The organism is Aquimarina sp. KJ22-3 (assembly GCF_055808215.1).
This window is the reverse complement of sequence record NZ_CM147859.1, coordinates 288,357-519,042: the sequence shown is the minus strand read 5'-3', so window position 1 is coordinate 519,042 and position 230,686 is coordinate 288,357. Positions and strand designations below refer to the sequence as shown.

The following is a 230,686-nucleotide window of genomic DNA, read 5'->3' as shown; positions in this document are numbered from 1 at the left end:
TATCTATGTGCAACCTGCTGTGGCTATGATTTTGGTTGCATTAGTGTCGTATTTGGTCGTAGATAGCCAGTACCAAGGAGATATTACCATCTCAAAATTACTTTGTTGTATCCTTATTTTTATGGGAGTCTACTTGATTAGCAGTGGCCCTTTACCTTGGAAAAGAAAGTCTAAAAATTAATGGCAGCCACAACCACCATCACCACAAGCACCTTTATTCTTTTTCTTAGCTGAAGACCAGGATGGTTTCCAAAAGAATTTTTTGATCAAAAATCCTACTGCAACCGCAAATACCAGAAGAACTAATATGTTTTGGATAATAATATTCATATAAAATAGGTCGTATAAAGATACGAAACCTTAAGTGATTTATTTTAAAATTTGATACGCAATCAATGCTACAACATAAGCCAATCCACTCATAAAAAACAGCTGAATAGTAGGCCATCTCCAACCGTTGGTTTCCCTTTTTACGATCGCCAACGTACTCATACATTGCATCGCAAAAGCATAAAACAATAACAGAGATATTCCACTAGCAAAATTAAACACTGGTCTTCCTGTTTTTTCATGTACTTCGGCAGCCATTCGATTTTTGATGGTTTCTTCTTCATCGCTCCCTACACTGTAGATCGTAGCCAATGTCCCTACAAACACTTCTCTGGCCGCAAAAGAACTGATGATCCCTATTCCTATTTTCCAGTCATATCCTAAAGGAGCAACGATGGGTTCTATTCCTTTTCCGGCATACCCAATAAACGAATGCTCTAATTTGTAAGACACGATTTCGTTTTCAAGTTCTTCACCAGAAAGATCACTATGCGTAGCAGTAACAATCTCTTCGGCTTTATTAAATTTCTCATTAGGGCCAAAGCTTGCCAATACCCACAAAATAATCGAGATCGCCAAGATGATTTTTCCTGCTCCAAATACAAATGCTTTGGTCTTTTCGATCACGTTAAAAATTACATTTTTAAACAGTGGTACTTTGTATCCTGGCATTTCGATCACGAAATACGATTTGCTTTTTATTTTGAGCACTTTATTCAGTATCCAGGCCGCTCCTACAGCAGCACCAAAACCTAAAAAATAAAGGAACATCAAGGTAAGACTTTGATATCCAAAAATCCATCCTACCTTTTCGTCTGGGATCACCAATGCGATAATGATTAAATACACCGGTAATCTGGCAGAACAAGTAGTAAACGGTACTACCAAGATCGTTATCAGTCGTTCTTTCCAACTTTCTATATTTCGGGTAGCCATTACTGCAGGAATTGCACATGCCGTTCCCGATACTAAAGGCACTACACTTTTTCCACTTAATCCAAATCTGCGCATTCCTCTATCCATCAAAAATACTACACGGCTCATATAGCCACTTTCTTCGAGAATAGAGATAAATAGAAATAAAAATGCAATCTGCGGGATAAAAATCACGATCCCTCCTAACCCTGGTATGATCCCATCCGTAATCAGATCCACAAACGGTCCGGCGGGTAATACCGATTTGGTAGCTTCACTAAGCCATGCAAATCCTTCATCGATCAAATCCATGGGATAGGACGACCAGTCATAAATGGCCTGAAAAATCAATAATAGAATTCCGAAGAAAATAAAATAACCCCAAAACTTATGAGTAAGTACTCTGTCTAATCGTTCTCTAAGTCCGGTGGCCGCTTTTTCGTCTACAGTAACTCCTTCTTTAAGTACATTATTGATAAACTGGTAGCGTTTGATCGTTTCCTTTTGCTGTAGTCGTTTGAGTTCACTTTCAGATTTAATCTGAAAATCCGGAGAGATATCCAATTCTTGTTTATCTACTTTTCTGAAATTGACATCCTGAGTAATCACCAACCAAAGTTTATACAGAGACTGGTTAGGGAACGCTTGTTGTAATCTTTCAAAATAATCTGGCGCAAAAGTAAGCGCATCTACACAAGGGGATTTAGGCAAAGATGCATAGGATTCGATCATTTTTTTTAACTCATCGATTCCTTGCTTTTTTCTGGCACTTACCAAAGCTATTTTGGTATTCAATTCTTTTTCTAACCGTGGAATATCCAAAGAAATTCCTCTTCGCTGCATACGATCAGCCATATTGATTACCAAAATGGTAGGAATCTCCAAATCTTTGATCTGTGTAAACAGCAATAAGTTTCTTTTAAGGTTTTCGACGTCAGTAACCACCACGGCCACATCTGGAAAATCTTTATCTTTTTTATTGAGTAATAACTCGATCACTACATTTTCGTCTAGTGAAGATGCATTTAAGCTATAAGTACCCGGTAAGTCCAAAATATGGGCTTTTACTCCTCTGGAAAGTTTGCAAATCCCTTCTTTTTTTCTACCGTTATCCCGGGATAATTCCCTACCTGTTGATTGAGTCCTGTAAGTAAATTAAAAACCGAAGTTTTTCCTGTATTTGGGTTTCCTATTAATGAAACTTTAATCTGCTTAGCCATAAAAAGAAACTACCTTTATAAAATTTGAACTTCGATTTCTGCTGCCACTTCTCTGCGAATTGCAAGATGGCTGCCATTGATGTTGAGATACATTGGACAACTAAAAGGAGCTGTTTGTAGTAACTGTACCTCGTTACCCGGAAGACATCCCATTTCTAATAATTTTAACGGTATCACATCGGTGGGAATCTCCTTAATCAAGGCTCGCTGACCTTTCTTAAGATGGGCAATAGTAGTCTTCAAAAGCTTATTTAGATTAATTTTAAACTAGGCAAAAGTACGGAAAAAAACCTAGTACAAATGCTAAATTCTTCAAAATAAAAGGGAGAAAGTGGCCTATTCTGAGGGGTTTTCTTGCTTTAATACTTTAATATCTTCGATCAAGCGATCAATTTCTTCTGGATTGGTACCATCATAAAACCCTCGTATGCGTTTCTTTTTATCTACCAATACAAAATTCTCGGTATGCACCATATCGTAGGGGCCACCATCACCATCTGACTTGGCCGCTAGATAGGATTTGCGAGCCAGGTCATAAATCTGTTTTTTGTCTCCTGTTACCAGATTCCATTTGCTATCGTCTACTCCCTTTTCTATAGCGTATTTTTTTAATCGGGCTACGCTGTCAATTTTGGGAGTGACACTGTGCGATAATAACAATACCTCATGATCATCTTTAAGCCGATCCTGAATCTCTTTCATATGCCCTGTCATAATCGGGCAAATGGTTTGGCAGGTGGTAAAGAAAAAATCAGCTACATAAATACGATCTTTGTAATCCTCTTGAGTAATGGTTTTTCCGTTTTGATTGGTCAATTTGAAATCGGCGATCTTATGATACTTGCGCACATATTGCACCGTACTATCAACCAGTTCGGTATTTACCATTTCCGGAGCGTATACCTGTAGTGTTCTTGTGGGTTTAAGAATGGTATAAATGATACTAATGATTATTGCAGATAGTATGAAGAGTACTACGGCAAAAAACTTATACTTTGAAAAAAACTGAAGCATACTCATTTTTCTGGCTGCAAAAATACGAGGATTATCCTGTATTTGTGTTTTCTTTTTCATTAAAAAAATACTAAATCTGGTGATATCGAGGGTAGATTTTTTTTATATACCTCTTAAAAGGTTACTTTTGCGTGATTAAATTTTGAATACGACCTAATGAGTCCATTTTTTGTAAAAGCCATTCAGTTACTACTGAGTTTATCGATCCTAATCGTTTTGCACGAGCTAGGGCATTTTATACCTGCCAAATTATTTAAAACCCGAGTAGAGAAATTTTTCCTCTTTTTTGATGTGAAATTTGCGCTCTTCAAGAAAAAAATTGGTGAGACCGTTTATGGTATCGGTTGGTTGCCTTTGGGTGGTTATGTAAAGATCGCCGGGATGATCGATGAGAGCATGGACAAAGAGCAAATGGCTGGACCACCTCAACCTTGGGAGTTTAGATCCAAACCGGCTTGGCAACGATTGATCATTATGCTAGGTGGAGTTACTGTAAATATCATCCTTGGATTTTTGATCTATATGGCCATCATTTTTACATGGGGTACCAATCATGTAGGATTTGATGACTTACCACAAGGATTTGCCGTAGCAGATTCGTTTAAAGAGTTAGGGTTCAAAGATGGGGATCGCGTGATGGAAGTAAATGGCGAAACGCTGGAAGATGTGATCCAAATCAACCATTATCTGTTTATGAGGGATGTAGAAAACATCACCGTAATGCACCAAAATGGACAAAAAGAAACATTGTCTATTCCTGAAGATATCGGAACGACGATGTTTGAATCTGGAGTACTACGCCCATTCTCCCCTATTGCTGAACCTGTATTGGATAGTGTAGTAGCAGATACTCCGGCAGATAAAGCAGGATTATTAAAAGGAGATCGCATCTTAAGCCTAAATGATCAAAACGTAGTCTATTGGAACGATTTTAATCGATTGAAAAGAGCGGATACTACTAATTCAGCATTAAAGATAACTTATCTAAGAAACGGAGCAGAACAAACCGTAATGGTGACTCCAAACGAAGAAGGCGTGGTTGGGGTATATCCTAAAGCAAATTTTGAAATCCAGAAAAGACAATATTCCTTTACCGAAAGTATCTCTGCAGGTTTTGATTTTGGATATTGGACATTACACGATTACATTGCCCAGTTTAAATATGTATTTACGAAAAAAGGAGCTAGCCAGGTAGGTGGTTTTGGAGCTATCGGAAATCTTTTCCCTGATGCCTGGAACTGGAAAGCCTTTTGGGGTACTACCGCTTTTATTTCTATTATTTTGGCTTTTATGAACATCTTACCGATTCCTGCATTGGATGGTGGACATGTGATGTTTTTACTGTATGAAATTATTGCAGGAAGAAAACCAAATGATAAATTTATGGAGTACGCCCAACTTGTTGGTTTTATTATTCTTATCGCCTTATTATTATTTGCAAACGGAAATGATATCTATAGAGCGATCACAGGAAAATAATAAAAATTAAAAAAATCTTTTTGAGAATCAAAAATTAGTATATATTTGCACTCGCAAAAGAGAAATACTAAGTATCTTTGCAAACATAAATTCCTCCTTAGCTCAGTTGGTTAGAGCATTTGACTGTTAATCAAAGGGTCCTTGGTTCGAGCCCAAGAGGGGGAGCAAAAATGAAAGAGCTGTACGAAAGTGCAGCTTTTTTTATTTTCCCAATCTTGGTGCGAGAAGTTAACCCTGAACTTGTTGAAGGGAGCCCAAGAGGGGGAGCAAAAATGAAAGAGCTGTACGAAAGTGCAGCTTTTTTTATTTTCCCAATCTTGGTGCGAGAAGTTAACCCTGAACTTGTTGAAGGGTGCTAAACTCATTCTATCTTTATAGATTCATAAAAACAATTACCTTTGATGTGTTTAATCCAAATTATTGTATCTTTACAACGTAGTTAACACCTTATTTATCAAATAATTAATAATTTGTTTAACTATTATTTTGAGGTAATACTCACCTCTTCACAAAAAGTCACATTGTACACTTGCTCTACAAAAGGCTTTAGGGACCCCTATAAAGCCTTTTACTGCCAATATCACCTTCCTAGTTCTTCCTTATTGTTTTTAATGCTCATATAGCTACATAATATTGAGACCCACCCGTGCATGATCTTTGTTCCAAAAGATTTTATAGATATAGACATTAGTAAACAGGATATTTATGATCATAAGCCCCAAATTATAATTTGGAACCATTTTATTAAAAAAGTAAGTTAGTTTTGATTCAATTTTTTCATATCAAAACAAACATTTTATGTTTATATCAGTAACAGAATACATTGTCGACGAACGAATATTTCAACTTGAATCCAACAATTGTGTATCTAGTGATGTATTTCTTCAATTAATGCGTCGCGACGTACGAATTCTCTTTTTTTGTTTCCTAAAAGAGTAACACAATTGATTTGTAAGGATACAGGTAAAAAAATAAAAAAAAGTTTGTGGAGTCCGGAAATAAAAGCAGCTGCTTTAGGGATGAAGAGCAACCATAACATCCCTATGTGGGGCTATTACAGCTTTGGAGTTATAGCCTTAGCTATTCTTATAGGGGTCCCAGTAGGTTTTATAAATGAATTGAAAGCGACTAAACAATACCAAGAATCCTTCATGGGACAAAGTGCAGAAAAGAAAAAACAAATCCTCCAAAAATTAAATACAGATGATTTGATAGCAACTACCAAGAATGTATATATCATAAAAACTATTGATGCAAAAAAAGTAACCTTAGTCAGTAGTAAAAACTCAGATAGGAACAACATATATGAAGAATTGACCAACGAAGCATATCCCAAAAATTCTTTCACTGGAGAAGAGCTAAGTGTACCCATCTCCAAATTTACCAATTGTATGCTATCAAATACCGAACTAATTGTTAATACATTGGATAATTAACTTGTAGTATCGTCAATAACTGATTCAATTAAGATTTAAATTCAAAATAAGAACACAGCTTCAACAAAAAAATAAATTCTTAATTTGCAACTACCTTAAAAATAGTTCTAATGTTAAAATTAGTTGCTAATCTTTACCTCATTCTTTTTCTTTTTAGCCCTGTATTTTCTCAAAAAGAAAAGCATAATATAACTCCCAAAACAGAGATTGAGCGTTTAACACGGTTGCAAAGTGATACTTATGATGCTGGAAATTATAAAAATTTCAAATTATATACAGATTCTATTTTAACCATTGCTCGAGCAAATCAGCTTAAAGAGCACGAAATTGATGCACTAACAAGATTAGGGGTTTACTATAAGAAAACTGATGCTTACGATGAGGCAATGACCTATTATTCAAAAGCCCTGGAAATCTCTGAAGATATTCCTGATAGTTATAAAAAACAAACCGTTATTCTTATAAATCTTGGACATGTATATAATCAGATAGGATATCACAAAAAAGCAAAAGAATCTTTTGATAAAGCTTTAAAATACATTGAAGACTTCAATGGACCAGACATTTATAGAATGGCCGCTTACACCGGCCTATCTGATGCTGTTTCTGGAAACAAAAACTTCACACTTTCTTTGAAATACTTGGAAAAAGCCAAAGCGATAGGAGAAGAATTAAAACGTGATGATATTATCCTAAACGCCCTAAATGGCATGATCGAAAACTATTTAAAACTAAATCAATATGAACAAGCATTAGCGTATAGTAAACAAGCTCAAACATTTCATTCAACAGTCCCATCTATAGAACTTAGAGCATTAAATAACTATCTATTAGGAGCTTCTCTAGTAGGGCTTGAAAAATACAATGAAGCCATTTCACCTTTACAAATGGCTAAAGGAGTTGCTATTACCAATCAGTTTTTAAAAGTCCAAATGTTAACACATAAGCAGCTAACTATAGTTTTCGAAAAACAGGGAAACTTAAAAAAAGCTAATATGGAACAGAAAGGCTACATCAATGCTAAGGAAAAATACTTACAAACTCTTTCTAAAGCAAAACGATTAGATGTAGAGCAGGAGTTGGCAGATACAGAAGTACTTCTAAAAGAGAAAACTCATTTAAATGGACATCAATTTGGATAGGAATTAGTATCGCTGTTACATTACTAGTGATATTGTTTGTTTACAGGAAAAATAAGAAACAAGCAGAGTTTGAAGCAAATCAATTAAAGGAGGATCGAGAATTATTACAAAATGAGAATGAAGCCCTTAAACAAAAGATTCTGAAGATAGCACAACAAAAATCTACTAGCGGCATCAACGGAAATGAGAAAAACAATGCTAAAAAAACCTCTCTATCTAAAGAAGAACAGGAGAAATATGTGAGTTTGATATTAGATTATATGGAAAAAGAACAACCTTATCTGGATCATGAAATGAATCAATCCCTTCTTGCCGAAAAACTCGGCATGACAATACATCTCTTTTCTGAAATATTAAACGTATGCTTTGAAAAGAACTTTAATAATTTTATGAACTTATATCGTGTGGATAAAGCTAAACAACTCATTAAAGACCCTGCATACTCCCAATATAAAATTCTAGCTATAGGTTATGAAGCTGGTTTTCCTAGTAAAACTTCATTCAATCGTGTCTTCAAAAATTTGGTAGGCCAAACCCCTTCAGAATATCGAAATAAACAGAGCGATGAAATTGCATTATAAATGAGAATTTCAACTTTTTTTGTCTTAACTATAATCGGTTTTACAAAGGTTTATTACTTCAGGACAAAGAAATGCTTTTCCTAAAGTAACATTTTTGATTTATTTTTACCGTAAGTAATCTTTTTGAGGTTAAATAACATGAAAAAGCTCCCATTTCTAATTATTTACGTACTTACCACAGTCTCTACTCTATTTGCCCAAAATCAAACGGAAACAGACTTTGATGTATATGGTCAAAAAGTCAATTCTCCAAAAGATAGTATTGCAAAATACAGACAATTATTAAGCAAGTCACATAGAGCTGGAGATTTAGAAGCATTTCAAAAGTATGGTCAAATCATATTTTTAATTGCAGAAGCTAATGAATTAAAGGAAGATCAAGTTTCTGCATTAACGTATCTGGCTATTTATCATCAGCAAGTAGATCAGTACGAAAAATCATTGGCTAAATATCTTGAAGCAGAAAAACTTAGTAATTCTCTCCCCGAAAATTCATTTTCAAGAATTCTAGTACAAGTTAACTTAGGAAACCTCTACAACAGTATAGAAAATTACGAAAAAGTTAAAAGTTCTATGCAAAAAGTAATAGAGCTTGCGAAGTATCAAGAAAATCCAGATAACTTCATTATTTCAGCATATAATTCCTTAGGAACAGCAAATCTTAATCAAGGTAATTATCACGAAGCCTTAAAATATATGTACAAGGCAAAAGATCTTGCTGAAAAAATGAACAGAAATGATAGAATTATAGGTGCTTTGATAAATATCTCAGAATGTCAACGCCACCTAGGGAAATATGAACAAGCTATAGAAAATAGTCAAAGAGCCTTGGATAGAATGGATCATAATGAATCCATCGAGCTTGAGGCCTCAGCCAATTGCGTGATGGGTATTTCTTATTATTTGTCTGACCAACCGGTCCAAGCTCTTAAAAAATTAAAAATTGCCCGCGATTTGGCGATTAAAGGAAGTTTTTTGAATATCCAAATGGAATCTCATGAATATCTAACAAAAACCTATGAAGCATTAGATAGCATCAAAAGTTCTCTTCGAGAGCAAAAGGCCTACACAGAAACTAGAGAGAGATATTTTAAAACATTATCAAAAGCTCAACAATTAAAGTTAGCAAAAGAATCTGAATTAAAATCTGACATTATTTCTGAGCAAAAGAAATCCATACTTTCCTTGATAAAAGAAAAACAAGTTTTCATTTTTTCGGGAATTGTTTTGATTATTCTTTTAATTATATCTTCAATAATCTATCAAAACAAAAGAAGAAAATTAACTGAAGAGTCATCACAATTAAAGGATATTAAAATACTATTAGAAAATGAAAATGGAGTACTAAGAGATAAACTTAACGCTCTTGCTGAACAGATACAAAAACAAGGAACTTTTGAAAAGGACAAACAAAAATCACAAACCAAAAAATCTTCAATTTCTGTAAAGGATCAGCAAAAGTATATGGAACTTATCTTAAACTATATGGATAAAGAAAAGCCATTTTTAGACCACGAGATCAAACAATCAGATATTGCAGATCAACTCAGCATGAGTGTACATCTTTTTTCCGAAATGCTAAATGTATGCTTTCAGAAGAATTTCAACAACTTTATCAATATCTACAGAGTAGATACCGCAAAAAAATTAATGCAAGACCCAAAATATAAAAACTATAAAGTCTTAGCCATAGGATATGAAGCCGGATTTCCAAGTAAGACTTCTTTTAATAGAGTTTTTAAAAAATTAGTTGGGCTTACTCCTTCGGAGTTTCATAAAAAAAACGCTTTCTCTATTGGAGAGTAATCCCCTATCTAGAAAATAAAAGTTCTTTGTTCACTATTGTTTATCCTTACCAATGGAGTAATAGATAAATTTCTAAAGAGGAAACTATAATTATCATACCGGATAAAAACTATTAGAATTAGAAAACGTGACATTCCCTTCCTGTAACAAAAACACAATCATTAGAAGAAAAGCTATTTTCTTCAACAATTACTGGCATACAGCTATTTAGAGGTATTAATCTTCCACATTACTCCTTGACTAGAAATCAAACATTTAAAGATTTGGTAATTAACATCTTAACACTTAAAAAATAAGAGGTGCCAAATTATAATTTGAACCGTTTTTACTGAAATTCATAACTAAATTGCCTGTTCTAGCGCTCCAAATAAAACCTAATTATTTTTCATTTGGTATATGTTAGTGACCACAGTTTTTGACGATTAGAAATCTTTAATCTTCAAAAACGCTTTCATACAAATCGAAAAAACTCATGAAAATAATACTGCTTAAAACCTTCATATTATTTCTTGTAACGATATTTTGCTACGGATCTCCCGGAGATACGCTATCGGTGAAAAAAGTCAGTCAGCTAATTCAATAAATCCGAAAGAGTCTGTCACTTCATTCTTTCAATTTCCCGAGTTAGATAACAAATTCCCTTTCAACCATCAGATGCATAGGTATGATGACCTAAGAAAAGAGATTTACGAAATGCCCGACACGGTTAATGATGCTAAATCAGAAGCTATTGAGGGCTTTAGAGAAATTGATAGCACAGGAAAATGGATATCGTCATTTGGGACAGAAGATATCCAAGTATTACCTGTAGGAATTAAACATAAAATCAATGAAATAGAATATCAAATTGGTTTTATGAAAGCCAGTTTTACCAAAGATTATACTGAGTTATTGGTATTTGCCAAAGTTATTTTACCACAAACTGATAAGGACGGATTACCGGTAGAGCTGTTTTTTGGAGCAAACAATGTAAAGCTTTCGCATAAAGGAGGTATATACGAAGGTGGTGATCTCGTTTTATTGGGAGATATGTTTATCCCATTTGGAGCTGGTAACTGGCTATTAATGCTTAAAGGAGGTTTTGATTATGAAACCAGTGCCACTGAAAACCGAACTTATATCAAAATTAGTTGTGAAGGAGTTGAAGAAATGCAAATTGAGGGTGAAGTTCAATTTTCCAGAAATATAGTATTACCTCTAGACAAAAATGGGGATCTGGATACTAGAGAAACTATTCCATATGAAGGGGCGTTGAAAGAAATCATACAGGTTCCAAACAGAGTAAAAGGAGAATTTACAGCGCTGGCTACAGCTTGGAATGATTTTATTATTGAGGTCGACCTTACTCCATTCGTAATAGCCGATCAAACTGATAGATTTACTTTTTCTGCAAACAAAGCCATTTTAGATCTAAGTGATTTACGAACTGAGAATGTGGTCTTCCCCCAACAATATATAGATAACGGTTGGTTGATTAATAAAAATGTCTGGAAAGGGATATATGTAGAATCACTAGAAGTTGGACTGCCCAAAGCATTTAAAAGTAGAACAGAAGCAGGTAAAAAACGGGTATCTTTTGAAGCAGCAAATCTCTTGCTTGACAGTCATGGTGTTTCGGGACTCTTTTCTGTGAATAATCTTATCCCTTTAGATTCTGGAATTACATCTGAAACTGATGGATGGGCTTACTCTGTGGATAAAATGAGTATTGAGTTGGTATCAAATCAATTAACCGGGGCTGGATTCGAAGGACAATTAATTCTCCCTATTTCTGACAAGGAAACTAAAGAAATTCAGCAGGACAGTGCCCAGAATACTAAAATAGGACTAAAATATAAAGGTCTTATCTCTGAAGAAGAATTCATGATGTCTGTAACAACAGGGAAAACAATTGACTTTGATCTATTTAGTGCTAAAGCAGAATTACTAGAAGACTCAAGGATTGAATTAGCCGTTGTAGACGAAGAATTCAAACCTAAGGCTGTTTTAAATGGAAGAATGGCCATCTCTGCTAGCCAGAAAAAATCTTTAGCCGATGAGGGTAAAGAAATTGAAGGAAGTAACGATGTTGTGAAATTCAAAGGGATTGAATTTAGAGGATTAACATTACAAACCGAGACACCTCTAATTTCGGTTGATTATTTTGGATATAAGGACAAAGTAGAGCTAGCTGGTTTTCCTGTTTCTATTAGTGATATTGAATTGAGTGCAAACGACAGTAATGCACAGTTGGACTTTGACCTCATGATCAATCTAATGGGAGAATCCGATAAAGGTTTCTCTTCTTCAACACGTTTAGGAATCGTTGGAAAGAATGATAATTCAGAAGGAGTACAAAATTGGAAATACGACGGTATAACATATTCTGCCATTAAATTGGATGTTAATTTAGGTGCAGTAGCATTTGATGGCGAGCTATACATCAGAGATCAAGACAGTATTTATGGTAATGGTTTTTCGGGTGATGTAGAAGCTACATTTGGTGATATTGGTCCAATTCGATCCACTGCTGTTTTCGGGAAAAAAGAATTTAGGTATTGGTATGTAGATGGAGCAATTCACGGTTTTAAAATACCAGTTGTGGCTCCCTTCGAAATTAATGGTTTTGCAGGAGGAGCATTCTATCGAATGACTAGAGGAGCCGGCACAGAAAAAGTATTTGCACCTTCTGGATTATCGTATATCCCCAATGATACATCTGGGCTTGGTGTCAAGGCTATGACTTTTGGATCTATAGCTGATCCGGGAACAGTGTCTATAGCTGCAGGTTTCGAAATTGAGTTTAATAAAAGGGGCGGTGTAAATAGACTAGGTTTTTACGGAGAAGCCCAACTGATGGATGATTTTGATTTCCCTAATCCCATGAGGAAACTTCAAGATAATTTAGCCAAAATTGTTGATTATGAGGTTATAAATCAAATAGAAGATCATAAAGTCACCAAAACTTTTTTTGACAAAGCTACCGAAGAATATCCTTCGAATACCAAAATAAGTGATGGAGCTATCAGTGGTTATATAGGGATTGAATTTGATTTCGCAAATGACGCCTTCCATGCTGTAACCGACTTGTACGTTAATATAGGAGATGTGTTACAAGGGAGAGGAACAGATGGAAGAGCCGGATGGGGTGAAATATATGTTGATAAAGAAGATTGGTATCTGTACCTGGGGACCCCTAAAGATCGCATAGGGCTCAAAATGGGTATTGGTCCTATCTCTGTCAAGGTAGGAGGATATTTTATGACAGGATCTAAAATCCCGGGAAGCCCTCCTCCACCTGCAGTTGTAGCAGAAATTCTTGGTGTCGAAGCCAGTTCGTTGGATTATATGCGAGATGAAAATGCTTTAGGAAAAGGACGCGGCTTTGCCTTTGGTTCAGATTTACATGTGGATACCGGAGATATTAGATTCCTAATGTTTTATGCTCGCTTACGAGCCGGAATAGGCTTTGATTTGATGATGAAAAACTATGGCGAAGCGCGTTGTTCAAATACTGGAAAAAAAGTAGGGATCAATGGATGGTATACCAATGGTCAGGCCTATGCATATTTGCAAGGAGAACTAGGTATTCGAGTAAAACTATTTTTCAAAAAGAAGAAAGTTCGGATTTTTAAAGGAGGAACTGCTGTATTGATGCAAGCAAAACTGCCAAACCCATTCTGGATGCGAGGATATATGTCTGGAGATTTTGATGTTCTAGGAGGATTAGTCAGTGGCCGTTTTAGGTTTAGAGTGACTATAGGTAAAAAATGTGATTTTGAGGATGAATCACCTATTGATGGTATCAAAATGATCACCGATGTTTCTCCAACTAAGGATGAACAAGAAGTAGATGTATTTACCTCTCCACAAGCTACATTTGCATTAAAAGTAAATCAACCAATTGTAATTCCTGAAGATGATGGAGATAAGACTTATAAAGTAATCCTAGAAAAGTTTACGGTTACAAATGAAGCCCAAGAGAAAATCGGGGGTACTCTAGATTGGGGGGCAGGTAGCGATCGCGTTACTTTTATTCCAGAAGATATATTTCCTCCAAATACAAAGCTAAAAGCTACAGTAGAAGTAAGTTTCCAAGAAAAAATCGGAGGTGTTTTCAAGCCAATAATGGAGAATGGTAAAAAAGCTTTAGAAACAGAAGAGCGCAACTTTACAACGGGAACAGCTCCTGATCATATCCCTCTACATAATATTCAATATTCATATCCAGTTGTAGATCAAAAACATTTTTACAAAAATGAATATGGAAAAGCATATATAAAATTAAAACAAGGTCAAGATTATCTTTTTGAAAATGAAAAATGGAAGAGTACCGTAAAGCTCACAAATCAACAAGGTAAAACTTTAAAAACAGATCCGTCTTATAATAATGCCACTAATGAGTTATATTATGATTTACCCAATATTGACACAGATGAATTTTATGAAATAGTAGTTGTAAGTTCCTCTAAATCCAACGCTACCAGCAATCAAAATCAAACGGCTACAGAACAACAAAATTTTGAAGATGGGAACACTATAGAAATCCAAAGAAATACAGCTCAGAATGTTTTAAAAGAAGGTGAAATTGAACGATTGGCATATAGTTTTCAGTCCAGTAGCTACAGAACTTTTGCAGATAAGATAAAAGATATTGATATCGAGGAGAATAATTGGGGTAAAATCTCATCAAATGTAATTTTTCTCTCTTCCAAAATTAATCCGCACGAAGGGTTTGATCTTGTAGAACTAAAAGGGACTAAATATACAGAAAACAAAGCATTGGTAACTGTTGAATCGGATCTGAAGGATGTTTATTTTAAAGAGGATATTGATCCTATTTTATATCAAAAATTTCCGTTAGGCGGTAAATATAGCATTAACAGAAATCCTGAAATTTTAGGTTTTCGACCTAAGAGAGCATTACCCCTCCTAAGCAATTACGTAACTAGTCTAGAAAACAACACTAATATTAATTGGTTAACTACGCGATTCCCTTATCGCTATAATCTTCCTGACGCTTACTATCAAGATTATATAAGTATTCGAGATAGGGTTATTAACGATTACGCCAATGGGTTATTAAATAGTAATGCTCCAGAGCTTGCAATAATGACAGAGGATTACAAATTAATGTCCTTTGGCAAATATACTGTAAAGCTACAGTATATACTCCCCGGAGGCAGGTTAGGTAGTTCTTCAAATTATAAATTTAAAAATCCTCTTTCACTAAGACCGTAGAAAAATTAATAAAAATGTATCATATTAAAGGGGCTTTATCATCAAATTCATTAAAAAGATTTATCTGTCTTTTTATTCTGTTCGTAGTATCTCTTTCTGCATTCACTCAAGATGCGGATCAAGATCCAACGATACAGGTAATAGCTCGTGTTCAAAATAACAAGATTTTATTGAGATGGGCTCCTACATCACCTTCTGCTTGGATGAAAGCCAATACCTATGGATATCAGATTGAACGATATACTGTTTCAAGAAACGGAATATTAGTTTCGCCTCCTGAAAAAAATACTTACATCTGCCCCGTTAATTCCTGAGCCTTTAGAAGAATGGCAAACCCTAGCTGAAAACAACGACTATGCGGCAATTTTGGCACAGGCCTTATTTGGAGAAAATTTTGAGGTGGAAGGTATGGAAGATGAAGGCGCGATGGCTCAAATCATTAACAAATCCAAAGAAGCAGAACAACGATTTTCGTTTGCACTTTTTGCTGCCGATATGAATTTTGAAGGAGCAAAAATGGCAGCATTAGGTTATGAAGATAGATCAATCTCTGATAATGAAGAATATCTGTATAGAATATCCGCTGTTATACCAGAAAACTTGTTAAAAATACATTCGGGTTCGGTAGTTGTGAAATCTTTGCAGCCAGAACCCTTACCTGCCCCTATAGATCTTATAGCAATACCAGATGATAAAACGATCCTATTAACTTGGGAATACGAAATGTTCAAATCTTTATTTACAACGTATTATGTAGAAAAATCTGAAAATGGAATTGATTTTACTCAATTAGAAGACATTCCGCTGGTTAATCTAAGCAGAACATCTGAAAGTGAGAGACAAAGAATGCAATATGTTGATACTCTTTCTGTAAACAATAAAAAATATTACTACAGAGTGAAAGGTATTTCTCCTTTTGGAGAGGAGAGTTTACCCTCAGAGGTAGTTTCTGCAGAGGGAATCAAAAAATTGACTGCTATACCTCATATTGTAAACTATACATTAGAAGACACAAACACTGTACTGATCGAATGGGAGTTTCCAAAAGCAGTAGAAGGCGATATATTAAGGTTTGAATTGAATTGGTCTATGAATAAAAAAGGTCCTTATACAATTGTGGATAAGGACCTTTTGCCTAATTCCAGAAAAACCAGATATCAAAAACTAGCACCATCTAATTATTTTACGATTACTGCAATAGGAAAAAACAACCAAAAAAAGAATCCCTCTCAGCTTTTGTTCAAACTATAGATGAAACTCCTCCAACCCCCCAATAGGTCTTGAAGGAACAATAGATTCCTTAGGTATTGTTACGTTGCAATGGCAACCAAATATGGAGAAAGATATTTTGGGATATCGGATTTTTAGAGGGAATTTGGCAAACGAAGAGGTTTCGCAAATTACCATTGCTCCTGTAGAAAGAGCTGTTTTTCGGGATACTGTACAAATCAAATCCTTAAATCACGAGGTTTTTTATCAAGTTGTCGCGGTAGATAGACGTTTTAATATGTCTGACTATTCCGAAAAAATAAAACTTGAGAAACCAGATGTGATTCCTCCTTCTTCTCCAACATTTGTTGATTATAAAATAAATACTAATGGAATCTATTTAGAATGGATTAGAAGTAGTAGTTCAGACGTAGAATCACATCAATTATACAGGCAAAATACTGAAGAATCGGGAAAGGGATGGGAACTACTATTGACTACAAAAACTGAGACTTCTTTTACCGACACTAAACTTAAATCACATACAAAATATAGATATGCCATTTTCGCAAAAGATAATGGAGGTCTGATATCAGAAGCTTCAACACCAGTTACTGTAGTATATAAAAACACAGTCCCTGACATGATAAAAGGGTTTTCTGCTATTGCAGATAGAGCCAATAATAAAATCAATTTGAACTGGAGAAACATATCAAAAGATATTGCTCAGATTTTGATTTACAAATCAAAAAAGAAGAAGATCCAGTTTTATGGAAACAGGTTCTAGGATCAATCAATAAAATAGAAGATAGATCGGTTTCTCCGAATAACATTTATGTATATCATCTAAAGGCAATTACTACTAACGGTAGTCATTCAACTATAAAAACCAAGGAAATAGAATTTTAACTATGAAAGCGAATATGAAAAATGTAATCACGGTACTATTTGTTTTATTCTCCTGTATTGTTTTTGCACAACAAACTAGCATCAGAATTAGCGATTACCAATATAACTCCCAATTTAATAATGGTAGATGTAGTGAATACTTAAGGGTTACTGCTTACTTCAGTACGGGAGAGGCGCCAATAACATTTGTAAACAATACAACTGGTGATACCACTGCAGAGGATCAAGAATATCAATTGTCAGGAACAGTGGACAGATTAGTTGTTTCCGCTTATGCCAGAGATAGAAGAGGAAACTCTGGTTTTGGTTGTTTTATTGGCGATGAGATCATTAATGAAACCTATGAAATACCTATTGAGAATAATAATTGTCAAATTAGTAACATTGCCCATACCAATACTTACGGACAAGAAATAACGCAATCTTTTTCCTTCAATTATCAAGTTATTCTTGTACCCACTATTTCGTTAGATGGTGCATTTAATATTGATGATGATACCATAGGATATGAAGAATTATTATCCTTAAACGCTACAGAAGGTTTTGATGAGAATTCTCATCAATGGCAATATAGCCTAAATGACACAAATAATTGGAGCAACATTCCTAGATCTCCTAACCGGAATTTAAATATTAGATTGGTTGATTTTTTGGATCAGTCAGTTATTGGCGAAGAGGTCTCTTTCCGTTTATCATCCTGCAATGGAAACGGGACATCTAATATCATTAGAAAAAGAAGTAGAGAATACGGTCAGTTAACAAAAATCAATATCGATAACTACGATTATTACGCACGTTTTGATGACGGTAGATGTGAGGATGAAATTAGCCTAACTGCCTATTTCAGCGATGGTACTAGACAAAGATTCATAAGGCATAGAAATCAACGTACTGGACCCAGGGCTGATAGAGAATTTATACTAGAAGGGGTAGTTGAACGAATAGATGTATACATGTATGGTAAAGATAGAGTAAACTTCGGGATTTTTGGAGGAAGACGATGTGGTAGAGGAAGTTTGGGAGGAAGGGTTCGAAGAACTTACACTATAAACCTTAATGTGGATCCTTGCGATAGTGGTTCATTTTATAGAAGACAAAGTGATAGTAATGATTACATTGGAGGAAATGAAGTACGTCAAATACTTTCGTTTGACTATAAAATTACTCCACTACCGAAAATTTCAAGGCCTACAGAAAACAACATTATAGGATACGAAGATGAACTCTCGCTAATTGCAGAAGAGGGTTTTAATAATAGTGTATACAACTGGCAATACAGTTTTTTAGAAGGGACCCCTCCATTTAATTGGATTGATTTACCTGGTGCATCAAATTCTACTCGCCAAATCGTTTTGGCCGATTTATTTGATGAATCCATTATTGGTAGAGAAATTTTCTTTAGAACCTCTGCCTGTGATAATGTAGGAACTCAAAACCTTATAGGATACGAAGTTAGAAAATCAGCACCTCGAATTACTGAAATATCGACAACTCCGGTAAGCTGCTATGATACTGAGGACGGATCTCTAACGGTCACTTTTGACCGACCTCTCCAGAGTGGAGACTTATTTGGTTTTGCGATATCTGATTTATCCACTCCAGATGGAGCAGTTGTTGCCAATTTAAACAATATTGATGCTTTTGGAGAGAACAATGAGATAATAATAGATAATCTACCCCCAAGTACTACAGATTTTTCATTAGAAATGATTGGTGTAAATAATAATGAACCCTATTACACTGGTGGTCCAGATCGAACTGCAGTTTTTGCAATCGGCAGACCAGCTCCCGTTGCTTTTACGGAAGCCCCAGCGGATAATGCGGTGAATGTATTTTGTTTTGGAGGACAAGATGGTTCGATTACTATAAATGCTACAGGTGGTATTGGAGGCTACGAATACCTAATCAAAACAGAAAACGAGACTTGGGAGGAGAACCAATGGTTGCCTTTTTCGTCAGAGACATCCCATATTCTAGAAAATCTCTTCCCGGATACTTATGATATCAAGATACGTGATGGTAATGGATGCGTAGCAAAGAGGCAAGCAGTGATAGACGGAGAAATTGAACTCGGAGAAGAAATCGTACAACAAGTAGTAATAACTCAACCAGATGCTCCCTTATTTATTAGCACCGAAGTTTTAAATAATCCACTGGCATATAATTTTACAGATGGAAGAATTATTGCAACCATTACCGGGGGTACTTCTTTCGATAATAATTCTTATGAATTTGAATGGCGAGATCAAAATAATAATATTATAACAACTACAACTACCGTCTACAATGAAGGTCAGGGGTATTTGGTAACGCTACATAGCGTTGGAGAGGGAGAATATACACTCACAGCAAGAGATGCTAATTATGCTAGCGCAACCAACAAAGATGGTTGTACTATGACCAGTGAATCCGTTATTCTTACTCAACCTCCGCCTATAGAAATAAGCATTCAAACGACTCCTATTTCTTGTAATGCTACAAATGCTTACAGTAATAACATAGATACTAACTTTGACGGTACCCCCGATCAATTCCAAGATGGAGTATTAACGGCAACCGTTACTGGAGGAGTTCCTTTTGACATTGATAACCCAGACTATAGCGAACCAGTACCTACTAATCCCAATGGAGATTTACTCCCATATTTCTACCATTGGAGAATACAATTAAACGATGGGAGTTGGCAAGAGATATCTACGAACAACAATTATATTGATTTTTTAGATACAGCAACATACTACTCGCTCAATGTAACCGACAAAAACGGAATAACCTTAGGAACATATTCTACTCTGATAGAAGCAGATGGTTCTTTAAACTATCAAATTGTTCAACCCAATGATGTGACTTCATATCTGCCTCAACCAGAACAATTAACTGTAGATTTTCTCAAAAATGATGTTACCTGTTCTAGAGGAAACGATGCAACCCTGGAGGCTTTGGTAACCGGTGGTGTCCCGCCTTACTCCTACGAATGGAGTAACGGAGCAACTACGCAGAACATAGACGATCTGATAGCAGGAACTTATATTGTTTTCATTGTTGACGCTAACGGATGCCAGGTTGAAGGCACAATTACTGTTGAACAGCCCAATACAATTACCATTGAGCCTGTAGCTGTAGAATCTCCAACTTGTGCTGAAGGCAATGACGGTCAAATCGACCTAAACATCACAGGAGGTCAAGCACCGTATACCTATTTATGGAATACGGGAAGCACATCCAACAGTTTACAAAATTTATCAGCGGGCATCTATAGGATTGAAATCACAGATGCTACTGGATGCAAAGCATTTTATGAAACTACTCTAGAAAATCCGGAACCACTGCTTATAGATATGGTTGAACGCAGATCCTTATGCAATGATCAATCCTTAGAACTAGATATTAGCATTGATGATCCCAATGCAACTTATTCCTGGACCAGTACGAATGGTTTTACAAGCTCTGAAAGTATAGTAAATCTAACACAAACAGGGACCTATACCGCTACTGTCACTAATGGATCTGGGTGTATGGGAGTAGGACAAGTGAACGTAGAAACTTTTGACAGGCCGATCGATTCTAATTTTTACATCACTACACAAGCCTACACCAACGAAGACGTAATTCTAATTAATGTTAGTAATCCTATTGGTGAAACTGTTGACTGGAACGTTCCAGAAGGAGTAGAAATTATCTCACAATCAAATGAAGAATTAGTTGTAAGATTTGAGCAAGAAGGTGCATATGATATTAACATGAGATCTTACCAGGGAGATTGTTTTTTGGACTTCGAAAAAACCATTTTGGTACAACCCGCCATAGACGCCCCACAGGTTACAAATACAAATCAAAGAGGATTTATCGAAGAGTTTATTTTATATCCGAACCCAAGTGCAGGAGATTTCAATGCAAAAATCAGTTTGAAAGAAACTTCTAATATCAAGATAAAAATCATTGACCTTGTGTCTGGAGCTACTATGAACGAACGTAGTGAAAGTAATAATCAAGAATTTCTACTTGACTATTCTCTATCCATGTCCACAGGGGTTTACTTAATGCTTCTTGAAACTCCTTATGGTTCTGAAACTCGAAAATTAATCGTTCAATAGGAGCATATGAGAACAATCGCGTATATAACAATTTTGGTTCTTTTTTGGGGATGTGTAAAAGAGGAAGCTATTCCCGTTATAGTCGATTTTGATTTAGAAGTATTTAATGATGACTTTTCTGTTCCTGTACAAATAGTTTTTTTCAACAGAACTAATGGAGCAGAAAACTATAAGTGGAGATTTACAGGAGGATCTCCTTCAAGATCAATAAATCGGAATCCAGGAGTAATAGTATATGAAACTCCGGGTGTTTATGATATAGAATTAATAGGGACAAACCAAGACGGTTCTCGGGATGCCAAAATTATTGAAATAAGAATAGATGATCCGGTCGAGGTAGATTTTGAAATTCAAGAAACGACCGATAACTTTTCTCCTGCTTCCTATACGTTTGTGAACAGGTCTTCAGGCGCTACCTCATATTTATGGCTGTTTGAAGGAGGAACTCCTTCAGAATCCACAGAAAGGGATCCGGGAGAAGTAGTTTTTACAGAACCTGGCGAACATTCAATTACCTTAACTATAACCAATGGTAGAGAAACTTATGAACTTCAGAAAACAATTACAGTAGCTCCATTGTTATTTGCGGACTTTACCTATCAACCCGCTTTCGAAGATGATGATTATCAAGTCCCTGTTCAAATTCAGTTAGAAAATAATTCAATAAGTGCTACTTCATTTCAATGGAGTTTCAGCAATGCAACTCCTCAAACCTCTAATGATGAGAATCCTGAAGTAGTTTTTGACCAACCTGGTATACAGACAATAACACTAACAGCTTCGAACAGCAAAAACACCGAAGTAATAACAAAAACCATAGAAGTATTCCCCAATACCAACTTACGAGTGTTTAACGATGTTAGGCTTGGCATCAATACCGCTCATACATCAAATACTGTAGGAAGTTTTTTCAGCATCTCGAATCGACTTGTTTATACAAGCGACGAAATTACTAATGAACTTGAAAGAAGTATTGACTTGGTCTTCTTTGGATTGAATGAAGGATTTACAAGAAATAGATTCGTGAGTCCGGATCAGTTATCAGAAACCACATTTGAACCCTTTCAAAACGGTAAGCGTACAAGAGTGATTAACTTGCAAGAACTCTGTAATTGTACGGCATCACTTTCAGTAGAACAATTTGATGAAATACAAGACGACACTCAACTTAGAAATCTTGTAATCACCGAAACACCTGGTGGATTACAAAGTTTTGATAATCAAGAAGTCCCACGCATAGTTCTTTTTCAAACACAAGAAGGTAGAAAAGGCGCGATAAAAATAAAGCAATTCGTTCTGGATGGGCAAAATTCCTACATCGTTGTTGACATAAAAGTACAAAAGCAAGGTGTTTAGAACTGTAATCTAGAAAATAAAGTACATGGAGATGAGATCATACACAAATCAACTGCTATTTTTTTTACTCTGTATCCCTATTTGGATACATGCACAGGTGTTTCCTGTCCAAGTAAGCCCCCAGCTTATTCCTCCTTACAGCTTAAATCTTTCAGAGTATGCTACCTCTGGAAGTGAAAAGCTAATTCTTAATTTGTTGTTTACCGATATTAGCGAATCCAACGTACAAGTAAGGATAAAATTCTTCTTAGAAAACAACGCTGGACTTTCTGTTCAAAACAATGATGTTTTGGTAGGTGCAAATCCTATTTTCTTGGATGGAGGTGTTCCTCTGCGATTAACAAACTTAGATCTGCAAGCTAATTTTTCCTTTCAGAATCTTTTGGGAATATCTCCTCAACAATATGCTAATCCTCTACCAGAAGGCTTGTATCAATTCTGCTTTGAAGTATTTGATGTTTTTTCAGGAAGACGAATTTCTCGTAAAACTTGTGTACCAGTTTATCTGGTGTTAAATGATCCTCCTTTTCTGAACATTCCCAATCGAGGAGAACAAGTATTATATAAAGAACCACAAAATATTATTTTTCAATGGACACCCAGAAACCTTAATGCCACAAATGTTTCTTATGAATTTGCATTAGCAGAGTTATGGGATACCCAAATGGACCCACAGGCTGCCTTTCTTGCCAGCAGACCATTGTATCAAACCACTACCTTTGCAACCACTTTATTATATGGACCCGCAGAGCCTCCTTTGTTGCCAGACAAAATGTATGGTTGGAGAGTTAGAGCTATTGTCGATGACGGAATTAGCGAGACTTCTGTTTTTAAAAATGACGGATTTAGTGAGATTCATCACTTTCTATATACAAGGACCTGTGCAGAGCCTGCGGCAATTTTGGCAGAAGCAAAAAACCCAACAACCGAAAAAATATACTGGCAAGGTATTGACCATAAGTTATATGATATTCAGTATCGAAAAAAGAATGGAAATACCAGTACCTGGTTTAATGCTGGCACTCAGAATCAATACACTACCATTTATAATCTAGAGCCTGGTACTACGTATGAGTTAAGAGTTGGAGGTCAGTGCTTGCAAGATGGTCCATTCACCTACTCCCAGGTTTATGAATTTACTACTACCCTACCCGGTTCTGAAAATGAAACGGTATACAATTGCGGTATCACTCCCGAAATAGAAATCACAAATCAAGAATCTATTCAACAATTGGTGATTAATGAAACTTTTACAGCGGGAGATTTTCCTGTCACCATAAAAGCTATCACAGAAGGGAATACAACCTACACTACAACTATCCCTAAAGAGCCTAATGAAGATGAAAACCCAACAGAAATTGAAAATGAAAACCAAGGGTTAGCACAAGAAAAAACATTTTCGGGGTGGGGATATATCGTAGTACCATACTTAAACGACACGAGAATTAAAGTAAGTTTCAATAACATAAAAATCAATACAGATTATCAACTGATCGATGGTAAAGTAGAAACTGACTATGATCAAAAATGGGGAGGTTTGGCCTCTGTAAATGAAATATTAGATGTTTTTGAGGGAGATAATGATTTACGTAATATCAATCTTGATTATGATATTACCATAGAACATATAAGTATTGCAGACGATGGTAGTATTGTGATTACTAACCCTACCAGTGGTGCAACTATAGAATATCCTGGAGGAGATGATGTGACCATTATGGATACTAATCCCGATGGCTCCAGAGATATTTTTCATGTAGATGCTGACGGAAATATTAGGGAAGGTGGGCAAATGGCCCCAGGTGGTCCAATAAACACTCAAAATACTGATGGTGTAAATAGTAGCGGCGAAGTTACTGAACTCACCGCTCAAGGCATTAAAGTAGAATTCTTGGAGTACAATGATTACTCCTTTGGATTTGATAAAATACCAACTGGTCAGGAATCTAAGCTAGGGAACTATTACAAGCAGATTAAAGATGCTCAAGGAAATGCCTACAATATTATCAATAAATCCGTGGGAAATGGAGATACCGATATCATACGCGCAAAAGTAACCATTACTGATCCTAATCTTAAGATTAGTGATTTGGTAATAAAAACCGTCCATGGAGAAAAGATAGATTATGAAATCTATCAAGATAATATCATCACACTTCAACTAAAGGGATACTACACTTTTGAGCATGAAAATATTTATGCTACGATACAGCCACAAAACAACAATGATCAACAGAAAATTGCAGGAGTATTCTCGCAGTGGCACTTAGCTAATAAAAATGTTAATGTCACTGTTATACCCGTTAACGGAGCTAACTTGCCTGCCTCAGATGTTTTGGGGTCGCAACTCAACAAAATATTTAAACAAGCTTCGGTTACGTTTAACCTTAATATTGCCGGAAACATAAATATTGATAAAACTGAGATTGGTGTTGGCGAAACTGGAAATCTTTCTAATTATACAAGCGATCAGAAAACACTTATCAATCAATTTAAAGCAAGTCGCCTCGTAGATCGCAAATCGTATTATGTTTTTGTTTTTGGTGATGACGTACGTCCTAGTCGATCTAGCGTTGCTGGATTTATGCCGCTAAAACGACAATTTGGTTTCGTATTTTCTAGCAACCTCTCCCAACAAGAAGAAGGAAAATCTTCATTGGCAGGAACGTTGGGGCATGAATTAGGGCATGGTGCATTTGCATTACAACACCCTTTTAAAAAATTAGGTACTACCCCGGGAGGTACCGATTGGTTAATGGATTACGGAAGTGGATTAAGACTTTCGCATTTTGATTGGTCACAAATCCATAATCCTGAATTTCGACTGTACTTATTTCAAGATGAAGAAGATGCTGCTTTGACGGTTTCAGTACTAGCTCCAAACGGATATCCTATCACCTATCAAGGAGAGGGTGGTATTGTTTTTACAGAAGAAATTCCAACCTATAGTAATGGAGCCGCTTTTGCCATTTTTGAAAATGATAGATTGTACACTTGGGATCCAGGCAGAGGAGATTATTTTTTCGAAGATATTAGAAACTCTAATATAGTTGAAGCATCAAATACTGGAATTATACAATTGTATTGGCATAAAGGTAGTTGCGAGGATAATGAAATTTATCAGGCTTCATTCACAAACATTAGGCAAAACTATTTAAACAATAACCAGATTCAACTAAACTTGAATGTTTCAAAAAACAGCTTACCCCAAGGAATATCCTTTGTAGGTAAAGCCGGTTGTTCAGCTGATGACTGCGGTAATATTGCGATACCCGAGGTGTTTTTGTTAAAAGATCTGGCCAAGGAGATTAGCATTTCTAAAAATATGGAGTTGGTCTCAAATCTTGATATGATAGAATATATTAATAATCTCAATCAATGCGCATTAAAAGAATTGACCTACGAAGAAGTATCTAAATTACTTACCATCGCTATGCTACAAATTGATTTTGGTACACCGCAGCAAACAGAAAGGGCTATTATGAAATTAATGCAATTAATCCCTTTGGATCAAGAGAGGGTTTTAATGCGTCAACTTCTAGAAATTAATAATGGTTTACCTATTGGTAATACGATTGCAAGAACTGTCAATGAGAGGTTCCCCGAAATTTCAGAAAATAAAGATGGTGTTTTTATCTATCGTTTATCAGAAATGATTTCTTCTTTGTCGAACGATGAAAAGTGGAAAATATTCAATCTAATTATAAAATTTAAATTCGATGCACTAGAAGGAATTGTTCTAGAATCTTTAAATAATGGTTTGACTTCTTTAAGTGAACAGACTGATTATCAAAAGGCACAAATCCCCGGCGTTTTAAGTTTGTTTGTGGAGATGCTAAAAGATACAAACATAACCTCAGCTATTAATGATTTTAAGTTGGTTTATGATATTGCAGAGTTAAAACTTCAACATCGAGAACAGTTTATTGCATTTACAATTTCGGATCATTTGATTCTTGATTTTAATCACAATCACCCTAGACAAACTCCTATTACCTCCAATACTCCAATGAAAAGAGTATTCCAAATAACACCCAGGCAATTCTCCTGGATAGTACCGATTTTTAATACCAGGCAAGCCCAGAACCGATTTGTACTTGAAGGTGGTCAGTATAGAATTGTCGATAATTATCTCGAAGAATATGTGCATTGGTATCAATACTTAAGAGATAATAATTGGGATAAGATCAATTTTGAAAGAAATCCCACAGATTTTTTAAAAGCTTTCTATGATGAATTTATTGAGTATCTGGAATTAAGTAACGAAAACAATGCTGCCTTTTGGAATAGAATAGGCACCGTGACTTGCGACAATATTGCAGAGGTAATCCGCCATATTAATGAAAAAGAAAATGCAGAAACACTTAGGAACTTGAATTTGGAAACCAGGGCTTCATTTTTAGAAAGTTTCTTTGATCCAGATTGCAGTTATACTTCAACAATTGCTACTGACAACCAATCTCATACTATACCAGCATCTGTAAGTAGTGTTACTAAAGTACTTAATAGTTATACCAAAAATGATAGATCTGTTTTGAGTACTATTGAAACCATAGGTTTGAAAAATATTGAAAGAAGGTTTTCCTTTGATCGTGACTTTAATATGTTCTGTCTTTGGTTAGGTACACAGATTATGGTTACAGGCCAAGGAAATATTGTACAACTACCTAGTGGAGCTTTTGACATTAAAGATATTCCCTCGATTGATCCTTCCCAAATGCTTCAATTGGAAGCCGATATTTTTCAATTTGAAAATTTTAGCGCTCAACTCGAACAAAATCAAGTAGTTGTTTCTGAGATGATCGATCACGGTGGTAGATCTAGAGTACCACAAATAAGAAAAGGTGTTTATAATTATGATGATCTGGTGTTAGTTTATGTAAGTGGTAGTTTTAACTTTTTAGGCCAACCCCTCAAAAAAGGAGAGGTTTTGTTGCTTCCAGCCATTCAGGCTTACGCCATGAGCGAAACCAATCAAACCACAGTTGGATGGAACACATTTATGTTGGCTCTTGATGTAGCATCTGTGGTTGTTCCTGTTGTTGGTGGTACCGTAAAAATATTTCGTTTATCCGGGCACTATGCGGCCAAAACTATACTGGCCAGTGATATTGCTGCTTCAAGTGCAAGTGCAGTAGTTACTGCCTTAAATGCAGATGCTATAGATCCGGATTTACGTTTCAAAATTCAAATGACTGCTCTGGTCACTTCATTACCCGCATTTTTTGTCAATGCTCCTAATCGTGCAGATCTAGATGCATTAAGGCGAGATTTGGATAATGAAATAAATGGTCTGGATATACCTCCTAGCATGAAGACTGATTTACAAAGTTCTTACGGAGGTGGCAGAGTAATTAATCAAACACCTGCACAGAAAATGCGCAATAGCTTACCTACTGATGAACTAAGAAGAATTTTTGATGAAGATTTTCAGAATATCAATCGATTAGATGATTTAGGAGATGAATTCTTTGAAGGCTGGTTAAAGTTTAGAACAAATAATCCAACCCAAGGCCGTTGCAATTAAAATAAACCAATTATGTGGAATAAAATAAAAATATACAGTGCTCTATTTCTAGTCCTGTTTAGTATCAATACAAATCTTGGTCAGGATAGTTGTTGGTTTTCTGATCTAGCAACGATCTTACAAGCTCCAGGAAATCCCGAATTCAAAAGGTTTATTGGCAGTCATGAAGATGGCTTTATGAAGTTTAGAGCCTTGCATGAAGTGGTAGGGTCAACAACCGCTCGTACTAACAATAATGTCCTCAGATTTTATGCTAATGTCGCCGACGAGGTAAGGGACAAAATGATAAACTTTACCCATCGTCAGGTCGTAGATTTTGCCAATGATTTTGGGTATACTTCAAATAGTACTGTAAGAAATCTAGATGCACAGTTCGTCGATAGTTGGAGAGTATTGGACGAAGCTGGAGTTGATGAGGCTGTAAGAGGAAATATTAATGAGATACAACTTGTTTCTAGGCACTATGATGAAATTATTAATTATCGCGGAGGTTATAATGCATGGAAAAGTGATAATCTTACAGATTCCTTCTTTAGAAATGTTGATGAATTTGCATCTACAATTAACGGAGGAGCTAGTCAAGACGTCTTAAATAGAGCCTTTGACCTGTATAAACAACGTAATTGGATTGAGTTAGAAAACCTATTTAATAGGTATGGTTTAAATGATAGTTGGCCTCCAGCTAGAGGTGGATTCAATATTGTTGATAATGTAAGGATAAGGAAGAATCAAAAGTTTGATCGCTATGGAGGGGGACGTGGTTTTGACAGTAACGGCAATCCAATCTTAACGGGTGAATTTACGAGTCCAATAATTAACAATAGCCCTTATAGTTTTCCTCAAAGAGCTTTACGAGATGAACAAAGTAAATATGATTATTATTATGAAATAGAGGTCCTTAGAGATTTACCTTTCGGTTCTCAAAATGCCGATGTAATTCCATGGTTTGGCCAACCTGGTCTAGGACGACAAGCAATGTGGAAAATACCAATTGATCCTAACACAGGATATCCAAAGACCTGGAACAGATTGGCGGAAGAAGGATATGTTAAAATAACCATCATAAGTTCTCCTAGCGGAAAATTTTCGGATAAAGTTGGTAATGTAATACAAGACTAGTTATGAAAAGAATAGAAGAAAAAATACACTCAATTAAACCGGTATCTTACGGAAAAGATAAATTTATAAATACAGAATTAGAGCCTAGTGCAAAAACATTTTACGTCTGCAGAAATTGCAAAACTGAAAATGAAATAGAAATTGAACCTTATAAAACTGGATTTCCTTTCTTTGAAGTTTACAGAAATAAATTGATTGACGAATCGATAATATTGGATTCTGGCATGGCATCTAAATCAATAAGGCAATCAGAATACCTAGGAGAATATTTAGTCCTTAATTTACCTACACTTTACTTCAAAACTTCTTGTAAAAATTGTAATAGTGATCATATGGTTGTTTTTGGTTGTGGAGAAAGTCAACCCGGTAAACAAATCTGTAAAATTTCGGGGGTATGGAATATACCAGAAACTACTAAATTACTTTAGTTCTTCGATTCCGCAAACCATTCTTTTATCATTTAGGAAAGTATAATTGTTACCTTTTGCAAAAGCTAGTATACATACTGTTGCTCTTATCCACTATTACCCATGCACAATCGCTGGACTATGAAACTATAACCAATAGTAAACCTTTTAAACTAAGTGGTCAAATCTCTGCCAGTGGTGTATACTATAATTCAAACCTTAATCAAAGTAGAGAACCTTATACTTACTTTTTGCAAGGAGTTTTGAATGTAAATATTTATAGTTTTTCAATACCTATCTCGTATAGCTTTTCCAACCAAGGAGAAAATCTGGGCTATCAATTACCCTTTGATTTTAATCGTTTGAGCCTTCATCCAAAATACAAGTGGATTACCGGCCATATTGGTAATGTAAACATGACTTTCTCTCCTTACACTCTTAATGGACATCAATTTACAGGAGGTGGTATTGATCTCGCCCCATCAAGCCCTCTTAAAATTAGTGCCATGTCTGGGCGTTTACTTAGAGCCACAGAAGATGATGAAGACACTCGAACTATTCCTGCTTTTAATCGAATGGGGTATGGTATCAAAGCACAGTATCAAAAGGAAAGATATACCCTAGGGGTTATTGGCTTTTATGCAAAAGACGATATCAACTCTTTAACCACAATTCCAGAAGAGAAAGGAGTACTACCTCAAGAAAATCTCGTGGTAAGTATAGAAGGTACCGCCAAATTAGGGAATAACTTTGATATTCAAGCCGAGTATGCCACCACAGCAATAACAAAAGACACAAGAGCAGAAAAAATCAATCCCTCTAGGGTGTCCCCTATTGCCCTTTTTTTAACAACCGGGCTTCAACAGAATATTATAGCGCTCTCAAAACCCGATTAGGGTACGTTGTAGGTAAAGTAAATTTGGGGTTAGGATACGAACGTATAGACCCAGGTTATGAAACCCTAGGAGCTTATTTTTTTAACAATGATTTTGAAAATATAACCTTGGATGTGACTAATACTTTTTTCAAAAACAAATTAACATTAGCATTAAACATTGGTTATCAAAGAGATGATTTAGATAATCTAAAAGCTAATAATACGAATCGGACGGTTGGGTCCTTGAATGCAAGTCTGGCGCTATCAAAAAGATTAAACATTACCGGAGCCTATTCAAATTTTAGCACCTTCACAAACATTAAACCCAACCAGTTTGATGAAATTAATGATAGTGATATTTTTGATGAACAAGTAGAGGATTTAGATTATCGACAATTATCCCAGACCGCAACGCTAACCGTAAACTATTTACTTTCAGACAAAAAAACAGCTCGGCAAAATCTAGTCACAAACTATTCTCTTAATGATGTTTTTAATGAACAAGGAGGAATCGTTCGATTAGGCGACGCTTCTACTTTTCATAATATGAACATTGCTCATACTATAAATTTTTCAGAAAGAAACCTATCTATAAATACTTCGATCAACGGTACATACAATACTATTGGGAGAGAAGAGTCTACGACATGGGGACCAACCCTGGGTATTGGAAAACGTTACCTAGAAAAAACATTAAACACAAGATTGTCTGCAAGTTACAATAGCACAAAAAGCAGAACTTCAAGTACAAATATTGTAAACCTGAGAGCTACGATCAGCTATATCCTAAAAGAAAAACATAATTTTAGCCTTAATGCTATACAGCTCTTTAGACAAAGTAATACGACAGATAACCTAAGTGAGCTTACCGCAACCTTTTCTTATAACTATGCATTTGGCCTAAAAAAACCTAAACTTAATTTCAAAAAGAAAACTAAAGCCCCAAAAGAAGAAAACGACACTATTAAAATTCAATATAGAAAATACAGATATGAGAATATCCCTAAGGCAATTACTCCAAAACTGATCATTTTACCAGAAAAAGAAGGTTTTGCCCATCTTGTTACCGATAAAAAAAGTAAGCTATCCAAACTTACAGATCAATTAATCGAAACGCAGGAAAAAGATAAAAAAGTATATAAAGAAATAGCGCTCACCTATCTTAAATCGTTGAATGAGTACTTTGATTTTATATCATTTTACGACGAAAAAATGTATGAAGCATATCTGAAGTTAATAAAAGAGGCCAGAGAAATAGATCGCCAAATTCGTGATGAATATACAGTGCTAACAGGTAAAATTAATAGTGCTGAAGAGGAAAACACAGAGGATCTTGAACGTCAAAAAATACTAGAAAAACGATATAAAGCTCATTCGAAGTTGTTAAAATCATTACTAAAATGGAATCTAAAACCGGAAGACATTGAAAATCCAAATGATGATATTCGTTCTTTTAAAAAACAACATGCTTCAAAGGTTTTTGAGATGTATCAAAATCAGGCATCTGAAAAAACAATTATTGACTACATAGAAATAAGGTTGGCCGATTTATTTCATAAAGTACTGGACGAATAAATAGGGCTTGGGAACCTATTTTTATAAAATCTTATCAAAGTTTTCATGTTGCATACCTACTTTACTCCTTATCTCATCAAATAATCATTAATCCATCACTAAAATCAATTTTGTAGGGATGTTTGTAGGGGTAATTTATTAGCTAAATGAGTTTCCTACTACTAATTTTACCCTCCCAAATCTATAACTGCATACTACATGAACCGCTCATACCGAATCGGCGCCTTTGATCGCCATCGTCATTACTTTTTATCAAAAAATAGCATTAAAAAACTAGGGTATTCAGGTTTATACCTGTATCAGTTATGCATACTTGAATAAAATAGCCACAAATACACCAAAAAATAGTATTAGCCGATGAGACCATTTTTACTTCTTTTCATTTTATTTTTCAGTACCTATTTAACTGCCCAACAAGCCTATTTGGTAAAAGACGTCAATACGGATTCAAGCTTTGGAGCAGATGTCGAAAATTTAATCGAATTTAACGGAAAACTCATTTTTAGTGCCGAAAATGATGAGTATGGTGATGAATTATGGGAAACAGATGGCACACCAGAGGGAACAAAACTATTAGTAGATATAGACGCGGGAAGATTTGGTTCTACTCCGCGATACTTAACCATTCTGAATAACAAATTATATTTTCGGGCGGATGATAATGCTACCGGTCAAGAATTGTGGGTGACCGATGGTACCGCTGAAGGTACTGAACGCATTACCGACATCAATCCAGGTCCAAACGATTCTGGAATTAATAACATCACTGTTTTTAATGGAAAACTATATTTTCAAGCCGATGATGGTGTACATGGAAGAGAATTATGGGTGAGTGATGGTAGTACAGCTGGAACTTACATGGTAAAAGATATCAATGCAGGGAGTGATGCTTACCCGAATAATTTTACAGAATATAATGGAAAACTATATTTTTCTGCGAGTCAGGGAACATTAGGAACAGAATTATGGGTAACAGACGGTACCGAAGCAGGAACTCAATTGGTAAAGGACATCGATCCAACTATGTATTACTCTGGAAATCCAAGGAATTTAACGGTCTATAATGGGAAACTGTATTTTTCCGCTTCTGGTGGTGGTTACAATGATGAACTATGGGAAAGTGATGGTACTGAGGTGGGAACACAACTAGCTGTGGAAATTAACCCTACAGGAAATTCAGATTTATCCGAAATAACTGTTTTTAATAATAAATTATACTTTCAAGCCAATAATGGACTTACTGGTCGAGAGCTTTTCGAATCGGATGGTACATCTGCGGGAACAAAATTAGTAAAGGATTTTAACCCGTCGGGAAATTCTTATTTTGATGAGTTTACCATTTATCAAGGTAACCTATATTTTTCAGCCTATACCAATGCAGAGGGAAGTGAGTTATGGGTCACCGACGGTACCGAAGCTGGTACACAACTGGTAAAAGATATTTACGTAGGATCCAATAGCTCTTCTATTCGACATATGACAGTATTCGACAATAAATTATTCTTTTCGGCTTCAGATCAAAATAGCAGTAATCAATTGTGGAGCAGTGACGGCACCGAAGTCAGAACACAGCAATTTTATAACATTGAACAAGGCACTACCTCATCCAATGCGAGACATTTTATAGACTATAATAACGAAGTATATTTTCAAGCCAGAGATAATATCTATGGTAATGAACTATGGAAAAGTGATGGCACTGAAGCGGGAACAGTACTCGTAAAAGATATTTGGTCCGGTAGCAGTGGAAATGTTTCAGAAATGCTAGGTGTAATAAATGGCAAACTGTATTTTGAAGCCAGTGATGGAGTTACAGGAAGTGAACTTTGGGAAACAGATGGTACCGAAGCTGGAACACATTTAGTCAAGGATATCAGCCCAGGGAACTCAAGTTCTTATCCAGATGACGGAGTGGTTTTGAATAATAAACTGTATTTTGAGGCGAATGATCCCATTAGCGGATATGAACTTTGGGTGACCGATGGTACCCAAGCTGGGACACAGTTAGTAAAAGATATTCAACCAGGAACAAGTAGCAGCTATCCCAAAGAGCTGATAGCATTTAATAATAAAATTTATTTTACTGCAAATGACGGGGTTCATGGAAATGAACTGTGGGAAAGTGATGGTACCGAAGCAGGAACCCAACTAGCCATCGATATTATACCGGGAAATTCTGGTTCTAATCCAAGAGAATTTGCGGTTCATAATAACAAACTATACTTTCAGGCTAATGATAATGTTCATGGTGGAGAATTATGGGTGACCGATGGTACCCAAGCTGGGACTCAAATGGTAAAGGATATTAACCCATCAACTTCTTGGTCCTCTCCGCAATGGTTGGTAAGTTATAATGGTAAATTATATTTTAAAGCTAATGATGGGATTCATGGGGCGGAGTTATGGGAAAGTGATGGTACCGAAGCCGGGACTCAATTAGTCATCGACATACAAGAAGGAGGTTTTGGTGGTGTTAGTGAACTTACTGTATTACAAGATCATCTATATTTCCGTGCAAATGATGGTATATGGGGATCAGAATTATGGGTTACCGATGGTACTATAGAAGGTACCCGTCTTGCAGCAGATATGCGTCCTGGTTCAGGAGGATCTTCACTAGATGATATGGTAGTGTCTAATGGAAAATTGTTCTTCAATGCAGATGACGGAAAATATGGAGAGGAAATTTGGGCCTACGAACCTTTTGATTGTAGTGTAATTACTTCAAACAAACTGTATGTAACCTCAACAGGATCAGCAAACAACTACGGAAATTCCTGGGCAGAAGCTACCTCATTACAACATGCTTTACAATTGGCTAATGAATGTTCAAGTATAGAAGAAATATGGGTGCAACAAGGAACCTACCAACCAGGGGTGAATAGATATGATCATTTTTCTATTCGAGATAACATCAAAATATACGGAGGGTTTGACGGGACAGAAACTATCCTTACCGAAAGAGATTGGGTAAACAATACTACCATTTTAAGCGGAGATATTGGTGTTCCTAATAGTATCCTAGGAAATTCAAACACCATATTGTATCTGCTCAATACCGACAATGCACTAATCGATGGATTTATTATTGAAAATGGATATGCAGAATACAACTCTAATTCTAATGTTTTCCAAGATTCAAAAGGTGGAGGGATCTTTCTAAAAAATACCAATAATAATAGTTTTGTCAATTGTATAATCAGAAACAATCGCGCTGAGGATGGTGGAGCTGTCTATCAATTTTCTGGAAACAACAATCAGTTTACAAATTGTTTGTTCTACGGAAATGAAGGTAAAATCACCAATGTTTTTTATGCAGAAGAGGGGATTATGAACTTCGTGGGCTGTACTGTGGTCAACAATAGTGTTCAGGACCCATTATATGGAATTTTTGGAAATCACGCCGGAAATATTTCTTTAGAAAACACTGTAGTAACAGGAAATCATGATCTAAACCATAACACCACAAGAACAAGTACAGGAACCTTGAATGCCACCTACAGCTATTTGAAAGGAGAAAACCCAACCGGAACCGGAAATATTGATGGAACCACAATTACAGATGTTCTCTTCAAAGATGCTGCAAATAACGATTTTACATTACAAGGAAATTCTGTACTGGTAGACGCTGGAAACAATTTAGCAAATACCCTATCAATCGATCTAGGAGGAAATGATCGTATCATTGATGGAGATGTAAATACCACAGCTACCATCGATATTGGAGCTTACGAATTCAGAAAATCAGAACAAGTCATCAATTTTAATGCTTTGCCAAATGTAACGTATGGGGATGCAGATTTTAATTTAGCCGCAACAAGCGATTCTGGATTAGATATTACGTATTCAAGTTCTGATACTTCGGTAGCTACGATCTCAGGAAATACAGTAACGATCATTGGAGTAGGAACAACTACTATTACTGCCAGTCAAGCTGGAAATGTAGCATACCTTCCTGCGTTGGAGGTTTTTCAACCTTTAACTGTAATCCCTAGACCGATCACCCTAACTACAGATGCTGGTCAGAGCAAAGTATTTGGCGAAACTGACCCTCTACTAACATATAGTATCACTGCCGGAAATATAGTTACTGGCGATGTTCTTAACGGAAGCTTAGAAAGAACAGCTGGAGAAAATGCAGGACGCTACCCTATCAACCAGGGAACATTAGAAAATAGTAATTACGACATTACTTTTGTATCTGCTGATTTTGAAATTACCAAAGTAGATCAAATCATTACCTTTAATCCGTTGACTGATGTAACCTATGGAGACCAGGATTTCGAAGTAAATGCTACCATCAATTCTGGATTAGCAATTGCCTATAGGAGTTCTAACACCTCGGTTGCAACCATTTCAGGAAATCTCATAACCATTGTTGGAGCAGGAAGTACAACGATCACGGCGAGCCAAGCTGGTGATAGAAACTATAATGCTGCTGCTTCGGTATTTCAGACGTTGACTGTGTTTTCAAGACCCATAACGGTAACCGCAGATGCAGGTCAGAGCAAAGTATCTGGCACAGCTGATCCGGTACTCACCTACAGCATAACCACAGGAAATCTAGTTGCAGATGATATCCTGAACGGAAGTTTGGAAAGAACTCCGGGTGAAGATGCAGGACGTTACGCCATCAACCAGGGAACATTAGATAATGCTAATTACGACATTACTTTTGTATCCAACGATTTTGAAATCACTAAAGCAATTGTGGTAGCTCCAAGCCTTGGATTGGTTACGCTATACCCTAACCCCGCTGTAGATCAAATTCAAATTGCTGAAATCCCACAAAACAATCGCCTATCGATTTATAATGTGAACGGAAGATTGGTAAAAAGAATAGTGAATTATTCTGAAGAAGATGTTATAGACATAGCTACATTGCCTTCTGGAATATATATGCTAGAAATCTCATTTTTCGATTTTGGGAATAATCCTATCATCAAGAAGTTTATCAAAAATTAGGAGTGTTATATCTTGCAAAAGTGCATCCTGAACATAAAAAATGGCTTAAGAATAGTATTCTTAAGCCATTTAATTGTTGTTTTAAGAGAATATATCTAGATATCAAATCGATCTAACATCATTACTTTGTTCCAGGCGGCTACAAAATCTTTTACAAATCGCTCCTTGGCATCATCACTTGCGTACACTTCAGATAAGGCTCTTAGTTCAGAATTGGAACCAAAAATCAAATCGGCCCTTGTTGCGGTCCATACTTTATCCTTTGTTCCTCTTTTAAACCCATTAAACAAATATTGTTTATCATCTACAGCTTCCCACTCAAACTCCATACTTAATAAATTCTTGAAATACTCATTGGTTAGCGTTCCTGCTTTGCTTGTTAAGATACCCGTTTCAGAGGCATCATAATTTGCGCCAATCGCACGCATCCCTCCTACCAAGACCGTCATTTCTGGAGCAGAAAGGGTAAGCAATTGTGCTTTGTCCACCAACAGCTGCTCTGTAGTAAGTGTATACTCCGTTTGTTGGTAGTTACTGAACCCATCGGCCATGGGTTTTAGCAGCTCCATTCCTTCGATACTCGTTTGCTCTTGCGAAGCATCCATTCTACCCGGTGTAAAAGGAACCTTTGTTTCATATCCTGCTTTTTTTGCTGCTTCTTCAACACCTACACATCCACCCAAAACAATTAGATCTGCTATAGAGATTTTCTTATCTCCATTGTTCGCATCAAAATCTGCTTTCACTTTTTCATAATAGGCTAGAACACGTTTTAATTGTTTAGGATTATTAGATTCCCAGTTTACCATTGGTTCTAATCTAATTCTGGCTCCGTTTGCACCTCCTCTACGATCCGAATCTCTGTAGGTAGCTGCAGAATTCCAAGCGGTACTCACCAATTCACTATTGCTTAAACCAGATGCTGCAATCTTGGCTTTCAACGATGCAATATCTTTTGCATTTACCAGTGTGTGATTTACTTTAGGAATGGGATCTTGCCAAACAAAACTTTCCTTCGGCACTTCAGGCCCTAGGTATGTTGTATTAGGTCCCATATCTCTGTGGGTAAGTTTAAACCAAGCTTTGGCAAAAGCCTTTTCAAACTCCTTTGGGTTTTTGTAAAATCTCTCGGATATTTTTCTGTAGGATGGGTCATGAAGTAAAGCAACATCTGTGACCAACATGGTAGGTTTGTGCTTTTTATTAGGGTCAAAAGCATCTGGATACATCTTTTTAGGATTTACGGCTTGAAACTGATGTCCTCCTGCTGGACTTTTAACCAGCTCCCATTCATTTTCAAATAATCCTTCAAAAAAACCGTGACTCCATTTGTCTGGTGTTTCTGTCCAAATTACCTCCAGGTTAGAAGTCGTAGCGTCTGGACCTTTTCCTGATTTGTAATTGCTTTTCCAACCCAATCCCATATCTGTAATTCCCGCAGCTTCGGGCGCTGGACCGATATGTTCTTCAGAAGCTTTACCATGGGTTTTACCTACTGTATGTCCCCCTGCAATAAGTGCAACGGTTTCTTCGTCATTCATTCCCATGCGACCAAAAGAAATCCGAATATCTTTTGCCGCGGCTGCTGGATCGGGGTTTCCATTAGGACCTTCAGGATTTACATAAATCAGTCCCATTTGTACTGCAGCTAGTGGTTTTTCTAACTCTCTATCTTCAGAAAATCGCTCATCATCTAACCACTTTTTTTCAGATCCCCAGTACACATCGGTTTGAGGCTCCCAGGTATCTACACGACCTGCTGCAAAACCATAGGTTTCGAAGCCCATAGACTCATAGGCCACGTTACCTGCCAAAATAAACAAGTCCGCCCAAGAAATTGATTGTCCATACTTCTGCTTAATCGGCCATAATAACCTTCTTGCTTTGTCAAGGTTGGCATTATCTGGCCAGCTATTTTGTGGTGCAAAACGCTGTTTTCCTTCTCTTGTTCCACCTCTACCGTCGCCAGATCTGTAGGTTCCTGCACTGTGCCAGGCCATTCGTATAAACAATCCTCCATAATGACCAAAATCTGCAGGCCACCATTCTTGAGAATCGGTCATTAAGGTTTTTAGATCTTCTTTGAGCGCAAAATAGTCTAAACTCTCAAACTCTTTTTTGTAATCGAAATCTTCTCCTAGCGGATTTGATAACACTGCATTTTTACGCAGTACAGTAAGATCAAGTGAATTAGGCCACCAATCTCTGTTAGACTTAGGTTTACCATTAGTTACCGTACCTGTAGATTTAGCGAGCTTATCAAAACCAAAAGGACAACCGCCCTTTTCGGATTCGCTAGTTACTTTTCCTTCATTACTACTAAATGAGGAGAATAGAACAATCGTTGCTGTGATCGCCAAGGCGCCTACAGCCATCAAAATTCTGGAAAGTGTTTTTTTCATTGTGTGATAAATTAATAGTTGGATTGTAAAATTCTTAAATATTTACCATTGATAAAAACTAATATATAAATGCAATTATTGATGATGTAAATAATCATTATCTTTACATATGAACATTCAACAATACCAATACGTATTAGCAGTTGTGAATTCCAAAAATTTTGAATTGGCAGCCGAAAAGTGCTTTGTGACACAATCTACATTGAGCACTATGATCAACAAGTTTGAAAATGAGATAGGGATTAAAATCTTCAACCGTAAAACCAAACCGGTTACGGTCACTAAAGAAGGAGAAAAAATAATTGAACGACTACAGATTATTGTCAACGAAATCGACTTGCTTACCAATGTCATTCAAGAAATCAAAGGTGAAATGATCGGTACTCTAAAAATAGGAATCATCCCTACCCTTGCCCCATACTTGCTTCCTCTTTTTATCACTGATTTTGTAGAGCGTTTTCCGAAGGTTACTATTAGTGTTCGAGAATTAAATACAAGTCAGATACAAGAACAACTATTAAAGAGAAATCTTGACATTGGAATTCTGGCCCTCCCTTTAAAACACAAGGAATTAACAGAATACCCATTATTTGAAGAACCCTTTTTAATCTATGACTGCACTGATGAACACACAAAATCCAAAGTTTCTCCTCCAGATTTAAAATTCTCAAAAATGTGTTTATTAGAAGAAGGGCATTGCCTAAGAACGCAAGTATATGATATCTGCGAATTATCTGCCAAGTACATGAAAACTCATGGTAATTTCAAATTTGAAAGCGGATCTATGGAAAGCCTTATACGCATCACAGAATCCAGAAAAGGGATTACTATTTTGCCCTTTTTGGCCAACAGCATGCTAAATCATACCGAAAAGTCCCGGATTACTGAGTTTAAAGATCCTGTTCCGGTACGATCTATTGGACTGGTAACTCACAATTTTTTTGTTAAAAAAGTACTTTGCGAAGAATTAACCAGACTTATACAGACTTCGGTTACTCCTTTAATTCCTAAAAAGGAGCAATTTAAAATTGTAAAACCTATTTAAAAAACTGTTTTTACGATCTTATTCAACCATATTAAAGATTTACCTGCCAAAACCTTAGATTATTGATAAAAATCTTCGCAATGTTTCGGGCATCGTCAATCCCTCTATGGTGCGTACCTTCCAGCGATAACTTTTCCATTTTTAAGGCACCACCCATGCCTATGGGTCTTTTTAGTTGTTTAATCTTGGCAAATTGATGTTTTAAGCTGATATGTTGCTCCAACCAACCTGTTTCAAGACCATACAACTCACTATCCTTTTGAAATTGTTTTTTGTCATAGAACCCCCAGCTGCATAGCAAATAGGGTTCACTAAGGTTGATCCAGTTCTTAAACCGTTCTATTACCTTATCATAAGTATCTGCGCTATCGATATCGCTCTGCTCAATAGTGGTGAGTTCTGTACAGAAATCTGACAATATAGGATGTAGCTTCGGTCTTACGAAGTCATTAAACTCATCTGTAATTTTACCTTCAGCATTTACTTTTACTGCCCCTATTTCTATGATTTCGTTTTGTTTTTCTGTATTTCGATCTTTCCAACAGGTGGCTTCCAGATCTAATATAATGTAGTTCATTGTTATTCAAATTCAATTTATCAAAAGCTAATTGGCCTCATATTTCACCATTATAGCTTTCCATCTTTGCGCCAAAAGATCTCCATTTTGGCTATCAAATTCCCCTCTCATCTTATTAGCTACGTAGATATCCATAATATTAAAACTTAGATTATCAATCTCTGGTACTTCTCTGAATTCAAGGATTCGGCCAAGCTTCATTTGAGATAGCTCTGCTATGGTTTCTGCTTTGCGTTGGGCTTTGTCTAATAGCTTTTTAAATAATCGTTTTTCAAGTTCATCTTCGTCGGGCAGTTCAAACTCCCCCAAGGACGCTCTTATGTAATCTAAATATTTTAGTTCTTGAGATAATTGATCAAGTTCATTGGCATTCTTCAGAATAACTGCATATCCCATTTTTGCAAAGCCAACATAGCTCATAATTTCGTAATTGTCCCTATTTAGGTTCCTAAATTGATACCCTTTGGTTTTCAAAAATTCGCCGAGCTCTTTATATTTTTCGATGAGTTTTACTCTTGCCTCTTTATCATTTCTGGTACCATCTTCTTCGTATCTTACAATCCTGGAGTCATCTACCACTATATGATATTCAAAACTTAAAGGTTGTATCCGTATCGAATCTCGAACCTCTATTTCAATAAACTTAGACTGTCCATGCATTAGGGCACTAAACAGTAAGGTGACAAATACTATTTTTTTCATGATATTGTATCGTTATTTCACCTGTTTATGTTGTACTAAGAGGTATCGTTACCTAAAAAACAACATAAATATTATTCAGATGCTTCAAAAGTAGTTATACCTAGTTTCATTATTTGAAACGCTTGCAATAGTTTTATTTTGTATCTAATAAATCATGTAAGGCTCTCGCTAATTCATTTTCAGAAGATGGTCTTGGCGCATCTGTATCTACAATTCGACCATTAGGATCTATAATAAGATATCTAGGTATGGTATTGATTTTTAGAGAAGAGATAAAATTAGATTCCCCTCCTTGGTTTTCGAATAACTGCACTCCTACATGATTTTCTATTTCTAAAATATCCAACCATTTCATTTTATCTTGAGGGCTGTCTATAGAAATACCTACAAAAACAATATTTTCTTCCTTGAATTCTTGATATATCTTCTCTAAAAAGGGAAGTTGAAACTTACACGGGCCACACCATGTTGCCCAAATATCCAAAAAGACATATTTTCCTTTAAAATCTGATAAAGACACTATCGACCCTTGCCTATCCTCGAAAGAGAAATTCAAGGCATGTGTCCCCATCATCTTTTTCTTAGCTTTTATCGTCTTTAATTGTTTAACGTATAATTGAACATACTTTTCATTCGAAAAAAAATCAGTGATCTTTTGTTTTTCTTTTTTCAGAATTGAGTCCTGCAGCAAATCATTATAATCCTGAATCAACTGATATTGTTTATCTGAAAAAGATCGTATAAAACTATCTATATCAGAAATGTTATTTTTAACATATTCCTTTTCTACACTAGCTTTTAACCTCTTTTTATCTGCATTAAACTGATTAAAAGCATAGCCTGCACCTTCAAAATTTATAGATGTTACCAATGCTTTTGCATCGAAGTTAATTTTTAAATCATATCCCTTTTTGATATCAATGGACAGATTCTCTCTATTATAAGAAAAATCATATTCATTGTCGGGAAGCTTCAAAGTATCCAAAAAAGTTCCATCCTCCAATACTTCAATAGTTTCTCTATAATTCAAACCTTTATGCTCCTGGTCGATGTCCGAACTGCTAATGGTGATATTTTTAGAAGGTATCGGGTCTTTAATCTTACCTGACAACACCACATGATCTTTAACCAACTTTTGTTGGCAAGAAATTATAGCAGCAGCAAAAAGCAAATAAAGCAACCGTTTCATAAAAAATCGGTTAGTGCCTGTTAAGATTTAATCATCCCTTCTATCTTATCTAAAGCAGGTTTTCCTGTACCACGATGTACTATTTCCAGTTTTGAATTCAGTAAGATAAAAGTGGGATATCCCTCTACAGCAAAGTTTTTGATGAGCCTTGGTTTTTCTTTCATATTCGCTTTGGCATACCCTTCAACAAAAACATGTTCCCATGCCATATTGTTTTTGGCAATGTACGCTACCAGAGGTTCTTTCTTTTGATCGAAAGCGATACTCAACAATGCCATCTTATTTTCATATTCCTGAGACATTCGTACCAGATCGGGAGTAAGTGCTGTACAAGGTCCACACCAGGTTCCCCAAAAGTCAATCAACACATATTCTTTACCGTCAAATACCTCACTTATCTTTTTTTGCTCTGCATCGATATTTTCGAATGTAAAATCTACCGTGGTCTCTCCTATGCGGTATCCCCATTTTGGAGCTTCGATATCCAGTTTTCGGATAAACAATTGATCCTTCTTTGGGGTAAGGCTATCCAATACATAATAGGAGTTTCCTAATTTGATACTATCTTTTATGGTATATCCCTGATTTTGAGGATCGATTATAATCGCATCTCTGGGGCCTTCATAAAATTGCACTTTTGAACCTTGGAACCACTTCATGACATTAACTACATAGTATTTGTCTTCTAACTGCAATTGTCCTTCCCAATCTTGCTGATAAAACAGTTTTATAGCGAAACTATCCTTTAATTGCCTTGGGGAATTTGCTTCAATTGCTCCTTGTTCAAAAACTCTTCATAAGGCAGTTTTTCTGGTAGCGGTTTTACTTTCATAGTTTTCTCGATGAGTTGTTCCCCGTCAAAATCCTGATACATCACGGTTACAAAAGGAATGCTATCTCGAAGCAAAGGATCTTTGGGAATACGATGTTTAAAATCGTTTTTAAAGTAAAAAACAGTATCGTCTTTAAAACTGTAGTTATTATTGGCATCGATAACCACAAACTGCTGCCCATCACGATATCCATTGACCACATATATTCCTCTTTTTATACTATCCATCGGATATTTGATGCTATCCAAGCTTCCATTGGCATATAATTCCTTTATTTTTCGCGCACCCAAAAATCGAGTTAACCGAACCTCTAACGTATCGGCCTCTGGAATATCTCTTAGAAAAGAAGGCGTTTCATCCAGCCAGGCCGCGGGTTTTGCGGTACCAGATTTTTGATTCAATACTTGTTCTGCTTGCTGTTCTTGCAGCAGTATCTGATAACTATCAGGATTAGTTGGCGTTGCAATAGCTGTTTCCTTATTCTGACAGGAAATCAACACGGCGAAAAGACAAAGTGGTAGTAGGTATTTCATGATGGTTTGATTTTATATGCCCAAAACAAAGTGAGCAAGACTAATGTATCTTTATATGTTCTAATCTATCGAAATGTTACCCATTCTAATCACAATCAACTCCTATTGTTGAAGCGTTTTCAACGCATCTTCATAATTATTCAATAAACTTCGTTCCTGATTATAGAGTTCCCCAAAGGCCAGTTGAAATCGTAATGCCAATTGTCTGGCATTTTCCCGATTGAAGGAATCGGCCTCAGAATAGAAACCAGCAATAATTTTCCAGGTGCTATTGGGACCACTTTCCTGAACCTGATACAGATTAGAAAGCGTATACAACACCTCATAATCAAAAGAATTGACCACCCCACTTAGTACAGCACTATCCCAGGCGCCGGATTGCATATTGGGGTTATAAATCCCTTTGGGCATTAACTGGGTTACTGCTTCTACTCCCGAATTGTATTGCAAACTCCCCCACAAGCTATCATTGGCCAAATATCTCCCGATCTCTTGAGAGGTTTTGAGATGATATTTATGTTTTACTTCGAGGTCTTTTTTGTTGGCTTCTATTTCGTTTACGATATTTTCGAGCACTTTATCCACCGTGTCTTGTTCTTTTACAGCCGTACGCCATTCGTTAAGTACCAATGCCAATAAAACGGCAAAAACAATAAAAAAGGTTTCCATAAGAAGCTGCCGATAATTGATCTTACTTTTTTTAGCCATGGATCACGTTTGTTTTTGTTCCAATACGTTACCAATATAGGGTTTTTGGATGGGATAGCTATTTTATTTCCCCATATCAAGCACTCACCTGACGATGGAAAAAGCCAAACTGAAAGCCCACCGCTTCTTCGTATACAAAGCTTTCAATATACGGATCGTATACCACTGGGGCATTTAGATCTTTCATGGTATTAATGATGCGATACAAAGTGGTTTTTGAAATCCCTAATCGTTTGGATAAACTAACTGGGCAACCTGTAGCTTCTAGACGGATCAATTGATCGATTCTCGCTATTAATTCTATTTGTTTGATAATGACATTCATGTTTTTCCCTTTACTGAGTTTGTATTCATTTTTATCGCAATCATAATGTCACTCACTTTCTCGAGATAAGGATAGGACCTTGCGTTTTGTTGCCATCAAAAGTAGGGGGAGAATCATATGTTTTGCAAGCAAGACAAGTCTGATTTTATAAAATCCGACTGTAAAAACAAAAATTATTTATCTGATTTTCAACTACATAAATTAAAATCATCATATTAGCCACGTTTTACTTATCACTGCACCAAACCACAATAACCCGGACTCGGATTTTATAAAAACCGTGTAGCATTTTAACGAATAGCCTCTAGATTTTTGAATTCTACCTCTTTATTTAGATACTTTTGATCTGAAATAAATGCTACCGTATGCACTTTAAAAAAAGTATTTCAATTCTGATCCTTTTGATGTTTATATCCGGTTTTGGATATGGGCAGTCTATTGATTCAATCTATAGATTAGATTTTAAAGAACTTCATGAAAAACAATATACCGAAAAAGATACTTTACTCAATAGATTATATGCAGATATCTACTTACAAAAGGCAAAAGACCTAGATAGCATTTCTGAAATGGCTAGAGGTTATTTTTGGATATCTTTTTTGGTTGCAAATAACTATGAAAAACGGATCATTTATATTGATAGTGGTCTATCAAAAGTAAAAAATACAGAGCATGTATTACAAACCGGAGCGATGTGTAATACCAAAGGAAGAGTAACTCAGCTAAGAGGAGATTATAATAGAGCATTGGAATATTATCTTGAAGGATTAGAAAATTCTGAAAAAATGAATTCCTTATACTATAAATCTGTTTTTAACTCTAGAATTGCCCACATAAAACGAAAATTAGGAAAATATGGCGAAGCAAAGTTACTTTATAAAAAATCCCTTCAATACGAGAATTTAAAGACAAACAAAGAACTAATAGATTCGTTACGATATTTAATGACTCTTGCTGATTTAACAACTACATATAGGTTGAGCAAGGAAATTGATTCAGCTCGATACTTTTATAATCAAGGGGAAAGAACATCTCAAATCACCGATATAAAAGGAGTTTATACTTTAAACAAAGGAATATTGAAATATTATAACAATGACTACAGTGGTTCAATATTGTCAATTAGAGAGGGTGTCAAAGAGTTTTTAAGTTGTAATTATCCTTCAAGCTATGGCTATCATAATTTAATGAGCGGATATTTTTTTCTAGGCAAATCATATATCTCTTTAAATCAAAAAGAGAAAGCGATTGGATATTTTAAGAAAATGGACTCTTTTGTTAATCTATCTAATGATTTAATTTCAGAAGTTAGACCCGCATATCCAGAATTAATAAAGTATTATAAATCGATAAAAGATAAAGATAATCAGCTTCATTATATCAATCGGTTATTGTATAATGATAGTATCTTTCATGGCAGATATAAATCCACTACAGATAAATTGAACAACGAATTCGATACTCCCATCCTCCTCGCAGAAAAAGAAAAACTCATTACCTCTCTAGAACAACAAAACTCCAAAATTTCTACGCAAAACATCATCATTCTGATCCTTTTGAGCTTAAGTTTGGTGGGTATTGCCTATTACTACTATCGACAACGACTGTATAAAGCACGATTTACCAAATTACTACAAGAAACTACTGCTCCAAATCAAAAAGAGGAAATCGTTACTGCCACAACAAATTCTTCGGGAATTACTAAAGAAACCTTTGATCATTTAATTGATCAATTACAACAATTTGAAGATCAAAAAGGGTATCTAAAATCCAACTTAAATGCCAAAGATCTGGCCAAAAGCTTCGGTTCTAACTCTAGTTATCTATCCAAAGTAATCAATACCTTTAAAGAAAAGAGTTTTAGTGCCTATATCAATGATTTACGTATTGAATATGTCATTGACAAACTAAAAACGGATGCCATTTTTAGAAAATATACCATAAAAGCCATTGCTCAAGACATCGGCTTTAATAATGCCGAGGCTTTTTCTAAAGCTTTCTATAAAAAAACAGGGATTTATCCTTCCTACTTTATTAAGGAATTAGAGAAACATTGCCTATAAATAACCTTTTCATTGATGAATATCGTTACCAAAATACTTTTTATTAGTTGTGTTACTATTTCCTGCTTTGGATATGGGCAGTCTATTGATTCCATTTATAATTTAGAATTTGAACAACTTTATGAAAAATTCGCGGAAAAAGATTCCTCTTTAAACCGAATGTACGCTAACACTTATTTACAAAAAGCCAAAGATCTTGATAGTGTCTCCGAAATGGCTAGAGGTTATCATTGGATATCCTATTTTTTTTATGATAACCATGAAAAACGCATTATGTATTTAGATAGTGGAATTGCAAAAGTGCGCAATACTAAACATGTATTACAAACAGGAGCTATACAAATGACCAAAGGTATATTCACTCAGCAAAAAGGCGAGTATAACAAAGCATTAGATTACTATCTCGATGGATTAAGAAGTGCCGAAAAAAACAACGTTCCTGTATATACCTCTCTTTTTCATTCAAGCATTGCAACTTTAAAGAGAAAATTTGGAAAATATGATGAAGCTAAATTGCTTTATAAAAAATCCTTAGCGTATGAAAAAACGCAAATAGGTAAAAAACAAAATGACTCAATACGATATCTTAGATTTCTTTCAGATTTAATAACCACCTATCGATTAAATAAACAAATTGATTCTGCTTACTACTATCAAACCAAAGGAGAAAAAATATCTAAATCAACTAATATTCTATGTGTTTATACTCTAAACAAAGGAATCTTGTATTATTATCATGAAGATTATGAAAATTCAATATCATTCATAAATAAAGGAATAAAAGAATTTCTGAACAATAAGTATAAAAAGACCTTTGGCTATCATAATTTAATGAGTGGATATTTTTTTCTAGGTAAATCATATATCGCTTTGAATCAGAAAGAAAAAGCAATTGGATATTTTAAGAAAATAGACTCTTTTGTTAATCTATCAAATGATTTAATTTCAGAAGCTAGACCCGCATATCCAGAATTGATAAAGTATTATAAATCGATAAAAGATAAAGATAATCAGCTTCATTATATCAATCGGTTATTGTATAATGATAGTATCTTTCACGGTAGGTATAGGTCCACTACGGATAAGTTGAACAACGAATTCGACACACCAATCCTCCTAGCAGAAAAAGAAGAGTTAATAGCATCCCTAGAACAAGAAAACTCCAAAATTTCTACTCAAAATATCATCATTCTGATCCTTTTAGGATTAAGTTTGGTAGGTATTGCCTATTATTACTATCGACAACGATTATATAAAACCCGATTTACCAAATTACTACAAGAAACTACTACACCAAATCAAAAAGAGAAAACCGTTACTGCAGCAAATTCATCCGGTATCACTAAGGAAACTTTTGATCATCTAATTGATCAACTACAACACTTCGAGGAAAATAAAGGATATCTAAAATCTAATCTAAACGCCAAAGATCTGGCCAAAAGCTTCGGATCCAACTCTAGTTATCTATCCAAAGTGATCAATACCTTTAAAGAAAAGAGTTTTAGTGCCTACATCAACGATTTACGTATCGAATATGTAATCGACAAACTAAAAACAGATACTATTTTTAGAAAATATACCATAAAAGCCATTGCGCAAGACATTGGCTTTAATAATGCCGAAGCTTTTTCTAAGGCTTTTTATAAAAAAACAGGGATTTACCCTTCCTATTTTATTAAGGAATTAGAGAAACAGTGTTTGTAAAAACATTCCTTATCAATAAAAACAACTCACTTCCATCATTACCACATATCCATCTCCTATTCAATAAGATCCGAAAAGCCTCCATCCTATTTTAACAATACAATAGCAAATAGTTATCATACTTTTAAAATTTACCATCCCTATGGGAACCCGTAAAGAACTATCACAGACATTCGTTATCTTTAAGGTAGGTGATTTTAAGTAAGGAAAATTGATCCTGGAATTACTACAAGTTAATCATACCCCCATATTATTGGACGTGTTTATCATTATGTAATCATAAACAAGGATAAATAATCAAAACTTAAAACCTATGGAATTATTCGGATGGGACACGGTCTTTGCGTGTTCAAACTCAAGAGTCAACGAACAGTTGAAAGCCAACATGAGCCAACTCATAGTCTCTTTTGACTATGAAGAGAGTGGGATCAAAATTACAGGAGAATTTGATGCCTGGAGCATTGTACAGGGCGGATCAGACACCCTGCTACATTTTGAAACCCCCATTAAATCGGGAAGCATTACCGCTATGGGGCAAACCTATGATCTGGCAGGGGTAACGCCTGTATTAGAACTGCAACTCGATTTTATCGAAAACACCTCCGTAAAAGGAGAAGACAATCTAAAGTTTAACTGTAAAGTGGTAGGAACCCATCCTGGGGATACTACTCCGGGAGCCGTAACTGTAGTCAATACAGATACGAGCAACAAACTAACGGGTATTGCAAAAGACATGTTGCACGATAACCTTCCAAAATGTCTTATCGCCAACAAAAGCAAACTGGCCTATATCTTTGCCAGTATCGGAAATCCAAGTGCAGAAAATTGGCTAACGCCCAAAAGGTTTGCCTATATCTATACACAACCGGTTTCAGGATCAGAGGGTTCTCTTGCGGTGCTAGGCGTGGTGACCGACAGAGATATTTCTGGATTGCAAAAAAATGTGGATTCTTCCCTACTTAACGGTCAGTACAACTATTATTTTGCCATGTCTTCTAATCTGTTTTTAGAACATGTGGTGATGCCAGGGTTACCCGCGGCCTACGGCCATGGTACCAATAGTGGTAGCTTTAAAATGTCTGGCAACTCGATCGTAAATACCGGAAACATCGGTTGCGATTCTCACAAATGGGGCTTGATCACTTATTACCCAAGCCTTAATAGCTTAAACATTAGTGTACAAAGCGATTCTTTAAAAACCAGTGCTGGTGGTAGATTCGATATTACCGGTCTGGCCAACGCCTATGTCACTTTTAATATTGGATCTGTAAATAAATGCGTCTTCCATCCAGATCACAAGACGATTAGCTTTGATGCCGATCCCAACCCTACAAAAGATTATAGCAAACACATCCCTTGGTACGACTGGGTAGGAGCCGCCATCGGAGGAGTAGTGATTTTAGGAATTGTTTCAGGAGTGATGTACGCCATCTGCGGTGCCGTTGCATCGTCTGTAAGTGATTCGATCAACTCCGGAGGGAATCTATCCATCGCAAAAATTGCTTCATTCAATGTGAATTGGAGTGGTTTAACCAATTTCGATGTTAAAAATGCCGGATTATCAGGAGCATTTTATATGAGAGGAGATTCAGCTTTATCTACGTCAGAAAACACCCCCCAGAACTAGCAGAAGCAGCTCAATAATTGATTTATTAACACTTTTAAAACCTAAAACTATGTCAGATCAAATTGATTTACTGGGATGGGACACCGTCTTTGGTATTAGTTACAAATCGGTGAACCAGGCGATTGTAAAAAGCAAGGGAACACCAAGCGATTTTAATTATGAAAATAGTGGTTCTAAAGTCACTATTTCTGGGGATTGGAGTGATTGGCAATTGTCTATTGGAGGCGATGGCCAAAACCTTCAAATGACTTGCCCGATTACATCGGGTTCTGTAGTGAGCGACGGAAAAACAGGAAACCTAGCAGGAGGGATTATAGAGATCCAGGTAAAGTTATCTGCTATACCAGATCCTAAATATGATCCTGGAAAACAGGTTCCGGGGACGGGTGGTACACCTCATCTATTCAAAGTAAATGCCGATGGGAGTATCGAAAATCCTTCGGTAAGTATTATCACTAGTACCTTCCCGAATATTTCGGATCAATTGCTAAAAACGGCGTTACCGCAGATATTCCAGGAGTACTTTATTGATAATATTGCCAGTTTTAATCACGTATTTGCGGCGGTAGATATTAACCTGAAGGCAGACAAAGGAGACTACCAGTGGCTGATGCCTACGTCTACCTCTTATGCCTGCGCTCCGGCTAGAGACCAAACTTTGGACAACAGTGTTTTTGGAGTATTGTGCACTACAGACGACAGTCCATCGGGACTACTTGAAAATGCGATAGATGCTCGAATTCTCGAAAATCTACCCACCGGAACCAACTCTGCTTTTTGTATTAGCGAAAACAAAATGCTGGAGCATATTTTGCTACCGGGTGCCGTATACAACATCCAGGGATCAAAAGCAGAAGATTTCCATATTATCAATGACAACAATTGGATCGCTACCAACAAGGATCTTACCTGGGGTAATTTTGAGCTGGACAACGGGCACAAAATCTCTCCGGTAATCAAGGCTGGTAACTTCCAGATGGGCATCGAGAATAATTTTGTGGTGATCAAAGTGATTGACGCTACTTGCGAATGGACCGGTTGGCATGGACCCGGAGACATTAATCTTCATTTAAACATGACTCAATATTTTGAGTTAGAATTAAAGAAAACATCTAAGGGATATGTGCTGATGCCAAAACCGTTATTTGATAAAAACGGAGACAAAATTGTGTCTAATGGTAGCGTAAATATCAACTGTAATGTTTCTGTTTCTGAAGGGGTTCAGATCTTTGAAATCTGTACAGGAATCGCAGCAGCCATCGTAGGAAGTATTTTGGGAGCTGTACTGGGTGCTGCAGTAGATGCCGCCGGAACAGTGACGGTAAAAACCACTACCGAAGCGGCTATAGAAATGTCTACTGTAGAGTGGGTGCCTTTGATTGTAAGAGACTCTCAAGGGGAGATTCAAGAGATGGAACAAGCATCGTTCCAGGCGGCTGCAGAATCTGTAGAAAACGCAGGAAGCAAAGGGTTTGTACAATCTTTTGCATCAGCGCTCAATGCCAACAAATGGAAAGTCTTTGCTGGGATTTTGGGATCTGCTATGGGAGCTCAAATTGGTTTGATCGCCAAGTACATGAAAATGGCTGCCGATGGGGACCTGGATAGCATCCCGACGTTCAACAACTTTGCAGCAAATTGTGTAGGTACTACTACATTTCCTGGCAATACCGGTTGGGATCTAAAAGCTGTGAATTTAAACGGCCCACTTTTAATCACCGGAGATTTACTAGATGCTGATGTTCAGGAAAAACCTGAGCAATCTCTAGAAGGCACCCTGGTGTAATACAGGGGTATGATGACTTAACTTTTGTTGAGTTTCCAAAGCGTTTTTTACCAAAAACGCACACATTAAAATTAATCACAATTAAAAAATATAAACAATGGCAAGTGCAATAGATACTTTCGGTTGGGATACTGTTTTTGGTATCCATTATGATCACCTTAATACGGCTTTTCAAAAAGACAATGCAAAACTACCCGATTTTAAAGACTGGTTAGATGCCACTTCACAAGTTAAAATCACTGGATCCTGGTCCTATTTTCAGGTTACCACTGGTGGTGCTGGACAAAATCTACAGATGATGTGCAAACTAGTGAGCGGTACCACATCTATGGGATCAGACTTAAAAGATTCCTGGTTAAAAATTCAGGTGAATTTGTCTACGATTCCTAATCCAGATTATCCTGCAAAGGATAAAACAGGAACGGGAGGTACAGTAAACACCATGAGTGTTAACTCAACAGGAACTACAACTAATCCCGCAGTTTCTATCATTAGTTCCAGTTTTCCAAATGTTCCTGCAGGGTTGCTCAAAGAAGCCTTACCAGGGATATTTCAAAACTATTTTTGTGCCAATATCGCCCAGTTTAATCAAATTTTTGCGGCTGTAGACTTAAATGTAATCGCAGACAAAGGAGATTACCAATGGCTAAAACCATCATACACTACCTATGCTTGTGCGGATTCGGTGAGTGGTAAATTGAATGATGGGGTATTTGCCGTTTTAAGTATGACAGACAAAGATCAACCCACACAACTAAGTCATGAAGTTGATAATCGTATTCTGCAATCATTACCTGATGGAGCAAACTCGGCTTTGGCCCTTAGCGCTACCAAGGTACTGGAACACATCTTTTTACCGGGTGCGGTGTATACGATCCAAGGATCTTCTACAGATGATTTCAAAATCGACAACGACAATATGTGGATTACCAACAAGAACGATGTGACCTGGGGTAATTTTACATTAGACAATGGTAAGGAAATTACACCTACGATTAAGGCGGGTAATTTCCAATTAGGGCTGGTCGATCAAACCGCGCAATTGCAAATCATAGATGCCACAGCAAAATGGCCGGACTGGAAAGGTCCAGGAGAGATCGATGTACATATGAACATCACCCAACATTTTGAGTTTGAATTAAAGCAAAACTCATCTGGAGGGTATGTTTTTATTCCTAAACCAGATACAGATGGCACTTCGGTAAAAGCGATCACTACCAATGTAACCGTATCCAAAGGTGTAGAGATTTTTGAAATCTGTTTGGGAATAGCCGTTTCGATTGTTGGTGCGGTAGTAGGAGGCGCTATTGGTGGATTATTTGATGCTGCAGGTTCTGTAGCTACCGAATCTGCAGAGCAAGGTGTGATCACCATCACCGAAGATGGAATTAATGACGCCGCAGAACAAGCTGGTAAAGATGCCATAGAAAACGCCGAAAAAGATGCAGCCGATAGCGCGGCAAATTCGGTAGAAAATGCAGCCAAACCAGGTTACGCCACTCGATTTAAAAATGCAATTTCGGCCAACAAATGGAAGATATTTGGAGGAGCCATGGGAGGTATTTTAACTTCTCCGGTAGGGATGATTTCTACCTTTATGGAGTTAGTTGCAAAAGGAGACTTAGAAAATATTCCTACGTTCAATGATTTTGCATCAAATTGTATAGGGTCTACCACTTTTCCAGGCTCTACAGGTTGGGATTTAAAATCTGCAGGTCTTAATGGACCACTGGTGATTACCGGAGATTTGAAAGCAGCCGATACAGACAAACAATCTGTTGTTGAAGAAACAGCTAGCGCGGTATAATGTATTGTTTTGGGGTACGAAGTCTGCAAACGACTTTGTATCCCAAAAAACAATTGTGTTTCATCTTTTAAAAAATTAAAACCATGAGTATAACTTCTACAGTTACAGATACCCCGCACACTACAGATACCTTAAATTGGGATACGGTTTTTGCCATCCCGATTCAGGATGTGAATAAAGCGATCATTAATAAAAAAAGCTCTCCCAAGAGTTTCGAATTTGAAAATACAGCCGACAAAATATACTGTCAAGGTGATTTTGGAGATTGGCAAATTGTAATGGGAGGAAGTGGTTCTTTGATAAGAATGAATCTGCCCATTACGAATCTTTCGGGATATTATTATAATGGAGATGATAAGGTTCAATTTTCTAGTTCGGGGCCGGTAAATGCAATCATCCAGGTAAAACTAAAATATTTACCTCATGACAGTAAGTCTAACGACCCAAATGACGGAACCTATCACAAATTAGTGGTGCGCAGTGAGTCTGGGAATCCCGAAGATCCGGTAGCTTCTTTTATAGCGCTAGAAATGGGGAAATCCGAAATTTCCCCAGGAATTGGTAAATATGCCGCAGAAAATGCGATTACCGGATGGTGTAATGGAAATATCGCTGAATTTGCCCATATTTTTGCCACCGTAAACTTGAATCGCATCATTGATAAGGGTGCATTTTCGTTTTGTAATCCTTCGGAAACCAGTTATGCGTATTTAGACAGAACCAATCAAGAAGACAGTTTATTGGGCGTTTTGTGTATGACCGGCGGGAGAACGACTACAACAAATATTCAGCAAATAAGCCCATATACCATTCCTGATGGTGATGAATCTGGTTTTCTGATTTCGAGACAACGCTTTTTGAAGGATCTTTTGCTACCTACATTTCCGTTGCAATGGCCACATGCCTCTGTAGATGATTTTGAGGTTACTTCGGATAATCACTATATCAAATTGAAAGAAGGAAAATCCATTCAATTGCCGGATGTTCATCATAGTGGCAGTTCGTATACACCCTATTTGAAGACCTTTAGTATTCAGATTCAAGATCAACATATGATCGTAACTTCGTATACAGAAACCGAGGTTTTCCCGGGAATAACTGCGTGGTGTCAATCTACAAAGACCTATAGTATCAATTTAGGAAACAGTAAGAACGGACAAACGTTGGTATACAAAGAAATTGGTTCTGGAGATGAGCAACACGGTACTTATAAAAGTCCCGGAGTAGAAATTGCAGAGTGGATGATTGGTATTATCGCGGCGGTTGCTCTTATCATTTTGGGAATATTGACCGATGGAGCTGCCTTTTTTATTGGTGCGTTAATTATTGGTGCCCTGGCAGGGTTGGCAGCAGCAACACCAGAAATTGTAGGATTGGTCAACACCGACGATTCCCCCTCAATAGATCTGTTGAAATTTAATGTTTCTAATCCCATACAATGGTCAAGCGGCTCTGAGTATACCTTAGAAAGTTGTGGGCTTAACGGCCCCTTACAGCTAGGAGGAAACCTAAATTTTGCCTAGAGACCAATATCTTTTGATCAACTAATCATTATAAAACTGCTTGAACTTTTGGTTTGAGCAGTTTTTTTTGAATAAGCATGTTGTACTTATAAAACACCTTTCATTAAGCCCCGCTATGTATCCCATGCCATAGCAGGGCGCTACGTCGAACTCTAATCCTGCCCCACTGGATCAGGGTTCTATCAACACACAACATATTGTTGTTTTATATACCAATAGACATCTTGATTTTTCTTTTTCACCAGAATAATCTTGCAAAGCTCCGAGATCCAGGTGCCCGGCACCGCGGAGTTTGCTGGATGGTTTTTAGCCATAGCTAAAAAATTCCTATGAAATGAGACATAACGATTAGGTTGATGTTCATCTACCTCATCATGGCGAATTCTATCTGACAATTGAAAAAAAGTAAAAATCAACAGATAAAAAAGTGTCCTTTTCTTTGGTTCTTTCTTCCTGTATCCGACGAGCATAGCGAGAGGAATACATTTCAAAAGAAATGAACAGAAGGTTTATTCATAATTGTAAGTATCCTATGATTACTCTTCTGATCAAAAAAGAACTCAATCATGCATAGTTCTTATTATTTATAAAAACTACGATGCCTATCGTTTTTACTTTGTACCCCTTTAGTTTCGGGAGGGTACAAGGCTTTGCTCATAGATTGGATATAACTTGCAGCCCACTTCCTCATGGTTGCGGCGATCAACTGCTTCCAACCCTTGGTTCCTGTTTTTTGGCTAGTAACGTGAGTTTCCATTGTTTTATCATTTATGGATTAGACATGGTTTGTATTCTGATAGGAATAGCAAGACTCGAACTCGCATCTCTGGGGTCGTAACCCAACGTTCTCTCCGATTGAACTATATTCCTTGGTGTTGCCCAAAAATCTTGGGCACAAAAAAAGACGCCGTGTTCGGGCGTCTTCTTCTAGATCTTAGGATGCTATGCAACTACTACATATACTTCCTATTTCTTGTTATACTACAGACACCCTTTATGTACACATTAGACCAGTAGATCACCTGCTTAGCTCCCAGGCGATTTAGTCTATGTAGTGTGCAAATTGGTGTCATGATTTTCTGTTTTTAAATGTATTTTCTTTTCTATCTATTATTATGTGAGCTGTTCGTTTTGATTTGTTCCAATCACAAGGCAAAGATGAAAACTATATTTGAAATATACAAGAAAAATTTGATTTAATTTACTGATTATCAATTGATTAAGTTTAATTTCAAGACATAGGAATTCCCGTCCGCTTTATGCAGATATTGGATCGTTATCGCATACTACTGTCTCTCTGATGCTTACCTTCCAAATGTGATTTTTATGTATGTATTAGCGTATGTACATTGGATGAAAAAAATTCATAAAAAAAAGCGTCCAATTTCTTGGACGCTTCTGGTTATATCTAGTTTTTGTGTTTATTTTATCTCATAAAACAATCAAAAATAGCTATACAACGCCCAATCCCGTAAAGACCCGTTCTGGATCCAACGGTAATTACACTGCTTATGCAGTGAGATCGTTGTGATATTTTTGATTTTTTGTACCATTCTGTTATACAAATATTTGCGATTTAATCCAGACTTCCAAATTTATTTTTGAAAGCTATCTATCCGATTCACTTTTTTGTTTGCTTTTTCTGCTTAGCAAACTGCTCTTAGTTCGTTGTACATTGGATCCTCTTCGATCATGCGCAACAACTTCTTTTTGGCGAGGAACTTCTTTTTTCGAGTGTATCCTACCGAATAACCCTTGATCTGCGAGATCTCTTTCATGGATTTCCCTTCGAATACCAATCCTAATAATTCTCTGTGATCGGCGCTTAGGTTCTGAAAGTGTTTTCGGTACAACAATTCCCGTTCCTGGCTTTCGATATCCTCATAACCGATCTCATCCACTTCTTCATCAAAGCGATAATGCGCATGATTGACTACTGATCGTTTTAATTTACGCAATCGGTTGCGCCAAAGATTCTTGCAGATACCATAGAAATACGTTCGTACCGGTAATCTGATCTCTAGCAGACCCGCTTTTAGTTTTTGGTACAACACGACCAACGCATCCTGAAAGATGTCTTCTACATCTTCTGCGTTTCCGTAGTTGCGAAGAATATACCCTTGTACGTATCGTATATTCTCTTTGTAAAAACAGTTTAAAATTCTTTCGTCCCCTTGAATGATGCCTGTGATGATGGTTTGGTCTTGATTCATCATTGTGTTAGTTTGTACTGTTTCTAATTATGGATCAGTAAATTACTGCTCCGTATATTCCCCATTGCTAAGTTGATACAAACTTAAATCGACAGCACAACATCTCCTTACAGATTTCTGTAAAACGGGTGATTTTTTTAGAAAAATTTACGATTTGGTAATATTGGATTGGGTGTGAGATGGAATATCACAGAGAAAACCTATTCAGCTTCGTTATCAATGATTTATATATTTCTTGATCCTATCTCTATTGGTTAAATCAACAAGTTTTGAAGTATTCCAATCCATTAAGATCAAATCCCATTTATCTCCGATCTTGAATAGTACGTTGATAATTTGGTCAGGATTCAACTCAAACAGATTTGTAATCCATATGTTGATTACAATATCATTCTCATATTGAAAATACACTGCCCCATAACCCTTTCCAAATCCAATTGTATTTTTACTTTTCTCACGGTATTGGGTACCGTAACCAGTAATAACTTCAGCATGTCTTTCGTTTTCAAGTTCTGCTAATACCTTTTCAAGTTCAAATTTGTTTATTTTTCGAGTACTTAAAGCTACTTTCCGTTCTTCCCGAACATAAATATCTGAATATCCGTGCTCTTCGGTAAAGTCATGAATATTATCTACTTCCTTCAAAAGATGGAATACATTTTCTTTCGGTAAGATTTCTATTTGGCAGAAATCATCTTCATGATAAAAAATTGTTCCTTTTGCTTTCACTTTTTGAATGAATTACAACAACCCCATATCTTTTACAATCGCGACTAAATGCGTAGTATTTTTGGCTTGAAAATTATCAAAAAGCTTACTTACTCTTTTGTCGATAGAGCTTTCACCATTAGGTGTGATGTTTTCGGCAATTAATTTCAATCTTATTTCTTTTTTGGTATATCCTTTGGCCAGTTCTTCTAGTAAGATCATATCCAGGTCGTCTAGCTCTACAAAACCATCGTTATCCGCCATCTCTGTAAGTTCGGGTGGTAGCACGGTTTGTCCCTCGAACACACCACTTACACAATGGATCAATTCTTTGATGGCATGTTGTCCCTTACACACATAACCATTGATTTTGTATTTCTCAAACAACATATTGATCTTGTCTGGGCGATCTTCCTGTGAGTACACAATCACCTTGATATTGGGTTGTATCAATCGTACATCTCTGATCAAATCAATACCCGAGGTTCGAACTTGTATTTTGTGATCTTCCCGAAAAGAAAGATCCGTAATAAGCAACTGAAACGGGGTATCATCCTGAAATGCTTTTCTAAACTTAAGATAAGCGTCATCACAATATTTGGCTTCCTCAATTTCGTGAATACCAATATTGTCATTCAATACTTTTATGATTCCTTGATTGGCAATTTCGTAATCCTCTGCCACCAATACTTTCGTAAACATTTTGTAAACGTTTTAATTAGGGATGCTGATGTTAGCTTTAAACCCTTTTTCTTTTTCAGATTCAAAGATAAGGGTTCCATCTATAGCACGAATACGCTTTTCTGTATTGTGTAGTCCATTTTTGGATTGTAGCTGTGTTTTGTCAATCCCCACCCCATTGTCGGAATACTTGATATGTAGTGTATTATTATCCTGGTTAAATACCAGAACCACCATACTGGCTTGGCTGTGTTTTTGCATATTGGTCATCAGTTCTTGCAATACCCGATATACCGTTATTTTTACTGGTGCCTCAAACCCCTGCCAATTGATTTTGTCTAATCCACGAACCAACAATTGTATCCCATTTTTGGTATAGTTTTTTAGCATATCGCTCAGTTCTTCTGGGAACGACTCATCGATATCGAACTCATTATTTTCTCTGGAAATATCTCTTGCCCTAGCATAGGTAGTATTTAACTTTTCGAGGATCTGCGAATCATGAGGATCGTTTTGATATTGCAACATCACCTGAAAAATATCATTCCCCAGCTCATCATGCAAGCGTTTGGAGATCCGAGTTTCGGTTTCATAACTGGCTTGAAACTGTACCATCTGGTTTTGTTGGGCAAGGTATTTGGTACGTTGTCTAAAAAAGTAGATGGCAAAAGTAATTCCCATGACCAACAATAACATCCCCAGGAGGTAAATTGTATTTTGATTTTCAACCGCGGCAATTTGCTGTTCTTTTTCTACAATTTCTTGTTCTTTTTCTTCGGTTTCAAACTGGATACGTGCGATTTTATCACGAAACAGGCGCTCTTCCTTCACTAAGCTGTCATTTAGTTTAATGTAAGCTTTAGAATATGCTAAACCTTTATCTCCTCCACTAACTTCAGACAACATTTGATAGGATTTTAAAAGTTCGTCATTATCATTCAACTCCTTTGCCAAGCTTTTTGCTTGATGCGCATATCTTTTTGCCATACTATCACTCCCAATAGACTGATAATACTCTGCCAAATGTAAATTACTACTGCTTAATCCTATTTTATCATTAATACTATCTCTTATTTTTAAAGCTTTATAAAAAAGCTCTGGTATATCTCCCAAATCATTAGAGAGAAAGTTTACATATGCCAAATTATCAATTAGTCTAGCATACTTTTTTTTATCATTTTTCAAAAATTCCTTATAAGAGAGTGCTTTAAAAAAAGACAATTTTGCTTTGTCATAGTTCTTTTGAGATTTGTAGGTTGTTCCAATATTATTTAAGGAAATCAGAATTTGTTCAATTTCCTCTTCCGATCCCCTCTCACTTTCAATTGCTTTTTCATGATATTCTATTGCATCGTCGTATCTCTCTAAATATTTAGCAATAGTACCTAAATTAGTATAACAAAAAGATATATACCTCTTATTGTCCGATTTTTGAAATAACTCAACAGCTTTTATTGTCAAAGATTCACTTTCCACATAATCCTTGGATTTTCTTTTGATTTTTGCTAAATCAATCAAAACCTTTCCATAATCATATGCATATGATTTTACATCTCTGTTTTTTTCAAACGCCTCATAAATTTTTTTGGACTCATAAAAATTTTCATACGCTACATCTGGTTGATTAGATCTATAAAAAATTCCTAGATTGGAATACGACTTTGCTATCGCACTTGAATCTTGTAATTTCAATGATAATTCCAAAGCTTCTTGATTCAAAGCCCTATATTTTTCATAATCTTTTAAGAAATAATAATCTACCGAAAGACCATGAATCTCAGCAATTTTAGTTGCTCCATTGGATAATTCATTGATTAACAAATCTGCTTTTTCAAGATGTTTTTGACGTTCTTTAACGGATAAGGATTTATCGTTTCCTAATTGAGTTTGAATTGCAATGGAATCAAGCTCCAGATTTTTGCTAACAACTTGTTTATCTTTGGTGTTACATGCAAAGAATAAGCTTATAAGCTGTGTATATAGAAAGAATCTACACCAAAATCGCATTAGCAAAATTTTTGCTTAAAATTAAGCAAAAATAAATAGAGCCTGATAATATATATCAAGCTCTAGTAAAATTAAAGTAACTCCTTATCCTTCAGGATCTACATCCTCATCCTCATCCTCAGAGATAGAAACGGTTTCGATGTTATCGATTCCAACCTCATCCTGGATTGGAGGAGCCTCACAAGAGACTAAGTTGATTCCTAGGAGTATTGCTAATAATATGTATTTCAAAGTTTTCATGTTGTTTGTTGTTTTTTTGTTTTCCGTGTTTGGGATACGCCATAGGTATCTACCCCCAGATTGGCATGTATTGCCTACCTGATACCCATGGGAAATGGTCATTTGGTTTTGGGAAAGAGACATCCTGTACAGTTGCGGCACCCTACTTTCCCCTTTTGGGTAACCGACAACTGCAGTTGGATTATTTATAATGGATCAGTGCATTACCAATTCCTAGTCGATCCTTAGTCCTAAGCACTATCTGTGGCAATCGATGTTTGTACTACCTTTCTTTTGTGCGAATCAACACACCAAAGAACACCTATTGCGATACGATACGCTTATCGTCTAGGAAACAAGTAACCGATACTAAGGGCAATCAAATCGGCAGGTTATCAAAACCAGCCTATGTGACTCCTTTTACTAAAAACCAGCTTTATGAAATTAAAGCCTTGCGGGAAGTATAATTATCTCTAATCAGTACCTCGCCAGAGTTCTTACATATAGTTGCAACTACTCTTTTCAGTTTTTTTATGCTTTTTGGTTGGTGCACGTTGGCTGGAAGAGGATCAACAACCGAAGTATCTAATCCTACGCCAAGAATGCCTCCAAAAGTATCGGCCAACAGGAAGGCTATTAGCTCCTGATCCTTGTTATAAAATTTACTATACTTCATTGTTTACATTTTAGTTGTTTTTAAATTATATGTTCTACAAATCTCTGCGAGTACTACGCATTCTTTTTGCGTAGTGAATATTACAGATACTATTTATTGTTTTAATGAGTACCAAATATCTAAATATTTTCTTAAATCCACAAATTTTTTAACAGTTATTTTATTGATTATCAAATAGTTACAATAATTTAAAGCAAAGATCTCCCTATTCGCTACTTAGCGAATTTTTTGGGGTTTAGGCAATCATTTACAGATCAGCGATTTGCTTTTTTACAATCACTTTAAAGGTGTTTTTACTTTGTATTCGTTTTTACAATTAAACTACGTTCAAATCATTCAATAGTTGCAATTCTAAATTGCTGTTTTACTCGATAATCGAGATTTAAATCCTCCGAGGTTTGCGTGGTAATCAAAATTATATTCTGATCACTACTTCATGGGTTTCTCCGAGGTCATTTACTTAGGTGTTTGTCGATTTATGTACTTATCTATTTGTATACCACAAAAAAAGCGCCCAATTTCTTGGACGCTTTTGATATATTGATTTTTCTGGTATTCCTTATGTAAAAGAATCACCATAATCTACATACGTCCCGCCGACGGATTTGATTAAAATCCATCTGCTATCACACTGCCCAAGCAGTACTTGTAATTTTTCGATATGTATATTATGTTGGTTCATTGATAGTATTAATATACGAAATCTTACAAGATTTTCCTAATTGTCCTTTTTCGCTTCTCCAGAGGGCTGATTCTCAGTTTTTTTCTTAGGCATTTTACCTTTGATTCTGTTCTTCTCCTCTTTCAAATCGTGAATAAATTGATTGTTATAGGCATTGGTTTTGGCCAACTTCAAACATTTTAAAGCTTTTTTATACTTTCTTTTATGTTCAAAAAGAATGGCTTTTTTAAGATATAACATCGCTTTATCCGTTCCTTTTACTGTTAGTGCGAAATCAATCAATTTTTCGGCTTCTTTGTAATCTTCATTCCATAGTAATACATTGATGTATTTTGGGTACACCTCCAACGTATACATATCTTCTGCCAGAGCTTGCTGAAAATACTCTTTGGCTACTTCATAATTTCTAAGGCTCTCGGCATGGATCTGCCCCAATAAGCACAACGCCATTGGATTCTTTTCGTTATACGATAGTGCATAGTTCAAAGACTCCACCACCTCGTCGAGATTATATGGGTATGCATCCAGCGCCTGAAGCAAATACTTATCTAATATAGTATTCATCGTTCTAGTTCTTTAATTCGTTACGCAACTCTTTTTTGAGTTGATTTCTTTTTGTTTTGAAGGTTTTTACCTTCTTCTGTTTTTTAAAATCTGATCCCTTGTACACCCGTATGGGATTTCCCCGTTGTACCGAGAGATGATTTTCCCACTGATCGGTGATCGATTGTTTTAATTGCTCCAAGCCAATCGCAATAAGCTTTTCTTGTAATCTTTGGATCGCTAGCTTTTTATTTTGATGTTGCGATCTGCTATCCATCACTACCACACTGGTTTTGGTGGGCAGATGGGTTGCCCGTACTGCCGAGTTTACCTTGTTGACGTGTTGCCCTCCAGGGCCGGTGCTTCGCATGGTTTCAAAAGTGATATCCTTTTGATGTATTTGTTGATTTGCGATTTGCTCCAATTCATACAATCCGATAAACCAATTTTTTCGTTTATGATATTTCCTAAACTTTGAGGTACCGATCCATTGTATAGTACCGATCCACGATTTTACAAAGCTATCCAGCTCTTTACCTTCTAGCTGTACCGTAGCCGATTGTACTGTGCCATTTTCTACTCCGGCGATTCTTTGGATGACGGTATATTCAAAACCTTGTTGTTGTACTTCTTCCAAAAAATATTTAAGTACCTGGGCCACTACCCAGCAACATTCTGCTGGACCTCTACCTGCAGTTATTTGTATTATCTTTTGATTCATAATTCTTTTTCTTTATTTCCTGTTCATTTTTTCCATTGATGAAAAAACGAACCAAAATTTCCAGAGTTATCCCTATTTCTTCCTAGAGATGGAGCGCTTACCGTACACTTCGACAGGCTCTGTGTACGGTAATGCTCTTTCCTCCTTCTATGTATCCATTCTTACAATTTTTGGTGTAAATGTCCCCAGCACTTCCACCAGTTCTTGTTGATTGGCCATCACCTTATGGATGTCCTTGTACGCCATGGGTGCTTCGTCTATCCCTCCGCCAATCAAGGTTACCTCGTGCGCTTTCAATTCCTTTTTTACTTCGCTACGCGTTAAGGTTTCCTTACATTTTCGCCTGGATAAGACTCGTCCCGCTCCGTGCGATGCAGATTGCAAACTTTCCTCATTCCCCAGTCCTCTTACAATAAAGCCTGGCGCCGTCATCGATCCCGGGATGATTCCCAACTCGCTTTTGGCGGCTGGGGTAGCTCCCTTTCTGTGTACAATACACTCCACACCGTTAACCTCTTGTTTCCAGGCAAAATTGTGATGATTTTCAATCTTGGCTACTGGTTTTGATCCCAATAACTTTCCAATTCTCTTATGAATATCATCGTGACATGCCTTTGCATAATCTCCTGCCAAGTTCATCGCCAGCCAATATTCCTGCCCATCGTGCGTATTCATATCCAACCAAGCCAGTTGTTGCACATGTTTGGGCAACGGACATTGCTTTGTGGCCAGATAGGTATAATGTTTGGCAATATTGGCCCCCAATCCACGAGATCCGCTATGTGATAACAATCCTATATAAGATCCTACTGGCAAATCCCAAGCGTTGTCGACATCGGTAATGGTTACCTCGCCAAATTCTACAAAATGGTTTCCTCCTCCAGAGGTTCCCAATTGCTTATAGGCTTTGTCTTTTAATCGCTTTACAAACGGAATGGTTGTAAACTCATCTCGTTCAAACACCTCATGATCATGTTTGATCTTATGGGTTTCGTACATCCCGAATTTGGTATGCTCTGCCAGTATGTTTTCGAGTTGGTGTTTCTTTCCTTTCAAAAAAGAAACTGGTATCGGATATATCGTTAAACACATTCTACATCCTATATCCACTCCTACTCCATAAGGGATCACAGCGTCTTGGGTGGCCAACACCCCACCAATTGGCAATCCATATCCTGTATGTGCATCGGGCATTAATGCTCCTGCAACGGCTACCGGTAATTTTAATGCATCATACAGTTGGTATTTTGCCTGATCATCGATTTCATTTTCGCCATATATGGCAAAAGGAGATCGTGTCGTTTTCAAAGCGTGTCTTTTTACCTCGACCGGGCTTAGCAAACTTTCGGCTACCTTACCCCAAACTCCATCCCCTTTATAATTTTCGGGATTGAGCAGCACTTTTTTGGCTTCTGTTAATATTTGTTCTTTTTTTATTCGTTTATGATATCTATTGATATGACCCAAAGTCACATTAATGCTATTGTTTTTCGGAAAACCCAGTTTAATCAGGTCTTTTCCGCTTAGTTTCTTTCCCATGATTTCAAAAATTTAGGCGTTCCCCTACTGCACTATCGTGACAGTGGGTCGGGCTTTTGGTTGTATCTTTTATGCAGATTCCTTCGAGAACCTCAGGATTCTACATAAAAGGATGTCGCCTCAAATGCTCTGCATTCACGATTTCTTAAAAGATAGAATGCCATGAGTAATCCCTAACGCTAGGTATTGTTTTGATAAAATCTCGGATGGTTTTGACACACTCACTTCGGCACACTTCGACAGGCTCAGTGTTCGTCTTTGTGTTTTCCTGAGTTTTTGGCTCTGGGTGATAATGTAGAAACAAAAAATCCGAAACTTTTGGCTTCGGACTTCTTGTACTATCATATAGCAACTATTGTATAGTGAAGTCCCGAAGCGGTAGCTGAAAAGAACCTGGTTCTCCTGCAGCTAAAGTTTTTGATATTTCAACAATCATTGTACTTCGGTTTTATAGATTATTATTTATTCTCTCGCTTACACTTCGACGAGCTCAGTGTCCGTCTCAGTATAATCATGTCATGAACGTTAATCGTTTTGACGGTGCAAATATGAAATGAGTTTTTGAATTACGCAAATAAAATTCAAATTATTTTATTGATTATCAATTAGTTATGATAAAAATTAGGCAATAGCATCCTTGTCCGTTTTTCAACAGATAGTAATCATACATGCAAGTCTCTGTAGGTCTTAGACTTATCCTTCAAGCGGGTTTATTTTAGATTTACAAAACATCATATCATTTTTTTTACAAAAAAAGCGCTCAATTTCTTGAGCGCTTTCTTTTTATATTCGTTTTACAGTTTTATACCTATACCTCAGGTTGCATAAACCGCTTTTTAGCGCTCTTTTTATGTATATAAACTTCAGTCATTCGTTATAAAGCGTGTTTTTTTGGTTTTCAAATCTTGTACAAATATGTAATTAATCCTCGATTCTGAAAATAAATTCGATGATTTTTAGCCATAAATCATGGTATTTAGAATCATTTCAAGCAAAATTAAAAGATTGTAATGCTATATGTACTGGTATGTTTCTGCCCTTGATCCAAGGTTTGTATCCCAGCTTTTTCCTCCAATTTTTGAGTGGTATCTACTACATCGGCATGACCCAGCCAGGGCTCGATACATACAAACGGTGCCTTGGGTTTTGCCCAGATCCCCAAATCTGGAAAATCTTCAAAATTCATCTTTAGGATGGCTCCTTTTGTTTGATGATGCAGTGTAGCTTCCTTGGCATGAATTCCTTTAAAGATGAGCGCATCATGAGCAAACAAGGTATCTGTCAATTGGATTTTCCCTTCTTCAAAAACGGTAATGGTATCCTGTTGTATCAATCCTTCGTTAGACAATAGGTGACTCTGCTGTTCTTTACCATCGGCTAAAGTGATGTAATACTCTTCATAGTTTTCGTCTTCTTTCAAAGGGCAATTAAATGCCGGATGCCCGCCCACACTAAAATACAACCGTTGAGTATCCTCATTTTTTACGACATGAGATACCTGAATCTCGTTTTCGATCAATTCGAAAGCAACTTCAAAATAAAACCGAAAGGGATACATGGTCAATGTCTCGGCATTACTCTCTAGCGAAAAAGATATTTTGGTGGGTGATTGTTGATCCACTTTTAGTCCTTGATTGTATCGAATAAAACCATGTTTGGGCAATTGATAAGCGGTATCGTTAAAAAAATAAGTTCCTTCCTTTAATCCCCCGATGATAGGAAAAAGTACTGGGGCCTGACTGCCCCAGATATTTGGATCTCCTTGCCACATATACTCCTGTTGTGTGCTTTTTTTAAAAACACTGGACAGTTCGGCTCCCACAGGATCTATTTGTACACGTAGCAAATCGTTTTCTATGGTATGCATGATTAGGTTTTAAGCATTATCCTCGCAAAGCTACATTATCTTCTTCTTTTTTTCCTTCTCCACGGAGCGTTTTTTTGCCAATCACCTGCCATGATACTACCATATGGCATTACCTCATCCTCTACTGTACCCAAACCAAATTCTTCCATCTGGTTTCTTACGGTTTCGGCATTCTTGTAGGCACTTGGGAGTTCGGTAATATCGATCTCTTTTGAAAAGAAACGTACATCCAACCCTTCAGTCTCTTCAGCAAAAATGGCGTCAAACGTTTTACCCTCCTTGCTTTTTCTATGCTGGGTTCTACTGGTGTTACGCCCAGCACCATGCGGTGCAAAACCAAGGTTGGTCGCAGTAGTAGCTCCGTTGACGATCAATACTGGTTCTGCCATATTCAACGGGATTAATCTTGGTCCGGTGATATCCGGCATAAACTTAGGGTCCAATGGTGTAGCTCCCTTGGCATGATAAAACCGATCCTTGTCTTTGAACACAAAATTATGCTCGTTCCAGTATCGGTCCCATCCATCTACATGCAAAGCTTGCAAAGTGGCATTATGAATCACTTCATGATTCGTCTTCGTCCATTTTCTGATGATCTGCAAAGCTTCCCAGTAGATTTGTCCTTCTTCGGTATCAAAAGGAATCCAGGCATTTTGCTTCAAGGTTTTTGGAGACATTTCTCTTCTATAACGTTCGGCAATTTTCATCCCGGTTTTATACAAGTTGGCTCCAACTCCTCTGGATCCATGGTGCGTGATCATCATAGTATTACCCGTCTTTTTGGAAGTCCCTACGAACAAAAAATGGTTACCATCACCCTGGGTTCCCAAGTGAGTTCTTGCGGCCTGGATCATCTTTTCGTTATTCAACATAAAGTTACCTTCAAAATCCTTCAGTAAAGCTTCTGGAAATCGATATTGTGTATCTCGATCTCTACCTCCAGGACCAAAATGTGTTTGTTGGTGCGCAGCATCCAATACTTTTTTAGGATCCATTTTACCAAAATCGGTAAGCATCACAGAGCAACAAATATCAGCACTATGCATCCCCGGATGAATGGCATTTTTGGCCACAGCCACTCCACCCACGGGGATGGTACCTTCTGGTCCCGTAGGACACGCATCTGGCATAATCGCACCATCTACCAAGGTTGGTGTTTTCATCAAGGTTTGCATCGATTTCACAACCGAATTTACATTGCTTTCTTCTAACTCATTTTCGGCTTTGATGTTCACCGAAAACGGAACCGTGTCTGCATGCAAATCTACCAAAGGAGGTGATTTGAACTGTTCTAGGTAGCTCATCATTTGTTCTCCTTGTAATTGATGCGTATTGATATGATCGATTGCCTCAGGAAACCACTTCCCTGATCTGAATCCTAAATCGATTAATGTTTTTCCGTTGATGTTTTTCTTGTTTTCCATCTTATTTCTGTTTGGCAATCTTACATTGCCCGTTATAATGTTACTACAAATGTTTGATATAACTACGCAATTAATTTGCGTAGTGGTTTGACTTTTTGATAATAGCGTTTGGAATCCCGATTAGCTATTTCTCGATACAAAGGGTCTCTCTCGATCATTGCCATAAGTTGTTCCTTGGTTTTGAATTTCTTTTTGCGTGCGTAGGCTTCGGTATATCCCATCAGGTTTGCGATTTCTTGCATGGATTTCCCTTCTAAAAAATGATCGAGCACTTTCTTTTGTGAGGGGTTTAATTTCAAAACATACTTTTGGTACAGACGCTGTCGTTCTTGTTGTTCGAAAGCTTCCATAATATCAGCAGTATCGGCCAGTTTTCGTTCGAGGGGATATGCTGTTGCAAATCTTCTTTTCTTACGTAGTTGGTTTCTCCACATATTCTTACATACTCCATAGAAGTAAGCGTGTATAGAGCTTTCTAATACAAAATGTTCCTGTTGTAACTTCTGAAACAAAAATACCAAGGCTTCCTGAAAGATATCATCAACATCTTCTTCCCTACCCGAATGTTGAAGAATCATTTTTCGTACACCTTGATAGTTATGCCGATAAAAAGCCTTAATCGTTTTGGTGTCTCCATTTACAATTCCCTTACTAATTTTTTGATTTTGTTTTTCCACTAAGCTGTTTGTTTTAAGAGTTTTTTGATTTTGATACCACAAATCTCCAGCTGATCTACGCAGTCTTTTTGCGTAGTAAAAAATATAGGTTAGTTTTACTGAAAACTATAGGCTATGGCACAAACTAAAAATGCATTAATCCGTTACAAAACCATTGATAAATGTCTGCAAAACAACAATCGACAATGGACATTGGATCTTTTGATCGAGGCCTGTTCTGATGCCTTATACGAATATGAAGGTAGGGATGTCAATGTGAGTAAACGCACAGTGCAACTCGACATCCAAATGATGCGAAGTGACAAATTAGGATATAATGCACCAATAGCCGTATATGATCGAAAGTACTATCACTATTCGGATCCAGAATACTCGATCACAGATATCCCATTGACCGAAAATGATATGAATGTCCTATCGGAAACCGTAGAGATGCTGAAGCAGTTTAAAGATTTCTCTTTATTCTCTGAACTGGGTGGGATCATTCAACGATTAGAGGATAAAGTATATACCGAAAAGACCCATCAATCTGCAATCATTCATCTGGATAAAAACGAAAAATTAAAAGGTCTGGAGCATTTGGATACGCTGTATCAAGCCATCCTTAAAAAAATAGTATTAAAAATCACCTACCAATCCTTTACCGCTCGACAGGCCAATGAGTTTGTATTTCACCCTTTTATCCTGAAAGAGTTTAACAACCGGTGGTTTTTGGTGGGCAAAACCTCTGCTACAAAGCCCATACTTACGCTAGCCTTAGATCGTATTATCGAAATTGATTACGATACAAGTTTGCCTTATCTCAAAGGAAATTTTGATGGAGATTTGTATTACAAAAACACTATCGGGGTAACTGTGCTTAACGATGAACAACTACAAGAAGTATTGCTCAAAGTAGATCGTAATAATGCACCCTACGTGATCACTAAACCTTTTCATCACTCTCAAGAACTGATTGAGAAACATGAAGATGGCAGTGTGACCATTAAACTATATGTGCATCTAAATTTTGAGTTAGATCGTTTGATTCTTGGCTTTGGAGAAAGTATTGAAGTACTGGAACCCAAAACACTGCGTAAGAGAATCCGAAAAAAGTTGGAAAAAGCGGCTCACCAATATCAGAAATCTGCGAACTCTAAATAATCAGCAGGGATGTCCCTGGTAAGCCATACGTCTTTTTCAGTCTTATAAAATTTCCAACCGTTGTCTAATAATTGAGCTGTACTTATTGTAATAATAATGGGTACCCCATGTCTGCTACCTACCTCGGTAGCAAGATCTACATCATCGGTAAGATGCACATACTGCCGCTTCATCGATTTCAAACCTTCCTTTTTTATACTATCTATATATTGTGCTCCTGTACCATGATATAATGTAGAAGGTACAAAAGTGGCATCTTCATGTAGAATAGAAATCGAATGCCCATGTGAGGATTTGATGGTATTTTGGGTAAGATCTATTTTCCATTTTACCGGATCAAAATTGGCATTCATTTCGATCAGATCTTCTTTTTCCAGATGAATACCTCTTTTTGCCAATGCCGATAATAAATCCTCGATCTTTACCCAACCATATTCGTCTAAAACAATCCCTCCATCATCGGGATTGTGCCGAAGCCAGTAATTGATTAGATTTTCAATACTATCTTTTGATGTGTCCATTATGCGATTTGCTGCTTTGCTCTAATTTGACTTTTCAAGGATTAAAGTTACTTTATTAAAATTTGCCGCACTGTTGATCACTTTTCTATAGGATTCGAACATCGAAAGATCAATAATATTTTGATTGTAAAACTCTGTTATCTCGATTTCTAATTGGTTATCCTTTACTGCATAACTGGATTTAAAAAAGAATAACTCTTTGTCATCTTTTGAGTAAGCCTCTTCTATATTGATATTGTCCAAATTCTTGAATTGGTATCCTTCTGGTATTTCTACGATTATTTTTCTTTTGTAACTACGTTCAAATTCGTTTTCGGCAGGTAGTTTACGCTCTGTTTCCTGATACATCTCTTGTTGAGGTCCCAATAATTCTCCTACTTTAAACAGGTATTTATTTCCTGCCTTTTCAACAAAGACATCTGATTCCAAATCTGCAATAATGTGTAAAGGTTTTACTCCAAAATCTTCGGGTCGGTCGTTATACACTTCTTTATTCAAAATCTCTAAATTTTCATTAATAGACTTAATGATTCCATCAACTAACTCATCTTTCTCCTCTTCTTTGGCCATGCTCATAAAGGGTTGAACATACACCGCATAATACCCGTCCATTTTACGATCCATTTTTAACTGAGTCGTAGTAATATCTTCATCATCAAACTTTACATTCATTACCAAATCATAATTGGTCTTATCATAATTTACCGGCTTGATATATTTCACCACTCCAACCCCAGAGGTGTATTCTCCCAAAGTGACTGGTTTGATGAATAATCCATAATTATCCGTCAAATTACCTGGAGGAAACCCAAGGCGAGATTCCTGTCTGGATGGAGCCATATATAATTTAGATTTTGGGAAGTATATCAAATACTTCTGTAACAGGTGATATCCTTGAAAATTCTTATCAAATTTTACTTCAGTTCTATCTGTAGTTAGTACCACCTGATGTTTAATCTTGAGCATATTAAAAATTGCTCCATACAGCTTCATGATACCCGTCTCGTTTGCTACTTTATTACCGATAATACTAGGCAAATCTTCGAGATCCTTTCGCTTTACATCGGTAACGTATACATTAGTTTTTATAAAGTTTTCAATTGCTCTAATTTGCGTGGCAGTATCCTCATTATTCGAATTTGGAATGGAAGTAATAAATGCTTTTAATTTTGTTTTGGTTTTATTATCCAATTCAGAATAAATCGCATTGTAAATGTTTTGGGAAGCAATGCTAAATGACACCAAATCTTTGGAAGGAGAAAATGTGTTATTTTTTAATCTATACATAACGTACTTGCTCATTGCACTGTAAGCGGCTTGTTCTTCATCCTCCAGTTTATCCAACGTCTTCAGACGCAATTTCCAATGATTTTTTTCTTTATTCAGTGTATCCTTAACCATACTGCTTAAACCGTTATAACTCTTTGTTTTGAAAATCAAATTGCTTGGAGAAAACAGATCGAACTCTACATTCTTTTTATCAAAATCAGATTGTAAAATAATCCTATTCCCGGTATAACTAGGATACTTACGAACCACATAATAATACTCTATAAAACTTCCTTTCTGGATACCTTCAAAAGCATAATACTTATACGTTCGTTGGGTTTCGTCATCTTTTGCCGTTAGGATTTTGGAATCGTCTAATTCGATAATCTTTCCTTCTTTGGTAAATACTCTAGCCTTATTTCTTACCATTTCGGATCCACTAGAATAAGGAAGATAGACCTTGTTGTATTCTTCAATCTTGTCGTTAGAGTTTAACCAAAATAGTTTATGAACCAAGCTATATTCTACCAGGTTGTTGTCCTCGATAAAATAGAATTCATTTACTCTTTTATCCTTAAACGCAACGATGTCTTTTTCTTTAACCTCATCTATATTGATCGAAGCCATAGGATTTTTGTCCCATTCATAACTTTCGTAAAAAGGTTTTTCCTGCCCTAAAACCGGGTTTAAACTTAGGGTACCGAGTATGATTAGGATAAGTGAATTCAGTTTTTTCATTGGTTATTTTTTGTTTTTAAGAATGATAACTTCCTTAAAGTTTTTCTCTACTTTTTTAATGAGTTCCGTCAATTCCTTTTGTTGATCTGCTGTGAGCAAGATAAAATCCAAATCAATGATTAACTCGTAAATAATTTTTGACTGCGTTTGGGTGTAATTGATTTCGCAACTAAAAAAATCATTAGAAACGCTGAAGTTTTCGGGAATGTACTCTACGACTTTATTTTCTGGTATTTCTAGCACATTAACATGCCTTTCATTCGACTTATAACGATATTCTCTATCGCTCTTACGGTCCTTTTCCTCTTTAAAATCTCTGAGTTCCCTGTTCAAGTTAAGGTTTACATATACTTCTTCATCGAAGCTATTGACATAATCTTTAATATTAAATTGATACGTTAACTCAAAGTCCTTGTCATAATCATATTTGTTCGTTTCCTTGAAATCATCAATCAAAAACTTATTGTTCCCTTTTCGCAATTCCCGTGTATATATTTCTTTGAGTTTATTGTCATTTTTTTCTTTTTCTAAGGAATTAAAGAAATCCATTTTGGGATACCCTGAAACAGTAAATTTACCAGAACCTACGATGGTATTATCAACCAATTTAATGGATGTAGAATCTATAATACCATTTCTTTTGGAGTCTATTACCGGCACTTCTTTGATCACAAAATCTTTTTCTCCAAAGGAGATCAACGCCTCTTTCCCCTGAATAAATGTAGACGGCATATCAATAGGAATATATCTTCCTGTCGCGTCCAAAAAATACACATCATCTCCCTCTATATACGATAATATCATATGATTATCAACTACTGGCGTGGGCACATCACTATATTTGTAAGGGATACTTCTAGTACCGATCCAAGTAAGATTCCCTTTTAATCCAGCTACTTCCAACATTTTAAAAAGGATGCTCGAATTATCTTTACAATCCCCATATTTTTTATTAAATACATCATTGGCTTCTCGCGGAACAAACCCTCCCAGAGCATATTCAAAAGCAATGTATTTAATGTTCTCCTGTACCCAGTAATATATGGCTTTCACCTTTTCCAGATTTGTCTTTTTGTCTTTGGTAAGTATGTTTACTATTTTCTTTAATTCTGCATCGGCTTCGTCAACATTGATATCCTTTACCAACGTATAATACCAGTCATACAAATCACTTACATCTTCAGAAAGCTTTATGTTTTTATCGGATGTCTGGTAGCCTGTAATAATTGGTATAATGTGCGGTAAAGTATTCCTATAATCGGGAGCACCCGGATCTAGTTTATACTCATCAATTTCATCAAGCTCCCAGGTATAAATCTTTTTGCCTCTTTTTTCTTTCTCTGTAAATCGAATTGGTATACCATCCGTATTAAATTCTTTGAATTTTAGAGAGATCTCCTTGTCTACTTTTATAACTACTTTATTTCTAATTACGGGTTTGAAATCTGCAAAGTAGAAAGAGCTTAAGAATCTTGGGTTTTTCACTCTTTTGGTAACCTTGAGCTTTGACTTGGCTCCGGCTTCCAAACTTGGATAGATGAAGTTAATTGATTTTATATCATCATAAAACGAACTACTTAATTCATCTTTTTCTACAAAATCTTTTACTTCTACCGAATTATATTTTCCGTCTTTGTACAGAAGGGAGTAGGCTTCAATGGATTCTATATCCAAAAATGAAGAGTAACTAATAGATTTTTTTGATCCATAGGTAGCTGTGGCATCCAGATATAAATCTTCCTCAATAATCTCTTGAGTAATATCTATCTCATTGTCATTTAGACTAATGTCTATTTTCTTTTCTTCCAAAAGCCTAACCATATGTGCATTTGGATACTTTGATTTAAAACTTTCATAGTCTGCGGATTTTTGTGCTTTTAGTCCAATGGGAATCAAAAGTGTGCATCCCAGCAAAAAAATTACTCTCTTCATAATGATCATCTACTTCATTTGTACGTCGTTAAAAAATTCTTTTTCCTTGGTAAGCTCTCCCTTTTCATTAAAATACTTGGCTTTACCAGTTTGTTTACCAAATTGATAATGTTGTTCTTCCTTTAGATTTCCATTAGCATAATACTTCTTAACAATACCATGTAACTCATCATGCTGATAATTTCTTTCTTCCTTTACTGAACCATCCTTGTAATAACTAATCATTGTACCGTGATAATCACCGTCTTTATGTTGCGTTACTTTTTCCTTTTCTCCTGAGTAATAATAACTCACGTACTCATTCACAAAATAACCGTTCTTAAACTCCATCGTTGCAGAAGGCTTCCCATTATCATAAAAAGCTTCTATAGTACCTGAAAAATTATCCAAAGGGATCATAGGTTTAAGTTTCCCATTTGCATCATTATAGCTATATCCAATGATCATATTATTGTGATAATATCGCACTAGTTTCAACTTCCCTTCTGGGCTGTAGAACTTTCGCGCTCCATGTAAATTATCATTTTTATAAACTGCTATTTGAGAAACAACACCCTCTTCACTGTAGTATTTGTATTCTCCTTGTCGTTGGCCATTTTCGTATGTATATTCTCGCTCTAGTTTTCCATTCTTGTGATAATATTTCCAATCGCCAGTATACTCTCCATAAAAGTAATTTCCTTGTGTGCTAATTTGGGTATTATCGTGATACCAGGTCCAGACACCATGGGGTTTCCCATTTAGAAACTTACCTTCGACTACTTTTGTTCCGTCAGGATCATAGGCCACATAATCACCTTGTTTTACTTCATAGAGATATTCTGCAGAACTATTTACTTTGCCATTAGGGTGCTTGATTATCAAAGTATGCTTTTCTTTTTTACGATCATAAGGGATCTCTTGTAAAACACTACCATCCGTATTGTAGTAAGTTTCCGATAATAACTCGCCATTGTCAAAGAGCATTTCCTGATATAGTTTTCCTTCTGGGCTATAGGATTTTTGTAGACCATGACTTTGACCACGATGATAATAGTTATCATCTTTTATTTGCCCATTTGGATAATATGAAATCCATTCTCCTTGTGCTCTACCTTTTTTGTTCCACCCTTGTCTGGACAGATTGCCATTTTTGTGAAATTCTTGATAGTATCCTATCAAAGAATCATTACGATAAGTAGCAATGGACTGTTCTTTTCCTGATCTGTAATAGTCGTAATAATCGCCTTGAACCTGATCGTTTTCATAATTTACTTTACTGGTAAGCGTGCCCTCTTCGTAGTATTTCCATTCTCCTTTTTTCCCTCCTTTTACGTCATAAAGTCCTTCGGTTAACAGATCTCCCAATGGAGAGTATCCTTTGTAGTAGAATTCTCCTTTTTTCTTTTTGTTTTCATATACAACATCTCCATTTTTATTGAAATAACGGTACTCTATGAACTCACCATTTCTATACACAAATTCATAGTGCAATTTGCTATCCACATCATACTCTTTGTAGAGCCCATCCAGTTGCCCTTTTTCGTCGTATGCGAATTCGAGCTTTACCGTATTATCGGGATAAAAAGATTTCCAATCCCCCACATAATACCCTTCTTTAACATTTCCGGTTTCGGATACATTACCATTAGGATAGTAAGTTGTATAAGGACCATCTAACAAACCTTCCTGATATTGATAAGTTTCTTTTTTCTGTCCGGTATTGAAATACTCTTCCCCCAATCCAGATAGTTTTCCTTCTGTGTAATTCACTTTTTTGGCAATTTCTCCATTTACATGGTACAATACTAAGGTGCCATCAAGAAGGTCATTTTTATAATTTACATCGTATTCGATAGCAGATTCTCCAATACTGTGATAGGACTTATACTTTCCATTTAATTTCCCCTTAGTGAATTGCTTTTTCTCGATTAATGCTCCGTTATAATTATAAAATTTATATTCTCCTTCTAATTCTCCATTTTCATAATTGCTAGCTATTTTTGGATTTCCATTATCGTGAAAAGCAGCATATTTCCCCTGTAACTTTCCGTTTTTGTAGGTCTCGATATCTGTAACTTGCCCAAAATCATTATACCATTTCCATTCTCCGTCTCTTCTACCTTCTTCATCAAATTTCCCAATTCCGTTTAATTGGCCCTTGGTATTATACATGTTCCAATTCCCTATCTTATTACTTCCTTTACTAAGTCCTACTGCCTGTAATTCGTAATCATTAAAAACATGGGTTAGTTGTTGTGTTTTACCTTCAAAAGTCTGGGTATTATTTTTTTCCATAATCTCCAACCACTTGGCATAAAACAAATTGATAAATTCTTTGATCTCAGGTACTTTTTTATCGACAATTTTCTTGAAGGATTCGTTTTTGATAGAATAGCTAATGGTATAGGTAAAAGCATCGAAGTGCCCATTTTCAAAAAGCCATTTATAAAATGGAACATATTTTTTGTCCCAAAAACCACTATTCCCTTCAAAATCTTCAAGTTGTTCAAAAAGTGCGTGATTTTGTCTGGTAAGTCCAACATTGATCTTATTATCGATTGTGTAATTCGAGCTAAGGGCCATTCTACTGTTGATGACTAGATCGATTTCTTCAAAAGCGTCATCATCTTCAGATATTGTAATTCCCATAGGCTCTAAGTCACTGCTTTTAGAAACAGAAACATTCAACGAATTCAAAACTGAAAAGGAATCTGCTCCATCCGGATTTAGCAACAAATACATATCAAATGCCATTAGTGCCTGACTGATCTTTCCTTCAACAAAGCAAATCTTCCCTAATTGCAAGTGACTTTTTTCATAAAACGGATCTAAATAAATAGATTGCATGTAATTCTTTGCAGCCTCTTCCCGATTCCCTAATTCTTGCTGTACAACACCTATGTTATGAAAAAGCACATTGTTTTTGGGATAATCTTTTACTGCATTGGTATATAAATCCAGGGCCTCCTGTAATTGTTTGGATTGTAATAGTGCTATTCCTTTATTCACAATAAAAGAATATCTGTTCTTCCCATTTCGAATCTTCAATCCCTCATTGGTAGCTTCAATGACTTCTTCGTATTTCTTTTGTTGAAGTAAATAGTATGATTTTGTAACCAGGGAGGATTCGTAAATGGAATCATTCTTATTGATCTTATCCAAATAATTTATGATATTATCGTATTCCTCTTTTTGTGTAAACTCACCCAACTTAATGGACATTTCGTCATAATCAATAAATTCAACCTTTTCCTGAGCGTGCAAAAATGTAAACGCAAAAAGCGTACTGTAAAGCAATGTTTTTTTCATATTTGTTATAAAAGTTGAGTAGGCGAAGTGTGTGACGAGAATTCTGATTTTCAATTGATCTTGATTCTCTTTACGTTATGAAGATTCAAAAATAGAATAAAACCACGAATTGACAAGGTTCGCCAAATTGTTTTTTGAAATTCGTTTTTTCAGTGAATACTAGTATAAGGTGGATCTAAAATTTCGTGCTTGTGATAAAATCCAAATCTAAATCCCACTGCTTCTGAATACACATAACTTTGCAAAAACATATCATATTCTATCGGTGCACCAAGGGATTTCATCGTATTGATTAATCGATACAATTTGGATTTCGACATTCCTAAACGATCAGCCAAAAGTGCTGGTGTTCCTGTAGCTTCTAAACGAATAAGTTGATCAATTCTTTGAATAAGCTCGATGTGTTCAAAAATTCCATTCATAATTACTTCTTTAGTTTGACAAATCTTTCCCAATCAATTTTAAATTTTGAGGTATATTAGTAAGTGTCATCCTACTCACTTTTATTACCCCTTTTTTGAAAGGTTTTTTTATCAAAGAAGCAGATATTGGGTATTTTAACCCTAAATTTTTTGAAAAATAACGAGTAATTTCTTAAGGAATTAAGAGGTAGAAAAAGAAGGGCATGGTATTGAACTTATCTGGTATTACTCCAGATCTTCAAGTAGTTTTATAGCGTTCTTTTTGTAAATACCATTGTATTGAATAAGTTCTTTCAAAATAGCTATTACCTGTTTGGTATCTCCTAATTTTAGATAGGTCAAGGCCAAATACCACTGTGCATTTTCATAGTACTTGTTGCTTTTGGCAATTTCTTCAAAAATGGGAATTGCTTTCTTTTCCTGATTAGTATTCATATAGCTATTCCCCAAATACAGGTTGAATTGATTTGACTCTTCCTCAGTCACCGCTTTTTCTAGTGCTGTAATTGCTATCTTATACTCTCCTTTGGCATAATTCGACAATACTTCCTTATAATCGGTATCGGTTTCGCCTCTAGTAGTATCTTCTACAGGAAAAGGAGTGTAATAAGAAGCATATAAATCTTCGTATGGGTTGTTTCCAAAAAAGAAGAACCATAACAACGTTGCAATCCCTAGTACTATTGCTATTGAAGCTGCTATTTTCCAGTAATGTAATGAACCCGATGCAGTTGCTTGTTCTTCGGCCTTGATCTCTTCACTGATTCGTATTAGTTTTTCACGAAATGCCAAGGTCTCCGTATCACTTAGCGTTTCATGTAACACTCTATGCTTTTCGACCTCTTCTTGCAAGGCAGCACTAGCCAATAGCTCTTTTTCAAAAGCTGCTAATTCCTCTTGAGGCAAGGTCTTGTTAAGATACCCTTCTATTTTTTCAAACAATTCCTGATTTCTCTCCATATGGCTTAGTTTTCAGGTTCCGTTTTTAATTCCTGATACATAGGATCTTTTTCGATCATTTCGATCAATGATTTTTTGCAGTCAAACTTCTTCTTTCGGGCATATCCTTCAGAGTATTCCATTTCACTTGCTATTTCTTTCATGCTCTTCCCTTGAAATACTAAAGTCAGAACTTTTTTACAACTTTGATTGAGCTTTATAAAATACTTTTGATACACATATTCTCGTTCTTTTTGATCAATGATATCTACAATCTTTTCTTCTTCTCCTGTCGAATGATCTAAAAGTTCAGCTTTGGTAATAATTCTACTAGTCTTTCGTAATCGGTTTCTCCAGATATTTTTACAAACCGCATAAAAATAGGTATGTATCGAAGCGGTAACCTCTAGCGAATCTGACTTCAACTTTTCATATAACAATACCATCGCATCCTGAAATACATCTTCTACATCGGCTTCGTTACCTGAGTTTTGCAAAATGAAGCTCCTTACATACGCTCGATTCCTTTTGTAGAACGCCTTAATTACAGCGTCATTACCAGTGCGAATACCTTCCAAAATGTTACTTTCGTCCCTTATGCTCATAGATTAATGTGCTATAGCAGTAAAACGTTACTTTTAGGCTTATCGTGTTCTTAATTCATCCATAGATCTATCTTGCAAGATCCATGCTAAATATTTCAAACTATAAAAGTAACGTTTTTACGTTCTTTGCTATTAATAAATGAAGGATAAATACCAGAAAAAGATTTAGGTATTATTTCATTTTTAGAAAAAAGAGGAAACGAAAGAATCGATAAAAATTATGAAGTTTTAGCCTTTTGCTTAAATTTTCGGATCCCCCAGGCCACTTTATAGGTTCTGAATAGCAGATCATAAAGTACCATTTCGTGCAATCGGTTTTTGGATCGAAACAAACGGTTCATCAGCATATGGATATAACTACTCATCAAGTTATCCAATCGATTTTTATCTACCTGTTGTACAATGGCATTAACGACAGTATTATTTTGTTCACTACGAGCTTCCAGCACATCAATAATAGGAGCATAATCGGGATTATTATCTCGGGTAAACACCATAAATTCTTTAATCTTTTCATGCTCTTCCCTGAATTTTTTATCCATTTGCTTCTTCAGGAACTTATTCATTCCAAACTCTTTTCCAAACCCGGTTTTTAAGCGCTCCATCAATGCTAACTTTTGATCTTCGTCATATCCAAAATCGGCAAGCAAGGTATCCATTGCTCGTATACTAAACAACCAACGTAGCTCTTCTCCCTCTTCTTCATCGATCATATCCAGAAAATCCACCATCATTTTACTATCATAAAAGAATAAGTTCTCTGATGCTTCCATGGTCTCTTCTCCGTAGCGTTCTATTTCCCGTTGATAGGTATCGATTTGTATTTTCCAGATCAAATCCTGCTGGATATAGGTTGCCAAAGAGGGCTGCAACGCATTTATAATTTCGCCTACTTTGCTGGCATCTGTATAATGAAATCGGACTCTAATATGGTGTTTAGGGTCTGCATAACGAATAAAAAACCATTTATCAATCACTCCTCTGGCCAACAAATCATCAGTAACAGGTTTGATGATCTGAGTAAGTACTAAATCTGCCGTTTTAGGACCAGTATAGAGTTTGTAGTATAACCATTCGTCCCCAATGATAAAAGATCGTTGTGTATTACTCATTTGTAGTTGTTGTATTTTTTAGCTTTTGTTCGTTATAGAATGCTAGTACAATCTGGTTGGTATATGCTTGATCGCCTTCATTTACAACCCCGTTTTGACCATGTAAAAATTCTTTCAATTTAAATGTAGATCTCTTTTTGATGGTATGCAATAGCATCGCTGCCGAAGTTGTGTTTTTTGTATTAATCAACAACTCATTGTCACCATCTACCAACAAAACGTAGTTAGGTAGTTGTTGTTGATTTACCCACTCTTCCAAAAGAGCAACAAATTGATCTGAAGTCGGATCCACTTCTGTCAATTTTTTGATATCCTTGGTTTTGATATGCCAAGTTGCTTCAGATAGGATTACTCCATTATATTCTACTCTTGGTAAAAAATCTGATTCATCCGCCAAAGGCCCCCAATAAAATCCTAATCCAGATCGCATCCTTTGGGTTTGCATATTTGCCAAAAACTGATAAATCGGTAATGGATCTCCAGAATAATTATGCGCATTGGTAAGATGTGGCATCACTTCTTTATTGTGTTTTTTTGATCGCAACAATACCTTACTATCGTGATTGGTTGAAATCATCAAATCGTCCAAAGTTAGCTGATGTTCTGGAGCAACTATTGATTTGGCCAAATAAGGGATTTCATACTGTCTAAAGGCAGGGCGCATCAGTATATTTCCTACTCGAGATTCGGGAAGGTGTACGATCTCTGCCAAAATCTTATCCGGATTTTCCTGGGTTTCGATATCTATAATCTCCTGGGTATATTGATGTAGCTCTTCGTCCCCATGGCAAAAACGTCCTAACAAATTGGCTGCACTAGACCCTCCTATATTCGACATTATAATTTTTTCTTCCCCATCAATGGTAGTCATTTCTACCATCGAAGACATAGTATCCGGCAAGTCGTCCCAACGAGTTTCAAAAGCTTCAAAATCCTTGTCGGTAAGTTGGATAATACGTTCGTCTTTTTGCAAAGCTGACATCATTTTTTTCTGAAGAATAGCATGTACGGGAGACCACTGCAGTTCCTTGCTTTGTACCCCATTGTTTTGTTGAGGTAAAATCAAATCGTCTACAATTTTACTGATATCTCCTGTTCCTTGGTTTTGCACAAAACCAATTCCTAATTCTACATCCAACGCTTTAGAAAGAGGAACTTCTCTATTTTCGTATCGCTCATAAAATGCCTTTTGAAATCTCGTCATCAAGGTTTCCTTTGGCGGAATAGACATTTTGTTTAATAACGTAATTGCTTTTCTAACCCGATGCAGTAATTTTTGATCCAAGGTATTCGCTTGTGGGGTGATTACCATATCGGTCTGGAACATATATTTGAGTTCAAAACCTACTTCGAGTTCCTTTAAATACTCACTGAGTTCGATATATTTTTGAGGATCATTCCCTATTTCGCCATCCAATTCTTTTAAGATTCGTTGTGCATTTTCTAGCGTAGTGATCAAATTTTCTGTGCCTTCAATCCTTTTTAAAACCGGTAAAATTTGATCTAGAAATTCTGGTCCAGACACCGAAGGTTCGAGCTCACTAATCAGCAATTGACTATTTACCAATTCTCCTATAAACTCTGTTGCATCTTCTATAGTAATTTCATCATCTACCAACAGCTCCGCCAGATCTTTGAGCAAAGCTCCTGTTTTAGCTTTTTCCAGCACTTTTTGCAGGTATTCAGAATGTTCTACCGCTACGATATGATGTATCCTTCTACTGTTTACGTAGTTGTACTCTACATAACGTAATTGATGCCCTGTTTCATAAATACTGGTATTTGGATAAAACAACAGTTGTGATCGTATTTGTTGATCTTTAACAATATGCTGTGACAAAGCCACCAGATAGTTCATATCCAGTCGGGTATGTCGTTTATTTTTGGATTTATGTTGTAGGTCCAAGAGGGTTTCATCTGAAAACGTTCCCACAGCAGTTCCTGCAAACAAACCAAAGGGTGTACAACGAGAAGACATCCGGCTGATGTATTTGAGTACCGAATATTTCATTCGGTCTGACTTTTCACGGTCCTTGATATTTCCTTCTAACCACTTTTCAAATTCGGTATAAAGAGAAGGGGAAGCCAGGAAAATAGCTTCTTTTATGATAGGATCCTTACATATAGCTTGCAAGGTATCATCCGATAGTGTTACGTCTTTGGTTAGTTCCTGATAAAAAGAAAAAGAAAATAAAGGAACGCGCAATACGTATTTAGGGAAATTTTTGTAAATCATAATGCTGTTTTGCAATGTGTATTAGCTAATGAGCAGGCATTCATCCCACTTGGTCTCAAAATTGGCTAAAAAAGAAATAATGGTAAGGCCAATTCCGGCGATTCCTTCCAAAAGATTTAATTCATTCATCCATTCTTTTTTATCTCCTCTCCATTGCTTAAATCCAGCATCCCCATCTTCATGTACAGCCATTTTCAGTAATTCATCTAACCAAAAATCAGCCGCTTCTTGAAACGCGGTTTCTTTTGTTTCCAGAAACATGTGATTATAGATATTGGCAACTCCACAGGCACCATGACAATGCCCTGAATCTAATACGACGGCTTCTTTAAGGTCTCTTCTTTTGGTAGAATTTTTTACTATAGCCAAGGCCTCATTTTTATAAGTTTCATTATCGAGTACAGATCCCGCTCGCCACATCGAAAGACCAATACCTAAATCTCCGTAACACCATGCCAAGCGTGAGTTACCTTCTTTGGATACATCTTTATGCACCCAACTTGGATACCAGGACGATTGACTAAGGTCTTCCTTTTTATGGCTTAACATATATTGAAGTGCACCATCAAGCATCTTACTAACCGCCTCTTTAAAGTCCTCATGAACATAGGTTCTACTCAAAAAGTTAATGATACTTGACATTCCATGAGAAAGACTTAGGTTCCCCCCTTTGGTACCTTCTTCTACATTAAGATCAAAAACCCACCATATGGCTCCATCTTCCTCTTTTTGGGCAGCCTCCCAAAGGGCTTGTATCAATATATTTACATTATTCCGGTATCGCTCTTTAAGTTCTGGCGATTTGGTATTTTGATAGCGTTTCAAAAAATAAAATCCGTACCCCGTAGCACCATGTAGAAAATCGAAATAGTTGCGTTCAAGATCACCTTTCATAGCTTCTAATAAAAACGGATCCAGATCTGCCAACAGCTCATCATTGTCTATATCTACAAACTCTTGTTCACTTAAAAAATCCAGCACCCAGGCGGCACCTGCTATTCCCGAGCAAAAGGTAGGATAGGTATACCCAGCACTAATCGACTCTACTGCCTGAGATATGATCTCGGCTCCCTTATCTGCTGCTTCCTCAGAATCTTTATATCTGGCATAATAAAACTGAAACAAGGAGACTCCAGAAACTCCTGCCAATACTCCCAAATTTTGATTTTCGCTTTGATAATTCTGTAAGACCCGGTAGATTTCATCTAGCTTTTGTTCTAATGCTTTTTTTGTGCTCATATACTATTATATGTCATTAAATACGGATTTGTTACTAGGTACAAATCAGATTTGTGTCAATTTGCTTCACAAAGTACTAGACTATCTTGTAAATGAAAAACAAAACCACACGAAATTCATGAAAATAGGGTGATTTGTTTTTATTTAGTTTACGACATAAAAAAACACCTTTTAAAAAAGGTGTTTTTCATTAAAAACGATTCTTTTATTTAACGAGATGTGATATCAAATAAATTGACAGTCTCGCAATTACCCACATGTTGGGATTCACTACTCGTAGTGGGCACACTTGAGTATTTTGAAGCCGTAGGATCTCCACCTCCTTTTACATATTGCATAGCCTTTGGTGTAATTCGAGCCACAACTACTTTTTTTAAGGTAATGTGTTTATTTTTCATGACATTATGATTTTAACGATCCCGTTTATCGTATGTGAAACGTATCACAAGAAATATCACTTTCATTACAATGTGTATGCTGAGACTCAATCTCTACGGTTGGAACACTGGTTTGCTTTCCATGAGAATCATCATCACCTCCTCGTACAAGGTGCATTGTACTCGGGGTAATTCTCGCAACAATAAGTTTTTTTAAATTGATCTTTTGATCATTGATGTGTTTGGTTTTCATAAGCTAAGATTTATTTGAAATATTATTATGAGTGATAGAACTTTCATTGTTATCTGCTAAATGTACAGTTTCAAAGATCAAAACCATAAAAGCGCCATCCCAAATTTCTAAAATTGACGTTCTCGAAACTAGGCATTTTGATGTGTCAACTGTTGTTCTAATTTCTCAATGTTTTTAATGTAGTACGAAGGATTCAGCCCTGTTTTTGTTTTAAAATGTTTGGTAAACGAATTGTGGCTTTTATACCCCACTTCGGTGGCAATCGATTTTATAGAAAAAGCTCTAAATTTTCGATCGTTTTTGATCTTTTTGAGTGCATATTCAATCCGTAAATCATTAATATAATCCTTCATACTTTTCCCTTTATGGATATTGATGATTTTGGAAAGATAGGTCGTATTGGTTTTAATTTTTTTTGCGATAGCGTTCAGATTACAATCAGGACTTAGGAAATATTCTTTTTCTTCCAGGTTTTTCAATTTTTTTAGGATGGTTGCCACTTTTTCGTCATCTATAACGATCTCTTTGGACTGGTTTTCGTTTTCTTGCACCGAGATTTCTTCCTTCTCTAATTTGGTGATCTGTTCCATCAAATCGTCAAATCTCTTTTGATTTGATTTTTGTCGCCTATAATATTGGATCGCCATGATAAGTAATCCCAAAGAAATCAGAATAGACAGCACGATGTATATGCGTTTCTTGATCTGTTCTGCTTTCTTTTCTTGTTTTAAGGTCGCGATTTCTTTTTCGAGCTCCGCAGCAGATTTATCAAATATAACGTCTACAGTTTGATCTTTTTTCTCTTCATAAGCAGCTCTTAACTTTACATATGAATCGTTCCAACGTAAGGCCGTTTCAAAATCCTTCTTCTCTCGATAACAATTGGCCAGTAGTAAATGTGTCTGTATAATTTCTATTTTTTCCTGGTCTTTGTCTTTAGAAATTTCGATATTCTTTAATGCATACATAATCGCTTGATCATACTTTTGTAAATTGTAGTAACAGCTAGCCAAAAAGTAGTTACTATTGAGGTGGTGATAGAAATCGTTATCTACATTGTCTGGGGCAAGTATCTCTTGTGCTTTTTCTAAAAACTCAAACGCTTCTTCGTATTTCTCCTGATTATGAAAAACAATACCTTTTTTGATGTATTGATCTACCAAACCTTCTTTAAAATCTAGTTTTTCACTCAAAGCTATACCCTTGTTTGCAAAGTGCAAAACGCTATCATAAGCTTCTTGCGCCAGAAAAAAATCGTTAATCGTAGTATATATCCGCGCATGATTTTCTTGATTGGCATATGGTGTTTTATCAATATTATTGAGCATATAGGACGCCAATTCCTGACCTTGTTTCCATCTTTTGGTCCTATGATATATGATAATCATCCCCGATTTGGCTAAAATCTCAAGGCCAACATTCCCATTTTTTTTGCGAACTCAATTGCCTTATAATAGGCCTCCAATGCTTTTTGATCATCAGGTTTTCTAAGATAGATATGTCCTATTATGCTATATGCTCTACTTACGACATCGTCAAGTTGTAGTTCACTTCCTAATTGGATCGCCTTATCGAGAAAAACCAGACTTTTGTCAAACTGTTCTTTTTGATAGAAAAATACCCCAACATTAGCCCATTGTTTTGCTACATTTTGATCCAAAACAGAGTAGCTGGCATAGTTCAATATCGCTTTCTCATAGACGTCCGTATTTGTGCTATCAGTTTGCAATAGATGAACCAATTCATCAATTGTTTTGTGTGTACTCTTTTTTGAAGAGGTATGAGAGTCTTGTGCAAACGCATTGGCAACTCCAACTAGCATAAAAAAGAGAAAATGAACGTCTTACAGAGACCTGAATTAAGAAGAATACCCATTACCTTTTGTGTGAATCAATTTTCTCAAAAATAATGATTTACTTGATTAATAGGGTAATCCGTTTCTGTAGACAACTTTATAAAACAATAAAGCGCTGTAAATACAGCGCTTTATCCTAAAACAACGATCTGTTATTTTAAATGACATCCAATTCCTCCTAGTTCTTCTGGGACACTATTACACATTAATGTAGCCCCACCCCCTTTTACTTTATCCATTTTGAATTCGCTGATCTGCATCTTTTTTAGGTCTAATTTTTTCGTTTTTGTTTTCATGTGTTTTTAATATTGTTTTAAAGGTCACATGGAACTCACCAAATAACCATTTTCGATTTGTATCAAAAACTTTGTTCTGGCTCGTTTCATGTAACAATTGGTTTAAATTTACCTACTCTGTCTTAAGGTTTTCGGTATCCCCTTGATCTCAAGGTAGACAGTTATCCGGTAGATTAAAAACACAAAAACCGTATTTTGAATAAAATAGGGAGGTAAAAATGGCTCTAAAAACTTGCGCTAATCATACATTAGAACTAGCAAGCGATAGCTATACTTTTCTTTCCAGCTGTTTAAGAAAATAAGAGGGGTAAAGTCCTGTACGTTTATAAAAAGATTTGGCAAAAGACTCTGCACTTTTAAAACCTACTTCCTGGGCGATGGCTTTTATTTTGTATTTCCTAAATACAGGATCTTGTCTTAATCGATTTACCACAAAATCAATTCGTAAATCATTGATATAACTACTGAAGTTTTTTTCTTTATGGGTATTAATAATTTTGGACAAATACGTGGCATTGGTTTTTAACTTTTTCGCCATTGAGGTCAAGGTACAATCCAATCTTAGATAAAAGTGCTCTACTTCCAGTTGATCTATTTTTTCTAATAAGGCAGTTAATTTTTCATCATCGATAATCATAGCTGCATTTGATTTACTTTTTTCAGGTAGTTTTTGTTGTTGGGTTTCCAGCAAATCAATTTTAGCCATCAAATCATTAAAGATATGCTTATTTGATCGTTGTTTTTTAAAGTAAAAAAGCGTAAACAATAGTAATAGACAAGAAGTTAATCCAAGAATCGCATAGATAAGCACTTTTACTTTTTTATCTTTTTCACGTTCGTTGTTAAGACGTTCTATATTTTTCGTTAGCACATTAGCTTCTATTTCAAAAATTTTGTCGGCAACCAAGTCCTTTTCTTTTTCATAGGAGGCATTTAACTCCATATATTTATTATGCCAGGATAATGCTTCCTCATGTTCATTTTTCTCTGCGTAACAGTTTGCCAATAACAAATAACATTGAATCACATACATTTTTTTATGATCTTGCTCATCTGCCATATCAATACTTTTACGTAAATACGTAATTGCTTTATCATATTCTAGTTGTTTATAATAGCAACTTGCAAGGAAGTAATTTGTAAGAACCGTTGGAAAAAATGGAGTATCAATATCATTATTTACTATTAAGTCTTGGGTTTTATACAAATAATGAAAAGCTTTTTTATACTCGCTTTTGTGGTAATATACCATCCCTTTTTCTACGTAGAGATGCACCAAAAGTGTTTTTGAATCGATTTCTTTTGCAATTTTAATTGCTTTATCCGCAAAATATAATAAAGAATCATATTCTTCTAGAGCCAGATATACTTCATTTGCACTAGTTAAATAATACCCAAGAGATTTGCGTTTTCTTTTTAATTCTGGCAATTCCATCAATTTAAAGATCTTTTGGGTTGTATCATAAGCTCGATCTAGTTGCCCCATACGCTTTAAAGCGGTTGCAAGTCCAGAATATGTTTCAGCTTTTGTACTAATAAGATAAGTTACTTTTTTAGACATCTCTAAAGATTCATGATACGTATCTATAGCCTCTTTGTATTTCCCCTCTAGTAAATATACGTGCCCCTTTCGAAGAAGAATCTTAAAAGTCAAACTATCATGTTTTAACTTTTTAGCTATAAAAAGTGCTTTATTATAATTTCGAATACTTTTCTCATATTCTTCAATGTAAAAATATTTTAATCCTTCTTTATTATGTTCTTTTGCGATTTCAAAACTATCTTTTTGAACTTCCTGAGCCAATGCAATTCTAAAGCCTAGCAAAAGCCAAATACAAAAAAACAAACATAAAAACATGAAATGTTTCTGAAGACAAATGTCATAAATCAAAGTAATTACACTATCAAAAATACATATTCAATTTGAATTAAATTATAAATGATAACTTATTTAAAATCAAATTTTTAACACTTATTGTAGCAAGTCGGATTTTATAAAATCCGACTTGCTTTACTTGTATCCTACCTCCTGTTCGGTATACTTTTGATTATAAATAGCATGGCCATGCAATTCATACTTAATCTTTTAAAACAACAAATGTAATGAAGGAAAACAATAGGATTAGTAAAGTACTTACTGAAGAAGAGGTAATGGCTATACAACAAAATATCAGTCAACTAAAAAGCGAATTTGATTTTTTACAAAATCTTACCCCTAATGAGCGTAAAAGCTTACCAAAGATCAATAGCGCCAATAAAATTTTTGCTGAAGACAGCATCCATATCCTGGAAGGAAAACCCAAATGGATACCCGAAGCCCTTGATGCTATCGAAGCAAAAAAGGATTTAAAACTCTTTGAACAATTAGACCCTATCATCCTGGAACTAGAAAGCTTACTTCGCCAAATGAAAGATACTCAAATGATTGCTGGTAGCGAGGTATATCGAGTAGCACTATCGGTCTACAACTTGGCTGATGCCGCTCGCAAAATGCCTATGGAAGGAGCGCAAAGTGCTCATGAGTTATTAAAAGCACGTTTTACACAAACGACAAATACCCCAAAGCCTACAGAAGAAAAACCATCTACTACCTAAGCATTTCTAGTAGATCAGGCAAAAGTGAGCAGTATCGATCCAAAAATGAATACGAGCAGTTCCTAAAAGTAGTACTACTCACAATTATTGAGCAATCAGATAGTAATGATGTATAACCACCCTGTAATTGTAGTGGGCAAATCTACCGGTATAAAGTGTCTTGTGACAAAGTTACTGGGTACTTCTACACATTTAGCACCATATCTGACAAACTTACGTGAATCTTTAACAGTTATAGTACCCCAAACTACATATACAAGTGGGGAGGGGTACTTATCAAGTAGGGTAAACACATCGTCACTTGCGTCAAAAATCAGCAATAAAAAGAAACAGAATGAATTTGATTATTAAACAAGTACAACTTATAGCTCGTATCGATCAACTCATACGATTGGAAGCTACAGGATGCCCAGAATATTTGTCAAAACGATTAGGAATTTCTAAAAGCTCTTTATATCGATTAATCAATACCATGAAAGCTCTAGATGCACCAGTAGCATATGACTATTACAGAGAAAGCTTTGTGTACAAAGAAAGTGTACATTTTCAATTTGGATTCTATAACAAAGATCCAAAAAACACAATGTCTTCCAGTACTTAATTAAAATATTTTTTTGAGTTTCAAAAAATGAAACTCACGTGTTGTAGTATTGTGATACAAAAGTTATCTCGCCACAACGTATTCAAAGAGTAAAAAAATTCATAATGTATTGTGAATGTTGTTCTAAGGAGTACTGTTCTAACTTTATGTAAGCCGCATCAATGGGTTCTTATCCTACCTAAGCCCATTTGTTTTTAAATGTGATTCTAAATGGATTACAATCGTATGTCTAATAATAACAAATGAAAATATTATGAGTTTTTCTTTCTCATCTTACTCTTATGATAATTGTGTTTTGGTTACTTCGAAACTTACTCGATTACTACAGGTTAAAGTTTCTTTAAAAACTATAAAAGACAAAATTTTAGAGCATCCTAATCACCCATCTCTGTTATCTATTTCGGATGCTTTAGAAAGCTGGAATATTCAAGTAATTCCTGCAAAAATTAACTTCGATCAAATAAGTACGGCAGAAGATCCTTTTTTAGCTCAAATACATAAAAATGGTCAAGACTATTTTATCGTCATTGATAAAATAAATAATGAAGAGATAAAATTTTATGATCAACAAAACAAATACACTTCATTGTCCACAAATCAATTTATAGAGGTTTGGACCGGTGTCGTATTATTTGCAAATGTTAATGAAAAATCGGGTGAAGAAAAATATAGAGAAAATGTAGTTCTGAAAAGGTTGAACATTGCGTTAGCATCTTTTATTAGTGTTGCTGTTATTTTTTGGATTGTAACATCATCTTTTAAAATAGACACTACCAATCATCTTATTATCTATCTATCATTGACTGTTCTTAAAATTATTGGAATACTCATAAGTCTTGTTTTACTTTGGTACGAGGTCGATAAACATAATCCTGTTGTAAAACAATTTTGCTCTGCCAGTAAAAAAGTAAATTGTGATGCGGTTCTGAGTTCTAAGCCTTCCCAAATCATAGGAAATCTTTTGAATTGGAGCGAAATAGGGTTTGCGTATTTTGCAAGTACTTTTATTTATCTACTTATTTTTGGCTCAAACCTAAGTGCTCTTTCAATAGTAAACATTCTAGGCATACTTTCCTTACCTGTAATTATTTTCTCATTGTGGTATCAGTTTTTTAAGATAAAACAATGGTGCTCCATGTGTATTGCTATTCAATCTGTTTTGTTTGGAGAATTTATGCTTTCTGTTACGACTGCCAACTATTACCCAATGTTTTCCATTAGGGATATCGTTGTGTTTGTAGCTCTTTTTTCTACAATCATATTAACCTGGAAGAGTGTAAAGCCGATTCTATTAGATCAAAAACGCAAACAAATTATACAAAGAAGTTTCAATAAGTTTAAAAACAATCCCAGTGTTTTCCAGGGACTGCTATCCACTACAAAATCGATGGAACACAGCTCGACAGATTTAGGAATATTGTTAGGTAGTAATAATGCTCCTTATAAAGTCACCAAAGTTTGTAATCCTTATTGTAACCCTTGTGCTCAAGCACATCCTATATTAGAGAAATTGGTGAAATCAGGAAAAATACAATTACAAATTATTTTTACCTCCAGCCCAAAAAAAGAAAATAAAAACTCTTTACCTGCAAGGCATTTAATGGCATTATCGAACACAGAGCTTGTCCATAAAGCTCTTGATGATTGGTACCTGAACGAGCATAAAGATTACGAGTTGTATGCTAAGAAATATCCTTTAAACGGGGAACTCGATCAACAAACTCAAAAACTTCAAGAAATGTTTGATTGGTGCAAAAAAGAGAAAATAACACACACTCCTACGATATACATCAACAACTATGTTCTGCCTACTGAATACACGGTTAAGGATTTATTAGATGTATTGATTTAAAAAGTAAATCATTGTTTAATTTAAATTTAATATTTATGAATTCAGATTTTTTGAATTTGATGGGAATTGAAGATACTCAATTGTTATCAAGAGAACACCTTAAAAACGTAAGTGGAGGAGGTGAAGTGCATTTAACTCTCGATGGAGATGTTGTAGCTGGTTGCACTGCTAGTTGCACCAATGCAGAGCCTGTAACTTGTAGTGGTAAAAACTGTGTAGCTACTGACGATGTGGGTTGTAAAAGTGATCTTGAACACCAAGATTGTATTGTAGCATAACTTAAATTTTATATTATGAAAAACTTGAAAAAAAATAGATTAGACAGAGATCAACTGAAGTACATTTTTGGAGGAGGTGAGCAATACTCTTCTTTAGATGGGAAAACAGATTTTGCTTCTTGTGTTGCTGATTGTGGTAATGGATCAGCAGCAGTTTGCCAAGGTGGTGATTGTTGGGCGACCGATCTAGTAGGTTGCGGTGTTGAACCCGGTGTTACCTTACACGCTTGTTGAAATATTTAACTTTAATTATATTTGATTATGAATTTTAAAATTGAAAACGCACAATTGTTGTCTAGAGAAAGCCTTAAAAATGTAAAAGGAGGTGGAGAACAACATTCTGATTTAGATGGAAATTCAGGTGCTTCCTGTATTGCTAGTTGTTCTACAGGTCAAGCAGTCGTTTGTACAGGTAGCTGGTGTAATGCCATAGACGATGTAGGTTGTCAAACTGATATTATGAAAGTTGATTGTGCAGGAGCATAATCATAAATTTAAGGGGTGCGTAAGCACTCCTTATTAAATTTTATTATTATGAAATACTTATTTGTTGTTAGTTTATTATTTATTCTCACTTCTTGTCAAGAAAAAAGTTTGACTCATACAATTGTTTTAAAAGAGAATCAGGCAAAAAATGTATTAAATCAAAAAGCCGGGACTTATCAACCTTCACGAAGATTTGACTCTTTACCATCTTTTTTAATAGACTTACCACAAGCCGATACTTTAGATATTCGTTATGTAGATTTTTTAAGCCGGAGAAAACTAAAAGCTTTGCATGAGACAAAATTATTAGATAGTTTGACCTATTCCATTGATTCTTTAAAAAGAGGTGTTTACGTAGTGAATGGATACAGGAACGATAAGCAGTTTATAGTAGTTGACGCAAATAATAATTATTCTTTTAAAGATGATACTATAGTTTATTTAAATCAAGATTTTAAGCACCGTATTTTTGATGAACCTGCAATAAAAAATAGTGTTCCTTTTGTTACTATAACTTATGATGATTTTGACGGTAAAGGCATTTCAAAAAAACAGCTTAAAGTAAAGCCTATACCCTACAAATTAGATCATCAAAAATATTGGAGTAAAGAACAAATTGAAAAAGCAGGGCCAAGAATAATTAATGATATTTTTGATACTAAATTATATTATCAGATTGATTGGAGAGGTAAATTAAATTTAGAACAGCAAGAATATGTTGTAAATGTAACCAAAGGATTTAACAAGCCTAGAATAGCATTTTATAAAGATGGGCATCATGTTGCTAATGAACGCTATTATAGGATGAAAGACAGCGTTAATTTAGAAGGTTTATATTATGTCATTGATAGTATTACTCCTATATGGGACACTTTATTTATAAAAAAGTTAAATATTAAAGCTCCTAAATGGGGATATCTCAAAGGAGAAAAGTCAGTAGATTTTGTGTATAAAAGTATTACCGGATATGAAAGAAAAATAAGTGATCTCTTAAAGGATAAGGAATATGTGTTAATTGATTTTTGGGGAACCTGGTGTGGGCCTTGTAAAGAACTGACTCCTGATTTAGTGCGAATGTCCAAACAGTATGATAATTTATCATTACTTAGTGTAGCCTATGACAGGAAAATAGAGCCTTTGTTAAAATATATCAATAAGCATAAAATGGATTGGGATCATGTTTTTGTGCAGGGTAACGCAAAAAGCGGTACAGAAAAGAAACCCTCATTAATCAAAAACTTTGCTATAGAAGCGTATCCTACATTTATATTAATTAACAAAGATTTAGAAATTATATATAGAGATACGGGAAGACCTGGATTAGAAAAGATAGAGAAAATAATAAACAATCACCAATAACTTTGGTTTATTACATAAGAATTTTGATAACTAGGTAAAGTAATGTGAGAATAAACGGATACGATTATCAGTTTATTCTCTGGTTACTTCTAAAACTTTACCCAATCAACAGACACTCATTCCACTTAGTATCAAAAGGTGACAAGTACGAGATCATCGCCAGACCTATCCCAGAGATTCCTCCCAATAGGTTAATCTCTGGTTTCCAACCTGCCTGATCACCGCCTTGCCATTTCATATATCCGGAAAGACCATCAGTATGTATAGCCATTTTTAACCCTTGATCCAACCAAAAATCGGCCGACTCTTGAAATACTTTTACCCCAGTCTCTCTGTACATACATTCATACATATGCATTACACCATAAGCCCCATGACATAGGCCTGCATCCTCGACACTCACTTCTTTAAGATCGCGACGATTCGTAGATTTGGTAAGCACTGCAATGGCTTCTTCTTTATATTTTTCACTTTGTAATACGGTCCCTGCTTTCCATAAAGTGATGCCAACCCCCAAATCCCCATAACACCAAGCTAATCTGGAGTGTTCATTCTTTTCGCCATTACTAGTCACCCAACTGGGAAATGTTATATCACTCCCGACATCCTTATTTTTAAATTCCAGCACAAAGTTTAGAGCGCCGTTCAGTAGTTTGCTAGCAGGTGTTTCAAAATCTTTATGAACGACCAATCGCGATAAAAAATTAATAATACTGGGAATCCCATGAGATAGCCCCAAATTATATCCTTTTATGCCTTTATCACGTTCCAAATACGATTCCCATTTGATCGTATTCCCTTTGATAATGGCTTTTTGATCCAGTAGCCTTAGGACATCCAACAAAATGGTTCGGTATCGTTCTTTTAATAAAGATGAGGTCGTACACTCGTAGCGTTTCAAAAAATAATAGGCAATCCCCAGAATACCATGCAAAAAATCGTAAAAATTAGGATCATGCTGCAGTCCTTGTACGGATGGGAATAAAAATAAATCCAGCTCTCCTAATAGAGCATCGCAATCCAGATCTACAAAATCCTCTTGCTCTAGTAACTGAATCGCCCATGCAGCTCCGGCAATCCCCGAACAATAGGTATAAAAGTTATATCCATTATTGATCTTTTCGATTATAGAAGTAAGTATTGCTACACCATCATCTGCAATCGAGGCATCATTCATCAATCGGGAATAATAGAAATGAAAAAGGGCAATCCCCGCATCCCCAGATAGCACCCCGATGTCTTCTTTTTGACTTTCATTTTTTGTTAAAGTCCTATGTATTTGAGCTAGTTTATCGTATACAATTGATTCTTTGTGCATGGATATGTTTTACTTCGTACAGATAAAAAAGCTGCCCGATCAAGGCAGCTTCCACTCATAGTTGAAAACCAAATGATCTCCTGGTATAGAAAATCACTCAAACTCTCATATGATTATGCCCAACTAGAAGCATTGTGCTCCCGGAGGAGGGCATGTATTTAAAGCTCCATTAGTAATACAAAAAACAGTCTCTCCCGGATTACACATGGCTGTTGGATGCCATCCTCCTTTTACACTGTCTTGTTGTAATTTGCTAATCACTTCCTTTTTTAGTCCAAGACCTTTTAGCGATTTTTTCATGTGAATAAAGTTTTATAAGTATACCTACTCTGTTTAAGGTTTTCGGCTTCCCCTATACAAGATCTGGCACAAATAACTCTGCACATCGATCTTGTTATAAAGGTATTAGCTTAGACGACCCTATAAAAGCATCACTACCCTAGTTTAAACAAATCTGGGTATAAAAAAACCTGCAGTAGTGCAGGTCTTTTTTAGTACGTTATTAGCCTATGGAATATGTACACACGGTCCACCAAGATTTCTTACGGTAGGTTGAAAAATATCCTCACTTGTAGGAACACTGCTCCCACCTTTTATTTTATTTAAAACGTTTGTGTTGATACTAGCGATGGTAAGCTTTTTAAGTCCCATCTTGTTTTGTGATTGAGTTTTCATACTAGTTTTACTTTGATTAAAAATTAGTCGTACTATGAGTGTTTACTATAACACAGATATAGTGCTATAGCGGTTTGAATATAATTTTTTATACCCATTATTAGTAATTAGATCGCCCTAATTTGTTTAAAATAGGGGAGCATAAACAGCGTTTAAAAATTCAAGTAAAAACCCTTCGATATTATTTGATTTTTTTAATCTAGGGCACCATATTTTCTAAACTTTTTTCCTGCTTTTGCAAGTTCTTGATATAGTAAGATGGATTTAAACCCGTCTTGGCTTTAAAGTGTTTGGCAAATGAATAATCACTTTTATACCCAATCTCATTAGCAATAGATTTGATGGAGAAGGATCTGAATTTTTTGTCATTTTTCAATCTCTTCAATACATAATCGATCCGAAGATCTCGTATATACTCGTTAAAATTCTTTTGCTGATGTATGTTTACAATCTTTGATAAGTAGGTAGAATTGGTTTTTACTTTTTTGGCCACCGAACGCAAATTACAATCCAATCGTAAATAATATTCTTGCGCTTCTAATCGTTCTAATCCTTTTAGGATATGGGTGATCTTTTCATCATCAATGATAATCGGCTTTGTAATGTCCTTTTTATCTTCAGCTTCCTGTTCCTTGGCTTCTAAGTCATTGATTTTTTGCAACAGATTATCAAATCTGGATTTATAAGTTTTTTGTTTTTTGAAATAAAGTACGGTTCCAATTAAAAGTGCTACAAACAGCAATACCGCAAGGATATACACATAGGTCTTGATCCGTTCATTTTTGCGATGTGCATCTTGTAAATCTACGATGCCCTTTTGCAATAGCTGCGCTTCTTTTTGGTAGATCTTGTTGATGGTGGCTGTTTTCCGCTTTTGGTTAGCTTCATTAAGTTCTACATATCTAGTATTCCACAATAGCGCATTTTCAAAATCCTCTTGAGCAGCATAGCAATTGGCAAGTAATAAATTAGATTGTAGCACAGGTAGATTAAACAAATCTTTTTGTTCTGAAGCTTTGATGTTATCCAGCAATCTTTTTATAGCTTGATCATATAATCCTTGTTTGTAATAGCAACTGGCGATAAAATAAGCACAGTTGATCGTAGGATAGAAACTATTGTTAACCTCGTTGGTTTGTAAAATTTCTTCTGCCTTAAATAAAATATTCAAAGCATCTTCATATTGATCTTGGTGATAAAAAACCACTCCTTTTTTTATATACAAATCCACCAACCCTTCTTTGTAGTCAAGTGATTTACTAAGAGCGATCCCCTGTTCTGCATAGTGTAATACCGAGTCGTATTCTTCGGTATCCAAATACACTTCAATACTAACGGTGATGGTTCTAACATGATTTTTGGTATTCTTGTAAGAGGATTTGTCTATAAATTGTAAAATTTCTCTGGAAAGTGCTAGCGCTTTATCATATTGATTGGTCTTTTTATACACCAATACCAATCCTGAGTTAGCTACTAATTCTCTATCATAATCCTTAAGTTCTTTCGAAATCTCTATGGCTTTATAATAGGCATCAAGCGCTTTTTGATTTTGGTCATTCATCAAGTAAGAGGTTCCTTTAGCCGTGGATGCCTTACATAGTAATACCTTATCATCTAATTCTATGGCAATCTTTTCTACCTTATCCAGAATGGCAATACTTTCTTCATACGCTTCTTCATAATAAAGTGCTCTTCCTTTTTGATAATACTGTTCTGCTAACTCCAGGGTTTGGGTTTGTGCAGCGGTATGGTGTATTCCCAAAATCAGGAATAACAGGTAAGAAAAGAGGTATACAAACCGTATAGAGGAGCCCAGCATGATGTTGTGTTGATGTGAATATTCAAAAGTAAGAATTTACTTTTTGATGATAAAACGCTGGGGCTGGCCTAAGGTTTATCTAAAAGTAATCGTACAACTGCTGGATTGTCCAAACCATCGTACTCTATTTCTGGAAGCTATTTTGTAAATCCCGTCTCTAATCATTCTAGGCACAAAAGCCAATAATGCAGCAGCTAATTTCCATCTTGGGATTTTGGAAACAATTTTTAAAAACCCGTCAGAATGGGTATGTGCTCCATTTTGATCGATAAGAATTACCGTTTCTAATTGCTCTAATGGATATCCATACTGTTTGAGGTAGGCTTGACCTTGTGGAGATTGAAAAGGTGTAAACTGAAAAATCTCTTCTGGGGCAAATTTTAATAACCACCCTACAACCCCATTACATAGGTTGCACTCGCCGTCGAATATAATTACACTTTTATTTGCTAGATTTTCCATAACATTGGTTTTTAACTTGTTATGCATCTATAGTCGAACGGATCCGTCAATCATTTCAATGGCACGGTGAGAATTTTGATAAATTTTTGAATTATGGGTTGCCATGATCACCGTTTTCCCTTTTTCTTCGGTGATTTTTTTAAGCAAATCAAAGACCATTTCCGTGTTTTTTTGATCTAAATTCCCAGTAGGCTCGTCGGCAACAATCAAATCAGGATTATTAATTAATGCTCTTGCTATGGCTACCCGTTGTTGTTGTCCTCCAGATAATTGATACGAAGGACGCTTGGCAAACTCCCGCATGCCTACTTCTTCTAGAAGTAACAGTGCATCTTCTTTGATTTCTTCTTTGGTTTTGGCACCCATCTTCATGGCAGGTAGTATGATGTTTTGCAGTACATCAAACTCTGGCAACAAATAATGAAACTGGTATACAAAACCGATATGTTGATTTCTAAAATCGGTAAGATCTCCCGCCGATAAGTCTTTGATGTTTTGATCCTTTATCTGTAGTATTCCTTCAAAATCGGTGTCCAAAGTCGAAAGTATATACAACAAAGTCGATTTACCACTGCCTGATTCTCCATAGATCGAAACCAACTCTCCTTGAGCTATTTCCAGAGAAACTCCATGCAATACCTGATGCCGTTCTGGCTGATCAAAATACTTATCGATATGTGAAGCTTTAATGATCATAATCCTCTGATAATGGTTACCGGGTCTACTTTACTCGCTTTTTTTGAGGGGATATATCCTGCCAAAATCGTGGTCAATACACCAAAGGCAAATCCCATACAGAAATAAATGGGCTTAAAATTAATGGGGTATGTTTCTACAATGATAAAATCTGATGTGTCTAATGGTGTTGTAGAAATCATATAGCAAATTACATAGGCAAACAACAATCCTAGTATCGCGCCTATCAGTCCTATGATTAGGGATTGTACCAAAAAGATAAAAACGATATCCTTACTAGAATATCCCATGGTTTTTAATACCGCGATGTCTTTTCTTTTCTGAATCACCGTAATGTTCAGGATATTAAAAATCCCGAAACCTGCAACCAACAACAAAGCAAAAGAAACTGACCAGGTTAGAATATCTCGTACCTTATTTCCTATAACAATGGTTTTATTACTGTCTTTCCAATCTTCGGCAGCAACTGATGCTATTTGTTCGACTATTTGATGTATTAAACTTACATCATCGCGGTCTTTTAATTTGACATGTACATGGGTTATTTTTTGATCCTGATTCAATAATTTTTGTAAAGTTGAAGCAGAAAAATACGTTCGTACATTGTCTATCGTAGTAATTCCAAAACTAAAAATCCCGGATACTTTAAGTTTCGCATTTTCACCATTGGGAAGAATCATTTTAAGCTCGTCTCCGACAGATACTTTCAATCGATTCGCTAAACTTATGCCTAATAGGATAGAATTTTCTTCTAATAAGCTCTGAAACCCATTCCCTTCTATCAATCGCCGTTCCAGATCGACCATATGTTGTTCCTGATTCGGGAATACTCCATTAATACTCCCTGGCAATTGTGTAGTGCTACTGACCAAAATAGCTGGAGTAATCAATTGATGTGCAAAAGACTGTACATTTTCATTTTTTGAAAGGAGATTGTCTATACTCGGTACATCAGCAATAGTTTTTAGTTGATTTCCAAAAACTTGTTTTGATGACTCTGCTTTAGTTTTTGAAGAAACAATAATATCTGGACTTCCATTAAAAACAGCATCATCTAAAAAATCATTCACCCCAGTCATAAAGTTGATCATAACAATAAAGGTTGTTACCCCCAGCATGACTCCCAACATCGCCAAAAAACTTTGCTTCTTACGCGCAGACAAATATTGCCATGCGATAAATAGGTTGGTTTTAGAATATATTGGTGTAGACATATCTGTTAGGTCGGGTAAGTTTTCTATAGATTACAGTGACATTTCTATGCTATTTAAATACAATTAATTTCTATGTCGCTAATAAATATACATTAACTTTGATTTTATATTGTTAGGAATAATCAAATTATTACTTTTGCACTACGGTTATCACGTAATATTGATGCGTTAATTATTTCTTCCCCCGTTGTTAATCAGAATTATTTTGAAAATTAAATCTATAGTTATGGATAAACTATTACGCTGTTTTTTAATTTTTTTATTGGTGGGCAATTTCTGTCTGCACAAGCCGATTATATCAGCTGGGAGTTTAGAGGAGGAAATTTACTAAACAATCCAGACGGTACTTCTACCGGACCAGGTCCAGAGCCTGCTGGATTGGACGTAGCTGATATCCCAAGCACACCAATTACTTTTGGCCGTTTGCAATCTGCCGTACTAGGAGACTTGGATGGAGATGATGATTTGGATTTTATCTCTGGAAGCCAGGGAGGTACCGTACATTATTATGAAAACGATGGGACGCCAACTGCGCCTAATTGGGTAGCAGCTTCGATACCGACCTTGGATACGCTTTGGATTGATCGAGATAACCCCTTTAGAAATCAAAATAGACCTCAGCTAGTAGATATTGATAATGACGAAGATCTGGATCTGTTTATTGGTACCGATTATGACTATGAAGGTGATCGAAATAATGACATTTTGTTTTATCGAAATGTAGGTACTCCAGAAACTCCGGTCTTTGAATATGTTCCTGAAGGAATCCCTGGGTTAAACGACATTGAAGTAGCCGAATTCCCTGGTTTGGGTTTTGTAGACCTGGACAATGACACCGATCTGGATTTGGTGGCATTAGGAAGCGATAAACTTACCTATTTCCTAAATACGGGTGACCCGGAAAATCCTGTTTTCGAACGCCAGTCTGAAGCCGATAGCCCATGGAGTGATGAGGATGCCTATACCAATATGGATGTTCCCGTGCCTGTTTTTGAAGATTTTGACAAAGACGGGGATTTTGATATGTTTTTTATGATCGATACCGGTTTTGTGAGATGGATTGAAAACATAGGGACCGCAACGGAACCACAATTTGATGACCCGCAACTACTTTTTAACGGTGAATTGACCCGAGGAGAAATCGGAAGTTTCGCAACCATAGACTTTGGAGATGTAAATGGTGACGGTCTAAAAGATGCTATTTTAGGAAGCTTTAATGTAGCCAGATTTGCATGGTTCAGACAAGTACCTGTTTGTGTTGCACCTAGCACTCCGGTGGTAACTGCTACACCAGTGACTTGCGAGGGAGAAACTTCTACAATTACTATTTCTGGAGACCTTAATATTGCTTCTACCTGGTCGATTTACACAGATTCTTGCGGAGGTACTCTTTTGGGAACAACGACTACAAACACTTCTACTTTTGAAGTAACGCCTACCGCACCTGGAACTACCTATTACATTAGAGGAGAAGACGGAGATTTGACCTGTATTGATGAAAGTACAGCCATTTGTGTAGAAATTACGATTCCGGTTAATGCAATAGATGACCCTACGTTTAGCTATCCTGATACTGATTATTGTTCAAACGACTCCAACCCATCTCCTACTATTACAGGAACAACAGGTGGAACATTCAGCGCTACCTCTGGATTAAGCATTGATCCAGATACTGGAGTGATTGATATTGCAAACAGTACTCCAAATACATATACCGTTACCTATACTACCAATGGTACTTGCCCAGACAGTAGTGATCAGGAAATCAACATTATCCAGCAAGATGACCCTACGTTCAACTATACAAACAGTAGCTATTGTAGTAACGATGCAAATCCAACACCAACGATTACAGGAACTACAGGTGGAACATTCAGTTCTACCTCGGGATTAAGTATTGACCCAGACACAGGAGTGATAGACATTGTCAATAGTACACCTAATGTGTATACAGTGACCTATACTACATCTGGTACATGTCCAAATAACAGTGATCAGGAAATCACCATCATCCAACAAGATGATGCTACATTTAGCTATACAGACAGTAGCTATTGTAGTGATGATAGCAATCCAGCACCTACAATTACAGGAGCCTCAGGAGGAATCTTTAGTGCTGCTACAGGATTGAGTATTGATCCGAATACTGGGGTAATTGATCTTGCAACCAGTACGCCAGCAACATACACAGTCACTTACACTAGCAGCGGTACATGCCCTAACAGCAGTGATCAGGAGATTACTATTCTCCAACAGCATGATGCTACTTTCAACTACACAGACAGCAGCTATTGTAGTAACGATGCAAATCCAACACCTACAATTACCGGAACTTCTGGAGGAACATTTAGTTCTGCTATAGGATTGAGTATTGATCCAGATACTGGGGTGATCGATATTACTAATAGTACACCAGATACCTATACAGTAACATATACTACATCTGGTATATGCCCAAACAGTAGCGATCAAGAAATCACTATTCTCCAACAGGAGGATGCTACATTCAGTTATACAGCCAACAGCTATTGTAGCAACGAGTCCAATCCTGTACCTACAATTACTGGAACCACAGGAGGAACTTTTAGTGCTGACTCAGGGTTAAGTGTTGATCCCGATACAGGAGTAATCGACCTTGCTAATAGTATTCCAGACACATATACAATTACGTATACCACAGCTGGTCTTTGCCCAAATAGTAGTTCGGTAGAAATCACGATCCATCCACTTCCAAATGTGGCTATTGAAAATGATTCATCAACCATTTCAGTAAACAGTTTGGAAGGAGCAACGTATCAATGGATAAATTGTGATACCGACTCTCCAGTGGCTGGCGAAACCAACGCTTCGTTTACCATTTCAGAAAATGGATCTTATGCCGTAGAAATCACCATAAATGGTTGTACCAACAGATCTGAATGTGTAACTATCAATATCGCAAACAGCTTGTCTGACTTTAAGTTATATCCAAATCCTTCGGAAGGAATGATCCATGTTACCCTTCCCTCGGTAATCGATATTACCATTTATAATAACCACGGGAGAAAAGTATTTGAGACCACTAATACTTCCATAGATATTTCTACATTGAAGTCTGGGGTTTACTTTATGAAAATCGAAACTTCAGAGGGCACCACAATTAGAAAGTTGGTAAGAAACTAGAAGATTTATGATTTCTTTTTGCTTTTACTACTCTTTGCCAATGGGTTGAAGGCAAGACATAATTGTACCCAATACTCAAGATCGTCATCCAGATCAAAGCCATCTGGAGAGACAAAGACAAAACCTTTCATGGGCCTTCCCGTAAAATCCATAGGAAGACACCCTTCTTTTTGCATGGCTTCGTTCATGGCATCGGGTCCGATCCTGGCCATTAGCAAATCCATCTCTTTCTTTTTATCAAAATGTATCCCGCAACACATCTTATCATCCACCATAAAACATAAACCGCCCATCATTTTTTTCTCGAAGAAACCAATACGTTCTTCCTTAAATATCTGACGAATTCGGTCTGCCAAAAATTCGTTATACGCCATAATTATTGTATTGCTTTGGTTAAATAGTCATTTAGCGGCTGCATGATTTTCCAATACCTCATCAGTTCTTCAGTCAAACGCTCACTTAGGATCAAATCCGATGGTTTTTCGGTCACAAAATAAAACTGTTTATTCGCAATATACGGTTCCTTCTCTATTGCTTGTTGCCATTCTTTAGGAATACGCTTCATTGCCTCACCTTTTAGCTCTCCAAAGTGTTCTATAAATTGTTGCTCTTCGATAAGCTTACGGAACGTTTTTGGATTCTCCTTGATTTTTGTTCTAATCTTAAGAAGTTGCTCCTTATCCGGACCAAAACACCCTCCCATAATGCCAACCATTTCTGGCGAAAATCGAACAAAAAAACCAGGAATACTTTTATCCTTTTTCCCTCCTCTGGAAATAAACGCGGTATAATGTAAATTATAAGGAGTTTTGTCTTTAGAAAATCGAATATCTCTGTTAATTCTAAGAATACAATCTTTGGGTTCAATCATAAGATCTGTATCCACTTTATGTATTTCTTCGATCATCTTACCCACAAACACAGTAAATGGTTTTTTGACACTTGATTCGTACCTCTTTTTATTTTCATGAAACCACTCTTTATGGTTGTTGGCCGCCAACTCCTTGAAGAAGCTTATAAAATCTTCTGTGAAATACTGCATAATATACGGTTTACATGCTAAAGCTCTACCGACCCTTAAACGTAAAGACCGGTAGACCTAATAACTTTATTATTTCATTGAATGAAAAGCTACTCGATTTCCTTCCGTATCCAGAAATATAGCCATAAAACCATTCTCCCCAAGGGATGTTTTTGGCATCAAGACCTTACCTCCAGCTTTTTCTACTCTAGCTAAAGGTACCGATAGATCTTCTCCTCCATTAAGATAAGCAAAAGTTCCTTCTTGAGATGGTTGATTACCATTGCCATGAGTAACACAACCTCCTACTCCTCCATCTTTATATGGAAAAAAGGCCATTTTAAATTCAGTTTCAAAGGGTTGTAACTCTACATTAAGAAGTTCATTGTAAAACTTTACTGCTCTTTCAAAATTGGTGCTTGGTATTTCAAACCAGCTAATTGCACTAGACATAGTATTGTTGATTTTTGATTAATAACTACTCAAAGATATTGGATAACAAGTTTCAAAAAAAGTATATTTTTGAAAAAACATAGGTTTCTAAAATGAAGAAAAGCGAAGAATTGTTCTATCTTATCCAATCCTTATCTAAGAGTGAAAAGCGTTATTTTAAGCTCAGTGCTCAAGGAAATGACTCTGCAGAATATTTGGTTTTGTTTGATGCCATAGAAGCACAAAAAGAATACGACGAACAAGAAATAAAAACCATTTTTAAGGACAAAGCTTTTGTCAATCAACTTACCACTATAAAAAACTATTTAAAACATCGTATTTTACAATCGCTACGGAATTATCATGCTAAAATTTCAAAAAACACAGAGCTTTTGGATATTCTTCGTAATGTGGAAATTTTATTTCACAAAGGACAATACACCATTTGCGACAGTGAACTGAAACGAGCAGAAAAAAAGCAAAAAGTTTTCAGCAAGACACTTTATTATTTCATATCCAGGATTGGAAAAGAAAAGTATACCAGGCACTTAATCCCCAGGATTTCGAAACACTTCGTACTATTATACTAGAACAAAAAACAACACTAAAATCCACCAACGAATATATCGATCTCTTGCTCGCTAATATTGACCCTACTCAATTTTCGCTCTCACACAAAAAAAGTGGTTCTCTACAAAACAAAACACTCAAAACCCTTCATAAATACAGGAAATTCCTGCTGTCCAAAGATCCGGAAAAAGCGAGACGCACTCTAGAAGATCTGATAAAAGAATGGGAACAATATCCAGAAATGCTTCATGAGTTTTTCCCGATGTATTTTTCAGTTTGTAATAATTTACTCGGTTTTTTAGTATTCAGAAAGGAATATAAAAAAGCCTTTGTACGCATCTTGTTAATCAAACAAAAAGCATCCCAAGTTTCTACGACTTCCGCAGCATTGATTAAAGAAAAATTACGACTATACAACATAGAACTAGAAATTCATCGAAACCTAAAAGAACTACACACCACTCATGAAGTCCTTCAAGAAATACAGGAATTTATGACGCAGCACGCTACTCTTATTCCCAATAATTACAGACTTTCATTTAGTTATCAATTTGCCGCTATTTATTTTACCAAAAACGACTACAAAACATCCCTGCATTGGATCAATGCCATTCTAAATCGTCAAACCAAAAAAGATCGAAAAGATTTGATTACGTATACCCATTGGCTGAATCTTTTAGTACATTACGAACTCGGAAACGGATTCACGTTACGGTATTTAATCGACAATTTCAAAAAACATCTCAAAAAGCAAGAAAACATAGTTTCTTACCAAAAGATTCTACTGAAATTTTTATCAAAAACAGTAGAATATACGTCACAAGAAAAAAGAAAGGCATTTATTACATTAAAAGAAGAGCTAATTGTCAACCCGATTCCAGAAGATGTTTTAGGTTATATCGATTTTGAGGATTGGGCAATCCATAGAAAACATTAAGTCTCAGGAGTGTCTTTGAGACAACATTCTCATAAAGTTTTCTTTATACGTATTTCCTATGGAGAGTTGGGTATCTAACACATCTACATAATCAGTACCGTATGCTTTGATCTTATCAAATGCAACAATATATGATTTATGAATCCGTACAAAATCCTCTTTTGGCAACAATTTTTGTAAATCTATGAGTTTGTGATAAACCACAAAGTGTTTGTCCTCGAGATGAATTTTTACATAATTACTTAATCCCTCGATATAAATAATATCATCATAGTCTATGCGGATGTTTTTTCGGTCTACTTTAAAATACTCATAGGTCTTTTTACAAGCTGCAGTTTCTACTACTGGTGTCTCTGCCGATCGAGTTACCTTATTTACTGCCTTCAGGAATCGCTCAAAAGAAAACGGTTTTAGTAAGTAATCGGCAACATCGAGCTCATATCCTTCTAGAGCAAACTCTCTATAGGCAGTAGTAATAATGGTTGTAGGAGGATGATTTAAAGTTTTTAAAAAGCTTAAACCACTTATCTTAGGCATTTCTATATCAAGAAACAATATATCGATCGTGTGCTGTTGTAAGATTTTTAGTGCATCCATGGCATTGTCGCAAATGGCGAATACTTCCAGATCAGGAACATCTTCTACAAACCCCTTTACTATGTTTTGTGCAATGGGTTCATCATCTACGATAACACACTTAAGCTTCATCTTGCTGTAGTTTTATGGTTAAATCTACACGAAAAGCATCATTGGTTTTGTCAATGATCAACTTTTTGTTCTCTCCATATAACAAATCCAATCGGCGACAAATATTTTGAAGCCCCAGCCCTCCACAGGCGTTTTCCTCTTCTTGCGTTGAAATGCTATTTTCGGCTTTAAAAGACAACTCATTGTTGTTAACCTCGATATTCACCTTGATCCATCCTTTTTTCACTTCGTTTTTAAGACCATGCTTAAACGCATTCTCTATAAAAGGCACAAGAATCAGGGGCGGGATTTTGATTCCTTCGGTTTCGCCACTCACTTCAAAATCGATCACTACCCTTTTTTCGTATCGCTCTTTTTCGAGCGCAATAATATTCTCGATCAGTTTTAATTCTTTGGTCAGCAAAACCAGTTTGGTGTTGGACTCATACAAGGTATAGCTCAAAATATCCGATAACTTAAGAATCAGGCTTGGTGTTTTTTCAGATTTCTCGAGAGCCAAACCATAAATACTATTCAGGGTATTGAACAAAAAGTGAGGGTTAGTCTGTGATCGCAAAAACTTTAATTCGGCATTGGTCTTTTCTTGTTTGAGCACTTCGGTTTCTCGTCGTTGCTTATACCAATCCATAAAAAGCTTAAACCCCGTGGTAAATGCTACTGGTGATATAATGATAAGCACTACCTGAATTATTTTGGAAAACACCAAAGGCTCTATTTTCTGACCTACTAACCATTGTGGGAAAAACTTGGGAAACCCCCAATACAATACAAAATACCGATGACCCACCGCAATAACCAACAACAACAAGATCAGAATGGTAAAATAGGGCAATAATTTATTCTTATACAAAAACATCGGAATCAGAATAAACCAATTGATGTAGACTGCAATGAACCTGGATGGCAGCACCAAAAGTTCATAGATCAATGCTCCTTTAAACGAATGCATATATCCCCATTCTGAGATGGTAAAAGATGCGGTTACCACCACCCAGAACAAAATATGATAGGTAATATGTTTTATCCTTAACTGCATATACTGATGACCTTCAAAACTATGGGATATCTTTTCAACTTCTGAAATTTTTATGCCTACATCGGTTGAATTTATGTAAACACCATATTTAGGCAGTTGACATAAGGAACATAAAGGTATGCAGAATTCTTTGTGAAACTTGTATAAAATTCATTCAATGTAACTTATTCTGAAGTACTTTCATATAGCTCCCGTAAAGGAGTATCAATCATCAATCAAAAAACGAACATCATGAATAGATCACAATTCATAAAAACCGGAATTGGCTCTGCGGGTACTCTTATGTTTCCGGTTACATCAGTTTTTTCGCAACCTTATTCAGAAAAAACACAATTAGACAAAAAAATAGTCGCCGAATTTGTGGGCGCTGGCCATGGCAAATTTGATAAGGTTAAGGAACTTCTTGAAGAATATCCAACACTTCTCAATGCTGCTCATGACTGGAAAAATGGTGATTTTGAAACTGCCTTGGGAGCTGCTAGTCATGTCGGGTATAAAGAATTAGCAACATTTCTTATCGATAAGGGCGCTCAAGCCAATATTTTTACGGCAGCTCTTTTTGGCAGGATCGATATTATAAAACCTACGCTAAGCTTTTTCCCAAATGCACTTCATGCCAAAGGTCCGCATGGGTTTACCCTACTACATCATGCAGAACGTGGGGGAGACGAGGCCAAAGAAGTTAAGGATTATCTCATCTCACTTGGAGCCACAGAAACCAAAATTCAACTTTACTAATATGAATATAAAAGCTACCCTATTTTGTGCCCTGGGTATTATTTTGGGCACAATCGCCCTTGCAATGTTTACCTCTTTTGTACAAGAAATACTATTCAATGGTGCACACTATACCAATGCCAGCACATCGATTGTGATCTTTAGTGGTTTTTTTACTTTTCTAGCGGCTATTGCCGCCGGTCATGTAAGCAGAATACTAGGCAAAACCTACACGTTTATCATTCCCTGGATGATTAGCAACCTTATCATAATGGAAACAGTATTCTTAATTTTCTTTGGCAATTCTAATGATCCTATTTGGTATACGGTTGTAGGTGGTAGTGGTCTTATTCTTGGAATTTGGATAGGGTATCATTTTCTGGAAATCAAAGATTCCTTTGTTACTGGATCTGAATATTACAGCAAAGAAAAAGTATAAAAAGTGGGTTCTGGAACCCACTTTTTATACATTATCCAATTACTTTTTATACGCCAATGTTCTGATCTTGATTTTAACCTCATTCCCTATAAAAAAGGACCCATTATCCATCTTTTTATTGAACATTATCCCGAAATCGAATCGATCAATGACCAAATCGGCTTTAATGCCTATAGCTATTTTCTTTGTAGGATCTTTAAATGGACCGGAAACAGTTATCGGAAACAGAATGCGTTTTGTGATTCCCCGAATGGTTAAATCCCCTTCCATGACATATTGATTCTCCTGGTTTTTGGTCACTGCTGTAGACACAAAGTTAATTTCCGGGTATGACGCCGTATCCAACCACATTTTTCCTTTAAGATGTCCGTCTCTTATTTCATTATTAGTATCCAAACTATTGGTTTGAATCTTAATATTTGCTTGCAAGCTCTCTATATTTTCATTTTGTAATGAGATGTCACCAGCAAATTCATTAAATCTACCCGTCACTTCACCTACCAGAAAACGTTCTACGTCAAAACCAATATAAGTATGCCCAACATCCAATAGGTATTGATCATTTACTGAGTAAAATCCAAGATTGAGAAATGAGAAAAATAATAGTAACGGTAGCAAGATTTTTGTTTTCATCATAAGGTGTTTTTTGATTATACCTCAATGATAAAACTATCTGGTATCCCAGGCGACAATCTTTATAAGTATTGCCAAACTTTATAATTAATTTGTATATACCACCGCTTTTCTGAAAGCTGAAGGCGTATTCCCATCAAACTTTTTGAAAGCGTTGACAAAAGAGGTTTTATTATTAAATCCAGCATCAAATGCAATCCGTAACAGCGTATATTCAGGATGTAGTTGTATTCTTTTTTTAGCTTCTTCTACCCTATAGCTATTAATCAAATCAAAAAAAGAAGAATTAAAATGTTCGTTAATAATCTGAGAAACATGATGAGAAGGGATGTCCATCATTTTGGCTACATCATCTAACCGAATTTTACTATTTAGATAGATTTTTTCGTTTTCGATTAAATCTTTCAACTGCTGAACGTAGGTTGCTACTTCTTGTAATTTCAAAGTGCTTTTTGCATACTTTTCTTTCCTAAGTTGAATGGGTTGCCATTCTGCGTTCATCAAATAGTATCCTATTACATAGAATAAAACTCCCGTGGGGATCACGTATATGTAATCCAGATGTCTTCTATAAATATCAGTGACCAAAAGGAGGTATAAAAACAGTGATGAAAATACCACAACGACCAGAAGTATCCTGTTAAAAAGCTTTGCCCATCGAAGTGCTGGCTCTATGTGTGCATATTCAAATCTCAATGCTCTACTATAATTTTGAATGATGTATAAGTTTCTGAAGAGGTAAAATCCTAGGTGAATAAATTGAGCAATAAACACCACAGCATATACATATTGGATAGGATTGATCACTTTTTTTCTATGATCAAAAACCGAAAGCATTCCATAATCAACTTGTCTTTTGTTGATAATATCATCAACAAAAAGAGGAAGAATAACTACAAAGATTAGAAAGGGTAAGAAATGTAGTAGTCCTTTTAATCCAGGTTTCCATTGTTGATCCACCATTGATTTGAAATAAAACAACGACAATGGCCCCAATAGAAACCAAGATCCATATCGGGTTCCATAAAAAATGCTAAATGGGATGTGTAATCGTTGTCGGATGGAGAAAAACTCCAGCATGAACCAAATCAATACCAGAAGTATGCCTACAAGGTAGGTATTCTCCTTTCGGATGCGTTTTTTGGGCGAAAACAATAGTACTGAAATCAGGAAAATCCCTTGAAAAATAACTATAAGTAATAATGCCGACCAAAAATCAATACGCATTAACGGTTTTTATGTTTTATGAAAAGTAGATATATGTTGCAATTACAATCGCACAAATCAATACACCCACAACTTTGACAGCTTTCCATGGAACGATATCCACTTTTTTGGTGTACTCTAACTCGAACGGAACTGCTCTTGGATACAATTTACCAATAATTAGCATAACTCCTACATTGAAAACAAAAAGTATCGCCATGACGTGCAAGAAATGCGGAAATTGATCCTCCATTATCGTACCATCCAGCACTACATAAATTATGTACAGCACTGCACCAGAAATAATGGCAATTTTTGCAGCAATAGCTGGAACATTTTTGGTAAGATACCCTACAACTATAATCGTAAGAATAGGGATACTATAACATCCATTAACCTGCTGCAAGTATCCAAAAATACTCTCTGCACTTTGTAAGAGCGGAGCAATAATCATAGCAAACAAGGCCAGACCTACACCAAACAGTTTTCCTGCAAATACCGTTTGGCGCTCTGTTGCTTCTTTATTTACGTATTGCTTATAGATATCTATACCAAACAGGGTAACCGAACTATTTAATGCACTATTAAAAGAACTCAATATGGCACCAAATAACACCGCGGCAAAGAAACCAACCAGAGATAATGGTAATACTCTACTCACCAAGGTAGGATAAGCCTCATCCGCTTTTTCTAACGTATCTCCAAACATATGAAATGCAATTACCCCAGGAAGCACTACAATCAATGGACCTAATATCTTGATAAACGCTGCCAACATTAATCCTTTTTGTCCTTCTTTTAGGTTTTTTGCTCCCAACGCTCTTTGGATTATCGCTTGATTTGTTCCCCAATAAAACAATTGCACCAACATCATCCCAGTAAAAATAGTAGCAAACGGCACAGAAGCCTCACTATCACCAATTGAGTCAAATTTCTCTGGATTATCTCTAAACAAAGTAGTCAATCCTTCTCCGATGCTTCCATCTCCTATTTCCAGCAATCCAAATACGGGAATCATAATCCCCCCGATTAATAATCCTATAGCATTGATCGTATCCGAAACCGCTACAGCTTTTAATCCTCCAAAAATCGCATAAATCGAACCTATAATACCAATCCCAAAAACACAAATCCAAATAGCCGCATTCTTAGAAACCCCTAATAATCCAGGTACATCAAACATGGTGCTTAACGCCAACGAACCGGTATATAATACAATTGGTAATAATACAATTGCATACCCCGATAGAAATAGTCCGGATGCAATGGTTTTGGTCACTGTATCATATCGTTTTTCTAAAAACTGGGGTACTGTGGTAATCCCTCCTTTAAGGTATCTCGGCAACAAAAACACAGCGGTAATCACCATAGCAATCGCAGCCAACGTCTCCCAGGCCATTACCAAAACTCCTTCGGTAAATGCTTGCCCATTAAGCCCTACAATCTGTTCTGTAGATAAATTGGTAAGTAATAATGAACCTGCTATGACCACTCCTGTAAGACTTCGACCTCCTAAGAAATAACCATCCGAGGTGTTTTCATTTGTTTTACGCGAGGCGATATAAGAGATTATTCCCACTAATAAAGTGAAGCCTAAAAAGGAAAGTAAACCCATAATGATTGTGTTTTGAGATTAAATATATAGGAATTATTTTAAACTATTATTAACATTTTCGATTTGATAAATTCTTTCAAAAAGACACTTTACTCATCTATTTTTGAGCAGCCTCTTCATGATTACTAAATGTTTAAGAAAAAACAACCCTACCTATTTCATAAGTCTCCACAGGCATTTTCATGTACTAAATGAATGTTAATTTTTACATAAAAGAATACTATTATCGCATATTTGCGTTTCAAATCGTGGTATCTATCTTAACACAAACTCAACATATTTGATACCGCATTTAAAGCTACCACCTGAATCTTAACTTGATACTTATGTGATCGCTGAACCTCGAGTGAAATCTTCATTCGAGGTTCTTTTTTGAAGAGTGATCCACCAGCAAATTCAAAAAAACCGCACTATCTATTGCCAGAATTAGAATGCTTGCCATAAATCCCCTATTTTTGAGTCCTTACCAATAAATTAATATAGTATTGTAATGCGAATTTTTCTTTTTATGGTGATGATTTGTTTTTGTTTTTCTTGTCAAAAGGAAATCAAAACAGAAGCACAAGTAGTTCCTACAGAGAAACCACTGGATAGCCTTTCTAAAGACCATATACGACTAGATCTGTTGAAGCTCTCTTCGCAAGGAGAAAAAGACCTTGAAACTTTTGAGGATTTTCAAAATCTACGAAATTTAAGCCAAACACTAAAAACCGCTAACCCTTACTATGTAAAAAAGTATGCTGATAGTATACAAATACTGATTCAGGTTTTTGATGAAAATCTTTCAGAAGATTTGAATGTAAACACAATCAATTCTCGAATTTCTGTGCTTATGACCGAATCTGGTCTACTCAAGCAAGTAACGGAAACCAAAAATCCCAAACCCGAGAAAATTCTTGAGCAAAATACGCGTTTGCTTACAGCCTACAATAGTTTGATCGTTCAACTTAATGAATTGTCTTTGGCCATACCAGAAAATATTGAAAAAGAGCTTTTGCGCGATTTGGATGAAGAAAATAAAGATGAATAAATACTATGAAAAATATCCTCCTCATTTTATCCGTAGTTTATTGCAGTGTTTGTTTTGGCCAAGCAAAAACCGACATTGATCAACTGCTTGTATCCTGGCATAAAGCAGCAGCAGATGCCGATTTTGAAGCCTACTTTGGCCGTATGACTAATGATGCCATTTTTATTGGTACAGATCCAACAGAAAATTGGTCGTATGACGCGTTTAAATCTTTTGCAAAACCCTATTTTGACAAAGGTAAAGCCTGGAGTTTCTCGACTTTGGAGCGAAACATTTTTGTTAAAGAAGGTAATACTTTAGCTTGGTTTGACGAGTTGTTAGACACCCAAATGGGTATTTGCAGAGGAAGTGGTGTAGTAGAAAAAACAACTGATGGATGGAAGGTGAAACACTATGTATTGTCGATCGCTATTCCTAACGAAAACGTAGCTGAAATCACCAAAATGAAACAAAACTTTGACACTACGCTTATGCAGCAATTAAGAGCTGGTAAGAACTAGTCCAACGTAGCTTGAAATACACTAAGATCATCAAAACAATGCGCTGCTCCAGCAGCAAGAAGTTTGTTTTTGTTCCGCTCTCCTATCCCCACAAAATCCAGGGATAAATTCTGTGCGGTTTTCAAATCCCATATTCCATCTCCAACAGATATCACCTGATCAAATTCGGATTTCTGATAGAACTGCTTTGCCCGATCAATGGCGTCTAATACAAATCCTTCTCTAGCCTCATGCGTTTTTGAGGTAGCTAGCAATTGTTCATCATACCAAAGGTTACATTGTTCTAATTTTAGTATTGCTGGCTTAGGTAGAGCGCCAGTAGCAAAACAAAACGGTATTTTTTGATCTCTAAGAAAATCCAGTAATCTTTCTGCACCATTAATTTCTACAACAGGATCAAATTTGTTCATCTGCAGCACCAAATCCTCTTCAAAATCATGCAATAACCCCTCTGGCATTTTTGACTCAAAATTACGCTCATAATTGTATCGCAGTGCATAACTATCTGTATGATGCTTGTAGTTATTGTAATCGGTATCGATATCTTTAATCCCTAGTGCTTGTAACGATTTGGTAACCGAAATCAAATACATAGGCACACTATCAGTTAAAGTACCATCGATATCAAATATAAAGAGCTTGTTTTTCAGAACAATTATGGTATTAAAATGAATATTTCAACGACGCGATAAAATTTCTTCCCGCACCTGCAATTCCAGACGAATATGGTCGATAACGTTGATCTGTGATATTCTCTACAGAAAAGATCCCGGTAATATTTTTGGTCACATTATACTGAGATCTAAAATTTAAAGTATACCAGGAAGGAGAATACGGATTCCCATTTTCATCACTTGCATACAAGGATGGATTATTTTGTTGCGAAGGAGCAAGGTCTTCAAAATCAAACGTACCATTATATTGCACAAAGGTGCTCAACATCAACTTATCATTGCGAAAAGTAAGGCTAGAATTACCAAACTGCGGAGATACATGTCTTGATGGGGTGATTAAACCACCTTCTAACTCTTCCTCTCCACCCACAAAAGTATATTGCGAAGCAAACTCAAAGTTTTTGGCAAAGTTATATTTCAGACCAGCTTCAAAACCATAAATCCGTGCTCTGGCCGCATTTTGAATAGCCTGTACGTTACTCAATTCGCCTCCAAACAAAATCTCGGTTTCTCCATTAAGATCAAAATCACTTCGCACCAAGGCATTATCCAAATAGGTATAATATGTAGCCAAATCCAATGTAAAACGATTCCCAAATTTAGCACTCACCCCTAATTCTCCATTATAAGCATATTCTGGTCTTAAATCTGGATTCGGCACCACTACAGAACCAGGTTCTGAATCAAATATTTTACCAACATCATCAATATTTGGAGCTCTAAACGCCGTAGAAAAGTTTAATTTCCAATGAAGGATATCATTTGGCAACCAACTTAACCCAGCTGTACCAGTTAATGCATCAGTATCCAGATTAGCTTCATCAAAAGGGAAGTCAAAAAACTCATCATCATATTGCGAAAACAAAATGATTCTGTTGTATCGCAATCCTCCTTGAAATCTTAGTTTTTCGCTAAAATTATTCTGAATACTCAAATAAGCAGCAATCGATTGCCAGGTAGATCCATCTGGGTATCGTGAAGGCGCATTTTCTACTACTCCTGTTTCGATATCTCTACGTGATCCATCAGAAAAGACATTATTCAGTATGTATTCTAACCCATAGTAAAATGAGGTCTTTGAGCTATATTTTTTCTCGAAATCTACATTTAAAGAGTATACATCAACTTGTTCTTGTGTTCTCTCTAATATGGTACTTCCAAAATTTCGATCGTTTCGACTTTCTTCAAAAAACTGATAGGCCGCTGTGATCTTCATTTTATCATATAGTCTGCTTCTCGATTTTTGAGCTACTTGTAAGTTTCCCATAAACCAGCGTTGTGGACCGTAAAACCATTCTGCCGACTGCAAATTCCCATCTCTACGTCTGATTAATCGATCATACCTGGGATAGTCTGAAGAAGTAGTGTAGATCAAATCCGCATTAAAGTCCCAAGTTTCGTTGGGTGTAAAATGGATTTTTTGCAAAAAATTTACTTGGTCGTATCCGGTAAACACCTGTTCTTCTGGATCCGGATTTTGAAGAACTACATCCTGGCCATTAATTCGTTCAACAAACTCTGTTCTCAAATAATCATCCGGTCCATTACTCCCCATTCGTAGATCATCAAAATCGGTATAACTTACACTAGTTAAAAATGCCCATTTATTCAATCCTATATTTAAGTCTATATGACCTGTCTTTTCATTACTTGCACTTGCATATCTGGCTAATACATTCCCGGTGATCACATGCTCTCCGGTCACCGAAAACTTAGGTTTCTCGGTATAAAAATTCATAACTCCTCCTATGGCATCACTACCATATACTACAGAGCCTGGTCCCAGAATAACTTCGGTTCTACCAATAGTAAAAGGATCTATGGATATTACATTTTGTACATTTCCCCCTCTAAAAATAGCAGTATTCATACGCACTCCATCCACCGTAATCAGAAGACGGTTTGTAGAAAAACCTCTGATGATGGGACTACCCCCGCCCAACTGACTTTTTTGAACAAACACCTGCCCACTATTCTGTAACAGATCTGCTGAGGTTTGTGGTGTGGATAGCGATATGTCTTCTGAAGTAATACTTAACACCTTATGAGTGATGTCATCTTTATCCTGTTCCCACTTGGAAACTGATATCACCACTTCAGAAAGTTGATTTTCATCAACGACCATATATACCCTATTTCCTTTTCTAACTATTTCGGATTTTCGTAGATACACATTTACATGCGAAACATGATCAAAAAATAAAAGTTCTCTATCCTCAAATGAAGATATGTCAGCAACACCATCAAAATCGGTAAGCGCACTTTTTGATTTATCCTTATTGTAAATAGCAACATTAGGTATCGGTGTTTTCGAAGCTTTGCTAAGTACCGATATTTGTTGAGCATTTACAAAAGGAGCGAGAATAAAGAATAATAAAACAGTAAGTATTAAACGCATTACCTATTTGAAAATTTCATTTAAAACCGAAAGTGATTTAGGTTTCTTAAAGCCGTGCAAATGTAGTTCAAAATATAATAATAGCATAGCAAGAACCTCACTTCGTGTCTTCTTCGACAAACTAATATCCATACTCCCCTCAAATGTTGTGCCTAAAAACTCTTTGAACTTGGATATATGCTGTCCCTCGACGCAATAAACATTAGTATCCACAGATTGAAATACTCCTTCTTGCATATTAAAATAAGAGGCTTCAATTTGAGACAAATCCGGGAAAAAACCCAGATACTGCGTTAACTTAATTAGAAATGTGATATGGAAATTCGCAATTTTATCATGAGCATCGAGCCAAAGGATTGTCGTTTGAAGATAGTCAAACAGATCAACATTAGATTCTTGTTCTTGAATCGAACTTTTGAGAATATCGGCAATAAAGAATACCAGAGCACTTTTTATATGGTCTGTATGTAGACTGGTATAATGAGATAAAACTCGTACGTCTCGTAGTCGTTCTAAAGTACCTTTGTTTTTATGCGAAGCTTCTATATCCAGAAGCATCAAAGGCTGAAAAAAGAGGATCTGATCTTACCTTTTTTAGATTTCAAAACCCCTCTTAGCATGTATGATCGTAAACCATCTTTTCTTGTAAACAATGTCGCTATCAAATCTGCTTCTCCATATCGAATAGCATGTAATACTAGTGCAGGTGTATTTACAATCATTTCGCAATCAAAATCATTGAGCTATTATAGAAATTCCCTTTTCATTTTACATCTTTCTAATGACTCTTTGGCTCTAGTTAATGTATTCTTATCCAAGGTATTTAATGCACATTTTTTGTAGTGTTCGATTGCTTTATCTAATTCCCCTTGTTGTTCATACATAATTGCATATTCGTTATAAATAGTAGATTTTGTAATCCCGGGAATATTCATTGCGGTATCCAGTAAACTCTTTAGCTCTTCCCATTTACCAAGTGTAGATAGCAAAATCGCATAGTTATAATAGACACTAGGATACATCGGACTTTTTTCAAGGCACAGCTTATAAAGGGTTTCTCCCTTTTCGTATTCTTTAAACTTTACTTCGTACAGATACCCAAGATGATCATATGCCTTTCCAAAATTGGGATCCATATCAATAATCTTTTCTAGCTTATTGGTCGCTTCGTCATAATATCCATTCTTGATATCATCATTAGCTCGATGAAGCATTTCTTCCAGTTTTGTAAGGTGATCCATACCTTTCTCTTTATAAGTTATATGAAGTAATTGGTGTTGCAATCAAATGTAATCAAAAATAGGGGTATTCTCTTTGTTTTTGAAACAAGATATTTATGTCATCATTTCTTTTTAGGTGGATATTTTGAAAATGTTTTTTGCATAATTTTCAAAAAGAAATTTTCTCTATTCTCAGGTTTGGCGTTCATATTAAATCTTCCTTCAGAAATCGCTTGCCATACTAGATTGTTACTTCCTACATCCACAAAATCGGTAGTAATACCAAGAAATGTTTGCGGGCCACCGATTGGGATTGATCCACCAACTCCTACTCCAATCCCACGATTTCCTCTTCCTATACCCACACCTATGTTATTATTAGATGCCTGTTCAAACAATCTGGTTTTAAAGTTAATGTAGATGTCAGGCGTGTTTGACGGAGTAAAACCAATGGACTGTAGCACTGCTTCTGTACTACGAATCAACCTTTTTTCATCTAACTCGTTTAATCCAGAATTCATTTCGGGATAAAAAGCATACGTTTTATATTTCGAAAAATCCTGCTGCTCATCATAATCATAGTTCACATAACTACTACCACAAGAAACAAGACCTAAGGATAACCACAATAAAATAATCTTTTTCATCTGTTTATATTTATTGTTTTTTAATAGGTCAGATGGAATCACCATATCATCATTTCGGTGGGTATCCACTTAATTGTTATGGCTTATTTCATCTGTACTTTTTTATAAAAGTACATAACAAATTGTTACGTGCTAGCTATTTATATGGGATATATTAAAAAATCCGTCTGAAACTAGTCTCAAACGGATTTCTTAGGTCTTAGATCATATTTTTTTATTGCTTCCCGTCAAATCTGAAGTTAAAATGCCATGGATGATCAAACCAAACGTGCCAATCTTCTAAAGTGGTATTGTCTATTTTTCTAGATTGACCACTATATCCTGTAGCACCACACACTCCAGAATCTGCATTTGCATTTCCTGTAGATCCCGAATTTATCTTAAGTTCTTCTCCATCCACTAAATAATAGGTAAAAACATAAGGAGTGTTCTTTTTCATGAACAGATTCAATGAAGACAAATCAAAATCAATCCACCCTCCATTAAAAACACCTGTTAATCTTGTAATTGTAGATGCGAGAATGTTTCCATCGATATCTCTGATATTCAGTTTTAAGTCTAAGTCAAGATCTCCGTTTTCTGTACTTGTTCCATTTCCTCTGAAAGCATCATCCAAATAAAAACTAAAACGAGTTGGATACGTATCATTTTGCAATAGCACCGTTTGTCCTGTACCTACATTTCTTGGCGCTATCCCTCCTGGGTTAGCATCTCCTTCTCGATCATCACCTCCAAACCATTTGTTTGCGTTCCTGATTTCACATTTAGCCTCATAATCCTCATCCATTAACTCTAAAGTAACTACATACTCTCTAGTCTCTCCATTTTCGGCAGTGACGGTAAAAGCCACTGGATTTGTAAAATCTGAGATACTTTCCGGATCAGGGCTTATCGTTGCCTTTTTAGAAATTACAATAGTACTTGAAACTGAAGTCAAGTCGGTATCAGGCAACACTCTTTGGTTAATAGCTCCTGTTTCTTCATTGATATCAACCATTGTCTCAAAAATGTTTGTTGTAAGCTCAAAAGATACCATTGAATTCTCTGGACTTAATTCTCCATCAATAGCAACAACATATTTGTTTTCGTCCCCGTTTTCTGCTGTAACAATAAATTCAATTGGCCCGGTTAAAGCAGTTATCGAAGCTGGATCTGGGTTTATGGTAGCTTTTTCTGAAATTAGTACATCCAATTTCACATTGTTTTCATCTACCTGAAACGGTAACACCCCTTTGATCTGATTATCGATAACGTCAAAATTCTGTTCGTAATCACCACTAATCACTTTAAATGAGATGATAAAATTATCATCGCTCAAGGTAATCTCGCCATCATTACATGAAGTATTGATCAATAAAATTGCAAGAAGAATGGCACTTCCTAATCGTAATAATGTTTTTGTCATTTGTCCTAAATTTGGTTTTAAAATTTGTTTATGTGCTATCCTTAAGTGACCAAATGATAGTAGTTGTTACCTATCAATTTTGATTTTTTTGAAAAAATTTCAGAGTATAAAAAGTGACAAAAAAAGTACCGCTAAAACAGAAAAAACAAAAGCCGTTCGGGAATCCCGAACGGCTTTTATCAAACTATGTTATTTTATTTAGATCACTCCTTGTGCAAGCATAGCGTCTGCCACTTTTACGAACCCAGCAATGTTAGCTCCTTTTACATAATCTACATAACCATCGCTATCTGTACCGTATTCTAAACAAGCTTTATGGATATCACCCATAATCTGCTTCAGTTTTTGATCTACTTCTTCTCTGGTCCAGTTAAAACGCAAAGAGTTTTGTGTCATCTCTAATCCCGAAGTTGCTACACCACCTGCATTTGATGCTTTACCTGGTGCAAAGAAAATCTTAGCCTCGTGGAATGCAGCAATCGCTTCTGGAGTACTTGGCATATTAGCTCCTTCACTTACACATGCACATCCGTTAGCAATAAGTGTTTTTGCATCATCTCCATTTAATTCATTTTGTGTAGCACATGGTAATGCGATATCACATTTCTCTCCCCATGGAGTTTTTCCTTTATGGAAAACAGCAGAAGGGTATTTTTCTACGTACTCATGGATACGACCTCTTCTTACATTTTTAAGCTCCATAACAAAGGCTAGTTTTTCTTGGTCGATACCATCTTTGTCGTAAATATATCCTGAAGAATCAGAAAGCGTAACTACTTTTGCTCCTAGTTGAGTCGCTTTTTCTGTAGCATATTGTGCTACATTACCTGATCCAGAAACGGTAACTGTTTTTCCTGCAAAAGAATCCCCTTTGGTCTCTAGCATATTTTGAGCAAAATAAACCGCACCATAACCAGTTGCTTCAGGTCTAATCAATGATCCTCCCCATGTAATTCCTTTTCCTGTAAGTACTCCGGTAAACTCATTCTTCATTCTTCTGTATTTCCCGAATAGGAATCCGATTTCGCGAGTACCTACACCTATATCTCCCGCAGGAACATCAGTATTTGGACCGATATGTCTGTACAATTCACTCATGAAACTATGACAAAAACGCATTACTTCGGCATCAGATTTTCCTTTAGGATCGAAATCCGAACCTCCTTTACCACCTCCCATAGGAAGTGTCGTTAAGCTATTTTTGAATACTTGTTCGAAAGCCAAGAATTTCAGAATACTCAAATTCACAGATGGATGAAAACGAAGTCCTCCTTTGTATGGTCCGATAGCAGAATTCATCTGGATTCTATATCCTCTATTGACATGAATTTCTCCCTGGTCATCTACCCAAGGCACACGGAACATGATCACCCTTTCTGGCTCCACCATTCGTAACAGAATGTTTTTGCCATTATAAATTTCATTTTTGGCAATGTAAGGGATCACAGTTTCTGCTACCTCTTGCACAGCTTGTAAGAACTCTGGCTCATATTGATTACGAGCTCTTACTTCTTCCATAAATGCATCGATTTTTGCTTGCATATGTTAAAGAATTAATGGATTCTTATTTGATAAGTAAAATTTGGTCTCAAAGATATGATATTCTTAAAAAACCATGTCTGTTTTTTTGAATTTAATAACTTACCCTATCGCTTGTTCTAAATCTGCAATAAGATCATCTACATCTTCTATACCTACACTCAATCGAATTAACGAATCAACAACCCCGGTTTTTTCTCTTTCTTCTTTCGGTATAGAAGCATGTGTCATACTTGCAGGATGTCCTGCAAGGCTTTCTACTCCTCCCAATGACTCTGCTAGCGTAAAAATCTTTAAGTTTTCTACGATTTTGATTGCACTTTCATAATCGCTTCCTTTTGGTACAAAAGAAATCATTCCTCCAAAACCATCCATTTGCTTCTTGGCAATATCATGATTTGGATGATCTTCAAAACCTGGCCAATATACTTTTTCGATTTTTGAGTGATTCCTTAAATATTTTGCAATTGCCTCACCATTTTCACAATGGCGTTGCATACGAATGTGTAATGTTTTGATCCCACGAAGCGCAAGGAAACTATCCTGTGGACCACAAACTGCACCGCTGGCGTTTTGTATGAAATACAATTTCTCTGCAACAGCATCATCTTTTACAATAAGCGCTCCCATTACCAAGTCGCTATGTCCTCCTATATATTTGGTAGCACTGTGCATTACGATATCAGCTCCCAAATCCAGTGGCCTTTGCAAATATGGTGTAGCAAAGGTATTATCTACAGCCAACAAAATATTGTATTTTTTGGCAACACCAGCTATTGCTTTGATATTAATGATATTCATCATTGGGTTTGTTGGCGTCTCTACCCAGATCAGTTTTGTATGATCATTTACATAACGCTCTACCTTATCTGCATTGTTCATCCCAATAAAATGGAACTTAATACCAAAGTCTTCAAAAATCTTGGTAAACAAACGGTAGGTCCCTCCATATAAATCATTGGTAGAAATTACCTCATCACCAGGCTTTAATAATTTAATAACTGCATCAATTGCTGCCAATCCTGATCCAAATGCCAATCCATGTTTTCCATTTTCAATACTGGCTAATGCATTTTCTAAGGCTTGTCGTGTTGGGTTATGTGTCCTACTATATTCAAACCCTTTATGCCCTCCTGGTGTGGTTTGCGCATATGTTGAGGTTTGGTAAATTGGCGGCATCACTGCTCCATATGCTGGATCGTGTTGCTGTCCCCCGTGTATAGTTTTGGTATTAAATTTCATATGTTTAAGTATCGTTTCAAATGTCAAATGGAACTCGCTAACTCATTGTTTTCGATTCTGGTCAAAAACTTTGCTATAACTCTTTACATTTATTTGTACATTTTTACGAGAAAAAATAACTTGCTTTTTTGTTAAAAAACTGAACAAATGTATGATTTAATTCGTTCTAATCATATATCAATGAATATCTTTAGTAGATGATTAACACAAAACCTAACAACCGACTTTTTTCATTATTTTTTGTCTCATTTGTATTGTTGCTTCAAGCCTGTAATACCAATGAATCTTTCACTTTTGAAAAACAAAATATCACCAACAAAACACACTCTATTTGTGAAGGAGAGGCTTGTCCCACAGTAGATATTCATCTCGTTAATATTGTAAATGACAGTCCTATTTGTAAAAACATAAATAAGGAAATTGAAAAAGCCGCTTGCGCAGTACTGAACCTGGAGGAAAACTCATCTTCGACAGAAATAAAACAAGCGATCAAACGATTTAACCGATCTTATCAGGAGGCGCGTCAAGAATTCCCAGAAGAAATTCCTCCTTATGAAGTATCAATAGACTCTGAGGTGAGTTTTCAATGCCAAAGTATGCTCTCTATATTGATGGACTCTTATGTCTTTACCGGTGGAGCACATGGCTACGGAGCGGTTTCATTTATTAATATAGATCGCAAAACCGGATTACCTATTAAAAACAAAAATTTGTTTAGGGATTATAGCGCTTTCAAAGATTATGCTGAACGTGTATTTAGATCCACTTATGAAATCCTGCAGAGTGAATCCATTAATAGCACTGGTTTCTTTTTTGAAAATGATGCCTTTGCACTTCCAGAAAATATAGGATTCACGGATACGGCAGTAATTTTGTATTACAACACTTACCAAATCAGTTCGTATGCCGAAGGACCAATAGAAATCAAAATGAATAAAGAAGACGTAGCTTCTTATTTTGCCTTTGATATTTTATAATCTGGTTTTGTCTCTTCTAACCAGTTTTCGGCTTCAACGATATACCAATTCCTAGAAAAGTTATTTGCTTCAACAATTTGACGAAAATGAAAGAATGCTTTTTCGACATCCCCTTTCCTATCAAAATATGTTCCCATATACATATGTAGATAAGGATTTTGTGGATCTTGTTTCAGTAAATGCACCCCTATTTTCTCTATTTGTTGATCAAAATCATTAAAAGGCTCCATATCCCTGTAAAATGCAACGTCTTTCAAAAAAGAAAGGGTATGCATAAGATTAATATCTGCATAATCCAGATAGTTAGGAAACTCTAAAAATACTTTACTGAGAAGTAATTTACTGGTTTCCATATGTTTCACATCAAACCGAGCCATAAAAGAAGAAGCTAACGCTTGCGACAGCAGTTTTTTTCGATAAAATTCTTGATTTGTATATGCTTGTTCAGTTGTAGTAGATGCCTCTGTCTCCAAAAGTGGCATATCTGCAAATTGGTAGACATAGTTCTTCAAAAAACTTAACGCAAAAAGTGAAGATGTAACATCGCCATAGATCAATCTTGCCGGATCGCTCATTAAGTTATTGTTGGCTAACAAAATAAGAGACAAATTTTTTGAAGGAACTTTCAACCACAACCCTGAATAACAATCATATTGCCCGTAGCCCCAAATCAAAGGTTCGCCCTGAAATTTCTGACTAAAAATGCCATATCCATAAGGCAAATCTTCTTCAACACCTTTGAATAACAACTCTTTGGATTCCTTAGAAATCAGCATATCCCGATCCAAGGCATTATTAAAAACACTTAAGTCTTTCAAATTAGATACAATCCCCGCCGAAGAAGAAGATCCATAATCCACAAAACCTTTTGTAATAGTACCTTCTTCCAGAATGTATGGCTGTGCTATCGTAAAATTACTTTCAGCTAGTTGCAAAGAATCCTTAAGTAAAAATGTGTTTTTCAAGCCCAAAGGATCAAATATCTCTGCCTTCACATACGCCTCAAAAGTATCTCCAGACGCTTCTTCGATGATCTTGGTAAGCACTCCAAAACGAGAACTATAATAAAAATGTTTTCCTACCTCATCACCTTGAGAAGTATGGGATAAAACATGTTTGACTAATATAGGTTCTTTAATGGGTAGGTTAGGGAAATAGGTTTTTAAGGAATCGTCCAAAGACAATTTCCCTTGCTCAACGAGTTTCATCAATACCACTCCCGAAAAGACCTTGGTTATTGAAGCTATAGGGAATACTATTTCGGCATCAAGGGTAATCTTACGCTCTACATCCGAAACTCCAAAATAGGCCTCCTGTACAATTTCTTCACCTTCCTGAACAACGACAGCCAAGCCAGGAATTTTAAAAAAATCTTGAAGTTGAAGGAGTTCCTGCTCAAAATTCTTGGCTGCATCAAACTTTGGTGGTTCTTCTTTGGCACAACTAATAAACAACAATCCTAAAAGGAAAAGATACCCATGGTGTTTCATCATGATTTTTGATTTATTGAACCCTATTTCTTCACCAAAAATGGCTTACAAGGCCTTTTTCAATGCCAAAATATATCCAAAGTGAATTCCTTCATGAAAATTATTGAAATTCATGGCATCTTTTATAGATTTTAACACAAAACCAGTACTGGTAGGATACTCCTGGAAGCTTTTAAAAATTCCCGCTTCAATATCTTTTTCGGTTTGATCCAAGGTTGTAAATAAAAGCGAACGTACCTGATCTACTTCTTCTTGAGATACCGCACCTTCAGTCCTTGTCCCTTTTTTAAATCTAGCCACCATTTCATCACTCACCATCATCGGTAGCCCACTTAATTTATAGGCTAACAGTTGCTGTGTAACGATAACGTGGGCAATGTTCCAGATTAAATTGTTTTGAAATCCTTCTGGAACGGTATTGAGTTGCTCTAGTGAATGAGCGTTAAGAATTTTTTCTAGTAAACGGCGATTCGTGCGTGTAATTTCTAAAAGATGTTGCATGAAGTTCTTAATTTTTAGCCAAAAATATAAGTTTTAATTCTTAAATGAATTTCCTTTGTGATGATTTTGACATTAAATAATTTCAGCTGTGAAAAAATTATACCATCTCTCTACTTGTGATACTTGCAAACGCATCATCAACGAATTAGAACTTCCTTCAGAAGTTGTATTGCAGGATATCAAAACAGAAGCGATCACCAACGAACAAATTCAGGAAATGCACAAGCTAGCTGGAAGCTACGAAGCTTTATTCAGCAAACGCGCCAGATTATATAAAGAGCGTGATCTCAAAAATCAAAATCTTACCGAAGAGGATTATAAAAACTTGATCCTTGAGCACTACACATTCTTAAAACGCCCGGTGTTTATTCACGATCAGCAGATTTTTGTTGGAAATAGTAAAAAAGTGGTAGCCGAAGCAAAAGAAGCCATACATGGATAAAAGAACTGCAGCATTACTTGCTGCCTTTGGTGCCAGTTTGATTTATGCAGTAAATCATACCGTTGCCAAAGGAATCATGCCTACGTATATTAAACCCTTTGGGTTTATTTTGCTACGGGTAGTTGGTGCTGCTGCTTTGTTTTGGATTGCCGCAATCTGGGCGCCTAAAGAAAAAATTGATCGTAAAGATTGGCCCAGAATACTAGGATGTACCGTTTTTGGAATGGTCATCAACATGTTGATGTTTTTTAAAGGATTACAACTCTCTACCCCGATTAATAGTTCGGTAATGATTACCATATCTCCGATTATGGTATTTATCCTTTCGGCCATCTTTATAAAAGAAAAAATCACCATTCTAAGAACCATAGGAATATTACTAGGGTTTTCTGGAGCACTAGGACTTATTCTTTTTGGTGCCGAAGTGCGTCAAGACGCTCCAAATATCCCTTTAGGAAATGCCCTTTTTATTATCAACGCAGCCTCTTATGCGATTTATTTGGTAATGGTAAAACCGCTTACCGCCAAGTACCACTCTTTTACATTAATGAAATGGTTTTTTCTACTCGCCATAGTGATTAACTTTCCGGTGACTATCTCAGAATTTAATGAGGTAGCTTGGACATCTCTTCCATTCGATGTGATTTTGAAAATGGCTTTTGTAGTCGTGGGTACTACCTTCTTTACCTATTTACTAAATGTTTTTGCATTAAAAACACTAAAAGCCTCTACCATTGGAGCATTTATCTATTTGCAACCTTTGCTCGCCATTAGTTTTGCCATGGCTATGGGAGCAGACTCTTTGAATCTGATTAAAGTGATCTCGGCTGTCTTGGTGTTTATCGGTGTCTACCTGGTCACCAAAAAACCTAAGGCTCTACCCTAAATCTACAGGTTTTTTATTAAACCTTCTGGTATCTTCTTTGGTAAGAATTTTAAAATCAGACGGACGTTCTATCTTATCCATAAATTTCATCATCTCTTCTGGTAGTGGGATTAGTTTTCTACTCCCCAGATCCATCCACGCTCCCATCATTTCGCATTGCGCAAAATTTCTTCCTTTATAGTCGTAGAAGTTGTGCCTAAATTCAAAAAACATTCCATCTTCACTAAGGCCAGAGACTTCTAGAGAAACTCGTACCGGAGGTCCATAAAAAACCTCTTTGAAGTAATAGATATGCTCATAAAAAACCACAGGCCCAACATTGAACTTCCCTAATAATCTTCTGTCAAACCCTTGTTCTGACAAGAAAGACATACGAGTATGTGCAGCAAATTCTATATATGCCTTGTTTGCCAGGTGGCGATTAGCATCAATATCATTCCAACGGATTTCAAAATCTTTTATGTACATATCTTTGTTTTTTGCTTTACAAAAATACGAAACATTTTATTATGCGCGCATAATAAAAGAAGATGAGTTCTCTTCAAATCAAAGCAACACTTTGAAAAGGCACTTGGTATTCTTATTTTAGAACAAAAATTCACACATGTATATCAAAAGAAATATTGGTTGGGGACTTATCTTACGATTCGGGTGGAAAAACATCTTATTCTTTATTCTCTATTCTGGTGTGGTCTTCTCTGCCTATTATTTTTTGAATTGGACCTTTATTGATATCCCTTTCCAACCGCTAACTGTGATTGGGATTGCGGTTGCCTTTTATATCGGTTTTAAAAATAGTCAGAGTTACGATCGTTTTTGGGAAGGTCGAAAAATTTGGGGTGGTATCGTGAATTACTCCAGAACCTGGGCAAATCAGGTACTTTGTTTGGTGGAAGATGATCATCAAACCAAAAATGTTCTGATTCATCGCCATATTGCATGGATCAATGCGCTGCGCATACAATTGCGACAACCCACCTCCTTCTCGATCAAGGAGCACTCATCGGTAGAGAGCCTTTTCAAAAAACACGGGGAACAACAACCCGCTTGTGATGCTACCAAACAATTTGTTACGCAGGAGGAATATGAAGACTTATTAAACAGAAAAAATACAGCCACTCATATTGTAAAAAACCAAGGACTTCATATCAAAAAGTTATATAAAGAAGGTAAAATAACAGAATTTGACAAGCAATTATTTCATGGAGTTCTTGAAGAATTATATAACCTTCAGGGAAAATGCGAGCGTATTAAAAATACGCCCTTCCCTAGACAATATGCTTATTTCAGCACGGTGTTTACCTGGATTTTTGTACTCTTACTTCCTTTTGGAATGCTCAATGTTTTTGAATCTGAATTGGCAACTATGCCAGACGATATACAACGTTGGTTTATCTTTTTGATGATTCCTTTGTCTGTTTTAGTCTCCTGGGTGTTTACCACTATGGAAAAAATCGGAAGCAATAGTGAAGATCCTTTTGAAGGACGTGTCAATGATGTACCGATGACAGCATTATGCAGAACCATTGAAATTGATCTGCGAGACATGCTGGATGAAAAAGAGTTACCAGAAAAAGTAAAACCCAAAGACAATATCTTGTATTAATGCCAGTATTAGATTCTTCGTATACCCCTCCGCATCTGTTTAAGAATGGTCATTTTTCTACCATCTATCCTAATCTTTTCAGAAAAGTAAATGGAGTACAACAAACCAGAGAACGAGTAGAATTGGATGATGGAGATTTTATTGATTTGGATTGGAGTTATGCCCCCGGTAAAAACACTCAAAAATTAAGTGTTATTATTCATGGCCTTGAGGGTAATGCCCAGCGTCAATATATGGTGGGTCTTGCCAGGCATCTTAATCAAAACGGATGGGATACCGCTTTGGTGAACTTAAGAAACTGCAGTGGTGAAGTAAATCGACTCTATAGATCCTATAATGCCGGAGTTACTGAAGATGTAGCTCGTATTCTTCATCATATTTTAGCTACTCAACAATATAGCGCTATTACCCTTTGTGGTTTTAGCCTTGGTGGAAATCTAGTATTAAAATACATTGGTGAAAACCGAACTTTACCTACAGAACTGCAAGCGGCTATGGCCATATCCGCACCTTGCGATTTGTATAACTCTCTACAGGAAATAAATAAACCAAAAAACTTTGTATACGAACAACGCTTTATCAAACACCTGAAAGCAAAACTATATGAACGACAAGTTGTTTTTCCTGAGTACATTAGTAAATCACAAATAAAACAATGCAAATCGCTAATAGACATCGATAATCTATATACCAGCAAAGCGCATGGATACAAAGATGCTATTGATTACTATACCCAATGTAGTAGTAAACAGTTTTTGAAAAACATTGTCATTCCTACCTTAATTCTTAACGCAAAAAATGATTCCTTTTTGGGAGATCAATGCTATCCTTACACCGAGGCAAAAAAGAACGATCATGTGTTTCTTGAAGTCCCTGTTTACGGTGGGCATGTCGGTTTTTACAGCTCTGAATCAGTGTATTATAATGAAAAAAGAGCTTTAGAATTCTTCTCAAAACATACGTTATAGCTAATTAAAAAAAGAAGTTTTTTCCTACGTGTTTTTTATTTTAAACGAACGTTAAGGGGATGTTAAAGTAGTATGAAGATTTTTTTTCACTTAGTCGAAAATCTTTTTTTAATTAAGAATATTTTAAGAGTTTTGGCTGTTTTCTGAATTTTTTTCAGAGAATTCTAACCAATACTAACTCAAACTCAAAAAAAATGAAAAAAAGCTAAGGAAGTTTTAGCTTAGCTTTAAACTTCACACAAACCAAGTCGGGCGTACTTGCATTTTTTGTAATGCTCTTCCTAACAACCGGGCTTTTAGCGCAAACCACTGCAGAAAAAGCCAAAATTGCACAACAAACCAACTTAGCGAAATTGAACCAACTTCAAACCGATTTTTCAGAAAAGGCGGCTTTGGACAAAAAGAAAGCCATCCAAATGGCACAACGTAATGGTTGGCAAACCAAAATACAGGTAAAAGACAAAAGCTATTCTGAGCTTCAAAAAGTCGTTACTGTAGGAAATGAAGATTATGCCATCTATTATACTACTGAAAATGTAGATGCTGCTAGATCTACAAGAACAAATCACCTAAACTCTGGAGGATCCCTAGGGCTAAATCTTGATGGTCAAAATATGACTGCTCACGTTTGGGATGGTGGTCATGCTCGTGCCAGCCACCAGGAGTATGATGGTTCTGGAGGAAACAATCGTGTTACTATTCGGGATGCTGCCTCTGAAGGAGGTACACAATTGAATTTCCATGCAGCTCACGTAACCGGAACCGTAATGGCTTCTGGTGTACAGGCTAATGCAAAAGGAATGGCTCCTCATGCCAAAGTAGATGGATATATGTGGAATAATGATGCCGCAGAAGCCACTACTGCTGCTGCGAATGGGATGTTAATCTCTAACCACTCTTATGGTTTTAGAAGTGATCTAGTTCCTGATCAGTATTTTGGAGCGTATATCGATGAATCCAGAAATTGGGATGAGATCATGTTTAATGCACCTTTCTACCTAATGGTAGTTGCTGCAGGTAATGATGGTAACCAAAATAGCTACAATGGTTCTCCACTAGATGGGAACTCTTCTTACGATAAGTTAACCGGGCACTCAACATCAAAAAACAACTTGGTTGTTGCCAATGCTCAAGATGCCAATGTAAGCAGCAATGGATCTTTGGTAAGTGTATCTATCAACAGTTCTAGTAGTGAAGGTCCTACCGATGATTATCGAATCAAGCCAGATATTACTGGTAATGGTACAGGTGTATACTCTACCTATCAAAATAGTGATACGGCTTATAACAGTATTACTGGAACCTCTATGGCTTCGCCAAACGTAACAGGATCGTTACTATTATTACAACAGCATTACAACAACCTGAACGGAAACTTTATGAGAGCGGCAACCTTAAAAGGGATAGCGCTACATACAGCAGATGATGCAGGTCCTTCTGGACCAGATGCCGTTTACGGTTGGGGATTATTAAATGCTAAAGCTGCTGCAGAGGTTGTTACCAATGCAGGAAGTGGAGAATCTAGAATAGAAGAATTAACATTAAATAGTGGACAAAGTTATAGCATCACGGTTGATTCTGATGGTGTAAGCCCACTATTAGCTTCCATTTCTTGGACAGATCGTCCAGGTACTGCTACTACTGCTACTAACTCTAATACTCCTGTTCTTGTAAATGACTTGGATATCAGAGTTTCTAAAGGATCTACTACTTACGAACCTTATAAACTAACTAGTATTACTACCAATGGGACAGGAGATAACAATGTTGACCCTTATGAAAGAATTGATGTTGCTAGCGCTTCTGGAACTTATACAATTACAGTAACTCACAAAGGATCATTAACAGGTGGTAGCCAAAACTTCTCACTTGTGGTAACTGGATTGACTGGAACTCCTGTAGTTTGTAGTGCAACTGTTCCTACTGGAGTAGCTGCTTCAAATGTGTCTTATGATTCTGCTACTATTGGCTGGACTGCTGTACCAGCTGCTACATATGATGTAAGATATAGAGTTGCAGGAACTTCTGCATGGACTACAATTCAAGATGTTGGTGGAACTTCTACTGCATTATCTGGATTAACAGAATTAACTTCATACGAAGTACAAGTAAGAAGTAAATGTTCTGACGGAACTACTTCTAACTACAGCAGCACAGTAAGCTTTAGTACTCCAGAGTTCCAATTGGTATATTGTGATTCTAATGGACAAAGTGTAGCTGACGAATATATTGGTCGCGTACAATTAGAAGGTATCGACAATACCTCTGGAGCAGGAAATGGTGGTTATACTGACTTTACTTCAGTATCTACTGGACTTGCAAAAGGAGATACCTATACGATTACAGTAACACCAACCTGGAGCGGAACTACCTATAGTGAAGGATACAGCGTTTGGATTGATTATAACCAAAATGGAGTATTTACAGATGCTGGAGAGCAAGTATGGACTCAGTCTGCTACACAAACGACACCAGTAAGTGGATCATTCACAGTACCAACATCTGCTTTAGACGGAAATACAAGAATGCGTGTATCTATGAAATACAATGGAGTTCCAACTTCTTGTGAATCTTTCCAATATGGAGAAGTTGAAGATTACACGGTAACTATTGGAGGAGCAACACCAGATACTCAGGCGCCTACGGCTCCATCTGCACTAGCTGCGTCTAACGTTACTGAAACTACCTTAACACTGGGATGGACTGCATCTACAGATAATGTAGGAGTAACCGGATACGATGTATATCAAGGAAGTTCTGTCGTAACAAGCGTTACTACAACTACTGCTAATATCTCTGGATTAACTGCTAATACTGCTTATAGTTTCTATGTTGTAGCAAAAGATGCAGCTGGAAACGAATCTACAGCAAGTAATACTGTAAACGTAACTACAGCTGGTGGAGGAAGTGGTTCTGGATGTACAAATGGAATAAGCACATTCCCTTATGCTGAAGGATTTGAAAATACTATCGGTGCGTGGACACAATCTACATCAGATGATATTAACTGGACTGTAGATGCAAGTGGAACACCATCTAGAAATACAGGACCATCTAGTGCTGTACAAGGGTCTTATTACATCTTTGTAGAAGCTTCTGGAAACGGAACTGGATATCCTAACAAGCAAGCGATCATTACATCACCTTGTTTTGATCTTTCTGGACTTACTGAAGCTGGATTCTCTTTCAACTACCATATGTATGGTGCTAGCGATATGGGAAGTATCGCATTAGAAGCTAGTACAGATGAAGGTGCTACTTGGACTAGCATCTGGAGTGAAACTGGAAACAAAGGAAACTCTTGGCAGTCTGCCGATATAGATCTTGCTGCTTATGTTGGTGGAGGTTTACAACTTCGTTTCAACAGAATAACAGGAAGCACTTGGCAAGCTGATATTGCTATCGATAATGTAGAACTTACGAATACTGCAGGTGGTGGATCTGTTGATCAGTGTGCTGGTGTTCCAGAATGGAGCAGCACTCAAAGTTATCAACTGGGTGATAGAGTTACTTATCAAGGAAGTCTATACGAAAGAACAGCTACGGGATGGAACAATCTTGGACCATGTGGAGCGACTACTTCATTGTATACAACTTTCAACGATGTATCAGGACCTCCTGTAATCAATATCGATCAGTTTGTATTGGCGCCAAACCCTGCTCGTTCTGTATTGAATATTACCATGAGTAGCAAAGCTAGTTCTCATGACTACCAAATCCTAAATATCTTAGGACAAGTAGTAGATCAAGGTACTTTTACCAACACTATTGATATTCAAAAATTAGAAGCTGGAACGTATTTGTTAACAGTGGACGCAAATATGATGAAACGTTTTATCAAAGAATAGAACGAATAAACAATCAAACAATGAAAAACCCTAAAGTTTATGACTTTAGGGTTTTTTGATACCAAGTATTACTATTTTCTACAAGTTGGTAATACTTACAACCATTGCTTATCTTAGAGGAATCAATCATCCAGCTCATGATCTTCGAAACACATACCCTCAATCAACCGCTAGACCTTTATCTCGAATCGGTATTCCATTTTAAGCACTTCACTCCAGACCATTCTATAGAACGTGTTGTTCCTACCGGGCATCTATTCCTTATTTTTGAATTGGACGGAATACCTCGTCAAACATTCGATAATAAAACATTGCAACCCAACCGTACCTATACCAAAGTATGGATATCAGGAATGCATAAAAACTACTTATCGATTTCTGCCCATCAGGATTCAGAAATGTTTGTCATGCAGTTTAAGGCTTTTGGAGCATATCCATTTTTGCATACCCCCATCAATGAACTCAACAACCAAGTTGTCGATGCAGAAACCATCTTTGGAAACGATATCTTGGAGCTAAGGGAACAACTTCTTCACAAAGCTTCTTCTTCCGAAAAATTTGAACTGGTAGAGCAATGGTTATTGCAACAGTATCAAGAAAATAAAACACCACCAAACACATTACTCGAGATCATTGCAAAGTTTACCAATAACCCCTTATCCGAACATAACACTATTGTCGAAACCTACCCCAAAACACAAAAACATCTGATTAGTCAATTCAAAAAGTTCTGTGGTCTTACTCCCAAAGTATTTCATCGCATTGTACGTTTCAATGAAATTCTTCAGCTTATCCATACCCAGCAAAAAATTCGATGGTCGCAAATTGCCTATCAATGTGGTTATACCGATCAATCCCATTTTATTAAGGAATTCAAAGAGTTTTCGGGATTCAATCCCAAAGAATTTATCTCTTTAGAATTCAATAATGACGAACCCAACTTCTTCCCTTTGGATCGAAAAGGTTAATTTTTTACTATACCCGTATAACAAGGTTTACCTAATTTGTAGCATTCACTTTAAAATCAAAACATATGAATGACGCTTTACAAACCATGATCAATAATATACCTGAAAAAACGGGAAAGTCTCTTGAAGAATGGATCAAAATTTTAAAAACAAAAGCTTTTGCTAAACATGGGGAAGCGGTTAAATTTCTTAAAACGGAGCATGGGGTTACTCATGGTTTTGCCAATACCATTGTCACTCTTTCTAAAGAAAACCAAGATAGTCCTGATGATCTCGTTACCAAACAATATGAGGGAAAAGAAGCACTGATCCCTATCTATGAAAAACTTATCGACACCGTTACTGCATTTGGAGTAGACGTGATCAAAACACCAAAAAAAACCAGTGTGAGCATTATCAGAAAACGACAATTTGCACTTATCAAACCTGCTACTAAAACTAGAATAGATCTTGGATTAAAATTAAAAGACAAACCCTATACAGAACGTCTCGAAAATTCAGGACCGTTTGGTACTATGTGTACACATAGAGTCAAAATTTCTTCGGTAGATCAAATCGACGACGAATTGATTGTTTGGCTAAAAGAAGCTTATCAAAAAGCGCAATAAAAAATTCTCCTAAAGAAACGTTAACAAAAACACCCATATGTTAAAATAAATCTTTATATTCGCAATCGAAATATCTTCACACTCAATAACATAATTATATTTCGGGCTAACTTCAGAATGAAACTTCATTGTTGAACTATATAGTTATATAGGGCAACGACACGGATTTCATGTTCTGACTCTTTATGTTAACGTACAATACCAACCATATTTGAAGGCGCAGAACCATGTTCTGCCCTGCTTGCTGGTAATTATATCGAAGGACTTACTCGAATCTACCTGTTTACGAACAAAAGAAACAATAATTCGAGTCTGTTGGGGGGACACAACGGACATATAATTACCGAATTCCCCCTCCTGCTGGAGGGGGTTATTTATCTTAATTCGTTAAAGCACTGTTTGATAACGAAATAAAACGCTATTTTTGATAAGATAGCGCCCTAAAAAAATTTATGAAATATCTCTTAATTGCCATCCTTTTGTTTACTGTGCTCCCAACAGCCGGTCAGACCTCATCAAAGGATAACCTGATTATTTCTAATCAAAAAACGGCAAAACACATTAATATCCCCGGCACGAAGCTTTTTATGATCCCTCCTGATGATTTTTCGATTGCTACGGCATTTACGGGACTAGAAAAAGGGCAAAATGCTTTGATTCAAGTGTATGATCTAGTGGGTGGTAATTTCTATTCGAATGCTGGTAAATTTTCTAAAGAGCGTTTTCAACAAAGCGGAGCTACCGTTTTTGATTATCAGGAAATGACAATTAATGGATTCCCTGCCAAATATATTCATATGCAAGCAGATCCAGACAAAAAAGCGTACAGTCTGGTTTTTGGAGATGAATCATTTTCGGTGATGATCATGGCTTTATATACGCAAAAAGATGGCCGCACCGAAGAACAGATTAAAAAATCACTACTATCTGCCACCTATCAAAAAGATTTACCAATAGACCCTTTTGCCGCCGCTGCTTTTGAACTTGATGATTCGAACACCAAGTTCAAATTTGCCAAATCGGCCGCCAATATGTTTATCTATTCTGTAAATGGAATCGACAATCCAGACACCAATCGGGATTCTATTATGTTGGTGCTTCCTGTGCCTACAGATTCGTCCATGACTGCCAAAAGTATTTCTGAACAAATGGTTGGATCGTTAAAAAGTAACGGGCTGAGCGATGCCAAAATCATAAGCACTTCAGATGACGCACTAAACGACTACTCTGCCTATCAAATTAAAATTGAAGGTATTATGAATGGAAACCCAAGTAAATTATTGGTTCAAACCGTGACACACGGAAACAATGCTGTAGTATTTGAAGGGTTTTTAAAGGAAAAATCCAGTGCCGTGATCGAGGATTTTGAAGCATTAATTGCTACCTTGAAGATGAAACAATAGTGTAGTTTATGGACAACCAAAAATTAGACAAAATTCTTAAGTTATTTGCAGATCAAATTGAAGGTTCGTTAGGAAACTGGCATTTTGTAATTAAAGACGTTCAATTCGTTTGTTTGTCTGATGCGCTCCATAATCGCATGCGTATCATCTCTCCTATCAAAGAACATGCTGGTATGACCAAAGAAGAATATCATCAATGCCTGGAAGCTAATTTTCATTCTGCATTGGATATCAAATATGCGATTTCTGGCGATGTAATTTGGGCCGCTTTTATTCACCCCTTACAAGAATTGTCTGTAAGTCAGGTAGAAGATGCGATACAACAAGTATATTCTGCCGTAAAGACTTTTGGTACAACCTACAGCAGTTCTAATTTGTATTTTCCTACCGATCAGGATCGAAAAAACAGAATGAATTAAATTCTACAGTTATTTTATACGGAAATCACTTCATTATCATGCAAAAGCTCTTCTTGTCGTAAACGAAGTAATATTTGAGCCACTGCTACTGTGTCTTTTTCACAGTAATCGATAATGCGATCGATATCATCTTCTTCGTAATATACATTTCTCACTTGACTTCCGTCGATATCATCTTTTGGAGAAGGAATTCCCAGGATATGTGTAAGTAATTTGAGCGAAGTGTAGTGCTTGTAATCTCCAAATTTCCATAGATCCAAAGTGTCCAAATGTGGTACCTCCCAAGGCTTTTTTCCAAATAAATTCAACTTATACGGTAATGCAATTTGATGCACAATCATCCTACGTGCGATATAGGGAAAATCAAACTCTTTACCATTATGTGCGCATAACAAATGTCGTGAACTATTGTAATGGGTCTCCAGTAAATTCTTGAAATCGATTAAAAGCTGTTTCTCTTCACCATGAAACGAGGTTGTTCTAAACATTCGTTGTTCCCCCTGAAATCGAAAATATCCTACAGATATGCAAATGATTTTACCAAACTCTGCCCAAATGCCTGCACGTTCGTAGAATTCTTCGGGAGAATATTCTTCTTTACGTTGGTATTTGGTTTTATCGGCCCATAATCCTTTCATCTCTTCATCCAATTCCCCAAAACTTTGATGTTCAGGAACGGTTTCAATATCCAGAAATAGAATATGTTCCAGATTCAGTTTATGAAGCATTCTCCAACATTTTATACGCCTCTTCGATATAGACAAAGAAATCGTGGGTAAAAGACTCTCCAGGCATAAAAGTACCCCGTTGATGTCCCAATCGTACAATCATAATATTATCTTCGGGAATGCAAATTACATACTGCCCAAGTATTCCTCTCATAGCAAAAATGTGCTTATCCATATGGTCTGAGATCCAAAAACCATATCCATACATATCATCTGCTGGAAATCTTGGTTTGGTGGCTAATTCGGTAAAGCTTTCGGGAAGTAATTGTTTGTTGGCGTACACCCCTTTATTTTTAAACATCATTCCAAAACGAGCAAAATCCCTTGCATTACTCGCTATACAGCAATAGGCTTTTTCCATACCACTATCTTCACTATCCAATTGCCAGATTGCTTCGTTGGCCATACCCATGGGTTTCCAAAAACTCTCACTCAGATACGTCGATAAACTTTTTCCTGTTGCTTTCTCGATGACCATCCCTAACAATTGCGTATTTCCACTCAAATATCGAAACTCTTGCCCAGGTTCATCCACTACATCCAAGCCCAACATTACCTCTCTTATATCAGGGTCATAATATGCCCTTGCCGTGATCGAAAACGGACTGGTATAATGCTCTGTCCAATTCAATCCAGAAGACATCGATGATAAATCTCCAACCGTTGTTTTTGCCGCCAGTCCTTCAGAAAACTTTGGTAAAAAATCTCCCACAGGTTGATCGAGGTTTTTTATATAACCATCCATAATCGCTTTACCCAATAATGCGGTTACAATACTTTTGGCCATAGAAAACGAATTGGTTTTAGAATCTTTTCCAAATCCTTCGGCATAGTTTTCGTACCAAATACTATCATTTTTGATAATCATGTATGCTACCGTTCCTAACTCGGCATTGGTTTTATCCAAACGTTCGGTACTCTTCGCTTTGTTATAATCATCGTGAATTGCCCAAGGAGTAGTTCCATTTCCTTTTTCGATAGTTCGGTTATCGAAATATTCATAATCATCAAGATATGCTGTAGTATGACCTGTCATATAAACCACCCTAACTCCTTTTAGGATGTAATCATAATCAAAAATGTATAGTAAGACTACACATAGCAAGATTAAAAACAAAAGACCTTTGAGAAATTTCTTAATGATTTTCATAGTAATATCGAATTGGTAAAAACAATGTTATTTAGTTGCTCAACATTAGCTCTACTAATGTAAGAAAATAAATCTCACCATAAGCCACATATGCATAAGTAGGAAGAATAGATTTGGAAAAGGGGTCAACACAAATTTTGTAAAAGAGTAACTTTATTCTACCAATACTTATGCAATAGTAATCCAAAGGAGTTTCAAAAAATGAAACTCATAAAAAAAGGTGTCTACAAGAGACACCTTTTTACACCTAAACAAATACTAACGTATTTAAAAACCACGATATAGCGATCTTAATCCATTCTCGTCGAAAAAATTAAGTTCTCCAGTGGTGGTATCTGCGTTAAAACACGCATTCATAATCGAATCTTCTTGTTCTATGATCCCAGGAATACTAGGTAAGGTTCCAAAAATCCTTGCAGGAGGGTTCTCTTCTACAGATGGTTCTGGCTCCAGACCAAGATCTACACAACTTTGTCTACTATTCCAATCTGTATGACGAAAACCGATAGCATGCCCCAATTCGTGAGTGATCAAATGCTCTATAGCATCAGGGACGCGGTCTGCAAAAGTGCTTGAGTTTGGACTGATTTGTACAAAGTTCCCTGGATTTCCATTTTCGTCTGGAAAATCGGCAAAACCTCCAAATCCTTCTAAGGATGAATTCACCACGATAAACGTTTCAAAGAAATCGGGATCAAAAGTTGTAGCTGTTGTAAACTCTGCTCTGAGAACTAAACGTGACCCCCAAACCGAGTTCCAGTTCTCTACAGCATCCCTTACACCTTGTTGTGCAGCTTCAGATAACCCAGTAACAATTGGAGTATCTCCATCAAAAATAGTAGGCCCTGTATACACAATAATGTTCACCTCTTCATGCACATTGGTATCAATCAAAAACTCTGTTTGATACTGTTTTGCAATACCGCCATTATCGCTTGGTATTTTCAAGAATCTACTTTTTTCCATAGCGATATCGTCTGTTAATACAACCGGTACTTTTGTACCATTGGGATATACGGCATGTTTTACCTCAAAAGCTTCTGGGTTGAGATCTAGTTCTCTTACCTTGTTTAAAACATCCCTTGGAAGTGAGCTCACCTCCTGCGCAGCTTCATTGTTCACATCATCTTTGGAACAAGAAGTAGTCAATAACAATAGTGTAGTTAACACTAGCGCACTGACTTTCAAATAATTCAATTTCATAGTAAATTAATTTTGTGAGTTTATAGAGAGTTTAAAGGTAAATACTTGGGTCAGTATATCTCTCTTTGATGTTTTAACGGTGCTTTTTACTGTATAAATGACTGTTCTTCATACATTAAGCCGTAACTCAAACACCCTCATTCAAAATTAATTAGCAATAAAATACCAGTTTTTACAGGACATTCATTTTATCGTATAAGTCCTTTTTGCTTTTTCTGGAAATAGGCAATGATTTTCCGTTCTTCATGATTACAGAGCCTCCTTGTTCTTTGATTAAAAAATCGATATGATCCAGGTTTACCAAATACGATTTATGAATCCGCAAGAAATTATAATTCTGTAGTTTGGTTTCGAAATGTTTCAGGTTTTTTGAAATCACAATTTCGGTTTCGTCTGTCATGACAAAGGTGGTGTAATTTCCATCGCTAACACAGTACAAAACATCGATCGCTTTTACTACATGCACTCCTTTTGCATCGGTAATCGAAATTTTAGGTGTTTCAGTTATTTTAGAGTACAACTCTTTAAAGTCGTTGACAATACTTTCTTTGGATTTGAATTGATCCTTCAATCTAGAAGTTTTATCTACCACCTGAATCAATCGTTTTGGATCTACCGGTTTTAGCAAATAATCGATAGCGTCATACTGATATCCCTGGATCGCATACTTATCAAATGCAGTTACAAAAACGATCTTAAAATCGAAACCACTTAATTCATTAAGCACATCAAAAACCGATATCGCTCCCAATTGAATATCCATAAACACCAAATCGGGTTTCATTTCGGTAAGTACACTTAAAACAGAAGATCTATCATTGGCCTCTCCTATGATCTCAACTTGTGGACAGTACGAATCCAGGAGCATTCTAATATTCTCTCTGTCCTTTTGCTCATCATCTATTATGATGCATTTCACAGTTTCTGTCATTTCCTTTGTTTTATTATGGGTAATGTGATGATGACCTCGGTACCTTTGGCTTTGCCGGCATCATCAAAAAGATCATTGATTACTACCTTGGCCTTATCATTACCAATTCGACTTAATATTCGTAATCGCTCGTTTGTATTCCTGGTTGCAATTGACAAATGTATAGTATCGTTCCCTTCTTTTTGTAATCTTTCGGCTTCGTCCCTTCCGATGCCGTTATCTTGTACTTTACATATCACCGCATTGTCTTCCTTTTTGAAAGACACCACTAGTTCCCCCTTTTGATCAGCGTGTGAAAATCCATGAATCACTGCATTTTCGATATAGGGTTGTATGACCATCGAAGGAATTACCGGATTGGTGTATATTAAAGTTTCATCAATATCGTACACCACGTCAAAACTTTCACTAAAACGTCCTTGCTCTATATTGATATAAGATTTTAAAATCTGTAGTTCTTCGTTGAATGTAATATAAATACTGTCTGAACTAGACAGTACATTTCTGATTAGCCCAGAAAGCTCTGTCATATACTCGTTTGCTTTTAGGTTATCCTTTTTCAAAATAAAATTCTGAAGCGTACTAAAAGAATTGAACAGAAAATGAGGATTCATCATCGATCGTAATGATTTTAATCGGCTTAAACTCAACTCTTCATTAAGTTGGTGAAAACGTACCTTATTGGTATGACCTCTATACAACAGAAAGAATAAAGACACTAACAAAAACAACCCTAAAAAGTAGCTAAACAATCTACTTTTACTCATTGCTTTCCCTATTTCCAGATTTTCCTGCTCCAAATCCGAAATCTGAGCCTCTCTTAGCTTTAGTAACTTCCTGCTTTCTACTTTGGCAATCTCTTTACTGATTCTTATATTATCCAACATGGCCATTAAAGGCTTTACTTCTCGTAAAAGCTGTAAGCTTTTTGATAGCTCTCCGGTTTGTTCATAAGATTTAGACAGATCTTCTTTTGTGATTATCGTATTAGCGATATCATTCTTTTTAATAAAAAACTCCTCGGCTATTTTAAAATAGTTGATCGCCTTTATGTAATCACCCAATTCATGATAAATAGAGCCAAGGGTATGCATTAACGCTGGATACAAACTATCTCGATCATTATATTCAACATGGTCAAAGTCGATATTTTCGTTGATTATTTTTAAGGCTTCTTCGGGCATCCCTTTCTTAAAATAGGACCATGCCATATTGTTATAAGCGAGATTACATGTTCTCGACGTATTGTCACTCATACAGGTCTTCAATGCACGTTGAGAATAATAAATGGTAGAATCTGGTTGGTTATCCCAAAAGGATGCAGAAATATTAATGTTGGAAAGGCTTCTTCTATAAGCTGCATCTTCATCGAGATGCGCAATGGCTTTTTTAAAATCAATTTTACTTTGATCCAGATCTCCGATATCCATAAAGAATAACCCTCTGGCGGTAAGTGCTTCCCATTGATTAGTTGGATTTTCTGCTTTTTCTGCTTGTTGCAGTGCCTCATTAAAGTACTGGAGGGCTTTCATAAATTGCGATTGCCTATTATGCAACTCTCCATAACGAATCGTAGTGATCGTTACACAATCCTGATCATCTATTTTGATACAAAAATCCTTAACAAAATCAATGATATCTTTGGACTCATTGTGTTTTCCTTCAATAGCAGATAAGAATCGTTCTAACCGTAATCCAGAAGAGACAATAAATTTTTTATCTCCTATTTTTCTAGCTAATCGAAAGGCTTTCTTATAACTTGTCTCGGCAAGAGCGACCTCTTTGGTCCTTTGTAGACTATCTCCTCTTCTAATTAAAAGTTTTATGGAATCATTTTGAAGAGTAATCGATTTTTTTAATTCCCGATCAATAACACTTTGTCCGATTACAAAATTACATACCAATAGTATGCAACTGATCGCTATGATGTTAATTTTCTTCATAGCAATCAGAACACCTCGTTTACTATCACCAAGTGCACTCCCTGTAATCAAAAGATCAATTTATGTTAATTAACTCATTTTCAGATTAAAACAAAACTGTTTTTATCCAAAAATAGACGTCGGCCATACCTAAAACACACTGAATCAGTTTTACCCTACTTTTTTTTTCATTTTTTTTGGAAAGTCACAAAAAAACTGGCTACTGCAAAAAAGCAATAACCAGCCACATATATTGAAATGATTTGTGAGAGTCTAATTCTTACTAATTCTTTAACCCATTTTTATAATTCAAAAACAAGCAAATTTTAGATCTTCACTAAAGGGGATTATGAAATCTAAAGTACCGCTAATCTCAGGAATTGCATCATTTCATTACATTAAAAGCACAAATCACTGTATAAAATGCACAAAACTATGTATAAAATGAATCTAGAAGGATAATGGGATCAAAATAGAGATTGTTGTTTTACCGGACTCTCATGTTCTAATAGCCATTTTTTGCGCCATAAACCCCCAGCGTATCCGGTAAGAGACCCATCGCTACCAATTACCCTATGGCAGGGTACTACAATCCATAAAGGGTTTTTACCATTGGCACTTGCTGCTGCTCGTATGGTTTTTGAATCTCCCAACTTTTTGGCGATATCCAGATAAGACACTGTTTTCCCAAAGGGAATCCTAAGTAATTCTTTCCAAACTCTTTTCTGAAATTCGGTACCAGAAGGATTTAAGTTCAAATCAAAAGTAGTACGTTTCCCCTCAAAATACTCTTGAAGCTGCTGTACAGCGTCCTTTAAGTGCAAAGGAACCTCTTCACTAAGTAAGTCTTGATTTTCTTGAGTTACTGAAATGCTGGCAATACCATGTTCATCTCCCGATATAGAAGCCACTCCTAATGGGGTTTCTATATACGCGATATCCATTATTGATCCTCGGGTTTGTCTTCTAAAATACCAAGTCTTCTGGCACGCATTTCCCAATTCTTTCGGGCAAGCTCCTGCATATTGGCATCGGTATCACTCTCGTCCATAATTTCAAGACCAAGAAGCGTTTCTATCACGTCTTCCATACTTACCAGACCACTCACCGAACCATATTCATCTACTACCAAGGCTAAGTGTTCCTTTTCTTCAACTAACTTTTCAAACAAGGTAGGAACAGGGATATTACGATCCACTACAAAAATCTTTCGATTAAGATCTGCAAGTGTTTGATGATCTTTACCTTCGGCTACAGATTTGAATACATCATCCTTAAGTACATATCCGGTAATATTATCTGCATTAGCTTTAAAAATGGGTACTCTGGAGAAACGTAAGTTTTTATTCGCTTCAAAAAACTCTCGAATATTGGTATCCTCTGACGCAGTTTTCATTACCGTGCGGGGTGTCATGATGCTTTTGGCTGGAATAGACTTAAAATTAAGTAAGTTTCGGATCACTTTCGATTCTGACTCTTCAAAAACACCTTCTTCTTCAGCGATATCTGCCATCGCAGAAAAATCTTCTCTGCTCAGCACTGATCCATGGTGTCCTTTACCCCCAATTACCTTGGTGGTTAACTGTAATAACCATAAAATCCCTGTATACTTCAGCGGTGCTATCAATATCAACAAAGCCTTTGAAGTAAAGTTGGCTAGTTGTTTCCAAAAGGTTGCTCCAATCGTTTTTGGTATAATTTCAGAAACTACCAAAATCAATATGGTCATAATCGCAGATACAATACCTACCACATTTATACCCCATATTTCAAATTTATATGGTAACTGCTCTGCCTGCACCCCTACCAAAATAGCACCAACGGTATGCGCAATCGTATTTAAAGTAAGAATAGCAATAAGCGGTTGATCTACATCTTTCTTTAGATTTTCTAAAGTGGTCGCGTATGGCTTCCCCTCTTTCTTTTTTACATTAATGAAGGTTGGTGTTACACTCAGTAGTACCGCTTCTAGTATCGAACATAAAAACGAAAAGAAAATAGATAATACGGCGTAAATAAGTAATAAGGTCATGGTTGTTGTATAGTTATGTAGCTAAAGTACGGATTTTAGGTATTTATCACGAATAAAAGATTACCAGCCTACGTATCGAGGCGGTTCGATCTGGTTCAGATTAAGATAAACAATTAATTGTCCCCTATGATGGGTTACATGATCCTGAAGCAGATTCAGAATTTGTAGTTTCGATTTTCTTCCTGCAAAAAAATCGACTTCTTGCGTAAAATCATCTTCGTCTGTAGCTTTGATACGTTCTAAAACATAGTCAAAAGCTTCGCTTAATACTTTGATGGTTGCTGCTTTGGTTTGCGGTATATTTTCCTGAAGTGCTTTGCGATCAAATTTCTCTTCAGAAAAATGTGTGGTTCCTAACCATAACATATTCCCGCGAATGTGTAGCAACTGACTTTTAAAATCCATCTCCCGCTCCGTAGGTTGAAATCCATATTGTTCTTCGGGCATGGATTCTGCAATTTCTAAAAGGTAGTTTTTGGAGTTTTCCCACTTTTCTAAAAAAGCAGTTTTGGGTGAAAATTGTTGAGCCATAGCAGCACTTGATATTAGGAGAAACATCCCCAAAAATGTAAATTGTTTGATCATTACTTCTTACTTATTTCTTGCATATACACCTTCAAAGCTTCTAACTCCTGGTCAGAGAAGTTTTTGATAATCGCAAAATTGGTTTTCATCACGGTATAGGTTTCCGGATCTACAATAGGTCCTGCCTCTTGCTTCAAAAAAGCGATCAAATCCCCATCTTGTTCTTCATATATCTTCATGATTTCCGTTACTCCAGGGCCAATGGATTTTTTATCAATCTTGTGACAGGTATAGCATTTTCCTTTACCATTAAAAATAGCTTTCCCGGTATCAAAAGGAGTTTCTTTGACAGGTTTTTTACCGATGACAATGGTGTTTTCTTTTTCTTTTTTCTCAGATTGACAGCTTGCCAATAGTAGTATAGAGGCAAGTAGTAACGCAATTTTTTGCATGAATTTGTGTGTGTTTATCTATATTTTTCTTTGATGTTTTCAATATCATTAATAAATCTTTCCAGCAGATCTTTTGAAAAATTATTGATGACCTTTTCTTCCTGATGAGTTACCCCTTGACTGGCTTCAGCAATTTTGGTTAAGGCATAAATCATAAAGTCGTATTCTTCGTCTGGTCCATTGTCTGAAAACACTTCGATCACCTTTTTGTACAAGGTATCGATATCACTTTGTTGTTCACTTTCGTAATCAAAAGACCATTTGATATCTTTTCCTTTGGGATGCCCTTTTAGGATATCTTCCAGGGTTTCTACTTCTTCTTTCTGAATCACGCCATCGCTCATCGCAATGACATACAATAACTCACCAAAAGTTTGATACAAACGTTCTCTGCTTACCATAACTACTAATTTTAGGTTATACTAACCCAGCAGCTTTACCACATCTTTGGCAAAGTAACTGGCAATGATATGCGCTCCTGCTCTTTTAAACGCCATAATCTGCTCCAACATCACAGCATCGTGATCCAACCATCCTTTTTCGGCTGCAGCTTTCAGCATGGCATATTCACCGCTTACCTGATACACAGCCACAGGTACGTCTACAACATCTCGTACATCTCTCACCAGATCCAAATAGGCTAACCCCGGTTTTACCATCACGATATCTGCTCCCTCTTCGATATCCATCAGGGTCTCTTTGATGGCTTCATCCCGATTAGCAAAATCCATTTGATAAGTTTTCTTATCTCCAAATCCAGGTGCCGAATCCAAGGCATCTCTAAACGGACCATAAAATGCCGAAGCATACTTGGCACTATAACTCATGATCCCAGTATTTTTAAAATTCTCCTGCTCCAACAACTCCCGAATTGCCAAAATACGACCGTCCATCATATCACTAGGTGCCACAAAGTCTGCTCCCGCCTGTGCATGTGACAAGGCCATATCAGCTAGTACCTTGCAGGTATCGTCATTAACGATATACCCATCTTCTACAATACCATCATGGCCATACGAAGAATAAGGATCCAGAGCTACATCGGTCATCACCAACATCTCTGGAGTAGCCTCTTTTACGGTCTTAATAGCACGTTGCATTAATCCTTCAGGATTAATGGCTTCGGTTCCTTTGTTGTCTTTGAGTGCATCGGGCACCTTTACAAACAGCAGTACCGATTTTAGACCCATAGCCCATAGCCCCTTTACCTCGTTTACCAAGAGATCCAAACTATATCGATAATATCCTGGCATCGAAGCTATTTCTTCTTTCACACCTTTTCCTTCTACTACAAAAAGGGGAACCAAAAAATCATGAGGAGTAATTGTATGTTCTCTAACCAACGAACGAATGGCATCATTGGTTCTTAGTCTTCTGTTTCTGCGAAGTTGTTGCATTATATGTTATCAGATTTAACGCCGTAAAGATACTCATATATCTTGGCATGGAATATAATTTTAATATATGATTAAGTGATAGAAGTTCTCACATCCTATGATAAGTTATATATTGTTACTCGTTTAGTTTCTAAAAACAGTTCCTTTCCCTTGAAGGGAAAGGTGTCTACCTTAGGTAGACGGAAAGGGTAACGCCACTCAAACATGAAAAGAAAAATACATAACAAGCCTGAACTAAAAGTCCATAGAAAAAATTTGCGCAAAAACCTCACTTCGGCAGAGGCATTTTTATGGAGTCATTTACAACAAAAAAAGTTAGAGGGAAGAAAATTTAGAAGACAACATAGTATTGAAAATTACATTGTTGATTTCTACTGTGCCAAAGAAAAATTGATCATCGAACTAGACGGAGAAGTACACATGAGTTTAAATGCCCAAGAGAATGACCAAATTAGAAGTAAAAAACTTGAATCTTTGGGTTTTACTGTATTTCGATTTGAAAATTATATGGTTTTTGATCATCTACCCTCGGTTCTCAAAGAAATAAAAGATCATTTTAAGCAAGAGTAAGCACCCCTTCTGTCCTGCAGAATGCAGGCCACCTTCCCCTCATTAGGGGAAGTAGCTTTTTATTACACTCCACTGTATTTTTAGACCTCCAACCTGTAACAAAACCCCGATACTTTATACTAATCCACAAAGAATAAATTTTAATCACATGCTCAACATAAAAAATCTGAATAAAACCTATCCCAATGGTACCCAAGCATTAAATGATGTAACGCTTACACTTGATAAAGGAATGTTTGGTTTGTTAGGACCCAACGGAGCCGGAAAATCTACCCTGATGAGAACCATTGCCACCTTGCAATTGGCGGACACAGGAAGTATAGAGTTTGACGGCATTGATGTTTTCAAAAATCCTGAAGAACTTCGCAAAGTGTTGGGGTATTTACCACAGGATTTTGGGGTATATCCCAAAGTATCTGCCGAGATGATGCTGAATCATATCGCAAAAGTAAAAGGGATTACCAACAAGACTGAACGTAAAGGGTATGTTGCAGATTTATTGAACAAAGTGAATCTATACAAATTTAGAAGCCGTAACCTTGGGGATTTCTCAGGAGGGATGCGCCAACGTTTTGGTATCGCACAGGCCCTGATCGGAAATCCAAAGTTGATCATCGTGGATGAGCCTACAGCCGGATTAGATCCTTTGGAGCGTAATCGTTTTCATAACTTATTGAGTGAATTAGGAGAAGATGCTGTGGTGATTTTGAGTACGCATATCGTAGATGATGTAACGAATCTGTGCCAAAATATGGCTGTGTTTAACGAAGGAAAAATCCTGGAACAAGGAAACCCACAAGAGTTGTCTAGCAGATTAGACGGAAAAGTATTTAGAAAACGTATTGAAAAATCAGAACTCGAAGCCATCGAGAATAAATTTACAGTATTGTCTAATTATTTACGAGGAGGGCAATTCTATGTAAATGTTTATAACGAAACCAATCCTGGGGATGGTTTTGAGGCGGTAAATAATGATCTGGAGGACTTCTATTTCTATTGTATCAACAAAAAAGAAGAACAGGAGGTTGCCTTATGATGGAAATATTTTCGTTCGAACTTAAATACCGTTTAAAGCGACCGGCTACCTGGATCTATATGGCCCTTGGTATGGCGCTTGCAGTTTTAATTGCCATTTTGCAACGATCATCTACAGCAGAATTCGTAAATAGTCCAAGCAGTATTGCTGGTATTACCGGTGGGTTATCAGTAATTTCTATTTTCTTTTATGCCGCCATTATGGGGGTGCCTATTTTTAGGGATCAAGATCATAAAACAGCACAAACCTATTTTACGTTTCCGATACCAGAGAAGTCTTATGTATTAGGTCGGTTTTTGGGAAGTTATACAATTGTAACTCTAGTAAACTTATCCATATTATTTGGAATCCTTTTGGGGTTTGGAATAGGTGCTTTTCTGGACCGACCAGATTATGGAACTTACGATGGATTTAATTTTACTTCGTATATCTTACCTTTTATCTTCTTATTACAAATTAACTCCTTATTAGTAGGGTCCTTGTTTTTTTGTTTGATGGCTTTTTTCAAGAAAATGCCGATCGTATACCTGGGCGGGATTTGTTTGTTTATCCTTAGCGCATTGTCAGAAAATCTATTAGCAGATATTGATAACCAATGGTTAAGTATTTATTTGGATCCTTTTGGAGGTGAAGCCTTTAGCTATATCAAAAAATACTGGTCGATCAATGAATTGAACACCTTGCAACTTCCTATATCAGGTAAGTTTTTGTTAAATCGTATGTTATGGTTAACCGTAGGATTGATCTTGTTTTTGGTGACACTCTTCCGATTTGATTATAAGAAGTTTTTACTTTCTGGAAAAAAGGCTAAGAAAACGGATAACAACGTCTATCAACCTTCATTAATTGGTTCGGTAACACAGGTGTTTACCAAAAAGACGGAACGACAAAATTTATGGTCGTTAAGCAAGATCGAATTTTTATCCATTGTAAAAGATCCTGTATTTGCCATCCTATTGATCATTGGGATCGTAGTTGCCGTATTTATTGTATACCTAGCAAATGAAACCTATGGGACGCCTAATTTACCACTAACCCGATATATTGCACTATTTGTGGGAGCTGGTATTTCTTTGCTATCTGCTGTGATCCTGGTTTTATTTTCAGGAGAAGCAGTACATCGTACCCGTAAAAACAAAACCTTTGTTTTTTATGATGCTTTGCCAATCAACAATACCAGTTTATATTTTTCTAAAATCATCGCCTTATTAGGAGTAGCCGTTATTTTGACACTAGCTAATGTAGTTGTAGGGGTCATTTACCAGACCGTTAATGGATATTTTGCCTACGAGTTGGATATGTATTTGATTTACAATTTTGGATTTGTATTTCCTGGTCTTATCACCACTATATTACTTGCATTTTTTATTCATGTAATGGTCAACAATAAGTTCCTAGGGCACTTTATTGTAATCGTACTCTATATAGGATTGCCTTTATTGATTACACTTGGATTTAAATCTACCAACCCCATGCTTATCTATGGAGGTGTTACTCCATTTTTCTTAAGTGATTTAAATGGATTTGGACACTACCTTACTGGAGCAAGTTGGTTAAATCTATATTGGATTTTATTTACGGCCATCCTAATGCTTGTTGGTTTAGTGTTTTGGACACGAGGATTCTTTTCTTCTGTAAAAGAAAGATTGTCGTTGGCCAAACAACGATTTACAACCAAAAACATCATGGCCTTGGTAGGTGTAATGATTGCTTTTATCTCTGTAGGAGGGTATTGCTATTACAATCTTAGTGTGTTGAACGATATGACCGGTGGTAATGAATTCGAAAAGATTGAAGCAAATGCTGAAAAACAATATGCCAAATACATCAATGCTCCACATCCACAGGTTACAGATCTTAAGGCTTATATCGATGTATTCCCTCAAGAAAGAGATGTAAAGGTTAAAGGAGAATTTAAAATTATCAATAATAATGGAGTTGCAATAGACACCTTATTATTGAATGTTGTTTATAATGGTGATAGTCAATTTAACAAAGTAATTTATAAAGGGACAGAATTAACTCCAGTAGTATCTGACTCGATAAATCGTATGTATTTTTATAAGTTGCCGCAACCTATGCAACCACAGGAAACCGCTGATCTTACTATCGAGGTGTCTTCAGAAACCAAGGGATTTGCCAATGCCATGGAAACACAAGTATTGCATAATGGTACGTTCTTTAATAGCACAATCTTTCCAAGATTCTATTATGAACGCTCTCTTGTAGACAACGGTGTACGTAAGAAGTACGGCCTGGAAAAATTGGATTATTTGTATCCACCTAGAACTGATTCTACGGCATTACGTAAAAATTTGTTTAATGAAGATGCCAATTATATCAATTTTGAAGCCGTTGTAAGCACTGCACAAGACCAAACAGCCCTGGCGCCAGGTAAATTAATCAAAGAGTGGAAAGAGAATGACCGGGCTTATTATCATTATAAGTTAGAATCTCAAACAGATCTTTTCTTCAATGTGGTTTCCGCAAGATATGATGTAGAACGATCAACTTGGATGGCTCCTAGTGGTAAAAAAGTGAATATTGAAGTATATCATTCGCCAAAACATAAACGCAATCTAGAGCATTTTATTCATGGAGCTAAAGTGGCATTAGATTATTGTTCAAAAAACTTTATCGAATATCCTAACTCCGTACTTCGTATAGTTGAGTTTCCTGCACATGCAACTTTTGCGCAATCTTTTGCTACAACCATCCCCTATTCTGAAAATTTTGGATTTGTAGCTAATTTTGATAAGGCCGAAGATTTCAATTATGCCTTTAGAGTAACCGCTCATGAGGTCGCTCACCAATGGTGGGGACACATCGTAACCCCAAGTAAAACTAGAGGTGCCAATATCATTTCTGAAACCTTGGCAGAATACTCTTCGTTAATGACTATGAAACATACTTATGGTGAAAATGGGATTAAGAGTTTCCTTAAATACTCTCTAGATGACTACTTAAGAAGTAGAGCCTTTAGTTTTAAACCCGAGCGTTCATTGATGGATGTTGAAACAGGGCCTCATATTTGGTATCGTAAAGGTTCTATGATTATGTACGAATTACAAGATTTGATAGGAGAAGACAAAATCAATAAGGCCTTACGCGATTTTACCATGGAGTATAAGCATTTTGAAAAAGGCGTATATCCTACTTCAGAGAATTTCTATCAGGCTATTTATGATGTAGCTCCAGATTCTTTAAAATATGCTGTGGATGATGGGTTTAAAGAAATTGTATTGTATGAGAATCGTGTTTCTGATGCTAAAACTAAAAAACTAGACAATGGATCCTATGAAACTACGTTTACTGTAGATAGTAAAAAGACCTATTATGACGATGAGGGGAAAGAGAAAAAAGTAGGAGAAAAATCCAATTATATAGAGATTGGATTGTTTGGGGAGGACATTGTAGACGAGCAAGAAGTCCCTTTAAAGAATCCATATTATCTGGAACGCAAGTGGTTGCAACCTGGAAAAAATACTTTTACCATCACCACCAAAGAAAAACCTGTAAAAGCAGGAATAGACCCTTATAACAAGCTTATCGACAGAAACTCTGACGATAATTTGAAAGTAGTATCTGAATAATCCTTTACTACCCAAGGGAACCAAAACACGATCAAAGAGCGCTGCTTTGATCGTGTTTTTTATTACATAGATTTTTGATAGAAAAACCACTAAATTCAGCTATTAACTCCTATAACTACAGCGTTTTATTTTATAAAAAGATTAAGTCCTTATTATCGTTTTATACCGTTTTATATCGCGTTTTATTAAATTTGTTATCGAAAAGTTATCGAAAAACGTCTTAACGGATGATTAATGGAAATTTAGAAGTTTACACACACTACAAAAGTAAAAAAGGATACCTGGTACGTATAAAGCTATACAGCAGTAGAAAATACCTGTACATAAAGACAAATTTATATCAAAATCATAAAAAACTTAAGTTAACTGGATCAGTAAGAGATCGCATAGAAAAACTAAATAAACAGCTTGAATATTGTAATGATGTGGGAATGGACCTTCAGCAAGCATATGATTTCATAAAAAGCAATTCTGATCCCGTAAGTGATAAAGATTTGGAGATATTTCTGCTTAAGAAACGATTAGCAGAACTGGAGAAAGAAAACACTGTTGGAGTTATTGAGTTTTTCGAAATTAGAATCCAAGAACTAAAGGATCAAGGCAGCTCAACCCAAGCTTACACAGACACAAAAAAACAGATAAACAACTTTTTGTTAGGGAAGGATATATCTATTAACCATATTAATTACGAATGGTTAAATAGTTTCATTATATACAAAAGAAAATTCGGGCAAGGAAAAGGGAATGTTTCCTTTCTACTCAGAACCCTTAGAGCCTTATACAAAGAAGCTCAACGTAGAGATTCATTGAATGTAAAAAAAGACAATCCTTTTCTGGGATTAGTTAAGAATGAAAAAAGCAAAGAAACTCCTGATTACTCTATTCATGATCTGAAAAAACTATTCAATTATACTCCTAAAAAATTCACTAATAATAAAAGTATATTTACCACACAAAGACATATAGCTATTTTTCTTTTTCAATTTGCAATTGGTGGCCATGATTATGCCGATGTAGCTAATCTTAAATGGGTAAATATTAAAAACAGAAGGACTAATTTTAGACGCTATAAAAACAGAAACAAACCTAACGGAGGTGAAAAAATAAACAACCTTCTAAATCAGTTTGCTATGGACACCATAGATAAATATGGTGATAGAAACAGTGAAAAAGTATTTTCTCACATACCCTATCCCTATGCTGATAATTATAAATATGCAAGGAACAGTGCAAACGCATGCTTAACCCGAATTTCGGAAACTTTAGGTTTTGAAAAAGCTTTGAGTTCCAAAACAACAAGGTATATATTTAGGTCCATTGGAGGAGAACTATTGATAAATGATTTGGTTTTAATGCAACTACAAGGGCATAAAAAACAAGGGGTAACATTTAAGTACCAAAAAAAGATTCCTAATGAAATTCTAGACAGAGAACACCAACGAATACTTGATCTATTGTTCTAGAACTTATTCCGTTGTTTTTATGTAATTTGATTTCCGAGATTAACAGAAAGTATTTTAATGTAAAGTTTTACCGAATTTCTGTATTTCTGTAATTTTTAGTTGAAACATGATGTAACTCATTATAAAACAATTTATTAAAGAATTACAGAAAAAAATACAGAAATTCCAGATTACGAAAAAAATACAGAATTAAATCGAAACTCCCAGTATTTCGATTAAATTTCCTGTAAAATCATAATAAATGGGATACCACAAAAACCTTTAAAATTGAACCAAAATCGTTATTTTTTATTTGAAATTATTCTAAACAATTCGTTAAAAACTAAATTTTATAAAAATATTTTATAATATTGGCACGTAATGTGCATATATTTGCATTCCAGGTACCCCAAAAAAAAATAATTCCCTGGTTATTACTAACGACATCATTATTAACCTATTAAGAAAACATGAAAACTCTATTAGAAAAGCTGCAGGAGTACTTTTCTACAACACCGAAAGACACAGTTCTTGAGGAATGGAAGCAAACAGCAGACTTTGATAAAATTAACAGCCCTTTGGCGGAAGATTTTATTAAACACTCTCGAGAGTTTTGCGCTACGGAAAGTTCTCCACCCGAATTAGAAATTAAAAATTTTATAAATTATTCAAATAAATCCGAACTTAAGTTCGGATTTATTTATTTTTAGACCATGGAAAAAGCTCAATTTCAATTTACAGGTTACCAATTCAACAAGGTTTTCATCAATACCTACAACAAATCGGAAGAAGACATTTTTATTAAGTTTGAACCTAAAGGAATATATGATGAACAAAATTCAATTTTTGAATTAACGATTGATTTTTATGCTTATTCAGGAGAAGACCAAGAAATTCCAGCATTCATAGAATTAGAAGCCATTTCTGGGTTTCAATTTGAAAAAGGAACCACCTTTGATAATATTCCTAAATTCTTTTACACTAACGCATTGGCAATAGTGTTTCCTTACATAAGGGCATATGTAAGCATCGTAACTAATCAAGCCAATGTATCAAGTCTTAAATTACCCACTCTAAACATTTCGTCACTCGCTACCACATTAGTTGAAAACTCTAAAATAAAAACAACAAATTAAGGATTGAGCCGTAGATCAATATATCAAACTTTAGATAATAGAGAGAACCCCGATCAAGTAGAGAATGAAGGTCCATATAAGTGTAATTGGCCTAACTCTTGGTTGGGTGATGGATACTACTTTTGGGAAGGTCATATAGAAAATGCTCATTGGTGGGGAGAAGTACACCGAAATAATAGCTATATGATATGTGAAGCCTCAATGGAATTCAATGATGAAACATGTTTTGATTTAGTTGGAAATACAGCACATCAAATTGACTTTGAAGCGGCAATGGGTGAAATGAAAAAACAAAATGTTTGGGATGAAGGAACAAAAGTTGCCAGAGTTATAAAGTTTCTACAGGACATAAATGTTTTCGACTACCCTTCTTGTAAAGCAGACGGCCAGAATACTAAATCTGAATTCAATAATCCTTTTACTATCAGCTTTGAAGATCGAGAAGAGAAAATACCTTTACTGAATTATAAACCAACTATACAGGTTTGTATCTATAATATTCAAGGAGTAAACTTTAAAGATTTCCGCGTTGTATATCCTGAAGAATATAAACAAGACGTATATTTTTAGTAGTTTTTAGAGCTTTCTTTATCACTAATCTCTATCCAAAATAAAACAAAAAAACCCGGCAATTAACCGGGTTTTTGACTAACAACACAATTGCTAAATAGAACTAACAATCAAGCTAGTGGGAGAATCAACGGAATCTTTAAGCTCTTGTATTTTTTCAGTGCTATTTTCATCATCTATTATTGACTGATGATACACACTATATTTTATATTAGGTTCTTCATTGTAGCGGTTCTTCCGAGCACGAACATAGTTTTCTCTATAGTCCTCTGAAGGTTTTACAACCTCTAGGATTACATCACCATCAAATTCACTATCGGAACCACCTCGCATTGTTTTACCTGTAGTTCTTTGGAATATGAAGAAAAACAATTTACTATCAAAAGCTTTCCGAACATGTTCATCCAGCTCTATTTTTAATCCTTTGATTAATCGCTGCAGCTTGCCAAAACTATCAGTTAAAATCACTTCATGATTCTCGACAATTCTTTTGAACTCTTCGTAGTCTTTGATTTCATCTACAACGGTTATATTATGATAGTTCTTAGGATCGATGTATTGATCTCTTTTGTTCTTAAATAATTTACTGGAGGAATGTTCTTCAAAAGTGAAGAATACACAAGATTTACCATGATTAGCGTAATCATTCATTAATTGAAAAAATAATCGGGTCTTACCAGATCCGGCAGGAGCATCCAAAGTAACAACTACAGAATGCACTGGTTTTTTCTCGAGATCCCCCAGGAACCTCCCTAAATCTGAATTTAAAGTAAATGTTTCAGTGATTTGATTATTATTATCTATGTCGGCCATGGTTGTACCTCCTTTTACAATTCTCTTTATCACTGGTTGCTTTTTTAGAACTGGAGACGGTTTTTTCTGAAGATCCAAATGTAGGTGAGAAGGAATTGAAACATTTTCTTTTGGTATATGATTATGTCGAGACCTTGAATTTGTATTTGTCTTAGGAACTTCTTTTCTCATTTCACCGTAGTTCTTAACACAAATACTAGGAAATCCTAATCCAATAACATTAAGTTCTTTTTCTTCTTTGCCGCTACCCTCTTTTTAGGTTTAGTCATTGGCTTGGTAGTTACTCTTTTTTTTGTCTTTTTAGGTAACTTTTTGGTAAGCGTAATTGCAAAGGATTTGTCCTCGTTATCAGACAATAATTTCTCAATCTTAGCGACCACCTCTTTTTGTTTGGCTCGCTTGGCCCTGGACAATAGTTTTTCTAAGTATCTCCTGGATACGGTTTTGTTATGCATTCCGTTGTATTGCACTATCACCGTCTTTTTCATGCTTAAATTGTGTATGTTCTTCCTAATGCTGTTAGTTCCGTTTTGATTTTCAATTTATTCGGATCGAGAAACAATCCAATGGCATTATTAAGCAATGCTCCAAAGTTCAACACTCTTACAAAAGTTGGTATATCTCGAACCGTTATAGTACTTAATGGTCCTATTTTAATTCCGGTGATATTCGGGTTAGACTCTCCCAAGAATTGCCCTGTATCTGTAAAAAATCGAATCTTGCTTATCGTTACAACCTCCTGGGCATTCAAATTTAATGCCTGGTTAGTTGGATTGGTAACCGTAAGATTTGTAGTAAATCTAACTCCACCATCAGCTAATCCCAAATTACTAATCGAACCTACTCGTATTTGTAATGATTGTATCGTTTGCCTAACAGAATCAATCTTATTATTTCCAAAACGATAGGCACCATAAGCCAAAGCTGCAACACCTAAAATGATAAGATTTCTCATGATTGCTCCGGTGTTTGTTGCTTATGTGGAGTTACCAACATTTGTATAGGTATTGACACTTTCTTTCTAAAAGCATAAAAGGTAATGACAGCTACTATAATAGGTGTCAATACAAAATAAAATCCTTTGTTTTCGACATGAGGAATCTGCCAAGAAGTTTTTAGGTTCAAAAGAGTATAATTGATCATATTGATTGCATCATTATCAAACAAATACACTATCAATCCCAAACCTAAATTGATCACATAATCCATCCAGTTATCCCTTCCAAAGTATAACCAGTCAAATTTGTCTGTAATCTTTCCACTTCTTTTCTTGTATTGATACACAATCATTTTGATGATCGTAACCGTTAAAAACGCGATTGCTAATCCTTTAATTATTTCCATGATTCTTTATTTTACTAGTTCTAGTATGCTAACTCTCTCCTTTAGGTTTGACACCTCTATTTTAAGTTTATCCTGATCCCTGGCTACTTGATGTACTAACACTAATTCTTCCTTTTTTGAAGATTTCATTTCCTCCAAACTGATTTTTATCATTGATATCTCGGTTTGCATCACCGCAATATTTTTGCTTGCATTGATCTGAAATACCATAATACTAATGATAGCGGTGCTTATTACAGCTTGAACTATACTATTTATGGAGTCTTTAAAACTTTTGTTGTTATCGCTTTGCATGATTGTTTTTATCTTGGGTTATTAATTCAATTTTATTACTAACCATTCATCTGTGGTCATATGAACAAGTATAGCTGCTTGGTCATTATTCAATACATTATCGGATGCACCTACAAAGGTTACCCCGGTATCAGGTGTTAGAGTTACGGAGGTTGCGTTTTCGTTATTTACAATGATCTTAGCACCTATTGGGAAGCTCACACTTGCACTGGCTGGAATCGTGTAAGTTAAGGTAGCACCATTATTGAAATTAACCGTTCCGTTAGCTTCGTTGATTGTAGCGGTTCTGTTAATTCCATATTGCGATATCGTAGGTGTTTGTAAATAAGAATTCGTGTCTACAGTTCCATTATCTTTTAAAAATCCGGTACCAGTACCACCAGCGTTTAGACCCGTAGCAAATACAGTCCCCGACAATCTTAAATTTCTCCATCGTGTGGTAATTGAGCCTCCTAAGTCAATAGAAGCATCGATCCCAGGATCGAATGCACTTCCTATAAATCTCATCGATGCATTCGTGTTGGTAGTGGCGTTCCTAGATCGTATGTATACAATCCCGTTTAGGACATAAAAATCTCCTTGATACGTATTTGTGCTTACCTGATTTGATACACCTAATAGCGGTGATAAGTTATCTCCATCATTTAAAATCTTATCGGTTGTCGGATCAAAAGCACCACCACTTGCCAATGAGGTTTCGGTACCTGTATCATCTAACTGAGTTAATACCCCGTTTTTGTTGTATACTTTGATTACTCCGGTACCAGGATTTGAAGGTGTCGTTGGTGTGTTTACATAATTAAGGGTTATTCCACTTTCCAATTGGAATCCATCTGCAAACGTGGTCCACTTGTTACTACCTCCCAAGGCCAGTGATAACTGATTTGCACCTCTGCGAATTAATTCTACATCGTTAGCAGTAGTACCACCTGGCCCCATACGTAAACGAACACTTGGGATCTCTCCTACTCCCGGATCCAAGTCGATACTTTCCAGTCTAAAAAACGGCTCGGATTGACCATCAATAAATCCTTCAAAATGAGATCCTACTTTTCGTCGTACACTAGCCACCGTTCCTGAAGGTTCCACTGCAAAAATTAAGGATTCCCCTGAATTATATTCATTAGTATCACTTCCACTATCACTATACAGTATTCTCCAAGTAGGTTCTCCAATCCCGGTACCAACAATTCTACCCGTTTCAAAAACTGGATCCACATGGTTTCCGGTTCCTATGGTACCCGTTCTTTTGTATATAATGGCATTTTCATTTACACCATCAATCAAAAGTTTTCCATTATTAACTGATACTAGATCCTGATTGGTAAAGGTTGTTGTTCCTGTTTGTTCCCATCCATTAGCTACGCCTCCCGAACCATTATCACCAGGCTCAAATTGACTATTTGTTGAATTCCAATAAATACCTTGTCCATCAGTGATTCCAGATATGTCTACATCTGGTAATTCAGTATAGATAATTTTATCCTGTGGTCTAGGTATGAATATGATATTCGTTGTCTTTGGATTAACCAAGGTAATTGGTCCAGTAGATGCCGGAAATTGAAGTGTATTATTAAAATCAATTGTCTTAGGACTTGCACTTTTAAACGTACATTCATTGCAATCTAAAAACCCTAATTGAGCAAATCGAAAAAATCTATTGGACGAACCAATAACACTGCTGGTTTGCTGTAAATCAAAAACCCCATTATTAATGACTACATTAACATTCTTTGCTCTGGTCTCAAACACATATGCCCCGGTATTTGTCCAATCAAATTCACTAGCTGGAACGGTGCAGCTTAAGTTATTAAAGGTTAACGTAGGTGTTTCAGATATGACACTATCTTCAAATTGAGTAAGTGCTAGATCTAGCCATCCATCGATAGTAAGGTTTTCAATCTTTCTATCTTTAGGTAGCCCATACGATAAAGTTATTGAGGATTCACTATAATGGGTACGCTCCAAGTAATCCGTAACAGGCCAGTCATTATTCGATACAAAATCACGAGCGCTTCTTACTGGTCTTGCTCCTTCAAACCAAAGTCCTTTTATTATCCCGCCGTAATCAACAGTTGGTGCTGGTGTTTGACTAAATAGATAATTCTCACCATCCAACACAATTTCTTCATAAGCATCTGGAGTTACATCAGGATTTAGTCTGTTTACACTATTTGCTATTACCTTAACATCGATAATATCGAAGTACATGTTGGTATTGGTAAATACCCCAGGCATACTACGGTCATACGTCATTCTATGCCTTGCAAATGTTGAAGGCGTCCTGTGATTTACACTTTGCCCTCCAACATTAGTCACTACCACCTGGTGTAGGTTTCCGTCTGTAAATTGCGCCCCGTTAGCTTCAAAGGCTACACTACCGTAAGTCATGGTTGTATTTGTCATGACTCCACTACGCCCAACGCTGACCGATCCCCTATTGATGATATTGCCATCAGCAATAAAGTTACGCCCTCGCCATCCACCTATAGCACCAAAATATTCAGGGTGTAATAATCTTCCCGGATCTGTAGTTCCTTCAAACTTATTACTAAGCAAAGTTACATTTACAGTTCCCACCAAATTGAAGGCTCCGGAATAACAATCTATAAAAGTTAAGTTTTGGAAAAGATAATTAGTAGCTGCTCTTCTTTGGTCCTCCATATTTATGGCAAACGCTGGTAAGGTGTTACCAATGTTTCTAAACACAGAGTTGATCCAGGTAGTATATGAACCTAAATTTGCTCCACCATGTCGACCACAATTGGATACATTTACATTATCCATTATGGTACCTCTAGGGTCTAAAGGAGCTCTTACTTGAGCATCAATCACCGTTAAGTCATCCGGTAAGTCGATTACTAAACGGATATATTTTACATTGTCAGGATATTGATAGGTTTTGTAAAACTCTCGCTCTTTACTTTTTGAAATAAATTGCCCTGCTTCATCGTAATAATAAGCTGTATAAATTGGATTTTTTAACCCCGACCATCCAGCAAATGAAGATCCTGAAAATTGATAGTGTCTTAACCCTTTTCTATCTGGAGTCGCGACTCTTGTATTTTCAAACTGAAAGCCACTAACATCAATAAGTGTGTTCGTTCTAGCTTTATTGGCATCAACTTCTAATTCACCTGCATCGTCTAGCCCCCCTACTTCAAATTCAGAAACCCCCGGATAACCCGAAGCTGCACTACCTTTAATCGCATTGGTAAACTGTAAATCACCACTATCATAACGACCATCACCAGTGTATCCATTGATATAGACATTTTTGATCGTTGTATGATAGGCCGCCGTACCCATTACCAGACCGTGCTGAGCTTCATCGGCAAAATTACCTACATGATTATGATACTTGAATTCTCCTTCAAAGTATAAGTTCCTAATAACTGATCTATGTGAATTGTGTACTTTAAATGCATGTACGCCATCAAGATTATTGGCAAAACTCATGATCGTAGCGCCATTACCTTCTACTATAATATCATCGGTACCATTACCTATGTACCAGGTATTTGGTAACACATCAAGTCTTACAACATTTGGATAAGGCACTTCTCTTTTGGCGTAAATCCCTGCTGGAAATATGATTTTACCTGACTTTTGGTTTCTTAAATACAATGCATTTCTACCTGCTTCGTAGTTATCTGACCCATAACGAAACCAGGTGTCCGATACTGTTCTAGTAGCCGGAACCGAAAGTGTACAAGATGTTGGACTTTCTACACTTACAATGGTCGCAATTGTTGTTCCTCTAGAATTTGAAGGTTGGAAATCAATAAACTCACTTTGGGAAGCTCTTACGTTTATGGTTTTACCAATATCTAGGCTTGTAAAGTTCGCACTAGCTGAAGTAAATACTGCACTTCCAGCGGTCATAGCACCATCTTTGAACTCTTTGGCATTACCAAGTAATCCGATATTGGTTACAAACAAATCTCTTGGAGTATTCCAGGTACCATCAATAGTTCCTGTAAAAGCATTGATTAATACTTTTTCACCGTCCAATATCAGTCCATTGTTTTGCCCTGTTAATCTAAACCCGTTTAAGAACAACACACCACCGCAGTCTTTTAATATCAAACTATCTGCAAGGGTGATATCTTCTGTTTGTGTAAGATTACTTTGTATACATGCTATTTTACCTGCGTTGGCCGGATTGCTTAAATCTGAAATATTTGAAACTACAAATTCATTAGGATTGGTAGGCCCACCGGAGTCACCACTAACGACAATATTTCCTGACCCAAGCAAGTTTTCTCCGTTAACCGTTTTTAGATTAGTACCACTTACTAGATTATCTTGCTTGTCCGAAATATCTACGCTTCCACCATTTTGTAGAGAAATCACATCCCCTGCTCTGGAAAGTTGTTGGTTTGTTCCTCCGGTACCAGATCCGCTAACGGCGGAAACTACAGAATACAAAACTGTATACTGTACACTTACATCTGAAGTATGAAACTCCACATTACCCTGTCCGTCATCCGCGCCATTATAACTATATGCAGTATAACCAGGATCAATGTTTGTGAAGTTTACTGGAGTGGTATTGATGTTAAATACCCCAAATCTGTTGGAAAAGATATTCCTGTCACTATAAAATCGATAAAAAGTGAAGTTTACAATATTTCCTGGTGTTTCAAGAACTTTATTTAATTGTACACCTGTATCATTCTTTACCAAAAAATAAGTGGTACCTGTAGCTTGTATGGCTATAAAATCTGTTTCATAAGTAATTGTTGCTAAAAGATCTTCTAACGATCCAGCTGAAGTAATATCCGTACCTCGATAGGTTCGGTATGTAACTGGAAATCGTCTTAAGTGTCCACTGATAGAAGTATTAAATAACGCTTGATTTATAGCACTATTTCTTACCGGACCAAAATCAGCAGGTCTGACGTATTGAGCAGTTTCAACATTTATCTGAGGTTCCGTTACAGTTCCATCAATTCGGATATAGTCCCCTTCAGTAAGATTTTCAAGACCTGCATAAGTCTTAACATAGTTCGTATTGGTGGCATCCCAAGTATATAAGGATCTGTTATCCTGGGCATAATACAATACCAAAGCATTTCCTGTAACTGGAAAGGCATTTCGTTCTGTATATTGTTCTAGACTTGAAGTACCAGTAGCTGCCTGAATTTCAGTTAACTTTAATCTTCTGGTTATAGGATCTAAAGTTAAGGCATGATTACCTGTAATGGTATCTAAACCTACAACTCTGGTATTCGGCCCAAGTACTCTAGTGTTTTGAGCCTGACCAAAACTAACTATGAATAATATTATAAGTACAATTAATCTCTTCATTACTAAAATGCTGGTGAGCTATTATGTGTATATTGTAAATGAAATAAGTATTCCTTGGTAACATCGATGATAGCATCATCGACACTTACCCCAAACCCTAAATCATTGGCTAAAAATCCTATTTCCCTTGCTCCGAAAATGCTTTCTAAAGAATGGAATCCACCCCCAAAAATGTCACCTTCATTTGCATCGATTATTTTTACTTCTGTCCTTACGTAATCCTCTATATTGAGATTGTGTCTAAATCCTGAATTGTACCCCGTAGGCACACTGTTTTGAAATAATTGAAGTCCTGTTAGCAAATAACAAATACTAAATACGTCCTTATCCAAATACTTGGTGTATGTATTGCTTACCCCTCTGGAAAGATCATGATTAGGGACTGGTCTAAAATCATCAATCTTGATTACGTTGGCTCTGGTAACTTGCGTTTGACCAGCTCCAAAAGTTCCCGACTCAATATTTAGTAAGAATTTTACTTTCATTAGTTCACAATTTCTTTTTGGTATTCAAAACTGAAAATCACTAATCGATCTGAAGTAACGTTTATAGGTGTAGGGTGCTGATTAATTGCATTAGCAATGTCATCATCGGTGGGAAAATCTCCGGCAATATTGATTAACCCTAAATCAATTTCTAGAGGTGTTTTTGTACCACCCCCTCCTGATCCTCCGGCGGTAAATCGATATGCTGTTTTCCCTAGTAATAACATATTCCCGTTTTATACGTTTACAAATCCGTTTGTGAGTTCGTTTTTTGATACCTTGTTCTGTAATTCTGCAATCCTAAAACCAAATGACAAATGAAAATGTGGTTTATCGGTTCTTCTAAAATGACCACCCCATGTAAATCCAAGTGATTTACCTATTTGTGATATTCGGATGTAATCATCATCATAATTAGGTTGACCATTAACCATTGGTACAACATCTATTGCCAAACCATAATTATGATAGGACTGACCACCTCTGGCATCCGTCACAATCTCTCCTGGTTTAGTTCTTCCTTGAGCGTATAGAGCTTCTTGCTCTGCAAAAGTTCGTATCCCATCAGTTACACGTAGATAAATTCCTTCTTTTGCCGCTAGGTTCAGGAATTTCCTTGCTTTAGCTTGAACAGCTGGATGCAGCTTCTTTATCCTTTCTTCCGAAACTGGATCCCATACTGGACCTTGGAATTGATTTCTTAGTAACAATGCGACCCCTGCTATTGTAATACCACCCATTATGATATGATCTTTTGTTATTTTCAATTGATTACAGATTTACTTTTTTAGGTTGGTTTTGACTATTTCTGAATACAAGTATTCCTCCTACTACCAGAAGACCCCAAAGCCACATGCTTGAAGTTTTCGGTTTTGGTTTAGAGATAATAATGACATCATCCAAGGCCTCGATACTATCTTCCAAAATGATATCTGAAGTGATTTGATTTACTGGTACCACTTTGGTTTCTTTTCCTAGATGTGAAAACATGATATTCTCACCTCCTTGATATTGTATCATTGCAGTACCTAGAGCATTGGTAATAGTAGCGAAGTTGGAAACCTCACTGATCACATGAACTCCCTCTAATGGATTTCCCTGTATATCGATAACTTTGACTTTTTTAATACTCGTTTTCATAGGTACTTGAATTGCATTTGTTGGACATGAAAATTGTTTCATAACTGAATATTTTAAAAAGCAAAGCCAGCGGCATTCACTATTGATTTTACTCTACGATATACTTCTCCGTCACCTGAACTTAATTCTGCATTCAACCAGAACACTAAGTTTTGAGGTCTAGAAATTTGTATGCTCCCGATAACATTATCGGGTGGTGAACCCACCCCGTTATAATCTTTATTACCAAATTCATTGAAAATCAATCGAAAATCTGCGGGAGTGATTCTTTTGAAAACTTCTAGAATCGTATCCTCATCAGTACCATGCCATCCAAAAAATGGATTTCTATGGTTCATGGCTTCTAGTAACTGATTTGCAAATATCCTCGCTTGTTCTACTGAAATAGAGGCTCCTGAATTATTGATTGGGCCAACATCAACATTGTTATCAAAGTCTGGGTTAAAGAACTCACCTACTGCTTCACCAGCAGAGTTAATTCCCTTAAAAGTTTTATACAGTAGATATACTACTACTGCACCTCCAATGACATATACCGTTGTCATTGGATTACGGGCTATAGAACCTCCTGCTGTAGCTAACCCCTTTTTTACAGTACTCACTGCCTTTTGACTTTTAGTGTTTTTTGATTTCGTTGCTGTGGCCATATCGATTTACATAAATAGTTTTTGGATCATCCCCCAATTGGATTTAAGCGCATTACGGCTTTTTTCACTTTTAGCCAATTGATGAAGTTTGCTTAATTCATCATCGGTTAACCGATCTTGCATAAACTGTAATGCCTCTGCTCTTTGTTTCTCTGATAAAGGGTTGTTTCCCTTAACCGTTATTGCTATTGCCATTGTTGATTCCGTGTTTTGTAAATAATTGTTTTAAATCTTCTATAAAGCTGTTGTTGTTTTTAGCATAGGCATCCAATACATAATAGCCTGCCATACCTTGTTCATTAGATATAGATGGAGTGTCCTGAATTATCTTTATCAAGGTTCCTTTCATTCCCTCATAAACTTGCGTTTCTTGAGGACCATTTAAACCTGGTTGCATTGCTGAAGCTAACCCTGTTAGTGCTGGTGCCACTTCTTTAATTAATCCTCCCCAAAACTCCTTGTTATCATTCTTACGTTCAGAAGATTGTAGTTTTTCCTTTAAGTCCTCAACTTCTTTTTCAAGACGTTTACGTTCTGTTTTTTCAGCCTCTAGCTCAATTTTAGTATGCCCAAGCATACGATGATCAACATTTAGATTAATCAATTCAGGCATAGACAAACCACCTGGACCATTTAGACCAGTGTTTAGAAAACTAGTTGTTGGTTGTGGTACTGAAGGGTTATGCGTTGGTGCTTCTTCTTGTGGTTCCTCTTTTTCCGTAAGCTGGAAATTCTTGGCAACACCTTTGCGTACATTTGCATTCCCTCTCCTTTCAAATAGCTGTATTTGAATTTTAGAAAAGCCGTATTTTTTGATTTGTTCTAAAAGACCACCAACCGATTGGTGCTTATCGATAATTTGCTGATACCCTAGTCTATCTTTTACCTTGATAATCTCAGTACCGGTATTCACATCTTTTACCTCAATGATAAAATGATCATTGCTCTTTAGCTGTGTAATTATGTTGTCAAAATCCGCATTCATATTAGCATTCTTTTTGCTTTATAAGCGTGTTATAAACGACGACTAACTTTCCACCATCAGGAACTATCAGAGTAATAGTTCCATCCATTGGAATTGCAGTAGCGGATAGGTTAAACATCTCCCCAGGTTTAACCTTTATATTAAATATGATGACATCGGAAGTACCCTCATTATGAAACCTAGGAGCAATTTTCCCTTTTAATGAATAATTGGCCTCAGTTTGTGTAATGGTATCACTTGCCACATACGTTCGATACGCTAATGCATCTGTAATATTTTGATTGATACTACTTAGCATGATTTCTGAAGAATGATAAATACCACTTGTACCTGAACATCAGCAGAAACATTACCAAATGGTGAAATAAGCTTTGCTTCTACTTCTGAAGCACCTGTAGTATTTAACACTACAAAACCATCAGTGAAGTTTTGCCCTATCTCACGATCTCTCCAAAAAGATAGGTCCATTGGTGTATTGATCTCTTGGCCTTGCTCGTAAATACCCAAGTTTATAATTTGATTTAAATTTTGATTAGCCTTTGCCGCGGCTAATACCTTATATCCTTTTGGAATTTCAACAGTCTTATTGGCTTGTGAACTCCCATTAGGTATAGTAAGCGTTAATGTCTTGATATAAGGTTTTAGATGTAATACATTTTGGTCCATTGGATTTCCGTTTTGGTGTAAAAAAAGCCCTGCCTAGAATAGACAAGGCTTTTTAAACTAATTCAAATTCAATTATGAAAAAACTACTTAGATCAAGTTTTTGATGGTCTTAAACCCTTTCCACATCACCTCTAAATACTGGTTATCTCCTACATTTGCCGGTGCTGGCATAGATACTCCGTTAGGATAAATCAATTGCATATCAAGTTCTTCGTCATCCACTAGGTATGCTAATCCACCTAGCTTGTAATACTGATCAGATGCATTCATATCATCTCCCTTTGGACGAATTAAATCTGCTAATGGTAGGTTTAATACTTCTCTATTGTTCTGTGAAATCAAAAGGTTTGCATTTCTTAAGGCTGCAATATCAGTATGTGCATACTGTACAGCTCCTTCCTTTCCGGGTCCAGAATCGGTACCATAAGCTACCGCAATCTGCGCGATTACATGTGCCTCATTTTTACGAAGTCTTTTCCCCTTAATGGTAGAAACTCCTTTGATCGCTTCTGTTTCACTATCGATGATATCGAAAGTTGAAGATCCTCCGGTAATGTTCTTACGAACGTAACCTGTATGGTCCACCAAACGCACTCTACTTCTTGCGATCAATGATTGTAATTCCGCACTTAGAATTGGTGCTTGTTGTGCCAAAAATGCTGCGGCCGTGTTTACTAAAGATAAATTATCCATTTTTATATCTGTTTTTAATTTATTTCTAAATGATTGATTGTATTATGCGAAGTTTTTCAAACCTCCCGTTGATGAAGGAATTTCTTCATATACGGTATCGTACATATCCGGACTATTTAAAGCAGGTAATTGTCCTTCCCAAGATCCCTGGCAATTTCCTGGGCAATTTAATCCCAGTGCTCCAGCGATAGCTTTATCCGATGGTGTACTAGCATCAGTAATTACAAACCTGCTTTTTAAGGCATCCTGAATTAACTCTGCTCCTTGACGAGCTGCTACCCCAAACAAGGCACTGGTTGTTGGCTTCAATTTTGAATTACCAGTCTGACTTGCAGCGGCAACGATTGTCGCCCCAACCAGCATGGCAATTTTTGACATTCTTTGATGTTTGGCCGGAACAAAAGCGTTGATAGCTCCTGAGCCTGCCGCCCCAATTAACCCTGCACCTACGTGCGTTACGCTATTGCTAAGGGTTTTAGAATTTACTTTGTCTAACATGTTCTTAATTTTTACGTTTAACTATATGACAATGTGCCCATGCGGCAAATACCAAAAAGCACAGATTATCCGATCATTTTATATATTCGATATGCTCCATATCCGCCTAGTATCCACCATAGGATATTTGTACTGTTGTTTGGTTTTTCTGGCGTAGTTCCAGAGTTCATATCATTTACTGGAACCGCTGGATTAACCGTTGTAACTGGTGGCTTTCCTGTGGTTACTACTGGTGAAAAAGTGGTGTAAGTAGCTTTAACCGTACTACCTGACCAATTCAAGGAAATACCAGATACATTTTTCGTATCTGAGGCTAAGAAAGTGGTTGCATTCGTGCGAACTGAACCGCCTAACGATTTCACCATTTTCTCATAAGCTATTGATACATTTTTGATCAATCCATCAATGGCTTTTACCTTATAGATTTGGATGTTTTTATTTATCGTTGATGTTTCTTTCTTTGCTTGAATATCGAAGTATACTTTAAGTGTAGTAAGCTCTTTGAGTAGCTTATTTACTAAACCTATGTTGTTTGCATGTGTCAGTAAATTCGGGTTTGAAGCTTGATTTATAAGCCCCATTACATTAGCAACCAATGGAGTTAAAATGCTAGCTACCCATCCATCTACAATATTCTGCGGTGAAACCTGACTTGTAGGTTTTGTAATAGTTACCGGATTTACTGGTTTTTGTTGTGGCGGTAATTGTACCGGATTATGACCTATTACAACAGGAACAGGTTGCGGCGGTAATTCATGATGAATCGGCCTATTTGTGATCACTTCTTCTAAATCAAATGCTGTATCCTGAAACATTACTTGCTAGTTTTAGTTGATTTCTTGCTCATTGCTTTTTTAATCTGTGGATAGAAGATCGTACCTAATGCAGCCGCACCAATTACGATTCCACCGACACCTAAACCAGCTTGTTGAACTTGTGGTTGATTTACGGGTACAGTTGGATTAAGAGGGGTTGTAATTACACCACCTCCAGTATTGAATCCATCTCCTGGGATTGGGTTTCCTGTGGTAATCCCTCCACCAGTATTAGATCCTCCAGTGGTGATTCCTCCACCTGTTGAATTTGGTTTGCGTTGAACCGTGTAAGATTGATAGCTGTAGTTTCTACCGTTTCCACCACCCCATCGATAAGAAAGTCCTCTTCGATAACCGGGGAAAGCATTTCCAGCTGGTAAGTTGATCACACCGTTTTTCTGACCTGACGGAGTTAGAATGAAATTCGCTTTAACTTCATTCATGACACGGTTAATCAATTCGGTTACGGCCTGTTCTCTCAAACGGTGACCGTCCCTTGTACATTTAGCGAATCGGGAAGCTGTCCCATTGTTAGCTTCATCTCGATACCCTTGTGCAAGGTTTAGAAATTTGTTAAGTGTTGTATTGTTTACGACTGACTCTAAACCACTTTGTCTTACGATGTAGGGCATATCTACCTGTACATCGTTTTTGGCTCTTGCTGGTGTATATGAAGATCCAATACATGAAAAATCGAAACCATTAGCAAAAACTGCTCCTAATGTTTTTTTGAAGAAATTGCTTTCTAATACTAATTTACTCGCGCTTGCAATAGCACCAGTGGTTAATGGCTCTCTTAATCCTCTGTTTAACTTGAATGGAAACAGTTTTCTTTGAACAATTACACCTTGATCGGTAATTGCGAAATCTGGATGGATTCTTGAATCAAGGTAAAACTGTACTTCGTTACGAATCGCATTAACTATGGTTGGCGAAACACCCTCAATAGATAGAAACTTCAAAAAGTTCTCAAAACCTCGATTTGCGGTTTCTGGTAAACGTAAACCTCTTTTGTATCGACGTTTTGTTTTGCCTGGTCCGTTTAATCCAACATGTGGTAATGCACTCATAAATGTATCTTTTGCCTCTAGGAATGGTACTTCTGTATTTTCGTGCTTGGTAGCATCGATCACATAGTAATTGCCTGGAGCGTTACTTTTTCCTTTTTTGGGTACCGTGATGTAGACATGAGTAAAAAGTTGTGGTGCGGTACCTGGTTGTCGAACTTCTCGTATGTAATGATCAATTCCCAAATTCATCAAAAGACAACTGGTAAAAATGCTATATGATTTACAGTCAATTCCTTCTTTACGTTGATACCAACTACATCCTGGTGATCGTAATTGCTGTAACTCTCCATCCGCCTTATACTGGAAATGGTTGTAAAGGAATTCGTAAATACTGTCTACCGTTTGCTTAATTGTTCTTCGTTTTAGCTTTGGCGCTAACCGCTCGGTTTGCTTATAGTGTTTTTTGACCCAATCTGCCATGTGATTAACCGTAACATGTGTATCACCGCTGGCTAATGTTGTTGAAGTACAATTTGTTTTTGGTAGTAGCACATCAAACCGTTTACCATCCATTAATGGACGGTAAAGCGGATTTTGCATGAAAACTTTATTACTACTCAAACTCATCATGTTTATGAACTCGTAGCTAAAGTATATCGGATTTTAAAGCGGTTGGAACGCTAGGGTACAGTAGGTTAGGATAAATAACAGTAGATAACAGTAGGTAACATTAGGTTAGCTTAAAGTACGTTAACGCATGATAGGTCACGGTAGGTAACAGTAGGGTAAGTTAGAAACGATTAATCGTTAAAGTTATTAACAAACGATGTGATAATTTGGAATATTTCCTAGTTTTGCGGAATATTTCCTAATTATATGAAGTCGTACGATGCTAGTTTTGTAAATGAAGAGTTTAAGCTACAAAAAATAAACAGAGCTTATGCAGGGTTATCCTATATCAGAGTATCCAATTCCGGGAAGGCTTTTGCTTATTTACGGAATAAGAAGTACTTTTTTGAGACTGCAAAAGGCAGATATTCAGGTAAACGAAGTTTAGAAGCAGCTACAAAGATTTTTATGGGACTAATTAGCGTACACCAAAATTTTGAATGTGATGGAGCTTATTATTATGTCAATGTAAATGAAGGTAAATGGCAATGGTTTGAAAGAACATCAGAAAATCCATTCAAGAAGAAATGATTTCCAAAAGATGAACAGGAAAACTTCCTTTCATTTCATCATTCAAATGATTGATCCATTCGCAGACTACATAATCATCATCTAATTTTACAACAGTCATTGGAGTTTGACTATCCTTCAACTTAACCTTATCCCCTACCTCCATGATTCAAATACAGAATAATCTAAATCATCGTAATGGAATTCATTAGTGATTTCTTCTTGATTACCGATATATGCTTTACCTCTAAGTCGATTAACCGTATGATATTGCAATTCACCATCAGGATAAGGACGTATTAAATCTTCCGCAGCTCTCCTATTCAATTCCTTATCATCATAATGTTCTAACCATTTATCAGCAATTTCTTCCGGTAAAATTACGGGCATTCTGGGTTCATTTCTTTTTGGATTATTATGTATTATTTCCATTAACCCATTAGGTTTGGTAGTCACAATTGAAAAGGTATTTAGTACTTCCCCTGTTTCCTTATCAGTCCATTCGTCCCATAACCCTGCCAGAATTATTGGTTTGTCTTTTAAATGAATGTGTAAAGGATAAGTCTTTTTATTGGCGTGATGATGTTCGTAAAACCCATCAATATAAACTAAACATCTTTTACTCTTAGCTGGGCCTCTAAATGATGGTTTGGTAAAAATGGTTTCTCCCTTGGCATTTGGAGTCATCCATCTAATAGATTCAGCATCTGCTCTGGTTTTAATAAAAAATGGTATTAATCCCCATGCGGCTACCGTTGGAACACCAGGGTTTTTGTCAGTATATATCAAAAAGTTCTTTGGCCTTCTGTCTTGAACATTGGCATGAAAAAAAGGTAATTGAGTTTGAGGTACTATCTTTTCTTCAATCTCCTTTATTGCTTTTTTATTGCCATAGTGCTTGGCCCTTCGAAGTTGGGATTTTAAACTGGCGTGAACATCGTAGCACATAGTATTAGTCTTCTATTATTCCACCTAGTAAGTTTCGCTTATACATTTTAGATCTAGAATACTTTATCCTAGACTTTATTGCCGTTCTCGGGAGGTTAGTTATTATCTTAAAATCTGGCACTTTACTATGAATAATTCTTAAATCACCATCGTCAATTATGCCTGCAATTTGATCTAATGCAATTGTTTGGACCTCTCCCTCAGTATCCAATATATCAATGAATTCCATTTCTTATGTTTTATTTCCCAACTACAATTTACGATAAAAATTTATATCCATACTTCTGGTAGATAAACCGTACAAATTTCAATTCATTACCATCAACCGATATCGCCTTATATATATAAGTTTAAAGGTTGAATTTCATTTAATAGAAAAAACTTCAAAATTACAGGTAACGTTTTGATTAATACCTACATATACTAGCACAAACCCTCTCGACCTTAATATGGGGAAGCCGAAAAACATAAAGAGTAGGCAACAATCAAATCAATAAATAAAAATGAAAACACTTTTTTCTTCACTCAAAATCATCCTAACATTGTTAGCTGTAATATTGATTACAAGCTGTGAAACTGAATTTTTAATTAATGAGAATCAATCTTTACAAACCAGCCCAGAAAAATTTAATTTCCAAAACTTTGATCATTCCGATTCCGGCTTGGACAAAAACGATCTTACCATCGATTGGGAGTATACAAATTATCTAAAATCTGATTCGGAATTATATTATGAATACGAGGTAACTGCAAAATACCCTAGTACTTTTGATATGGAAGGTTATTCTTCCAAATCAGAATATCGGTTAATCGAAAAAATCGTTAAAGGAAAAGAAAATGAATATTTTCTAGTCGACCTATGGGCATCCAATGAGAATACCGAAAAACAAATCTCATATCTAGAACCTGGTAATTTTTCTGGAATGGTTTATTTATATTTGAATACCGGGCAGAAATTAAGTTCTGAAAATTATGATGAAGGAAAGGTTATATCTTTAATAAAAGATGTAGATTATCAAAACATTCATCTTGTAACTTTTAATAGAGCAACTTGTCCAAGTCCAGATTTAAGATTTGGTGACTTACAACATGGAGATAAGATTACTAATAAATGCGGTGGCGGTGGTACAGGATGTGGAACTCAAGTAGTTTCAACATATAACTATACATTTTGGTACGAGGTCGAATACAACAATAGCACTGGCGCGGTAGTTGGAATCGAGTTTTTGTATTCAGAATTAAACAGTATCACGCGAAGAGAAGTTGGAGGTTGTGCTTCATCTGACCCCGTAAATAATGTAAATCACCAACTAGTTGTACCAGATGGCATTGCAGATGCGGATGCCGATGGATGGCCATGGATTTTCCCTCATTGCTCATCTTGGGAGTATGCTATGAGGGGACCAGTTAGAGGTGCTTCAGTTACTGGTATGGAAACTACTTTTTATGCTTACGAAAGCGTTCAAGGTGGAGTTCTTGAAAGAGAGGTAGTTGTCAACTTTCCAACTCTTTATTTTACAGCTCCTAATTACTGGGAAAATGGTCGATCCGCAACCGAAACCGCCGCAGCTATGAGTAGAGCGGAAGAAAGAGTTTCAGATTGGTTTGACGTTAATCCAAGCGCTAATTGGTCACAAATAAAAGCCAGGTATTGGGAAGAGATGCGTGATGAAATGCGAAGAATAGGAGGAACCGTTTCGACCATTAACGAATATGACATGATAAATCCAGCTCCGTTTGTAAAAAGTATATGGTCAACAGGAGATTGTAACACATAAATTAAATGATTAAATTACTCTTTTTTATAACTTTAAATATGACTAACTCAATTCCATTCGATGCCATTGGACAGAATATTAGCATATTACCAAATGCAAAATTAGAAGTACGTGACTCTACACCAAAATCGAATCTGTATTCCGTTGTAGGTGATTATGAGTTTTTCGGTATCCAAATTGATAGGTTTTCTGTTGGTACAAATAAAGAAAATACTATTAAAACTATCACTATCACAATTCATGGAGAATTGAGTCTTGAAATCTATAATTTAATAGTGGATAAATATGGAGAGCCCAAAGCAATGTATAATACGGATCAGGTTATTTCTGTTTCTCAAAGTGTTTCTGAAGAAGGGATACGTGCTAAAGAAATTAAATCATCTATGAAAGAATGTACCTTTGACGAAGGCCCCAAATTCATAGTTTGGGATAACGATAATAACAAAATAGAACTCTCTTTGGCTCGTAAAGGGCGACTTACCGCATATCGAATGACATTCGGAGATAGAAGCTATTTATTTGACTAATCAAAATTGTCAAAATGTAGAAAGCCCTTGTAATGAGGGCTTTTTTATTGCGTTCTTTGAATGACATCTACTTTATTAACATCGTTTTGATTTTAATGGTGTTAGGGGTTAACTGGTTAACAAATTATTTGCTTTTAATTGAGCTTCAATTTTTTCTTCATCTTGTTCTATAAAGTTGAATAACATTTCTGACATCTTTCTCATTACCTCTATAGCTCCTTTTAAGGTTTCTACTGCTTCTGGAGAATATTTTATCAACTTTCCTTTAATTCCATGTTTAGTTCCATGTTTGTAGTAATCATCAGGATTTTCTGGGTTTTCAGGATCTGAAAAAATACTACTATTTGAATATCCTTTTCTAGTTTCGTACCAGATAACAACACCTGTACTATTACTCTCCTTTATCAATATATTAAAATCTAACCCCACTGTATCACATCGTGAAGCCCATCTGCTTGATTGATAATCACTTTGACTATCAAACAAACAATTGTCTTTAATATCCCTGTTGAATTTTCCAGAAGCGCAATAGATTATTTCAATAAAAAGTTCTTCTGTCCTTTTACTTTCCAAAAATTCATTATAAGGATTTAGAATACTATTTTTTAAATCGTGAAGTTTTAAAGATTCAATTGTAGTGCTCTTTATACCTAACAGATCTGCGACCTTCCAATCCAATTTCAACCTAAAGATTCCTTCTTTCCCTACATTGATATTGTATTTATATTCTTTACCATCTATGTTTAAGCGTATTTCGTCTACTTTTGCCATGGTTTTAGTTGTTATTGTTGTTCTAAATTCAATTCGTTTAAGAATACTGGCCATATTTCTTCCCAGAATCTTTTAAAACCTGGTTCTACTGTGGTAATCATGTCGGGCATATGATTTGTCATATTCAATATAAGTTTGCAATTATGCATTATGTAAATAAATTCATCCTTTCCGCAACTATTTTCTAAATCAGAAAGCTCTTCTAACATATCTGCCTTTAAGGTTTCATCTTGGGTATAATTATCAATATCCTCTTTTAAAGAAGAGATAGTTTTATCCAGATCAAACCATTTATTAGCTCCAACTTTAGATGCGAAATAATCTATATTCAATTTTTGTAGAAATTTTTTAAAAGGAACTCCACAAGCACCCCAATAATTTTGCCAGTTCCCAAAGTCCGAAGCTATCGAAATTCTGCCTGTATGTTCTTTTGCGTCTACATTAATGTCGGCCCAGTAAAAACTATTACACCTAATTTTATACACCTCTACAGTTGACTTTCTTACTGAATATTTTATCTCTTCTTTTAGTTCCATATTTATAGTTTTTATTGTTGTTCTATTTTTCTTAATCTAATCTCATATTCAGCAAGTTTTCTAAACATCCATGCCATGTACATCGCATGGACATCAGCTGATCGAGTTTTTTTAGAGATCTCCATACAAGTATTATGACAATCCTTTTGCAGTTCCCTTGAAATTTGTCTTAGTAATATTTCTACTTGACTCATATTATACAAGTTTTATATCTTCCTTAAACAACATGTGTATGTACTCCCCGTGCATCTCAGCGTGTTGCGTATTCTCTAAGCAATGGAACAGTAAATGGATCATTCCATAGTCCCCAAGCGTATCTCTATACTCATGCCTCTCTTTATTCTTAACCCATAGAATGAATGAGCACAAATGCCCTATCTCACCTATCTTTCCACTATCCTTTAAGCATTTTATAAACTTGTCCAACTCCATGTTAGCATATTCTTTATACTTGCGTTTACATAAGTTGTAATCGAATGTATGCTTGTACGATTGCAACCTTCGATTCTGTATTTCGTAATTAATTCCACTCATTTTATTGATCTTATTATGTTAGGTAATAATCCCAATGCACATAGAATCATTTGAGAATTCAACGCAATTGAAATTAAACTTATGGTTAAAATACCAATGGATGCTACAGTCACTTTAGACCATAACAGATCCTTTTGTATAAATTGTTTCATGGTTTTATAGGTTTTAAGAGTTTAGTTTTCATTTCTATTTGGCGTTGAAAGCCTCTATATCTTCAGGTTTGCATTTGTGGGCGTTCAAAGCGTTTTTTGTATTGAAATACCTACCGCATTTAGGGCAAGTAGTTTCATTTATCTTTCGCTCCATTTGGCTCTTTTTTTGCTCCAAATCGCTAACACCTTGCTCTAATTTGTTATGTTCTGCTTTAGTATTGCTTGCTTCCTGCTTTAACTTGCTCAATTCTTTCTCTAGTTGGTTAGCAAGTTGCTTGTTATCCCGAAATGCTTTGCTTTCCTGATATTTTCGAACAAAGGTTTGTATCAAATGGAATCCAACAAAGGCCATAAAACCACTGATAAAAAAACATTTACTATACTGCTCAACACTATCCGCCTTAAATATTTTGAATATCAGCAGCAATGCCATAAAATCACTTATCCCTATGATGTAGGAGACTATTTTATGCTTCTCGTTAACTGATACGATTAATAGGCCCATTGCCAATGCAATCCCAGTACTACCTGAGGCTATCATTCTTAGATATTCATGAGGTATTATTTCGTGTAATAGATCATTGAAGAGAACTGATAGCTTTACCGCATAACCTGATATATACAACAAAACCGACACGGTTATAGCGCTTAAGGAGCTTATCTTGTCCTCAATTGTTTTTGGTGGAATCTTGTACGTTTTATCCATATAATTATCGTTTGCATTCATTTAACAATCAACTTTTTGTTCTCCAATAAACCTTTTGCAATCATGGCAATATTCCTGTGTCAATTCAATATTTACAATTGCATGAATCACTACTGTAGTTACATTTTTATGCTTGCACTTATTCTGGCATGTCAAAAAATCCATCTGGAGCATAATAACCGTTTGGGATACCTAAAAACTTCACAATCTTTACCCATTCTGGGTGAAGTAGTTTTTTTATATTCTTGATTTGATCAAAACTCTTTTTTCGATGTTCCTGCATAGCTGCAAATATTTCATCTCTTAGAGTTTTGGTGCTCACTTGTACATAGATTGTATGTACTTGTTCCTTAGTAGGACACCAAGGCAACGGTTTTTTATTATTCTCTCTCATTATTACTAGGCTTATGGATTAAAGTTGTTTTTTTGTATCTGATTTTATCAGCCATAGACCGATACATGTTTTGTATTTTCTTGTGAACGGCGGGTATTAGCTTTTTTGTAGCCTTGTCCACATATGCTTTGTCCTCATAAATATCATCGCCAATTTTGGTTTTATGTCCATTTCTTGCGACTGCGATTTTATATCGACCTCTGGCATAAAACACCTGGTAAATAGTGATTCCGTATTTTAAACAAAGACTCATATCTTCAGAATACTCTCTAGCGTTCATATCATTGTCTATTAAAATTCTAGTTCATCAGTTGGGTCCAAATCGTCTGGTAACGATTCTTCATGTTTAATTTCAACTTCATTTTCTTCGTTAGTTTTTATATAAATGAATTCTGTACTTGCGCCTTGTCGAGTATGTTTGTTAAAACCATTAGTATTCAGAACTTCTTCTGGATTTAGCTCATACCCATAAAACTTGCACCACTCTTTTAATGATTTTTTGAACTTTTGGGAAGACCAAGGTTTTACTTTACTCTTCACTTCAAAATCGGTCTGCGCTTGTGTTTTCACAACCTGTTGATCCAATCTGTGTTCGAAATACGAATCCGCCCATTCTTTAAAAGCATCTCCCATAGTCTGAAGACTATTTCGTTTCTCAACATTTGCTAATGGGGGAATAATTTTTTCATCGGTAGACAAGAAAAACTGTATAGATTCAGCAGATAGATTATAGAAATCGTTCCATTCATTTTCATCAAACTGACTAAACAACATTTTGCCTATATCATCTGTGATCTTATGTTCGGTTTCATCCAGATCACTTTTATAGTGGTAGTAATCACTGAATACATTGTACAACACTCTTCTTTTGGTACTGCTATCAGGCTTAAACATCCCAAAATTTGATGTCATAGCTATTTTTGGAGAGTCCTCGAATGGGATTGTATAAGCATCTTTATACTTGGCATTTACATTGAATCCTCCTGTAGTTTCTGTAAAAAAACGTGTAAATGGGAAATAAGAATCTAAATCATCAAAAAGTACATAATCGGTCGATTTAGTAACTCCAGAGAACATGTGTTTATCCTTAACAGCTTCTCGATCCCTACCATTGATGTATTTATTGCTCAGAAGAACATTTCTAACGGCTTGATCATACATTAAAGATTTACCAGAACCTCCGTTGCTATCTGATATATCACTGATCCGATTATCCATTGCATAAACTACCCAAGGTTTATTTCTTACTTTTTTTCGGTGTAGTAGATATCCAAATGAAAATATCTTATTAATTAAGTGATCTTTCTGTTCTTGTATTTGTTCTGGAGATAATCCTTCTTCCTCTAACTCAAAACAATTTTGGGTCCGATAGGCTTCTTTTTCGGCAAGTATATTTTGAAGCTTTTCTTTACGCTTAATCGGGTCGGTTTCCCTTATAGCCTTGATTCTTTTTTTAAAGGGTTCATCACCACAAACACGCCAATGTACTCGACTGGTGTTAATTAGATAGTTTAAAAAGTGATTGTCCTTTCTAAGTATTTTGATGTCATAAATTGTTGAATTATCCTCTCGTTTTCCTATCGGTTTGATTTCAAAGGCTTTATCTCTATTTATACGAACCCGATGCTGAATAATCTTATGATCCCATACGTAGACATCATCCATTTTACCATATCCATGCTCCTTAATCTCATCTTTGGTAATTTCCCAAATCTTGTTTTGAAAGAATAGTAATTGGTAATCAAAATCACTATCCTTAAAATCGATCGGTTTTTCTGGGATCTTGGCTAGGGAACTTTCCTTTAATTGGGCGCTTCGGTGTATGAAATCGACTAATGTGGTAGGCTTATATTTTGATTTAAGATAGTTAGCTGGAAAATTATTAAGATCTCTGTAAAATACTTTCTTTACAATTCCATTCTCAATTCGTACATAATCAAAATCCGGCTGATCTGGCAATTCTTTGTAGATGTAATATCCATTATAAGTCAAGAATTTATACAATCGCTCGTTACTTAGCGTATAACCCTTAAAGTCTCCCTGTTTATTTCGCTTAATATCCCAAAATCGAGCAGGTTCGGCGTTGTTAAGGATTTTATTGAAAGAGGTCTTAAGTTTATCAGGTTTTTGTGGATCATTTACCAACTTAATCCAGTCCGTAAAATCTTTTCTGGGCTTACCACGATAGGTTCTTTCTTTTATCCAATCCGGCAACCAAGCTATTTTGATATCGATATGCGAAAGGGCCATTTTAACCGTTTGCTTAACCCCTGTATCATCAAGGTCGCCAATGTAAATTACTTCTTTAGCGTATTTGAGTAGTTTATTGCGATAGTCCTCATGGGAGAGTATCGCCGTCTCACTATTTTGCCAAACAACAGGTTCATTAAGTGATGCTATATTTAAAGAGTCCCGATCCCCTGCCCCAATAAACACCCTAGGCAATCTGTCATCATCGTCGTCGTCGTCATCATAATCTGGGTTATAACTATTGTATTCTTTGATTAAATTTTCTACTCCAAAAAGAAAGTCTTGTGGTTTGTTACCAGCGTAACTAAAACGATACTGTTTATCTGGGTTAAGTGGTTGATAAATCTTTTGCCATTTTCCCATGTCTATAACGAATATGGGGTACTTATCCGTTGCAGTAGTAATAACACGTAACAGCTTATGTTCTTTGGACGATTTGGGCTCTACTACCCTAATGAATTTTTTACAGCTCTTAATATGGTACTTTTTACAAACCTCTTCAGTTACCCAGGGTCCAAGAACTTTTAAATGTTCTTCGGTAATCGTTTCGTTGTATTCAAAATGGCAATCTCCCTTTTTATCATCTTTCAAAGGGGCTTTGAATTCGATTTCGCCTTTGTTAAAAGTGGTCTCTAATCCTGGAATATTGAGTTCTGAAGCAATCCACTTACAGGCCTCCCCAAAGTCCTTTAATCCCTCCTTTTGCATTACAGCATCAAAACAACTGATTGCTTTACCATCATCTCCAAAATTGGTCATCATATAACCATTTTTGAACTCTTTGATCATGGTACTTGGTGTAGCTTCTTCATGTGTCTTGAAGGGTACCAAACGACCATTTTTTTCACAATCTGGATAAATGTGTTTAAATACGTCTAAACCATTGTTGGTTTTTTCGAGAATAGTTTTTTTATCGTATTTGTATTCGCTCATTAAACCGTTTCTGAATGGTGAACCTTTATTGTACTAGCATTAATAGTATCTATTTTCGATTGGTAGTATTCGATTTTACCTTCTATATATTTTCGGTTTAAAGTGTATTTCATAATACTAAAGTGTCCCACTTGCTCCACATTCAGATCTAATAATTTTTCAAGTTGAGCTTTATAGCTACTTAACCGTAACTCGTATTGTTGTTTTGATAGTTGATTCATGATGAAAGTCTTAATTCGATTAGTTACTATTTAGGCACGCCGTATCCAGCTAAAACTTTGTTGTTCTTCTGATAGGTGAATACTTCATATACATAGCTTTTTTGTTGTTTAGCATAGAACTTTGCCTCTTCTTTTTGAGAGGTAGTAAAGAATAAAGTTCTTCCTTCCTCAATTCTATGAGTGATATCGACATTGGATTGAGTAAAATATTTATCGGTTCGCATGATTTCTGGACTTTTAAATGATTAATAATGCTCTTATGATTCCCACACAGATACCTAGAGCAATTTTCTAGGTATCCTGTAGGCTACAATTGCAATCTGACGATTGGTCCCCCTTACTTTATGAGGGAATATGTTTTTGTAATTCATTATTTAACTAATGAAAATGTTCAATTTCTAAATTGGCTATGTGGTAACAGATATATCCCAACCAAACAATAAAAGCGAATAAGACTAGTATCTTCAATACCGTTGGTTCTTTAGCCAATTCTACTTTACCAGATCGGTTAACGGTATAGGTTTTTAGATGTAAAAAAACACTAATTGATAGCCCGATAACTATGAGTAAAAACAGTAGTAAAAGATCTGGAGTTATATAGTTTAATATCGTAATCATATCAGCTGATTTAAGAGTTACTTATTCGTTTAAGTTCTTCATGCACACTTGCCAGGATATACTTTCCTTTTACTGTTGACTTCCTCAACTTGCATTTAGGGTCTTTCTGAATTTGATAGAATTTGGTGGTTCTACATCCTAGAATTTCTTTAGCCTTTTTTGCCGTACAAACCGATTGATTAGTAGTTGTTTTTTCCTTGATGTATGCCTCATGCACTAAGTCTTTCATGACAGCTTTATCAACCACATAATATTCCCTACCATCCATCTTTATCGTTTTACTTGGCATGATCTATATTTTTTGAGAGGGATTAACCAATTCTGTTAATTCAACAATTTGGTTTTGTATGGTTTCTTCTAGAAGTAATACAACCTGATCAGTATATCTTTTAGGAATACTAAATACCTTCCCGAACCAATGATTTTGAATAGATCGAGGGTTAAGATCAAATATTTCGGCTAACCGATTAATAAACTTCTGTTTATCTTCAATTTTTGCGTACAATGCTCTTATTCTGTGTTTCATACCACTATAGTTTTAAGAGGTTATTTCTCTGATAATAAGACAAGTGAATGGAAGGTAAATCGTTCGCTTTTCGTGCGCACAATGTGAGTATTTTAGCAATAGTTTTCATATATTTGGCGTATTGTTGTTGAATTACACCACAAATATATATCACAATGTGTTACATTTCCAAATAATTGTAACACTTTGTGTTATTTTAACATATTTTACCTACCCAAAATATTGATTATGAACGCTTTAGAAATTAAAGAATTTAGAGAAAAACACGGATTAACTCAACAGAATCTTGCAGAAATAGTAGGTGTTTCTAAAAGAGCGGTACAAAGTTGGGAACAGGGCAACAGAAACGTATCACAAAGTGTTATTAAAATTCTTAACGATTTTGACAATCAACCTGACTTAGATCATATGGATAGTAAAATCCGGAAGGCTGCTTTGGATTGTGTAGAAAATTGGGACCAAGCTATGAAAGTAGAAGGGTTCCGAACCAAAGTCTATGAACAACTTGGACATATTCTTAATGTTGACTTTGATGAAATAATTAAAAGTGGGGTAATAAGCCTCTTAAAGAAAGAAGATTAATTAATATCGTTTAGCTTTATTTTTGAATTATACTTAGTCAGGATAGTGTTTTTCAATATTGATAGATCAATTTTGTTATCCCTAATTTTCTCTATCATTTCGGAGCGCCTTTTATCATCTTGCTTAATATTCTCTTCAAGATCCTTTATTAAATGCCCCTCCAATTCCTGTAGGATGTCATCATCATAAAACTCTGAACGTTTATGAAGTTCATCTACCAAATTCTTAAATTTCATATCTAATTTTATTCTAGGGGTTCTAACGAATTATTAAATTCCGCTATCTGTTTTGTATATTCAATATTTTTTTCTTTCGGTACCCAGTCTTTTCTTGTATCTCTAACAATGAACCTAGTCGCTCTTCTAATATTCCTTAACAGTCTTTCATTGTTTCTTTTGAGACTAGATATATATTGATTCTTATAGCGTACTAAATAATACGTAGCGGTGACAATAAAGCATGACATTAAAAATGCAGAAACTATGTATTGATAAGCTTCAAAGTCTTTCATCTTGAAGCAATAAGCTATAAAATAAAATGATATGAAAATTAAAGTTCCATGGAGCGCGATTTCACCGGGCCACTTTTTCTCTTTTCGTAAAAAAGTAACAAAAACATTAAACAATGAATAGATGAAAAGTCCTAAAGCCCAACCAAACTCCCCTAGAAACTGTTTAAGATTATCGAATGCCAAGAAGTGTTCTTTTTGTTCAGCTATTCTATAGGCTTCAAACGCACGGTCAGTTTTTACCTTTTGTTTATAGTATTCATTATATAAAAAAGTTCCTTCCTGGCTCTTTTTTAATGCATTCAATGCTTTTGTGCGTTCAGCTTTTGCAGATTTATGAGCTGCTAACGCATCTTTAAATTCTTGGGAGTTCTGAGGAATAAACTCATAAGTAAAAAAGGCGATAGCACAGACTACCGCCAAAAAGTAGTATATGAAATTTGTGCTATTCTTCTCCGTTGTCCGATTCTTCGTTTCCTGAACCGCTTGTGTTGATATTATCTCCCTGTTCTGTTGAATAAAGTTCAATTTGTGAAATCTCTTCATTGCTTTCTGGTGTTTCGCAACTTACCATGAATAAGGCTCCAACTATGATCAATAGACTAAAAAATAATTTTCTCATTTTGCTCAATTTTTAAGATTCACTCAAAGATAAAGCATCGAGTATCAAAAAAATCAGGAAATTCCTATTCTTTAGTGCATCGGCAATTAACCATAGTACATAAATAATAATTCATGGTACTTGTACCGTTTTTAGAATTCAAATTTAGGGATTATTCCCCATTAACCGAATACGGAAAAACCACAAAACTTTTTAAAAATGTGTTACCCCTAACCCTTGTTAAGCCTTGATATCATTACGGTTTTCCGTAATTTGCTACCTTGGAACTTCGTAAGATAAAAAAACATGAAATCCGTAATTTATCATTTCTTAGATGATAAATTTTAAGGTAGGATGAATTTGTATCAAGTATACAGAATTTGATCTTTTTTACGATAGTATAAATCAATCCAGATCAGCATTATCTTCGATCGCTCTATCCCAAAATTGTCTTCCTTTACTTGAAAAAACATATGCTATATTATTGCCCTTTGCAATTCGATTGACAAGATCATAATCAATATATGCCTGAATTGTACCATCATCTACATCTGGAGGAAAAGAATTCGATCGAACGATCTTGGTACCATTATCTAAAAAGTCTCTGAACAATGAATCCTTTTTGAACCATTCGTATTCCTTTTCAAAAGCAAATTCTTTAAGTTCTTTTTCCGAATGATCTTTATTGGCAATATCAAAAACGTGAGATCTAAATTCTGCGTGATTGTTTTCCTGATTCTCTAATTCCTTACTTAAATCAGCTATAGAGTTTTCTCTTTCGTCTAACTGATTTCTTAAACGCTCTATCTCATCATTCAAATCCGACACATCTCTTCTTCCTGCTTTGATATTCTCTAATTCACTTTCTAACTTTGCAATCTGCAATTTACCATCATATTCAGAAAGGACATTATTCAGTGCATTTCTTTTACGTGTTAGAGTAGAATATTTTGTCAATTCATCAATTAACAGCATGAAGTAGGGAAGAATAATTACATAAGAGAGTGCTAAAAAAGAAGGATACAAGACTAAGGACCAATATGAAGAGTAGGAAGATATAATATGTTCAATCCTATTTTCTATTGTGTGTTCAGAAAACAAAAACACAGCTATAGGTCTCCAGTTAATTGCTATCCAAGAAATGATAAATGTCCCAATTAATGGATTTCTTATCCTTTCTTTTGAAGTTTCAAAAAACGTCTTTATTAAATCAAGCATCTGGTTAAAAGAGTATTAAGTCATATTCGTTCAGTAATTAATATTTAATCTAACTAAGCTTCTCCCTCTTCATCATCATCGTCAGAAGGATCTCCAACTTCACCTTGTCCTGTAGAATAAGGATCCTGAATTTCGAGACCAATTCCCTCATTAGTATCAGAAGTTTCGCAACTAGATATGGATAAGCCAATAAAAAACAATAATAGCAGTGCTTTTTTCATTTTAAAATATTTAAGGATTTGAATATTCTAGGGGTAAGTAATAATAACAAATATAACGTAATACAAAATTCTGTATTTCTGTATTTTTTGTATTTTTTTCTGTATTTTATGTATATTCTTGTATTTCAATTACTTACATCTATTCTTCTATTAAAAATACAGAAATACAAAAATTATTGAAAAGTTAGTATAAAAATAAAATTATAAATAAATAAGGAAATTTCTTGCTTTCTGTAATTCGCTTAATCGATGAATAACCAAATTGTGCGTGTCTCTATACTGGTTATAAACTATTAATATTTTTGTCAAAACAAAAACAACTCAAAAAGGCGAAATTTTTGAATAAAAATTGTGCGTTTTTGTGACCTAATTATAGTTTTTCCTGTTAAGATTATTAGGGGGTGTGGGGGATTAAGATTTAAGGTTAAATAAGTACTTTTTTGAAAATTGTTATCGAAAAGTTATCGAATTTTTAAATATTCATATATAACTATTTGATTTTCAAACTAAATAGAAACGATCAAAGAGCGCTGCTTTGATCGTGTTTTTTGTTATATGCATGTCATGATAAATTAGTATTTTAAAGCAGTAAATCATCTTTGGGAATATGAAAAAAATCAATTGGAGATACGCGTTGGGTGAAACCCTGATCGTGATCATAGGGATTACTATTGCTTTTAGTCTTAACAAATATTCTGAACGCTTAAAAGATCGTGATCTAAGGACTGCCTATCTCACTAACCTAAAAAACGATATTCAAACTGATAAAAAAACACTGGAAACCAACCTGCAAACCCTCACGGATTTTCAAAAAAGTACTAATGAGATCATACCACATCTCAATACCGATTCACCACAAAAAATGAACATCTTAAGGAAAGTGTTTCAGATCTCTAATTTGGTGGAGTTTGTACCCCAGGATGTTACCTACAATACCTTGATCAATTCTGGAGACCTTACCCTTTTTGAGGATCTGGAGCTCAAATCGGCCATCCAAAATTACTATTCTGCCGATTTGCATACTATCCTAAAAGCGTACGAACGGCAAGAAATCATCCATAAAGAATACCTGGGCAAGTATTATATCTACCATGCTGATTTTGATAAAATGAGAAGTAATGAGTTTCCTTTTGAAGATGAAAAGCTCCTAAAAAGAATTGTACAAAGTCTTGCCAGCAGTTATAAAATACAAATGGATGCCACCGAAAAAGGGATTACACAATGCGATAGCATTATGGCTGTTTTTGATCGGGAGTTGCGTTAGCCATCTTTTTTAAAGATAGTATCTTCCCAGTTTGGATTCCTGTAAATGCTAAGAATACACATAACAGGGCTTGCAGTATCCGCGAGACATTAAAAACTTTCGCCATAAAATCCTTGACAGGATCGTGAGTTACTAATCCATCATGTGTATTATCATATCTAATGATTTCTTGTCCTATTCCTATAACAAAAGTAAGCATCACGATAAAAGATATCGTTGTGATCATGAAAACCACATTCCCGAACATATTCCTGAACCATTTTGCTATCACCCTAACCAGGTATACCAGAAAAAGAAATAATACAAAATAGAGAATAAAGAAGAATGACTTAGGAAGTACAAAATAAGTATCGTGGATATTAATATCGGTATGTGCTGCATTCTGTAAGCTATCCCATCCCAATAAGATAAAATTAAGAATGCCTATTGTAATAATTGACCCTAGTAGCCAAAGAAATTCTTTTTTGTTCAAAAGGATGTGAATTTATATCGTGTTCTCTCACAAGATACAAGATTCCTGTTTTTTTTACCTTCTATTTCACCTTTTAGATGATAAAAGCGTATTCGATGAGGTAAAATCATAGATTTTACCATCAAACTCGCACCATTTGGATTGATTGATCACTTTGGTAAAGGTGTTTTTTAAAGTCGTTAAGGTTTGGGATTGCAACTGGCCATTTACCAGATATATGCCATTACACAAAAAGAAGACATTGTCATCAAGGTCTTTTGTGATCAAGGCATTGCTATCCCTATAGCTCATTTCTATCATGGTATCCAAACGTGACCTATAGGGCAAAGGCCGCAGCATTTTCTTTTTCATAACCGTTATTTTGGGGCGGGTAAAATTACATCATTACAGGACTTATCGACTTTACCAAATCGTTAACTATTTGTCATATAATCGTTTATTACTTTTTTTGATGTTTGGGGGTAGGTGCAACAAGCAATGAAGCGTTATATATAAAAAAGCAATGATGATTTTAAAAAATGTATTTAGAGTACACCTTCCTTCGATTATTAAGTTTATAAAAGAACTGCCCGCTGCTTGTTCGCATTCGATTCATCGATAAGGTGGCGAGTTTTGTTTTTAAATAGAGTTGGTGAAATAAATAGCGTGGATGCATACTCCACGCTATTTTTGTTTTATCGACAGCAAACCTACCATTCGTCTACAGCAAATCGGGTTTGATCCGAAATCAACCGTTTACGAACAATGGATCACCTACTTTTATACCATAGAAACGAAAAAACGGTTTGGTTTTGTGAAACATAAGTCCAGCCTCAACATATTGATCCCCAAGATCGCATATCGTCATAAAAAACAGCCACTAGATAGTGGCTGTTTGTTTTTTGTGTTTATAAAACACGATAAACTTCTAGAGGCGAAAAGTAGCAAGAGAAATAGTTCTCTTCGACTTCGAATCTTCAATAAGGAATTCCTTTATTTCTTTATCAAGAACAATAAAATGATACTTTGGGTCTAGTCCAAATTTTTCTGAAAGTATAGGGTTATCTTTTACATATTCTGTAATATAATTTCCTTTCTTTTCTTTTTCGTTAATCCCTGACCTGTAAAAACTTAGTCTCAATTCATCATTAGAATTACTATTCATATTTACAGAATCGCAATAGTAAAGGGATTCCAACGGAGTAGAAAAGACCAAGAAAAATTGTTTTTCATTATAAACATATAGTCCATGAATTGAAACCTCATCAACGTCATAGATTATCTTATTCTTCTGGCAAGACAAACTTAAAATGACACTAGTTATTAAAGCTACTAGAACTATTTTGTTTTTCATAAATAGAAGATGGGTTTTTTGTTGTTGTGGTTTTGTATCTTACTCTTACCTGGTACTAGTCAGGGACTAGCGCTAGCAGAGGAAATGTTTTTATTGATATGATTTATAAAACTTTCTATATTCCACTTGAATTTTTTCTTTTTTCTTATCTATATTAATAAAAGAATACTCTTTTTTTACATCTAAACTTATATCTATATTATCATTGATCTTAATCCTAATTTTTTTAATAGAATTAAGTAATTTATAATCTTTTGCAACACCTAAAGTGTTATCCGTGGATATTATGTCTGCAAAAACTTGAGTGCCATCTGCAAAAAGTTGGATTTTATCATTTACATAACCCCCATCAAAAAAAGCAATATTTCGTTGTCTTTTTTTATTTCATTTATGACTGATTCCTGCTTATCACTAGGTTCAAAGTTATTATAATCAATAGAATAATTTTGGCTTACACCACAATTATAAATAAAAATCACAAAAAATAGGGCTGTAATAATTTTCTTCATTTTTTCTAATTATTTATTCTTCTATCGGCGCTAGTTTGCAACTAACATCCCACACAAAACAAGCCAAAACATCTAAAAATATAAAAAGCCACTTTCAAAAAATGAAACTGGCTTGTGGTTTTCTTTCTTACTGTGATCTGACACTAGTCAAAGACTAGCTCTAGCGGGAGCTATCCGGTTTTTGGTTTTTATTAACATGAATCACAATCACACTTTAATGGAACTTTAATTTCATCAATAGAACCCGATATATAATAAGTTCTATAATTCTTAACTCTTTTTATTATATCTTTCTTCTTAGGGTTGTCATCTAATTTTTGAGTAAGAAAATTTAAAACATCTTGAAAACTATCCCCTCTATCTTTACAGTTTATTGATTCAAAAAAAGTAATGTTTCCATTATCATTTATGTAAGCAAAATGGCTAAAAGCATAATTATCATCTAAGCAATAAAAATAATACACATGTCCCTTTCTAAATTTAAAATCTTCATGATATAAATCAACTACTGGATCATTTGTTAAATCGTGAATAGTCAATCGCTTAGCAAAGCAATTCTCATTATCAAACAAAAAACTCTCCCCCATTTCTCCTGATATTCCGGAATTACTTTATTAAGAAAACTAATAAAGCGATTGACCTCTGTTTTGTTTATTGAGCATTTTACCATTTCCTTATCCAAGCCTACATTATTTGTAGTCTTGCAAGAAAACAGAAATAAAATTGTTGCAATTATTGACATTTTTATTTTCATTGCTGTTGATTTTCTTTAATTTCTTTAAGGACTTTTCTATTTTGATCGTATGCTGAAGATTCCACTGGGTAAGGGTCTGTTCCACCTTCTTGTCTCGTTTTTAAAGCATTAATTGTTTTCCGATCCGTATTATGGAACCCCTCATGTGTAAATATTGAAACAAGTCCTGTTTCTTTTGAAATTTTTGAACCATCTCCATATTTTTTACTATGGTAATCAAGTTGTCTTTCGCCTATATCGCCTTCATACATAGTAATTGTTGCCTCTTTATATTCAAAACTTCCATCATCATTCTGTATATAAGCTATTTCACCTTTAAACTTGCCAATTGTTTCATCTCCACTTGCACTATCCCACTCTAAGGGATTGCCATTAGCATCATGAGCCTGATGATATCCTAATTTACCAACATTCGCCTTCTCCTTAACAGTTTTAAAATTGACTTTGGTTTTATTATTTGCCACGGTAATAAATTGATTTGTTGCTGTTTTACTTCCTGACCTATTAATCAGGGATGCATATCGTCTCAAATCAGCAGAAGCATTACGGCCTAATTTTAAAGTGCCATCTTTTCTCTGTCTCACCTTTACTCTTTTGCCGTTGGTTCCAACCCAATATCTACCATCTACCTCTATATTGCGAATTGGATTTCCAGCAACAAACGAATAAGTACTATAAGACATATACTTCTCAGCCAACGGATCAATATTCATCCAACGTCCTAAAGAAGCATTATAATTACGTGCTCCAAAATCTTGCCACTCTAAGCCTATTTCATCTTGTTCCTCCTTATTCCCAAACCCATAGATGTGATTCTTACCTCTAAGCACCTCATTATACCCTTTATGTGTCAATCCAAAAGGATAGTAGTTCTTCTCTTGAACAATTTCACTTTGAACAACAAAACCATTTTTATCAGCATCTTTATAAGAAAGTCTTATATTTCCTAAATGATCCTTAAATTGATAGACATACTTATACCCATCGGCTTCTTTTTCTACAATCCCTTCAGCTTGGTTAAAGAATTCTAGATTCCCGTTTTTGTATACATAGTTACCGGCATACTCCGTTGTTATAGAACTTCCCTCTGTTACGATCTTTTTTTGTTTCGCTCCAGTGGCGTCGTAAATATAAGCAATTGTTCCTGTACCCTCACTATTACTGATCGAAACAGTTTCTGGTAAGTTTAAGTGATTATAGGTAATCGCCGAGATCCCTTTGTTGCGGTCTATGATCATGTTGCCATTAGCATCATACTCAAAATCATCGTTGGTGTTAGTACCATCTTTAAAGCCATAGTCCTTGTTTCCAGTATCTGTTACTTTTTGGAGTTTGTTACCGCTATCATAGTCATAGACCAATACATCCATATTGCCATAACTTGCACTGTTCTGCCAACCGTTTCTAGCTAAAGATTCTATATTCCCCATCTTATCGTAGGTAATACTAGACACTACATATTTGTTATCATTATCGGTAGCTGCTATAAAACGGTTTAACGCATCATAACGATATCCATAGGCTCTTTTGGTATTATCATTGGCCGTTCTCCAAATCGTCTCACTAATGTTTCCATTGTATAACTTACTTGCATACAAGTTCTCTGTAGTGGTATTGTAATTGATCCCAAAGGCAAATAGATCACCCCCTAAATTGTTAGGATCATTGATCGTTTTTAACCATCCTCTGATGTTGTAAGTGTAATCTACTTGCTGTAACCCTTCGGCTCCGCTCAGGGTTCCTTGGGTGCTGAGCGTAGTCGAAGTACCGCCCACTTTCTTGCTGACCAGTTGTCCTAATTCATCATAGGTGTTGTTTACAATCAACTCTACATCCTGATCATTGATCTTTTGGGTTTGGGTAAGCAGTCTCCCTGTATGATCATAGGTAAAGGTATCTACTGTGATCAAAGGAGTACTTCCGTTTTTAACATGGGACGTAGTCGTCTCTTCTACTCTACCGGTAAAGTCCAGTTTTATCGAAGTCTTATCGATCGTACTTAAGTAATGGTTTCTATTTCCTATCCAAATCGCTCTTCCTTTATTGTCATAAGCCGTAACTGTAGTAATCCAGTTATTGGTATCCAATACTCGTACCTTGGTTCCTGTAGGTAAGCTTCTTACTTGATCTGTAGTCGTTACCCCATATACACTTGCAGGCTTGTCCATACCATGACGATCAAAATTATAATCATCATAGTAGTTGATCGTATGGATTTCTGCAATCCCTTGTGGGATGGCATTGTTACTATAATATATCGTGGTACCTGCTATGGTCTGTGCACTGCTTTGTTTGCTTTCATGTTGGGTATACACTACCGTGTTATCCGCAGATTCTTGCATAGGGATACGATCACTACTATTGCCTATCAAACCTGTATAAGCAACACGACCATGTCTGTCGTATTTGGTAAACAACCATTGGTTCTTGCTCCTTAGATTTGCATCCTGAGTCATTACCGGTTGATCCAGTTTGTTATACACAATATACTCCCATCCTTTACCAGGGATCTTCTTTTCAACCAATCGGTTTCTGTAATCGTATTTGTATTGATAACAGAGTTCGGCAAGCTCGGTGTTAGAAACACCATCGGTAATCGTCACTTTTGGTGGTAGTACAAAACTTAGATTACCAAAATCATCATAGACATAATAGGTGTCATGTGCTTCTGCTGTAACTGAGCTTGTCGAAGCAAATGTGCGTTTTAGTACTACTCTGTCTTGTTTGTCTTTATACTCTCTAGTAGTATGGTTATCCCCATCAGCCTGTGTCCAGTTCTCATCCTTGGTGATACTTACATACAACTCATTGATAGCATAGTACCCGTTTTGTGATAATACCGGCTTTTCGGTATCATTATTGGTAAAGTCCACATCAAAACGTACTACTTCATTCGCTATGTTGTGTCTCCAATCAAACTTGATCGTATGATCAGTATCACTATTAGGGTCTACCTTCCAGTCTTTCCCTGGAGCGCCTTGTTCTAGTGCTCTATTTAATGGAGAATCCTCAAAGATTGTCTCACTATAGGCATTTACTTGTGCTGGGTTAGTGATCCCTGCAAAGTCTGCTGCATAAGTGTCTAAGTAATACTGGTTGATATCATTCGTGATATTTACCGCAGTATAACTACCTTGGTTTGCCTTGGCAAAAGGTAAATACTGCTTGGCTTGTCTACCCACCTCATCATACTCCATATGAGTAATAATGTCTTTTTGAGTAGGAGATCCTTTGATGGCCGTTTGTTGTTTAGGTCTTCCCAGTCCGTCAAAATACGTTACTGTCTCTATCACATCCTTATTCACCTGTATCTCACTAGGTGAACTCATTGGGGTTTGGTAAGTACGGGTAAATACATAACTTTCCGTATCTGATAAGCTAAGACTGTGTGGGATACCTGTACATCCCATCTCCTCTCCATATACTCCAGGACACTGATCTGTATTATCAGTGACATACCCCGTAGGTGGAACACATCCAGTTTGCGAATCACCAGGATCACCAAAACCATCATTGTCCCCATCTCTATACCAAACTGTATTGGGGTGGATATTAGGGTTAGTGTCATTACAATCATCTCCATTAAGCACATAAGTATAGCCATCACTGGGAGCAGTACTGTAATAAAAATGAGCGTTTGGATCTCCAAAGGTGTCGGTATCTACATCTCTATAAAAATGCTTCGGTGCAATGTTGGTGATAAACTCTGTGCTATCATCATAGTCATTACCATTAAGTACATACGTATAACTATCTGTTGGAGCAGCACTGCGGTAGTATCTCACATTAGGGTCTCCATAAGTATCGGTGTCTACATCTCTGTAAAAGTTCTTAGGAGCGATATTGGTGATATACTCATCACTATCGTTATAATCATCATCATTGGTCACATAGGTATACTGATCTACTGGGGGTGCACTACGATAATAGTGAAACACAGGATTACCATAGGTATCATTATCTGCATCTCTGTAAAAGTGCTTCGGTGGAATATGAGTGATAAACTCATCACCATCATCAATATCATCGCTGGTTAGTACATATCCCAATGGTTGATCACACTGGGTAACACTAATCGATGCGTTTCCTCTCTGGTCTCCATCTCCATCTTTATACCATTTGGTGGTAGGATTGATCGCTTTTACATCATCTCTACAATCCAGGTTATTGGTTACATAACCACTTGGACGAACACTACGATACAAACGATCTGCTACTGCAGGAGATCCATAAGTGTCCTTATCTACATCTCTATAAAAATAACGTGGTGGGATGTTGGTGATCCATTTATCCCCATCATTGATATCATCATTGTTACTTACATAACCTGATGGTTGCGTACAGCTCTTTGTGGTAACAGTAGCATTACCTCGACCATCTTTATCCCAATCGCGATACCAAACCTTGTTGGGATTAATAGATGCATTACCATCATTACAATCCAGATTGTTAGTCACATAACCCCCGGGACGAACACTACGGTATACCCTGTTGTTGGGATTACCAAAGGTGTCGTTATCCCCATCTCTATAAAAGTAACGAGGAGCGATATGAGTGATGTGGATATTGTTATCATCCCGATCGTCATTATACAATACGTAATTGGTAGGCTTAGCACACTGGATCTTCATAGGACTGGTACGCCCTCTACCATCGCCATCACCATCATAATACCACCTTGTAGTAGGATTGATCGCCGCATTACCGTCATTACAATCCGTATTATTAGCTACATAGTTGGTGGTAGGGGTAGTGACATAGGCCGAATTAGGATTACCATAGCCATCTCTATCTCCATCGTAATAATATTTGGTGGTACCACCGCCCCCATCAATAGGACCATCGGTTAATTGTGCTTCTACACTGTATCCCACAAAAAATAGAAATACAATCAAAAATATCTTGCTTTGCATGTCTTTTAAAATTCCTTACAATTTGTTTTCTCCAATAGTAATTGAATCAAAAAGGGATAAGAAGAGATTTTTTCTCTTTTGGTGCCTACTCCTAATAAAACTTATCCCTTGTGATTCACAATCTAAACACAAATAATTGTAATAGATCTTTATATCTTTTGATGCAATAGTACTACACGCCAGTTTCATATTTTGAAACTCTACCGCATTAGAGTGTTAAAGTTTTGATGATTTTTCCCTTACTCATCAAAATCCCAAAGCAAAACTAGGAGTTCCCTTTTTGATATCCTTACAGATATCTGTATCTGGAGTGTTTTGCTTCATCGACAGCAATCCTACCATTCGTCGACAGCAAACCGGACCTCACCCCAAACCAACTGTTTATCAACAATGAATGGACTACTTTTATACCATAGAAATAAAAAAACGGTTTTGTTTTGTGAAACATAAAGTAAGTAACCGAGAGTTGCCTCTAAAAAGAAACATAAGACTAGCCCTAACATATTGAGCCCCAAGATTACATATCGTCATACCCCTAAAAACAGTCACTAGATAGTGGCTGTTTCTTTTTTGATAAAAAGCATGTAACAATTTCCTTTCAAAAAAGTCTTCTTTATGGTTCTGGCAACCTTTTTGATAGAAATTACGTCTTAGCTAATAAGACTTTTAATCAACAAATTTTGACACTATGATATTTCGTCAACCAATTTTACTTTCTTGCTTTTTATTTTTCGGTTCCCATTTGGTTATGGGACAAACGATTAGTTCTAAAGTTTTGGATCAAAAAACCAATGAACCTGTACCCTTTGCTACTGTACAGCTTTCCGAAAATCAAGGAATCATCACCAACGAAGAAGGACGTTTTAGTCTTACTATTGATGAAACACTAAAAGATGTAGATTCTATTTATATCTCTTCAATGGGATATGAAAAATTAGCCATCGCAATTTCAAAAGATACCGATAGTATCATCTATCTTCCTCCAAAAGCTATTGAGTTAAAAAGTGTCTTTATTTCAAATAAAAACCTTACCATAGACGAAATCATGGATAACGTAAAGGATAAGATCAGTGAAAACTACAACACCGAGCTATCCAAGAAGAGGCTATTCTTTAGAGAATCTGAGTTTAATACGCTTAAAAAAATGAATGTAGATTTTAAAAAATCTACCATCAAAGAGTTAAACAAAAAATTGATCGATAGCGTAGTCTCTCTCATTCCGAGGCAATCCTCTTACTACACCGAAATCCTATGTGATCTATACGGAGATTTTGACAAGCAAAAACTACATATTACCAAAGCGGCAGAGCTATATGATAAGAATAAAACCGTATCGCTAGATGCTATGACCAAGCGTATGGAAACCATTTTTAAAGAAAATGTAAAACGAGATTCTTACTTAAAGATTAAGTCTGGATTGTTTGGAACCAAAGTACAGGTAGATTCTATCTTAGAACAAACCGAGGATGCCCAGGCGGTAAAAGATGAAATGGACAAACAAGACAAAAAAGAGGATAAAAGCAAATTTCTGAAATACAGAAAACAAGGTCTAGAGAGTTTGATGTCGAGCTTGTTTTTTAACGATGGAGTAATGTCCAATTTTATCAATAAATCAGGGAGATACGAATTTGAATTGGTAGACTATACCTATATTGATGATCATAGTGTATACATCATTAAATTCGAGCCCAAACGTAACGAAGATTTTAAAGGAACTCTCTACGTAAATACCGAAGACTTTGCCATTGTTCGAGCGGATTACCAAAATGCCAGAAATCTTAAAAACTTCAAGCTATTTGGGGTTCAGTATCAAGATAACCTATATCGTGCAAAAATGGGATTCACCAAAGGAGCCAACAATAAATACGATCTGAAATATATGGAAATGTATCGTGGTGGTTTCTTTGGATTCGACAGACCGCTTAAAGTAATCGAAAAAAACAAACACGTAAAAGGAAGACGTAAGCAAAATGAGCTCTCACTTGGTATCGATGCCGTAAATACCTATAAACGTAAGTATGAAATTGTGGTGTTTGATTCTGAAAAACTAAGTGAAGCTGATTACAAGAATAGTAAAGAAAACAATAAGATAAAACCGCAATACCTATCTAGCTACGATCCAGAATTTTGGAAAGGTTATAATATCATTGAGCCCAATTCTGCGATCAAACAGTTTACTGCTTCACCAGATAGTGAATAATCATCATTTTATAGTTCCTTCCTGCTTTGTTCAGGAAGGAACTTCTTGATTTTATTCGATACTACCATCTAATAAGTTGATTACCCTCGATCCGTAAGCCATATTTTTTTCAGAATGAGTCACCTGAATAATGGTTACACCCTCTTTGTTGAGTAGGGTAAAGATATCCATAATCTCCTCTCCTTGTTTTGAGTTTAAGTTACCGGTAGGTTCGTCTGCCAATATCAACTTCGGGCTTGCAATCAATGCCCTGGCAATCCCCACCAATTGCTGTTGCCCACCACTTAACTGGGTAGGAAAAAGATCCTTTTTGCCCACAATATTAAAGCGGTCCAACATATCTGCCACCATGGCTTTGCGCTCTGAACCACTATACTTTTTGTAAAGCAATGGCATTTCCAGGTTTTCTTTTACCGTAAGTTCATCTATCAAATGATACGATTGAAAAACAAATCCGATATATTGCTTGTAGAGATTGGCGCGATGTTTTTCTTTTAAATTATGTACAGATTCATCCAGGAAAGTATACTCTCCTTCATTAAAATCATCCAACATTCCCATCACATTAAGCAGTGTAGATTTTCCTGATCCTGATGGCCCCATAATCGAGATAAAATCTCCTTCGTTTACCCAAAAGCTAATATCCTTTAATAGATAAACTTTTTGACCTCCAGAATGTACCCATTTTGATATATTATTTAGTTGTAAAAGCATATTTGTAAAATTTTATATTCTATTTACTCTGTTCGTAAACTCTTTGTTGGATTGGATAAAGCTGCCTTTACTACATGAAATCCAACTGTAGAAATGGCGATACACACCGCTAATAAGGTAGCGACCACAAAGTGTACCCAACTGATTTCAATTTTGTAGGCAAAGTTTTCTAACCATCTATTTCCAATGTAGTACGCCAACGGGCTCGCAACCAACATGGCCGTAAATACTAATTTCAAAAAGTCTTTGAGATGTAATGAGGTAATCCCCAAAACTGAAGCTCCCAGTACTCTTCGTATTCCTACTTCTTTTTTACGTTGTTCGGTAGTAAAAGAAGCCAACCCAAACAAACCTATACAAGCAATAAAGATGGCTATAAACATAAACCAAAAAACTACTTTAGAAACCCGTTGCTCTGCTGCATAATTACGATAGAAATCCTCGTCCAAAAATGAATACTCGAATGGAACATTTGGATGTAATCGTTCCCATAGTGTTTGTACCTCTTTTATGCCTGAAGCAAAATTGGTTTGATTTAGGGTAACCACAAAATAATTTGGATTTGCCTGGCCTAGAGTGAGCAAGCCATAAGGAGCTATGGGTTCGTGAAGGCTTTTGAAGTTGAAATCTTCGATCACCCCGATAATCTCTAAGTAACTCTTATTCTCTGCATTTCCATAAAACACTTTGCGACCCACTGCCGTTTCTGGAGTATATCCAATTTGTTCGACCGCAGTTTTATTAAGAATAATCGAAAGTGAATCATTAGCACTATTTTTTGAGAATGCTCTACCGTATAATAACTTATATCCTAACGTTTCTATATACCCCTCTGCCACTTGCCCATATCGTGTATACACATTATCCTGAATCGTCTTACCCTCTGCATAAAAAGCATTATCACTAATAACATGTAATCCTGGATAAGAATCTCCAGCACTGGCAGAAACCACATTAGGACTTTTTAGAAGTTCTGTCTTAAAGGTAGTATAGCTTTGTGCCGCTTCTGGGCTTCGAAGTGGTATGAGCAATTGATGTTCTTTTTTGAACCCTAAATCTTTATCTTTTAAAAAGTTCATTTGCTGCCAAATCATTCCCGAAACCAATATCAACGCTGCCGATACGGTGAACTGAAAAATAACTAATCCCTTTCTTATAGTTTTTGCCGAGATGGAATTCACCAAAGCACCTTTCAGCACCGTAACCGGAGCAAAGGAAGATAGATATAATGCCGGATACAGACCAGACAGCACACTAGTAAGTATCGTTAATCCGAAAATAATGAATAAAATACCTGGATGTGCAAAAAGATCTAGTTCTTTATTGGTAAGTGTATTAAAAATTGGCAACAGCGTCCATACCAATGTCAGTGCAATCAATAGTGCTAACAAACATAGTAATAAAGACTCTCCGAAAAACTGAAAAATCAATACTTTTTTCTTAGCTCCCAATACCTTTCGCACTCCCACCTCTCTGGCTCTCTTTTCGGACCTTGCCGTAGATAAGTTCATAAAGTTTACACATGCAATCAATAATAAAAATGCAGCAATGGCACTAAAAATATAGATGTAGGTCATACTCCCATTTGCCGAAAGCTCCCACTGCATATTGGATTTTAAGTAAATGTCTTTCAAAGGTTGTGTAAAGTAGCTTCTTTCAAAATTACTTTCAGCTAATTGTGCCCCTAGATGTCTTTGTGTAAAATCCGGAAGTTTTGCTTCAAAATTGGCTACAGCACTGCCTTTTTTAAGTTTAATATAGGTGTAAAACAAGTTGTTACCTAATATACCTTCTTGACTATCCACCCAGGTACCAACATCGTTGTTCTTCATCGATAGTAACAGGTTGGCGCTAATATGAGATTTATACGTGTCTTTTCGAAATACTCCTCCCACCGTATATTTGGTTACCCCATAAGGTATTTCAATCTCAATGACCTCGTTGATCGGGTTTTTATCACCAAACAGTTTAAGAGCTACATCTTCAGAAAGCGCTACCATATTAGGTTGATTTAATGCCGTACTCGCACTACCATACTTAAAATCGTAGGTCAGTACCTCGAAAAAAGTAGAATCCACATAGTATCCATTTGTTTCGTATAGATTGATATTCTCCTTATTATTTTTCAGAAGAAACTTATCGATATTAGGGAATTTAAGTACCCTTGTTGCCAACGCTATTTCTGGAAAATCATCTTGTAAGGTCTGTGCCATTGGACCCGCAGTAGTTGCCAATTCTGTATCTGCAGATTCCATAAAAATACGATATACCTGATCTGCATCTTTGTGGTGTATATCATAACTCATCTCGTCCATAATGTACAAGGTGAGTAAAAGACAAGTTGCTAATCCTACGGCAAGCCCAAAGATATTGATGAAAGAAAACAACTTATGCTTTAATAAGTTTCTCCACGCTATTTTGAAATAATTCTTAATCATAATTACGCTACTTCAATTTGATTATTCGGTTCGTAAACTATCTACAGGATTTGCCATTGCAATTTTCATGGTTTGAAAACTTACGGTAACTATGGTAATCACAATTGCACTTAATGCCGCGGTTGCAAACACCCAAAATTCTATAGGTGTGCTATATGCGAAGTCTTTGAGCCATTCTTTGACCAGAAAATAGGCCAAAGGTGAAGCCAACACCACCGAAATTATAATCAGCTTGGTAAACTCTGAAGAAAATAACATGGCCAACTCTGATACTTTGGCTCCTAGTACTTTTCGTATACCTAATTCTTTAACTCGCTGTTCTGCGGAGAATGCCGAAAGACCAAATAGCCCCAAACAAGCAATAATCAATGCCAATATGGTAAAAATATTAAGTACCGTACCCATCTGCTGCTCTGCCCTAAATGTATTTTCGAATTCCTGATCCAAAAAGCTGTATTCAAACAAGACCGAAGCATCCATTTTTTTCATTTCTTGCTGGATCTCATCTATAATACTTTGTAGTTCTCCGGTATTGCTAACCGTCTGTGGGTTGATTCGTGCCGCCAAATATGTGCGACCTCGACCATAGTTCCATACCCAATCATTATCCTTATGAAGGATCACCAGTGGCCCAATTTTTTCTTTGGTAGAACTGAAGTTAAAATCCTTGACTACACCCAACACCTCCATCTTACTGGCGTTTTCATTAGTCATAGCCACATATTTCCCAACTGGAGAATCATTATGGTAGTTTTCTTTATTCCCCCAACCAAACATCTTTACGGCTTCCTCATTCAAAACAACTCCATATTTATCGGCTTCTCTCAAAGGATCAAAGTTTCTGCCTGCCAAAAACTCCACTCCCAGGAGCTCCAAAAATCTCCTTCGGTTCGTACATCGTCAAAATGCAAGGCTGGATTTTCGGGTCCAAATGCTCTGTATTTATCACCAGAAGTTACATTAGGAGGGATGCCATAAGACATTCCGACGTGTGTAAATGCAGGATTTGCTTGTAGTTTTTCTTTTAGGGTTTCTCCTTTCCCTTCTAACTGCTCAAAATTATGAATCTGTAATACATTATCTTTTAGCAACCCAAGATCCAAAGACGAGGTATACGACAATTGCTTTTGTACAAAGAAGGCAAAAATGATCAACGCGATCGAAACCGTAAATTGAAATACGACCAATCCATTTCTTAAGTTCTTTCCTTTGAATACTGAAGACACTTTCCCTTTTAAGGTTTCGATAGGGCGAAATGCCGAAAGATAAAATGCAGGATAACTCCCGGATAACAATCCCAACACAAGGATAAATAATAGAATAATCCCTATGCAAATAGGATTACTCAACAGTGGTAGCATGGATAAGTTCTTATCAGCTATCGAATTAAACACTCCTAGAAAAAGTTGTACCAGCACAATAGCAAAAAGAGTGCTTACCGCCACAAAAAGGGTAGATTCTAGAATAAATTGTTTGATTAATCTTGCTCTTTCAGAACCAAGTACTTTTCGAATCCCTACTTCTTTTGCTCTTTTGGAAGATCGAGCTGTAGATAAGTTCATAAAATTGATGCTGGACAAGAAAAGGATCAAAATCCCAATCGCAATAAACAATTTTACAAACTGTGGATTCCCAGTAGGTCCAAAAAGATGACTCTTGGGATCGTTTGAAAGGTAGACATTGCGTAACGGCTGAAGATATAATCTCCATTCATTCTCGGCGGTAAACGCTTCGTAAGACTGATCAAATAATCGTTGCGTAGTAAGCGCTGCCCATTTTGGAGGGATCGCCTGAATCTTATCTTCTAGCACCTCAACATTAGTTCCTTCTTTTACCAATCCATAGGTAGCAAAACCTGTCCAGGCCCACAACCAGTTTTGTCGATCCAATCTATTTTGGATAGTTGATAATGACATTAACACATCAAACTCTAAATGAGAATTTTTTGGTAGATTTTCTAACACTGCAGTTACCGTAAATGTACTCCATTGATCATTGGATTCTCTTACCTCGAGTTGCTTCCCCAGCGGATCTTCATTTCCAAAATAGCGTTGCGCCATTTTTTCGGTAATAACCATACTCATAGGTTCCTTGAGCGCAGTCTGAACATCTCCTTCTTTAAACTGAAAAGAAAACACCTCAAAGAAATTTTCTTCGGCCAAAAAGGCTTTCTCTTCCTTAAACAGGTCTCGATCCTGATTTTCGCTTTTTCGTCTCATGGTTTGAGCACCGGCATCGAGCATACGAGTTATCTTTTCGAACTCTGGAGCATCTGCTTTTAATGCCTCTGCCACATTAGGCCCTGTAGATGCATACTGTTTGTTCCAATCTCCCCATATATAGGATTGATTTACTCTGTAGATACGATCTCCGTTTTCGTGAAAAGTATCGTAGGTGGACTCGTTATATACATACAGACCAATCATAAAGCAACTGGTAATACCAATGGTAAGGCCTAGTATATTTAGAAAAGTAAATTGCTTTTCTCTAATCAAATTCCTCCAGATAATCTTGAAATAATTTTTAAGCATGATTTACGTTTTTTGATTGATTTTTTTATTCATCTCGTAGCGCTTCTACAGGATTTGCACTTGCCGCCGTAAAACTTTGCCAGCTTACGGTAAGCAATGTGATTCCCAATGCTATAATTCCTGCTAACGCAAAGATCCACCAGCTCAAACTGGTTCTGATGGCAAAGTTTTGTAACCAGGCATTCATTGCATACCATGCAATAGGCACAGCTATGAAAAAGGCTACACCTACCCATTTCACAAAATCGATATTGAGTAGTTTTAATATTTTGAAAATACTGGCTCCATTAACTTTACGGATACCTATTTCTTTCTTTCTTTGGATACACGTATACGAAGTCAAACCAAATAGTCCCAATGCCGCGATAAATATGGCCAGTGCCGTAAAAATTTTAAAAGCATCCCGAAACTTATTGTCTTCTTCGTACTGTTTTTGAAATTTCTTATCCAAAAACGTATAATTAAATGTACTCGAAGGGAAAACAGAAGCCCATGTATTTTGCACTTCATTCAGGGCAGTATTGTATCCCGAAACTGAAGTAACACTTGGGTCTAATTTTACCAATAGCACATCCCGTGTTGGTGTATATCGCAATACCATGGGTTCTACCGGATTTTTTACTCCAAAATGATGATAGTCTTTGATAATCCCAACAATATTCCAGTCACGACCCCAAAACTTTACTTTTTTATGCAATGCTTCCTCTACATTGGTAATCCCTACTTCTTTTACAAACTCAGCATTAACAATAATATCTTTGCTATATCCTTTTGGAGTTTCCTTGAACGTTTTCCCAGCCAAAAATTCGATGCCCATAACCTCAAAATAATCCGTATTTGCTTCATAGGTATACCATACCTTTTGCTCATTTATGGTACCATCAGGATAAGTCATGCCCATAAATGACGATAAATTGTCATATCCGTCACCAGGGTACGTATTTGATAAACCTGTACTGAGTACTATGGGATTTTGTTTAAGTTCCTGAGATAGCACCGAAAAATCAGTTCGCAATAAAGAATCGGATTTGTTGGTAAGAATTTCGCCTTGTATGGCCAATACATTATTCAAATCAGAACCAATAGGTTGATCATTAATAAAATTAATCTGCTTGGTAACTACTATAGTTCCTATAAGCAGTATGATGGTCGCCAAAAACTGAGTAATAATCAGTGCTTTTCTTACGTGTAATCCTTGAGCAGAAGTGCGCACCTTTCCTTTTAATGCTTTTGAAGGTGTATAGCGACTAAGCACAATAGCGGGATATAATCCTGCCAACATCATACCCAGTAAAATAATCCCCAAAATAGGAAGCAACTTTTGAACAATATCCATCTCAAAGTGCAGTGCTTTTCCTGTAAATTCGTTGTAGATCGGTAATATAAGTGCCGCTATGATTATGGCAATAATAATTGCTGCCATATTGAGCATAAAAGACTCCAACAATGACTGTACGATAAGCTGTTGTTTTTGCGCTCCTGCTACTTTTCTAATTCCTATTTCTTTGGCTCTTTCCAAAGACTTGGTTGTCGACAGATTGATGTAGTTGAGCCAGGAAAGGATCAATATGATAAATGCAATGGCTGTTAGAAATTTGATACGTGTAATGCTACCATTTGCCTCTGCTTCGTATGGTTTATTAGAGTATAAATGAATATCTTCAATAGGCTCGATATTCATACGCTCATCCTGTACCTCAGTCATGCCTCGATCTACAATCTTTTTTTGCAAAAGAGCGGCATCGGCTTTTTCATCAATTTTTAGATATGTAAAGAACGTATTGTTATTCCAATTGGGCCGTTTAATGTTATCTCCAACAGCCTCCAAATTAGGTAGCGTATTATAAGAGATTAAATATCCAATTTTAAAATGCGAGTTTTGATCCAAATCTGGAAGTACACCAGTAACCTTTACCAAAGCCGAAGATCCTTGAAAAAACTGTAGGGTCTTACCTATGGGATTCTGATCTCCAAAAAGTGTTTGCGCTAATGACGCCGTGAGTACAATGGTGTTTGGCTCCGACAAGGCGGTACGAACATCCCCATACTTTAGGTGCTGACTGAAAATGTCAAAATAAGAAGGGTCTGCCACACAGCCATCACTTATTTCAAGAATATGATGTTCATTTTTTAAGGTTGTTTTTCCTAACCGATAAAACCGAACGTAATCCACAACCTCCTGAAACTCCTTTTTCAAGGTAGGTCCTACCTGATTATAAGTTTGTGCATCTCCAGCAACATACGTGTCTCCTTCAAGATAGTCCATATAGGCCCGGTACACATTTTCAGAACCATCGAAACGGTCATAACTATGCTCGTATCTTATATAAACCATCAAAAGAATAAATGAAGCAACTCCAATGGCTAAACCCGCTATATTGATAAATGAATACAGCTTGTTCTTCAAAAGATATCTTAACGCTATTTTAAAATATAAGGTATACATGATACATTCTAATTTTCCTAATTATTATTCTGTCCTAAGGCTCTTTACTGGGTTTTGTAATGCTGCTTTTATAGTTCCAAAGGATATCGTGGTCAATGCGATCAACAGTGCCACGATTCCAGCTCCCGCAAATAGTCCAATATTTAAGTCCATTCGATAGGAATAGTGCTCTAACCATTGATTCGCATACCACCAGGCTACAGGTACTACAATAATAAAGGCAACCACCACCAATTTCATAAAATCCTTGGCTAGTAGTATCACCAATGAAGGTACATTGGCGCCTACTACTTTTCGAACTCCGATTTCTTTGGTTCGTTTGTTTACGACAAGTAAAGAAATGGCCAAAAGACCAATACAACTTAGCAATATGGATATGATAGCTCCGCTGGTGATAATGGTGATCATAATTCTTTCACGTCTGAAGGTTCTATCGATATTTTCATCAACAAAAGACCCCAGAAACTCCGAATTTGGCTCTAGTTTTAACCATGCCTTTTCTATAATATCATAGGTTTGTGAAATATCAGAAGGTGCTACTTTAAGGTAAGCATATCGCACTTGTTTTTGCGTAGATAGAAATATGGTAAGTGGTTCAATCTCTCTATCCAAATCTTTGAAATTGAAATCCTTGACCACACCCACTATCGTATGTTGAATGCTATCACTTATGATATCAAGTCTTTTTCCTATGGGATCAGGTTCCTGAAGCTCTGCGATCATGGATTCATTGATGACAACGGATAAACTATCTGAAGCAAAATCACGGTCAAATGTCCTTCCGGAAAGTAAAGAAATATCTAAAGTGTTGAGGTAATCGTAATCCACTACCAACATATGCGTTCCTACCTGTCTATTTTTGTAATCGAACCCCAATGAGCTAGAATATCTGCTTCCATCTCTACCTCTACCCAAATTATCATCAGACCCGGTAATCCCAAGAATATTGGGTTCGTTTTTCAATTCCTCCCTAAGGAGATTTACCACTTTATTACCTCCTTGCTTTCCATTAAGGGGTACTGATATTACTTGTGTCTTATTAAACCCCAAGTCTTTGGTTTGCATATATCGCAATTGCCCTCGTAGTACAAAACTTCCGCTGATTAATAAAATCACAATAGCGAATTGAACAATCATCAACACATCTCTTACTTTATCACGGCCATTGATTTGTATTTTCCCTTTTAACGCTTGCAGTGTGCCTAATTTACTGAGTAAAAGTGCAGGATACCCTCCTGCTACTGTGGTCAAAATAAAAAATACCACAACCAACACGATTATAGTAATCAGGCTTAAGGTGTTTGTAAATGTAGCTCCTGTGTTGAATAGAGATTTGAACTCATCAATAAAAACCACGCTTAGGATGCCTCCAAAAATTAAAGTGGTGATAAAAATCAAAACACTCTCACTCCAAAACTGCATAAACACATGCTTTTTTGCCGCACCCAATGTTTTGCGCATTCCGATTTCTTGCAGTCTTGATGTACTTTTGGCAATGCTCATGTTCACAAAGTTCACACAAGCAATAAATAGCAAGAGCATAGCAATACTGAGTACAACATAGGGTAATGCTCTACTCACTATCAACTCGCCATCGCTGTAACTTGTAAAATACAGATCTTCAAAGGGGTGTAATTTCATTTGAACATACTCCCCATTTGCATTCAGAGGTGATCCATCTCTTTTTGCATTTTCTATTTCTTCAGAAAAATGAAGATTCATAAATGCTCTTGTATTTTCTTCAAATTGAGCAACCGAAACACTTTCACTTAACCGAACATATACTTCATGATTAGAATGATCCCACTCATCTTTGTAGTCTTGATACTGAGGAGAATTTTGGAAATTGGTAATTACCTCGAACTCCATGCTACTGTTATCCGGAATATCCTGTAAAACCGCAGCAACCTGAAAAGGTCTCTTTCTTCCTCTAATCAAAAGATCCACCGTTTCTCCTATAACATCCGTAGTGCCAAAAATGGTATTTGCCATTTTATGGGTTATGCCAATCGTATTTTTTTCTTGTAACCATGTCCCTTGATTTCCTTTTTCCATGGGAAAAGAGAAAATCTCCAAAAAATCTGGATCTACCCAATTGATATCTGCGGTTATTTCCTTTTCATCTTTCAGTAACAATATTTTTCCATCTTGATATCTTGAAATTTTATGTATCCCTGGCACCTCTTGTTTTAGCGCATTGGCCAAAGGCATAGGTTGAGAAATATAAATGTCTGATCCTTCAGGAATTTGCCATTGGGTATATAGCTGATGGATTTCTCCTTTATTTTCATGAAAATTATCGTAAGAAAGCTCAAAAAAAGCAGCCATGCTCAACAAAATGGCCACTCCAAAAGCGACAGAAAGCCCAATAATATTTAGGATAGTAAACCCTTTGTTTTTCCAAAGGGTACGCCACGCTATTTTGATATAATTTTTAAACATGTTGTTTCCTATTTACAATTATTCACTTCTTAGACTTTTGGTTGGGTTTGCAGTTGCTGCCTTAATGGTTTGATAACTTATGGTTACCAATGTGATCAGTAATAATCCCGAAATAGACATTACAAAAACCCACCAGCTTATTTCGGTATGGTAGGTATAGTTCTCCAACCATCGTTTCATAAAAAACCAGGCGATTGGTGTAGCGATTGCTCCGGCAATTAGAATTAGTTTACAAAAGTCCTTGGCAAAAAGAATTAATATTCCAGAAACTCCACTACCTAAGACTTTACGAATTCCAACCTCTTTTGTTCTTTGCGCAACGAAAAATGAAATCAGTCCGTAAAGCCCCAAGCAGCTGATAAAAATGGCTAACCCAGAGAATAATTTTGAAAGAGATAATAGGCGTTGTTCTTCTTCATATTGATCTTGAACACGTTCATCAAGAAAACTAAACTCATAGATGAACTTTGGAAAAACTTGTTTCCATTTTTGCTCAATTTCTGTAAGTGTACTTGTTACATTCTGATCATTAATTTTTACCGCAATCTCATGAAATGCATTAGTTTGTGGAGCGATGAAAACTGGACTAATATCCAAATGGAAGTTTTGGTCATGAAAATTGGCTATAACTCCTGAAACAGTTGCTTTTATAAACCCTCCGTTAAGTTCCAGTTGTTTACCTATCAACTCTTCTGGCGAACCTAAACCTAGTTTCTGTGCAAGTTTCTCGTTGACTACCACCTCGGTAATAGAATCCGACATTCTAAAATTTCTACCAGCTACCAATTGTAAATCAAACGTACTGATGTAATCATCGTCAGCCATTTTTGCTGATATCGAAAACTCTTCATATTCTGGTTTGTTGTTGTATTTTATGCTTGTTCCCCAATTGTTATATCCAGCTCCAGGACTTGCCAAACAAGCAGTAACATTTTCTACTCCTGGTAATTGAAAAATGCGTTCTTTAAGACCTTCGAGCTTAATATGCTCTATATCTTCGGGTACACTAAGCATTAAGATGGCATCTTTATCAAACCCCAAATCCGCGTTTACCGCATAGTTGATTTGTTTACCAACTACCACGGTCCCTACGATTAAAAGAATAGAAATAACAAATTGTGCAGTGACCAGAATCTTTCGGGTAAATTGACCACCTGCATCTCTCTGGCTCAGTTTTCCTTTTAGAGCAAGTGTGGGTAGAATTCTTGCCAACAAAATACCAGGATAGCTTCCTGCAAATAGTGAAACAGATATCAGTAAAACAAGCACTAACCCCACAACCTTAATATCGAATAATGATTGCAGCGAAAGATCCAATTCGAATAGCGCATTAAATGAAGGCAATACCAGTACAGTGATAAAAAGCCCTATTAGCATTCCAAAAAGACTGATGATAAAAGTCTCTGAAATGAACTGCCAAAACAAATGTGCTTTATTACTACCCAAGACCTTTTTAATTCCAATTTCTTTTGAACGGGTAAAGGCTTGCGCTGTTGAAATGTTGATGAAATTGATACACGCTACTGCTATTAAGAATATGCCTACCAAGCCAAATATCCAAAGTAAGCTAACATTAATACCATCGTATCTACCATCGAAGTGAATATTAGATAAGGATTGAAGCTTATATCGATGTACATTTTTGCTTCTAGGTCTATGTTTGTTTACCAATTCAATCAGTGTCTTCTCTATATGAGTGATATCCTGATTTGGACGTAACAACGTAAAACATCGTAATGAACCATTAATACCTCCCCAACTCCCGCTATATATAAAATCATCATAGGCTTTGATCGATGGATAGGATATAAAAATAGCCGTGGAGATCATTGAATTTGCCGGTAAATCTTTAAGAACCCCTATTACCTCAATAGTTTCCTGATTCTCTAATACAAAGTTTTGCCCCAACGGGTTCTGCTCTCCAAACATTTTGGTTGCAAAACTTTGGGTAATATAAGCTGTGTTTGGTTCCTCTAGTGTTCGTCCGCTAAGTTGATCTACCAAAGGAAAATCAAAGATTCTGAAAAATGAAGATTCTGAAAAGGCAATGTCCTCTTTAAATCGTTTCGTATTTTTTTCGTCTGCGCCGTCAATTTGCCAATCTTCTCGGTAATAATAACTAGCTACTTCTTCGGTAAAATCATAATCAGATTGAAACGCTTTTGCAAACCCTGGCGGTACAGCAGATTCATATCCTATACCATCCTGATGTTCTTCAGTAACAACCCGGTAAATTCTATCTTCATTTTTATGAAAATTATCAAATTGCAGATGGTGATTTACAAACAAAAAGATGAGTATCCCGCATGCAAATCCTAATGCCAAACCTAAGATGTTGATCAAAGCAAATACCTTTTTCTTTCTAAGGTTTCTCCAAGCAATCAGTAAATGAGTTTTAAACATAACTAACGTTTTTTGATGATTTATTCGGTTCTTAAGCTCTTTAAAGGCTTAATAAATGTGGCACTTATGGATTGGTAACTAACGGTAAGGATGGCAATGATGGTTACTAGTATAGCACACCAAACAAATACCTGCCAATTAAGAGGGACTTTGTATTCAAAATCTTCTAACCATCGTTTCATTACAAACCATGCAATCGGTGAGGCAATCACAATGGAGATAACTACCAGTTTCAAAAAGTCCTTACTCAGTAATTTGTAAATAGTAAAATGTGAAGCTCCAAGGACAATACGGATACTTATTTCTTTATTTCGTTGTTCTACCATAAAAGCAGATAATGCAAATAGTCCTAAACAAGCCACAAACAAAGCAAAAAGGGCAAAGCTGTTAAAGATAATTCCTAGTCTACGTATATCTCTGTGCATTATTTCGAATCGCTGATCCAGAAAAGTATACCTGAGGCTTTGATTAGGAGATAAACCATCCCAAATCTTTTGAATAGATGTAATCAAATCCTTAGGACTGTCACCATTTATTCTAGCCGCAACGATAGAAGAATTGTTCCCTATCGCCATGCAAAGAGGGAGTATCGCTTCTCTCAAGGAATCAAAATGAAAGTCCTCTACTACTCCAATCACTTCAAAAATTTGCCCGCCATTGGTGATTTTTTTACCTACAGGGTCTGTTAACCCTAATTGTTCGACCATCTTTTCATTAATAATAGCCCCATTCTCTAAATCACTACTTCTATCTATAGAAAAATCCCTACCCTCCGAGAGTTTCATCCCCATAGTTTTTATATAGTCTTCATCAACACGCCACATCTGTCCGGCTATCCCTTTATTTTCACCAACACGACCTTCTTTCCAGAAAGCATTTCCATTTCTTTTGGTTTCTGTGATAGGCAAGTAATCACTAACTGAAACTTGATTAACTCCAGATAGGAAGAGTAACTCTTTTTTAAGGGTAGTTACTTTATCTCCCAAAGTATTCGTTCCTTTTATGATCAGTACCTGATCTTTATTAAACCCTAATTCTTTATTTAATATATAATCCATTTGTTTGTAGATCACCAAAGTTCCTATGAGAAGGATTACAGATACCGAAAACTGAAAAATCACTAGTCCACTGCGCAGGTTTCCACTCTTACTCCCCAAACTCAAACTACCTTTCAATACATCAACAGGTTTAAACGAGGATAAATAAAATGATGGATATAATCCTGCTACTATTCCAACCAGAATCGATGCTAAAATGATAAGCGGTAAGAACCAAAATGCTCCCCATGGGATAATGATCTGTTTGGATGCAATTTCATTGAAATAAGGCAGTAGAATCCAGGCAAGGAGTACCCCCAAACCAAATGAAATACAACTAAAGATTACGGACTCTATCAAAAATTGAGTAACCAGATTTTGTCTGAAAGCTCCAACGGTCTTGCGCAGTCCTACCTCTTTCGCACGATTGGCTGATTTTGCCGTAGAAAGATTAATAAAGTTGATGCACGCCAGAAGCAGAATAAAAATAGCAATCCCACCAAATAACCACACAAAACGAATATCACTATGTGATAGATTATCATGGATATCTACAGAACGTAGGTGGATATCTGTTACAGGTTGTAAAATAAATCGAGAGCTATTGCGCATTTCGCGGATTTCCTCTTTGGACGCGTTTCCTTGCAGAGCTGGTACTGCATATTTATCAAAGGTTTGCATTAGCTTTTCTTCCAGAGCTGGGATATTTGTTCCTGGTTTTACCAACACATAATTTGCATAATTGCTAGACAACCAATCTGTGCTTTCTCCCTCCCAAAACTCATGATGCGCTTTGGTCACTAAAAAATCATATTTAAAATGCGTATTTGAAGAAATGGTACCCATAACACCTCCAATAGTATATGGGTTTTCGACATCATTGTCTAATATAATTTGTTTGCCCAGTGCATTCCCTTCAGGAAAATATTTGTCCGCCTTTTCTTTAGAAAGTACAATCGAATTAGGAGCAGACAAGGCATTTTCTCTAGCGCCCAAAACCAAAGGAATATCCAAGATCTCTAATAAGCTAGGATCTACAAAGACAAACTCTTCTTCAAAATTGCTTTGTGTTTGATCCAGGGTTCTCAGTTCTTTTCCAACCGGACTTAGTAGTTCATGTTTAAGGAATCTTCCGGATTTTACGATTTCAGGATAATCGTTGGTGAGTGCCTCTGCAAAAGGTGACGGAAAAAATACATGCTGTGTTTTTTCTCCATTAAACATTATCTCACCAATTACCCGATACACCTGATCCTTTTGCGTATTGTGTGTATCATAACTTACCTCATCTCTGATGAACAAGAAGATAAGGATACACGCTGCAATACCAATAGCAAAACCTCCAATCTTTATAGTGGTAAACATCCTGTCTTTGCTAATGTTTCTCCAAGCTATTTTTAAATGATTCTTAAACATGACTGTTCGTTTTTTGATGATTTTATTCGGTTCTAAGACTCTTTACCGGATTGGCCAAAGAGGCTTTCAGGGCATGAAAACTTACGGTTGCTAATGCAATGATTATCGCACTTGTACCTGCCAGTAAAAACATCCACCATTCTATAGAGATTCTGTAGGCAAAACGTGATAACCAATCGTTCATAACATACCAAGCCAACGGCGATGCGATTAAAAACGCCGTGGTAACCAGCTTTAGAAAATCAGTAGATAGTAGTTTTACTACTTGGGCTACCGAAGCTCCCAGTACTTTGCGAACCCCAATTTCTCTTTTGCGTTGAAGCATAGAGTACGCAGCAAGACCTAGCAAACCAAGACAAGAGATTAAAATTGCCAAGACTGCGAAATTGAGAAACAAACTTCCAAAGCGTTCCTGAGAACGATATTGTTTATCAAAGTTTTCATCCAGGAATTGATAATTAAAAGAATCGTTTGGCAAGATGGTTTCCCATTTGTTCTGAATATCTGCTAGTGTCTGTTTGATATTGTTTCCAGTAATTTTGATTGCTAATAGATCAGTCTCATCTGGCTTTATGGTCATGGTGAGTGGTTGTATATTTTCTTGTAATGATTTGAAATGAAAATCTTGAATCACCCCAATGACCTGACCTTCTTTTCCCCATTGCGAAAAGGTGGCGCCCAATGCATCTTTTGGAGAAGAATAACCCAAGAATTTTACTGCTTTTTCATTAATGATCATCCCCTGAGCAGAATCTGTAACAAAATCTCTTGAAAAACTGCGCCCTGCAATCACTTTAAGTCCGAATTGAGAAATGAAATCATGATCAACGAAATAGGCATTTATATTTGCAACCTGACCTTCTCCCTGGCTATTTTGGATTACAGAATATGCCGAATTATTATATGCTCCTGGAACTGTAGAAGCCAAAGTTGTCGACACCACACCCGAAATATTATCAATATTATCTTTTAGCTCTTTTTGAGCCGAAGATACAGTCACCGGTAAAAGAACAGTATGTTCTTTATCAAATCCTAATTCTTGACTACGCATATAATTCATCTGATTATAAATAATAATCGTACCGATAATCAGGGTAATCGAAATGGTAAACTGGGTAATTACTAATCCTTTTCTTAAGATGATCCCTCTGGTACCTGTAGAAAAATTACCTTTTAGTACGTTTACAGGTTTAAAAGAAGACAACACAAACGCAGGGTATATTCCAGCAAATGCACCAATGGATAAGGCGATTAAAAATAGATAGATGATGTTTATAGGATTGGTAAAAATCCCATCACTAATTACTTTCCCTGCAATTTCATTGAATGCTGGTAAAACCAAAGCCGTCAATACCGAAGCAATCACAAAAGCGATTAAACTGATAATAACCGACTCTCCAACAAATTGTAAAGATAATTGTCGTTTTTCGGCTCCGATTACCTTTCGTACCCCAACCTCTTTGGCTCGCTCTACGGATCTGGCAGTGGTTAGATTCACAAAGTTGATGCATGCGATCAACAGTATAAAAATTGCAATGATAGAAAAGATATAGATGGTTCCTAAATCACCACTATACTCTCCTCCTCTTTCAGAACGCAAATACACATCTTCTAGCGGTTCCAAGGATAGAGACACAAACATTTTGTCACGTCTCATCGTCTCTCCAGAATTACGTTCCAGAAAATCTGGAAATTTTGCTTCTAATTGTTTAGGATCTGTATTAGGATGTACAAGAATATACGCAGCAGGGTCATACAATCCCCAGGCATCATCAATCCTTGGCAATACCCCCTCGCTATAGGTAGTCATAGAAATAATCATATTCGCTTTGATATGAGAATTCTCGGGTATTTCAGCCATAATACCAGTTACGGTAAAGGGTAAGTCATTGATATCTTCATCTTTGAGACGTATCGTCTTACCAATTGCAGATTCATTACCAAAGTATCTATTTGCCGTTTCTTGAGTAAGAACCACACTATATGGTTCTTGTAGCACAGACTTCTTATTTCCCTGAAGCAAATCAAAGTCAAACACTTCAAAAAAAGCTTTATCAGCAGCAGCAGCTTTGTCTTCAACAAGTTTTACCTCATCCTTTCGGACAGCCAATTCTAATCGCATAAAACGCACTGCCGAAATCACTTCGGGAAACTCTTCTTCCATATGCGGAGGTACCGCGCAAGCTGGTCTGCTACTTTCCATTTTTCCTGAAGAAGGCGTATCCAAATCTGCTACAACTCGGTAAATGGAATTTTTCTTACTATGAAACTTGTCATAACTATGCTCAAAGTTTACATACTGCAAAATAAGAAACCCAGCGGTTAGTCCTATTGCCAAACCTATGATATTGATTCCAGAATATACTTTATTCTTGATGAGGTTTCTCCAGGCTATTTTGAAATGCATTTTAAACATGACTGTTCGTTTTTTGATGTTGTAAATTGATAAGGTTTTATGTCCTAATTCATTTTTCGAATGGTTGCATCCCCTATAATGATTCCTTTATTTACAGAAGGGTCACCATCATAAGCTACGGTAGCTTCACCATAGGCAGTTACTTTGAGGTCATCTTTAACATTAACTCTGAAATTACCTTCTCCATAGGCAGTGATTTTTGTGCTTTCGGTATTTAATCCTACAGCATTTATTTCTCCCTCACCGTAGACCGTGTACTTTTGGCGATTTACAGCTCCACCTTTAAATTCTAAATACCCTTCACCATACATGGTTACTCCTAATTTATCTACACTGATGTCTTCAAATGTAACCTTAGGTTCTCCATACAGTTTTAATCTGAAATCTTCGGTTTGGATTGGGCTTTCACACTTAATCACTTCCTCTCCTCTGATAGAAAGTTCCTTAAGATCTTTGTAGGTAACGGTAGCTGTAATCATAGTCCCCGGATAAATTGGTTTTTTCATTTTCCAACCATTTTGGTGATACACTTTCTTTTGTTTGGTCACCATTTTTGCTCCATCTAAATAGATTCTTAGTGTTTTTCCTTCTACTTCTACGTTGATTTTATGATCTTCTACTTTTGAATTTTCGATAACCACACTCTCAGTTTCTCCTTGCTTAAATACCACTTCAACATGTGGGCTAATGATTGCTTTTTCAAAATGATCAACAGTAATGTTCTTTTGAGCATAACCCACTGTAGTTGCAATAAGCGCAGTGGTAAGCGTAACGATTTGAATAATTAATTTTGTCATGAGTCTAATTTTTTGTGTTTATACTTTATGCTTTTACCTCGAAAGGTTTATTTTGACTTTCGGTTACAATCTGTCCGTCAAATAGATTAATGATTCGATGTGCGTAATGTGAGTCTCGATCAGAGTGAGTAACCATAATAATAGTAGTTCCTTCTTGGTTGAGTTCGGTAAGTAAATTCATCACCTCGATCCCGTTTTTAGAATCCAAATTACCCGTTGGCTCATCGGCAAGTATCAATTTGGCATTGGTAACCACCGCTCTGGCAATCGCAACTCTTTGTTGCTGTCCTCCTGATAATTGTTGTGGAAAATGCTTTTCTCGATGTGCGATTTTCATACGTTCCAGAACCGCTTTTACTTTTTGTTCGCGCTCACTCTTTTTCATATTCAAATAAATAAGCGGCAACTCTACGTTTTCAAAAACGGTAAGCTCGTCGATCAGGTTAAAACTCTGAAATACAAACCCAAGGTTCCCTTTTCTGATCTTGGTACGTTGATTTTCTTTTAATCCACCTACTTCCTGACCACCAAAATGATAACTTCCTTCGGTCGGGTTGTCGAGCATCCCCAGGATATTAAGAAGAGTTGATTTTCCGCAACCAGAGGGTCCCATTATGGCTACAAACTCACCCTCTTCTACAGTAAGGTTCACACTATTTAAGGCCAGAGTTTCAACTTCTTCAGTTCTAAAGCTCTTTTTTAAATTCTTGATCTGTATCATTTCTTGATTGTTTATTTTATGTTTATTTAAGTATGATTTTTTCGGCATCACCAAAATTATCATAGTTTGATGTAATTACCTGTTCTCCGGTTTCGAGTCCTTCTAACAACTCATAGTATCTAGAGTTTTGTTTTCCTATGCGTATGGGTCTTCTCCAAGCTACGTTTCCAGACTCATCCAATACAAAAATCCATTGCCCACCGGTACTCTGAAAGAAACTTCCTTTTGGCAATAGTAATGCATCATTTGATGCTCCCAATTGCAGCTTCAGGTTATAGCTCTGTCCTGAGCGGATGGTTTCTGGCTTTTCATTCACGAAGACTAAATCTACGTTAAATCTTCCGTTTCTTACCTCTGGGTATACCTTACGGATTCGCAATTCGTACTCAGTACCATTTCGTTCCAGAACAGCGGTTAAGTTCCTTTTTACCCTATCGATATAATGCTCATCGATTGAGGCTTCAATTTTATAATCGGTAAGTACATTTACCTGTCCTATACGTTGTCCTTGCTGAATACTCTGCCCTATTTCGGCATCCAAAAACCCTAACTGACCATCTGCAGGAGCACGTACATTAAGGTGATCGATACGCTCGTACACCATGGATAGTGTTTTTTTCATTCTCGCCAAATCTCCATCCAGTTCTTTCAAAGAAGTATTACGAAGTACATTATCCTGATCCGTTTGGATTTTTATGATTTCGAACTGTTTAGCGGCTAACTCATAATTTTCTTTTGCAGTTAAATACTCTTCTTTAGAGATAAGCTCATCTTTATACAAGGCCTCGTTTTGCTCGTAAGCTCTTTTTACTTTCTGCAATTCGTATTTAGAATTCACCAAATCCTTTCTTCCTTCTACCTGTCTAGCATCAAAAGTAAGTTTGGTGGATCGTAAGTCATTTTGTTTTAAAGCCAGATTATTTTCACTTGCTAATATTTGCTCGTACAATCCTCTGTTTTCTAATTTCAAAATGATATCTCCTTTCTTTACCATGGCTCCTTCTTCAATCAACTTTTCGGTTACTCTTCCTCCTTCATAAGCGTCCATATAAATGGTACTTATTGGAGCAACATTACCATTGATAGTGATGTAATCATCAAATTTTCCGAAGGATACTTTTGCAATAGAAAGCTTTTCCCGATCTGTTCGAAAGGTAGAAGCCGTATTACCAAAAGCCATTTTCCAACCCATAAAAAGTAACACTATGCCCCCAACAATATACCCATAATGTTTAGGTCTTAATCCTTTTTTCTTTTCAATTTTTATGTCCATTTTATTGTACTCTTTTGATGTTAAAAACTGGCAATCCTTCGTAAAAGTCCAGTGTACTTTTATTTATTTTTGATCGTAACCGCACTTGCAAAAACTCATTTTGAGCATTAGCCAACAAGTTTTTGGATTGGTTGAGTTCTATGATACTGATCAGTCCTTTCTCATATCTTTTTTGTGCAATATCGAAAGCGACTTGTTGTGAGTCTCTTCTCAAATTACTTTGTTCATATTCTCTTTGCAACGCATTTCCGTCCTGTACCAATTGTTGTATGATTTGATATGTTTCCTGCTTTTGAATATTGTAATTGTTTTCGGCTCTCATCATGGCAACTTTTTGTTGCTTTACCCGAGAACGGCTAGACCAGCCATTACTGATAGGAATTCGCAATGAGACTCCCACAAACTGAGCGGCATTGTCCTTGATTTGCGTATTAAAAGGAATCAATTCTCCAGTATCACTATCCAGGTTATTATCTACATATCGAGAAGAATATCCCGCAGAGAAGACAAAAGAAGGATACAAAGCTCCACGCGTTGCGGCCAATTGCTTTTTGGCAGCTTGAATTCTAAGCTCTTGCGCTTTGATAATCGGCACTACGGTTTGGGCAGCACTAAAAATTGAGTCTTCATTCTTTTCTACCACCTCTACCGATGATCTTTTCTCCATCCCCAAATCAACTACGGTAATGGTACGATCTTCATTTAAATTCATTTCTTGCATTAACGCTAGCTTTGCAGCTTCCAGATTGTTCTCACTTTGCGTCACCAAAAGTTGATCAGCCAACCATGCAGACTCTGCTTCATACAAATCTGCCTTTGCTTTTTGCCCCAATTCTACCTGTCTTTTAACCAGGTTATAGTTTTCTTGAGAAACCTGAACCTGCTCTTTAGAAATAGCAAGTAATCCTTTCATAAACTGGATATCATAAAAAGCCGACATTACTCGAAATGCTAGTAAGTATTTTTGATGTAAAGTTTCTTCGTAAGAAGCTTGATATAAAAACTTGGTGGCTTTGATCGTATTTACCTTTTGAAAACCTTGAAACAAATCAATTTGTGCATCCAGGCTGTAATTGTTAGAAACAAATTCAGTATTCACAAAGCTATTGGTATTTGGATCAACAGATCGCCCAAAATTGATACGGTAGTTAGAAAACGCACTTACACTAGGCAGTAAGTTTCTAATCGATTGTCTGTAGTCCTCTTTATTGGCTTGTTCAGAGTATTCAAAATCCTTAACCTGAAGATTGTTTTGAATGGCATAAGATACACACTCATCCAATGTCCAGGTTTGTTGCCCCTGAATCGTTTCTGAAAGCAAGCAACAAAAAAAGAATACTACTGTGGTCAAATATTTCATTTTGTGTATAAAATTATTTTTCGATGCCAAACTATAGTCTAACTACGTGCCAAAAACATAAACATCTGATTGTCATTGTTTTATAAAAAATAAAATATTATCATAGAATTGATACTGTAAAATATTTATACAAATAGTGTCTAATAATTTTACACCAGGATCATATTCTGATTCTCAATTTGTAGCTTTATACTATCAATTTCATATACCATGCAAGAAGGAAAAATTCTGGTTATCGATGACAACAAAAGTGTGCTTAGTGCATTAGAGATCTTATTGCAATTTGAGTTCAAACACATTAAAACCATATCGAATCCTAATCAAATATCCTCTTTTCCCAATCTTCCGGATTATGACATCGTTCTTTTGGACATGAATTTTTCTGCTGGAGTCAATACAGGTAACGAGGGTCTTTTTTGGTTGAAAGAAATTAAAAAGAAAGCGCCATCCATATCGGTGATTATGATGACTGCCTATGGAGCAGTGGATCTAGCGGTAAGAGCATTAAAACTTGGTGCATCTGATTTTATTCTAAAACCCTGGAATAATGAAAAGCTCATGGCCACTATAAAATCTTCTCTTTTATTACGTAAATCTCAAAAAGAAGTACAGGAATTAAAACAGAAAGAAAGCAATCTCAAGCAAGTTATCAATCAGGATAGCAACTACATCATAGGAAACTCTGCGGCGTTATCCGGAGTGTTAAATCTGGTACGCAAAGTGGCTAAGACCGATGTCAATGTATTGATCACAGGTGAAAACGGTACCGGAAAAGAACTTATTGCTAGAGAGCTACATCGATTATCTTCTCGCAAAGATGAAGTGTTTATAGGAGTAGATATGGGTTCTATATCCGAAACCTTGTTTGAAAGCGAACTCTTTGGGCATACCAAAGGCGCCTTTACAGACGCCAAAGAAGATCGGGCAGGAAAGTTTGAGGCGGCAAATGGAGGAACACTGTTTTTGGATGAAATAGGGAATTTATCTCTGCAAACTCAAGCCAAGCTATTATCTGCCATACAAAACAGAACCATTGTACGAGTAGGATCTAACAAACCTATATCTGTTGATATTCGGCTTGTGTGTGCTACCAATTGTAATCTTCCTCAAATGGTAGCCGACGGAATTTTTAGAGAAGATTTGCTATATCGAATCAACACTATTCATCTTGAAGTTCCTGCCTTGCGTGAACGGGAAAATGACATTCTGATTTTAGCTGATTTTTATCTAAAAAAATTCACTACAAAATATGGAAAACCTACCCTTAGGATAAATGATGCCGCTCAGGAAAAATTGTTGGGATACACGTGGCCAGGAAACGTGAGGGAATTGCAGCATACTATGGAAAGAGCTGTGATCCTAGCCGAAGGCAATGTACTAAAACCTGTAGATTTTCTATTGAACGCCAGAAACGAGCTCTCCTTTGAAAATGTTCCTGAAACCCTGGATGAAATGGAAAAAGTAATGATCGACAAAGCCTTGCAACAACACAATGGAAACTACAGTGCAGCTGCAAACCAATTAGGCATATCAAGACAAACTTTGTATAACAAAATCAAAAAATTTGATCTTTAATGTTAAGCAAAAAATTCTACATACGAGTAGCTACCAAAGTATTGGTGATCGTCGTAACTGCGCTTCTTATGGCTTTTCTTATTTTAAGAGCCAATTATGCCATCTCTATCATCCTTTTTATTTTTCTCATCGTACAAACGGTTTTACTTATCCGATATGTGAATCAGAATAATAAAAAAATAGCCTTCTTCTTTAATGCCATCAAAAACGAGGATTTTACGCTTCGGTTTCCAGAAGAAGGTAATGATCCTTCTTTTAACGAACTTAATACTAGCTTGAATACACTAAACAGTGGAATACAAAAAATATATCTGCAGAATCAAGCACAGGAACAATATTATAAGGAAATTCTTAATCAGGCTGAAATAGGTATTCTCACTTTTAATAATAGAGGGCATATTCTTTTTTCAAACCCAAAGATGGAAAAGCTATTGAACTATAAACCGCTTAATCACATTAAACAGATACAATTAGTGGACCAAGGCTTGTTTGATATATTCAAGAACATTAAACCCTTTGAGCGTAAACTTTTTCAACTATCTAATGAACGGGAAAGTATACAACTCGCTATAAAGTCCAGTGAAATTATTTCTAACAAAGAAGTGCTAAATCTGATAACCGTTCAAGACATTAAAAATGAATTGGACAAAAAAGAAACGGATTCCTGGATAAAATTGATTCGTGTACTTACACATGAAATTATGAATACCGTAACCCCTATTACTTCTATCTCTGCTTCTATTCTGAATTATTACAAGGATAAAGACGAGATTGTACCATTGGAGCAACTGGACGAAAGTAAAATACGAATGACCGCAAAAGGATTGGAAGTAATTAAAGATCAAGGTAACGATCTGATGAGTTTTGTGCAATCCTACAGAAGCTTCCTCAATGTTCCTGCTCCGGATAAAATTCTGATCGATGTAGAAAAACTTCTGGAAAAAGTGCTAGTTCTAATGACTCAAAATCAAAATGATCATGTCGTTGATATTACCATAACCCACCCCGAGGAAAGTATAGAAATTTATGCCGATGAAAAATTGATTACCCAAGTTTTGGTCAATTTAAGCAAGAATGCCATGCAAGCTCTAAATGGTGTAGAAAATGCAAAGCTCGAACTCATTGCTGGTGTTACTGAAAACGGAAAGAAGTATATTACCATAAAGGATAATGGACCAGGAATACCTCCAGAAATCCTACAACAGATTTTTGTTCCTTTTTATACTACCAAAAGTGATGGAACGGGTGTTGGCCTTAGTCTATCCAAACAAATCATGCACTTACATGGTGGAAATTTGACCGTTCATTCTATTCTGAATAAAGAGACCATTTTTACGCTTTTGTTTGAATGATCCTGGTAGCGTTACTCTTTTAATTTTGCAGAATCCAGTTTCAACGTTTTTAGTAAAGCATCGAAGTAAAAATCTTCCTGATCCGGAACAATAATAACCTTATACGCCGTATTTTTTATCACATAGTGCGGATGGGTTTCCCGATCCAGGGCTGCGGAATGAAGATTAACGATTTTTTGGATATAATCATTGATAAGCACAACTTCTTCATACTCAATACCCCGACGATAGGTAGGTAGGTCACTTTTATACACCACATAATCATTTCGAAAACTTAGCGATCGGCAAGTGCCATCTGGTTGATGGAACTCGAAAGTAAAATCTTTGGATTCAAAAATCTTATTGATATTTTCTACAGTAGGTTCTACAGAACGGGCACAACCCAAAAGAACCAACGACACTAATATGCCAATTATCGTATACCTCATAAGCGATTCAAAAAAAATAACGAAAACAAAAATGCCGTACTCAAAATTCTATATAGAATTCTAAGATACGGCATTTAAAATTGTTAGCAGACCTATCAAATAAGTCTAATCAATTTTATTTTGAGGCTAAACGTTTCACTGAGCTTTCAAAATCAATATCCTCTAGGTTACTGATAGAGATACCAACACCTCCAGTTTTTGAAGCTACAATGTATTCTGTTTGAAATTTCTTTTCTTTCTTATACGCTTTTAGATACTTTAACTTCACTACTTTTGAAGTTGGCGTAAAGAAATATCTACCATGAATCCTTTTGTAACGAACGTCTTGACTGTTCGCTTCATCTTTGATTTGTTCACTTAAAGCCTGCACTACTCGAGCGGCACGGTGTTCATCAAATTTGTAGTAATCACAATTGTAGATAAATACGTAGTTCTCTACATTATTCTCGTCAACAAAGATTTCGAAGTCTACTTTCTTGTCCTGAATCTTTTTTAACTCAGCAAGGGCAACATTTTGAAATTTTGGTTTCCCTTCGATCATCTCGATCTTAGCCTTGAAGTCTTCAGGATTAGATTTTACGTAGTCACTTGTAAGAACAATCGTATTGTTTTTGAATTCAATTTTATTTTTTGAAAATTTAGCAAATCCTTCCTTTTTAGGCTCAAACATCTGGCAACTAACAAGTAGGATTGAAGTAAGCAATAGTAGAAATTTTTTCATGGGCATTTGTGTTAAAAAGTTTACATCGTAAATAGGTAAAACTTAAATAATTACGCCGCAAGATAATAAAAAAAATCAAATTATTGCCATTCAACGGGTTTTTTGAGCACTTCAACTAGTTTTTCTTCTTCAGTTCCGGTTTTTGGATGATGGTCATATCGCCACTGAACCCTTGGTGGCAGGCTCATCAGGATACTTTCGATACGTCCATTTGTTCTTAACCCAAAAAGTGTCCCTTTATCGTGTACCAGGTTGAATTCTACGTATCTACCGCGTCGAATTTCTTGCCAATTGCGATGATTTTCGTCAAATAAAAGGTCTTTTCTTCTTTCAACAATTGGCACATAAGCATCCAAAAAACTATCTCCTACATCGGTAACAAAATCATACCAATCTTGCATAGTCATGTCATCCTTTTTCTTACAATAATCAAAAAACAATCCTCCGATTCCTCTGGCTTCTTCTCGATGCGCATTATAAAAGTACTCATCGCACTTTTTCTTATAGGTTTTATAAAAATCAGGATGATGTCTATCACAAGCATTCTTGCAAACACTATGAAAATGTCTAGCATCTTCTTCAAATAAGTAATACGGAGTTAAATCCTGTCCTCCGCCAAACCAACTATCTACAATTTCTCCTAATTTATCATACATTTCAAAATAGCGCCAATTAGCATGAACGGTAGGCACCATAGGATTTATAGGATGTAGTACCAATGACAAACCACAGGCAAAAAAATCGACATCTCCCACATTAAAATAACTCTGCATCGCCTTTGGTAACGGTCCATGTACTGCAGAAATATTGACTCCACCTTTTTCAAAAACAGCACCATCTTCAATCACCCGAGTTCTTCCTCCCCCTCCTTCTGGACGTTTCCAAATATCTTCCTGGAACTTTGCCTTACCATCAACTTCTTCTAATTTGGTAGTGATCCTATCCTGCAAGTTTTGTATATACTTATAAAATGTGTCTTTCATCCGTCTCTTCTATTTTTTCAAAATGAAATCTATTCAGTAATAGCTTCAGTTGTATTTGGCGTATTTGATTTTGCTATCAGTTTCTTTTCTTCCAAAATCTTTACGGTTTCCGTAGATGCTGCTACTACCGAAATTGGCAAGGTGATAATAAAGCCGATTATAGGAATAAATAGCATCAGTACGAAAACAGCACCATTCCCGATAGCTAGTCCTCTATGTTTTCTTACAAACTGTATGCTTTCTTTATATCCAAAATGACGTTCCATGGTATAATCCATATTTCCAAATCCAACATAATACGCCTGAATCAGAAATATAAGAATCGTTGCAATAATCCCAACCACTGGTATAAAACTTAGAATAATCAAAGGAATCATAATGAGCAATTCGCGAATTAAATTTCTAACATTAATTCGGATACCTCTTGATAATTGTTGGCGGAACGAAGTGTTGCGATGTTCGTGTGTGGTTTCTCCTAATAAATGAGCTTCTACCCGTTCTGAAACTGGACTCATAAATGGAGCAGATAAAGCCATAACAATGTGCTTGTACAAAACCAATCCTAAAACCAATATCAAAGCACCTCCTATAAAATTACTAATAGTCCCAAAAGTTTCAGATCCCCATTCCCAAACCCAGACTTTGGCGATTAGACCTCCCAGGTTATCCGCAAAAAAATAGGCTAGTGCTATAAAGGTCAATCCTGTTACAATACTAATGAGTATAGGTATGGCAAAGTATTTCCAAAGTCCCAGTTTTGAAATTAACCCAAAAGTACCCAGATACGCTTTTACTCCATTAATGATATTCTTGAACATATATTGTGGTTTTGATTGATTAGCTTCTAATTAGTAGTGCAATACCAACTTTTGTTTCAACTGCAATTTAATTTTCTTCTGCAAGATATACTAAATCCTTCTTGTATTGTTCAATATCCGAGACTATGCGAATTACTCCTCCTCTTTCTGCTCTTTTTTCACCTCGGTTACGATCTCATTAATGGTATTGTTCTTTAATTTCTCAAAAACAGCCCGCCCTACGGCATTGTTGTGTAAATCCATGGCTTTCTCCAAAGGTCTATTGGGTGCTAATTCTTCGTGTAAGTCAGTTATTCTTTCTGCCCATTGTACCGATTTTTGTTCATTCTTATGGATCTGAAATGTATATAAAGCAATCAAGATATTCCACAACGCATGCCTAAAGGCATTTCCTTTACCATGTAAGTGATGGGTATCCTTATATTCTTGATTACAGATTGTAAGTGTCTGTTTTGTCGCTTTTAGTGTAGGGAAAATGTATAATGGATATTGCAGTGATAAAAAGACTAACGAAAATATCTCTTTGATACTTAGCCGCCTTATCACTGCAATCCAATTCATTATTTACCGTAGTTCTTTACCGCATCTACAAAAGCTCGTGCATTTTCTACGGGAATATTTGGTAAAATCCCATGCCCTAGATTTGCCACATAACGATCTTTTCCAAACTCATCGATCATTTGTGTTACCATTTTTTTGATCTGATCGGGTGGAGAAAGCAATCTCGAAGGATCAAAATTTCCTTGTAATGTAATATTTCCACCGGTAAGGTAACGGGCATTACGAGCAGAACAGGTCCAATCTACACCTAATGCAGAAGCTCCCGATTTTGCCATTTCCTGTAAGGCAAACCAACATCCTTTACCAAAAACGATAACTTCTGTTTCTTCTTTTAAGGCATCCACGATTTGTTGAATGTACTTCCAGGAAAACTCTTGATAATCTGTTGGAGATAACATCCCACCCCAGCTATCAAACACCTGAACGGCATTGACACCACTAGCTACTTTTGCTTTTAGATAAGCGATCGTAGTATCTGTTATCTTTTGTAAAAGTGCATGTGCAGCTTTGGGATGAGCAAAACAAAGCTCCTTGGCCTTATCAAAATTTTTGGATCCCTGACCCTGTACTGCATAACACAAAATAGTCCAAGGAGATCCCGCAAAACCAATAAGTGGTACTCTATTATCCAGCATTTCTTTGGTAAGCTTGATCGCATCAAACACATATCCTAACTCCTCATATACATTGGGGACAACAACTTGTTCTACATCTTTTAAAGATCGAATTGGATTTGGTAACCACGGACCTATTCCATCTTTCATTTCTACCTCAATATTCATCGCCTGTGGAATCACCAGGATATCACTAAACAAAATAGCAGCATCAGGACCGATAATATCAATAGGCTGTACCGTAATTTCTGCAGCTAGCTCTGGAGTTCTACATCTCGTAAAGAAATCATACTTCTTCTTGAGTGCCATAAATTCTGGCAAATATCTTCCGGCTTGACGCATCATCCATACAGGTGGACGTTCTACAGTTTCTCCTTTTAATGCCTTTAGGAAAAGATCATTTTTTAGTGTTGTCATATGTTCTTTCTTTCACTCCCAATAAAGGAATGTTAGTTGTTTTTAAAATATTTTACCGCCTGAACAATTACATTCTCGACAGTAGGTTTGTTGGCTATTTGTATTTGATCGGTATGTTTTTTGATCGATGATGCCGTAGTGTTTCCTATACAAAAAGCTACACTTTGAGCAACATCGTTTTGAGATATATAGCTCTGCACACCCGAAGGGCTAAAAAACAGTATCCCATCAAAAACCCGGTCAAATTTTTTTGGAGCTAATACCGTTTTGTATACCATCTCTTCTGAAAATTGAATTTCATTTTCTTTCAAAATCTGAGGTAGTTCTTCTCTTCTTTTATCTCCACAAAAAAACACAAAAGTGTCATTTTTATACGTTTTTGCAATGATTCTGGCTAAATCTGAAGCATTTTGAGCAGTTTCTATTACTTTTTGCCCATTTTCTTCAAGTAATTTTTTTGTGTTTTGTCCTACACAAAAACAATTTGAAACGGTTATTCTAGCTTGCAAAACTGCCTTTACTGCATTTTTGCTTGTGAAAATCGCATTCTCCACTGCCCCATTGTATTCAAAACTGACCGATTCGATGGTGATTGCATCATAATCTACAAAACCTAATCCTGCATTTAACAGCAACTCTCTTTGCGAAACAGATAATTTTTTGGTAGACAATACAGTAGCCAAACTCATTACTTCATCATGGATTTAATCTCCTTCATCAATGCTGTCCCACCATTATTCAATATCTCTTTTGCACATTGTTCTCCTAGCTGTTGCTCATTCCCGATCTTGCTCTTTTTCTCTACCTCTATCTTTTGTTTACCATCCAGACTAAACAACACTCCTTTGAAATCAATGATGTCTTCATCTATGACTCTTGCCAATGCTCCTATGGGTGCAGTACATCCTCCTTCTAACACTCTTAAAAATTCTCTTTCTATGTGTACGCATAAAGCGGTAGTAGGATCATTAAGATGTTGCAAAGCTTCTTTACAATAGGTATCTTCTTCTTTTGCTACTACCAGCATTGCGCCTTGTGCAGGTGCTGGTGTCATCCAATCAAGGTCAATGTAATTTTCGGGTTTTAAATTGATACGCTCTAATCCCGCGGCTGCAAAGATGGCTCCGTTCCAGGCATTATCGGTTAACTTTTGCATCCTTGTGTTTACATTTCCGCGTAAATCAACAACGGTATGCTCGGGAAACTTATGCAACCATTGTGCTTTGCGACGTAGACTCCCGGTAGCGATAACCCCTTGTATATCTAAAAAATCAAGACCTTTATGAACCAAAATATCATTTACATTGGCTCTTTTCAGCACTGCAGCTTCAACAATACCATGCGGTAATCGTGTAGGAACATCTTTCATCGAATGCACCGCAATATCGATGTCGTTATTCAGCATAGCAACATCCAAAGTCTTTGTAAAAATCCCTGTAATCCCTAACTCATACAAAGGTTTATCCAAAACGATGTCACCTGTAGATTTTACAGGAAGTAACTCACTGTTATATCCTGCTTCCTGTAGTAACTTTTGAACGGTTTTTGCCTGCCAAAGGGCCAACTCACTATCTCTGGTACCTATACGGATTGTTTTACCCAAGATTATTTATTTTGTAATTGAAATACTTTCTGAATCAATTCGATGCTCTCGTCTGCAGAAGTAGTAGCATCTTTCAAGTGGTTCGCAAAATGATTCGTAATTTTTTGAATAATACGATCACTAATCAATTCTGCCTGTTCTTCATCAAAACCATCATATTTCTTGCGTTGCAAATTGATTTCGGCTTCCTTAAACGTAGCCAATTTATGCTTCAATGCTTTTATAGTAGGTGCAAATTTTCTGGTGTCTAGCCAACTATCGAACTCTTCTTGTACCTCTGCGATGATCCCTTCAGCATGTGGTACATGTTCCTTTCTCTTTTTCAAAGTTTGGTCCGTCATTCTTGATAAATCATCCAAATGTACCAAGGTAACATTAGGATGTTCTGTAACATCTAACGAAACATTTCTAGGTATTGATAAATCAAGGATTAACAAAGGTTTGTCTGAATGAATAAGTGCTTTAGAGATGGTTGGTTTTTGTGCTCCTGTTGCTACAATAAGCACATCAGATTTGGTGATCTCTGATTGAATGTTAGCGTAATCTTTAACTACCAAATTGAACTTACCTGCAATTTCTTCAGCCTTGGTTTTTGTTCTATTGATCAAAACAATATGATCATTCTTGGTATGTTTAACCAGATTCTCGCAGGTATTTCGGCCTATCTTTCCAGTTCCAAAAAGCAACAAATTCTTTTCAGAAACATAAGGAACTCTCGCCATAATGTATTGCACAGCTGCAAAACTTACTGATGTAGCGCCACTAGAAATTTCAGTTTCATTCTTAATAC

The 230,686-nt window shown here is 36.1% G+C and carries 209 protein-coding genes, 2 tRNA genes and 1 pseudogene (2 of these 212 only partly in view); 67 read left to right on the top strand and 145 right to left on the bottom strand.

Going from position 1 to position 230,686, the window contains the following annotated elements:
* On the top strand, nucleotides 1–181 hold the 3' portion of the coding sequence (locus tag AC0L3Q_RS02305; RefSeq protein WP_473284756.1) for a DMT family transporter. It extends 746 nt beyond the left edge of the window; the window shows 181 of its 927 coding nt (coding positions 747–927); the start codon falls outside the window, past its left edge; its stop codon occupies nucleotides 179–181.
* Here the strand turns inward: AC0L3Q_RS02305 and AC0L3Q_RS02300 are convergent.
* The 4 genes and pseudogenes from AC0L3Q_RS02300 to AC0L3Q_RS02285 all read right to left on the bottom strand — a co-directional run bounded on the left by AC0L3Q_RS02300 (nucleotide 178) and on the right by AC0L3Q_RS02285 (nucleotide 3,479).
* Complete coding sequence (locus AC0L3Q_RS02300) at nucleotides 178–330, bottom strand: hypothetical protein (RefSeq protein WP_473284754.1); 153 nt, start codon at nucleotides 328–330, stop codon at nucleotides 178–180. The two genes, AC0L3Q_RS02305 and AC0L3Q_RS02300, sit on opposite strands and share 4 nt — an antisense overlap.
* A gap of 39 nt (nucleotides 331–369) precedes the next feature.
* Nucleotides 370–2,465 (bottom strand): annotated as a pseudogene (gene feoB / locus AC0L3Q_RS02295) (ferrous iron transport protein B).
* Nucleotides 2,466–2,480: 15 nt separating this feature from the next.
* The gene (locus AC0L3Q_RS02290) at nucleotides 2,481–2,708 is read right to left on the bottom strand and encodes a FeoA family protein (RefSeq protein ID WP_073320079.1); all 228 of its coding nucleotides are present in this window, start codon (nucleotides 2,706–2,708) and stop codon (nucleotides 2,481–2,483) included.
* Between the two features lie 93 nt (nucleotides 2,709–2,801).
* Nucleotides 2,802–3,479 (bottom strand): SCO family protein, encoded by a 678-nt coding sequence (locus AC0L3Q_RS02285; protein WP_473287039.1) that lies wholly within the window; start codon nucleotides 3,477–3,479, stop codon nucleotides 2,802–2,804.
* A gap of 156 nt (nucleotides 3,480–3,635) precedes the next feature.
* Between AC0L3Q_RS02285 and rseP the strand changes: the two genes are divergently transcribed.
* The 19 genes from rseP (at nucleotide 3,636) to AC0L3Q_RS02190 (ending at nucleotide 37,181) form a co-directional block, all read left to right on the top strand.
* A complete protein-coding gene (gene rseP / locus AC0L3Q_RS02280; protein ID WP_473284752.1) occupies nucleotides 3,636–4,958 on the top strand; it encodes an RIP metalloprotease RseP in 1,323 nt (440 codons plus the stop codon).
* 91 nt (nucleotides 4,959–5,049) lie between these two features.
* Nucleotides 5,050–5,123 (top strand) — tRNA-Asn (locus AC0L3Q_RS02275).
* Nucleotides 5,124–5,128: 5 nt separating this feature from the next.
* A complete protein-coding gene (locus tag AC0L3Q_RS02270) occupies nucleotides 5,129–5,317 on the top strand; it encodes a hypothetical protein (RefSeq protein ID WP_473284750.1) in 189 nt (62 codons plus the stop codon).
* A 660-nt stretch (nucleotides 5,318–5,977) separates the two neighbouring features.
* Nucleotides 5,978–6,394, top strand: coding sequence for a hypothetical protein (locus tag AC0L3Q_RS02265; RefSeq protein WP_473284748.1), 417 nt, complete (start codon nucleotides 5,978–5,980; stop codon nucleotides 6,392–6,394).
* Nucleotides 6,395–6,504: 110 nt separating this feature from the next.
* Nucleotides 6,505–7,536, top strand: a complete 1,032-nt coding sequence (locus AC0L3Q_RS02260) for a tetratricopeptide repeat protein (RefSeq protein ID WP_473284746.1) — start codon at nucleotides 6,505–6,507, stop codon at nucleotides 7,534–7,536.
* Nucleotides 7,537–7,562: 26 nt separating this feature from the next.
* Entirely contained in the window at nucleotides 7,563–8,117 is a 555-nt protein-coding gene (locus AC0L3Q_RS02255) for a helix-turn-helix domain-containing protein (RefSeq protein ID WP_473284744.1), read from the top strand.
* 138 nt (nucleotides 8,118–8,255) lie between these two features.
* Nucleotides 8,256–9,923, top strand: coding sequence for a tetratricopeptide repeat protein (locus AC0L3Q_RS02250; RefSeq protein WP_473284742.1), 1,668 nt, complete (start codon nucleotides 8,256–8,258; stop codon nucleotides 9,921–9,923).
* Between the two features lie 654 nt (nucleotides 9,924–10,577).
* Nucleotides 10,578–15,143 carry a hypothetical protein gene (locus AC0L3Q_RS02245; RefSeq protein WP_473284740.1) on the top strand — a complete coding sequence of 1,522 codons (4,566 nt, stop codon included), beginning with the start codon at nucleotides 10,578–10,580 and terminating at the stop codon, nucleotides 15,141–15,143.
* Between the two features lie 14 nt (nucleotides 15,144–15,157).
* A complete protein-coding gene (locus AC0L3Q_RS02240) occupies nucleotides 15,158–15,457 on the top strand; it encodes a hypothetical protein (protein WP_473284738.1) in 300 nt (99 codons plus the stop codon).
* A 52-nt stretch (nucleotides 15,458–15,509) separates the two neighbouring features.
* Nucleotides 15,510–16,394, top strand: coding sequence for a fibronectin type III domain-containing protein (locus AC0L3Q_RS02235; RefSeq protein ID WP_473284736.1), 885 nt, complete (start codon nucleotides 15,510–15,512; stop codon nucleotides 16,392–16,394).
* Between the two features lie 82 nt (nucleotides 16,395–16,476).
* On the top strand, nucleotides 16,477–17,139 hold the full coding sequence (locus AC0L3Q_RS02230; protein WP_473284734.1) for a fibronectin type III domain-containing protein: 663 nt from the start codon (nucleotides 16,477–16,479) through the stop codon (nucleotides 17,137–17,139).
* 136 nt (nucleotides 17,140–17,275) lie between these two features.
* On the top strand, nucleotides 17,276–21,355 hold the full coding sequence (locus AC0L3Q_RS02225; protein ID WP_473284732.1) for a T9SS type A sorting domain-containing protein: 4,080 nt from the start codon (nucleotides 17,276–17,278) through the stop codon (nucleotides 21,353–21,355).
* 6 nt (nucleotides 21,356–21,361) lie between these two features.
* Complete coding sequence (locus AC0L3Q_RS02220) at nucleotides 21,362–22,711, top strand: PKD domain-containing protein (RefSeq protein ID WP_473284730.1); 1,350 nt, start codon at nucleotides 21,362–21,364, stop codon at nucleotides 22,709–22,711.
* A 31-nt stretch (nucleotides 22,712–22,742) separates the two neighbouring features.
* A complete protein-coding gene (locus AC0L3Q_RS02215) occupies nucleotides 22,743–28,238 on the top strand; it encodes a fibronectin type III domain-containing protein (protein ID WP_473284729.1) in 5,496 nt (1,831 codons plus the stop codon).
* Nucleotides 28,239–28,250: 12 nt separating this feature from the next.
* On the top strand, nucleotides 28,251–29,357 hold the full coding sequence (locus tag AC0L3Q_RS02210; protein WP_473284727.1) for a glycohydrolase toxin TNT-related protein: 1,107 nt from the start codon (nucleotides 28,251–28,253) through the stop codon (nucleotides 29,355–29,357).
* Nucleotides 29,358–29,359: 2 nt separating this feature from the next.
* A complete protein-coding gene (locus AC0L3Q_RS02205) occupies nucleotides 29,360–29,785 on the top strand; it encodes a hypothetical protein (protein WP_473284725.1) in 426 nt (141 codons plus the stop codon).
* A gap of 56 nt (nucleotides 29,786–29,841) precedes the next feature.
* Complete coding sequence (locus AC0L3Q_RS02200) at nucleotides 29,842–30,660, top strand: hypothetical protein (protein ID WP_473284723.1); 819 nt, start codon at nucleotides 29,842–29,844, stop codon at nucleotides 30,658–30,660.
* 23 nt (nucleotides 30,661–30,683) lie between these two features.
* Nucleotides 30,684–32,216 (top strand): hypothetical protein, encoded by a 1,533-nt coding sequence (locus AC0L3Q_RS02195; protein ID WP_473284721.1) that lies wholly within the window; start codon nucleotides 30,684–30,686, stop codon nucleotides 32,214–32,216.
* Nucleotides 32,217–32,573: 357 nt separating this feature from the next.
* Nucleotides 32,574–37,181, top strand: a complete 4,608-nt coding sequence (locus AC0L3Q_RS02190; protein ID WP_473284719.1) for an ELWxxDGT repeat protein — start codon at nucleotides 32,574–32,576, stop codon at nucleotides 37,179–37,181.
* A gap of 95 nt (nucleotides 37,182–37,276) precedes the next feature.
* On the opposite strand, the gene katG is transcribed toward AC0L3Q_RS02190, so the two are convergent.
* Nucleotides 37,277–39,583: a catalase/peroxidase HPI gene (gene katG / locus AC0L3Q_RS02185; protein ID WP_473284717.1), complete on the bottom strand. Its 2,307-nt coding sequence runs from the start codon at nucleotides 39,581–39,583 to the stop codon at nucleotides 37,277–37,279.
* Nucleotides 39,584–39,692: 109 nt separating this feature from the next.
* Between katG and AC0L3Q_RS02180 the strand changes: the two genes are divergently transcribed.
* On the top strand, nucleotides 39,693–40,628 hold the full coding sequence (locus AC0L3Q_RS02180; protein ID WP_473284715.1) for a LysR substrate-binding domain-containing protein: 936 nt from the start codon (nucleotides 39,693–39,695) through the stop codon (nucleotides 40,626–40,628).
* Between the two features lie 31 nt (nucleotides 40,629–40,659).
* Here AC0L3Q_RS02180 and AC0L3Q_RS02175 read toward each other — a convergent pair whose 3' ends face one another.
* The 7 genes from AC0L3Q_RS02175 to AC0L3Q_RS02145 all read right to left on the bottom strand — a co-directional run bounded on the left by AC0L3Q_RS02175 (nucleotide 40,660) and on the right by AC0L3Q_RS02145 (nucleotide 45,495).
* On the bottom strand, nucleotides 40,660–41,205 hold the full coding sequence (locus AC0L3Q_RS02175; RefSeq protein WP_473284714.1) for a 3'-5' exonuclease: 546 nt from the start codon (nucleotides 41,203–41,205) through the stop codon (nucleotides 40,660–40,662).
* Between the two features lie 27 nt (nucleotides 41,206–41,232).
* Nucleotides 41,233–41,907, bottom strand: coding sequence for a hypothetical protein (locus AC0L3Q_RS02170; RefSeq protein ID WP_473284713.1), 675 nt, complete (start codon nucleotides 41,905–41,907; stop codon nucleotides 41,233–41,235).
* A gap of 133 nt (nucleotides 41,908–42,040) precedes the next feature.
* Nucleotides 42,041–43,096 carry a TlpA family protein disulfide reductase gene (locus AC0L3Q_RS02165; RefSeq protein ID WP_473284712.1) on the bottom strand — a complete coding sequence of 352 codons (1,056 nt, stop codon included), beginning with the start codon at nucleotides 43,094–43,096 and terminating at the stop codon, nucleotides 42,041–42,043.
* A gap of 20 nt (nucleotides 43,097–43,116) precedes the next feature.
* The gene (locus tag AC0L3Q_RS02160) at nucleotides 43,117–43,755 is read right to left on the bottom strand and encodes a TlpA family protein disulfide reductase (RefSeq protein ID WP_473284711.1); all 639 of its coding nucleotides are present in this window, start codon (nucleotides 43,753–43,755) and stop codon (nucleotides 43,117–43,119) included.
* An 86-nt stretch (nucleotides 43,756–43,841) separates the two neighbouring features.
* A complete protein-coding gene (locus tag AC0L3Q_RS02155) occupies nucleotides 43,842–44,462 on the bottom strand; it encodes a hypothetical protein (protein ID WP_473284710.1) in 621 nt (206 codons plus the stop codon).
* A 102-nt stretch (nucleotides 44,463–44,564) separates the two neighbouring features.
* Nucleotides 44,565–45,170: a hypothetical protein gene (locus AC0L3Q_RS02150; RefSeq protein ID WP_473284708.1), complete on the bottom strand. Its 606-nt coding sequence runs from the start codon at nucleotides 45,168–45,170 to the stop codon at nucleotides 44,565–44,567.
* A gap of 76 nt (nucleotides 45,171–45,246) precedes the next feature.
* Nucleotides 45,247–45,495 (bottom strand): hypothetical protein, encoded by a 249-nt coding sequence (locus tag AC0L3Q_RS02145; protein WP_473284707.1) that lies wholly within the window; start codon nucleotides 45,493–45,495, stop codon nucleotides 45,247–45,249.
* A 365-nt stretch (nucleotides 45,496–45,860) separates the two neighbouring features.
* On the opposite strand from AC0L3Q_RS02145, the gene AC0L3Q_RS02140 reads away from it, so the two are divergent.
* The 6 genes from AC0L3Q_RS02140 to AC0L3Q_RS02115 all read left to right on the top strand — a co-directional run bounded on the left by AC0L3Q_RS02140 (nucleotide 45,861) and on the right by AC0L3Q_RS02115 (nucleotide 56,005).
* Entirely contained in the window at nucleotides 45,861–47,558 is a 1,698-nt protein-coding gene (locus tag AC0L3Q_RS02140) for a helix-turn-helix domain-containing protein (RefSeq protein WP_473284705.1), read from the top strand.
* 15 nt (nucleotides 47,559–47,573) lie between these two features.
* Complete coding sequence (locus AC0L3Q_RS02135; RefSeq protein WP_473284704.1) at nucleotides 47,574–49,262, top strand: helix-turn-helix domain-containing protein; 1,689 nt, start codon at nucleotides 47,574–47,576, stop codon at nucleotides 49,260–49,262.
* 313 nt (nucleotides 49,263–49,575) lie between these two features.
* Nucleotides 49,576–50,889, top strand: coding sequence for a TULIP family P47-like protein (locus tag AC0L3Q_RS02130; RefSeq protein WP_473284703.1), 1,314 nt, complete (start codon nucleotides 49,576–49,578; stop codon nucleotides 50,887–50,889).
* 49 nt (nucleotides 50,890–50,938) lie between these two features.
* Nucleotides 50,939–52,675, top strand: a complete 1,737-nt coding sequence (locus AC0L3Q_RS02125; protein ID WP_473284702.1) for a TULIP family P47-like protein — start codon at nucleotides 50,939–50,941, stop codon at nucleotides 52,673–52,675.
* 97 nt (nucleotides 52,676–52,772) lie between these two features.
* Nucleotides 52,773–54,482 carry a TULIP family P47-like protein gene (locus tag AC0L3Q_RS02120; protein WP_473284701.1) on the top strand — a complete coding sequence of 570 codons (1,710 nt, stop codon included), beginning with the start codon at nucleotides 52,773–52,775 and terminating at the stop codon, nucleotides 54,480–54,482.
* Between the two features lie 83 nt (nucleotides 54,483–54,565).
* The gene (locus AC0L3Q_RS02115) at nucleotides 54,566–56,005 is read left to right on the top strand and encodes a TULIP family P47-like protein (protein WP_473284700.1); all 1,440 of its coding nucleotides are present in this window, start codon (nucleotides 54,566–54,568) and stop codon (nucleotides 56,003–56,005) included.
* Nucleotides 56,006–56,585: 580 nt separating this feature from the next.
* On the opposite strand, the gene AC0L3Q_RS02110 is transcribed toward AC0L3Q_RS02115, so the two are convergent.
* From AC0L3Q_RS02110 to AC0L3Q_RS02045, 14 genes are all read right to left on the bottom strand, one after another.
* Complete coding sequence (locus AC0L3Q_RS02110; RefSeq protein ID WP_473284699.1) at nucleotides 56,586–56,762, bottom strand: hypothetical protein; 177 nt, start codon at nucleotides 56,760–56,762, stop codon at nucleotides 56,586–56,588.
* A gap of 40 nt (nucleotides 56,763–56,802) precedes the next feature.
* A tRNA-Arg gene (locus AC0L3Q_RS02105) sits at nucleotides 56,803–56,875 on the bottom strand.
* 776 nt (nucleotides 56,876–57,651) lie between these two features.
* A complete protein-coding gene (locus AC0L3Q_RS02100; protein WP_473284697.1) occupies nucleotides 57,652–58,221 on the bottom strand; it encodes an RNA polymerase sigma factor in 570 nt (189 codons plus the stop codon).
* Between the two features lie 213 nt (nucleotides 58,222–58,434).
* Nucleotides 58,435–58,947, bottom strand: coding sequence for a hypothetical protein (locus AC0L3Q_RS02095; RefSeq protein ID WP_473284695.1), 513 nt, complete (start codon nucleotides 58,945–58,947; stop codon nucleotides 58,435–58,437).
* 12 nt (nucleotides 58,948–58,959) lie between these two features.
* On the bottom strand, nucleotides 58,960–59,628 hold the full coding sequence (locus tag AC0L3Q_RS02090) for a DNA-binding response regulator (protein WP_473284694.1): 669 nt from the start codon (nucleotides 59,626–59,628) through the stop codon (nucleotides 58,960–58,962).
* 12 nt (nucleotides 59,629–59,640) lie between these two features.
* On the bottom strand, nucleotides 59,641–61,614 hold the full coding sequence (locus tag AC0L3Q_RS02085) for a tetratricopeptide repeat-containing sensor histidine kinase (protein WP_473284692.1): 1,974 nt from the start codon (nucleotides 61,612–61,614) through the stop codon (nucleotides 59,641–59,643).
* 84 nt (nucleotides 61,615–61,698) lie between these two features.
* Nucleotides 61,699–61,854 (bottom strand): hypothetical protein, encoded by a 156-nt coding sequence (locus AC0L3Q_RS02080; protein ID WP_473284691.1) that lies wholly within the window; start codon nucleotides 61,852–61,854, stop codon nucleotides 61,699–61,701.
* A 415-nt stretch (nucleotides 61,855–62,269) separates the two neighbouring features.
* On the bottom strand, nucleotides 62,270–62,509 hold the full coding sequence (locus AC0L3Q_RS02075) for a hypothetical protein (protein WP_473284689.1): 240 nt from the start codon (nucleotides 62,507–62,509) through the stop codon (nucleotides 62,270–62,272).
* A gap of 718 nt (nucleotides 62,510–63,227) precedes the next feature.
* Complete coding sequence (locus tag AC0L3Q_RS02070) at nucleotides 63,228–63,755, bottom strand: hypothetical protein (RefSeq protein ID WP_073319922.1); 528 nt, start codon at nucleotides 63,753–63,755, stop codon at nucleotides 63,228–63,230.
* A 4-nt stretch (nucleotides 63,756–63,759) separates the two neighbouring features.
* Nucleotides 63,760–64,455, bottom strand: a complete 696-nt coding sequence (gene prfH, locus AC0L3Q_RS02065) for a peptide chain release factor H (protein ID WP_473284686.1) — start codon at nucleotides 64,453–64,455, stop codon at nucleotides 63,760–63,762.
* Between the two features lie 147 nt (nucleotides 64,456–64,602).
* Nucleotides 64,603–65,994 (bottom strand): RtcB family protein, encoded by a 1,392-nt coding sequence (locus tag AC0L3Q_RS02060; RefSeq protein ID WP_473284684.1) that lies wholly within the window; start codon nucleotides 65,992–65,994, stop codon nucleotides 64,603–64,605.
* Nucleotides 65,995–66,991: 997 nt separating this feature from the next.
* On the bottom strand, nucleotides 66,992–67,861 hold the full coding sequence (locus tag AC0L3Q_RS02055) for an aldose 1-epimerase family protein (RefSeq protein WP_473284682.1): 870 nt from the start codon (nucleotides 67,859–67,861) through the stop codon (nucleotides 66,992–66,994).
* 35 nt (nucleotides 67,862–67,896) lie between these two features.
* On the bottom strand, nucleotides 67,897–69,285 hold the full coding sequence (locus AC0L3Q_RS02050; protein ID WP_473284680.1) for an RtcB family protein: 1,389 nt from the start codon (nucleotides 69,283–69,285) through the stop codon (nucleotides 67,897–67,899).
* Nucleotides 69,286–69,347: 62 nt separating this feature from the next.
* The gene (locus AC0L3Q_RS02045; protein ID WP_473284678.1) at nucleotides 69,348–69,962 is read right to left on the bottom strand and encodes an RNA polymerase sigma factor; all 615 of its coding nucleotides are present in this window, start codon (nucleotides 69,960–69,962) and stop codon (nucleotides 69,348–69,350) included.
* Nucleotides 69,963–70,076: 114 nt separating this feature from the next.
* On the opposite strand from AC0L3Q_RS02045, the gene AC0L3Q_RS02040 reads away from it, so the two are divergent.
* Nucleotides 70,077–71,105: a helix-turn-helix transcriptional regulator gene (locus AC0L3Q_RS02040; protein ID WP_473284676.1), complete on the top strand. Its 1,029-nt coding sequence runs from the start codon at nucleotides 70,077–70,079 to the stop codon at nucleotides 71,103–71,105.
* Here the strand turns inward: AC0L3Q_RS02040 and AC0L3Q_RS02035 are convergent.
* The 16 genes from AC0L3Q_RS02035 to AC0L3Q_RS01960 all read right to left on the bottom strand — a co-directional run bounded on the left by AC0L3Q_RS02035 (nucleotide 71,081) and on the right by AC0L3Q_RS01960 (nucleotide 90,015).
* Nucleotides 71,081–71,626: an RNA 2'-phosphotransferase gene (locus AC0L3Q_RS02035; protein ID WP_473284674.1), complete on the bottom strand. Its 546-nt coding sequence runs from the start codon at nucleotides 71,624–71,626 to the stop codon at nucleotides 71,081–71,083. The two genes, AC0L3Q_RS02040 and AC0L3Q_RS02035, sit on opposite strands and share 25 nt — an antisense overlap.
* 21 nt (nucleotides 71,627–71,647) lie before the next feature.
* Entirely contained in the window at nucleotides 71,648–73,633 is a 1,986-nt protein-coding gene (locus tag AC0L3Q_RS02030) for a DUF3857 domain-containing protein (RefSeq protein ID WP_473284672.1), read from the bottom strand.
* Nucleotides 73,634–73,636: 3 nt separating this feature from the next.
* The gene (locus AC0L3Q_RS02025; protein ID WP_473284670.1) at nucleotides 73,637–75,565 is read right to left on the bottom strand and encodes a DUF3857 domain-containing protein; all 1,929 of its coding nucleotides are present in this window, start codon (nucleotides 75,563–75,565) and stop codon (nucleotides 73,637–73,639) included.
* A 9-nt stretch (nucleotides 75,566–75,574) separates the two neighbouring features.
* Entirely contained in the window at nucleotides 75,575–78,856 is a 3,282-nt protein-coding gene (locus AC0L3Q_RS02020; protein WP_473284668.1) for a hypothetical protein, read from the bottom strand.
* 149 nt (nucleotides 78,857–79,005) lie between these two features.
* On the bottom strand, nucleotides 79,006–79,278 hold the full coding sequence (locus AC0L3Q_RS02015) for a hypothetical protein (protein WP_473284666.1): 273 nt from the start codon (nucleotides 79,276–79,278) through the stop codon (nucleotides 79,006–79,008).
* 225 nt (nucleotides 79,279–79,503) lie between these two features.
* On the bottom strand, nucleotides 79,504–80,238 hold the full coding sequence (locus AC0L3Q_RS02010; protein ID WP_473284665.1) for a tetratricopeptide repeat protein: 735 nt from the start codon (nucleotides 80,236–80,238) through the stop codon (nucleotides 79,504–79,506).
* Nucleotides 80,239–80,243: 5 nt separating this feature from the next.
* Nucleotides 80,244–80,822: an RNA polymerase sigma factor gene (locus tag AC0L3Q_RS02005; protein WP_473284663.1), complete on the bottom strand. Its 579-nt coding sequence runs from the start codon at nucleotides 80,820–80,822 to the stop codon at nucleotides 80,244–80,246.
* Between the two features lie 218 nt (nucleotides 80,823–81,040).
* Nucleotides 81,041–81,934 (bottom strand): thiopeptide-type bacteriocin biosynthesis protein, encoded by an 894-nt coding sequence (locus tag AC0L3Q_RS02000; RefSeq protein WP_473284661.1) that lies wholly within the window; start codon nucleotides 81,932–81,934, stop codon nucleotides 81,041–81,043.
* Nucleotides 81,927–84,170, bottom strand: coding sequence for a lantibiotic dehydratase family protein (locus AC0L3Q_RS01995; RefSeq protein WP_473284659.1), 2,244 nt, complete (start codon nucleotides 84,168–84,170; stop codon nucleotides 81,927–81,929). The genes AC0L3Q_RS02000 and AC0L3Q_RS01995 overlap by 8 nt, the downstream gene beginning before the upstream one ends.
* A gap of 21 nt (nucleotides 84,171–84,191) precedes the next feature.
* The gene (locus AC0L3Q_RS01990) at nucleotides 84,192–85,409 is read right to left on the bottom strand and encodes a lanthionine synthetase C family protein (protein WP_473284657.1); all 1,218 of its coding nucleotides are present in this window, start codon (nucleotides 85,407–85,409) and stop codon (nucleotides 84,192–84,194) included.
* A 209-nt stretch (nucleotides 85,410–85,618) separates the two neighbouring features.
* A complete protein-coding gene (locus tag AC0L3Q_RS01985) occupies nucleotides 85,619–85,807 on the bottom strand; it encodes a hypothetical protein (protein ID WP_473284655.1) in 189 nt (62 codons plus the stop codon).
* A 25-nt stretch (nucleotides 85,808–85,832) separates the two neighbouring features.
* Nucleotides 85,833–86,039 (bottom strand): hypothetical protein, encoded by a 207-nt coding sequence (locus tag AC0L3Q_RS01980; protein WP_473284652.1) that lies wholly within the window; start codon nucleotides 86,037–86,039, stop codon nucleotides 85,833–85,835.
* 128 nt (nucleotides 86,040–86,167) lie between these two features.
* Nucleotides 86,168–87,427, bottom strand: a complete 1,260-nt coding sequence (locus AC0L3Q_RS01975; RefSeq protein WP_473284650.1) for a helix-turn-helix domain-containing protein — start codon at nucleotides 87,425–87,427, stop codon at nucleotides 86,168–86,170.
* 11 nt (nucleotides 87,428–87,438) lie between these two features.
* Nucleotides 87,439–87,861, bottom strand: coding sequence for a hypothetical protein (locus tag AC0L3Q_RS01970; protein WP_473284648.1), 423 nt, complete (start codon nucleotides 87,859–87,861; stop codon nucleotides 87,439–87,441).
* 185 nt (nucleotides 87,862–88,046) lie between these two features.
* Nucleotides 88,047–88,190, bottom strand: coding sequence for a hypothetical protein (locus AC0L3Q_RS01965; protein WP_473284646.1), 144 nt, complete (start codon nucleotides 88,188–88,190; stop codon nucleotides 88,047–88,049).
* 268 nt (nucleotides 88,191–88,458) lie between these two features.
* Nucleotides 88,459–90,015, bottom strand: coding sequence for a tetratricopeptide repeat protein (locus tag AC0L3Q_RS01960; RefSeq protein ID WP_473284644.1), 1,557 nt, complete (start codon nucleotides 90,013–90,015; stop codon nucleotides 88,459–88,461).
* Nucleotides 90,016–90,293: 278 nt separating this feature from the next.
* On the opposite strand from AC0L3Q_RS01960, the gene AC0L3Q_RS01955 reads away from it, so the two are divergent.
* From AC0L3Q_RS01955 to AC0L3Q_RS01925, 7 genes are all read left to right on the top strand, one after another.
* Complete coding sequence (locus tag AC0L3Q_RS01955) at nucleotides 90,294–90,785, top strand: hypothetical protein (protein ID WP_473284643.1); 492 nt, start codon at nucleotides 90,294–90,296, stop codon at nucleotides 90,783–90,785.
* Between the two features lie 334 nt (nucleotides 90,786–91,119).
* The gene (locus tag AC0L3Q_RS01950; RefSeq protein WP_473284641.1) at nucleotides 91,120–91,386 is read left to right on the top strand and encodes a hypothetical protein; all 267 of its coding nucleotides are present in this window, start codon (nucleotides 91,120–91,122) and stop codon (nucleotides 91,384–91,386) included.
* A gap of 253 nt (nucleotides 91,387–91,639) precedes the next feature.
* Nucleotides 91,640–93,238, top strand: coding sequence for a vitamin K epoxide reductase family protein (locus AC0L3Q_RS01945; protein WP_473284638.1), 1,599 nt, complete (start codon nucleotides 91,640–91,642; stop codon nucleotides 93,236–93,238).
* A 35-nt stretch (nucleotides 93,239–93,273) separates the two neighbouring features.
* Complete coding sequence (locus tag AC0L3Q_RS01940; protein WP_473284636.1) at nucleotides 93,274–93,516, top strand: hypothetical protein; 243 nt, start codon at nucleotides 93,274–93,276, stop codon at nucleotides 93,514–93,516.
* A gap of 15 nt (nucleotides 93,517–93,531) precedes the next feature.
* Nucleotides 93,532–93,750, top strand: coding sequence for a hypothetical protein (locus tag AC0L3Q_RS01935; RefSeq protein ID WP_473284634.1), 219 nt, complete (start codon nucleotides 93,532–93,534; stop codon nucleotides 93,748–93,750).
* A gap of 27 nt (nucleotides 93,751–93,777) precedes the next feature.
* A complete protein-coding gene (locus AC0L3Q_RS01930) occupies nucleotides 93,778–94,002 on the top strand; it encodes a hypothetical protein (RefSeq protein WP_473284632.1) in 225 nt (74 codons plus the stop codon).
* A gap of 48 nt (nucleotides 94,003–94,050) precedes the next feature.
* Nucleotides 94,051–95,361 (top strand): TlpA family protein disulfide reductase, encoded by a 1,311-nt coding sequence (locus AC0L3Q_RS01925; RefSeq protein WP_473284630.1) that lies wholly within the window; start codon nucleotides 94,051–94,053, stop codon nucleotides 95,359–95,361.
* 97 nt (nucleotides 95,362–95,458) lie between these two features.
* Here AC0L3Q_RS01925 and AC0L3Q_RS01920 read toward each other — a convergent pair whose 3' ends face one another.
* The 7 genes from AC0L3Q_RS01920 to AC0L3Q_RS01890 all read right to left on the bottom strand — a co-directional run bounded on the left by AC0L3Q_RS01920 (nucleotide 95,459) and on the right by AC0L3Q_RS01890 (nucleotide 101,545).
* A complete protein-coding gene (locus tag AC0L3Q_RS01920) occupies nucleotides 95,459–96,679 on the bottom strand; it encodes a lanthionine synthetase C family protein (RefSeq protein ID WP_473284628.1) in 1,221 nt (406 codons plus the stop codon).
* 123 nt (nucleotides 96,680–96,802) lie between these two features.
* The gene (locus tag AC0L3Q_RS01915; protein WP_473284626.1) at nucleotides 96,803–96,979 is read right to left on the bottom strand and encodes a hypothetical protein; all 177 of its coding nucleotides are present in this window, start codon (nucleotides 96,977–96,979) and stop codon (nucleotides 96,803–96,805) included.
* A gap of 207 nt (nucleotides 96,980–97,186) precedes the next feature.
* Nucleotides 97,187–97,354, bottom strand: a complete 168-nt coding sequence (locus AC0L3Q_RS01910) for a hypothetical protein (protein ID WP_473284624.1) — start codon at nucleotides 97,352–97,354, stop codon at nucleotides 97,187–97,189.
* Between the two features lie 199 nt (nucleotides 97,355–97,553).
* A complete protein-coding gene (locus AC0L3Q_RS01905; protein WP_473284622.1) occupies nucleotides 97,554–99,173 on the bottom strand; it encodes a helix-turn-helix domain-containing protein in 1,620 nt (539 codons plus the stop codon).
* A 75-nt stretch (nucleotides 99,174–99,248) separates the two neighbouring features.
* The gene (locus AC0L3Q_RS01900; RefSeq protein ID WP_473284620.1) at nucleotides 99,249–99,635 is read right to left on the bottom strand and encodes a thiol-disulfide oxidoreductase DCC family protein; all 387 of its coding nucleotides are present in this window, start codon (nucleotides 99,633–99,635) and stop codon (nucleotides 99,249–99,251) included.
* Nucleotides 99,636–99,662: 27 nt separating this feature from the next.
* Nucleotides 99,663–100,331: an ABC transporter ATP-binding protein gene (locus tag AC0L3Q_RS01895; protein WP_473284618.1), complete on the bottom strand. Its 669-nt coding sequence runs from the start codon at nucleotides 100,329–100,331 to the stop codon at nucleotides 99,663–99,665.
* The gene (locus AC0L3Q_RS01890; RefSeq protein WP_473284616.1) at nucleotides 100,328–101,545 is read right to left on the bottom strand and encodes an ABC transporter permease; all 1,218 of its coding nucleotides are present in this window, start codon (nucleotides 101,543–101,545) and stop codon (nucleotides 100,328–100,330) included. The genes AC0L3Q_RS01895 and AC0L3Q_RS01890 overlap by 4 nt, the downstream gene beginning before the upstream one ends.
* A 378-nt stretch (nucleotides 101,546–101,923) precedes the next feature.
* Here AC0L3Q_RS01890 and AC0L3Q_RS01885 point away from each other — a divergent pair, with 378 nt between their 5' ends.
* Complete coding sequence (locus AC0L3Q_RS01885) at nucleotides 101,924–104,707, top strand: T9SS type A sorting domain-containing protein (RefSeq protein ID WP_473284614.1); 2,784 nt, start codon at nucleotides 101,924–101,926, stop codon at nucleotides 104,705–104,707.
* A 5-nt stretch (nucleotides 104,708–104,712) separates the two neighbouring features.
* On the opposite strand, the gene AC0L3Q_RS01880 is transcribed toward AC0L3Q_RS01885, so the two are convergent.
* From AC0L3Q_RS01880 to AC0L3Q_RS01870, 3 genes are all read right to left on the bottom strand, one after another.
* Nucleotides 104,713–105,081, bottom strand: coding sequence for a TfoX/Sxy family protein (locus tag AC0L3Q_RS01880; RefSeq protein WP_473284612.1), 369 nt, complete (start codon nucleotides 105,079–105,081; stop codon nucleotides 104,713–104,715).
* 2 nt (nucleotides 105,082–105,083) lie between these two features.
* Complete coding sequence (locus AC0L3Q_RS01875; protein ID WP_473284610.1) at nucleotides 105,084–105,749, bottom strand: DUF2461 domain-containing protein; 666 nt, start codon at nucleotides 105,747–105,749, stop codon at nucleotides 105,084–105,086.
* Between the two features lie 69 nt (nucleotides 105,750–105,818).
* Nucleotides 105,819–106,181 carry a VOC family protein gene (locus AC0L3Q_RS01870; RefSeq protein WP_473284608.1) on the bottom strand — a complete coding sequence of 121 codons (363 nt, stop codon included), beginning with the start codon at nucleotides 106,179–106,181 and terminating at the stop codon, nucleotides 105,819–105,821.
* Between the two features lie 92 nt (nucleotides 106,182–106,273).
* Here AC0L3Q_RS01870 and AC0L3Q_RS01865 point away from each other — a divergent pair, with 92 nt between their 5' ends.
* Both AC0L3Q_RS01865 and AC0L3Q_RS01860 read left to right on the top strand, forming a co-directional pair.
* Complete coding sequence (locus tag AC0L3Q_RS01865; protein WP_473284606.1) at nucleotides 106,274–106,750, top strand: hypothetical protein; 477 nt, start codon at nucleotides 106,274–106,276, stop codon at nucleotides 106,748–106,750.
* Between the two features lie 44 nt (nucleotides 106,751–106,794).
* On the top strand, nucleotides 106,795–107,667 hold the full coding sequence (locus AC0L3Q_RS01860; protein ID WP_473284604.1) for a hypothetical protein: 873 nt from the start codon (nucleotides 106,795–106,797) through the stop codon (nucleotides 107,665–107,667).
* Between the two features lie 3 nt (nucleotides 107,668–107,670).
* On the opposite strand, the gene AC0L3Q_RS01855 is transcribed toward AC0L3Q_RS01860, so the two are convergent.
* Together AC0L3Q_RS01855 and AC0L3Q_RS01850 are read right to left on the bottom strand one after the other, a co-directional pair.
* On the bottom strand, nucleotides 107,671–108,375 hold the full coding sequence (locus AC0L3Q_RS01855) for a LytR/AlgR family response regulator transcription factor (protein WP_473284602.1): 705 nt from the start codon (nucleotides 108,373–108,375) through the stop codon (nucleotides 107,671–107,673).
* Entirely contained in the window at nucleotides 108,365–109,411 is a 1,047-nt protein-coding gene (locus tag AC0L3Q_RS01850; protein ID WP_473284600.1) for a sensor histidine kinase, read from the bottom strand. The genes AC0L3Q_RS01855 and AC0L3Q_RS01850 overlap by 11 nt, the downstream gene beginning before the upstream one ends.
* A 231-nt stretch (nucleotides 109,412–109,642) precedes the next feature.
* On the opposite strand from AC0L3Q_RS01850, the gene AC0L3Q_RS01845 reads away from it, so the two are divergent.
* Nucleotides 109,643–110,149 carry a hypothetical protein gene (locus AC0L3Q_RS01845; RefSeq protein WP_473284598.1) on the top strand — a complete coding sequence of 169 codons (507 nt, stop codon included), beginning with the start codon at nucleotides 109,643–109,645 and terminating at the stop codon, nucleotides 110,147–110,149.
* Between the two features lies 1 nt (nucleotide 110,150).
* On the top strand, nucleotides 110,151–110,567 hold the full coding sequence (locus tag AC0L3Q_RS01840) for a hypothetical protein (protein ID WP_473284596.1): 417 nt from the start codon (nucleotides 110,151–110,153) through the stop codon (nucleotides 110,565–110,567).
* Nucleotides 110,568–110,606: 39 nt separating this feature from the next.
* Here the strand turns inward: AC0L3Q_RS01840 and AC0L3Q_RS01835 are convergent, their stop codons facing one another.
* The 3 genes from AC0L3Q_RS01835 to AC0L3Q_RS01825 all read right to left on the bottom strand — a co-directional run bounded on the left by AC0L3Q_RS01835 (nucleotide 110,607) and on the right by AC0L3Q_RS01825 (nucleotide 114,021).
* Nucleotides 110,607–111,200: a YceI family protein gene (locus AC0L3Q_RS01835; RefSeq protein WP_473284594.1), complete on the bottom strand. Its 594-nt coding sequence runs from the start codon at nucleotides 111,198–111,200 to the stop codon at nucleotides 110,607–110,609.
* A gap of 87 nt (nucleotides 111,201–111,287) precedes the next feature.
* Nucleotides 111,288–112,427, bottom strand: a complete 1,140-nt coding sequence (locus AC0L3Q_RS01830) for an AraC family transcriptional regulator (RefSeq protein WP_473284592.1) — start codon at nucleotides 112,425–112,427, stop codon at nucleotides 111,288–111,290.
* 16 nt (nucleotides 112,428–112,443) lie between these two features.
* The gene (locus tag AC0L3Q_RS01825) at nucleotides 112,444–114,021 is read right to left on the bottom strand and encodes a solute:sodium symporter family transporter (RefSeq protein ID WP_473284590.1); all 1,578 of its coding nucleotides are present in this window, start codon (nucleotides 114,019–114,021) and stop codon (nucleotides 112,444–112,446) included.
* Between the two features lie 490 nt (nucleotides 114,022–114,511).
* Between AC0L3Q_RS01825 and AC0L3Q_RS01820 the strand changes: the two genes are divergently transcribed.
* Entirely contained in the window at nucleotides 114,512–115,051 is a 540-nt protein-coding gene (locus AC0L3Q_RS01820) for a hypothetical protein (RefSeq protein ID WP_473284588.1), read from the top strand.
* A gap of 5 nt (nucleotides 115,052–115,056) precedes the next feature.
* Nucleotides 115,057–115,551: a nuclear transport factor 2 family protein gene (locus tag AC0L3Q_RS01815; protein ID WP_473284586.1), complete on the top strand. Its 495-nt coding sequence runs from the start codon at nucleotides 115,057–115,059 to the stop codon at nucleotides 115,549–115,551.
* Here the strand turns inward: AC0L3Q_RS01815 and AC0L3Q_RS01810 are convergent.
* The 9 genes from AC0L3Q_RS01810 to AC0L3Q_RS01770 form a co-directional block, all read right to left on the bottom strand.
* Nucleotides 115,548–116,183 (bottom strand): HAD family hydrolase, encoded by a 636-nt coding sequence (locus tag AC0L3Q_RS01810; RefSeq protein WP_473287037.1) that lies wholly within the window; start codon nucleotides 116,181–116,183, stop codon nucleotides 115,548–115,550. The two genes, AC0L3Q_RS01815 and AC0L3Q_RS01810, sit on opposite strands and share 4 nt — an antisense overlap.
* A 31-nt stretch (nucleotides 116,184–116,214) precedes the next feature.
* Nucleotides 116,215–118,623, bottom strand: a complete 2,409-nt coding sequence (locus tag AC0L3Q_RS01805; RefSeq protein ID WP_473284584.1) for a TonB-dependent receptor plug domain-containing protein — start codon at nucleotides 118,621–118,623, stop codon at nucleotides 116,215–116,217.
* A 3-nt stretch (nucleotides 118,624–118,626) separates the two neighbouring features.
* On the bottom strand, nucleotides 118,627–119,181 hold the full coding sequence (recO, locus tag AC0L3Q_RS01800) for a DNA repair protein RecO (RefSeq protein ID WP_473284582.1): 555 nt from the start codon (nucleotides 119,179–119,181) through the stop codon (nucleotides 118,627–118,629).
* Nucleotides 119,181–119,345 carry a DNA repair protein RecO gene (recO, locus tag AC0L3Q_RS01795; RefSeq protein WP_473284580.1) on the bottom strand — a complete coding sequence of 55 codons (165 nt, stop codon included), beginning with the start codon at nucleotides 119,343–119,345 and terminating at the stop codon, nucleotides 119,181–119,183. The genes recO (AC0L3Q_RS01800) and recO (AC0L3Q_RS01795) overlap by 1 nt, the downstream gene beginning before the upstream one ends.
* Nucleotides 119,346–119,369: 24 nt before the next feature.
* A complete protein-coding gene (locus AC0L3Q_RS01790; RefSeq protein WP_473284578.1) occupies nucleotides 119,370–119,864 on the bottom strand; it encodes a hypothetical protein in 495 nt (164 codons plus the stop codon).
* Nucleotides 119,865–119,965: 101 nt separating this feature from the next.
* A complete protein-coding gene (locus AC0L3Q_RS01785; protein ID WP_473284576.1) occupies nucleotides 119,966–120,490 on the bottom strand; it encodes a DUF4136 domain-containing protein in 525 nt (174 codons plus the stop codon).
* Between the two features lie 214 nt (nucleotides 120,491–120,704).
* On the bottom strand, nucleotides 120,705–121,895 hold the full coding sequence (locus tag AC0L3Q_RS01780; protein WP_473284574.1) for a DUF5018 domain-containing protein: 1,191 nt from the start codon (nucleotides 121,893–121,895) through the stop codon (nucleotides 120,705–120,707).
* 198 nt (nucleotides 121,896–122,093) lie between these two features.
* Complete coding sequence (gene gdhA / locus AC0L3Q_RS01775) at nucleotides 122,094–123,437, bottom strand: NADP-specific glutamate dehydrogenase (RefSeq protein ID WP_473284572.1); 1,344 nt, start codon at nucleotides 123,435–123,437, stop codon at nucleotides 122,094–122,096.
* A 99-nt stretch (nucleotides 123,438–123,536) separates the two neighbouring features.
* Nucleotides 123,537–124,676: a cystathionine gamma-synthase gene (locus tag AC0L3Q_RS01770; RefSeq protein ID WP_473284570.1), complete on the bottom strand. Its 1,140-nt coding sequence runs from the start codon at nucleotides 124,674–124,676 to the stop codon at nucleotides 123,537–123,539.
* 197 nt (nucleotides 124,677–124,873) lie between these two features.
* Between AC0L3Q_RS01770 and AC0L3Q_RS01765 the strand changes: the two genes are divergently transcribed.
* Nucleotides 124,874–125,653 (top strand): DUF3298 and DUF4163 domain-containing protein, encoded by a 780-nt coding sequence (locus AC0L3Q_RS01765; protein WP_473284568.1) that lies wholly within the window; start codon nucleotides 124,874–124,876, stop codon nucleotides 125,651–125,653.
* On the opposite strand, the gene AC0L3Q_RS01760 is transcribed toward AC0L3Q_RS01765, so the two are convergent.
* Together AC0L3Q_RS01760 and AC0L3Q_RS01755 are read right to left on the bottom strand one after the other, a co-directional pair.
* Nucleotides 125,629–127,146: a serine hydrolase gene (locus AC0L3Q_RS01760; RefSeq protein WP_473284566.1), complete on the bottom strand. Its 1,518-nt coding sequence runs from the start codon at nucleotides 127,144–127,146 to the stop codon at nucleotides 125,629–125,631. The two genes, AC0L3Q_RS01765 and AC0L3Q_RS01760, sit on opposite strands and share 25 nt — an antisense overlap.
* 42 nt (nucleotides 127,147–127,188) lie before the next feature.
* A complete protein-coding gene (locus AC0L3Q_RS01755; RefSeq protein WP_473284565.1) occupies nucleotides 127,189–127,644 on the bottom strand; it encodes a DinB family protein in 456 nt (151 codons plus the stop codon).
* An 88-nt stretch (nucleotides 127,645–127,732) separates the two neighbouring features.
* Between AC0L3Q_RS01755 and AC0L3Q_RS01750 the strand changes: the two genes are divergently transcribed.
* Together AC0L3Q_RS01750 and AC0L3Q_RS01745 are read left to right on the top strand one after the other, a co-directional pair.
* Nucleotides 127,733–128,086: an arsenate reductase family protein gene (locus tag AC0L3Q_RS01750; RefSeq protein ID WP_473284563.1), complete on the top strand. Its 354-nt coding sequence runs from the start codon at nucleotides 127,733–127,735 to the stop codon at nucleotides 128,084–128,086.
* Nucleotides 128,079–128,972 (top strand): DMT family transporter, encoded by an 894-nt coding sequence (locus AC0L3Q_RS01745; RefSeq protein WP_473284562.1) that lies wholly within the window; start codon nucleotides 128,079–128,081, stop codon nucleotides 128,970–128,972. The genes AC0L3Q_RS01750 and AC0L3Q_RS01745 overlap by 8 nt, the downstream gene beginning before the upstream one ends.
* Here AC0L3Q_RS01745 and AC0L3Q_RS01740 read toward each other — a convergent pair.
* Entirely contained in the window at nucleotides 128,964–129,440 is a 477-nt protein-coding gene (locus AC0L3Q_RS01740) for an acyl-CoA thioesterase (RefSeq protein WP_073319806.1), read from the bottom strand. The genes AC0L3Q_RS01745 and AC0L3Q_RS01740 overlap by 9 nt on opposite strands.
* 136 nt (nucleotides 129,441–129,576) lie before the next feature.
* Here AC0L3Q_RS01740 and AC0L3Q_RS01735 point away from each other — a divergent pair, with 136 nt between their 5' ends.
* The 7 genes from AC0L3Q_RS01735 (at nucleotide 129,577) to AC0L3Q_RS01705 (ending at nucleotide 138,792) form a co-directional block, all read left to right on the top strand.
* Nucleotides 129,577–130,578, top strand: a complete 1,002-nt coding sequence (locus AC0L3Q_RS01735; RefSeq protein WP_473284560.1) for a bestrophin family protein — start codon at nucleotides 129,577–129,579, stop codon at nucleotides 130,576–130,578.
* Nucleotides 130,578–131,546 (top strand): YheT family hydrolase, encoded by a 969-nt coding sequence (locus tag AC0L3Q_RS01730; protein WP_473284559.1) that lies wholly within the window; start codon nucleotides 130,578–130,580, stop codon nucleotides 131,544–131,546. The genes AC0L3Q_RS01735 and AC0L3Q_RS01730 overlap by 1 nt, the downstream gene beginning before the upstream one ends.
* 272 nt (nucleotides 131,547–131,818) lie before the next feature.
* Entirely contained in the window at nucleotides 131,819–135,394 is a 3,576-nt protein-coding gene (locus AC0L3Q_RS01725; protein WP_473284558.1) for a S8 family serine peptidase, read from the top strand.
* A 137-nt stretch (nucleotides 135,395–135,531) separates the two neighbouring features.
* The gene (locus tag AC0L3Q_RS01720) at nucleotides 135,532–136,362 is read left to right on the top strand and encodes a helix-turn-helix domain-containing protein (RefSeq protein ID WP_473284557.1); all 831 of its coding nucleotides are present in this window, start codon (nucleotides 135,532–135,534) and stop codon (nucleotides 136,360–136,362) included.
* 65 nt (nucleotides 136,363–136,427) lie between these two features.
* Nucleotides 136,428–136,970, top strand: a complete 543-nt coding sequence (locus tag AC0L3Q_RS01715; protein ID WP_473284555.1) for a DUF5655 domain-containing protein — start codon at nucleotides 136,428–136,430, stop codon at nucleotides 136,968–136,970.
* A 452-nt stretch (nucleotides 136,971–137,422) separates the two neighbouring features.
* Nucleotides 137,423–138,373 (top strand): hypothetical protein, encoded by a 951-nt coding sequence (locus tag AC0L3Q_RS01710; protein ID WP_473284554.1) that lies wholly within the window; start codon nucleotides 137,423–137,425, stop codon nucleotides 138,371–138,373.
* Between the two features lie 8 nt (nucleotides 138,374–138,381).
* Nucleotides 138,382–138,792 (top strand): hypothetical protein, encoded by a 411-nt coding sequence (locus tag AC0L3Q_RS01705; protein ID WP_473284553.1) that lies wholly within the window; start codon nucleotides 138,382–138,384, stop codon nucleotides 138,790–138,792.
* Nucleotides 138,793–138,806: 14 nt separating this feature from the next.
* Here the strand turns inward: AC0L3Q_RS01705 and AC0L3Q_RS01700 are convergent, their stop codons facing one another.
* The 11 genes from AC0L3Q_RS01700 to hemB form a co-directional block, all read right to left on the bottom strand.
* The gene (locus AC0L3Q_RS01700) at nucleotides 138,807–139,520 is read right to left on the bottom strand and encodes a 3'-5' exonuclease (RefSeq protein ID WP_473284552.1); all 714 of its coding nucleotides are present in this window, start codon (nucleotides 139,518–139,520) and stop codon (nucleotides 138,807–138,809) included.
* Nucleotides 139,510–140,670, bottom strand: coding sequence for a serine hydrolase domain-containing protein (locus AC0L3Q_RS01695; protein ID WP_473284550.1), 1,161 nt, complete (start codon nucleotides 140,668–140,670; stop codon nucleotides 139,510–139,512). Before AC0L3Q_RS01695 ends, AC0L3Q_RS01700 begins: the two co-directional genes overlap by 11 nt.
* Nucleotides 140,671–140,937: 267 nt before the next feature.
* On the bottom strand, nucleotides 140,938–141,873 hold the full coding sequence (locus AC0L3Q_RS01690) for a M57 family metalloprotease (RefSeq protein WP_473284548.1): 936 nt from the start codon (nucleotides 141,871–141,873) through the stop codon (nucleotides 140,938–140,940).
* Between the two features lie 172 nt (nucleotides 141,874–142,045).
* Nucleotides 142,046–142,804, bottom strand: coding sequence for a LytR/AlgR family response regulator transcription factor (locus tag AC0L3Q_RS01685; protein ID WP_473284546.1), 759 nt, complete (start codon nucleotides 142,802–142,804; stop codon nucleotides 142,046–142,048).
* Nucleotides 142,801–144,798, bottom strand: a complete 1,998-nt coding sequence (locus tag AC0L3Q_RS01680; protein WP_473284544.1) for a tetratricopeptide repeat protein — start codon at nucleotides 144,796–144,798, stop codon at nucleotides 142,801–142,803. Before AC0L3Q_RS01680 ends, AC0L3Q_RS01685 begins: the two co-directional genes overlap by 4 nt.
* A 395-nt stretch (nucleotides 144,799–145,193) precedes the next feature.
* A complete protein-coding gene (locus tag AC0L3Q_RS01675; protein ID WP_473284542.1) occupies nucleotides 145,194–145,670 on the bottom strand; it encodes a methylated-DNA--[protein]-cysteine S-methyltransferase in 477 nt (158 codons plus the stop codon).
* Complete coding sequence (locus tag AC0L3Q_RS01670) at nucleotides 145,670–146,758, bottom strand: CNNM domain-containing protein (protein WP_073319766.1); 1,089 nt, start codon at nucleotides 146,756–146,758, stop codon at nucleotides 145,670–145,672. Before AC0L3Q_RS01670 ends, AC0L3Q_RS01675 begins: the two co-directional genes overlap by 1 nt.
* Before the next feature lie 60 nt (nucleotides 146,759–146,818).
* Nucleotides 146,819–147,343: a DinB family protein gene (locus AC0L3Q_RS01665; RefSeq protein ID WP_473284540.1), complete on the bottom strand. Its 525-nt coding sequence runs from the start codon at nucleotides 147,341–147,343 to the stop codon at nucleotides 146,819–146,821.
* Nucleotides 147,343–147,735, bottom strand: a complete 393-nt coding sequence (locus tag AC0L3Q_RS01660) for a c-type cytochrome (protein ID WP_473284538.1) — start codon at nucleotides 147,733–147,735, stop codon at nucleotides 147,343–147,345. The genes AC0L3Q_RS01665 and AC0L3Q_RS01660 overlap by 1 nt, the downstream gene beginning before the upstream one ends.
* Before the next feature lie 14 nt (nucleotides 147,736–147,749).
* Nucleotides 147,750–148,136, bottom strand: coding sequence for a tellurite resistance TerB family protein (locus AC0L3Q_RS01655; protein WP_473284536.1), 387 nt, complete (start codon nucleotides 148,134–148,136; stop codon nucleotides 147,750–147,752).
* 21 nt (nucleotides 148,137–148,157) lie between these two features.
* Nucleotides 148,158–149,132, bottom strand: a complete 975-nt coding sequence (gene hemB / locus AC0L3Q_RS01650) for a porphobilinogen synthase (RefSeq protein ID WP_473284534.1) — start codon at nucleotides 149,130–149,132, stop codon at nucleotides 148,158–148,160.
* A gap of 204 nt (nucleotides 149,133–149,336) precedes the next feature.
* Between hemB and AC0L3Q_RS01645 the strand changes: the two genes are divergently transcribed.
* The 7 genes from AC0L3Q_RS01645 (at nucleotide 149,337) to AC0L3Q_RS01615 (ending at nucleotide 157,479) form a co-directional block, all read left to right on the top strand.
* Nucleotides 149,337–149,702 carry an endonuclease domain-containing protein gene (locus AC0L3Q_RS01645; RefSeq protein ID WP_473284532.1) on the top strand — a complete coding sequence of 122 codons (366 nt, stop codon included), beginning with the start codon at nucleotides 149,337–149,339 and terminating at the stop codon, nucleotides 149,700–149,702.
* A gap of 148 nt (nucleotides 149,703–149,850) precedes the next feature.
* Nucleotides 149,851–150,738: an ABC transporter ATP-binding protein gene (locus tag AC0L3Q_RS01640; protein ID WP_473284530.1), complete on the top strand. Its 888-nt coding sequence runs from the start codon at nucleotides 149,851–149,853 to the stop codon at nucleotides 150,736–150,738.
* Nucleotides 150,735–154,331, top strand: coding sequence for an ABC transporter permease/M1 family aminopeptidase (locus AC0L3Q_RS01635; protein WP_473284528.1), 3,597 nt, complete (start codon nucleotides 150,735–150,737; stop codon nucleotides 154,329–154,331). Before AC0L3Q_RS01640 ends, AC0L3Q_RS01635 begins: the two co-directional genes overlap by 4 nt.
* A gap of 227 nt (nucleotides 154,332–154,558) precedes the next feature.
* On the top strand, nucleotides 154,559–155,794 hold the full coding sequence (locus tag AC0L3Q_RS01630) for a phage integrase SAM-like domain-containing protein (protein WP_473284526.1): 1,236 nt from the start codon (nucleotides 154,559–154,561) through the stop codon (nucleotides 155,792–155,794).
* Between the two features lie 449 nt (nucleotides 155,795–156,243).
* The gene (locus AC0L3Q_RS01625) at nucleotides 156,244–156,483 is read left to right on the top strand and encodes a hypothetical protein (RefSeq protein WP_473284524.1); all 240 of its coding nucleotides are present in this window, start codon (nucleotides 156,244–156,246) and stop codon (nucleotides 156,481–156,483) included.
* A 3-nt stretch (nucleotides 156,484–156,486) separates the two neighbouring features.
* Nucleotides 156,487–156,909, top strand: coding sequence for a hypothetical protein (locus AC0L3Q_RS01620; RefSeq protein ID WP_473284522.1), 423 nt, complete (start codon nucleotides 156,487–156,489; stop codon nucleotides 156,907–156,909).
* 3 nt (nucleotides 156,910–156,912) lie between these two features.
* Nucleotides 156,913–157,479 carry a hypothetical protein gene (locus AC0L3Q_RS01615; protein ID WP_473284520.1) on the top strand — a complete coding sequence of 189 codons (567 nt, stop codon included), beginning with the start codon at nucleotides 156,913–156,915 and terminating at the stop codon, nucleotides 157,477–157,479.
* 93 nt (nucleotides 157,480–157,572) lie between these two features.
* On the opposite strand, the gene AC0L3Q_RS01610 is transcribed toward AC0L3Q_RS01615, so the two are convergent.
* From AC0L3Q_RS01610 to AC0L3Q_RS01520, 19 genes are all read right to left on the bottom strand, one after another.
* Nucleotides 157,573–158,463, bottom strand: coding sequence for a hypothetical protein (locus tag AC0L3Q_RS01610; protein WP_473284518.1), 891 nt, complete (start codon nucleotides 158,461–158,463; stop codon nucleotides 157,573–157,575).
* Between the two features lie 35 nt (nucleotides 158,464–158,498).
* The gene (locus tag AC0L3Q_RS01605) at nucleotides 158,499–158,780 is read right to left on the bottom strand and encodes a hypothetical protein (RefSeq protein WP_473284516.1); all 282 of its coding nucleotides are present in this window, start codon (nucleotides 158,778–158,780) and stop codon (nucleotides 158,499–158,501) included.
* A 2-nt stretch (nucleotides 158,781–158,782) separates the two neighbouring features.
* Nucleotides 158,783–159,247, bottom strand: coding sequence for a hypothetical protein (locus AC0L3Q_RS01600; RefSeq protein WP_473284515.1), 465 nt, complete (start codon nucleotides 159,245–159,247; stop codon nucleotides 158,783–158,785).
* The gene (locus tag AC0L3Q_RS01595; protein WP_473284513.1) at nucleotides 159,244–159,636 is read right to left on the bottom strand and encodes a hypothetical protein; all 393 of its coding nucleotides are present in this window, start codon (nucleotides 159,634–159,636) and stop codon (nucleotides 159,244–159,246) included. Before AC0L3Q_RS01595 ends, AC0L3Q_RS01600 begins: the two co-directional genes overlap by 4 nt.
* Nucleotides 159,637–159,642: 6 nt before the next feature.
* Complete coding sequence (locus AC0L3Q_RS01590; protein WP_473284512.1) at nucleotides 159,643–159,930, bottom strand: hypothetical protein; 288 nt, start codon at nucleotides 159,928–159,930, stop codon at nucleotides 159,643–159,645.
* Between the two features lie 21 nt (nucleotides 159,931–159,951).
* Complete coding sequence (locus AC0L3Q_RS01585; protein WP_473284511.1) at nucleotides 159,952–165,243, bottom strand: hypothetical protein; 5,292 nt, start codon at nucleotides 165,241–165,243, stop codon at nucleotides 159,952–159,954.
* A gap of 2 nt (nucleotides 165,244–165,245) precedes the next feature.
* Complete coding sequence (locus AC0L3Q_RS01580) at nucleotides 165,246–165,728, bottom strand: hypothetical protein (RefSeq protein WP_473284510.1); 483 nt, start codon at nucleotides 165,726–165,728, stop codon at nucleotides 165,246–165,248.
* Nucleotides 165,728–165,955 carry a hypothetical protein gene (locus AC0L3Q_RS01575; RefSeq protein ID WP_473284509.1) on the bottom strand — a complete coding sequence of 76 codons (228 nt, stop codon included), beginning with the start codon at nucleotides 165,953–165,955 and terminating at the stop codon, nucleotides 165,728–165,730. The genes AC0L3Q_RS01580 and AC0L3Q_RS01575 overlap by 1 nt, the downstream gene beginning before the upstream one ends.
* A 9-nt stretch (nucleotides 165,956–165,964) precedes the next feature.
* Nucleotides 165,965–166,495 carry a M15 family metallopeptidase gene (locus tag AC0L3Q_RS01570; protein ID WP_473284508.1) on the bottom strand — a complete coding sequence of 177 codons (531 nt, stop codon included), beginning with the start codon at nucleotides 166,493–166,495 and terminating at the stop codon, nucleotides 165,965–165,967.
* Between the two features lie 4 nt (nucleotides 166,496–166,499).
* Nucleotides 166,500–166,910: a peptidase associated/transthyretin-like domain-containing protein gene (locus tag AC0L3Q_RS01565; protein WP_473284506.1), complete on the bottom strand. Its 411-nt coding sequence runs from the start codon at nucleotides 166,908–166,910 to the stop codon at nucleotides 166,500–166,502.
* Between the two features lie 11 nt (nucleotides 166,911–166,921).
* Nucleotides 166,922–167,515, bottom strand: coding sequence for a hypothetical protein (locus tag AC0L3Q_RS01560; protein ID WP_473284504.1), 594 nt, complete (start codon nucleotides 167,513–167,515; stop codon nucleotides 166,922–166,924).
* 6 nt (nucleotides 167,516–167,521) lie between these two features.
* Nucleotides 167,522–167,710: a hypothetical protein gene (locus AC0L3Q_RS01555; RefSeq protein ID WP_473284502.1), complete on the bottom strand. Its 189-nt coding sequence runs from the start codon at nucleotides 167,708–167,710 to the stop codon at nucleotides 167,522–167,524.
* Nucleotides 167,688–168,500, bottom strand: coding sequence for a hypothetical protein (locus AC0L3Q_RS01550; protein ID WP_473284500.1), 813 nt, complete (start codon nucleotides 168,498–168,500; stop codon nucleotides 167,688–167,690). The genes AC0L3Q_RS01555 and AC0L3Q_RS01550 overlap by 23 nt, the downstream gene beginning before the upstream one ends.
* 1 nt (nucleotide 168,501) lies before the next feature.
* On the bottom strand, nucleotides 168,502–168,798 hold the full coding sequence (locus AC0L3Q_RS01545) for a hypothetical protein (RefSeq protein WP_473284498.1): 297 nt from the start codon (nucleotides 168,796–168,798) through the stop codon (nucleotides 168,502–168,504).
* Nucleotides 168,792–169,166 (bottom strand): hypothetical protein, encoded by a 375-nt coding sequence (locus AC0L3Q_RS01540; protein ID WP_473284496.1) that lies wholly within the window; start codon nucleotides 169,164–169,166, stop codon nucleotides 168,792–168,794. The genes AC0L3Q_RS01545 and AC0L3Q_RS01540 overlap by 7 nt, the downstream gene beginning before the upstream one ends.
* Before the next feature lie 87 nt (nucleotides 169,167–169,253).
* On the bottom strand, nucleotides 169,254–169,859 hold the full coding sequence (locus AC0L3Q_RS01535; RefSeq protein ID WP_473284494.1) for a hypothetical protein: 606 nt from the start codon (nucleotides 169,857–169,859) through the stop codon (nucleotides 169,254–169,256).
* A gap of 42 nt (nucleotides 169,860–169,901) precedes the next feature.
* A complete protein-coding gene (locus AC0L3Q_RS01530) occupies nucleotides 169,902–170,357 on the bottom strand; it encodes a hypothetical protein (protein ID WP_473284492.1) in 456 nt (151 codons plus the stop codon).
* Between the two features lie 65 nt (nucleotides 170,358–170,422).
* On the bottom strand, nucleotides 170,423–171,172 hold the full coding sequence (locus AC0L3Q_RS01525; RefSeq protein ID WP_473284490.1) for a hypothetical protein: 750 nt from the start codon (nucleotides 171,170–171,172) through the stop codon (nucleotides 170,423–170,425).
* Complete coding sequence (locus AC0L3Q_RS01520) at nucleotides 171,172–172,782, bottom strand: hypothetical protein (protein WP_473284488.1); 1,611 nt, start codon at nucleotides 172,780–172,782, stop codon at nucleotides 171,172–171,174. The genes AC0L3Q_RS01525 and AC0L3Q_RS01520 overlap by 1 nt, the downstream gene beginning before the upstream one ends.
* Nucleotides 172,783–173,058: 276 nt before the next feature.
* Between AC0L3Q_RS01520 and AC0L3Q_RS01515 the strand changes: the two genes are divergently transcribed.
* A complete protein-coding gene (locus AC0L3Q_RS01515) occupies nucleotides 173,059–173,382 on the top strand; it encodes a hypothetical protein (RefSeq protein WP_473284486.1) in 324 nt (107 codons plus the stop codon).
* Here AC0L3Q_RS01515 and AC0L3Q_RS01510 read toward each other — a convergent pair.
* Nucleotides 173,369–173,527 carry a YodC family protein gene (locus AC0L3Q_RS01510; protein WP_473284484.1) on the bottom strand — a complete coding sequence of 53 codons (159 nt, stop codon included), beginning with the start codon at nucleotides 173,525–173,527 and terminating at the stop codon, nucleotides 173,369–173,371. The genes AC0L3Q_RS01515 and AC0L3Q_RS01510 overlap by 14 nt on opposite strands.
* On the bottom strand, nucleotides 173,518–174,309 hold the full coding sequence (locus AC0L3Q_RS01505; protein WP_473284482.1) for an SOS response-associated peptidase: 792 nt from the start codon (nucleotides 174,307–174,309) through the stop codon (nucleotides 173,518–173,520). Before AC0L3Q_RS01505 ends, AC0L3Q_RS01510 begins: the two co-directional genes overlap by 10 nt.
* A 503-nt stretch (nucleotides 174,310–174,812) precedes the next feature.
* Here AC0L3Q_RS01505 and AC0L3Q_RS01500 point away from each other — a divergent pair.
* Entirely contained in the window at nucleotides 174,813–176,087 is a 1,275-nt protein-coding gene (locus AC0L3Q_RS01500; RefSeq protein ID WP_473284480.1) for a hypothetical protein, read from the top strand.
* A 38-nt stretch (nucleotides 176,088–176,125) separates the two neighbouring features.
* Nucleotides 176,126–176,614 (top strand): hypothetical protein, encoded by a 489-nt coding sequence (locus tag AC0L3Q_RS01495; protein ID WP_473284478.1) that lies wholly within the window; start codon nucleotides 176,126–176,128, stop codon nucleotides 176,612–176,614.
* A gap of 108 nt (nucleotides 176,615–176,722) precedes the next feature.
* Here AC0L3Q_RS01495 and AC0L3Q_RS01490 read toward each other — a convergent pair whose 3' ends face one another.
* From AC0L3Q_RS01490 to AC0L3Q_RS01440, 11 genes are all read right to left on the bottom strand, one after another.
* Entirely contained in the window at nucleotides 176,723–177,385 is a 663-nt protein-coding gene (locus AC0L3Q_RS01490) for a hypothetical protein (RefSeq protein ID WP_473284476.1), read from the bottom strand.
* 11 nt (nucleotides 177,386–177,396) lie between these two features.
* Complete coding sequence (locus AC0L3Q_RS01485; protein WP_473284474.1) at nucleotides 177,397–177,921, bottom strand: phiTE_072 family protein; 525 nt, start codon at nucleotides 177,919–177,921, stop codon at nucleotides 177,397–177,399.
* 11 nt (nucleotides 177,922–177,932) lie between these two features.
* Nucleotides 177,933–178,115 (bottom strand): hypothetical protein, encoded by a 183-nt coding sequence (locus AC0L3Q_RS01480; RefSeq protein ID WP_473284472.1) that lies wholly within the window; start codon nucleotides 178,113–178,115, stop codon nucleotides 177,933–177,935.
* Nucleotides 178,116–178,641: 526 nt separating this feature from the next.
* Nucleotides 178,642–179,313 (bottom strand): hypothetical protein, encoded by a 672-nt coding sequence (locus AC0L3Q_RS01475; RefSeq protein WP_473284470.1) that lies wholly within the window; start codon nucleotides 179,311–179,313, stop codon nucleotides 178,642–178,644.
* Nucleotides 179,314–179,452: 139 nt separating this feature from the next.
* The gene (locus tag AC0L3Q_RS01470) at nucleotides 179,453–179,707 is read right to left on the bottom strand and encodes a hypothetical protein (protein ID WP_073319652.1); all 255 of its coding nucleotides are present in this window, start codon (nucleotides 179,705–179,707) and stop codon (nucleotides 179,453–179,455) included.
* Nucleotides 179,694–179,987, bottom strand: a complete 294-nt coding sequence (locus tag AC0L3Q_RS01465; protein ID WP_473284468.1) for a hypothetical protein — start codon at nucleotides 179,985–179,987, stop codon at nucleotides 179,694–179,696. Before AC0L3Q_RS01465 ends, AC0L3Q_RS01470 begins: the two co-directional genes overlap by 14 nt.
* Nucleotides 179,988–179,998: 11 nt before the next feature.
* Nucleotides 179,999–182,890: a primase-helicase family protein gene (locus AC0L3Q_RS01460; RefSeq protein WP_473284466.1), complete on the bottom strand. Its 2,892-nt coding sequence runs from the start codon at nucleotides 182,888–182,890 to the stop codon at nucleotides 179,999–180,001.
* A gap of 247 nt (nucleotides 182,891–183,137) precedes the next feature.
* A complete protein-coding gene (locus AC0L3Q_RS01455) occupies nucleotides 183,138–183,335 on the bottom strand; it encodes a hypothetical protein (RefSeq protein ID WP_473284464.1) in 198 nt (65 codons plus the stop codon).
* 154 nt (nucleotides 183,336–183,489) lie between these two features.
* On the bottom strand, nucleotides 183,490–183,729 hold the full coding sequence (locus AC0L3Q_RS01450; protein ID WP_473284462.1) for a hypothetical protein: 240 nt from the start codon (nucleotides 183,727–183,729) through the stop codon (nucleotides 183,490–183,492).
* A 10-nt stretch (nucleotides 183,730–183,739) separates the two neighbouring features.
* Nucleotides 183,740–184,018, bottom strand: a complete 279-nt coding sequence (locus tag AC0L3Q_RS01445) for a hypothetical protein (RefSeq protein WP_073319637.1) — start codon at nucleotides 184,016–184,018, stop codon at nucleotides 183,740–183,742.
* A gap of 3 nt (nucleotides 184,019–184,021) precedes the next feature.
* Nucleotides 184,022–184,255 (bottom strand): hypothetical protein, encoded by a 234-nt coding sequence (locus AC0L3Q_RS01440; protein ID WP_473284460.1) that lies wholly within the window; start codon nucleotides 184,253–184,255, stop codon nucleotides 184,022–184,024.
* Between the two features lie 228 nt (nucleotides 184,256–184,483).
* Here AC0L3Q_RS01440 and AC0L3Q_RS01435 point away from each other — a divergent pair, with 228 nt between their 5' ends.
* Nucleotides 184,484–184,837 (top strand): helix-turn-helix domain-containing protein, encoded by a 354-nt coding sequence (locus AC0L3Q_RS01435; protein ID WP_473284458.1) that lies wholly within the window; start codon nucleotides 184,484–184,486, stop codon nucleotides 184,835–184,837.
* Here the strand turns inward: AC0L3Q_RS01435 and AC0L3Q_RS01430 are convergent.
* The 5 genes from AC0L3Q_RS01430 to AC0L3Q_RS01410 form a co-directional block, all read right to left on the bottom strand.
* Nucleotides 184,834–185,073 (bottom strand): hypothetical protein, encoded by a 240-nt coding sequence (locus tag AC0L3Q_RS01430; protein WP_473284457.1) that lies wholly within the window; start codon nucleotides 185,071–185,073, stop codon nucleotides 184,834–184,836. The two genes, AC0L3Q_RS01435 and AC0L3Q_RS01430, sit on opposite strands and share 4 nt — an antisense overlap.
* Nucleotides 185,074–185,081: 8 nt before the next feature.
* Nucleotides 185,082–185,768 carry a hypothetical protein gene (locus AC0L3Q_RS01425; RefSeq protein ID WP_473284455.1) on the bottom strand — a complete coding sequence of 229 codons (687 nt, stop codon included), beginning with the start codon at nucleotides 185,766–185,768 and terminating at the stop codon, nucleotides 185,082–185,084.
* A gap of 22 nt (nucleotides 185,769–185,790) precedes the next feature.
* The gene (locus AC0L3Q_RS01420; protein WP_170864632.1) at nucleotides 185,791–185,967 is read right to left on the bottom strand and encodes a hypothetical protein; all 177 of its coding nucleotides are present in this window, start codon (nucleotides 185,965–185,967) and stop codon (nucleotides 185,791–185,793) included.
* A gap of 384 nt (nucleotides 185,968–186,351) precedes the next feature.
* Nucleotides 186,352–187,164, bottom strand: coding sequence for a hypothetical protein (locus AC0L3Q_RS01415; RefSeq protein ID WP_473284453.1), 813 nt, complete (start codon nucleotides 187,162–187,164; stop codon nucleotides 186,352–186,354).
* Nucleotides 187,165–187,217: 53 nt separating this feature from the next.
* A complete protein-coding gene (locus AC0L3Q_RS01410) occupies nucleotides 187,218–187,385 on the bottom strand; it encodes a hypothetical protein (RefSeq protein WP_473284451.1) in 168 nt (55 codons plus the stop codon).
* 607 nt (nucleotides 187,386–187,992) lie between these two features.
* On the opposite strand from AC0L3Q_RS01410, the gene AC0L3Q_RS01405 reads away from it, so the two are divergent.
* Complete coding sequence (locus AC0L3Q_RS01405) at nucleotides 187,993–188,649, top strand: DUF6090 family protein (RefSeq protein WP_473284449.1); 657 nt, start codon at nucleotides 187,993–187,995, stop codon at nucleotides 188,647–188,649.
* Here AC0L3Q_RS01405 and AC0L3Q_RS01400 read toward each other — a convergent pair.
* The 6 genes from AC0L3Q_RS01400 to AC0L3Q_RS01375 form a co-directional block, all read right to left on the bottom strand.
* Complete coding sequence (locus tag AC0L3Q_RS01400; protein ID WP_473284447.1) at nucleotides 188,618–189,121, bottom strand: hypothetical protein; 504 nt, start codon at nucleotides 189,119–189,121, stop codon at nucleotides 188,618–188,620. The two genes, AC0L3Q_RS01405 and AC0L3Q_RS01400, sit on opposite strands and share 32 nt — an antisense overlap.
* A gap of 66 nt (nucleotides 189,122–189,187) precedes the next feature.
* Complete coding sequence (locus tag AC0L3Q_RS01395) at nucleotides 189,188–189,472, bottom strand: hypothetical protein (RefSeq protein WP_473284445.1); 285 nt, start codon at nucleotides 189,470–189,472, stop codon at nucleotides 189,188–189,190.
* 556 nt (nucleotides 189,473–190,028) lie between these two features.
* Complete coding sequence (locus AC0L3Q_RS01390) at nucleotides 190,029–190,265, bottom strand: hypothetical protein (RefSeq protein WP_473284443.1); 237 nt, start codon at nucleotides 190,263–190,265, stop codon at nucleotides 190,029–190,031.
* Nucleotides 190,266–190,789: 524 nt separating this feature from the next.
* Nucleotides 190,790–190,963 (bottom strand): hypothetical protein, encoded by a 174-nt coding sequence (locus AC0L3Q_RS01385; RefSeq protein WP_473284441.1) that lies wholly within the window; start codon nucleotides 190,961–190,963, stop codon nucleotides 190,790–190,792.
* A gap of 191 nt (nucleotides 190,964–191,154) precedes the next feature.
* Nucleotides 191,155–191,550, bottom strand: coding sequence for a hypothetical protein (locus tag AC0L3Q_RS01380; RefSeq protein WP_473284440.1), 396 nt, complete (start codon nucleotides 191,548–191,550; stop codon nucleotides 191,155–191,157).
* A gap of 163 nt (nucleotides 191,551–191,713) precedes the next feature.
* Nucleotides 191,714–196,630 (bottom strand): DUF6443 domain-containing protein, encoded by a 4,917-nt coding sequence (locus tag AC0L3Q_RS01375; protein WP_473284438.1) that lies wholly within the window; start codon nucleotides 196,628–196,630, stop codon nucleotides 191,714–191,716.
* 688 nt (nucleotides 196,631–197,318) lie between these two features.
* On the opposite strand from AC0L3Q_RS01375, the gene AC0L3Q_RS01370 reads away from it, so the two are divergent.
* Complete coding sequence (locus tag AC0L3Q_RS01370; protein ID WP_473284436.1) at nucleotides 197,319–198,830, top strand: carboxypeptidase-like regulatory domain-containing protein; 1,512 nt, start codon at nucleotides 197,319–197,321, stop codon at nucleotides 198,828–198,830.
* Between the two features lie 51 nt (nucleotides 198,831–198,881).
* On the opposite strand, the gene AC0L3Q_RS01365 is transcribed toward AC0L3Q_RS01370, so the two are convergent.
* From AC0L3Q_RS01365 to AC0L3Q_RS01305, 13 genes are read right to left on the bottom strand one after another with little or no spacing between them, the layout of a single operon-like run.
* On the bottom strand, nucleotides 198,882–199,544 hold the full coding sequence (locus tag AC0L3Q_RS01365; protein WP_473284434.1) for an ABC transporter ATP-binding protein: 663 nt from the start codon (nucleotides 199,542–199,544) through the stop codon (nucleotides 198,882–198,884).
* Between the two features lie 23 nt (nucleotides 199,545–199,567).
* On the bottom strand, nucleotides 199,568–201,982 hold the full coding sequence (locus AC0L3Q_RS01360; RefSeq protein ID WP_473284432.1) for an ABC transporter permease: 2,415 nt from the start codon (nucleotides 201,980–201,982) through the stop codon (nucleotides 199,568–199,570).
* Nucleotides 201,983–202,003: 21 nt separating this feature from the next.
* Nucleotides 202,004–202,858: an ABC transporter permease gene (locus AC0L3Q_RS01355; protein ID WP_473284430.1), complete on the bottom strand. Its 855-nt coding sequence runs from the start codon at nucleotides 202,856–202,858 to the stop codon at nucleotides 202,004–202,006.
* Nucleotides 202,807–204,513 (bottom strand): ABC transporter permease, encoded by a 1,707-nt coding sequence (locus AC0L3Q_RS01350; protein WP_473284428.1) that lies wholly within the window; start codon nucleotides 204,511–204,513, stop codon nucleotides 202,807–202,809. Before AC0L3Q_RS01350 ends, AC0L3Q_RS01355 begins: the two co-directional genes overlap by 52 nt.
* 25 nt (nucleotides 204,514–204,538) lie before the next feature.
* On the bottom strand, nucleotides 204,539–206,959 hold the full coding sequence (locus tag AC0L3Q_RS01345) for an ABC transporter permease (protein ID WP_473284426.1): 2,421 nt from the start codon (nucleotides 206,957–206,959) through the stop codon (nucleotides 204,539–204,541).
* Between the two features lie 24 nt (nucleotides 206,960–206,983).
* Complete coding sequence (locus tag AC0L3Q_RS01340; RefSeq protein ID WP_473284424.1) at nucleotides 206,984–209,401, bottom strand: ABC transporter permease; 2,418 nt, start codon at nucleotides 209,399–209,401, stop codon at nucleotides 206,984–206,986.
* Nucleotides 209,402–209,419: 18 nt separating this feature from the next.
* A complete protein-coding gene (locus tag AC0L3Q_RS01335; RefSeq protein WP_473284422.1) occupies nucleotides 209,420–211,804 on the bottom strand; it encodes an ABC transporter permease in 2,385 nt (794 codons plus the stop codon).
* A 20-nt stretch (nucleotides 211,805–211,824) separates the two neighbouring features.
* Entirely contained in the window at nucleotides 211,825–214,257 is a 2,433-nt protein-coding gene (locus AC0L3Q_RS01330; protein WP_473284420.1) for an ABC transporter permease, read from the bottom strand.
* Between the two features lie 22 nt (nucleotides 214,258–214,279).
* Complete coding sequence (locus tag AC0L3Q_RS01325; RefSeq protein WP_473284418.1) at nucleotides 214,280–216,673, bottom strand: ABC transporter permease; 2,394 nt, start codon at nucleotides 216,671–216,673, stop codon at nucleotides 214,280–214,282.
* 44 nt (nucleotides 216,674–216,717) lie between these two features.
* Complete coding sequence (locus AC0L3Q_RS01320) at nucleotides 216,718–217,470, bottom strand: head GIN domain-containing protein (RefSeq protein WP_473284416.1); 753 nt, start codon at nucleotides 217,468–217,470, stop codon at nucleotides 216,718–216,720.
* 25 nt (nucleotides 217,471–217,495) lie between these two features.
* The gene (locus AC0L3Q_RS01315; RefSeq protein ID WP_473284415.1) at nucleotides 217,496–218,191 is read right to left on the bottom strand and encodes an ABC transporter ATP-binding protein; all 696 of its coding nucleotides are present in this window, start codon (nucleotides 218,189–218,191) and stop codon (nucleotides 217,496–217,498) included.
* Between the two features lie 22 nt (nucleotides 218,192–218,213).
* A complete protein-coding gene (locus tag AC0L3Q_RS01310) occupies nucleotides 218,214–219,464 on the bottom strand; it encodes an efflux RND transporter periplasmic adaptor subunit (RefSeq protein WP_473284413.1) in 1,251 nt (416 codons plus the stop codon).
* Nucleotide 219,465: 1 nt separating this feature from the next.
* Entirely contained in the window at nucleotides 219,466–220,824 is a 1,359-nt protein-coding gene (locus AC0L3Q_RS01305; RefSeq protein WP_473284411.1) for a TolC family protein, read from the bottom strand.
* Nucleotides 220,825–221,034: 210 nt separating this feature from the next.
* Between AC0L3Q_RS01305 and AC0L3Q_RS01300 the strand changes: the two genes are divergently transcribed.
* A complete protein-coding gene (locus AC0L3Q_RS01300; RefSeq protein ID WP_473284409.1) occupies nucleotides 221,035–222,399 on the top strand; it encodes a sigma-54-dependent transcriptional regulator in 1,365 nt (454 codons plus the stop codon).
* On the top strand, nucleotides 222,399–223,751 hold the full coding sequence (locus AC0L3Q_RS01295; protein WP_473284407.1) for a sensor histidine kinase: 1,353 nt from the start codon (nucleotides 222,399–222,401) through the stop codon (nucleotides 223,749–223,751). Before AC0L3Q_RS01300 ends, AC0L3Q_RS01295 begins: the two co-directional genes overlap by 1 nt.
* A gap of 11 nt (nucleotides 223,752–223,762) precedes the next feature.
* Here the strand turns inward: AC0L3Q_RS01295 and AC0L3Q_RS01290 are convergent, their stop codons facing one another.
* The 9 genes from AC0L3Q_RS01290 to hemA all read right to left on the bottom strand — a co-directional run.
* Nucleotides 223,763–224,179 (bottom strand): hypothetical protein, encoded by a 417-nt coding sequence (locus tag AC0L3Q_RS01290; RefSeq protein ID WP_473284406.1) that lies wholly within the window; start codon nucleotides 224,177–224,179, stop codon nucleotides 223,763–223,765.
* A 115-nt stretch (nucleotides 224,180–224,294) separates the two neighbouring features.
* A complete protein-coding gene (locus AC0L3Q_RS01285; RefSeq protein ID WP_473284404.1) occupies nucleotides 224,295–224,900 on the bottom strand; it encodes a hypothetical protein in 606 nt (201 codons plus the stop codon).
* 80 nt (nucleotides 224,901–224,980) lie between these two features.
* Nucleotides 224,981–225,883, bottom strand: a complete 903-nt coding sequence (hemF, locus tag AC0L3Q_RS01280) for an oxygen-dependent coproporphyrinogen oxidase (RefSeq protein ID WP_473284402.1) — start codon at nucleotides 225,881–225,883, stop codon at nucleotides 224,981–224,983.
* A 29-nt stretch (nucleotides 225,884–225,912) separates the two neighbouring features.
* Nucleotides 225,913–226,701 carry an EI24 domain-containing protein gene (locus AC0L3Q_RS01275; RefSeq protein WP_473284400.1) on the bottom strand — a complete coding sequence of 263 codons (789 nt, stop codon included), beginning with the start codon at nucleotides 226,699–226,701 and terminating at the stop codon, nucleotides 225,913–225,915.
* Nucleotides 226,702–226,833: 132 nt separating this feature from the next.
* Nucleotides 226,834–227,262: a DUF6973 domain-containing protein gene (locus AC0L3Q_RS01270; RefSeq protein WP_473284398.1), complete on the bottom strand. Its 429-nt coding sequence runs from the start codon at nucleotides 227,260–227,262 to the stop codon at nucleotides 226,834–226,836.
* Complete coding sequence (hemE, locus tag AC0L3Q_RS01265; protein ID WP_473284396.1) at nucleotides 227,262–228,293, bottom strand: uroporphyrinogen decarboxylase; 1,032 nt, start codon at nucleotides 228,291–228,293, stop codon at nucleotides 227,262–227,264. Before hemE ends, AC0L3Q_RS01270 begins: the two co-directional genes overlap by 1 nt.
* Before the next feature lie 32 nt (nucleotides 228,294–228,325).
* Nucleotides 228,326–228,982, bottom strand: coding sequence for a uroporphyrinogen-III synthase (locus tag AC0L3Q_RS01260; RefSeq protein WP_473284394.1), 657 nt, complete (start codon nucleotides 228,980–228,982; stop codon nucleotides 228,326–228,328).
* The gene (gene hemC, locus AC0L3Q_RS01255) at nucleotides 228,982–229,896 is read right to left on the bottom strand and encodes a hydroxymethylbilane synthase (protein ID WP_473284392.1); all 915 of its coding nucleotides are present in this window, start codon (nucleotides 229,894–229,896) and stop codon (nucleotides 228,982–228,984) included. The genes AC0L3Q_RS01260 and hemC overlap by 1 nt, the downstream gene beginning before the upstream one ends.
* 2 nt (nucleotides 229,897–229,898) lie before the next feature.
* Nucleotides 229,899–230,686 carry the 3' portion of a glutamyl-tRNA reductase gene (gene hemA / locus AC0L3Q_RS01250; RefSeq protein WP_473284390.1) on the bottom strand. The gene runs 463 nt beyond the window's last position, so 788 of the gene's 1,251 nt are visible here — the last part of the coding sequence; its start codon lies beyond the right edge, outside the window — the gene reads right to left on this strand; the stop codon is at nucleotides 229,899–229,901.

Excerpts from the sequence above, each read along its gene's own strand:
- AC0L3Q_RS02025 (WP_473284670.1), bottom strand. The coding sequence starts at position 75,565 with ATGAAGAGAGTAATTTTTTTGCTGGGATGCACACTTTTGATTCCCATT.
- AC0L3Q_RS02260 (WP_473284746.1), top strand. The coding sequence starts at position 6,505 with ATGTTAAAATTAGTTGCTAATCTTTACCTCATTCTTTTTCTTTTTAGC.
- AC0L3Q_RS01835 (WP_473284594.1), bottom strand. The coding sequence starts at position 111,200 with ATGAAAACAAAAATCTTGCTACCGTTACTATTATTTTTCTCATTTCTC.
- AC0L3Q_RS01950 (WP_473284641.1), top strand. The coding sequence starts at position 91,120 with ATGAATTTGATTATTAAACAAGTACAACTTATAGCTCGTATCGATCAA.
- AC0L3Q_RS02090 (WP_473284694.1), bottom strand. The coding sequence starts at position 59,628 with ATGTTTACGAAAGTATTGGTGGCAGAGGATTACGAAATTGCCAATCAA.
- AC0L3Q_RS01805 (WP_473284584.1), bottom strand. The coding sequence starts at position 118,623 with ATGCGTTTAATACTTACTGTTTTATTATTCTTTATTCTCGCTCCTTTT.
- AC0L3Q_RS01745 (WP_473284562.1), top strand. The coding sequence starts at position 128,079 with ATGGATAAAAGAACTGCAGCATTACTTGCTGCCTTTGGTGCCAGTTTG.
- AC0L3Q_RS02205 (WP_473284725.1), top strand. The coding sequence starts at position 29,360 with ATGAAAAGAATAGAAGAAAAAATACACTCAATTAAACCGGTATCTTAC.
- AC0L3Q_RS02220 (WP_473284730.1), top strand. The coding sequence starts at position 21,362 with ATGAGAACAATCGCGTATATAACAATTTTGGTTCTTTTTTGGGGATGT.
- AC0L3Q_RS01895 (WP_473284618.1), bottom strand. The coding sequence starts at position 100,331 with ATGATCATTAAAGCTTCACATATCGATAAGTATTTTGATCAGCCAGAA.
- AC0L3Q_RS01330 (WP_473284420.1), bottom strand. The coding sequence starts at position 214,257 with ATGTTTAAGAATCATTTAAAAATAGCTTGGAGAAACATTAGCAAAGAC.
- AC0L3Q_RS02250 (WP_473284742.1), top strand. The coding sequence starts at position 8,256 with ATGAAAAAGCTCCCATTTCTAATTATTTACGTACTTACCACAGTCTCT.
- AC0L3Q_RS01470 (WP_073319652.1), bottom strand. The coding sequence starts at position 179,707 with ATGAGAGAGAATAATAAAAAACCGTTGCCTTGGTGTCCTACTAAGGAA.
- AC0L3Q_RS02155 (WP_473284710.1), bottom strand. The coding sequence starts at position 44,462 with ATGAAATACCTACTACCACTTTGTCTTTTCGCCGTGTTGATTTCCTGT.
- AC0L3Q_RS01710 (WP_473284554.1), top strand. The coding sequence starts at position 137,423 with ATGAAATATCTCTTAATTGCCATCCTTTTGTTTACTGTGCTCCCAACA.
- AC0L3Q_RS01305 (WP_473284411.1), bottom strand. The coding sequence starts at position 220,824 with ATGAAATATTTGACCACAGTAGTATTCTTTTTTTGTTGCTTGCTTTCA.
- rseP (WP_473284752.1), top strand. The coding sequence starts at position 3,636 with ATGAGTCCATTTTTTGTAAAAGCCATTCAGTTACTACTGAGTTTATCG.
- hemB (WP_473284534.1), bottom strand. The coding sequence starts at position 149,132 with ATGCAACAACTTCGCAGAAACAGAAGACTAAGAACCAATGATGCCATT.
- AC0L3Q_RS01900 (WP_473284620.1), bottom strand. The coding sequence starts at position 99,635 with ATGGAAAATCTAGCAAATAAAAGTGTAATTATATTCGACGGCGAGTGC.
- AC0L3Q_RS02070 (WP_073319922.1), bottom strand. The coding sequence starts at position 63,755 with ATGAATACTATATTAGATAAGTATTTGCTTCAGGCGCTGGATGCATAC.
- AC0L3Q_RS01460 (WP_473284466.1), bottom strand. The coding sequence starts at position 182,890 with ATGAGCGAATACAAATACGATAAAAAAACTATTCTCGAAAAAACCAAC.
- AC0L3Q_RS01850 (WP_473284600.1), bottom strand. The coding sequence starts at position 109,411 with ATGCAGTTAAGGATAAAACATATTACCTATCATATTTTGTTCTGGGTG.
- AC0L3Q_RS01475 (WP_473284470.1), bottom strand. The coding sequence starts at position 179,313 with ATGGATAAAACGTACAAGATTCCACCAAAAACAATTGAGGACAAGATA.
- AC0L3Q_RS02035 (WP_473284674.1), bottom strand. The coding sequence starts at position 71,626 with ATGGACACATCAAAAGATAGTATTGAAAATCTAATCAATTACTGGCTT.
- AC0L3Q_RS01965 (WP_473284646.1), bottom strand. The coding sequence starts at position 88,190 with ATGAAAACAAAAACGAAAAAATTAGACCTAAAAAAGATGCAGATCAGC.
- AC0L3Q_RS01505 (WP_473284482.1), bottom strand. The coding sequence starts at position 174,309 with ATGTGCTACGATGTTCACGCCAGTTTAAAATCCCAACTTCGAAGGGCC.
- AC0L3Q_RS01375 (WP_473284438.1), bottom strand. The coding sequence starts at position 196,630 with ATGCAAAGCAAGATATTTTTGATTGTATTTCTATTTTTTGTGGGATAC.
- AC0L3Q_RS01830 (WP_473284592.1), bottom strand. The coding sequence starts at position 112,427 with ATGCGTATTGATTTTTGGTCGGCATTATTACTTATAGTTATTTTTCAA.
- AC0L3Q_RS02005 (WP_473284663.1), bottom strand. The coding sequence starts at position 80,822 with ATGAGCATAAGGGACGAAAGTAACATTTTGGAAGGTATTCGCACTGGT.
- AC0L3Q_RS01790 (WP_473284578.1), bottom strand. The coding sequence starts at position 119,864 with ATGGATCACCTTACAAAACTGGAAGAAATGCTTCATCGAGCTAATGAT.
- AC0L3Q_RS01405 (WP_473284449.1), top strand. The coding sequence starts at position 187,993 with ATGAAAAAAATCAATTGGAGATACGCGTTGGGTGAAACCCTGATCGTG.
- AC0L3Q_RS01645 (WP_473284532.1), top strand. The coding sequence starts at position 149,337 with ATGAAAAGAAAAATACATAACAAGCCTGAACTAAAAGTCCATAGAAAA.
- AC0L3Q_RS01580 (WP_473284510.1), bottom strand. The coding sequence starts at position 165,728 with ATGAAAGTAAAATTCTTACTAAATATTGAGTCGGGAACTTTTGGAGCT.
- AC0L3Q_RS02080 (WP_473284691.1), bottom strand. The coding sequence starts at position 61,854 with ATGAAAACTTTGAAATACATATTATTAGCAATACTCCTAGGAATCAAC.
- AC0L3Q_RS01695 (WP_473284550.1), bottom strand. The coding sequence starts at position 140,670 with ATGAAAATCATTAAGAAATTTCTCAAAGGTCTTTTGTTTTTAATCTTG.
- AC0L3Q_RS01665 (WP_473284540.1), bottom strand. The coding sequence starts at position 147,343 with ATGATCAAACAATTTACATTTTTGGGGATGTTTCTCCTAATATCAAGT.
- AC0L3Q_RS01635 (WP_473284528.1), top strand. The coding sequence starts at position 150,735 with ATGATGGAAATATTTTCGTTCGAACTTAAATACCGTTTAAAGCGACCG.
- AC0L3Q_RS01770 (WP_473284570.1), bottom strand. The coding sequence starts at position 124,676 with ATGAAATTTAATACCAAAACTATACACGGGGGACAGCAACACGATCCA.
- AC0L3Q_RS01560 (WP_473284504.1), bottom strand. The coding sequence starts at position 167,515 with ATGGCCACAGCAACGAAATCAAAAAACACTAAAAGTCAAAAGGCAGTG.
- AC0L3Q_RS01485 (WP_473284474.1), bottom strand. The coding sequence starts at position 177,921 with ATGGAACTAAAAGAAGAGATAAAATATTCAGTAAGAAAGTCAACTGTA.
- AC0L3Q_RS01420 (WP_170864632.1), bottom strand. The coding sequence starts at position 185,967 with ATGAGAAAATTATTTTTTAGTCTATTGATCATAGTTGGAGCCTTATTC.
- AC0L3Q_RS02050 (WP_473284680.1), bottom strand. The coding sequence starts at position 69,285 with ATGGAAAACAAGAAAAACATCAACGGAAAAACATTAATCGATTTAGGA.
- AC0L3Q_RS02245 (WP_473284740.1), top strand. The coding sequence starts at position 10,578 with ATGCATAGGTATGATGACCTAAGAAAAGAGATTTACGAAATGCCCGAC.
- AC0L3Q_RS01640 (WP_473284530.1), top strand. The coding sequence starts at position 149,851 with ATGCTCAACATAAAAAATCTGAATAAAACCTATCCCAATGGTACCCAA.
- AC0L3Q_RS01385 (WP_473284441.1), bottom strand. The coding sequence starts at position 190,963 with ATGAAGAAAATTATTACAGCCCTATTTTTTGTGATTTTTATTTATAAT.
- AC0L3Q_RS01660 (WP_473284538.1), bottom strand. The coding sequence starts at position 147,735 with ATGCAAAAAATTGCGTTACTACTTGCCTCTATACTACTATTGGCAAGC.
- AC0L3Q_RS01515 (WP_473284486.1), top strand. The coding sequence starts at position 173,059 with ATGAAGTCGTACGATGCTAGTTTTGTAAATGAAGAGTTTAAGCTACAA.
- AC0L3Q_RS02130 (WP_473284703.1), top strand. The coding sequence starts at position 49,576 with ATGGAATTATTCGGATGGGACACGGTCTTTGCGTGTTCAAACTCAAGA.
- AC0L3Q_RS01495 (WP_473284478.1), top strand. The coding sequence starts at position 176,126 with ATGACTAACTCAATTCCATTCGATGCCATTGGACAGAATATTAGCATA.
- AC0L3Q_RS01285 (WP_473284404.1), bottom strand. The coding sequence starts at position 224,900 with ATGAAAAAATTTCTACTATTGCTTACTTCAATCCTACTTGTTAGTTGC.
- AC0L3Q_RS02060 (WP_473284684.1), bottom strand. The coding sequence starts at position 65,994 with ATGGGAAAGAAACTAAGCGGAAAAGACCTGATTAAACTGGGTTTTCCG.
- AC0L3Q_RS01585 (WP_473284511.1), bottom strand. The coding sequence starts at position 165,243 with ATGAAGAGATTAATTGTACTTATAATATTATTCATAGTTAGTTTTGGT.
- AC0L3Q_RS01555 (WP_473284502.1), bottom strand. The coding sequence starts at position 167,710 with ATGGCAATAGCAATAACGGTTAAGGGAAACAACCCTTTATCAGAGAAA.
- AC0L3Q_RS01855 (WP_473284602.1), bottom strand. The coding sequence starts at position 108,375 with ATGAAGCTTAAGTGTGTTATCGTAGATGATGAACCCATTGCACAAAAC.
- AC0L3Q_RS01590 (WP_473284512.1), bottom strand. The coding sequence starts at position 159,930 with ATGCAAAGCGATAACAACAAAAGTTTTAAAGACTCCATAAATAGTATA.
- AC0L3Q_RS01995 (WP_473284659.1), bottom strand. The coding sequence starts at position 84,170 with ATGATTTACAAAAATTTCCCTAAATACGTATTGCGCGTTCCTTTATTT.
- AC0L3Q_RS01575 (WP_473284509.1), bottom strand. The coding sequence starts at position 165,955 with ATGTTATTACTAGGGAAAACAGCATATCGATTTACCGCCGGAGGATCA.
- AC0L3Q_RS01350 (WP_473284428.1), bottom strand. The coding sequence starts at position 204,513 with ATGCTTAAAAATTATTTCAAGATTATCTGGAGGAATTTGATTAGAGAA.
- AC0L3Q_RS01300 (WP_473284409.1), top strand. The coding sequence starts at position 221,035 with ATGCAAGAAGGAAAAATTCTGGTTATCGATGACAACAAAAGTGTGCTT.
- AC0L3Q_RS01415 (WP_473284453.1), bottom strand. The coding sequence starts at position 187,164 with ATGCTTGATTTAATAAAGACGTTTTTTGAAACTTCAAAAGAAAGGATA.
- AC0L3Q_RS01370 (WP_473284436.1), top strand. The coding sequence starts at position 197,319 with ATGATATTTCGTCAACCAATTTTACTTTCTTGCTTTTTATTTTTCGGT.
- AC0L3Q_RS01260 (WP_473284394.1), bottom strand. The coding sequence starts at position 228,982 with ATGAGTTTGGCTACTGTATTGTCTACCAAAAAATTATCTGTTTCGCAA.
- AC0L3Q_RS01610 (WP_473284518.1), bottom strand. The coding sequence starts at position 158,463 with ATGAGAAAAGAAGTTCCTAAGACAAATACAAATTCAAGGTCTCGACAT.
- recO (WP_473284582.1), bottom strand. The coding sequence starts at position 119,181 with ATGCTTCTGGATATAGAAGCTTCGCATAAAAACAAAGGTACTTTAGAA.
- AC0L3Q_RS02170 (WP_473284713.1), bottom strand. The coding sequence starts at position 41,907 with ATGAAAAAAATAGTATTTGTCACCTTACTGTTTAGTGCCCTAATGCAT.
- AC0L3Q_RS01840 (WP_473284596.1), top strand. The coding sequence starts at position 110,151 with ATGAATATAAAAGCTACCCTATTTTGTGCCCTGGGTATTATTTTGGGC.
- AC0L3Q_RS01765 (WP_473284568.1), top strand. The coding sequence starts at position 124,874 with ATGATTAACACAAAACCTAACAACCGACTTTTTTCATTATTTTTTGTC.
- AC0L3Q_RS01970 (WP_473284648.1), bottom strand. The coding sequence starts at position 87,861 with ATGCTAGTTGGAGTTGCCAATGCGTTTGCACAAGACTCTCATACCTCT.
- AC0L3Q_RS01480 (WP_473284472.1), bottom strand. The coding sequence starts at position 178,115 with ATGAGTCAAGTAGAAATATTACTAAGACAAATTTCAAGGGAACTGCAA.
- AC0L3Q_RS01525 (WP_473284490.1), bottom strand. The coding sequence starts at position 171,172 with ATGTTTCAGGATACAGCATTTGATTTAGAAGAAGTGATCACAAATAGG.
- AC0L3Q_RS01730 (WP_473284559.1), top strand. The coding sequence starts at position 130,578 with ATGCCAGTATTAGATTCTTCGTATACCCCTCCGCATCTGTTTAAGAAT.
- AC0L3Q_RS01785 (WP_473284576.1), bottom strand. The coding sequence starts at position 120,490 with ATGAAAAAGATTATTTTATTGTGGTTATCCTTAGGTCTTGTTTCTTGT.
- AC0L3Q_RS01530 (WP_473284492.1), bottom strand. The coding sequence starts at position 170,357 with ATGTTAGACAAAGTAAATTCTAAAACCCTTAGCAATAGCGTAACGCAC.
- AC0L3Q_RS01700 (WP_473284552.1), bottom strand. The coding sequence starts at position 139,520 with ATGCTTCATAAACTGAATCTGGAACATATTCTATTTCTGGATATTGAA.
- hemF (WP_473284402.1), bottom strand. The coding sequence starts at position 225,883 with ATGAAAGACACATTTTATAAGTATATACAAAACTTGCAGGATAGGATC.
- AC0L3Q_RS01380 (WP_473284440.1), bottom strand. The coding sequence starts at position 191,550 with ATGGGGGAGAGTTTTTTGTTTGATAATGAGAATTGCTTTGCTAAGCGA.
- AC0L3Q_RS02110 (WP_473284699.1), bottom strand. The coding sequence starts at position 56,762 with ATGGAAACTCACGTTACTAGCCAAAAAACAGGAACCAAGGGTTGGAAG.
- AC0L3Q_RS01990 (WP_473284657.1), bottom strand. The coding sequence starts at position 85,409 with ATGAGCACAAAAAAAGCATTAGAACAAAAGCTAGATGAAATCTACCGG.
- AC0L3Q_RS02020 (WP_473284668.1), bottom strand. The coding sequence starts at position 78,856 with ATGAAAAAAACATTGCTTTACAGTACGCTTTTTGCGTTTACATTTTTG.
- AC0L3Q_RS01335 (WP_473284422.1), bottom strand. The coding sequence starts at position 211,804 with ATGTTTAAAACTCATTTACTGATTGCTTGGAGAAACCTTAGAAAGAAA.
- AC0L3Q_RS01670 (WP_073319766.1), bottom strand. The coding sequence starts at position 146,758 with ATGACCTTATTACTTATTTACGCCGTATTATCTATTTTCTTTTCGTTT.
- AC0L3Q_RS02300 (WP_473284754.1), bottom strand. The coding sequence starts at position 330 with ATGAATATTATTATCCAAAACATATTAGTTCTTCTGGTATTTGCGGTT.
- AC0L3Q_RS02270 (WP_473284750.1), top strand. The coding sequence starts at position 5,129 with ATGAAAGAGCTGTACGAAAGTGCAGCTTTTTTTATTTTCCCAATCTTG.
- AC0L3Q_RS02085 (WP_473284692.1), bottom strand. The coding sequence starts at position 61,614 with ATGCGATTTTGGTGTAGATTCTTTCTATATACACAGCTTATAAGCTTA.
- AC0L3Q_RS01315 (WP_473284415.1), bottom strand. The coding sequence starts at position 218,191 with ATGATACAGATCAAGAATTTAAAAAAGAGCTTTAGAACTGAAGAAGTT.
- AC0L3Q_RS01755 (WP_473284565.1), bottom strand. The coding sequence starts at position 127,644 with ATGCAACATCTTTTAGAAATTACACGCACGAATCGCCGTTTACTAGAA.
- AC0L3Q_RS01815 (WP_473284586.1), top strand. The coding sequence starts at position 115,057 with ATGAAAAATATCCTCCTCATTTTATCCGTAGTTTATTGCAGTGTTTGT.
- AC0L3Q_RS01685 (WP_473284546.1), bottom strand. The coding sequence starts at position 142,804 with ATGACAGAAACTGTGAAATGCATCATAATAGATGATGAGCAAAAGGAC.
- AC0L3Q_RS01980 (WP_473284652.1), bottom strand. The coding sequence starts at position 86,039 with ATGAAAACCAAACACATCAATGATCAAAAGATCAATTTAAAAAAACTT.
- AC0L3Q_RS02175 (WP_473284714.1), bottom strand. The coding sequence starts at position 41,205 with ATGAACTACATTATATTAGATCTGGAAGCCACCTGTTGGAAAGATCGA.
- AC0L3Q_RS01365 (WP_473284434.1), bottom strand. The coding sequence starts at position 199,544 with ATGCTTTTACAACTAAATAATATATCAAAATGGGTACATTCTGGAGGT.
- AC0L3Q_RS02040 (WP_473284676.1), top strand. The coding sequence starts at position 70,077 with ATGGCACAAACTAAAAATGCATTAATCCGTTACAAAACCATTGATAAA.
- AC0L3Q_RS01675 (WP_473284542.1), bottom strand. The coding sequence starts at position 145,670 with ATGGATATCGCGTATATAGAAACCCCATTAGGAGTGGCTTCTATATCG.
- AC0L3Q_RS01620 (WP_473284522.1), top strand. The coding sequence starts at position 156,487 with ATGGAAAAAGCTCAATTTCAATTTACAGGTTACCAATTCAACAAGGTT.
- AC0L3Q_RS02190 (WP_473284719.1), top strand. The coding sequence starts at position 32,574 with ATGAGACCATTTTTACTTCTTTTCATTTTATTTTTCAGTACCTATTTA.
- AC0L3Q_RS01275 (WP_473284400.1), bottom strand. The coding sequence starts at position 226,701 with ATGTTCAAGAATATCATTAATGGAGTAAAAGCGTATCTGGGTACTTTT.
- AC0L3Q_RS02055 (WP_473284682.1), bottom strand. The coding sequence starts at position 67,861 with ATGCATACCATAGAAAACGATTTGCTACGTGTACAAATAGATCCTGTG.
- AC0L3Q_RS02000 (WP_473284661.1), bottom strand. The coding sequence starts at position 81,934 with ATGAGTAATACACAACGATCTTTTATCATTGGGGACGAATGGTTATAC.
- AC0L3Q_RS01595 (WP_473284513.1), bottom strand. The coding sequence starts at position 159,636 with ATGGAAATAATTAAAGGATTAGCAATCGCGTTTTTAACGGTTACGATC.
- AC0L3Q_RS01905 (WP_473284622.1), bottom strand. The coding sequence starts at position 99,173 with ATGCTGGGCTCCTCTATACGGTTTGTATACCTCTTTTCTTACCTGTTA.
- AC0L3Q_RS01345 (WP_473284426.1), bottom strand. The coding sequence starts at position 206,959 with ATGTATACCTTATATTTTAAAATAGCGTTAAGATATCTTTTGAAGAAC.
- AC0L3Q_RS02115 (WP_473284700.1), top strand. The coding sequence starts at position 54,566 with ATGAGTATAACTTCTACAGTTACAGATACCCCGCACACTACAGATACC.
- AC0L3Q_RS01325 (WP_473284418.1), bottom strand. The coding sequence starts at position 216,673 with ATGTTTAAAATGCATTTCAAAATAGCCTGGAGAAACCTCATCAAGAAT.
- AC0L3Q_RS01705 (WP_473284553.1), top strand. The coding sequence starts at position 138,382 with ATGGACAACCAAAAATTAGACAAAATTCTTAAGTTATTTGCAGATCAA.
- AC0L3Q_RS02015 (WP_473284666.1), bottom strand. The coding sequence starts at position 79,278 with ATGAATGGAATTTTTGAACACATCGAGCTTATTCAAAGAATTGATCAA.
- AC0L3Q_RS01825 (WP_473284590.1), bottom strand. The coding sequence starts at position 114,021 with ATGGGTTTACTTTCCTTTTTAGGCTTCACTTTATTAGTGGGAATAATC.
- AC0L3Q_RS01925 (WP_473284630.1), top strand. The coding sequence starts at position 94,051 with ATGAAATACTTATTTGTTGTTAGTTTATTATTTATTCTCACTTCTTGT.
- AC0L3Q_RS02145 (WP_473284707.1), bottom strand. The coding sequence starts at position 45,495 with ATGAATGTCATTATCAAACAAATAGAATTAATAGCGAGAATCGATCAA.
- AC0L3Q_RS01410 (WP_473284451.1), bottom strand. The coding sequence starts at position 187,385 with ATGAAAAAAGCACTGCTATTATTGTTTTTTATTGGCTTATCCATATCT.
- katG (WP_473284717.1), bottom strand. The coding sequence starts at position 39,583 with ATGAAAAAAACACTTTCCAGAATTTTGATGGCTGTAGGCGCCTTGGCG.
- AC0L3Q_RS01945 (WP_473284638.1), top strand. The coding sequence starts at position 91,640 with ATGAGTTTTTCTTTCTCATCTTACTCTTATGATAATTGTGTTTTGGTT.
- AC0L3Q_RS01910 (WP_473284624.1), bottom strand. The coding sequence starts at position 97,354 with ATGAAAACTCAATCACAAAACAAGATGGGACTTAAAAAGCTTACCATC.
- AC0L3Q_RS01455 (WP_473284464.1), bottom strand. The coding sequence starts at position 183,335 with ATGCGAACCGATAAATATTTTACTCAATCCAATGTCGATATCACTCAT.
- AC0L3Q_RS02210 (WP_473284727.1), top strand. The coding sequence starts at position 28,251 with ATGTGGAATAAAATAAAAATATACAGTGCTCTATTTCTAGTCCTGTTT.
- gdhA (WP_473284572.1), bottom strand. The coding sequence starts at position 123,437 with ATGCAAGCAAAAATCGATGCATTTATGGAAGAAGTAAGAGCTCGTAAT.
- AC0L3Q_RS01985 (WP_473284655.1), bottom strand. The coding sequence starts at position 85,807 with ATGAAAAATAAACACATTACCTTAAAAAAAGTAGTTGTGGCTCGAATT.
- AC0L3Q_RS01510 (WP_473284484.1), bottom strand. The coding sequence starts at position 173,527 with ATGGAGGTAGGGGATAAGGTTAAGTTGAAGGATAGTCAAACTCCAATG.
- AC0L3Q_RS02160 (WP_473284711.1), bottom strand. The coding sequence starts at position 43,755 with ATGAAGTGGTTCCAAGGTTCAAAAGTGCAATTTTATGAAGGCCCCAGA.
- AC0L3Q_RS01290 (WP_473284406.1), bottom strand. The coding sequence starts at position 224,179 with ATGAGGTATACGATAATTGGCATATTAGTGTCGTTGGTTCTTTTGGGT.
- AC0L3Q_RS01975 (WP_473284650.1), bottom strand. The coding sequence starts at position 87,427 with ATGATTATCATATATCATAGGACCAAAAGATGGAAACAAGGTCAGGAA.
- AC0L3Q_RS01690 (WP_473284548.1), bottom strand. The coding sequence starts at position 141,873 with ATGAAATTGAATTATTTGAAAGTCAGTGCGCTAGTGTTAACTACACTA.
- AC0L3Q_RS02240 (WP_473284738.1), top strand. The coding sequence starts at position 15,158 with ATGTATCATATTAAAGGGGCTTTATCATCAAATTCATTAAAAAGATTT.
- AC0L3Q_RS01605 (WP_473284516.1), bottom strand. The coding sequence starts at position 158,780 with ATGAAAAAGACGGTGATAGTGCAATACAACGGAATGCATAACAAAACC.
- AC0L3Q_RS01565 (WP_473284506.1), bottom strand. The coding sequence starts at position 166,910 with ATGAAACAATTTTCATGTCCAACAAATGCAATTCAAGTACCTATGAAA.
- AC0L3Q_RS02230 (WP_473284734.1), top strand. The coding sequence starts at position 16,477 with ATGGAGAAAGATATTTTGGGATATCGGATTTTTAGAGGGAATTTGGCA.
- AC0L3Q_RS01550 (WP_473284500.1), bottom strand. The coding sequence starts at position 168,500 with ATGAATGCGGATTTTGACAACATAATTACACAGCTAAAGAGCAATGAT.
- AC0L3Q_RS01445 (WP_073319637.1), bottom strand. The coding sequence starts at position 184,018 with ATGCCAAGTAAAACGATAAAGATGGATGGTAGGGAATATTATGTGGTT.
- AC0L3Q_RS01540 (WP_473284496.1), bottom strand. The coding sequence starts at position 169,166 with ATGGACCAAAATGTATTACATCTAAAACCTTATATCAAGACATTAACG.
- AC0L3Q_RS01340 (WP_473284424.1), bottom strand. The coding sequence starts at position 209,401 with ATGTTTAAAAATTATATCAAAATAGCGTGGCGTACCCTTTGGAAAAAC.
- AC0L3Q_RS01820 (WP_473284588.1), top strand. The coding sequence starts at position 114,512 with ATGCGAATTTTTCTTTTTATGGTGATGATTTGTTTTTGTTTTTCTTGT.
- AC0L3Q_RS01625 (WP_473284524.1), top strand. The coding sequence starts at position 156,244 with ATGAAAACTCTATTAGAAAAGCTGCAGGAGTACTTTTCTACAACACCG.
- AC0L3Q_RS01320 (WP_473284416.1), bottom strand. The coding sequence starts at position 217,470 with ATGACAAAATTAATTATTCAAATCGTTACGCTTACCACTGCGCTTATT.
- AC0L3Q_RS02225 (WP_473284732.1), top strand. The coding sequence starts at position 17,276 with ATGAAAAATGTAATCACGGTACTATTTGTTTTATTCTCCTGTATTGTT.
- AC0L3Q_RS01870 (WP_473284608.1), bottom strand. The coding sequence starts at position 106,181 with ATGTCTAGTGCAATTAGCTGGTTTGAAATACCAAGCACCAATTTTGAA.
- AC0L3Q_RS01935 (WP_473284634.1), top strand. The coding sequence starts at position 93,532 with ATGAAAAACTTGAAAAAAAATAGATTAGACAGAGATCAACTGAAGTAC.
- AC0L3Q_RS01780 (WP_473284574.1), bottom strand. The coding sequence starts at position 121,895 with ATGACAAAAACATTATTACGATTAGGAAGTGCCATTCTTCTTGCAATT.
- AC0L3Q_RS01630 (WP_473284526.1), top strand. The coding sequence starts at position 154,559 with ATGATTAATGGAAATTTAGAAGTTTACACACACTACAAAAGTAAAAAA.
- AC0L3Q_RS01845 (WP_473284598.1), top strand. The coding sequence starts at position 109,643 with ATGAATAGATCACAATTCATAAAAACCGGAATTGGCTCTGCGGGTACT.
- AC0L3Q_RS01360 (WP_473284432.1), bottom strand. The coding sequence starts at position 201,982 with ATGATTAAGAATTATTTCAAAATAGCGTGGAGAAACTTATTAAAGCAT.
- prfH (WP_473284686.1), bottom strand. The coding sequence starts at position 64,455 with ATGAATCAAAAGATAATACAAATAACTGCAGGTAGAGGTCCAGCAGAA.
- AC0L3Q_RS01490 (WP_473284476.1), bottom strand. The coding sequence starts at position 177,385 with ATGGCAAAAGTAGACGAAATACGCTTAAACATAGATGGTAAAGAATAT.
- AC0L3Q_RS01940 (WP_473284636.1), top strand. The coding sequence starts at position 93,274 with ATGAATTCAGATTTTTTGAATTTGATGGGAATTGAAGATACTCAATTG.
- AC0L3Q_RS01920 (WP_473284628.1), bottom strand. The coding sequence starts at position 96,679 with ATGCACAAAGAATCAATTGTATACGATAAACTAGCTCAAATACATAGG.
- AC0L3Q_RS01500 (WP_473284480.1), top strand. The coding sequence starts at position 174,813 with ATGAAAACACTTTTTTCTTCACTCAAAATCATCCTAACATTGTTAGCT.
- AC0L3Q_RS01600 (WP_473284515.1), bottom strand. The coding sequence starts at position 159,247 with ATGAGAAATCTTATCATTTTAGGTGTTGCAGCTTTGGCTTATGGTGCC.
- AC0L3Q_RS01390 (WP_473284443.1), bottom strand. The coding sequence starts at position 190,265 with ATGAATAGTAATTCTAATGATGAATTGAGACTAAGTTTTTACAGGTCA.
- AC0L3Q_RS01880 (WP_473284612.1), bottom strand. The coding sequence starts at position 105,081 with ATGGCGTATAACGAATTTTTGGCAGACCGAATTCGTCAGATATTTAAG.
- AC0L3Q_RS01725 (WP_473284558.1), top strand. The coding sequence starts at position 131,819 with ATGCTCTTCCTAACAACCGGGCTTTTAGCGCAAACCACTGCAGAAAAA.
- AC0L3Q_RS01310 (WP_473284413.1), bottom strand. The coding sequence starts at position 219,464 with ATGGACATAAAAATTGAAAAGAAAAAAGGATTAAGACCTAAACATTAT.
- AC0L3Q_RS01450 (WP_473284462.1), bottom strand. The coding sequence starts at position 183,729 with ATGATTACGATATTAAACTATATAACTCCAGATCTTTTACTACTGTTT.
- AC0L3Q_RS02100 (WP_473284697.1), bottom strand. The coding sequence starts at position 58,221 with ATGATGAATCAAGACCAAACCATCATCACAGGCATCATTCAAGGGGAC.
- AC0L3Q_RS02140 (WP_473284705.1), top strand. The coding sequence starts at position 45,861 with ATGCACTTTAAAAAAAGTATTTCAATTCTGATCCTTTTGATGTTTATA.
- AC0L3Q_RS01295 (WP_473284407.1), top strand. The coding sequence starts at position 222,399 with ATGTTAAGCAAAAAATTCTACATACGAGTAGCTACCAAAGTATTGGTG.
- AC0L3Q_RS02265 (WP_473284748.1), top strand. The coding sequence starts at position 5,978 with ATGAAGAGCAACCATAACATCCCTATGTGGGGCTATTACAGCTTTGGA.
- AC0L3Q_RS02165 (WP_473284712.1), bottom strand. The coding sequence starts at position 43,096 with ATGAAACGGTTGCTTTATTTGCTTTTTGCTGCTGCTATAATTTCTTGC.
- AC0L3Q_RS01865 (WP_473284606.1), top strand. The coding sequence starts at position 106,274 with ATGAAGAAAAGCGAAGAATTGTTCTATCTTATCCAATCCTTATCTAAG.
- AC0L3Q_RS02180 (WP_473284715.1), top strand. The coding sequence starts at position 39,693 with ATGAACATTCAACAATACCAATACGTATTAGCAGTTGTGAATTCCAAA.
- AC0L3Q_RS02135 (WP_473284704.1), top strand. The coding sequence starts at position 47,574 with ATGAATATCGTTACCAAAATACTTTTTATTAGTTGTGTTACTATTTCC.
- AC0L3Q_RS01545 (WP_473284498.1), bottom strand. The coding sequence starts at position 168,798 with ATGCTAAGTAGTATCAATCAAAATATTACAGATGCATTAGCGTATCGA.
- AC0L3Q_RS02215 (WP_473284729.1), top strand. The coding sequence starts at position 22,743 with ATGAGATCATACACAAATCAACTGCTATTTTTTTTACTCTGTATCCCT.
- AC0L3Q_RS01740 (WP_073319806.1), bottom strand. The coding sequence starts at position 129,440 with ATGTACATAAAAGATTTTGAAATCCGTTGGAATGATATTGATGCTAAT.
- AC0L3Q_RS01270 (WP_473284398.1), bottom strand. The coding sequence starts at position 227,262 with ATGAATTGGATTGCAGTGATAAGGCGGCTAAGTATCAAAGAGATATTT.
- AC0L3Q_RS01440 (WP_473284460.1), bottom strand. The coding sequence starts at position 184,255 with ATGAAACACAGAATAAGAGCATTGTACGCAAAAATTGAAGATAAACAG.
- AC0L3Q_RS01395 (WP_473284445.1), bottom strand. The coding sequence starts at position 189,472 with ATGAAAAAGAAAATGCTGCGGCCTTTGCCCTATAGGTCACGTTTGGAT.
- AC0L3Q_RS02120 (WP_473284701.1), top strand. The coding sequence starts at position 52,773 with ATGGCAAGTGCAATAGATACTTTCGGTTGGGATACTGTTTTTGGTATC.
- AC0L3Q_RS02285 (WP_473287039.1), bottom strand. The coding sequence starts at position 3,479 with ATGCTTCAGTTTTTTTCAAAGTATAAGTTTTTTGCCGTAGTACTCTTC.
- AC0L3Q_RS01735 (WP_473284560.1), top strand. The coding sequence starts at position 129,577 with ATGTATATCAAAAGAAATATTGGTTGGGGACTTATCTTACGATTCGGG.
- AC0L3Q_RS02030 (WP_473284672.1), bottom strand. The coding sequence starts at position 73,633 with ATGAAAAAACTGAATTCACTTATCCTAATCATACTCGGTACCCTAAGT.
- AC0L3Q_RS01465 (WP_473284468.1), bottom strand. The coding sequence starts at position 179,987 with ATGAACGCTAGAGAGTATTCTGAAGATATGAGTCTTTGTTTAAAATAC.
- AC0L3Q_RS01930 (WP_473284632.1), top strand. The coding sequence starts at position 93,778 with ATGAATTTTAAAATTGAAAACGCACAATTGTTGTCTAGAGAAAGCCTT.
- AC0L3Q_RS01535 (WP_473284494.1), bottom strand. The coding sequence starts at position 169,859 with ATGGATAATTTATCTTTAGTAAACACGGCCGCAGCATTTTTGGCACAA.
- AC0L3Q_RS01760 (WP_473284566.1), bottom strand. The coding sequence starts at position 127,146 with ATGATGAAACACCATGGGTATCTTTTCCTTTTAGGATTGTTGTTTATT.
- AC0L3Q_RS02150 (WP_473284708.1), bottom strand. The coding sequence starts at position 45,170 with ATGGCTAAAAAAAGTAAGATCAATTATCGGCAGCTTCTTATGGAAACC.
- hemE (WP_473284396.1), bottom strand. The coding sequence starts at position 228,293 with ATGACAACACTAAAAAATGATCTTTTCCTAAAGGCATTAAAAGGAGAA.
- AC0L3Q_RS02010 (WP_473284665.1), bottom strand. The coding sequence starts at position 80,238 with ATGGAGAGAAATCAGGAATTGTTTGAAAAAATAGAAGGGTATCTTAAC.
- AC0L3Q_RS01520 (WP_473284488.1), bottom strand. The coding sequence starts at position 172,782 with ATGCAAAATCCGCTTTACCGTCCATTAATGGATGGTAAACGGTTTGAT.
- AC0L3Q_RS01720 (WP_473284557.1), top strand. The coding sequence starts at position 135,532 with ATGATCTTCGAAACACATACCCTCAATCAACCGCTAGACCTTTATCTC.
- AC0L3Q_RS01955 (WP_473284643.1), top strand. The coding sequence starts at position 90,294 with ATGAAGGAAAACAATAGGATTAGTAAAGTACTTACTGAAGAAGAGGTA.
- AC0L3Q_RS01875 (WP_473284610.1), bottom strand. The coding sequence starts at position 105,749 with ATGCAGTATTTCACAGAAGATTTTATAAGCTTCTTCAAGGAGTTGGCG.
- AC0L3Q_RS01430 (WP_473284457.1), bottom strand. The coding sequence starts at position 185,073 with ATGAAATTTAAGAATTTGGTAGATGAACTTCATAAACGTTCAGAGTTT.
- recO (WP_473284580.1), bottom strand. The coding sequence starts at position 119,345 with ATGATTGTAAATACACCTGCACTAGTATTACATGCTATTCGATATGGA.
- AC0L3Q_RS02125 (WP_473284702.1), top strand. The coding sequence starts at position 50,939 with ATGTCAGATCAAATTGATTTACTGGGATGGGACACCGTCTTTGGTATT.
- AC0L3Q_RS01915 (WP_473284626.1), bottom strand. The coding sequence starts at position 96,979 with ATGAAAAAATCGCTAAAAGGTCTTGGACTAAAAAAGGAAGTGATTAGC.
- AC0L3Q_RS01435 (WP_473284458.1), top strand. The coding sequence starts at position 184,484 with ATGAACGCTTTAGAAATTAAAGAATTTAGAGAAAAACACGGATTAACT.
- AC0L3Q_RS02075 (WP_473284689.1), bottom strand. The coding sequence starts at position 62,509 with ATGAAGTATAGTAAATTTTATAACAAGGATCAGGAGCTAATAGCCTTC.
- AC0L3Q_RS01655 (WP_473284536.1), bottom strand. The coding sequence starts at position 148,136 with ATGGTAAGCAGAGAACGTTTGTATCAAACTTTTGGTGAGTTATTGTAT.
- AC0L3Q_RS01715 (WP_473284555.1), top strand. The coding sequence starts at position 136,428 with ATGAATGACGCTTTACAAACCATGATCAATAATATACCTGAAAAAACG.
- AC0L3Q_RS01890 (WP_473284616.1), bottom strand. The coding sequence starts at position 101,545 with ATGTCTACACCAATATATTCTAAAACCAACCTATTTATCGCATGGCAA.